This is a genomic window from Phaeovulum sp. W22_SRMD_FR3 (genome assembly GCF_052113705.1).
Classification (GTDB): Bacteria; Pseudomonadota; Alphaproteobacteria; order Rhodobacterales; family Rhodobacteraceae; genus JBGQOG01.
The window spans coordinates 1-221,885 of the sequence record NZ_JBGQOG010000004.1; the positions used below are offsets into that span (position 1 = coordinate 1).

215 protein-coding genes, 1 tRNA gene and 1 other RNA gene (1 of these 217 running past the window's edge) are annotated in these 221,885 nt (G+C 65.1%); 126 read left to right on the top strand and 91 right to left on the bottom strand.

Going from position 1 to position 221,885, the window contains the following annotated elements; all coding sequences use genetic code 11:
* Window positions 1-6: 6 nt before the first annotated feature.
* From ACEN2S_RS06235 to ACEN2S_RS06270, 8 genes are all read right to left on the bottom strand, one after another.
* A complete protein-coding gene (locus ACEN2S_RS06235) occupies window positions 7-345 on the bottom strand; it encodes a hypothetical protein (RefSeq protein WP_441863810.1) in 339 nt (112 codons plus the stop codon).
* Window positions 346-579: 234 nt separating this feature from the next.
* Entirely contained in the window at window positions 580-954 is a 375-nt protein-coding gene (locus ACEN2S_RS06240; protein ID WP_441863813.1) for a hypothetical protein, read from the bottom strand.
* Window positions 955-956: 2 nt separating this feature from the next.
* Window positions 957-2,009, bottom strand: a complete 1,053-nt coding sequence (locus ACEN2S_RS06245; RefSeq protein ID WP_441863816.1) for a ParA family protein — start codon at window positions 2,007-2,009, stop codon at window positions 957-959.
* Between the two features lie 72 nt (window positions 2,010-2,081).
* Window positions 2,082-2,426, bottom strand: a complete 345-nt coding sequence (locus ACEN2S_RS06250) for a DUF2190 family protein (RefSeq protein ID WP_441863818.1) — start codon at window positions 2,424-2,426, stop codon at window positions 2,082-2,084.
* Window position 2,427: 1 nt separating this feature from the next.
* Window positions 2,428-2,637, bottom strand: a complete 210-nt coding sequence (locus tag ACEN2S_RS06255) for a phage head-tail joining protein (protein ID WP_441863821.1) — start codon at window positions 2,635-2,637, stop codon at window positions 2,428-2,430.
* Window positions 2,638-2,870: 233 nt separating this feature from the next.
* On the bottom strand, window positions 2,871-3,338 hold the full coding sequence (locus ACEN2S_RS06260; protein WP_441863824.1) for a hypothetical protein: 468 nt from the start codon (window positions 3,336-3,338) through the stop codon (window positions 2,871-2,873).
* Between the two features lie 15 nt (window positions 3,339-3,353).
* On the bottom strand, window positions 3,354-4,505 hold the full coding sequence (locus ACEN2S_RS06265; RefSeq protein WP_441863827.1) for an N-acetylneuraminate epimerase: 1,152 nt from the start codon (window positions 4,503-4,505) through the stop codon (window positions 3,354-3,356).
* A 70-nt stretch (window positions 4,506-4,575) separates the two neighbouring features.
* Complete coding sequence (locus ACEN2S_RS06270; protein WP_441863830.1) at window positions 4,576-5,472, bottom strand: dihydrodipicolinate synthase family protein; 897 nt, start codon at window positions 5,470-5,472, stop codon at window positions 4,576-4,578.
* 242 nt (window positions 5,473-5,714) lie between these two features.
* Between ACEN2S_RS06270 and ACEN2S_RS06275 the strand changes: the two genes are divergently transcribed.
* The 8 genes from ACEN2S_RS06275 to nagA all read left to right on the top strand — a co-directional run bounded on the left by ACEN2S_RS06275 (window position 5,715) and on the right by nagA (window position 12,857).
* On the top strand, window positions 5,715-6,470 hold the full coding sequence (locus tag ACEN2S_RS06275; RefSeq protein ID WP_441863833.1) for an FCD domain-containing protein: 756 nt from the start codon (window positions 5,715-5,717) through the stop codon (window positions 6,468-6,470).
* A gap of 46 nt (window positions 6,471-6,516) precedes the next feature.
* Window positions 6,517-7,476: a sialic acid TRAP transporter substrate-binding protein SiaP gene (locus tag ACEN2S_RS06280; protein ID WP_441863835.1), complete on the top strand. Its 960-nt coding sequence runs from the start codon at window positions 6,517-6,519 to the stop codon at window positions 7,474-7,476.
* A gap of 66 nt (window positions 7,477-7,542) precedes the next feature.
* The gene (locus ACEN2S_RS06285) at window positions 7,543-8,037 is read left to right on the top strand and encodes a TRAP transporter small permease (protein ID WP_441863838.1); all 495 of its coding nucleotides are present in this window, start codon (window positions 7,543-7,545) and stop codon (window positions 8,035-8,037) included.
* Window positions 8,034-9,308 carry a TRAP transporter large permease gene (locus tag ACEN2S_RS06290; protein ID WP_441863841.1) on the top strand — a complete coding sequence of 425 codons (1,275 nt, stop codon included), beginning with the start codon at window positions 8,034-8,036 and terminating at the stop codon, window positions 9,306-9,308. Before ACEN2S_RS06285 ends, ACEN2S_RS06290 begins: the two co-directional genes overlap by 4 nt.
* Window position 9,309: 1 nt before the next feature.
* Window positions 9,310-9,990 (top strand): N-acetylmannosamine-6-phosphate 2-epimerase, encoded by a 681-nt coding sequence (locus ACEN2S_RS06295; RefSeq protein ID WP_441863844.1) that lies wholly within the window; start codon window positions 9,310-9,312, stop codon window positions 9,988-9,990.
* Window positions 9,987-10,910, top strand: coding sequence for an ROK family protein (locus ACEN2S_RS06300; protein ID WP_441863847.1), 924 nt, complete (start codon window positions 9,987-9,989; stop codon window positions 10,908-10,910). Before ACEN2S_RS06295 ends, ACEN2S_RS06300 begins: the two co-directional genes overlap by 4 nt.
* The gene (nagB, locus tag ACEN2S_RS06305) at window positions 10,907-11,686 is read left to right on the top strand and encodes a glucosamine-6-phosphate deaminase (RefSeq protein WP_441863850.1); all 780 of its coding nucleotides are present in this window, start codon (window positions 10,907-10,909) and stop codon (window positions 11,684-11,686) included. The genes ACEN2S_RS06300 and nagB overlap by 4 nt, the downstream gene beginning before the upstream one ends.
* On the top strand, window positions 11,673-12,857 hold the full coding sequence (gene nagA, locus ACEN2S_RS06310; protein WP_441863853.1) for an N-acetylglucosamine-6-phosphate deacetylase: 1,185 nt from the start codon (window positions 11,673-11,675) through the stop codon (window positions 12,855-12,857). The genes nagB and nagA overlap by 14 nt, the downstream gene beginning before the upstream one ends.
* 215 nt (window positions 12,858-13,072) lie before the next feature.
* Here nagA and dapA read toward each other — a convergent pair whose 3' ends face one another.
* Entirely contained in the window at window positions 13,073-13,945 is an 873-nt protein-coding gene (gene dapA / locus ACEN2S_RS06315; RefSeq protein ID WP_441863856.1) for a 4-hydroxy-tetrahydrodipicolinate synthase, read from the bottom strand.
* 143 nt (window positions 13,946-14,088) lie between these two features.
* Here dapA and ACEN2S_RS06320 point away from each other — a divergent pair, with 143 nt between their 5' ends.
* Entirely contained in the window at window positions 14,089-16,020 is a 1,932-nt protein-coding gene (locus ACEN2S_RS06320) for a transglycosylase SLT domain-containing protein (RefSeq protein WP_441863859.1), read from the top strand.
* A gap of 128 nt (window positions 16,021-16,148) precedes the next feature.
* On the opposite strand, the gene ACEN2S_RS06325 is transcribed toward ACEN2S_RS06320, so the two are convergent.
* Window positions 16,149-17,021 (bottom strand): DMT family transporter, encoded by an 873-nt coding sequence (locus ACEN2S_RS06325; RefSeq protein ID WP_441863862.1) that lies wholly within the window; start codon window positions 17,019-17,021, stop codon window positions 16,149-16,151.
* Complete coding sequence (mnmD, locus tag ACEN2S_RS06330; RefSeq protein WP_441863865.1) at window positions 17,018-17,704, bottom strand: tRNA (5-methylaminomethyl-2-thiouridine)(34)-methyltransferase MnmD; 687 nt, start codon at window positions 17,702-17,704, stop codon at window positions 17,018-17,020. The genes ACEN2S_RS06325 and mnmD overlap by 4 nt, the downstream gene beginning before the upstream one ends.
* Before the next feature lie 46 nt (window positions 17,705-17,750).
* Between mnmD and ACEN2S_RS06335 the strand changes: the two genes are divergently transcribed.
* Window positions 17,751-18,806 (top strand): NAD(P)/FAD-dependent oxidoreductase, encoded by a 1,056-nt coding sequence (locus ACEN2S_RS06335; protein WP_441863868.1) that lies wholly within the window; start codon window positions 17,751-17,753, stop codon window positions 18,804-18,806.
* Window positions 18,807-18,886: 80 nt separating this feature from the next.
* Here ACEN2S_RS06335 and ACEN2S_RS06340 read toward each other — a convergent pair whose 3' ends face one another.
* The 8 genes from ACEN2S_RS06340 to ACEN2S_RS06375 all read right to left on the bottom strand — a co-directional run bounded on the left by ACEN2S_RS06340 (window position 18,887) and on the right by ACEN2S_RS06375 (window position 25,178).
* A complete protein-coding gene (locus ACEN2S_RS06340; RefSeq protein WP_441863870.1) occupies window positions 18,887-19,327 on the bottom strand; it encodes a molybdenum cofactor biosynthesis protein MoaE in 441 nt (146 codons plus the stop codon).
* 1 nt (window position 19,328) lies between these two features.
* A complete protein-coding gene (moaD, locus tag ACEN2S_RS06345; RefSeq protein ID WP_441864720.1) occupies window positions 19,329-19,574 on the bottom strand; it encodes a molybdopterin converting factor subunit 1 in 246 nt (81 codons plus the stop codon).
* Entirely contained in the window at window positions 19,574-20,197 is a 624-nt protein-coding gene (gene pgsA, locus ACEN2S_RS06350) for a CDP-diacylglycerol--glycerol-3-phosphate 3-phosphatidyltransferase (RefSeq protein WP_441863873.1), read from the bottom strand. The genes moaD and pgsA overlap by 1 nt, the downstream gene beginning before the upstream one ends.
* Window positions 20,198-20,215: 18 nt before the next feature.
* The gene (uvrC, locus tag ACEN2S_RS06355) at window positions 20,216-22,105 is read right to left on the bottom strand and encodes an excinuclease ABC subunit UvrC (protein ID WP_441863876.1); all 1,890 of its coding nucleotides are present in this window, start codon (window positions 22,103-22,105) and stop codon (window positions 20,216-20,218) included.
* A 303-nt stretch (window positions 22,106-22,408) separates the two neighbouring features.
* Window positions 22,409-23,212, bottom strand: coding sequence for an SDR family oxidoreductase (locus ACEN2S_RS06360; protein WP_441863879.1), 804 nt, complete (start codon window positions 23,210-23,212; stop codon window positions 22,409-22,411).
* A gap of 13 nt (window positions 23,213-23,225) precedes the next feature.
* Complete coding sequence (locus ACEN2S_RS06365) at window positions 23,226-24,179, bottom strand: calcium/sodium antiporter (RefSeq protein WP_441863882.1); 954 nt, start codon at window positions 24,177-24,179, stop codon at window positions 23,226-23,228.
* Complete coding sequence (locus tag ACEN2S_RS06370) at window positions 24,180-24,365, bottom strand: hypothetical protein (RefSeq protein WP_441863885.1); 186 nt, start codon at window positions 24,363-24,365, stop codon at window positions 24,180-24,182. It abuts the gene before it with no gap.
* Between the two features lie 3 nt (window positions 24,366-24,368).
* Complete coding sequence (locus ACEN2S_RS06375) at window positions 24,369-25,178, bottom strand: S49 family peptidase (RefSeq protein ID WP_441864722.1); 810 nt, start codon at window positions 25,176-25,178, stop codon at window positions 24,369-24,371.
* Window positions 25,179-25,371: 193 nt separating this feature from the next.
* Between ACEN2S_RS06375 and ACEN2S_RS06380 the strand changes: the two genes are divergently transcribed.
* From ACEN2S_RS06380 to ACEN2S_RS06405, 6 genes are all read left to right on the top strand, one after another.
* Entirely contained in the window at window positions 25,372-26,244 is an 873-nt protein-coding gene (locus ACEN2S_RS06380; RefSeq protein WP_441863887.1) for a LysR family transcriptional regulator, read from the top strand.
* A gap of 89 nt (window positions 26,245-26,333) precedes the next feature.
* Window positions 26,334-26,813 carry a formate dehydrogenase subunit gamma gene (locus tag ACEN2S_RS06385; RefSeq protein WP_441863890.1) on the top strand — a complete coding sequence of 160 codons (480 nt, stop codon included), beginning with the start codon at window positions 26,334-26,336 and terminating at the stop codon, window positions 26,811-26,813.
* On the top strand, window positions 26,810-28,348 hold the full coding sequence (locus tag ACEN2S_RS06390; RefSeq protein WP_441863892.1) for a formate dehydrogenase beta subunit: 1,539 nt from the start codon (window positions 26,810-26,812) through the stop codon (window positions 28,346-28,348). Before ACEN2S_RS06385 ends, ACEN2S_RS06390 begins: the two co-directional genes overlap by 4 nt.
* A complete protein-coding gene (gene fdhF / locus ACEN2S_RS06395) occupies window positions 28,345-31,215 on the top strand; it encodes a formate dehydrogenase subunit alpha (RefSeq protein ID WP_441863895.1) in 2,871 nt (956 codons plus the stop codon). Before ACEN2S_RS06390 ends, fdhF begins: the two co-directional genes overlap by 4 nt.
* 7 nt (window positions 31,216-31,222) lie before the next feature.
* Complete coding sequence (gene fdhD / locus ACEN2S_RS06400; RefSeq protein ID WP_441863898.1) at window positions 31,223-32,035, top strand: formate dehydrogenase accessory sulfurtransferase FdhD; 813 nt, start codon at window positions 31,223-31,225, stop codon at window positions 32,033-32,035.
* Window positions 32,032-32,253, top strand: a complete 222-nt coding sequence (locus tag ACEN2S_RS06405) for a formate dehydrogenase subunit delta (protein WP_441863900.1) — start codon at window positions 32,032-32,034, stop codon at window positions 32,251-32,253. The genes fdhD and ACEN2S_RS06405 overlap by 4 nt, the downstream gene beginning before the upstream one ends.
* A 339-nt stretch (window positions 32,254-32,592) precedes the next feature.
* Here ACEN2S_RS06405 and ACEN2S_RS06410 read toward each other — a convergent pair whose 3' ends face one another.
* From ACEN2S_RS06410 to ubiA, 3 genes are all read right to left on the bottom strand, one after another.
* The gene (locus ACEN2S_RS06410) at window positions 32,593-32,922 is read right to left on the bottom strand and encodes a hypothetical protein (protein WP_441863902.1); all 330 of its coding nucleotides are present in this window, start codon (window positions 32,920-32,922) and stop codon (window positions 32,593-32,595) included.
* A gap of 52 nt (window positions 32,923-32,974) precedes the next feature.
* On the bottom strand, window positions 32,975-35,260 hold the full coding sequence (locus ACEN2S_RS06415) for an OmpA family protein (RefSeq protein WP_441863904.1): 2,286 nt from the start codon (window positions 35,258-35,260) through the stop codon (window positions 32,975-32,977).
* A gap of 64 nt (window positions 35,261-35,324) precedes the next feature.
* Window positions 35,325-36,317 (bottom strand): 4-hydroxybenzoate octaprenyltransferase, encoded by a 993-nt coding sequence (ubiA, locus tag ACEN2S_RS06420; RefSeq protein WP_441863907.1) that lies wholly within the window; start codon window positions 36,315-36,317, stop codon window positions 35,325-35,327.
* A 12-nt stretch (window positions 36,318-36,329) separates the two neighbouring features.
* On the opposite strand from ubiA, the gene ACEN2S_RS06425 reads away from it, so the two are divergent.
* The 3 genes from ACEN2S_RS06425 (at window position 36,330) to ACEN2S_RS06435 (ending at window position 39,039) form a co-directional block, all read left to right on the top strand.
* Entirely contained in the window at window positions 36,330-37,055 is a 726-nt protein-coding gene (locus ACEN2S_RS06425; RefSeq protein ID WP_441863910.1) for a 16S rRNA (uracil(1498)-N(3))-methyltransferase, read from the top strand.
* Window positions 37,052-37,591, top strand: a complete 540-nt coding sequence (locus ACEN2S_RS06430; protein WP_441863912.1) for a hypothetical protein — start codon at window positions 37,052-37,054, stop codon at window positions 37,589-37,591. The genes ACEN2S_RS06425 and ACEN2S_RS06430 overlap by 4 nt, the downstream gene beginning before the upstream one ends.
* A gap of 80 nt (window positions 37,592-37,671) precedes the next feature.
* A complete protein-coding gene (locus tag ACEN2S_RS06435; protein ID WP_441863915.1) occupies window positions 37,672-39,039 on the top strand; it encodes a glutamate--cysteine ligase in 1,368 nt (455 codons plus the stop codon).
* Between the two features lie 107 nt (window positions 39,040-39,146).
* On the opposite strand, the gene plsY is transcribed toward ACEN2S_RS06435, so the two are convergent.
* From plsY to ACEN2S_RS06455, 4 genes are read right to left on the bottom strand one after another with little or no spacing between them, the layout of a single operon-like run.
* On the bottom strand, window positions 39,147-39,755 hold the full coding sequence (plsY, locus tag ACEN2S_RS06440) for a glycerol-3-phosphate 1-O-acyltransferase PlsY (RefSeq protein ID WP_441864725.1): 609 nt from the start codon (window positions 39,753-39,755) through the stop codon (window positions 39,147-39,149).
* Window positions 39,755-41,047, bottom strand: a complete 1,293-nt coding sequence (gene pyrC, locus ACEN2S_RS06445) for a dihydroorotase (RefSeq protein ID WP_441863918.1) — start codon at window positions 41,045-41,047, stop codon at window positions 39,755-39,757. Before pyrC ends, plsY begins: the two co-directional genes overlap by 1 nt.
* Window positions 41,044-41,583, bottom strand: a complete 540-nt coding sequence (locus ACEN2S_RS06450) for a hypothetical protein (RefSeq protein WP_441863920.1) — start codon at window positions 41,581-41,583, stop codon at window positions 41,044-41,046. The genes pyrC and ACEN2S_RS06450 overlap by 4 nt, the downstream gene beginning before the upstream one ends.
* Window positions 41,576-42,541, bottom strand: coding sequence for an aspartate carbamoyltransferase catalytic subunit (locus tag ACEN2S_RS06455; RefSeq protein ID WP_441863923.1), 966 nt, complete (start codon window positions 42,539-42,541; stop codon window positions 41,576-41,578). The genes ACEN2S_RS06450 and ACEN2S_RS06455 overlap by 8 nt, the downstream gene beginning before the upstream one ends.
* Before the next feature lie 157 nt (window positions 42,542-42,698).
* On the opposite strand from ACEN2S_RS06455, the gene ACEN2S_RS06460 reads away from it, so the two are divergent.
* The 3 genes from ACEN2S_RS06460 to ACEN2S_RS06470 all read left to right on the top strand — a co-directional run bounded on the left by ACEN2S_RS06460 (window position 42,699) and on the right by ACEN2S_RS06470 (window position 48,582).
* Window positions 42,699-43,517, top strand: coding sequence for a uracil-DNA glycosylase (locus tag ACEN2S_RS06460; protein ID WP_441863926.1), 819 nt, complete (start codon window positions 42,699-42,701; stop codon window positions 43,515-43,517).
* A 191-nt stretch (window positions 43,518-43,708) separates the two neighbouring features.
* Window positions 43,709-45,202 (top strand): efflux RND transporter periplasmic adaptor subunit, encoded by a 1,494-nt coding sequence (locus ACEN2S_RS06465; RefSeq protein WP_441863928.1) that lies wholly within the window; start codon window positions 43,709-43,711, stop codon window positions 45,200-45,202.
* A 2-nt stretch (window positions 45,203-45,204) separates the two neighbouring features.
* Entirely contained in the window at window positions 45,205-48,582 is a 3,378-nt protein-coding gene (locus ACEN2S_RS06470; protein ID WP_441863930.1) for an efflux RND transporter permease subunit, read from the top strand.
* A 7-nt stretch (window positions 48,583-48,589) separates the two neighbouring features.
* Here ACEN2S_RS06470 and ACEN2S_RS06475 read toward each other — a convergent pair whose 3' ends face one another.
* Window positions 48,590-49,420 carry a protein-disulfide reductase DsbD domain-containing protein gene (locus ACEN2S_RS06475; protein ID WP_441863934.1) on the bottom strand — a complete coding sequence of 277 codons (831 nt, stop codon included), beginning with the start codon at window positions 49,418-49,420 and terminating at the stop codon, window positions 48,590-48,592.
* A 157-nt stretch (window positions 49,421-49,577) separates the two neighbouring features.
* Between ACEN2S_RS06475 and ACEN2S_RS06480 the strand changes: the two genes are divergently transcribed.
* Entirely contained in the window at window positions 49,578-50,150 is a 573-nt protein-coding gene (locus tag ACEN2S_RS06480) for a YqgE/AlgH family protein (RefSeq protein ID WP_441863937.1), read from the top strand.
* Between the two features lie 26 nt (window positions 50,151-50,176).
* Here the strand turns inward: ACEN2S_RS06480 and ACEN2S_RS06485 are convergent, their stop codons facing one another.
* Window positions 50,177-51,133, bottom strand: coding sequence for an L-threonylcarbamoyladenylate synthase (locus ACEN2S_RS06485; RefSeq protein WP_441863940.1), 957 nt, complete (start codon window positions 51,131-51,133; stop codon window positions 50,177-50,179).
* A gap of 114 nt (window positions 51,134-51,247) precedes the next feature.
* Between ACEN2S_RS06485 and ACEN2S_RS06490 the strand changes: the two genes are divergently transcribed.
* From ACEN2S_RS06490 to ACEN2S_RS06510, 5 genes are all read left to right on the top strand, one after another.
* The gene (locus ACEN2S_RS06490; RefSeq protein ID WP_441863943.1) at window positions 51,248-52,942 is read left to right on the top strand and encodes an acyl-CoA dehydrogenase; all 1,695 of its coding nucleotides are present in this window, start codon (window positions 51,248-51,250) and stop codon (window positions 52,940-52,942) included.
* The gene (locus ACEN2S_RS06495) at window positions 52,939-54,015 is read left to right on the top strand and encodes an MBL fold metallo-hydrolase (RefSeq protein WP_441863946.1); all 1,077 of its coding nucleotides are present in this window, start codon (window positions 52,939-52,941) and stop codon (window positions 54,013-54,015) included. Before ACEN2S_RS06490 ends, ACEN2S_RS06495 begins: the two co-directional genes overlap by 4 nt.
* Window positions 54,012-54,479 carry a DUF6173 family protein gene (locus tag ACEN2S_RS06500; RefSeq protein WP_441863949.1) on the top strand — a complete coding sequence of 156 codons (468 nt, stop codon included), beginning with the start codon at window positions 54,012-54,014 and terminating at the stop codon, window positions 54,477-54,479. The genes ACEN2S_RS06495 and ACEN2S_RS06500 overlap by 4 nt, the downstream gene beginning before the upstream one ends.
* A 110-nt stretch (window positions 54,480-54,589) precedes the next feature.
* Window positions 54,590-54,724, top strand: coding sequence for an aa3-type cytochrome c oxidase subunit IV (locus ACEN2S_RS06505; protein ID WP_441863951.1), 135 nt, complete (start codon window positions 54,590-54,592; stop codon window positions 54,722-54,724).
* 22 nt (window positions 54,725-54,746) lie between these two features.
* Entirely contained in the window at window positions 54,747-55,355 is a 609-nt protein-coding gene (locus ACEN2S_RS06510; protein WP_441863953.1) for a hypothetical protein, read from the top strand.
* A gap of 116 nt (window positions 55,356-55,471) precedes the next feature.
* On the opposite strand, the gene ACEN2S_RS06515 is transcribed toward ACEN2S_RS06510, so the two are convergent.
* Both ACEN2S_RS06515 and ACEN2S_RS06520 read right to left on the bottom strand, forming a co-directional pair.
* Window positions 55,472-55,801: an AzlD domain-containing protein gene (locus ACEN2S_RS06515; protein ID WP_441863955.1), complete on the bottom strand. Its 330-nt coding sequence runs from the start codon at window positions 55,799-55,801 to the stop codon at window positions 55,472-55,474.
* Window positions 55,801-56,526 (bottom strand): AzlC family ABC transporter permease, encoded by a 726-nt coding sequence (locus ACEN2S_RS06520; RefSeq protein ID WP_441863957.1) that lies wholly within the window; start codon window positions 56,524-56,526, stop codon window positions 55,801-55,803. Before ACEN2S_RS06520 ends, ACEN2S_RS06515 begins: the two co-directional genes overlap by 1 nt.
* A gap of 97 nt (window positions 56,527-56,623) precedes the next feature.
* Between ACEN2S_RS06520 and mobA the strand changes: the two genes are divergently transcribed.
* Together mobA and ACEN2S_RS06530 are read left to right on the top strand one after the other, a co-directional pair.
* Entirely contained in the window at window positions 56,624-57,367 is a 744-nt protein-coding gene (mobA, locus tag ACEN2S_RS06525; RefSeq protein WP_441863960.1) for a molybdenum cofactor guanylyltransferase MobA, read from the top strand.
* The gene (locus ACEN2S_RS06530; protein ID WP_441863963.1) at window positions 57,364-57,963 is read left to right on the top strand and encodes a GNAT family N-acetyltransferase; all 600 of its coding nucleotides are present in this window, start codon (window positions 57,364-57,366) and stop codon (window positions 57,961-57,963) included. Before mobA ends, ACEN2S_RS06530 begins: the two co-directional genes overlap by 4 nt.
* Window positions 57,964-57,996: 33 nt before the next feature.
* On the opposite strand, the gene ACEN2S_RS06535 is transcribed toward ACEN2S_RS06530, so the two are convergent.
* Window positions 57,997-59,067: a hypothetical protein gene (locus ACEN2S_RS06535; RefSeq protein ID WP_441863965.1), complete on the bottom strand. Its 1,071-nt coding sequence runs from the start codon at window positions 59,065-59,067 to the stop codon at window positions 57,997-57,999.
* A gap of 6 nt (window positions 59,068-59,073) precedes the next feature.
* On the bottom strand, window positions 59,074-59,544 hold the full coding sequence (gene greA / locus ACEN2S_RS06540) for a transcription elongation factor GreA (protein ID WP_441863968.1): 471 nt from the start codon (window positions 59,542-59,544) through the stop codon (window positions 59,074-59,076).
* A gap of 328 nt (window positions 59,545-59,872) precedes the next feature.
* Between greA and ACEN2S_RS06545 the strand changes: the two genes are divergently transcribed.
* The 3 genes from ACEN2S_RS06545 to ACEN2S_RS06555 all read left to right on the top strand — a co-directional run bounded on the left by ACEN2S_RS06545 (window position 59,873) and on the right by ACEN2S_RS06555 (window position 64,185).
* Entirely contained in the window at window positions 59,873-61,534 is a 1,662-nt protein-coding gene (locus ACEN2S_RS06545; RefSeq protein WP_441863971.1) for a 4Fe-4S dicluster domain-containing protein, read from the top strand.
* Window positions 61,535-61,628: 94 nt separating this feature from the next.
* Window positions 61,629-63,356 carry a tetratricopeptide repeat protein gene (locus ACEN2S_RS06550; RefSeq protein WP_441863974.1) on the top strand — a complete coding sequence of 576 codons (1,728 nt, stop codon included), beginning with the start codon at window positions 61,629-61,631 and terminating at the stop codon, window positions 63,354-63,356.
* Window positions 63,349-64,185, top strand: coding sequence for a 4-(cytidine 5'-diphospho)-2-C-methyl-D-erythritol kinase (locus ACEN2S_RS06555; RefSeq protein ID WP_441864728.1), 837 nt, complete (start codon window positions 63,349-63,351; stop codon window positions 64,183-64,185). Before ACEN2S_RS06550 ends, ACEN2S_RS06555 begins: the two co-directional genes overlap by 8 nt.
* 90 nt (window positions 64,186-64,275) lie before the next feature.
* Here the strand turns inward: ACEN2S_RS06555 and ACEN2S_RS06560 are convergent, their stop codons facing one another.
* Window positions 64,276-65,277: a polyprenyl synthetase family protein gene (locus ACEN2S_RS06560; RefSeq protein ID WP_441864731.1), complete on the bottom strand. Its 1,002-nt coding sequence runs from the start codon at window positions 65,275-65,277 to the stop codon at window positions 64,276-64,278.
* Window positions 65,278-65,341: 64 nt separating this feature from the next.
* Between ACEN2S_RS06560 and ACEN2S_RS06565 the strand changes: the two genes are divergently transcribed.
* The 3 genes from ACEN2S_RS06565 to ACEN2S_RS06575 all read left to right on the top strand — a co-directional run bounded on the left by ACEN2S_RS06565 (window position 65,342) and on the right by ACEN2S_RS06575 (window position 66,600).
* Window positions 65,342-65,554 (top strand): putative signal transducing protein, encoded by a 213-nt coding sequence (locus ACEN2S_RS06565; protein WP_441863977.1) that lies wholly within the window; start codon window positions 65,342-65,344, stop codon window positions 65,552-65,554.
* Window positions 65,555-66,316 (top strand): tRNA1(Val) (adenine(37)-N6)-methyltransferase, encoded by a 762-nt coding sequence (locus ACEN2S_RS06570; RefSeq protein WP_441863980.1) that lies wholly within the window; start codon window positions 65,555-65,557, stop codon window positions 66,314-66,316.
* A 116-nt stretch (window positions 66,317-66,432) separates the two neighbouring features.
* Window positions 66,433-66,600 carry a YdcH family protein gene (locus tag ACEN2S_RS06575; RefSeq protein ID WP_441864734.1) on the top strand — a complete coding sequence of 56 codons (168 nt, stop codon included), beginning with the start codon at window positions 66,433-66,435 and terminating at the stop codon, window positions 66,598-66,600.
* Window positions 66,601-66,664: 64 nt separating this feature from the next.
* Here the strand turns inward: ACEN2S_RS06575 and yddG are convergent, their stop codons facing one another.
* From yddG to ACEN2S_RS06600, 5 genes are all read right to left on the bottom strand, one after another.
* Entirely contained in the window at window positions 66,665-67,579 is a 915-nt protein-coding gene (gene yddG, locus ACEN2S_RS06580) for an aromatic amino acid exporter YddG (RefSeq protein WP_441863983.1), read from the bottom strand.
* 78 nt (window positions 67,580-67,657) lie between these two features.
* Window positions 67,658-68,383 carry an acetoacetyl-CoA reductase gene (gene phbB / locus ACEN2S_RS06585; protein ID WP_441863986.1) on the bottom strand — a complete coding sequence of 242 codons (726 nt, stop codon included), beginning with the start codon at window positions 68,381-68,383 and terminating at the stop codon, window positions 67,658-67,660.
* Window positions 68,384-68,475: 92 nt separating this feature from the next.
* Window positions 68,476-69,651, bottom strand: a complete 1,176-nt coding sequence (locus ACEN2S_RS06590) for an acetyl-CoA C-acetyltransferase (protein WP_441863989.1) — start codon at window positions 69,649-69,651, stop codon at window positions 68,476-68,478.
* A gap of 200 nt (window positions 69,652-69,851) precedes the next feature.
* Window positions 69,852-70,691, bottom strand: coding sequence for an EAL domain-containing protein (locus ACEN2S_RS06595; RefSeq protein ID WP_441863992.1), 840 nt, complete (start codon window positions 70,689-70,691; stop codon window positions 69,852-69,854).
* Window positions 70,692-70,925: 234 nt separating this feature from the next.
* On the bottom strand, window positions 70,926-71,495 hold the full coding sequence (locus tag ACEN2S_RS06600) for a TlpA disulfide reductase family protein (RefSeq protein WP_441863995.1): 570 nt from the start codon (window positions 71,493-71,495) through the stop codon (window positions 70,926-70,928).
* A 23-nt stretch (window positions 71,496-71,518) separates the two neighbouring features.
* Here ACEN2S_RS06600 and argH point away from each other — a divergent pair, with 23 nt between their 5' ends.
* The 6 genes from argH to ACEN2S_RS06630 all read left to right on the top strand — a co-directional run bounded on the left by argH (window position 71,519) and on the right by ACEN2S_RS06630 (window position 77,729).
* The gene (gene argH, locus ACEN2S_RS06605; protein WP_441863998.1) at window positions 71,519-72,922 is read left to right on the top strand and encodes an argininosuccinate lyase; all 1,404 of its coding nucleotides are present in this window, start codon (window positions 71,519-71,521) and stop codon (window positions 72,920-72,922) included.
* A gap of 145 nt (window positions 72,923-73,067) precedes the next feature.
* Window positions 73,068-73,217, top strand: a complete 150-nt coding sequence (locus tag ACEN2S_RS06610; protein WP_441864001.1) for a hypothetical protein — start codon at window positions 73,068-73,070, stop codon at window positions 73,215-73,217.
* A complete protein-coding gene (locus ACEN2S_RS06615) occupies window positions 73,214-73,363 on the top strand; it encodes an argininosuccinate lyase (protein WP_441864004.1) in 150 nt (49 codons plus the stop codon). Before ACEN2S_RS06610 ends, ACEN2S_RS06615 begins: the two co-directional genes overlap by 4 nt.
* Window positions 73,363-73,683 carry a DUF2834 domain-containing protein gene (locus ACEN2S_RS06620; protein ID WP_441864006.1) on the top strand — a complete coding sequence of 107 codons (321 nt, stop codon included), beginning with the start codon at window positions 73,363-73,365 and terminating at the stop codon, window positions 73,681-73,683. The genes ACEN2S_RS06615 and ACEN2S_RS06620 overlap by 1 nt, the downstream gene beginning before the upstream one ends.
* Entirely contained in the window at window positions 73,683-74,957 is a 1,275-nt protein-coding gene (gene lysA, locus ACEN2S_RS06625) for a diaminopimelate decarboxylase (protein ID WP_441864009.1), read from the top strand. Before ACEN2S_RS06620 ends, lysA begins: the two co-directional genes overlap by 1 nt.
* A 51-nt stretch (window positions 74,958-75,008) precedes the next feature.
* Window positions 75,009-77,729: a TIGR02302 family protein gene (locus tag ACEN2S_RS06630; RefSeq protein WP_441864012.1), complete on the top strand. Its 2,721-nt coding sequence runs from the start codon at window positions 75,009-75,011 to the stop codon at window positions 77,727-77,729.
* A 44-nt stretch (window positions 77,730-77,773) separates the two neighbouring features.
* Here the strand turns inward: ACEN2S_RS06630 and ACEN2S_RS06635 are convergent, their stop codons facing one another.
* Complete coding sequence (locus ACEN2S_RS06635; RefSeq protein ID WP_441864015.1) at window positions 77,774-78,757, bottom strand: zinc-ribbon domain-containing protein; 984 nt, start codon at window positions 78,755-78,757, stop codon at window positions 77,774-77,776.
* A gap of 142 nt (window positions 78,758-78,899) precedes the next feature.
* Between ACEN2S_RS06635 and ACEN2S_RS06640 the strand changes: the two genes are divergently transcribed.
* The 4 genes from ACEN2S_RS06640 to ACEN2S_RS06655 are packed head-to-tail and all read left to right on the top strand — an operon-like array spanning window position 78,900 to window position 81,823.
* Complete coding sequence (locus tag ACEN2S_RS06640; protein WP_441864737.1) at window positions 78,900-79,571, top strand: cell division ATP-binding protein FtsE; 672 nt, start codon at window positions 78,900-78,902, stop codon at window positions 79,569-79,571.
* Between the two features lie 11 nt (window positions 79,572-79,582).
* Window positions 79,583-80,467 (top strand): cell division protein FtsX, encoded by an 885-nt coding sequence (locus ACEN2S_RS06645; RefSeq protein WP_441864739.1) that lies wholly within the window; start codon window positions 79,583-79,585, stop codon window positions 80,465-80,467.
* A complete protein-coding gene (locus ACEN2S_RS06650; RefSeq protein ID WP_441864018.1) occupies window positions 80,464-81,207 on the top strand; it encodes a lysophospholipid acyltransferase family protein in 744 nt (247 codons plus the stop codon). The genes ACEN2S_RS06645 and ACEN2S_RS06650 overlap by 4 nt, the downstream gene beginning before the upstream one ends.
* Before the next feature lie 10 nt (window positions 81,208-81,217).
* Window positions 81,218-81,823 (top strand): MSMEG_1061 family FMN-dependent PPOX-type flavoprotein, encoded by a 606-nt coding sequence (locus ACEN2S_RS06655; protein ID WP_441864021.1) that lies wholly within the window; start codon window positions 81,218-81,220, stop codon window positions 81,821-81,823.
* A 175-nt stretch (window positions 81,824-81,998) separates the two neighbouring features.
* On the opposite strand, the gene ACEN2S_RS06660 is transcribed toward ACEN2S_RS06655, so the two are convergent.
* Both ACEN2S_RS06660 and ACEN2S_RS06665 read right to left on the bottom strand, forming a co-directional pair.
* Entirely contained in the window at window positions 81,999-82,958 is a 960-nt protein-coding gene (locus tag ACEN2S_RS06660; RefSeq protein ID WP_441864024.1) for an acetyl-CoA carboxylase carboxyltransferase subunit alpha, read from the bottom strand.
* 502 nt (window positions 82,959-83,460) lie between these two features.
* Window positions 83,461-84,417, bottom strand: a complete 957-nt coding sequence (locus ACEN2S_RS06665) for an L-malyl-CoA/beta-methylmalyl-CoA lyase (protein WP_441864027.1) — start codon at window positions 84,415-84,417, stop codon at window positions 83,461-83,463.
* Window positions 84,418-84,710: 293 nt separating this feature from the next.
* On the opposite strand from ACEN2S_RS06665, the gene dgcN reads away from it, so the two are divergent.
* From dgcN to ACEN2S_RS06680, 3 genes are all read left to right on the top strand, one after another.
* Complete coding sequence (dgcN, locus tag ACEN2S_RS06670) at window positions 84,711-85,712, top strand: N-acetyltransferase DgcN (protein WP_441864742.1); 1,002 nt, start codon at window positions 84,711-84,713, stop codon at window positions 85,710-85,712.
* A 64-nt stretch (window positions 85,713-85,776) separates the two neighbouring features.
* A complete protein-coding gene (dgcA, locus tag ACEN2S_RS06675; RefSeq protein ID WP_441864030.1) occupies window positions 85,777-86,739 on the top strand; it encodes an N-acetyl-D-Glu racemase DgcA in 963 nt (320 codons plus the stop codon).
* Window positions 86,740-86,749: 10 nt separating this feature from the next.
* Complete coding sequence (locus tag ACEN2S_RS06680; RefSeq protein ID WP_441864033.1) at window positions 86,750-87,613, top strand: D-amino-acid transaminase; 864 nt, start codon at window positions 86,750-86,752, stop codon at window positions 87,611-87,613.
* Window positions 87,614-87,682: 69 nt separating this feature from the next.
* Here the strand turns inward: ACEN2S_RS06680 and ACEN2S_RS06685 are convergent, their stop codons facing one another.
* Both ACEN2S_RS06685 and ACEN2S_RS06690 read right to left on the bottom strand, forming a co-directional pair.
* On the bottom strand, window positions 87,683-89,425 hold the full coding sequence (locus ACEN2S_RS06685; protein ID WP_441864036.1) for a calcium-binding protein: 1,743 nt from the start codon (window positions 89,423-89,425) through the stop codon (window positions 87,683-87,685).
* Between the two features lie 176 nt (window positions 89,426-89,601).
* Window positions 89,602-90,342, bottom strand: coding sequence for an N-formylglutamate amidohydrolase (locus ACEN2S_RS06690; protein WP_441864039.1), 741 nt, complete (start codon window positions 90,340-90,342; stop codon window positions 89,602-89,604).
* A gap of 132 nt (window positions 90,343-90,474) precedes the next feature.
* On the opposite strand from ACEN2S_RS06690, the gene pyk reads away from it, so the two are divergent.
* The 7 genes from pyk (at window position 90,475) to pheT (ending at window position 96,858) form a co-directional block, all read left to right on the top strand.
* Window positions 90,475-91,920 (top strand): pyruvate kinase, encoded by a 1,446-nt coding sequence (pyk, locus tag ACEN2S_RS06695; RefSeq protein WP_441864042.1) that lies wholly within the window; start codon window positions 90,475-90,477, stop codon window positions 91,918-91,920.
* Window positions 91,921-91,958: 38 nt separating this feature from the next.
* Entirely contained in the window at window positions 91,959-92,186 is a 228-nt protein-coding gene (locus ACEN2S_RS06700; protein WP_441864045.1) for a hypothetical protein, read from the top strand.
* A 144-nt stretch (window positions 92,187-92,330) separates the two neighbouring features.
* Complete coding sequence (gene rpmI, locus ACEN2S_RS06705; protein ID WP_441864048.1) at window positions 92,331-92,531, top strand: 50S ribosomal protein L35; 201 nt, start codon at window positions 92,331-92,333, stop codon at window positions 92,529-92,531.
* Between the two features lie 17 nt (window positions 92,532-92,548).
* The gene (gene rplT / locus ACEN2S_RS06710; protein WP_441864051.1) at window positions 92,549-92,920 is read left to right on the top strand and encodes a 50S ribosomal protein L20; all 372 of its coding nucleotides are present in this window, start codon (window positions 92,549-92,551) and stop codon (window positions 92,918-92,920) included.
* Between the two features lie 148 nt (window positions 92,921-93,068).
* Entirely contained in the window at window positions 93,069-94,148 is a 1,080-nt protein-coding gene (pheS, locus tag ACEN2S_RS06715; protein WP_441864054.1) for a phenylalanine--tRNA ligase subunit alpha, read from the top strand.
* A complete protein-coding gene (locus tag ACEN2S_RS06720; protein WP_441864056.1) occupies window positions 94,145-94,453 on the top strand; it encodes a hypothetical protein in 309 nt (102 codons plus the stop codon). The genes pheS and ACEN2S_RS06720 overlap by 4 nt, the downstream gene beginning before the upstream one ends.
* Window positions 94,450-96,858: a phenylalanine--tRNA ligase subunit beta gene (gene pheT / locus ACEN2S_RS06725; protein WP_441864059.1), complete on the top strand. Its 2,409-nt coding sequence runs from the start codon at window positions 94,450-94,452 to the stop codon at window positions 96,856-96,858. The genes ACEN2S_RS06720 and pheT overlap by 4 nt, the downstream gene beginning before the upstream one ends.
* A gap of 116 nt (window positions 96,859-96,974) precedes the next feature.
* On the opposite strand, the gene ACEN2S_RS06730 is transcribed toward pheT, so the two are convergent.
* Complete coding sequence (locus tag ACEN2S_RS06730; protein ID WP_441864062.1) at window positions 96,975-97,670, bottom strand: glutathione S-transferase family protein; 696 nt, start codon at window positions 97,668-97,670, stop codon at window positions 96,975-96,977.
* Window positions 97,671-97,795: 125 nt separating this feature from the next.
* On the opposite strand from ACEN2S_RS06730, the gene mscL reads away from it, so the two are divergent.
* Complete coding sequence (gene mscL / locus ACEN2S_RS06735; RefSeq protein ID WP_441864064.1) at window positions 97,796-98,233, top strand: large conductance mechanosensitive channel protein MscL; 438 nt, start codon at window positions 97,796-97,798, stop codon at window positions 98,231-98,233.
* A 51-nt stretch (window positions 98,234-98,284) separates the two neighbouring features.
* Here mscL and ald read toward each other — a convergent pair whose 3' ends face one another.
* On the bottom strand, window positions 98,285-99,403 hold the full coding sequence (gene ald / locus ACEN2S_RS06740; RefSeq protein ID WP_441864067.1) for an alanine dehydrogenase: 1,119 nt from the start codon (window positions 99,401-99,403) through the stop codon (window positions 98,285-98,287).
* 140 nt (window positions 99,404-99,543) lie between these two features.
* Between ald and ACEN2S_RS06745 the strand changes: the two genes are divergently transcribed.
* Window positions 99,544-100,002: an Lrp/AsnC family transcriptional regulator gene (locus tag ACEN2S_RS06745; protein WP_441864070.1), complete on the top strand. Its 459-nt coding sequence runs from the start codon at window positions 99,544-99,546 to the stop codon at window positions 100,000-100,002.
* A 16-nt stretch (window positions 100,003-100,018) separates the two neighbouring features.
* On the opposite strand, the gene ACEN2S_RS06750 is transcribed toward ACEN2S_RS06745, so the two are convergent.
* Window positions 100,019-101,467: a TrkH family potassium uptake protein gene (locus ACEN2S_RS06750; RefSeq protein WP_441864073.1), complete on the bottom strand. Its 1,449-nt coding sequence runs from the start codon at window positions 101,465-101,467 to the stop codon at window positions 100,019-100,021.
* Window positions 101,468-101,994: 527 nt separating this feature from the next.
* On the bottom strand, window positions 101,995-102,201 hold the full coding sequence (gene rpsU, locus ACEN2S_RS06755) for a 30S ribosomal protein S21 (protein WP_011748553.1): 207 nt from the start codon (window positions 102,199-102,201) through the stop codon (window positions 101,995-101,997).
* A 114-nt stretch (window positions 102,202-102,315) separates the two neighbouring features.
* Here rpsU and ACEN2S_RS06760 point away from each other — a divergent pair, with 114 nt between their 5' ends.
* The 3 genes from ACEN2S_RS06760 to ACEN2S_RS06770 are packed head-to-tail and all read left to right on the top strand — an operon-like array spanning window position 102,316 to window position 104,438.
* A complete protein-coding gene (locus ACEN2S_RS06760) occupies window positions 102,316-102,984 on the top strand; it encodes a COQ9 family protein (RefSeq protein ID WP_441864077.1) in 669 nt (222 codons plus the stop codon).
* Window positions 102,981-103,994 carry an NAD(P)H-quinone oxidoreductase gene (locus tag ACEN2S_RS06765; protein ID WP_441864080.1) on the top strand — a complete coding sequence of 338 codons (1,014 nt, stop codon included), beginning with the start codon at window positions 102,981-102,983 and terminating at the stop codon, window positions 103,992-103,994. Before ACEN2S_RS06760 ends, ACEN2S_RS06765 begins: the two co-directional genes overlap by 4 nt.
* Window positions 103,995-104,036: 42 nt before the next feature.
* A complete protein-coding gene (locus tag ACEN2S_RS06770) occupies window positions 104,037-104,438 on the top strand; it encodes an STAS/SEC14 domain-containing protein (RefSeq protein ID WP_441864083.1) in 402 nt (133 codons plus the stop codon).
* Between the two features lie 49 nt (window positions 104,439-104,487).
* Here ACEN2S_RS06770 and ACEN2S_RS06775 read toward each other — a convergent pair whose 3' ends face one another.
* Entirely contained in the window at window positions 104,488-105,129 is a 642-nt protein-coding gene (locus ACEN2S_RS06775) for a ribonuclease T2 family protein (RefSeq protein ID WP_441864086.1), read from the bottom strand.
* Window positions 105,130-105,255: 126 nt separating this feature from the next.
* Between ACEN2S_RS06775 and ACEN2S_RS06780 the strand changes: the two genes are divergently transcribed.
* Window positions 105,256-106,026, top strand: coding sequence for a DUF1013 domain-containing protein (locus ACEN2S_RS06780; RefSeq protein ID WP_441864089.1), 771 nt, complete (start codon window positions 105,256-105,258; stop codon window positions 106,024-106,026).
* Between the two features lie 252 nt (window positions 106,027-106,278).
* Here the strand turns inward: ACEN2S_RS06780 and ACEN2S_RS06785 are convergent, their stop codons facing one another.
* Window positions 106,279-107,283 carry a P1 family peptidase gene (locus ACEN2S_RS06785; RefSeq protein WP_441864092.1) on the bottom strand — a complete coding sequence of 335 codons (1,005 nt, stop codon included), beginning with the start codon at window positions 107,281-107,283 and terminating at the stop codon, window positions 106,279-106,281.
* A 164-nt stretch (window positions 107,284-107,447) separates the two neighbouring features.
* On the bottom strand, window positions 107,448-109,628 hold the full coding sequence (locus ACEN2S_RS06790) for an esterase-like activity of phytase family protein (protein WP_441864095.1): 2,181 nt from the start codon (window positions 109,626-109,628) through the stop codon (window positions 107,448-107,450).
* A gap of 403 nt (window positions 109,629-110,031) precedes the next feature.
* Here ACEN2S_RS06790 and ACEN2S_RS06795 point away from each other — a divergent pair, with 403 nt between their 5' ends.
* A complete protein-coding gene (locus tag ACEN2S_RS06795; protein WP_441864098.1) occupies window positions 110,032-110,787 on the top strand; it encodes a L,D-transpeptidase in 756 nt (251 codons plus the stop codon).
* Window positions 110,788-110,918: 131 nt separating this feature from the next.
* Here the strand turns inward: ACEN2S_RS06795 and ACEN2S_RS06800 are convergent, their stop codons facing one another.
* Window positions 110,919-111,269 carry a cupin domain-containing protein gene (locus ACEN2S_RS06800; RefSeq protein ID WP_441864101.1) on the bottom strand — a complete coding sequence of 117 codons (351 nt, stop codon included), beginning with the start codon at window positions 111,267-111,269 and terminating at the stop codon, window positions 110,919-110,921.
* A 243-nt stretch (window positions 111,270-111,512) separates the two neighbouring features.
* On the opposite strand from ACEN2S_RS06800, the gene panB reads away from it, so the two are divergent.
* From panB to ACEN2S_RS06820, 4 genes are all read left to right on the top strand, one after another.
* Window positions 111,513-112,343, top strand: coding sequence for a 3-methyl-2-oxobutanoate hydroxymethyltransferase (panB, locus tag ACEN2S_RS06805; protein ID WP_441864104.1), 831 nt, complete (start codon window positions 111,513-111,515; stop codon window positions 112,341-112,343).
* On the top strand, window positions 112,340-113,176 hold the full coding sequence (gene panC, locus ACEN2S_RS06810; RefSeq protein ID WP_441864107.1) for a pantoate--beta-alanine ligase: 837 nt from the start codon (window positions 112,340-112,342) through the stop codon (window positions 113,174-113,176). The genes panB and panC overlap by 4 nt, the downstream gene beginning before the upstream one ends.
* 211 nt (window positions 113,177-113,387) lie before the next feature.
* Window positions 113,388-113,675, top strand: a complete 288-nt coding sequence (locus ACEN2S_RS06815) for a hypothetical protein (protein WP_441864110.1) — start codon at window positions 113,388-113,390, stop codon at window positions 113,673-113,675.
* Window positions 113,676-113,685: 10 nt separating this feature from the next.
* Entirely contained in the window at window positions 113,686-114,336 is a 651-nt protein-coding gene (locus ACEN2S_RS06820) for a DUF1523 family protein (RefSeq protein ID WP_441864112.1), read from the top strand.
* A gap of 51 nt (window positions 114,337-114,387) precedes the next feature.
* Here ACEN2S_RS06820 and ACEN2S_RS06825 read toward each other — a convergent pair whose 3' ends face one another.
* Window positions 114,388-114,726: a hypothetical protein gene (locus tag ACEN2S_RS06825; RefSeq protein WP_441864115.1), complete on the bottom strand. Its 339-nt coding sequence runs from the start codon at window positions 114,724-114,726 to the stop codon at window positions 114,388-114,390.
* A gap of 267 nt (window positions 114,727-114,993) precedes the next feature.
* Between ACEN2S_RS06825 and ACEN2S_RS06830 the strand changes: the two genes are divergently transcribed.
* Genes ACEN2S_RS06830 through arsJ form a run of 3 tightly spaced genes read left to right on the top strand, consistent with a single transcriptional unit; the run spans window position 114,994 to window position 118,043 of the window.
* Window positions 114,994-115,803 (top strand): arsenate reductase/protein-tyrosine-phosphatase family protein, encoded by an 810-nt coding sequence (locus ACEN2S_RS06830; RefSeq protein WP_441864117.1) that lies wholly within the window; start codon window positions 114,994-114,996, stop codon window positions 115,801-115,803.
* On the top strand, window positions 115,804-116,814 hold the full coding sequence (locus ACEN2S_RS06835) for an ArsJ-associated glyceraldehyde-3-phosphate dehydrogenase (RefSeq protein WP_441864119.1): 1,011 nt from the start codon (window positions 115,804-115,806) through the stop codon (window positions 116,812-116,814).
* An 11-nt stretch (window positions 116,815-116,825) separates the two neighbouring features.
* Entirely contained in the window at window positions 116,826-118,043 is a 1,218-nt protein-coding gene (gene arsJ / locus ACEN2S_RS06840) for an organoarsenical effux MFS transporter ArsJ (protein ID WP_441864745.1), read from the top strand.
* 54 nt (window positions 118,044-118,097) lie between these two features.
* Here arsJ and grxD read toward each other — a convergent pair whose 3' ends face one another.
* The 6 genes from grxD to ACEN2S_RS06870 form a co-directional block, all read right to left on the bottom strand.
* Entirely contained in the window at window positions 118,098-118,457 is a 360-nt protein-coding gene (gene grxD / locus ACEN2S_RS06845) for a Grx4 family monothiol glutaredoxin (RefSeq protein ID WP_441864122.1), read from the bottom strand.
* A gap of 22 nt (window positions 118,458-118,479) precedes the next feature.
* A complete protein-coding gene (locus ACEN2S_RS06850; protein WP_441864124.1) occupies window positions 118,480-118,722 on the bottom strand; it encodes a BolA/IbaG family iron-sulfur metabolism protein in 243 nt (80 codons plus the stop codon).
* Between the two features lie 160 nt (window positions 118,723-118,882).
* The gene (locus ACEN2S_RS06855) at window positions 118,883-119,881 is read right to left on the bottom strand and encodes an FUSC family protein (RefSeq protein ID WP_441864126.1); all 999 of its coding nucleotides are present in this window, start codon (window positions 119,879-119,881) and stop codon (window positions 118,883-118,885) included.
* Window positions 119,882-120,021: 140 nt separating this feature from the next.
* The gene (gene purL / locus ACEN2S_RS06860) at window positions 120,022-122,184 is read right to left on the bottom strand and encodes a phosphoribosylformylglycinamidine synthase subunit PurL (protein ID WP_441864129.1); all 2,163 of its coding nucleotides are present in this window, start codon (window positions 122,182-122,184) and stop codon (window positions 120,022-120,024) included.
* Between the two features lie 164 nt (window positions 122,185-122,348).
* Window positions 122,349-122,912, bottom strand: a complete 564-nt coding sequence (locus ACEN2S_RS06865; protein ID WP_441864132.1) for a hypothetical protein — start codon at window positions 122,910-122,912, stop codon at window positions 122,349-122,351.
* 390 nt (window positions 122,913-123,302) lie between these two features.
* Window positions 123,303-124,214 carry a LysR family transcriptional regulator gene (locus tag ACEN2S_RS06870; RefSeq protein WP_441864135.1) on the bottom strand — a complete coding sequence of 304 codons (912 nt, stop codon included), beginning with the start codon at window positions 124,212-124,214 and terminating at the stop codon, window positions 123,303-123,305.
* 388 nt (window positions 124,215-124,602) lie between these two features.
* On the opposite strand from ACEN2S_RS06870, the gene ACEN2S_RS06875 reads away from it, so the two are divergent.
* From ACEN2S_RS06875 to ACEN2S_RS06910, 8 genes are all read left to right on the top strand, one after another.
* On the top strand, window positions 124,603-125,415 hold the full coding sequence (locus ACEN2S_RS06875) for a glutamate racemase (protein WP_441864137.1): 813 nt from the start codon (window positions 124,603-124,605) through the stop codon (window positions 125,413-125,415).
* Between the two features lie 48 nt (window positions 125,416-125,463).
* A complete protein-coding gene (gene argC, locus ACEN2S_RS06880) occupies window positions 125,464-126,492 on the top strand; it encodes an N-acetyl-gamma-glutamyl-phosphate reductase (protein ID WP_441864140.1) in 1,029 nt (342 codons plus the stop codon).
* A gap of 18 nt (window positions 126,493-126,510) precedes the next feature.
* Window positions 126,511-126,966, top strand: a complete 456-nt coding sequence (ccmE, locus tag ACEN2S_RS06885; protein WP_441864142.1) for a cytochrome c maturation protein CcmE — start codon at window positions 126,511-126,513, stop codon at window positions 126,964-126,966.
* 82 nt (window positions 126,967-127,048) lie between these two features.
* Window positions 127,049-127,660, top strand: a complete 612-nt coding sequence (locus tag ACEN2S_RS06890; RefSeq protein WP_441864144.1) for a holin-associated N-acetylmuramidase — start codon at window positions 127,049-127,051, stop codon at window positions 127,658-127,660.
* On the top strand, window positions 127,651-128,166 hold the full coding sequence (locus ACEN2S_RS06895) for a holin family protein (RefSeq protein WP_441864147.1): 516 nt from the start codon (window positions 127,651-127,653) through the stop codon (window positions 128,164-128,166). Before ACEN2S_RS06890 ends, ACEN2S_RS06895 begins: the two co-directional genes overlap by 10 nt.
* 197 nt (window positions 128,167-128,363) lie before the next feature.
* Window positions 128,364-130,322 carry a heme lyase CcmF/NrfE family subunit gene (locus ACEN2S_RS06900; protein ID WP_441864748.1) on the top strand — a complete coding sequence of 653 codons (1,959 nt, stop codon included), beginning with the start codon at window positions 128,364-128,366 and terminating at the stop codon, window positions 130,320-130,322.
* 4 nt (window positions 130,323-130,326) lie between these two features.
* Window positions 130,327-130,806: a cytochrome c-type biogenesis protein gene (locus ACEN2S_RS06905; protein WP_441864150.1), complete on the top strand. Its 480-nt coding sequence runs from the start codon at window positions 130,327-130,329 to the stop codon at window positions 130,804-130,806.
* 83 nt (window positions 130,807-130,889) lie between these two features.
* Window positions 130,890-131,672, top strand: coding sequence for an enoyl-CoA hydratase-related protein (locus ACEN2S_RS06910; RefSeq protein ID WP_441864152.1), 783 nt, complete (start codon window positions 130,890-130,892; stop codon window positions 131,670-131,672).
* A 105-nt stretch (window positions 131,673-131,777) separates the two neighbouring features.
* On the opposite strand, the gene ACEN2S_RS06915 is transcribed toward ACEN2S_RS06910, so the two are convergent.
* The 3 genes from ACEN2S_RS06915 to ACEN2S_RS06925 are packed head-to-tail and all read right to left on the bottom strand — an operon-like array spanning window position 131,778 to window position 136,943.
* Entirely contained in the window at window positions 131,778-133,856 is a 2,079-nt protein-coding gene (locus ACEN2S_RS06915) for a response regulator (protein WP_441864155.1), read from the bottom strand.
* Window positions 133,857-133,860: 4 nt separating this feature from the next.
* A complete protein-coding gene (locus tag ACEN2S_RS06920) occupies window positions 133,861-134,304 on the bottom strand; it encodes a response regulator (protein ID WP_441864158.1) in 444 nt (147 codons plus the stop codon).
* 14 nt (window positions 134,305-134,318) lie between these two features.
* A complete protein-coding gene (locus ACEN2S_RS06925; protein ID WP_441864162.1) occupies window positions 134,319-136,943 on the bottom strand; it encodes a PAS domain S-box protein in 2,625 nt (874 codons plus the stop codon).
* Window positions 136,944-137,495: 552 nt separating this feature from the next.
* On the opposite strand from ACEN2S_RS06925, the gene ACEN2S_RS06930 reads away from it, so the two are divergent.
* Window positions 137,496-137,666 (top strand): hypothetical protein, encoded by a 171-nt coding sequence (locus ACEN2S_RS06930; protein ID WP_441864164.1) that lies wholly within the window; start codon window positions 137,496-137,498, stop codon window positions 137,664-137,666.
* Window positions 137,667-137,748: 82 nt separating this feature from the next.
* On the opposite strand, the gene ACEN2S_RS06935 is transcribed toward ACEN2S_RS06930, so the two are convergent.
* Window positions 137,749-138,546 carry an SDR family NAD(P)-dependent oxidoreductase gene (locus ACEN2S_RS06935; RefSeq protein ID WP_441864166.1) on the bottom strand — a complete coding sequence of 266 codons (798 nt, stop codon included), beginning with the start codon at window positions 138,544-138,546 and terminating at the stop codon, window positions 137,749-137,751.
* 159 nt (window positions 138,547-138,705) lie between these two features.
* Between ACEN2S_RS06935 and ACEN2S_RS06940 the strand changes: the two genes are divergently transcribed.
* Together ACEN2S_RS06940 and ACEN2S_RS06945 are read left to right on the top strand one after the other, a co-directional pair.
* Window positions 138,706-139,623, top strand: a complete 918-nt coding sequence (locus tag ACEN2S_RS06940; RefSeq protein WP_441864168.1) for an AraC family transcriptional regulator N-terminal domain-containing protein — start codon at window positions 138,706-138,708, stop codon at window positions 139,621-139,623.
* Window positions 139,624-139,836: 213 nt separating this feature from the next.
* Window positions 139,837-140,508: a response regulator gene (locus ACEN2S_RS06945; RefSeq protein ID WP_441864171.1), complete on the top strand. Its 672-nt coding sequence runs from the start codon at window positions 139,837-139,839 to the stop codon at window positions 140,506-140,508.
* A 203-nt stretch (window positions 140,509-140,711) separates the two neighbouring features.
* On the opposite strand, the gene ACEN2S_RS06950 is transcribed toward ACEN2S_RS06945, so the two are convergent.
* The gene (locus ACEN2S_RS06950; RefSeq protein WP_441864174.1) at window positions 140,712-142,178 is read right to left on the bottom strand and encodes a sensor histidine kinase; all 1,467 of its coding nucleotides are present in this window, start codon (window positions 142,176-142,178) and stop codon (window positions 140,712-140,714) included.
* Between the two features lie 961 nt (window positions 142,179-143,139).
* On the opposite strand from ACEN2S_RS06950, the gene ACEN2S_RS06955 reads away from it, so the two are divergent.
* The 5 genes from ACEN2S_RS06955 to ACEN2S_RS06975 all read left to right on the top strand — a co-directional run bounded on the left by ACEN2S_RS06955 (window position 143,140) and on the right by ACEN2S_RS06975 (window position 158,660).
* Entirely contained in the window at window positions 143,140-150,279 is a 7,140-nt protein-coding gene (locus ACEN2S_RS06955; RefSeq protein WP_441864176.1) for a peroxidase family protein, read from the top strand.
* A 71-nt stretch (window positions 150,280-150,350) separates the two neighbouring features.
* On the top strand, window positions 150,351-152,117 hold the full coding sequence (locus ACEN2S_RS06960; protein ID WP_441864178.1) for a type I secretion system permease/ATPase: 1,767 nt from the start codon (window positions 150,351-150,353) through the stop codon (window positions 152,115-152,117).
* Window positions 152,114-154,528 (top strand): calcium-binding protein, encoded by a 2,415-nt coding sequence (locus tag ACEN2S_RS06965; RefSeq protein ID WP_441864180.1) that lies wholly within the window; start codon window positions 152,114-152,116, stop codon window positions 154,526-154,528. The genes ACEN2S_RS06960 and ACEN2S_RS06965 overlap by 4 nt, the downstream gene beginning before the upstream one ends.
* Window positions 154,529-154,562: 34 nt before the next feature.
* Window positions 154,563-155,888 carry an HlyD family type I secretion periplasmic adaptor subunit gene (locus tag ACEN2S_RS06970; protein ID WP_441864182.1) on the top strand — a complete coding sequence of 442 codons (1,326 nt, stop codon included), beginning with the start codon at window positions 154,563-154,565 and terminating at the stop codon, window positions 155,886-155,888.
* 948 nt (window positions 155,889-156,836) lie between these two features.
* Complete coding sequence (locus tag ACEN2S_RS06975; RefSeq protein WP_441864184.1) at window positions 156,837-158,660, top strand: methyl-accepting chemotaxis protein; 1,824 nt, start codon at window positions 156,837-156,839, stop codon at window positions 158,658-158,660.
* A 665-nt stretch (window positions 158,661-159,325) separates the two neighbouring features.
* Here ACEN2S_RS06975 and ACEN2S_RS06980 read toward each other — a convergent pair.
* The 3 genes from ACEN2S_RS06980 to ACEN2S_RS06990 form a co-directional block, all read right to left on the bottom strand.
* Complete coding sequence (locus ACEN2S_RS06980) at window positions 159,326-160,069, bottom strand: hypothetical protein (RefSeq protein WP_441864185.1); 744 nt, start codon at window positions 160,067-160,069, stop codon at window positions 159,326-159,328.
* Window positions 160,070-160,288: 219 nt separating this feature from the next.
* Window positions 160,289-160,364, bottom strand: a tRNA-Ala gene (locus ACEN2S_RS06985).
* 248 nt (window positions 160,365-160,612) lie between these two features.
* On the bottom strand, window positions 160,613-160,945 hold the full coding sequence (locus ACEN2S_RS06990) for a TIGR02300 family protein (RefSeq protein WP_441864188.1): 333 nt from the start codon (window positions 160,943-160,945) through the stop codon (window positions 160,613-160,615).
* 156 nt (window positions 160,946-161,101) lie between these two features.
* Between ACEN2S_RS06990 and ACEN2S_RS06995 the strand changes: the two genes are divergently transcribed.
* Window positions 161,102-161,806, top strand: a complete 705-nt coding sequence (locus ACEN2S_RS06995) for a M48 family metallopeptidase (protein WP_441864191.1) — start codon at window positions 161,102-161,104, stop codon at window positions 161,804-161,806.
* A 211-nt stretch (window positions 161,807-162,017) separates the two neighbouring features.
* On the top strand, window positions 162,018-162,671 hold the full coding sequence (locus ACEN2S_RS07000; RefSeq protein WP_441864193.1) for a GntR family transcriptional regulator: 654 nt from the start codon (window positions 162,018-162,020) through the stop codon (window positions 162,669-162,671).
* A 249-nt stretch (window positions 162,672-162,920) separates the two neighbouring features.
* Here ACEN2S_RS07000 and lpdA read toward each other — a convergent pair whose 3' ends face one another.
* The 9 genes from lpdA to sucC form a co-directional block, all read right to left on the bottom strand.
* Complete coding sequence (gene lpdA, locus ACEN2S_RS07005; protein ID WP_441864195.1) at window positions 162,921-164,309, bottom strand: dihydrolipoyl dehydrogenase; 1,389 nt, start codon at window positions 164,307-164,309, stop codon at window positions 162,921-162,923.
* 51 nt (window positions 164,310-164,360) lie between these two features.
* On the bottom strand, window positions 164,361-164,756 hold the full coding sequence (locus ACEN2S_RS07010; protein ID WP_441864750.1) for an MAPEG family protein: 396 nt from the start codon (window positions 164,754-164,756) through the stop codon (window positions 164,361-164,363).
* Window positions 164,756-165,316: a L,D-transpeptidase family protein gene (locus ACEN2S_RS07015; RefSeq protein WP_441864196.1), complete on the bottom strand. Its 561-nt coding sequence runs from the start codon at window positions 165,314-165,316 to the stop codon at window positions 164,756-164,758. Before ACEN2S_RS07015 ends, ACEN2S_RS07010 begins: the two co-directional genes overlap by 1 nt.
* Window positions 165,317-165,337: 21 nt before the next feature.
* On the bottom strand, window positions 165,338-165,727 hold the full coding sequence (locus ACEN2S_RS07020) for an MAPEG family protein (protein ID WP_441864198.1): 390 nt from the start codon (window positions 165,725-165,727) through the stop codon (window positions 165,338-165,340).
* Window positions 165,728-165,785: 58 nt separating this feature from the next.
* A complete protein-coding gene (gene odhB, locus ACEN2S_RS07025; RefSeq protein WP_441864200.1) occupies window positions 165,786-167,303 on the bottom strand; it encodes a 2-oxoglutarate dehydrogenase complex dihydrolipoyllysine-residue succinyltransferase in 1,518 nt (505 codons plus the stop codon).
* Window positions 167,304-167,307: 4 nt separating this feature from the next.
* Window positions 167,308-170,268: a 2-oxoglutarate dehydrogenase E1 component gene (locus ACEN2S_RS07030; protein ID WP_441864202.1), complete on the bottom strand. Its 2,961-nt coding sequence runs from the start codon at window positions 170,266-170,268 to the stop codon at window positions 167,308-167,310.
* Between the two features lie 58 nt (window positions 170,269-170,326).
* Window positions 170,327-171,211, bottom strand: coding sequence for a succinate--CoA ligase subunit alpha (gene sucD / locus ACEN2S_RS07035; protein ID WP_441864204.1), 885 nt, complete (start codon window positions 171,209-171,211; stop codon window positions 170,327-170,329).
* 31 nt (window positions 171,212-171,242) lie between these two features.
* Window positions 171,243-171,629: a hypothetical protein gene (locus tag ACEN2S_RS07040; protein WP_441864206.1), complete on the bottom strand. Its 387-nt coding sequence runs from the start codon at window positions 171,627-171,629 to the stop codon at window positions 171,243-171,245.
* Between the two features lie 159 nt (window positions 171,630-171,788).
* Entirely contained in the window at window positions 171,789-172,982 is a 1,194-nt protein-coding gene (gene sucC / locus ACEN2S_RS07045; protein WP_441864209.1) for an ADP-forming succinate--CoA ligase subunit beta, read from the bottom strand.
* Window positions 172,983-173,234: 252 nt separating this feature from the next.
* Between sucC and ACEN2S_RS07050 the strand changes: the two genes are divergently transcribed.
* Entirely contained in the window at window positions 173,235-174,299 is a 1,065-nt protein-coding gene (locus ACEN2S_RS07050; protein ID WP_441864211.1) for a glycosyltransferase family 2 protein, read from the top strand.
* On the top strand, window positions 174,292-174,789 hold the full coding sequence (locus ACEN2S_RS07055) for a GNAT family N-acetyltransferase (RefSeq protein WP_441864213.1): 498 nt from the start codon (window positions 174,292-174,294) through the stop codon (window positions 174,787-174,789). Before ACEN2S_RS07050 ends, ACEN2S_RS07055 begins: the two co-directional genes overlap by 8 nt.
* Window positions 174,790-174,912: 123 nt before the next feature.
* On the opposite strand, the gene mdh is transcribed toward ACEN2S_RS07055, so the two are convergent.
* Window positions 174,913-175,875: a malate dehydrogenase gene (mdh, locus tag ACEN2S_RS07060; protein WP_441864215.1), complete on the bottom strand. Its 963-nt coding sequence runs from the start codon at window positions 175,873-175,875 to the stop codon at window positions 174,913-174,915.
* Window positions 175,876-176,046: 171 nt separating this feature from the next.
* Here mdh and ACEN2S_RS07065 point away from each other — a divergent pair, with 171 nt between their 5' ends.
* The gene (locus ACEN2S_RS07065) at window positions 176,047-176,787 is read left to right on the top strand and encodes a sulfite exporter TauE/SafE family protein (protein WP_441864217.1); all 741 of its coding nucleotides are present in this window, start codon (window positions 176,047-176,049) and stop codon (window positions 176,785-176,787) included.
* Window positions 176,788-176,804: 17 nt separating this feature from the next.
* Here ACEN2S_RS07065 and ACEN2S_RS07070 read toward each other — a convergent pair whose 3' ends face one another.
* On the bottom strand, window positions 176,805-177,125 hold the full coding sequence (locus ACEN2S_RS07070) for a hypothetical protein (protein WP_441864219.1): 321 nt from the start codon (window positions 177,123-177,125) through the stop codon (window positions 176,805-176,807).
* Window positions 177,126-177,414: 289 nt separating this feature from the next.
* Between ACEN2S_RS07070 and ACEN2S_RS07075 the strand changes: the two genes are divergently transcribed.
* The 12 genes from ACEN2S_RS07075 (at window position 177,415) to ACEN2S_RS07130 (ending at window position 185,555) form a co-directional block, all read left to right on the top strand.
* Window positions 177,415-178,287, top strand: coding sequence for an HpcH/HpaI aldolase/citrate lyase family protein (locus ACEN2S_RS07075; RefSeq protein ID WP_441864221.1), 873 nt, complete (start codon window positions 177,415-177,417; stop codon window positions 178,285-178,287).
* A gap of 10 nt (window positions 178,288-178,297) precedes the next feature.
* On the top strand, window positions 178,298-178,855 hold the full coding sequence (locus ACEN2S_RS07080; protein WP_441864223.1) for an NnrU family protein: 558 nt from the start codon (window positions 178,298-178,300) through the stop codon (window positions 178,853-178,855).
* Window positions 178,852-179,055 carry a DUF1737 domain-containing protein gene (locus tag ACEN2S_RS07085; RefSeq protein ID WP_441864225.1) on the top strand — a complete coding sequence of 68 codons (204 nt, stop codon included), beginning with the start codon at window positions 178,852-178,854 and terminating at the stop codon, window positions 179,053-179,055. The genes ACEN2S_RS07080 and ACEN2S_RS07085 overlap by 4 nt, the downstream gene beginning before the upstream one ends.
* Window positions 179,055-180,086 carry a MaoC family dehydratase gene (locus ACEN2S_RS07090; protein ID WP_441864228.1) on the top strand — a complete coding sequence of 344 codons (1,032 nt, stop codon included), beginning with the start codon at window positions 179,055-179,057 and terminating at the stop codon, window positions 180,084-180,086. Before ACEN2S_RS07085 ends, ACEN2S_RS07090 begins: the two co-directional genes overlap by 1 nt.
* A gap of 241 nt (window positions 180,087-180,327) precedes the next feature.
* Window positions 180,328-180,711, top strand: coding sequence for a succinate dehydrogenase, cytochrome b556 subunit (gene sdhC / locus ACEN2S_RS07095; RefSeq protein WP_441864231.1), 384 nt, complete (start codon window positions 180,328-180,330; stop codon window positions 180,709-180,711).
* Between the two features lie 10 nt (window positions 180,712-180,721).
* Window positions 180,722-181,096 (top strand): succinate dehydrogenase, hydrophobic membrane anchor protein, encoded by a 375-nt coding sequence (gene sdhD / locus ACEN2S_RS07100; protein WP_441864233.1) that lies wholly within the window; start codon window positions 180,722-180,724, stop codon window positions 181,094-181,096.
* A gap of 11 nt (window positions 181,097-181,107) precedes the next feature.
* Window positions 181,108-182,910, top strand: coding sequence for a succinate dehydrogenase flavoprotein subunit (gene sdhA, locus ACEN2S_RS07105; protein WP_441864235.1), 1,803 nt, complete (start codon window positions 181,108-181,110; stop codon window positions 182,908-182,910).
* 26 nt (window positions 182,911-182,936) lie between these two features.
* Window positions 182,937-183,212, top strand: a complete 276-nt coding sequence (locus ACEN2S_RS07110) for a hypothetical protein (protein ID WP_441864237.1) — start codon at window positions 182,937-182,939, stop codon at window positions 183,210-183,212.
* Between the two features lie 3 nt (window positions 183,213-183,215).
* Window positions 183,216-183,992 (top strand): succinate dehydrogenase iron-sulfur subunit, encoded by a 777-nt coding sequence (locus ACEN2S_RS07115; protein ID WP_441864239.1) that lies wholly within the window; start codon window positions 183,216-183,218, stop codon window positions 183,990-183,992.
* A gap of 68 nt (window positions 183,993-184,060) precedes the next feature.
* Window positions 184,061-184,279 carry a hypothetical protein gene (locus tag ACEN2S_RS07120; RefSeq protein WP_441864241.1) on the top strand — a complete coding sequence of 73 codons (219 nt, stop codon included), beginning with the start codon at window positions 184,061-184,063 and terminating at the stop codon, window positions 184,277-184,279.
* A gap of 108 nt (window positions 184,280-184,387) precedes the next feature.
* Window positions 184,388-184,564: a hypothetical protein gene (locus ACEN2S_RS07125; RefSeq protein WP_441864243.1), complete on the top strand. Its 177-nt coding sequence runs from the start codon at window positions 184,388-184,390 to the stop codon at window positions 184,562-184,564.
* 130 nt (window positions 184,565-184,694) lie between these two features.
* Window positions 184,695-185,555, top strand: a complete 861-nt coding sequence (locus tag ACEN2S_RS07130; protein ID WP_441864245.1) for an urea carboxylase-associated family protein — start codon at window positions 184,695-184,697, stop codon at window positions 185,553-185,555.
* A gap of 1 nt (window position 185,556) precedes the next feature.
* Here ACEN2S_RS07130 and ACEN2S_RS07135 read toward each other — a convergent pair whose 3' ends face one another.
* Window positions 185,557-185,910 carry an ArsR/SmtB family transcription factor gene (locus tag ACEN2S_RS07135; RefSeq protein ID WP_441864247.1) on the bottom strand — a complete coding sequence of 118 codons (354 nt, stop codon included), beginning with the start codon at window positions 185,908-185,910 and terminating at the stop codon, window positions 185,557-185,559.
* 226 nt (window positions 185,911-186,136) lie between these two features.
* On the opposite strand from ACEN2S_RS07135, the gene ACEN2S_RS07140 reads away from it, so the two are divergent.
* The 5 genes from ACEN2S_RS07140 to ACEN2S_RS07160 all read left to right on the top strand — a co-directional run bounded on the left by ACEN2S_RS07140 (window position 186,137) and on the right by ACEN2S_RS07160 (window position 188,725).
* A complete protein-coding gene (locus tag ACEN2S_RS07140; protein ID WP_441864249.1) occupies window positions 186,137-186,487 on the top strand; it encodes an AtpZ/AtpI family protein in 351 nt (116 codons plus the stop codon).
* Window positions 186,484-187,242 carry a F0F1 ATP synthase subunit A gene (locus tag ACEN2S_RS07145; RefSeq protein ID WP_441864251.1) on the top strand — a complete coding sequence of 253 codons (759 nt, stop codon included), beginning with the start codon at window positions 186,484-186,486 and terminating at the stop codon, window positions 187,240-187,242. The genes ACEN2S_RS07140 and ACEN2S_RS07145 overlap by 4 nt, the downstream gene beginning before the upstream one ends.
* Window positions 187,243-187,296: 54 nt before the next feature.
* Window positions 187,297-187,530, top strand: a complete 234-nt coding sequence (locus ACEN2S_RS07150; protein ID WP_441864254.1) for a F0F1 ATP synthase subunit C — start codon at window positions 187,297-187,299, stop codon at window positions 187,528-187,530.
* 78 nt (window positions 187,531-187,608) lie between these two features.
* Window positions 187,609-188,163: a F0F1 ATP synthase subunit B' gene (locus tag ACEN2S_RS07155; RefSeq protein ID WP_441864256.1), complete on the top strand. Its 555-nt coding sequence runs from the start codon at window positions 187,609-187,611 to the stop codon at window positions 188,161-188,163.
* A 4-nt stretch (window positions 188,164-188,167) separates the two neighbouring features.
* Complete coding sequence (locus ACEN2S_RS07160) at window positions 188,168-188,725, top strand: F0F1 ATP synthase subunit B (protein ID WP_441864258.1); 558 nt, start codon at window positions 188,168-188,170, stop codon at window positions 188,723-188,725.
* A 78-nt stretch (window positions 188,726-188,803) separates the two neighbouring features.
* Here ACEN2S_RS07160 and ACEN2S_RS07165 read toward each other — a convergent pair whose 3' ends face one another.
* The 3 genes from ACEN2S_RS07165 to ACEN2S_RS07175 form a co-directional block, all read right to left on the bottom strand.
* On the bottom strand, window positions 188,804-189,574 hold the full coding sequence (locus tag ACEN2S_RS07165) for a FadR/GntR family transcriptional regulator (RefSeq protein ID WP_441864260.1): 771 nt from the start codon (window positions 189,572-189,574) through the stop codon (window positions 188,804-188,806).
* Between the two features lie 209 nt (window positions 189,575-189,783).
* Complete coding sequence (locus ACEN2S_RS07170; protein ID WP_441864262.1) at window positions 189,784-190,449, bottom strand: OmpA family protein; 666 nt, start codon at window positions 190,447-190,449, stop codon at window positions 189,784-189,786.
* Window positions 190,450-190,610: 161 nt separating this feature from the next.
* Entirely contained in the window at window positions 190,611-191,609 is a 999-nt protein-coding gene (locus ACEN2S_RS07175) for a Hint domain-containing protein (protein WP_441864265.1), read from the bottom strand.
* Between the two features lie 165 nt (window positions 191,610-191,774).
* Here ACEN2S_RS07175 and nth point away from each other — a divergent pair, with 165 nt between their 5' ends.
* A complete protein-coding gene (gene nth, locus ACEN2S_RS07180; RefSeq protein WP_441864267.1) occupies window positions 191,775-192,419 on the top strand; it encodes an endonuclease III in 645 nt (214 codons plus the stop codon).
* Window positions 192,416-193,402 (top strand): adenosine kinase, encoded by a 987-nt coding sequence (locus tag ACEN2S_RS07185; protein WP_441864269.1) that lies wholly within the window; start codon window positions 192,416-192,418, stop codon window positions 193,400-193,402. Before nth ends, ACEN2S_RS07185 begins: the two co-directional genes overlap by 4 nt.
* 623 nt (window positions 193,403-194,025) lie before the next feature.
* Here the strand turns inward: ACEN2S_RS07185 and ACEN2S_RS07190 are convergent.
* Window positions 194,026-194,844, bottom strand: a complete 819-nt coding sequence (locus ACEN2S_RS07190; RefSeq protein WP_441864271.1) for a sulfotransferase family protein — start codon at window positions 194,842-194,844, stop codon at window positions 194,026-194,028.
* A 150-nt stretch (window positions 194,845-194,994) separates the two neighbouring features.
* On the opposite strand from ACEN2S_RS07190, the gene ACEN2S_RS07195 reads away from it, so the two are divergent.
* Both ACEN2S_RS07195 and ACEN2S_RS07200 read left to right on the top strand, forming a co-directional pair.
* A complete protein-coding gene (locus ACEN2S_RS07195) occupies window positions 194,995-196,572 on the top strand; it encodes a DUF5928 domain-containing protein (RefSeq protein WP_441864274.1) in 1,578 nt (525 codons plus the stop codon).
* Between the two features lie 5 nt (window positions 196,573-196,577).
* Window positions 196,578-196,958, top strand: a complete 381-nt coding sequence (locus ACEN2S_RS07200) for an HIT domain-containing protein (RefSeq protein WP_441864753.1) — start codon at window positions 196,578-196,580, stop codon at window positions 196,956-196,958.
* A gap of 89 nt (window positions 196,959-197,047) precedes the next feature.
* Here the strand turns inward: ACEN2S_RS07200 and ACEN2S_RS07205 are convergent, their stop codons facing one another.
* The gene (locus ACEN2S_RS07205) at window positions 197,048-197,986 is read right to left on the bottom strand and encodes an ABC transporter ATP-binding protein (protein WP_441864276.1); all 939 of its coding nucleotides are present in this window, start codon (window positions 197,984-197,986) and stop codon (window positions 197,048-197,050) included.
* Window positions 197,987-198,102: 116 nt separating this feature from the next.
* Here ACEN2S_RS07205 and ACEN2S_RS07210 point away from each other — a divergent pair, with 116 nt between their 5' ends.
* Both ACEN2S_RS07210 and polA read left to right on the top strand, forming a co-directional pair.
* The gene (locus ACEN2S_RS07210; protein WP_441864278.1) at window positions 198,103-198,288 is read left to right on the top strand and encodes a zinc-finger domain-containing protein; all 186 of its coding nucleotides are present in this window, start codon (window positions 198,103-198,105) and stop codon (window positions 198,286-198,288) included.
* 131 nt (window positions 198,289-198,419) lie between these two features.
* Window positions 198,420-201,245, top strand: a complete 2,826-nt coding sequence (gene polA / locus ACEN2S_RS07215) for a DNA polymerase I (RefSeq protein WP_441864280.1) — start codon at window positions 198,420-198,422, stop codon at window positions 201,243-201,245.
* Between the two features lie 59 nt (window positions 201,246-201,304).
* On the opposite strand, the gene ACEN2S_RS07220 is transcribed toward polA, so the two are convergent.
* The gene (locus tag ACEN2S_RS07220; RefSeq protein ID WP_441864282.1) at window positions 201,305-202,102 is read right to left on the bottom strand and encodes a hydroxypyruvate isomerase family protein; all 798 of its coding nucleotides are present in this window, start codon (window positions 202,100-202,102) and stop codon (window positions 201,305-201,307) included.
* The gene (locus ACEN2S_RS07225) at window positions 202,102-202,692 is read right to left on the bottom strand and encodes a DUF1285 domain-containing protein (RefSeq protein WP_441864284.1); all 591 of its coding nucleotides are present in this window, start codon (window positions 202,690-202,692) and stop codon (window positions 202,102-202,104) included. Before ACEN2S_RS07225 ends, ACEN2S_RS07220 begins: the two co-directional genes overlap by 1 nt.
* Window positions 202,693-202,816: 124 nt before the next feature.
* On the opposite strand from ACEN2S_RS07225, the gene ACEN2S_RS07230 reads away from it, so the two are divergent.
* From ACEN2S_RS07230 to ACEN2S_RS07250, 5 genes are read left to right on the top strand one after another with little or no spacing between them, the layout of a single operon-like run.
* Window positions 202,817-203,860, top strand: a complete 1,044-nt coding sequence (locus ACEN2S_RS07230; RefSeq protein WP_441864287.1) for an AAA family ATPase — start codon at window positions 202,817-202,819, stop codon at window positions 203,858-203,860.
* A complete protein-coding gene (locus ACEN2S_RS07235; protein WP_441864289.1) occupies window positions 203,857-204,756 on the top strand; it encodes a DUF58 domain-containing protein in 900 nt (299 codons plus the stop codon). Before ACEN2S_RS07230 ends, ACEN2S_RS07235 begins: the two co-directional genes overlap by 4 nt.
* Window positions 204,756-207,509, top strand: coding sequence for a DUF4159 domain-containing protein (locus ACEN2S_RS07240; RefSeq protein WP_441864291.1), 2,754 nt, complete (start codon window positions 204,756-204,758; stop codon window positions 207,507-207,509). The genes ACEN2S_RS07235 and ACEN2S_RS07240 overlap by 1 nt, the downstream gene beginning before the upstream one ends.
* Window positions 207,506-209,605, top strand: a complete 2,100-nt coding sequence (locus ACEN2S_RS07245; protein WP_441864293.1) for a hypothetical protein — start codon at window positions 207,506-207,508, stop codon at window positions 209,603-209,605. Before ACEN2S_RS07240 ends, ACEN2S_RS07245 begins: the two co-directional genes overlap by 4 nt.
* An 8-nt stretch (window positions 209,606-209,613) precedes the next feature.
* Entirely contained in the window at window positions 209,614-209,949 is a 336-nt protein-coding gene (locus tag ACEN2S_RS07250) for a hypothetical protein (protein ID WP_441864296.1), read from the top strand.
* A gap of 36 nt (window positions 209,950-209,985) precedes the next feature.
* Here ACEN2S_RS07250 and ACEN2S_RS07255 read toward each other — a convergent pair whose 3' ends face one another.
* The gene (locus ACEN2S_RS07255; protein ID WP_441864299.1) at window positions 209,986-210,699 is read right to left on the bottom strand and encodes a DUF599 domain-containing protein; all 714 of its coding nucleotides are present in this window, start codon (window positions 210,697-210,699) and stop codon (window positions 209,986-209,988) included.
* Between the two features lie 81 nt (window positions 210,700-210,780).
* On the opposite strand from ACEN2S_RS07255, the gene ACEN2S_RS07260 reads away from it, so the two are divergent.
* The 7 genes from ACEN2S_RS07260 (at window position 210,781) to ACEN2S_RS07290 (ending at window position 218,213) form a co-directional block, all read left to right on the top strand.
* Window positions 210,781-212,214 carry an FAD-linked oxidase C-terminal domain-containing protein gene (locus ACEN2S_RS07260; RefSeq protein WP_441864301.1) on the top strand — a complete coding sequence of 478 codons (1,434 nt, stop codon included), beginning with the start codon at window positions 210,781-210,783 and terminating at the stop codon, window positions 212,212-212,214.
* Window positions 212,215-212,299: 85 nt separating this feature from the next.
* Window positions 212,300-213,373: an FAD-binding protein gene (locus ACEN2S_RS07265; RefSeq protein ID WP_441864304.1), complete on the top strand. Its 1,074-nt coding sequence runs from the start codon at window positions 212,300-212,302 to the stop codon at window positions 213,371-213,373.
* Window positions 213,373-214,695, top strand: a complete 1,323-nt coding sequence (gene glcF, locus ACEN2S_RS07270) for a glycolate oxidase subunit GlcF (RefSeq protein WP_441864307.1) — start codon at window positions 213,373-213,375, stop codon at window positions 214,693-214,695. The genes ACEN2S_RS07265 and glcF overlap by 1 nt, the downstream gene beginning before the upstream one ends.
* A gap of 49 nt (window positions 214,696-214,744) precedes the next feature.
* Window positions 214,745-215,560: a trypsin-like serine peptidase gene (locus tag ACEN2S_RS07275; protein WP_441864310.1), complete on the top strand. Its 816-nt coding sequence runs from the start codon at window positions 214,745-214,747 to the stop codon at window positions 215,558-215,560.
* 251 nt (window positions 215,561-215,811) lie between these two features.
* On the top strand, window positions 215,812-216,279 hold the full coding sequence (locus tag ACEN2S_RS07280) for an Hsp20 family protein (RefSeq protein ID WP_441864313.1): 468 nt from the start codon (window positions 215,812-215,814) through the stop codon (window positions 216,277-216,279).
* Between the two features lie 201 nt (window positions 216,280-216,480).
* Complete coding sequence (locus tag ACEN2S_RS07285; RefSeq protein WP_441864316.1) at window positions 216,481-217,617, top strand: aminodeoxychorismate synthase component I; 1,137 nt, start codon at window positions 216,481-216,483, stop codon at window positions 217,615-217,617.
* Window positions 217,590-218,213, top strand: coding sequence for an aminotransferase class IV (locus ACEN2S_RS07290; protein ID WP_441864318.1), 624 nt, complete (start codon window positions 217,590-217,592; stop codon window positions 218,211-218,213). The genes ACEN2S_RS07285 and ACEN2S_RS07290 overlap by 28 nt, the downstream gene beginning before the upstream one ends.
* A 3-nt stretch (window positions 218,214-218,216) precedes the next feature.
* On the opposite strand, the gene recR is transcribed toward ACEN2S_RS07290, so the two are convergent.
* The 5 genes from recR to ACEN2S_RS07315 all read right to left on the bottom strand — a co-directional run.
* On the bottom strand, window positions 218,217-218,816 hold the full coding sequence (gene recR, locus ACEN2S_RS07295) for a recombination mediator RecR (RefSeq protein ID WP_441864321.1): 600 nt from the start codon (window positions 218,814-218,816) through the stop codon (window positions 218,217-218,219).
* Window positions 218,817-218,823: 7 nt separating this feature from the next.
* Window positions 218,824-219,168: a YbaB/EbfC family nucleoid-associated protein gene (locus ACEN2S_RS07300; protein WP_441864324.1), complete on the bottom strand. Its 345-nt coding sequence runs from the start codon at window positions 219,166-219,168 to the stop codon at window positions 218,824-218,826.
* A gap of 9 nt (window positions 219,169-219,177) precedes the next feature.
* Window positions 219,178-220,941 carry a DNA polymerase III subunit gamma/tau gene (locus tag ACEN2S_RS07305; protein WP_441864327.1) on the bottom strand — a complete coding sequence of 588 codons (1,764 nt, stop codon included), beginning with the start codon at window positions 220,939-220,941 and terminating at the stop codon, window positions 219,178-219,180.
* Between the two features lie 102 nt (window positions 220,942-221,043).
* Window positions 221,044-221,140, bottom strand: an RNA gene (gene ffs / locus ACEN2S_RS07310) — signal recognition particle sRNA small type.
* Between the two features lie 164 nt (window positions 221,141-221,304).
* On the bottom strand, window positions 221,305-221,885 hold the 3' portion of the coding sequence (locus ACEN2S_RS07315; protein WP_441864330.1) for an ABC transporter permease. 184 nt of this gene lie beyond the right edge of the window; the window shows 581 of its 765 coding nt (coding positions 185-765); the start codon falls outside the window, past its right edge — the gene reads right to left on this strand; it ends in the stop codon at window positions 221,305-221,307.

Here is a 221,885-nt window from a genome sequence, read left to right on the forward strand (position 1 = left end):
GCTACCTCAGCCCGATGGAGTTCGAGGCCCGCGATATGCTAGCTTAACCTGCTGTCCACGAAACCGGCAGCAGCTCACGGTGGCATAACGTCCCGGCAGCTTGCCTTCGATCACATAGGGATTGTCCGCGCTGCGTGGCAGGGCATCCAGCACTGCCCGTGCCGCATGGGGCAGGGGGATGCGCCGCGCGCCTGTCTTGGTGTCGGGCAGTTCCATTCCGGCCTCGGTGAGGAAAGCCCATTGCAGGGTTTGGATCTCGCCCAAGCGACAGCCGGTCAAAATCAGCAATCGGAAGGCCGCGACGATGAACGGGGTTTCTGAGCCGTCGCGTTCAACCTCGGCCAAGGTTGTGCCAAGCTGGTGCAATTCATGCTGGCTCAGGAAGCGCTCGCGCTTTTGTTCGCGGTATTTCGGGACATGGCGGCAGGCCGCCCTCGGGGCGGCTTTTGCGTGTCTGGTCGTGTTGCAAGCTCGTCCCGAACACTCCCCAAAGATTCCAAAGGCTTACGTCCAGCCCCGATTCCTCCGTGCAACACGGATGCGACACGGGATGCGCAAAGTGTTCACGGCACGTTCCGTCTAACGAAGGAACGCCTCGCCCTTCTTGGCCCGCGCTACGGAGTAATCGACGATCCGGTCGATGACTCGGTCCGGAGTTTTCCACTTCATGACGAGTTTGCCCGGATCCATGCCGTACTCGGCCACAATGTCCCGTAGCTGGTCGAGTGTCAGCGGCTCAAGCTTAGTCCGGAGCGCGTCCTCCCCCTCTCGGGCGAGCGAAATCGGGTCGAGGATGGCAGCCGCGCGCCGGTGAGCGGATCGGCCCTTTTCCTCCTTCTCCGGCTTCGGTTCTAGGCCAAGGGCAGTTTCAAGCTCCTTAGCGAATTCCGGGTTCCGGTTGGCCTCCTCGATGACCACCTTCATCAAGTCTTGGAGTGTCTTCTTGAGCTTCATCTTCACGCACCCAACTTGGCCATTATCTCTTTGGTCAGATTCGAGAAGCTCTCGTGTAGCCCCTGATATCCCCACTTCTGCTTGAGTGTGGCGTAGTTCGCATGTTCCCCAGCGGCTGCGATCTGGTTCGCTTGTGGGATCCGCGTAGCGAATACGGGCGGCCAGTTCCTCGGCTCGGCATCGTGGTTCTGCTTGAGCTGCTTGATCATGTTGCCATGCACGTTCGAATTGGCTTGGTACTTCTGGATAACGATGCCGAGGGGCTCGATTGGCTCGGCGATCTCCTCGGCAAATTCACGCACGCGTTTGACGATCTGAGGGATGCCGTACGTAGATAGGATGTCCGGGATCGTCGGGATGATGAAACCCTGTGACATCCGCAGGCCGTTCTGCGTGATCTTGCCGAGGTTCGGTGGGCAATCGACAATGACGACGTCATACTGCTCCACGATGTCCTTCACGGCACGCCACAGGATATCGAAGGGCCTGATCGCCCCGTACTTGCCGACCGGCGTGTTCACCAACTCATCTTGCACGTCGATCAGGTCCAGGCTCGAGGGAAGCAGGTCGATAGATCGCGCAGCAGAAACATCCGAGACGCGCTTCTGCAGCGTCTTCTCGAGGTCGAACTTCTTGCTCGAGGGGTCCAGCGCATCCTTAAATAGCTGAGCGAGCGTGTGACCTGCGTCGTTCAGTTCTCGCCAGCGCTCCTCACCAATCAGCATGGTGGTCGCGTTAGTCTGAGGGTCCAGGTCGATGACGAGAACCTTCTTGCCGAGCTCGCCAGAAAGCGTTTCGGCAAGCGCTACCGTCGTCGTGGTCTTTCCGACGCCGCCTTTCAAATTGATGGTCGAAAACACGTGGGCCATCGGTATCCTCCTTCTCCTGAGCCAAGCACTAACGTGCGAGCGCTTGAACACAGGACCAGAAGCGAGTTCGACGACTGGCTTTGGAAAGTCGGACATGCGGGTTCGCCAATTGGCTACCGCTTGCCGCGTTACCTTGGCCATGTCGGCAATCTCGTTGATGCCGACGAAATCCTCATCCTCAGACACTTTGGGTGATCCTGTGAACAACGTAAACAAGAAGTGTGTACGTTGCTCACGGAGCGCTTGTCAATCCTTCCGTCAAGCCGCCGCCGTCGCTACCCCATCCAGCCGCACCGCGACGCTGGTGATGCCGTCCCCGGCGGCCTCCACCGCCACCCCTATGGGGAACCGCCCGGCGGCCGGGGTGGAGACTTCCTTCGCGGTGTTGTCCCATGCCACGCGCGCGCCGACCGTCAGCACGGCGGCGCTGGCCTTAGGCAGCTGGAACACGCCCGTCGTGGAGAGCTCGACCGGGTCGCCCTCGGCCGAGGAATAGGCGGCGATGCCGAAGATGCTGCCGACGATCAGCGCGTCGCCAGAGGCGATGCCGCCCGCGGGCGTCGTGACCCGGACGATGTGGCCGTTCTGGAGGTAGTTCTTCATCTCAGAGCCCTTTCGAGGATTGGATGCGGACGACCGAGATGCGCTCGCTCGCCCCCGCGATCTGCCGGTTGAGGTCCGCGAGCGCGGAGGCCATCTCACCGTCGCTCGCGTAGGTGACGCGCTTGCCGTCGTATTCGACGGTGCGGACGCCCCGGTAGCGCGCGGCCATCAGGGCGTCCCGCCAGGCGGTGAGCTGGGCGAGGTCGGCCATGCTCACGCGCCCGAATTCATGAACCACTTGCCGGTCGCGATGCGATCAAGCGCCGTGCTTCTGCGCGAACGTCCAGTATTTCTGGCCGAGGCACCAATAGTTCTGAAATGTCTGGCGCCTGGAAGCCTTCCTCGGCAAGAGCTACTACTCGAGCATCCACAAACTGAGGATGCCCTCGTGTTCCCGCCGGAATGATCTTGGACCAGGAATCGGCCGTCTCGTTCGGGCATCCGTTAGCTAGAAGGTAGGTCGCCCACACCGCCGACCCTGGCGACGAATTGCGAGAATTGATAGACCAGCTCGCCCGCGCCGACGATCATCGCCCCGATACCGGTGCGGATCTGCGCGCCACGCAGGAACACGAGCGCCGTCGCGAGGCCGCGCACGGACAAGGCAACAGCGGCAAGGCCCGCGATCCTGCGCCCCGCCATCACGGCGGCGTCGGTGGCGGCGTAGGACGCCATACGCCCGAGGTTGACGACAAGCGTGTCGATGACCGACCGCAGGATGCCACCGTCTGACGTGAGCGCCAAGAAGGCATTGGCCAGCGCCTCGATGGTCGGGGCCACGGCGACGGCGATGCGGTTCCGAAGGCCGTCGAAGACCAGCGAGACTTTGCCCAGCGCCAGCTGGGTGCGGCGCAGGGCTTCCAGCGCATCGCTCTGCGCCAAGGACCGTGACCACCCCATCAGACAGGGCATGTCAACCTGCAGGGATCAAGGGGTCAGCATGACCGGATCCGTGGCCGAGAGCAGGAAGACCTCACGGCGGGCGGCACCTTGCGCGTCTTCTCCGCCCGCGATCAACAGGCCCTCGGGCAGGCTGAAGGCCGCTCCATAGGCGAGGCCTTCGGGCAGCATCCCGGCCTGATGCCAGCCGTCTTGCGTCAGCACAAAGATCTCTTGCGCCCAGTGTTTGGTCAGCCCCTCATGCGCATACCAATGGCCCTCTGCGGCGCGGGCCTGTGCGCCCGGGAAATTCGCCCCGCCTGCGACCACCACTTGTCCGCCGATCAGCCCGGCAAAGGCACCTGCCACGCCTTCTTGCCGGTCGCTGCCCGCGGCCGCCGGCAGCGGCGGCAAATCCTGCCATTCGGCTTTGGTCCCGTCGAGGCGCACCGCTTGCACGCGTTCCGTGCGCAGGCCCGGTTTCACCTCACCATTGATCAGCGCCGCCTGCGTCGGTGTCATCGCCACCAAGGCCGCCCCGGTATTGGGCAGATGCGGGTTATGGCCGAGATCGGACCAGGTATTCGCCACCGGATCATAAAGCAGGACGAGGTCATTCCACTGATATGCCTCGGGGGGGCGCCCCATGAAATCGCTCACGGTCCGCGTCCAGAGATCGGGCGTGGCGGCCTTGTCGATGGCTGTAATCCGCGCGAGATAATCATCGAACTGCGCTTTGTTGTAGCCGCCGAAAATCGCAATCGCCCCATCGGCGCGGGTCACCGCACTGGCGCCGAGGAGACCAACCGGCGTGGTCGTGGCCAGCTGTTCCCAAAGGTCCTGCGCCGGATCGTAGCGGTAGACGGTGTCAAAGACCACGGGTGCAGCGGCCTCCGGGGTTGCCTTGCCCGAGCCGGAAAACACATAGATCGCTCCGCCGGAAACCGCCACGGCCGGTTGGCTCGGGGCCGGACCGGTGAAGGCCGCCAGCTTTTTCCACCCCGCCGCGCGATCCGTCAGATCCAGCGCATAAAGATCGGTGCCCGCACTGCCCAGTCCGACATAAAGGTGGTTCTCGGCGCGGGCGGCGATGCCATTCTTGATGCCCACCGGCAGGTCGGGCCAGTCCTCGGCACGCGCCGTCCCGATCAGCACCGTCATCCCGACAGCGCTGGCGATCAGTTTGCTCGTCAGTCCCATGATGTTCCTCTGTTGGTTTGGTGTTGTTGCCGGGGCGCAGCGCGGCGCCCCGGTTCTTGCGGCGCCGATCTCAGGCCAGCCAGGCGCTGATGTCGGGGCGGGCCATCACCTCGGCCATGCGCGCCGCGCCATCGGTGCCGCGCAGCAGCATCGGGGCCCGGGTCGGGCCGACATCAATGCCGATTGCCGCGAATCCGGCCTTCATCCCGGGCAGGACCCCAATGTCCAGAAGCGCCTCGACAAAGACCTGCGAGATGTCCTGCAACTCTTGTGCCCGCGCTAGATCGCCCGATTTCAGCGCCGCATCGAGCGCGACATAAAGCTTGCCCAGCAGGTTGTAGGTGGTGCCGATGCCGCCCTCGGCCCCCAGCGCGCCTGCCGCGGCGTAGATTTCGTCAAAGCCGAAGAAGAAGACCTTCTCGGGGCAGCGCCGCTTCAGCATCGAGAATTTGAAGAGGTCGGTGGAGGTGAATTTGATGCCCGCCACATTGGGCAGGCCCATGATTTTCACCAGCATGTCGAGCGCGATCGGCCGGCCGGTGCGCACCGGCACCTCATAGACGATCAGCGGCAGATCGGTGGCGGCGGCAAGATCGCGGTAATAGGCGAAGATCTCTTCGTCGCTGAACGGATAGGCATGCGGCGGCAGTGCCGAGAGTGCCTGATAGCCCAGACGCTGGGCATTGCGCGCCAGGTGGATCGAATCGCGCAGCGAGGGCATGCCGACATGGGCGATCAGCCGCCCGGCGCGGCCTTTGGCGCTTTCGGCCACCACGGCCTGCTGCGCTTCCAGCTCGGCGCGGTCCAAAAGCCCCGATTCGCCACTGCTGCCGCCAACGTAAAGTCCCGCAAGCCCTTGCCGCAGAACGTAATCATTCAGCGCCCTTTGCCGAACGGGATCGAACTCGCCCGCATCATCGAGGGCGGTCATCAGCGCGGCATACATGCCCGCAAGCTCCTTGGTCATCATCTGGTCCTGTCTGTTCTGGTTGCGTCGCGGTTACCGTCCGGGCGCTGTTGTCAGCAGAGAAAGCGCGGGTGAAGTAACGAGAAATGCTCTTCGGTAACGTTGTGAAAGCATATTCTTTCAATTTGGTTTGACAATAGGAAAATTTGGTAATACCAAAACGGCAAGTTGGTGAGGCATGGTTGCCAGCGGAGGCCCGCCCTGCAAGAAAGAACGCAGGTAAGCAGCCAGGGAGACACCGGATGGAAACAGAGACGCAGATGCTGGACATGGCCGAGACGCGCCGCGCCTCGGAGACGATTGCCGAGGTGCTGGTCGCCGAGATCCGCGCCGGGGTGATGGCGCAGGAGGCGCCCTTGCCGACGGAGCGCGAGCTCTGCGAACGCTTCAACGCCTCGCGGCCCACGGTGCGCGAAGCGCTCGCGCAGATGCAGTTGCGCGGCTATGTCACCGCCGGAGCCGGGCGGCGGCCGCGGGCCAGCAAGCCGTCGTTGCAAACGGTGTTGCAGGCTGCAGGCGGCCATGTCCGCGAGATCCTCGGCGATGCCGAAAGCGGCGCGCATCTTGAACAGATGCGGCAGTTCATTGAGACGGGTGCGGCCCGCGAAGCCGCGATGCGGGCGGATAATGTGCAGCTGAGCAAGCTGCAGGCCGCATTGGAGCGCAACTTTGACGCCATCGGCACCGGCGCCTTTCCCGGCACCGACATCGCCTTTCACCGGGCGCTGGTGTCGGTCATCGGCAACCCGGTCATCCTTGCGCTGCATGACATGTTCGTCAGTGCCATGCTGGCCGCGCGGCCGCAGACCGAGGACCCCGACCGCTACGACCGCAATTCCTATGACGAGCATCGCCAGATCTATCAGGCGATCCTCGATGGCGATGTGATCACGGCCACCGATGTGATGGACCGTCATCTCGCGCGGTCCTACCGCGCCCGCCTGAAAACCCCGAGATCCGCCAATGAAGGCGGCAAAATGCAGGACGCAAAGACCTGACCCAACCGGCGGGCGCGGATGCCCGCCTCAACAGCTGGAGACCCCCATGACCTTCTTCAAAACCCTTCTGGCCGGCACCGCATTGCTGGCGCTGACCACGGCAGCCGAGGCGCGCGAGCTGACCTTTGGCATGCAGGACGGCGAGACCTCGACGGTGTATCTTGGCGCGCAGGAATTCGCCAAGCGGCTGGAAGAGATTTCCGGAGGGGCGCTGACGGTGAACCTGTTCCCGTCGGGCACGCTGGGGGATTTCAAGGCGATGGTGGCCCAGGCGCAGGGCGGCGAGCTGGACATGGTGCTGACCGGCTATCCCGATATGTCCTATGTGATCCCCGAGCTGAAGCTGGTGGGGGCCCCCTATGTGGTCAAGGATTTCGACCATCTCAAGCGCATCATCGCCGGTCCCTGGGGCCAGAAGATGGATGCGGCCTTTGAGGCGCAGGGCGTGCATCTCCTGGATGTCTGGTACTATGGCACCCGGCAGACCACCTCGAACAAGCCGATCGAGAGCATGGCGGATATGAAAGGCCTGCGGATGCGCACGCCGAACGTGCCCTTCCTGATCGCCTATGCCGAGGCGGTGGGCGCCACCCCGGCCCCGGTGGCCTTTGCCGAGGTTTATCTCGCGCTGCAAACCAATCAGGTCGATGCCGAGGAAAATCCGCTGCCGACCATCGCGGCGCAGAAATTCTATGAAGTGCAGTCCGCGGTGGCGATGACCAATCATTTCATCGCCTCGGCGGCGGTGCAGGTCTCGAAATCCACCTGGGACGGGCTGAGCGAGGAAGAGAAGGGCTGGATGACCGAGGCCATCCACGCCGGGGGCACGCTTTCCGATGAGGCGACGTTCAAAGCCGAGGCGGAGCTGCTGAGCGATTTTGAAAGCCGGGGCCTGACCATCACCCGCCCGGACCTTGAGCCGTTCCGCGCCGCGATGCAGCCCTATTACGACACGCTGGAGGCCGAGTTCGGCGCCGGCGCCATCGCCAGCGTCCGCGGCGAGTGAACCATGCGATCCGGGGCGGCGCCCGGCGCGCCGCCCCGGATCCGGTTTTAGGGGAAAGGGAAACTCATGTCCGCTGCGCGGAAATACAGCCCGGAGGGCATCGCGGCCTCGGTTCTGTTCATCTTGCTTTTCATCACAGTCCTGATCCAGATTTTCGGCCGCACCCCGTTGTTTGCCGGGCCGGTCTGGACCGAGGAGCTGGCCCGCTGGCTCTGGGTCTGGATGGGGTTCCTTGCCATTGGTGAGGCCGAGCGCACCGACAGCCAGCTGAAGATGGGCTTTCTGGCCGATGCCCTGCCGAAAGCCGCGCGGCGCTGGCTCTTTATCGTGATCGATCTCGTGTATTTCGGGATCATGGCACATCTGGTGCTGATCGGCTGGCGCACCATCCTGCGCACCGCGCATAACGAGGCGGTGACGCTGCCGGTGCCGGATGCGGTGCTCTATGCCTCAGCCTTCGTTGCGGCCCTGCTGATCCTGTACCGGATCGCCCGCCGCCTCATGGCGCGTTTCGCGCCCGGAGCCGACATTCACGACAGCAAAGCGGAGAGCGCGCTATGATCCTCGCGACGGTAGGGGGGCTGTGGCTCCTGATGGTGTTGATCGGGGTGCCGGTCGGTGTGGCGATGATCTTTGTTTCGATGGGCTATTTCTACTGGTCCGGGATCGGTCTGGCCTTTGCCAGCCAGCGGATGGTCGATGCCCTGAATTCCTTTCCGATGCTGGCGGTGCCGCTGTTCATCCTCGCGGCGGCGATCCTCAACTCCGCGGGGATCACCAAGCATCTCTTTGGCTTTGCCCGCGCTTTGGTCGGGCATATTCCGGGCGGGCTTGGTCATGTGAACGTGCTGGCATCTTTGTTCTTTTCCGGCATGTCCGGCTCGGCGCTGGCGGATGCCGGGGGGCTGGGGAAAATGGAAATCGAAGCCATGCGCGAAGCGGGCTATGATGATGATTTCTCGGGTGCGGTGACCGCCGCCTCCTCGATGATCGGGCCGCTGGTGCCGCCCTCGATCACCATGGTGCTTTACGGCGTCATCTCCAACACCTCGATCGGCAAGCTGTTTCTGGGCGGGGTCGTGCCCGGTGTGCTCTGTGCGGTGGCGCTGATGGTGATGGTCTATGTGCTGGCCCGCCGCCGCGAGTATCCGCGCGATGCGCGCCAGTCGCTGCCCGCCATCGGCGCGCTCTTCATCAAATCGCTGCCGGCGCTGTTCACTCCGGTGGTGATCGTGGGGGGCATTTTCTCGGGGATGTTTTCGCCGACCGAAGCCGCCGCCATCACCGTGCTCTACGCGATCCTCATCGACCTTCTGTTCTACCGAGAGCTGACCCTGCGCCGCCTGTGGACGGCGGTCTATGAAACCACCGCCACTTCGGCGACCATCGCCACAATTCTGGCAGGCGTGGCGCTCCTTGGCTTCGTGCTGGCACGCGAGCAGGCACCGCAGCAGATTGCGCAATTGTTCCTTGGTCTTGCGAGTGGCCCGGTCAGCTTCCTGATCGCCGTCAATCTGATGATCTTCGTGCTGGGTGCCTTTATCGAAAGCCTGGTGATCCTCTTGATCGTGGTGCCGATTCTGGTGCCGGTGGCGTTGGGGTTCGGCATTGATCCGGTGCATTTCGGGATTGTCGTGGTGCTGAACCTGATGATTTCGATCCTGACCCCGCCGATGGGCATGGCGCTGTTTGTCGTGGCGCAGGTGGGGGGCATTCCCTACCACCGGCTGGCCCGCGCCATTCTGCCCTGGCTGATCCCGCCAATCGTGGTGCTGATCCTTGTCTGCACCTTCCCCGTGCTGGCCACGGGCCTGCCCAACCTGATGGACTGACATGACACATATTCTGGAAGTACTCCGTGGCAGGCTGATCGTCTCCTGCCAGCCGGTGGATCACGGCCCGATGGACCGGCCCGGGATCGTCGCGGCGATGGCCGAGGCGGCGGTGGCGGGCGGGGCTGCGGGATTGCGGATCGAAGGGTTCGACAATCTGGCCGCGGTGCGGGCGCGGGTGTCGGTGCCGATCATCGGCATCCTCAAGCGGGATCTCACCGACAGCCCGGTGCGGATCACACCGCTGCACGAGGATGTGGCGGGGCTGATCGCCCGGGGCGCCGACATCGTGGCGCTGGATGCGACTGCACGCCCGCGCCCCGTGCCCTTCGCCGATCTGGTGGCGGCGGTGCGCGGCGCGGGGCGGTTGGCGATGGCCGATTGCGCGACCCTTGCCGAGGCGAAGGCGGCGCAGGCGCTGGGGGTTGAGATTCTGGGCTCCACCCTCTCGGGCTATACCGAAGAAACGCTGAGCGCGGACCCGCTGCCGGATCTGGCGCTTCTGCGGGCGATGCGCGCTCTGGGCGGGTTCGTGATGGCCGAGGGGCGCTATAACAGCCCCGATCTCGCCGCGGCGGCACTGGCGGCGGGGGCCGATGCGGTCACCGTCGGCTCGGCGCTGACCCGGCTGGAGCATGCAACCGGCTGGTTCGCGGCGGCGCTGGCCAGGGGCCGGGCATGACCATGCCAGACAGCCGCACCCGACTGGACGGTTTCGCCCTCGACCTTGGCGGCACCAAGATCGCGGCCGCCCGGGTTGCGGGCGGGCAGCTGGTCGCGCGCCGTCAGGTCGCCACCGATCCCGGGGCCGGGCTGGAGGGGCAGATCGCGGCGATGGCGGCGCTGCTCGCCGAGCTTGGGCATCAGTCCGGCATGGCGCTGGGCGTGGCCGTCACCGGGCGCCTGACGCGGGACGGGCAATGGCACGCGGTCAATCAGGGCACGCTCGGCGCGATTGCGGGCGCACCGCTGGGCGCGGCACTGCACGCGGCCTTTGGCGCGGCGCGGGCGGTGAATGACGCGGCGGCGGCGGCCTGGGCCGAAGCCCGTTTCGGGGCCGGGCAGGGGGCGGAGAATTTCCTCTATCTGACCGCCTCGACCGGGGTTGGCGGCGGCATCGTGCTGGGCGGTCGCCTGCTTGAAAGCGGCAATGGTCTTGCCGGGCATGTGGGTTTCATGGGCAGCAGGCTCGGCCGTGGCCTCTGCGGATCGGGGCGCGCGGCAACGGTGGAGGGGATCGCGGCGGGCCGGGCACTGGCCGCCGCCGCCGCAGAGGCGGGCCATCCGGGCCTTGATGCGCGGGGGGTCTTCGCCGCGAGTGCGGCGGGAGAGGCCTGGGCCGAGCCCTTGATCGAACGCTCTGCCGCCGCCCTCGCCGGAGTGATCGGCGATCTCACCACGGCGCTCGGCCTCGACCGCGTGGCACTCGGGGGCTCCATTGGCTTGGCGCCCGGCTATATCGGCCGCGTCGCCGGGCATCTTGCGGCGGAACCGGCGCTGTTTAGCCCGGCTTTGGTCACCGCCGCGCTTGGACAGGACAGCGCACTCCTAGGCGCCCTGGCGCTGGCGGTGCAGGACAACAGACAGGACGACAGGCTATGAAGGTACTCATTCTCGCAACCCCCGAGGCCGCCGTGGCAAAAGCCGCTTCGCTGACGGCGGAAACCCTGCGCGCCAAGCCCCGTGCCGTGCTGGGGCTGGCCACCGGCGGCACCATGCTGCCGCTCTATGCCCGGCTGCGCGCTTTGCATGCGGCGGGGCTGAGCTTTGCCGGGGTGACCAGCTTCAACCTTGACGAATATGTCGGACTGGGCCCCGATCATCCGGCCTCATACCACGTCTATATGCGCTCGGCGCTGTTTGAGCATATCGACATAGACCCCGCCCGGTGCCACCTGCCGCGCGGCGATGCCGCCGACCCGCAGGCAGAAGCGCAGGCCTATGAGGCGCGGATCGCGGCGGCGGGCGGCATTGACCTGCAGCTTTTGGGCATTGGCCGCAACGGCCATATCGGTTTCAACGAACCCACCTCCAGCCTCGGCTCGCCCACCCGGGTGAAAACCCTGACCGAGAGCACCCGAGATGCCAACCGGCCGTATTTCACCGATGCCGACACGGTGCCGCGCTTTGCGATCACCATGGGTGTGGCCACCATCCTTGCCGCGCGCCATTGCCTCTTGCTCGCGACGGGTGCCGAAAAGGCCGAAGCGGTGGCCGCGATGATCGAGGGGCCTTTGGCGGCCCTCTGCCCGGCCTCGGCGCTGCAACTGCATCCGCGCGCCACCATCGTTCTGGATGCCGCTGCCGCCAGCGCCCTGCAACTGCAGGACTACTACCACCATGTGCATCCGGAGGGCGAAGACCGTGACCCCGTCTGACGCAAAGGGCACATTGGTGCAAAAGGTCTTCGCGCAGCGGCTCTATGATGGCCTGTCCGATCAGCCGCGGCGCGATCAGGTGATCGAGATCGACGCCGGGCGCATCCGGGCCATCCGTCCGGCGCGGGGCGATGAGGCGGCGATCTGCCCGGGGGCCGAGATCGTGGCGCCGGGCTTTATCGATCTGCAGATCAATGGTGCGCGGGACACGCAGTTCAACTTTGACCCGACGCCGGAGGCTTTGGCGCGGATTGCCGATGGCGCGCGGCAGGGGGGCACGGCGCATGTGCTGCCCACCTTTATCACCGCCCCGGGGCAGGACTATCTGCAGGCCCTCGCGGCGGGGCAGGCCGCGATAGAGGCGCGCAGCCCCGGCATTCTGGGGGTGCATCTCGAGGGGCCATTCCTGTCGCCCGAGCGACCCGGCATTCATCCGCCGTCGGCCATCCGGCCCCTGACCGAGGCGGATATCGCGGCGCTCAGCGCGCCGTTTCCCGGTGTCCTGTTGCTGACACTTGCCCCCGAATGCCAGCCAGAATCGGCGCTGGCGCGGCTGGCGCAGGCCGGGGTGATTGTGGCGGTCGGGCACAGTGCCGCCAGCGCGCAGCAGATCCGTGCCGCCGAAGCCTGCGGATTGCGCGGCGCCACGCATCTTTTCAACGCGATGTCACAGCTGACCGGGCGCGAGCCGGGGGTGGTTGGTGCGGTCCTCGCCTCGCCTGGATTGTTCGCCGGGATCATCGCCGACGGGCTGCATGTGGACTGGGCCAACATCGCCCTGGCCGCGCGGCTGATGGGCGGGCGGCTCTGTCTGGTGACCGATGCGATGCTGACCCTGGCCGGAGACAGCCGCAGTTTCGACCTGTATGGCCAGCAGATTTTCCGCGAAGGCGACCGGCTCGCCAATGCCGAAGGCCGCCTCGCGGGCGCGCATGTCGCGATGGACACCTCGGTGCGCAATCTGGTGGAGGCGGTTGGTTTGCCCTTGCCGCAGGCTCTGCGCATGGCTTCGACGCATCCGGCGCGCGCCCTTGGCCTCGGGGGGGAGCTTGGGGTGATCGCGCCGGGGTATCGCGCCTCGCTCAGCCTGCTCGACGCCGGGTTGTCGGCGCGCGCCGTGCTGGTGGATGGCGCCTGTTTCGAGGGAAACCGTCCTTGGTCAGGGGCATGAAGGTTAATGCCGGGCGGGCTGGCGCCTGACCGCTTGCCGCCCGTTGCGCCCCGGACCGGCCATGTCACCTTCCTCAGGCGTAAGGGGGCCATAAATCCGGATCGTGATCTGTGCCCGCCTGCGGGCGATGTGGTGAAAAAAAACCGCCCTCTGATGGGGGCGGTTTCTGGCCTTGTGGCGCGCTGCAGGCTCTGACAGGCGCCTGTGCCTGCGGGTCAGATCAGGCCCGCATGGCGCATCGCGGCGTCCAGCGCCGCCTTGGTGCTGTCCAAAAGCTCGGTCAGCGGCAGCCGCACCTCCGGGCTGCAGAGGCCGAGTTTCGACATGCAGTATTTCGCGCCCACGAGGCCCGGCTCAATAAAGATCGCTGTGTGCAGCGGCATCAGCTTGTCCTGATATTCCAGCGCTTTGGCGTAATCACCCGCCAGCGTCGCCGCCTGGAATTCCGCGCAAAGACGCGGTGCCACATTGGCCGTCACCGAGATGCAGCCGACGCCGCCATGCGCGTTGAACCCGAGCGCGGTCGCATCTTCGCCCGACAGCTGGATGAAATCCGGGCCGCAGGTTTCGCGCTGCAGGCTGACCCGCTCGATCTTGCCGGTGGCATCTTTCACCCCGACGATGCGCGGCAGTTTCGCCAGTTCGCCCATCGTCTCCGGGCTCATGTCGACGACCGAGCGCCCGGGGATGTTGTAGATGATGATCGGCAGGTCCGAGGCATCATGCAGCGCGGTGAAATGCGCGATCAGGCCGCGTTGCGTCGGCTTGTTGTAATAGGGGGTCACGACCAATGCCGCATCGGCACCCACGCGTTCGGCGTGCTGCACGAGGCGGATGCCCTCGGCGGTCGAGTTCGACCCGGCCCCGGCAATCACCGGCACGCGGCCAGCGGCGGCTTTCACCACCACTTCGATCACCTGCATATGCTCTTCATGGCTGACGGTCGGGCTTTCACCGGTGGTGCCGACGGGCACGAGGCCGTTGCTGCCTTCAGCAATATGCCATTCGACCAGCTTCTTGAGCGCGTCCAGATCCAGGGCGCCGTTCTTAAACGGCGTGACCAATGCGGGATAGGACCCTTTGAACATGACACGCTCCTTGAAATTGGGCTGAATCGCCCGGTTGAATCGGCGGGACCATAGGCGAGGCGCGGCCTCTTGCCAAGTTTGTGTATTGCGGATTTTGGGGGGGACAGGCAGGAAAGGGCACGCCCTGCACAATTGGTCGATCCATGCTCCGAAACCTCGTTCTCGCCGCGGTTCTCGCCGTGCCTCTTTCCAGCCCCGAAGCCGCGCGCGCCGATGATCCGGCGGCGCTGGCCCAGGCCTTGGGCAAGGCCGATGCCAAGGACTGGAGCGGGGCGCTGAATGCCGCCCGCGCCTCGGGGCCTTTGGCCTTTGACATCATCGAATGGCAGCGCCTGCGGGCGGGTGAGGGCAGCTTTGCCGCCTATGCCGATTTTGCTGGGCGGCGGGCGGAATGGCCCGGCATGCCGCTCTTGCGCAAAAAGGCGGAAGGGGCGATGGCCGAGGTGCCAGGCCCCGAGATCATCCGCTGGTTTGGCAAGGAGGCGCCGCAGACCGGCACCGGCGCGCTGGCACTGGCGGCGGCGCTGAGCGCGGCGGGTCAGAAGGCCGAGGCCGAGAAAGTGGTGGTCGCCGCCTGGCGCGGGCTGGATCTGACACCGGCAGAGGAGGCGCAGTTTCTGGCGCTCTATCCCGACGAGCTGAAACCGCAGCACGGCGGCCGGATCGCCGCCTTGCTGGACCGGGGTTCCCTGGCGCAGGCGCGGCGGATGCTGCCGCTGGTGACGCCGGGCACCCTTGCCGTCGCGCAGGCGCGCATCGCGCTGCAGGCGGGGGACAAGGGCGTGGATGCGCTGGTCAAGGCGGTGCCGGATGCGATGGCGGGGTCATCGGGGCTGGCGCGGGATCGGGCCGCCTGGCGTAATGCGCATGGGGCCGAGGAAGGCGCGGCGGATCTGATGCTCGAGCGTTCGGTCAGCGCCGAAGCTTTGGGCGCACCCGCGCTCTGGGCCAAGGCGCGGGCCAATCTGGCGCGGCGCGATCTGCGGGCGGGAGAGTACCGGAGGGCCTATCGGCTGGCGGCCAATCACCATCTGACCTCGGGCGGGGATTTTGCCGATCTGGAATGGCTGGCGGGCTATGCGGCGCTGAAACTCGGGGATGCGCCGACGGCCGAGCGGCATTTCACCCGCTTGCGCGAAGGGGTGAACAGCCCGATCAGCCTGTCGCGCGCGGGCTATTGGCAGGGCCGCGCCTATGAGGCGATGGGTAAGGCGGCGGAAGCGCGCGAGGCCTATGCCTTTGCCGCGACCTATCAGACGGCCTTCTACGGGCTTTTGGCTGCCGAGCGGGCGGGGCTGCCGATGGATCCGGCGCTGGTCGGCGGGCCGCTGCCCGACTGGCAGAATGCCGATTTTGCCGCCGCGCCGGTGTTTCAGGCGGCGGTCTTGTTGCGGGCGGCGGGGGACATTGATCTGGCCGAACGCTTCTTGCTGCATTTGTCCGAGACGCTCTCGGCAAGTCAGATCGCGCAATTGGCCAAGCTGGCGCTGGACTGGCAGGATGCGCATCTGGCGCTGATGCTGGCGAAAGCGGCGGCAGAGCGCGGCGAGATGCTGACCGCGGCCTATTATCCGCTGCCGGGGTTTGACGCTTCGGGCATGGGGATGCCGCCGGAATGGGTGCTGGCCATCGCGCGGCGCGAATCGGAGTTTGACCCGAAGGTCGTCTCGGGGGCCGGGGCGCAGGGGCTGATGCAGGTGATGCCGGGCACGGCCAAGATGATGGCGGACAAGCTGGGTCTTCCCTATGAGGGCGGGCGGCTGACCCGGGATCCGGATTACAACGCCAAGCTGGGCGCGGCCTATCTGGTCGGGCTGCAGCAGGAGTTCGGCACCTCGCCCGCGCTGGTGGCGGCGGGGTATAATGCGGGGCCGGGGCGGCCCCGGCGCTGGATCACCGAGCAGGGGGACCCGCGCGATCCCGGCGTCGATGTGGTGGATTGGATCGAGATGATCCCTTTCACCGAGACCCGCAATTACGTGATGCGGGTGGCGGAGGCGCTGCCGATCTACCGCGCGCGGCTGGCGGGCAAGCCGGTGCCGATCACGCTGAGCGAGGAGCTGAAAGGGCGCTGACCTTGCGCCGGGGCGACGCCTTGGTGGCGGCGCGCCGGGAAGTGGGGGCGCTGCCCCCATCGCCTGGCGGCGATTCCCCCGAGGTATTTTGACCAAGAAGAAAGCGGCGGGACGGCGGCGGGGACCGTTCAGCTTGCGGCTTTGATCCGCGCGCGCCAGAGGGTGAAGAGGCCCGCGCAGACGACGACGCCGGCACCGAGCGCCACATTCGGGGCGAGGGTTTCGTGAAAGACCACGAGGCCGATGCTGGCCGCGAACACCAGTTGCAGATAGGCGAAAGGTTGGATGGCGCTGGCCTCTGCCACCTCATAGGCGCGGATCAGCAGCCAATGGCCGCTGATGGCGGTGAGGCAAAGTGCGCCCATCCACAGCCAGTCGTCACCGCTCATGCTTTGCCAATGCCAGACCCCGACGAGGGTGATGGCGGCGGCGCCGACGGTGCCGGTCCAGAAGAAGGAGACCGAGGCCGGATCTTCGCGCGCGACATAGCGGGTCAGGAGGCCGTAGAGCGCGAACATCAGCGCGGCGGCCAGCGGGAAAAGGGCGGCGGGCGCAAAGACCCGGAAGCCCGGTTGCAGGATGATCAGCACGCCGACAAAGCCGATGCCGATGGCCACCCAACGCCGCCAGCCGACCTTTTCACCCAGCACCGGACCAGAGAGCGCGGCGATCAGCAGCGGATAGCTGGTGAAGACCGCATGGCTTTCGACGAGGCCGAGATAAACGAAGCCCTGCACCATCACCACGATCTCGACGATGAGCAGCAGCGCGCGGAAGAGCTGGACCTTGGGAAAGGCCGACCGGGTGGCGCGTTTCAACCCGCCGGGGCTGCGCGCGGCGAGGGCGATCACGAAGAGCGCGAAGAACCAGTAGCGGATCATCACCGTCATATAGACGTTGTAGGTCTCGGCCAGATGCCGCGAGATGCCGTCTTGCACGGCGAAGATGAGGGTGACCAGCACCATCATCAGGATGCCTTTGCGGGTGTTCTGTTCGGTCACGGTTGCGGCTCCGGAGCGGCCTTGTGACCGCGGCTCATGTGGCGTTTGTGTCCATGCCCGGGGGCACGGGCGACGGTGAAACCCGCCTCGGCGAGGCCGCGGCGCACGAAGCCCGCGGCGGTATAGGTGGCGAAAGTCCCGTCTGCAGCGGTGTGGCGTCCGACCTCGGCCATCAGCTCGGGCGCCCACATCTCGGGGTTCTTCGCGGGGGAGAAGCCGTCGAGGAACCAGGCATCGGCGGCGCCTTGCCAGCGGGGCAGGGTGTCGCGGACATCGCCGAGGATCACCTCGACCGCCAGCGGGCCGAGGGGGAAGCGGGTTTCTCCTGCGGCCCAGGCGGTCAGAAAGGGATCGGCCACGGCACGAGCCTCGGGGAAGGCCTCGAGCGCGCGGGCGATATCGGCGACGGGGAGCGGGAAGGCCTCAAAGCTGGTGAAGCGGAGGGGGCCGGGGTGATCGGCCGCGGCGATCCGCGTGGCCAGCAGGTTCAGCCCGGTGCCAAAGCCGAGTTCGGCAATGTGAAAGCCGGGGCGGAAGCGCTGGGGAAGATCGTTGCCCGCCAGAAAGACATGCCGGGTTTCCGACAGCCCGTTGGCGAGGCTGAAATAGGGGTCATCGAACCGGGTCGAGACCGGGACGATGCCGTCTTTCCATTCAAGGGAGCTCTGGTCTGGGGAATGCATCTGTTCTAACCCGTGGTTGGCGCGACCATGGCGAAGGGCGGACGGAATGGCAATCGGTGACGCGGATTTTGAGGTGACGGTGCGCGGGGCGGGGATTTTCGGCCTCAGTATCGCTTGGGAATGTCTACGCCGTGGCGCGAAGGTGCGGGTGATCGAGTGCCACCTCATCGGGGCCGGGTCGAGCGGGGGGCATGTGGGGGCGCTGGCGCCGCATGTGCCGGAGAACTGGAATCCGAAAAAGCAGTTTCAGCTGGAAAGCCTGCTGATGGCCGAAGCCTTCTGGGCCGAGGTCATGGCGGTGGGCGGTATTGATCCCGGCTATGGGAGGCTGGGGCGGATTCAGCCGCTGGCGGATGCGGCGGCGGTGGCGCGGGCCGAAGCGCGGGCGGTGTCAGCGGCGGCATTGTGGCAGGGGCGGGCCTTGTGGCGCGTGGTGCCGGTGGCGGCGTTCGGCGATTTTGCACCCGCCTCGCCGACCGGGCTGGTGGTGCATGACACGCTGACCGGGCGCGCCAATCCGCGGGCGGCAGGGCGGGCGCTGGCGGCGGCGATCACCGCCATGGGCGGCGAGATCTGTTTTGGTGAAGCGCAAGAGCGCGGGCGGGTGGTGCATGCCACCGGCGCAGCAGGACTGGCGGCGCTGTCAGCGGATCTGGGGCGCAGCATGGGCGCGGGGATCAAGGGGCAGTCGGCGCTTTTTGCCCATGCGGCAGGGGATGTGCCGCAGCTCTTTGCCGAGGGGCTGCACATTGTGCCGCATGCGGATGGGACGGTCGCGGTGGGGTCGACCACGGAGCGGGACTATGTTTCGGCGCAGAGCACCGATGATCAGCTGGAGGCCTTGATCGCGGCGGCGCGTCAGCTCTGTCCGGTCCTGTCGGCGGCGCCGGTGGTGGACCGCTGGGCCGGGTTGCGGCCGCGGGCGAAGAGCCGGGCGCCGATGCTGGGGGAATGGCCGGGGCGGCCGGGGCATTTCATTGCCAATGGCGGGTTCAAGATCGGCTTTGGCATGGCGCCAAAGGTGGCCTCGGTGATGGCAGATCTGGTTCTGGAAGGGCGGGCGGCGATACCGGAAGGGTTCCGGGTGGGCGATAACCTCTGAAGGGGGGCGCTGCCCCCACGGCCCCTGGGGCCGTTCCCCCGAGGTATTTCGGCCAAGAAGAAGGGCAAGGGCGCGCAACGCTACCAGCGGGTGAGGGCGTCTTCGTCGCTGTCTTTGGCGGCAACCCAGGTGGTGCCGCTGGCGGTGATTTCGCGTTTCCAGAACGGCGCGCGGGATTTCAGGAAATCCATCAGGAAATCGGCGGCGGCGAAGGCCGCGGCGCGGTGGCGGGCGGCGGTGGCGACCATCATGATCGGTTCGCCCACCGCGAGCATGCCATGGCGGTGCAGGATCATGAGATCGGCCAGATCCCAGCGGCGGCTGGCCTCTTCGGCGATCTGGGTCAGCGCGCGTTCGGTCATGCCGGGGTAATGTTCGATCTCGAGCGCCTGCAGGCTGCCGCTGTCGTCGCGCACGAGGCCGGTGAAGGAGACCACGGCGCCGATGTCGCGGCGGCCGGTGCCGAATTGCGCCAGTTCCTGCGCGGGGTCAAAGGCACGTTCCTGCACGGTGATCCGCATTTCAGCCCCCGGTCATCGGCGGAAAGAAGGCCACTTCGCGCACGCCCGCCAGCGGGGCGGCGAAATCCGACAGTTCCTGATCGAGGGCGACGCGCAATGCGCTGAGATCGGCGAAGGCGGCGGCATAGCGCGGATCACGCGCGCTGAGTTCGGCCACCAGATCGGTGACCGTCGCGGCCCCGGTTTCGAGCTTTTCCTTCGGCAGGCCGATGCGTTCGCGCACCCAGGCGAAATAGAGGACCTCGATCACAGGCCCGGCTCCCGCAGATAGGGCAGGGCTTTGCGGAAATAATCCCAACCGGTGACGGCGGTGAGGATGGCCGCGATCCAGATCAGCACGAGGCCGGAAGTGGTGGCCCAGCCCGCCGCGCCATCGGCCCAATGCACTTCGCCGCCCGCCTCCGGGCCGCGGCCATGCACGATATAGGTGAGGCCGGTGCCGAGAAACATCACCGCAATCGCCACCATCTGCGCCGTGGTCTTCCATTTCGCCAGTTTGGTGACCTTCAGCTTGGCGCTGTCGGCGCCGAGGAATTCGCGCAGCCCGGCAATGAACACCTCGCGGAATAGAATCAGCGTGGCGGGCAGGATCAGCCAGGGGTTCATGCCGGAATAGCCGGTGATCACCACCAAAGCGATCACCACCATCGCCTTGTCGGCGATCGGGTCCAGCATGGTGCCAAACTTGGTTTGCTGCTTCCAGGCGCGGGCCAGATAGCCGTCGAACCAGTCGGTGACCGAGGCACCGATGAACAGCGACAGCGCCGCCCAGTCCGCCCAGGGGCGCGAGAAATACAAAAACATCACCGGCACGCCGGGGGCGGCAAGCAGGCGAAGCACGGTCAGAATATTGGGTACGGTCCATCTCATGTCGCGCACCCTATCCTGTCATTTCGTGCCATGGAAGAAGTCATGAATGCTTTGCGCCAAGGTGGCGGAAATGCCCGGTGCCGCAGCCAGATCCGGCAGCCCCGCCCGCGCCACCGCTTTGGCCGAGCCGAAATGCTGCAGGAGCGCGCGTTTGCGGCCGGCGCCGACGCCCGGGATCTCGTCCAGCGGTGTCGCGCCCACCTGTTTGGCGCGTTTCGCCCGATGCGCGCCGATCGCCCAGCGGTGCGCCTCATCGCGCAGACGTTGCACGAAATAGAGGACGGGATCGTTGTGGCGCAGCGCGAAGGGGCGCTGGCCGGGGCGGTGGAATTCTTCCTTGCCGGCATCCCGGTCCACGCCCTTGGCGACGCCGACCATCGGGATATCCTCGACCCCCATCTCGACCATGATTTCCGCCACCGCCGAGACCTGTCCGGCGCCGCCGTCGATCAGCAAAAGATCGGGCCAGGCTTCGCTCTCGCGATCCGGGTCTTCCTTCAGCAGGCGGGCAAAGCGGCGGGTCAGCACCTCTTTCATCATGCCAAAGTCATCGCCCGGCACCAGTTCTTCGCCCTTGATGTTGAACTTGCGGTACTGGCTTTTGATAAAGCCCTCGGTCCCCGCCACCACCATGCCGCCCACCGCATTGGTGCCCTGAATATGGCTGTTGTCGTAAATCTCGATGCGTTTCGGGGCGGCCTCCAGCCCAAAGGCCTCGGCCAGCCCTTCCAGCAGCCGCGATTGCGCGGCGCTTTCGCTCATCTTGCGGGCGAGGCTTTCGCGGGCATTGCGGGCGGCATTCTCCATCAGCTCGGCCTTTTCGCCGCGCAGGGGCACCGCCAGCTCCACCTTGCGCCCGGCGCGCTCGGTCAGGAGGGCCAGCGTCAGATCCTCATCCTCGATCGGATGGCTGATCAGGATGAGGCGCGGCGGTTCCTTGTCGTCATAGAATTGCGCGAGGAAGGCTTCGAGCACTTCGGCCTCTTCGGCGCCGGACCCGGTCTTGGGGTAGAAATCGCGGTTGCCCCAGCTTTGATTGGCGCGGATGAAAAACACCTGCACACAGGCCTGCCCGCCCTCCATATGCAGCGCGATCACATCCGCTTCGGCCACGCCGCGCGGGTTGATGCCCTGACCCTGCTGCACCTGCGTCAGCGCGCGGATCCGGTCGCGCAGCGCGGCGGCGCGTTCAAATTCCATCGCTTCCGAGGCGCGGGCCATCTCGACCGCCAGATCCTCCTGCACCTTGGTGGATTTGCCCTGCAGGAAACGCTCGGCGTCCTGCACCGTGTGCTGATATTCCGCCAGATCGATCTTGCCGGTGCAGGGCCCCGAGCAGCGCTTGATCTGATAGAGGAGGCAGGGGCGGGTGCGGCTTTCAAACACCGCATCGGTGCAGTTGCGCAGCAGGAACACCCGCTGCAACTGGGTCAGCGTGCGGTTCACCGAACCGGCCGAGGCGAAGGGGCCGTAGTAGTCACCCTTTTCCGATTTCGCGCCGCGGTGCTTTTTGATCTGCGCAAACGGATGCGATTTGGCGACCAGAATGTTGGGAAAGCTCTTGTCGTCGCGCAAAAGCACGTTGTAGCGCGGCTTCAGCTGCTTGATCAGGTTCTGCTCCAGGAGCAGCGCCTCGGTCTCGGTGCGCGTGGTCAGGAACATCATCGAGCGGGTCTCGCGGATCATCCGCGCGATGCGCCCGGAATGGCCGGAGGGGCGGGCGTAATTCGACACCCGCGCCCGCAGATTGCGCGCCTTGCCGACGTAAAGCACCGCGCCCTGATCATCCAGCATCCGGTAAACGCCCGGCGAGCCGTCAAGCGTTTTGAGGTAATTCTGGATCAGCGCATGCCCGGTCAGTGCCGTTGACGTAGCGGCAGAATCAGATGCGGGCGTCTCATCAATCATGGTTCTCGATTCCCTTGTCGCGCTGCAATCTTACGCCAGCTGGCGCAAGAGAAAACCTGTCCACGGAATCTGTGGATAACTCTGTTGGGAAGTTTTCCGGAGCATCGTTTCCGCCTTGTTTTCTTGGGGCTTGATTGGGTTGCTTATTTTTTAGGCGAAATATCAAGTTATTGATATTGCTTTGAAATTTTTTAAACTGCGGGCAAACCCCTGAAACTCTTAACAGATTCATAACGGCTTCGTGACAGGGCGCGACAAAGTGGACAACCCCCTATCCTTTTTCGTGCTTGCGTTAACGGAAAGCTATTCCTGCAGGGTGGAATCGGCGGTTTGCCAGGCCAGATGCTGCCCGCCATCCACGCATATCAGCTGGCCGGTGACCGCGGGTGCCGCGATCAGATAGTCCAGTGCGGCGCAGATATCCACCGGGTCCGCGCCCCGGTGCAGAACGGTCGCTGCGCGCTGGGCGGCAAAGTCTTCAGGGGTTTGGCGTGCGCCTTGCAGGGTCGGGCCGGGGCCGATGGCATTCACCCGGACCGCCGGGGCCAGTTCCTGGGCGGCGGTCTGCGTCAGGGTCCAGAGCGCGGCCTTGGCCAGCGTGTAGGTCATGAATTTCGGGGTCAGCCGCCGCACGCGCTGATCGACCATATTCACCACCAGCGCCTGCGCCCGGGGCTCGGTGCCCGTCTGGTCCATTCCGGGCGCCTGCGCCGCAAAGGCCTGGGTCAGCACGAAGGGCGCGCGCAGGTTCGAGCCGAAATGCCGGTCCCAGCTGGTGCGGGTGGCGGTCTGCAGACTGTCTTCCTCAAAGATCGAGGCGTTGTTGATCAACAGGCCCAGCGGCCCCAGCGCCGCCACCGCGCGCGGGACCAGACCGGCGGTGGCCGCCTCGTCCAGCAGATCCGCCTGCAGGGTGACCACGCGCACGCCCCTATCGCGGGCCTCGGCGGCGGTGGCTTCGGCGGCCTCGGCCGAGCTGTCGTAATGCAGCGCCAGATCATAGCCGCGGCCCGCCAGATGCAGGGCCATCGCTCGGCCCAGACGTTTCGCCCCGCCGGTGATCAGTACGGCCCCCGTCAGGGGGCCGGTCCGGGTGTCGCGCGTCATGCCCGCCTCATTCCTATACGATCAATACCACCACATAGGCTGCATATAGCCCGACCAGCGCCGTGCCCCAGCGTTTTCCGATCGGCCAGCCACGATAAATGATCGGCCCGATCAACAGCGCACAGCCGAGCATCACCCAGAGGTCAAAGCGCAGCATCTCGGGCGGCACCGGCAGCGGCCCGACCAGCCCGGCGACGCCGATGATGCCCAGCAGGTTGAAGATGTTGGAGCCGATGACATTGCCCAGTGCCACATCCGCCCGCCCTTTCATTGCCGCGACGACCGAGGTGGCCAGCTCCGGCAGCGAGGTGCCGATGGCCACCAGCGTCAGGCCGATGACCGCTTCGCTGACGCCGTAAGCGCGGGCGACATGGGTGGCACCCTCCACCAGATAATGCGCGCCGAGCGGCAGGCCGATCAGGCCCAGCACCAGAAACAGCGCGATCTTGGCCCAAGGCATCTCGGGATCGGCCCCCTCCAGCGCCTCGTCCGGCTCGGGCGCCTCGCCCGCGGCCCGATGCGCCAGCGCGTCGCGGATTTGCACCGCCAGCATCAGCCCGAGGCCCGCCAGCAGCACCAGCGCATGTGGCCAGCGGATCGGCCCCAGCCAGCACAGGCCGATGAACAGCACCGAGGCCGCGATCATGATCAGATAGCTTTGCCGGGTGTCCTTCCCCTCGGGGCGGATCTTGGCGATCAGCGCGGGCAGACCCAGCACCAAAAGCACATTGGCGATGTTGGAGCCGATGACATTGCCAAGAGCGATGGCCGGCGCATTGTCCAGAACCGCCGCCACCGAGACCAGCATCTCGGGTGCCGAGGTGCCAAAGGCCACCACCGTCAACCCGACGATCAGCGCCGGTATCCCCAGCCGCAGGCTGAGCCCCACCGCGCCACGCACCAGAATATCGCCCGCGATCACCAGCAGCACGAGGCCACCCGCGATCATCCCCAAATGCAGCAGCATTCACGCCCCCTTGTTGCCCGCACCGCCGCATGGGCAGGGGGAGGTTCCGATGCGCGGCCGCCCGCAGGCCAGACAACGCGCCGTCAGTTTCTTCGGTTTCTTCTTGCCAAATCCGCTGATGCGAAAGCGGCCGAACACAGCCAGTGCCGCGATCACGATCAGGAACAGCGTGATGATCTTGACCATGGATCAGAGGCCGAACCGCGCCCAGAGCGCGCGTTCCTCGGCCAGATCCAGCGCCCCGCCCACCAGGTTCATCCCGAACCGCGACAGCAGGCCGCGCTTTTGCCCATAGGGGATCAGCCGCACCTTCTCGCCGTAAAGCGCCTTCAGCTTGGGGACCGCATGCGCCACCCCGTCGATGAGGCCCAGCCGTGCAGCCTCTTCGCCCAGCCAGACATCGCCGGTAAAGAGGTCACGCTCGGTGCTCAGTTTCGCGCCCCGCCGCCCGGTGACCTGCGCCTTGAAGATCGCATGCATCGGCTCAAGGATCGCTTTCAGCCGTTCGATGTCTTCGGGCTTTTGCGGGCGGAACGGGTCCATGAAGCTCTTGGAGGTGCCCGCCGTATGCACCCGCCGCTCGATCCCGTGGCGGGCGATGAAGCCGTCCAGCCCGAAGCCCGAGGAGATGACGCCGATCGAGCCAATGAGCGAGGCGGAATCCGCCCAGATGTCATCCGCCGCTGTGGCCAGCCAATAGCCGCCCGAGGCCGCGACATCCTCGACAAAGGCATGCACCGGCACGCCGGTTTCCTCGGCCAGACGGCGAATGCGCGCGGCAATCAGCGAGCTTTGCACCGGGCTGCCGCCGGGGGAATTGATCAGCAGCGCCACCGCCACCGGCTTTCCCCGTTTGAACGCGCGCTGCAACAGCGGCGCCAGCGCCGCATCTGACAGGCCCGCGGCACCGGGCCGGGTGATGCCGATGGCACCGGAAAGGCGGACCACGGCCACTTTCGGCGGTGATTTGGCGAAGGGAATGAAGCGCTTGATATCCATGTCCGGCATGTAGGCCGCAGGAAGACGCCAAACAAGAACGGCCCCGCGAAAACCTGCCGAATGCCGCAAGAAAAGCGGTAAGGGGCGCGGCTTTCCCCTGCGGATCGCGGCGGCAGGCGCGCGGACCCGCCGTCTGCAGCGCCCTGTGGTTTTTCCCCTGCCGTTCGGCGGGCCGATGGCATAGGCTTTGGCGATGATTGATCGCTTGGAAATGTTCATTGCTTTGGCGCGCGAGGGGCACTTTGGCCGCGCGGCGGAAAGCTATGGGGTGACCCAGCCCACCCTCTCCTCGGGCCTGCGCGCGCTTGAGGATCAGCTGGGCGTGCAACTGGTCTGGCGCGGTTCGCGCTATCAGGGGCTGACGCCGGAGGGGCAGCGGGTTCTGGTCTGGGCGCAGCGGATCGTGGGGGATGCCCGCGCGCTGAAGGAAGAGATGCGCGCGGCGCGGCATGGGGTGGCGGGGCATCTGCGGCTGGGCTGCATTCCCACGGCGCTGCCCCGCGTGGCGCGGCTGACGGCCCCGTTTCTGGCCCGCAATCCCGGCGCGCGGCTGACCATTCTGTCCTGTTCCTCTTCCGAGATCCGCGAGGGGATCGAGGCGTTGACGCTGGATGCCGGGATCACCTATCTCGACGCAGAACCCTTGGGGCGGCTGACGCAGGTGCCGCTGTATCTCGAAACCTATCGCCTGCTCGAGCGCAGCGCGGAGGCGGGGCCGGTCAGCTGGGCTGAGGCGGCGCAGCGACCCCTGTGTCTTCTGACGCCGGACATGCAGAACCGCCGTCTGGTCAACGCGCATTTGGCGCGGGCGGGGGCCGAGGTGGCGCCGCGGGTCGAGTCGAACTCCACCCTCGCGCTGCTCAGCCATGTCGCCACCGGCGACTGGGCGGCGATCCTGCCCGAGGCTCTGGCCGAAGGTATCGCGCTGCCCGCCGGGGCGGTGGCGCGCCCGCTGTCGGGCGGCGAGGCGCATCACCGTGTGGGCCTGGTGGTGGCGGCGCGCGATCCGCACACGCCGACACTGGAGGCGCTGTTGGACGAGGCGCGGCGCATCGCGGAAGATTGATAGGTAAATCAAATCGCCCAACGGGATATCAATATTGATTTCTCTATCATCCCTGTTAGGCCGAAGGCAGCCAGTCAAGGAGGACAGCCATGTTGGATGCGGCGCAGCCCGAGGGTCTCGCAGAGCGCGTGACCGAAATTCTCGCCGCCCATGCGGGGGTTGAGGGGGCCTTGTTGCCGATCCTGCATGCGGTGCAGGCGGACTATGGCTTTGTGCCCGAGGCGGCGCTGCCGCAGATTGCCGCCGCCCTTGGCCAGACCCGCGCCGAAGTGCATGGGGTGATGAGTTTCTACCATGATTTCCGCGCGGAACCGGCGGGCCGCCATGTGGTCAAGCTCTGCCGGTCAGAGGCCTGTCAGGCGATGGGCGGTGCGGCGCTGGTGGCCGAGGCCGAGGCGGCTTTGGGCTGTGCGATGGGCGAAACCCGCGCCGATCAAAAGGTGACGCTGGAGCCGATCTATTGCCTGGGCCTTTGCGCCTGTGGCCCGGCGGCGCAGGTCGATGGCAAGCTGGTCGGGCGGCTGGATGCCGCGAAACTGGCGAAGATCAAATCGGAGATCGGCGCATGAAGATTTATATTCCCCGCGATGCCGCCGCCCGCGCCCTTGGGGCCGATGAACTGGTGACCGCCGCCAAAGCCGAAGCCGCGAAACGTGGCATCGACCTGACCGTGGTGCGCAACGGTACCCGTGGCATGGTTTGGCTGGAACCGCTGCTGGAGCTGGAAACCCCGGCGGGGCGGATGGCCTTTGGGCCGATGGAACCCGAGGATCTGCCAGGTTTTTTCGACGCCGCAGAGACGCATCCGAAGGCCCTGGGCCTGACGGAAGAAATCCCGTTCTTCAAATCGCAAACCCGGCTGACCTTTGCCCGCTGTGGCCGCATTGATCCCTTGTCGCTGGCCGAGTACCGCGCCGAAGGCGGCCTTGCCGGGCTGACCCGCGCGCTGGGCCTGACGGGCGACGAGATCGTGGCCGAGGTCACCGCCTCCGGCTTGCGTGGGCGCGGTGGCGCGGGCTTCCCGACCGGCATCAAGTGGAAAACCGTGGCAGGGGCGCAGTCGGCGCAGAAATACATCGTCTGCAACGCGGATGAGGGCGACAGCGGCACCTTTGCCGACCGCATGCTGATGGAGGGCGATCCCTTCACCCTGATCGAGGGGATGGTGATCGCCGGTCTCGCGGTGGGGGCGACCAAGGGCTATGTCTATATCCGCTCTGAATATCCCGATGCGATCGAGGTGATGTCGAAGGCGGTCGCCCTTGGCCGGGCGGAGGGGCTGCTGGGGGCTTCGGTGCTGGGGCAGGGGCCTGCCTTTGACATGGAGGTGCGCGTCGGCGCCGGGGCCTATGTCTGCGGCGAGGAGACCTCGCTTTTGAACTCGCTGGAGGGCAAGCGCGGCGTGGTGCGGGCAAAACCGCCGTTGCCGGCGCTGGAGGGCTTCTTGGGCCGCCCGACGGTGGTGAACAACGTGCTCAGCCTTGCGGCGGTGCCGTTCATTCTCGACCATGGCGCGGCGGCCTATAATGACATCGGCATCGGCCGCTCGCGCGGAACCATCCCCTTGCAGATCGCCGGGAATGTGAAGTTCGGTGGGCTTTATGAGACCGGCTTTGGCATCACTCTGGGCGAGATTGTCGAGCAAATTGGTGGCGGTACCGCTTCGGGCCGCCCGGTGAAGGCGGTGCAGGTGGGCGGTCCCTTGGGGGCTTTCCATCCGGTTTCCGATTTCGGCCTGCCCTTTGGCTATGAGGAATTCGCCGGACAAAATGGTTTGGTGGGCCATGCCGGGATGGTGGTCTTTGACGATACCGCCGACATGCTGCACATGGCGCGGTTCGCGATGGAATTCTGCGCGGTGGAGAGCTGCGGCAAATGCACCCCCTGCCGCATCGGCGCGGTGCGCGGCGCGGAAACCCTCGACCGGATCGCGGCGGGCGATGCCAGCGGTATCCCGATCCTCAAGGATCTCTGCAACACGATGAAATTCGGCTCGCTCTGCGCTTTGGGCGGCTTTACCCCCTATCCGGTGATGTCGGCGCTGACGCATTTCCCCGAGGATTTTGACCGGCCTGCCAAGGCCCCGCTGGAGGCTGCGGAATGAAAGATTTCATCATCCCCACCAAGGACATGGGCACGCCTGCGAAACACGGCGCGCCGGTCACCCTGACCATCGACGGCATGGAGATCACCGTGCCCGCGGGCACCTCGGTCATGCGCGCGGCGGCAGAGGCCGGGATCTCAGTTCCGAAACTCTGCGCCAGCGATATGCTGGATGCTTTCGGCTCCTGCCGCCTCTGCCTCGTCGAGATCGAGGGGATGCGCGGCACCCCGGCTTCCTGCACCACACCCGTCAGCCCCGGCATGAAGGTCAAGACCCAGACGGAGAGTCTGAAGACCCTGCGCAAGGGGGTGATGGAGCTCTATATCTCTGACCACCCGCTTGATTGCCTGACCTGTGCCGCCAATGGCGATTGCGAATTGCAGGATATGGCCGGGGCCGTCGGCCTGCGCGACGTGCGCTATGAGCCGGGCGAGAACCATTTTCTGCGCCGCGCCGCCACGGGCACGAACCCGCAATACATGCCGATCGACGACAGCAACCCCTATTTCAGCTATGATCCGGCGAAATGCATCGTCTGCTCGCGCTGCGTGCGGGCCTGCGAAGAGGTGCAGGGCACTTTCGCGCTGACCATCTCGGGCCGGGGTTTTGACAGCCGCGTCACCGCCGGGATGAACGAGAGTTTCATGGCGAGCGATTGCGTCTCCTGCGGCGCCTGCGTGCAGGCCTGCCCGACCGCGACGTTGATCGAGAAATCGGTGACCGCCATCGGCACGCCGGAACGGGTGGTGAAAACCACCTGCGCCTATTGCGGCGTCGGTTGCTCGTTTGACGCGCATATGCGCGGCGATGAGGTGGTGCGGATGGTGCCCTCGAAAGACGGCAAGGCCAACCGCGGCCATTCCTGCGTCAAGGGCCGTTTCGCCTGGGGCTATGCCCAGCATCAGGACCGGATCCTGAAGCCGATGGTGCGCGAGCGGATCACCGATCCCTGGCGCGAAGTCAGTTGGGACGAGGCACTGAGCTTCACCGCGACCAAGCTCAAGGGCATTCAGGCGGCGCATGGGGTGGACAGCATCGGGGTGATCACCTCCTCGCGCTGCACCAATGAAGAAACCTATCTGGTGCAGAAACTGACCCGCGCGGTCTTTGGCAACAACAACACCGACACCTGCGCCCGCGTCTGCCATTCGCCCACCGGGTATGGGCTGAAACAGACCTTTGGCACCTCGGCCGGGACGCAGGATTTCGATTCTGTTGAAGACACCGATGTGGTGATCGTCATTGGCGCCAACCCGACCGACGGGCATCCGGTTTTCGCCAGCCGCCTGCGCAAGCGCCTGCGGGCGGGGGCGAAGCTGATCGTCATCGACCCGCGTCGGATCGACCTGCTGACCACCCCGCATATGGGCGCGGCCTGGCATCTGCCGCTGCGCCCGGGCACCAATGTGGCGGTGCTGACCGCGCTGGCCTATGTGATCGTGACCGAAGGCTTGCAGGATGACACTTTCATCGCCGAGCGTTGCGACGCGGATGAATATGCCGATTACATCGACTTCCTCACCGATCCCGCCCATGCGCCGGAAGCGGTGGAGACGGTCACCGGCGTCCCCGCCGATCTGATCCGGCAGGCGGCGCGGGCCTTCGCCCAGGGCGGCAATGGCGCGATCTACTATGGTCTCGGCGTCACCGAGCACAGTCAGGGCTCGACCACGGTGATGTCCATCGCCAACCTCGCCATGCTGACCGGCAATATCGGGCGGCGCGGCGTGGGCGTGAACCCGCTGCGCGGCCAGAACAACGTGCAGGGCTCCTGCGACATGGGGTCGTTCCCGCATGAATTGCCGGGCTATCGCCATGTCTCGGATGACACCGCGCGCGGGATCTTCGAGGCGGCCTGGGGGGTGAAAATCTCCGACGAGCCGGGGCTGCGCATTCCGAACATGCTGGATGCGGCGGTGAATGGCAGCTTCAAAGGGCTTTATGTGCAGGGCGAAGACATCCTGCAATCGGACCCCGACACCAAACATGTCAGCGCGGGTCTGGCGGCGATGGACTGTGTCATCGTGCAGGACCTCTTCCTGAACGAGACCGCGAATTACGCGCATGTCTTCCTGCCGGGCTGCTCTTTCCTTGAGAAAGACGGGACTTTCACCAATGCCGAACGCCGCATCAACCGCGTGCGCAAGGTGATGGCGCCGAAGAATGGCTATGCCGATTGGGAGGTGACGCAGCTTTTGGCCAATGCGATGGGCGGCAACTGGACCTATACCGATCCGTCGCAGATCATGGATGAGATTGCGGCGACCACCCCCTCTTTCGCCCATGTCTCTTATGCGCTGCTCGATGAGATGGGCTCGGTGCAATGGCCCTGCAATGATGACGCGCCCGAGGGCACGCCGATCATGCATATCGACGCGTTCGTGCGCGGCAAGGGGCGGTTCATCCGCACCGAATATGTCGCCACCGATGAGCGGACCGGCCCGCGCTTCCCGCTCTTGCTCACCACCGGGCGGATTCTCTCGCAGTATAACGTCGGCGCGCAGACCCGGCGCACCGCGAACAGCGAATGGCATGCCGAGGACCGGCTGGAGATCCACCCGCATGACGCCGAAAACCGCGGCGTGAAAGAGGGGGATTGGGTGCGCCTCGCCTCCCGCGCGGGCGACACGACCCTGCGCGCGACGCTGACCGACCGGGTGGCACCGGGGGTGGTCTACACCACCTTCCACCACCCCGATACGCAGGCCAATGTGGTCACCACCGACAATTCCGACTGGGCGACCAATTGCCCGGAATACAAGGTGACGGCGGTGCAGGTGCTGCCCTCGAACGGCCCCAGCGAATGGCAAAAGGACTATGCCGCGCAGGCCGAGGCGGCGCGGCGCATCCTGCCCGCCGCCGAGTGAGGCGCGGATGAGACCGCTCTGGTCCCCGCATCCGGTTCGCCATTTCGAGGGCGGCTGGGCCGCGCGCGATCTGGCGCTGCCGGAAGAGGTTCCGGTGGCGCTGGTCTTTGACGGCGCGACGCAGGCGGTGATGATGGCCTCGCCCGGCGATCTGGAGGATTTCATCCGCGGCTTTGCCCTGACCGAGGGGCTGGTGGCCGATGCCGCCCGGATCACCCGGGTCGAGATCGTCGATCAGGGCGCGCAGGGGATTGAGGCGCGGGCCTGGCTGACCCCCGGCACCGGCGCGGCTTTGGCCGAGCGGCGGCGCAGCATGGTGGGGCCGGTGGGTTGTGGCCTCTGCGGCATCGACAGTCTGGCGCAGGCTTTGCGGGTGTTGCCGATGGTGCCGCCCTCGGCCCTACGGCTGGCGCCCGGCGATCCCGCCCGCGCGATGGCGGCGCTGGAGGGGGCACAGCCCTTGCAGGACGCGACGCGCGCCGCCCATGCGGCGGCCTTCTGGCACCCCGAAGAGGGGCTGGTGGCGCTGCGCGAGGATGTGGGGCGGCACAATGCGCTGGACAAGTTGGCGGGGGCGCTGCTGGCGCGCGGCACCGATGTCGCGGCGGGGGTGCTGGTGCTGACCTCGCGGCTCTCGGTGGATATGGTGCAAAAGGCGGCAATGCTCGGCGCACCGGTGGTGATTGCCGCCTCTGCCCCCACCAGCCTCGCGCTGGCCCATGCCGAAGCCGCAGGGCTGACGCTGATTTCCCGTGCGCGCGGCGCGCGGTTTGACCTACACACGCATCCCGAACGGATGACACAGGAGTGCCCGGCATGAGCGAGAGTAAGATCACCCGCATGGCCAATCAGATCGCCAGCTTCTTTGTCAGCCAGAGCGGCGATCAGGCGGCGGCCGTCGCGGCGCATATCAGCGACAATTGGGCGCCGCCGATGCGGGCCGAACTCCTGGCGCAGGTGGCGGCGGGCGGCGAGGGGCTCGCACCTCTGGTGATCGCGGCGGCGCCGATGGTGCGCCCGGTGTCCCGGGGGGCGTGACCGGTTGCGCGTGACGCACCGGGCCTGAACACCGTTCATCTTCAGCCATTTTTGAGGCCGTGCCATTTTTTGCAGACCTGCCGCCCGACGCCCTGCCGCAGATCCGGCGGGCAGGGCGCGGGATTTTCACCACCCGGCGCGTTTCGCGCGCCATTGCGGGGCGGTTTCTGCCGGGCGCGACGGCCTTCGCGGCACAAAGCGGATGCTGGCGCGCGGGCCCGGCCTTGTCGCGGCCCAAAACGATGCCGCCCGGACGCCGCACCCGCCCGCTCAGCGCGGCGGTCGGGTGGGGGCGTTCGGACGGGGTCGTGCTCCGGTCCTATGCCCGGCGTTCTGCGTTCAGCCTTTGGCCTGCATCCGGTCAATATAGCCGCGCAGCTCCTCGGCCTCGTGCCGGGCATCGCGCAATCCATCCATGGCGGCGCGCAATTCGGCCTCGGTCTGGCTAAGCTGGTTCTGCAACTCGCTCTCGCGGTTCTCGATGTAGGCCAGCGCCTCATCGCGGGTCTCTTCGGCCTCATGCAGGGCCTGCGCCATCTGCTCCAGCTCGCCCATATCGGCGCGGGTGACGCGGGTCAGGCGGTGGATCAGCCAGCTGGCAAACCACCCCAGCGTGAACGCGACAAACAGGATGATCGCGGTGGCAATGATGAATTCGTTTCTGTTCATGTCTGGGGTTCCTGCCGCATGCCGCGAATGGGGTCTTTGGGGCGCATCGGGGTCAATTCCCGCCTTGAGCCGGGCGGGGCGCCGGGCGCGGGGTGCTCTCGTCGGGGCTCTGCACGTCGATCACGATCGAGCCATCCGCCGCCGCGCTGACACCCTCCGGCGCTCCCGCCGCGGAAGTCGTTTCGGCTGCGGTGCCCGTTTCGGCTGCGGTGCCGGTTTCTGCATCGGCTGCCGTATTGGGGGCGGTTTCGGCCGGTGTCTCGGGGCTGGCCGCGCCGGGGTCGGTATCGGAGGCGTCGGGCCCGGCCGTTTCCTCGGCCGGGCTCAGGGCATTGCTGCCCTCGCCAACAAAGCCTTCGCCGCCTTCTTCCATCGGCACCGCATCCGGATCCTCATCAAAGACGATCTCGCCTGACATGTCCGGCATGCCGTCGCTGTCGGGGGCGGCATCCGTCTCGGCATCCGCCGCCGCTGGCGCGCCATCCGCTGTGGCCGCCGGATCTGCCGTGCCCGCCGACGTCTCATCCGGTGTCGGATCCAGCAGGACAAACTGAATGCGGCGGTTCGCCTCGCGCCCTTCCTCGGTGCCGTTGTCGGCCACGGGATCGGACTCACCATAGCCGCGCGCGCTGAGATTGCCGGTCAGCACCCGCCGCTCCATCAGTGCCTGCACCACCGAGGCGGCGCGGTCCTGCGACAGCTGCTGGTTGAACCCTTCGCTGCCCTGGCTGTCGGTGTGGCCGCCGATCTCCATTTTGAAGTCCTGACATTTGCCCATGATCTTGGCCAAAGTATCGAGAATCCCCGAGGAGCCGGTCACGATCACCGAGGACCCCGGCTCAAAGCTGATCTTGTTGGCGGCCAGGGCGTCGTTCAGCATCTGCACGCATTCCGCCCCGGTCGGCAGCCCGAGGACGGGGTCCAGCCGCTTGTCATAGCGGATGGACAGGTTGAACCGCGCGCCGTCGCCCAGCCGGTCCGAGAGCACCCGCGCCACCTTGTCCGAGGCCTGCGTGTCGCCGGTGACCCCGTTCACCCGGACGGTGTCGGGCGTCACCGTGACGCTGCCGCTTTCCAGCGCGGCCAGCACATCCACCGCCGCCAGCACCCGAACCGGCCAGCCGCCGGGCAAGGTGTCATCGGTGCGCGTGGCGCCATAGACCGCGGCATTGCCGAACCGCGCCTTGGCGAGGTTTTCCACCGCCGTGCGCAGGGCCTCATCGCTCAGCCGTCCGCGCAGCTGCACCTTGCCATCCTCGCCGCGGGTGGCGGTAAACTCGGGCGGACCCGCGACATCGGCTTTCGGCTTTTCGGTCAGCACCGAGGTCAGCGAGAACACCTCCGGCAGGTTCGATTCCAGCTCGCCCACGACCTTGTCATAGGTGGCCTGGCTGACGCTGTCGGCGGCGATCAGCGAAATATCGGCATCCGAGAAGGTGATTGAGCCCGCACCGATTTCCTTCATCGCTGCCAGCCCCATCGTCACCGCATCGGCCCAGGCCGGGGTGGGCACGCCCATCCCCACGGTGCAGCCCAGCGCCCCGGTGGCACCCGCCGCGCGCGCCGCCGCGAGAATGCGGCTGCTGGCGCGCTCTGTATCGGCGGAACAGGCGTCAAAACGCGGGCCCTGCTCGTCGATCAAAAAGCGCAGGGTGAAGGGGGTAATCACCGGATGCGGCGCCGAAATGTCGAGAGAGAGGCGCACACCTTTGGGGGCAGAACGGCTGAGCGTGGTCTCAACCCGGCCCTTTTCTGTGGTGCTGTCGGTCAGCGCGGTCACCGCAACCTTGTCCGCCGCCACCGATATTTTGGAGCGGGGCAGGGTTTTCAATGTGGTGATGCCGAAATTCATTGCCGCCTGCCAGCCCTCGGGCACCGGGTAATCGGCGGCCTCCAACAGGTCGGTGACATTGCCATTCGCGGCGATGCCTTTCAGGTCAGAGATCAGCTTGTCGCGGTCAACGCCCATCGGCACCAGCCCGATCAGCGAGATCCCGTCGTCATTGCGCAAAATTTCCATCGAGAAGGCGGGCGGCGCGGCGGTTTCCTTCACCGCGACTTCGGTCAGATCGATCAGCCGCGACGCGTCGATGACGGTGCCCACCAGCGCCATCGTGCGGAACCGCTCAGCTTCGGAGGGGGCGGTGCCGGTCAGCGTCACCTGCAACCCGTCGGCCGAGACCCCGGCCCAGGAATGCCCCGCCGCCTCCAGCGTTACCCGCACGAGCGAACTGGTGCGCATCTCGATCACCGTCGAGCCGCCTCCGGCGATCAGCGCGGAGAGGACCAGCGCCAGCGAAAAGGCGGTGGTGTTCAACAGGGTCGGGCCTAAGCGCATGGGCGGGGTGCCTTTGTCTCGGAGCGGGTGCCCCCTCCATAAGAGGCGGGGGCGGGGGGATCAATCAGGCCAGGGCCGCGATGGCAAGAAACAGCGCAAGGATCAGGCCGGTATCGCGGTTCGCGCGAAACAACATGAGGCAGATCGCCGGATTGTCCACATCAAGCTTTTGTAATTGCCAGACCATGTGCCAGCCCATTGCCCAGGGGCCGATCAGGGCGAGGGTCAGCACGAGCGGCGCGGCGCCAGCAGGCAGCAACGCCACAAGGACGGCGGCGGTCAGCAGCACCACCGTGGCGATCATGAAGAACACCAGCCAGCCCTTGGTCTTGTCGCCAAAGAGCCGCGCGGTGGATTTCACCCCGATCAGCACGTCATCCTCTTTGTCCTGATGCGCATAGATCGTGTCGTAAAAGAGGGTCCAGCTGATGCCCGCGACATAGAGGAGGACCGCGGGCAGGCCGAGGCTGCCGGTATGCGCCACCCAGGCCAGAAGCGCGCCCCAGTTGAAGGCGAGGCCCAGAAACACCTGCGGCCACCAGGTAAAGCGTTTCGCAAACGGGTAAATCGCCACCAGAATCAGCGAGGCGACGCCCATGCCGATGGCCGCCCAGTTGAAGCTCAGGAGCACCGCGCCGCCGATCAGCGTTTGCAGCACCAGCCAGATCAGCGCGCCGCGCACCGTCACCTGCCCCGAGGGGATCGGGCGCGAACGGGTGCGGGCCACCTGCGCGTCAAACGCGCGGTCGGTGATGTCATTCCAAGTGCAGCCCGCGCCGCGCATGACAAAGGCGCCCAGAAAGCAGCCCACCGCGATCCACAGATCCATCCAGCGCGGCCCGTCCACCGCCGCCGCCAGCGCCAGACCCCACCAGCAGGGCAGCAGCAAAAGCCAGCTGCCGATCGGCCGGTCAGCCCGCGCCAGCCGCAGATAGGGGCGGGTCCAGCGGGGGGCCAGACGGTCCACCCAATTGTCGGCCACCGCATCGGCCACCATGCCATCGGCGGCGTGCGGTGCGGCCTTCGGGCTCTCTGGCATTTCCGTCATCTCGGTCATATGGTCCGTTCCATGGCACAGGCGAAGATCAGACTTTATGTAGAGCACCCCTTGGTCGCAGGGCAACCCATCCCCCTGACCGAGGCGCAGGCGCATTATCTCTTTGGCGTGATGCGCGAGGGGGTGGGCAGCCTTGTGCGCCTGTTCAACGGGCAGGACGGCGAATGGATTGCCGAGGTGACCACCGCCGCCAAACGCGGCGGCGCGCTGACCCCGCGCGAGGTCTCGGCGCCGCAACTGAACCCGCCCGACCTCTGGCTTCTCTTCGCGCCGATCAAAAAGGCGCGCACCGATTTCATCGTGGAAAAGGCGGCGGAGTTGGGCGCGGCGCGGATCTGTCCGGTGCAGACCGAGTTCACCAATGCCGACAGGATCCGGCAGGATCGCTTGCAGGCGCATGCTCTGGAGGCGGCCGAGCAATGCGGCGGCACCTATGTGCCCGAAGTGGCCGATCTGGCCCCGCTGTCCAAGGTTCTGGCCGGATGGGACCCGGCGCGGCGCATCCTTTGGGCCGATGAAAGCCTGGTGGGCGCGGCCGAGACGCTGGCGGGCCTTGCGCCCGGCCCCTGGTCAATCCTGATCGGGCCGGAGGGCGGGTTTTCAGAGGCCGAGCGCAACCGCCTGCGGGCGCTCGATTTCGTGACGCCGGTCAGTCTGGGGCCGCGCATTCTGCGGGCGGATACGGCGGCCTGCGCGGCGCTGACACTCTGGCAGGCCGCGCTCGGGGATTGGCGATGAGCCTGATCCGCCCGGCGGTCCGCGATCATCTGCTGCGCTGGCAGGAGGTCTGGCTGGCCGCCGCAATCGCGGCCATCGGTCTGTGGCTGATCTGGCTGGGCGGATTGATCCTGATCCCGGCGGGGCTTTTGTTGATGGCCTTTGCGGCGGGCTGGGGGCTGATCGGCTGGCGCAGGCTGGCCTTTGCGCGACCCATCGGGGCACCCGGGCTGGTCGAATGGGACGAGGGGCAGCTGTCCTATTTCCGCCCGGGGTCAGGGGCGGCGCTGGGCGGCGTGATCAGCCTGCGCGATCTGGCCGAGATCAGGCTGCTGAGCCTGACCGGGCAGCTGCATTGGCGGCTGAAAACCCTCGACGGGCAGGCGCTGCTGATTCCGCTGGCGGCGGCGGGGGCCGAGCAGCTTTTTGATGCTTTTGCCACTTTGCCGGGCATTGATATGGCGCGGCTCAGCGCGGCATTGCAACAGCCGCGCAATGGCGCAGGCCCGGTTGTGCAGGTGCTGTGGCAAAGACCCGCCCGCGCGGTCTTGACTTGAGAGTCTAGGCGCGCCACCTCTGTCATCCAAACGGACGGCGGCTCTGGCCCGCCGGTCCCCCCTTTCAGGCCGGAGCGCCCATGTCCATTCCACAACAGGGCGGCGGCCCGATTGAACATTTCGACCAGCTGGCGGACTATATGGCCTCGGGCGAAAAGCCCGGCGCCGATTGGCGCATCGGCACCGAGCATGAGAAGTTCGGCTATTCCAAGGACACGCTGGAACCGCTGCCCTATGAGGGCCGCCGATCGATCAAGGCGATGCTGGAGGGGCTGCGCGACGGCTTTGGCTGGGCGCCGGTGCTGGAGCAAGAGAATATCATCGGCCTGACCAAGAACGGCGCCAATGTCAGCCTCGAACCCGGCGGGCAGTTCGAGCTGTCGGGCGCGCCGCTGGAGACCCTGCATCAGGGGCGTGATGAGCTGGAGACCCATCTGCGCGAAGTGCGGACCGTGGCCGAGCGGATCGGGGCGGGTTTCGTGGGTCTGGGCGCGGCGCCGATCTGGACGCATGCCGAAATGCCGATGATGCCGAAGGGCCGCTACCGGCTGATGACCGATTATATGGGGCGCGTCGGCACCCATGGCACGCAGATGATGTACCGGACCTGCACCGTGCAGGTGAACCTCGATTTCGCCTCCGAGGCGGATATGGTGAAAAAGCTGCGCGTCGGGCTGGCCCTGCAGCCGGTGGCGACCGCGCTTTTCGCCAATTCGCCCTTCTTCGAGGGGCAGCCGAATGGTCATAAGTCGTGGCGCAGCCGCATCTGGCGCGATCTCGACGCGGTGCGCACCGGCATGCTGCCCTTCGCCTTTGAGGAGGGGATGGGCTATGAGCGCTATGTGGATTACGTCCTCGATGTGCCGATGTATTTCGTCTACCGCGACGGCAAATACATCAATGCTCTGGGGCAAAGCTTCCGCGATTTCCTGAAGGGTCAGCTGCCCGCGCTGCCGGGCGAGGTGCCGACATTGTCGGACTGGGCCGACCATATGACGACGGTCTTTCCGGAGACGCGGGTCAAGAAATACATCGAGATGCGCGGAGCCGATGCGGGCGACCGGGCGCATCTGAACGCACTGCCTGCCCTTTGGGTGGGGCTCCTTTATGATCAGGGGGCGCTGGATGCGGCCTGGGATCTCGTCAAGGGCTGGGATGCGGAGACGCGCGAGGCGTTGCGGGTGGCGGCGTCGGTTTCCGCCTTGCAGGCCGAGGTGGGCAGCATCCACATGCAGGATCTGGCGCGTGAGGTGGTGGAGATTGCGCGGGCGGGCCTCGCGGCGCGCGGGCGTGGCGATGGCGGCGAGGCGGCGGATGAGACCGGGTTCCTCGATGTGCTGGCGCAAAGCGTGGCCACGGGCCGTGTCCCGGCGGATGAGCTGCTCTCGCGCTATGCGGGCGAGGCCAAGGCGCCGCTGGAGCGGATTTACGACGATTATTGCTATTGAGCCCTTGGGGGGGGAAGGGAGGGGGCGCTGCCCCCTCGGCCCTTTGGGCCTCACCCCCGAGGTATTTTGGCCAAGAAGAAAGGGGCCGCTCCGATTTCGGGGTGGCCCTATTTCTTTTTGCCGATTTTGGGTTCGGTGCCGACGAGGATGCGGCCGATGTTGCTGCGGTGGCGCCAGAAGACGAGGGCGGCGAGGAGCAGCGCCAAGAGGGTGACTTCGGGGCGGCCGAGCAGGAGGGCGGCAGGGACCGCGAGCGCGGCGGCCACGAGGGCGGAAAGCGAGGAGATGCGGGAGACGGCGGCGGTGAGCGCCCAGAGGCCGCAGGCGGCGAGGCCGACCGGCCAGGCGAGCGCGAGGAGCGTGCCGAGGAAGGTGGCGACGCCTTTGCCGCCGTTGAATTTCAGCCAGATCGGATAGACATGGCCAAAAAAGGCGGCAGCGCCCGCGATCTGCGCCGCATCCTCGCCGATCAGCGCGCGGGCAATGAGGACCGCGATGGCGCCTTTGCCGCTGTCGAGCAGCAGGGTGGCGAGGGCGGCGGGTTTGTTGCCGGTGCGCAGCACATTGGTGGCGCCGATATTGCCCGAGCCGATCTGGCGCAGATCACCGAGGCCCATGGCGCGGGTGATCACCAGACCGAAGGGCACGGAGCCCAGCAGATAGCCGAAAGTGGCGGCGAGGGTGAGGATCGCGGCCCCATGTTCAAGTGTGGGCATCATGCGGCGGCTCCTTTGGAGGTGTGGGCATAGACCTGGGCGCCACCGACGAAAGTGGCCAGCACCCGGCCCTCCATCCTTTGGCCGTCAAACGGGGTGTTTTTGGATTTGGACTGCAGGGTGAAGCGGTCGAGCACGAAAGGCGCATCGGGATCAAAAAGCACGAGATCGGCGGGGGCGCCCTCAGCGAGGCGGCCCTGCGGCAGGCCAAGGCGTTTGGCCGGGTTCAGCGCCATCGCGCGGAAGAGTTGCGGCAGCGTGAGCATGTTCGCGTGATAGAGGCGCATCGCGGCGGGCAGGATGGTTTGCAGCCCCACTGCGCCGGAGGCCGCCTCTTCAAAGGGCAGGCGTTTGGATTCCTCATCCTGAGGCGTGTGCATTGAGCCGATGGTGTCGATCAGCCCTTCGGCCACCGCCTCGACCATCGCCAGACGGTCCTCTTCCGAGCGGAGCGGCGGCGTCATCTTGAAGAAGGTGCGGTAATCGCCGACGTCGAGTTCGTTCAGCGTCAGATGGTGGATCGAGATCCCGGCGGTGACGTCGAGCCCCTGCGCCTTGGCGCGGGCGAGGGCGGGCAGGCTGCGCGCGCTGGTGATCTGATCGGCGTGATAGCGGGCGCCGGTCATCTCGACCAAGGCCAGATCGCGGTCGAGGCCCATCCGTTCGGCCAGCGGCGAGACGCCGGGCAGGCCGCGCAGGCTGGCGAATTTGCCGGAGGTGACGGCGGCGCCTTTTGACAGGCCCGGGTCCTGCGGATGGCCGATCACCAGCGCGCCAAGGCTGCGGGCATAGGTCAGCGCCCGGCTGAGCACCTTGTTATCGGTGGTGACATGATCGCAATCGGTGAAGGCCACGGCACCGGCATCGAGCAAAAAGCCGATCTCGGTCATCTCGCGGCCCTCGCGGCCTTTGGTCAGCGCCGCCATATGCGCCATGCGCACCGGGGCCGAAGCGGCGGCGCGGCGGGTGACAAATTCCAGCATCTCGGGCGTGTCGAGGGCGGGATGGGTGTCAGGGCGCATGACGATGGTGGTGACGCCGCCCGCCGCGGCAGCGAGGCCGGCGGAGCGGAAGCTTTCGCGGTGACGCTCGCCGGGTTCGCCGATCTTGACGCCCCAATCGACGATGCCGGGGGCGAGGCATTTGCCGCCGCAGTCGATGACGGTGGCATCCGCCGGGGCGGACATCGCGCCGATGGCGGCAATCTCTCCGGCATGGACGATGACATTGCCGGTGGATTCGGTCAGCGCCTCGGGGTCGATCAGCCGGGCGTTTTCAAAGAAAAGGGTCATGCCGTCTCCCCAAGATCCGTTGGTGTCCGCGTGTCACGGCGCTGGTGCGCCTCGGCCTGGCCTGCGTCGCGGGCGGCCAGGATGGTGTCCATCACGCCCTGCGTATCGGCCAGATGTTTGATCAGATGCTTTTGCCCGGTGCGGCTGACCAGCTGCACATCGCCAAAAAGCCGCCGCACGGTGACCAGATCGCCGAGCGCCAGCTGCCGCCCCTGCGGGCCGATCAGGCGGCGGTCGGTCAGCTGCCAGCGGCGGGCGAAAACCTCGGACTTCACCAAAAGCGCGCGCAGCCCCACCGCGAGAAAGACCCCGAGGAGGCCCGCCCAGATCTGGCTGCCCTTGCCCAGCATCGGCATCACCAGGAGCACAGCGGCGGCACCCATCGCCGCCAGTGCCGCCTGATCGGACCAATAGCGCCGCAGATCGGGCAGGAACACCGCCTGCAGCACCTCGCCTTCGGCTTTCGGTACTTCGCTCTCGGGGCCGGGGCGGTAGGCGTGCACGCCATCGCGGCCGGTGTTCTTGGGGTCAGACATCCATGCCACCGGCGGCGGCGCGGCCGCGCTCGGCGCGCAGGTTGCGGGCCAGAAGATCCATGCAGGCCATGCGCACCGCCACGCCCATCTCCACCTGTTCCTGAATGACGGAGCGGTTGATGTCATCGGCGATCTCGCCGTCGATCTCAACGCCGCGGTTCATCGGGCCGGGGTGCATGACGATGGCATCGGGCTTGGCATAGGCGAGTTTCTCGGCATCCAGCCCGTAGCGGTGGTAATATTCCCGCTCTGACGGGATGAAACCGCCGTCCATCCGCTCTTTTTGCAGACGGAGCATCATCACCACATCGGCGCCCTCAAGACCCTTGCGCATGTCGTCAAAGACCTCGCAACCGAATTCCTGCACCCCCGCGGGCATCAGGGTGGGGGGCGCGATCAGCCGCACCCGGTTCTCCATCTTGCCGAGCAGGATCAGGTTTGAGCGCGCCACCCGGCTGTGCGCGACATCGCCGCAGATCGCCACGGTCAGCCGCTGGATCCGGCCCTTGGCGCGGCGGATGGTCAGCGCATCCAGAAGCGCCTGCGTCGGATGCTCATGCCGGCCGTCGCCCGCGTTCAGCACCGCGCAATTCACCTTGCTGGCCAGCAGGTTGACCGCCCCGGACGAGCCGTGCCGCACCACCAGCAGATCGGGGTGCATGGCGTTCAGCGTCAGCGCGGTGTCGATCAGCGTCTCGCCCTTTTTCACCGAGGAGCTGGCCACCGACATGTTCATCACATCGGCGCCGAGACGCTTGCCCGCCAGCTCAAAGCTGGCCTGGGTGCGCGTGGAGTTCTCGAAAAACATGTTGATCTGGGTGAGACCCGCCAAAGCATCGGTGCGCTTGACCGTGCGGCGGTTCAGATCGACGTATTTGTCGGCCAGATCCAGAACACTGCGGATTTCATCGGGGGCGAGATGTTCGATCCCCAACAGGTGACGCGCGCGGAATGCCATGGAAATCTCCCCGATCCGGTCTCGGGCGCTTATGGCAAATGGGGGCGCGTCAGGCAAGCCGGAAGGCGCCGGATCCGGGGTTCTCGCGCGGCGGTCGGGCGGGGGCGGGGCGGCGCACGGCTTTACCTTGGCGCAGCGCGGCCCTAGCTTGGCGGCCATGGAATCGCTCAGCCCGCCCGATATGGATTTTCACACCGCCGTTGCCCTGATGCAGTGGCAGCTGGAGATGGGTGTGGATGAGGCGATGCTGGATGCGCCGCTCAACCGCTATGATCTGCCCGACCGTGTGGCCCCCGCGCCGAAGGCGGCGGGCAGCGAGATCAGCCTGCCCAAACGCGGGGCTGCGCTGGATCTGCCGCCACCGCCACCGCCGGTTGTGCCCGCCGCCGAGGCGGATCTCGCGGCCAAAGCCGCCGGAAGTCTGGCGGAGCTGGCGGCAGCCCTGGAGGCCTTCGGGCATTGCGAGCTGAAAAAGGGCGCGCGGACCACGATCTTTGCCGAGGGCGACCCGGCGGCGCGGGTGATGGTGATCCTTGATGCGCCCCGGCGCGAGGAGGATATGGCGGGCCGGGTGATCACCGGCGCCGCCGAGGTGTTGCTGGGCCGGATGCTGGCGGCGATTGGCCTGTCGGTCGGCGGGCCGGACCCGATGGCCGGGGCCTATCTGCTGCCCGCCTTGCCCTGGCGCTCGCCCGGGGACCGCGACCCCGAGGAGGAGATGGCGGCGATGATGCGCCCCTTCCTCGCGCGGCATGTGGCGCTGGCGGCCCCCGAGGTCATCCTCTGTATGGGCAATGCCGCCTGTGGCGCGGTGCTGGAGCGCAAGGGCATCACCCGGCTGCGCGGCCAATGGGCCAGCGCCTTTGACCGGCCGGTGCTGGCGACCCTGTCGCCGCAAGCTTTGCTGATGCAGCCGCAGGGCAAGGCGCAGGCCTGGGCGGATCTGCTGGCGCTGCGGGCGAAACTCGGGGCCTGAGGGCCAGCTCTCCGGGCCCGGGGCCTGAGAATGCCGGGCCTGCCGTGCCGTCTCTCGCAAAAAATTGTGCATCCTGCGACGGAATGTCTGCGCAAGATCGTTCTGCATCCGGCGTTTTGCCCGTACTCTGGGCAAGGATGGACGGGGAGTGGTACGCGCAGACGAACGCGGCCGATAAAAGGGCGATACGCATGCGATTTTGGATCCGCAGCCTGATGGGGTTGTTTCTGGTGGCGATGACGGTGGCGCTGCTCGGGGCGGGCGGCTGGATGCTGAAAACCACGCTGGATGCCCGCGCGGCGGAGAAAGCCTTTCCGCGTCAGGCGCGCGAGCGGGTGTTTTCCGCCAATGTCGCGCCGGTCACCGTGGGGGAACTGACGCCGGTGCTGACCTCTTATGGTCAGGTGCAAAGCCTGCGGCAGCTTGAGATCCGCGCCGCCACTGCCGGGCGTATCCTGCATTTGTCGCCAAACTTCCTCGAAGGGGGCAGCGTGCAGGCGGGGGAACTTCTCGTGCAGCTGGACCCGGCCGAGGCGCAGGCAGCGCGCGATACATTGGTGGCCTCGGTCTCGGAGGCCGAGGCGGCCTTGGCCGAGGCGGAGCGGGCCGTCACCATCACCGGCGATGATCTGGCCGCCGCCGAGGAACAGGCGCGGCTGCGCGAGCAGGCGCTGACCCGGCAGCGCAGTCTGCGCGCGGGTGGCATCGGCACCGTGGCCGATCAGGAAACCGCCGAGCTGGCGGCGAGCACCGCGAAACAGGCGGTGCTGACCCGCCGTTCGGCGCAAAGTACGGCGCAGAGCAAGCTTGATCAGGCGCGCACCACACTGGAGCGGCAACGGATCGCGCTGCGCGAAGCAGAACGCAAGCTGGCCGATACCGAGATCCGCGCCGATTTCGCCGGGAATCTCTCGGGCGTGATGGTGGTGCAGGGCGGCCTGGTCTCGACCAATGAGCAATTGGCCAGCCTGATCGATCCGGCGGCGCTGGAAGTGTCGTTCCGGGTCTCGACCGCGCAATATGCCCGGCTGCTGAACGCAGAGGGCCAGCTGACGCCGACGCAGGCCGAGGTGGCGCTGGAGGTGGCGGGGGATGAGCTGACCGCCACCGCACATCTGAGCCGGGTGGGCGCGGAGGTGGGCGAGGGGCTGACCGGACGTCTGCTTTACGCGCAGATCGATCAAGGCGGTGCGGGCTTTCGGCCCGGCGATTTCGTGACCCTGCGGCTGGCGGAACCGGCATTGCAGGATGTGGCCGAAGTGCCCGCGAGTGCCGTGGGCAGCGATGGCATGGTTCTGGCGCTGACCGATGATGAGCGGCTGGAGGCTTTGCCCGCGAAAATTCTGCGCCGTCAGGGCGATGCGGTCATCGTCGCGGCCGCCGCCCTGCGCGGGCGCGAGATTGTCACCGAACGCTCTCCCCTGCTGGGCGCCGGGCTGAGGGTGCGGCCGATCCGGTCCGAGAGCGCTGCGACCGGCCCGGCGACGCCGCCGACAGCAGCGGCCGCCCCGGTGACGGCGCAAAGCGTGGTGCTGAGCCCGGAGCGGCGGGCGAAACTGATCGCCTATGTCGAGGGCAACGCCCGGATGCCCGCCGAGGCCAAGGCGCGGATCCTTGCGCAGTTGCAACAAGATGAGGTGCCCGCGCAGGTGATTGAGCGGCTTGAAACCCGGATGGGGGGCTGAGGATGGCGGTTCCGGCAGAGGGCAGGGGCGTGGCGATGCGGGCGCGGGGGATCCTCTCGATCTTTGCCCGGCACCGGACGCTGGCCAATATCGTGCTGGTGCTGATGATCGGCGCGGGGTTGGCGGCCCTGCCACGGATGCGGGCGCAGACCTTTCCCGACAGCGTGGTGCAAGAGGTCCGGGTGACGGTGAAATGGGATGGGGCGGGGGCGGATGACGTCGACCGCGCCATCGTGCAGGTGCTGGAACCCTCGCTGCTGGCGGTGGAGGGGGTGGACGCCTCAAGCGCGCGGGCGACCGAAGGTTCGGCGCGCATCGTGCTGGAGTTCGAGCCCGGCTGGGATATGGCGCGGGCGGTGAATGATGTGGAGACCGCGCTTTCCACCTCGGGCGATCTGCCCGAGGAGGCGGAAACGCCCGAAGTCACCCGCGGCACCTGGCGCGATACGGTGACCGATGTGGTGATCACCGGCCCGCTCTCGCCCGAGCAATTGGGGCGGCTGGCGGATGAGCTGGTGGTGCGGCTTTACGCCGAAGGGGTGACGCGGACCAGCGTTCAGGGATTGGCCGCGCCGCAAACGGTGGTCGAGGTGCCCAGCCTCAACCTGATCCGTCATGATGTCACGCTGAGCCAGATTGCCGGGCTGATCAGCGCCGAAGCCGCCACCCAGCCTGCGGGCGATGTGGCGGGCGGTGCCGCACGGGTGCGCACCGGCGAAGAGAAACGCTCGGCCCCCGACATCGCCAGTCTGGTGATCCGCGCCAATCCCGATGGCTCGAACCTGACCATCGGCGATGTGGCAAACATTCGCACCGAGGGGGCCACGCGCAACCGTGCCTACTACGTCGGTCCGAATCCGGCGATGGTGATCAATGTGGGCCGCTCGGCGCAGGGCGATGCCATCGGCATTCAGAACAGCGTGCAAAAGGTCGTGGACACGATGGCGCTGACGCTGCCGAAAGACACGCATATCGATCTGATGAACACCCGCTCGGCGCAGATCACCCAGCGGATCGACCTCTTGGTGACCAATGGGATTCAGGGGCTGGCTTTGGTGCTGGGGCTGTTGTTCCTGTTCCTCAATGCGCGGACCGCGCTCTGGGTGGCGGCGGGGATTCCGGTGGCGATGATGGCGGCGGTGGCGGTCATGTATATGGCGGGCCTCACTTTCAACATGATCTCGATCTTCGCGCTGATCATCACTTTGGGCATCGTGGTGGATGATGCGATTGTGGTGGGCGAGCACGCCGATTTCCGCGCGCGCCATCTGCGCGAACCGGCGGTGGAGGCGGCGGAGAATGCCGCCATGCGGATGGCCGCGCCGGTGTTTTCCTCGACCGCGACCACGGTCATCGCCTTTGCGGGCCTGATGGTGATCGGCGGGCGCATGGGCAATATCATCGGCGATATTCCCTTCACGGTGATCGCCGTGCTCTCGGCCAGCCTGATGGAATGTTTTTTGATCCTGCCCAACCACATGGCGCATGCGCTGGCGCATATCGACAAGACGCCGTGGTATGACTGGCCCTCGCGGCAGGTGAACCGGGGGTTTGACTGGTTCCGCATGCGGATCATGCGGCGGATCACCGCGGGGGTGGTGCGGGCGCGCTATCCGGTGCTGGCGGCGGCGCTGGCGCTGCTCGCCTTTCAGGTGACGCTGATCCTGTCGGGTCAGGTGCAATGGCGGTTTTTCAACGCGCCCGAACAGGCGACGGTGACGGGCAATTTCTCAATGCTGCCGGGGGCGACGCGCGCCGACACGATGGCAATGCTGACCGGCATGCAAAAGGCGGTGACCGATCTTGGCGCGACATATGAGGCGGAGTTTGGCACCAATCCGGTGAAATACACACTGGCGCAGATCGGCGGCAATGCGGGCTCGGCGCTGGCCAGTTCCGACACCAAGGATGAGGATCAGCTGGGCTCGGTCTCGATCGAGCTGATCGACCCGGATTTCCGGCCCTATTCCTCGGCGGAATTCATCGCGGCGCTGCAAGAGGCGACGCCGAAATCACCGTTGCTGGAGGAGCTGTCGTTTCGCGGCTATCGCGCGGGGCCGGGCGGGGCGGGCATCTCGGTCGATCTTTCCGGTGCGGAGGCGTCTGAGCTGAAGGCGGCGGCGGAGGATCTGAAAGGCACGCTGGCCGCCTATCCGGAAGTATCGGCGCTGGAGGATAACCTCTCCTATGACAAGAACGAGCTGGTGCTGGATCTGACGCCGCAGGGCAAGGCGCTGGGCTTTACCATCGAGGAATTGGGCCGCGAATTGCGCAGCCGTCTGAACGGGACCGAGGCCGCAACCTTTGCCGACGGGCCGCGCTCGGCCTCGATCCGGGTGGAACTGCCCGACGACGAACTGGCCGCCGATTTCATCGAAACCATGCAGTTGCGTGCGCCGAGCGGGGCCTGGGTGCCGCTGTCGGACATTGTCACCGTCTCGACCAAATCCGGTTTCTCCACCATCCGGCGCGAGAATGGCCTGCGGCTGGTGGCGGTGACGGGCGAGTTGTCCGAGGATGATCCTGACCGCGCCAATGCGATCACCAAAGAGCTGAAAGAGGTGATCCTGCCGCGTCTGGCCGAGGATCACGGCGTGGCCTATCAGCTGGCCGGGCTGGCCGAGCAGGAAAACGATTTCCTGAGCGATGCGCTGCTGGGCCTCGCCTTCTGTCTGATCGGGATCTACATCGTGCTGGCATGGATTTTTGCCAGCTGGACCCGGCCCTTGGTGGTGATGTCGGTCATTCCCTTCGGCCTCATTGGCGCGATCTGGGGGCATTATATCTGGGGCCTGCCGATGTCGATGTTCTCGATTGTCGGGCTGATCGGCATGGCGGGGATCATCATCAACGATTCCATCGTGCTGGTCTCGACCGTCGATGAATATGCCGAAAAGCGTGGGCTGGTGCCGGCGATCGTGGATGCGGTGGGCGACCGGTTGCGGCCGGTGCTCCTGACCACATTGACCACGGTGCTGGGGCTGGCGCCGCTGCTCTATGAGAAATCGGCGGCGGCGCTGTTCCTCAAGCCCACGGTGATCACGCTCTGCTATGGCCTCGGCTTCGGGCTGTTGATCGTGCTGTTGGTGGTGCCCGCTTTGCTGGCGGTGCAGCTCGATCTCGGGCGGCATCTGCGGGCGTTCCGGCGCGGCCTGACCGGGCGGCATGCGGGCGGGCGGCGCGCGCGGCTGGCGCTCTGGGGGATGGCCGCACTGATGGCGCTGGCGATGGCGGCGACGCTGGGGCTGGCGGGCTATGAAGGGCAGGGCATGGCGAAGGCTTTGGGCCTCTTTACCCTGATCGCGCTGGGCCTGGTGGGGTTGGCGGCGGTCATCCTGCCGCGCTTCATCGCGGCCCCGCCCGCTGCGGGCAAGGCCTGAGCGGCACTCAGCCCTTGCAGCCGCGGATCTCGACCGCGCGGCCCTGATCGCCCAGAACGGTGATGGTCAGCGCCGAGCGGTCGAGCGCGAAGGGTTTGGCATCTTCGGGCACGAAATCGGCGCTGGTTACCAGTACCCCGCCCTGCCGCTTGTTGTCGCTGTCCGAAATCCAGACCGGGGCGCCGTTCAACTCAAACAGGCCCACCTCGCCCGCGCCGAGGCTGGGCATTTTGATCTCGGCGGTCACCCGCATGCCATCGGCAATCGGTTCGATGTGGCAGCTGGCCTGACCGCGGAAGGTCTCGGGGCGCTGGGTCAGCGCGGTGCGGATCTGTGCATCGGGCGCGCCAGGGCCGCTCAGCTCCATCTGCAGGCCCAGCTCAACCGGCACGCAGATGTCATGGCAGATCCCCATGGCGACATCCGCCTCCATCTCGACCGGCAGGGAGGGGTCACGAGGGGTGATCTCGATGGGCAGGATCATTTCGCGCAGATACCCGACGCTGCGCATGCCGTTCAGGTCAAAGACCTGCGGGCGCGGCCAGTGGATTGCCACCGAGGCCACGTTTTGCGAGCGGCTGAAATCAAACTGCGGCGGGATGCCCGCATCGCCCGGCGCGCGCCAATAGGTCTTCCAATTGGCATCCAGCTCAACCCGGAGCGCCGTCATCCGCGTGCCGGTGGCGGTTTCCCAACCCGGCAGCAGATCGGCCTCGACGAGGCCCGGCGGCAAGTCCTGTGCCTGCGCCGGAACGGGCATCACAGCGCCGCAGAGGGGCAGGCTGAGCGCGAGCGCCAGCGCGGCACCCCTGCGCAGCGGCCGGGAATCGAGGGTCATCGGGGTCATCATGCCTTCACCTAGCGCCGGGAATGGCCTGCGGGAAAGTCACAAACGCGCCATCTGGGCCCAGTCTTGCACGAATGCCACAGCCAATCGCGCACCGCCCCTTGCGCGGCGCGGGGCGGCGGGTGATGCTGAGGAGAAGGAGAACCCTATGGACCTGACCGGCAAAATCCTGATTGCCATGCCCGGGATGGGCGATCCGCGCTTTGAACATAGCGTGGTCTATATGTGCGCGCATTCGCCTGAGGGCGCGATGGGGCTGATCATCAACAAGCCGCTGCCCGAGCTGGATTTTTCCGATCTGCTCAATCAACTCGACATTCAGGTGCCGCAGGGCGACCGGGCGATCTCGGTGCCGGTGCAATTTGGCGGGCCGGTGGAAACCGGGCGGGGCTTTGTGCTGCATTCGGGCGACTGGCCAGGGCGGCGGGCCGATGGCGAAGGCACGCTGCGTCTGGGCGGCGGCATCGCGATGACCGCGACCCGCGACATTCTGGTCGATATGGCGCAGGGCACCGGGCCGCAGCAGGCGATTCTGGCCTTGGGCTATTCCGGCTGGGGGCCGGGGCAGCTGGAGAATGAGATTCTCGACAACGGCTGGCTGACGACCGACAGCTCTCTGGATCTGGTGTTGGGCACCGTACCGGGGGCCAAATGGGAGGGGGCCTTGCGCTCAATGGGGGTGGAGCCTTTGTCGCTCTCTTCCGCCGCGGGCCATGCCTGAGCGGCGCGCGCGTTACGGGAGCGGGGCTATGGGCGCGGCGCTGCCGCGCGGCGCAGACGGTCGTTGATCGCGCGCCCCAGACCATGATCGGGGATCGGGGCGACCGCGATGCGGCGGCTGCCGCCCGCCAGAACATCCGCCGCCCGCAGCAGGTGAAAGAGCTGCGCCGCCGCCTCCACCAGATCACCGGAGGGGGAGAGGTTCAGCTCGGCACCCGCGCAATCATGCCCGAAGCCCAGCCAGACCTCATCGCCCTGCCGCGCGCGGGCCTCAAGGCGCACCGGCGCGCCGGGGGCGTAATGCGACAACAGCTGACCGGGGGCGCTGGGCTTGTCGGCGTCACCTCCCAGGGCGAGTGGCACGCCAAGGCAGGCCTCCAGCGCCTCAGACGGAATGCCGCCGGGGCGCAGCAGAACGGGTGGATCACAGGCGAGGATCGTCGATTCGACCCCCACTTCACAGGCGCCGCCGTCGACCACCGCCTCGATCCGGCCCGCAAGACCCGTCATCACATGCTCGGCCCACGTCGGGCTGATCTTGCCGGAGGGGTTGGCCGAGGGCCCGGCCAAAGGCCCGTCAAAGGCCCGCAAGAGGGCGCGGGTGACCGGATGCGCGGGCAGGCGGATGGCGACCGAGCCGAGACCGGCGGTGACCAGTTCCGACAGGCCGGAATCCGGGCGCAGCGGCAGCACGAGGGTCAGCGGGCCGGGCCAGAAAGCCTCGGCCACGCGCCGCGCCTCATCGCCCAGCACCGCATAGCGGGACACGGCCTCGAGATCGGCCAGATGCACGATCAGCGGGTTGAAACTCGGGCGGCCCTTCGCCTCATAGATCCGCGCCACGGCCCGGTCATTGCGGGCGTCGCCGCCAAGGCCATAGACCGTCTCGGAGGGAAAGCCGACCAGACCGCCCGCCCGCAGGATATCGGCGGCGGTTGTCAGCCCTTCGGTGGTGGGCTCCAGCAGGCGGGTTTCAATGTTCATCGTGTGACGCAGCGTTGGGGTTGCCGGGGCAGGGTCTTGCGTTAGCCTGCGGGGCGTTAGATCGTGCATACGCGCATGGCCCCGCCTTGCCAAGCGCGACCGAGGGAGAGAGCCATGCCGTATTCGTCGCCCGTCGCGGAGTTCCGCTTCATTCTGGATCAGGTGGTGCCGCTGGCACCGGTGGCGGCCTGCCCGCGTTTCGCCGAGGCCACGCCGGAGACGGTGGAGGCGATCCTGACCGAGGCGGGGCGGCTCTGCGATCAGGTGATGGCCCCCTTGCAACGCCCGGGTGACCTGCATCCCGCGCGGCTGGAAAACGGCGTGGTGCGCACCTCGCCCGGGTTCGCGGCGGGCTACAAGGCGATTGCGGAGGGCGGCTGGGTCGGGGTGGCGGCCGCGCCGGAATATGGCGGTATGGGGCTGCCGCAGGCGATCAACATGGCGGTGAACGACATGATGTCGGGTGCCTGCCTGTCGTTGCAGCTGAATCCCTTGCTGACTCAGGGCCAGATCGAGGCGTTGGAGCATCACGCCTCCGACGCGATCAAGGACCTCTATCTGCCGAAACTGATCTCGGGCGAATGGTCGGGGACGATGAACCTGACCGAACCGCAGGCGGGATCGGATGTGGGCGCGCTGCGCACCAAGGCCGAACCGCAGGCGGATGGCAGCTACCGCATCACTGGGCAGAAGATCTACATCAGCTGGGGCGACAGCGATGTCGTGGAAAACGTCTGCCATCTGGTGCTGGCGCGGCTGCCGGGGGCGGCCGAAGGGACGCGGGGGATCAGTCTCTTCATGGTGCCAAAATTCCTGCCCGATGCGGCGGGCAAGCCCGGGGTGCCGAATGATCTGAAAGTGGTCAGCCTGGAGCACAAGATGGGTCTGCACGGCTCACCCACCTGCGTGATGGCCTTTGAGGGGGCGACGGGCTGGATGGTCGGCGCGCCGCATAAGGGGATGGCCGCGATGTTCACCATGATGAACAACGCCCGTCTGGCGGTGGGGATTCAGGGCATCGGTGTGGCCGAGGCGGCGACGCAAAAGGCGGTGGACTATGCCCGCGACCGTCAGCAGATGGGCGCGATCATCGACCATGCCGATGTGCGGCGGATGCTGGCCACGATGAAGGCCGAGGTCTTTGCCGCCCGCGCCATCGCCATGGCCTGCGCTGTCTCACTGGATATGGCGCGCGGGGTGAAACCGGAGGCGGCGGCGGAATGGCAGGCGCGCGCGGCGCTGCTGACGCCGATCGCCAAGGCGTATGGCACCGACATTGGTTGTTCGGTGGCGGAAATGGGCGTGCAGGTGCATGGCGGCATGGGGTTCATTGAGGAGACGGGTGCCGCGCAGTTTTACCGCGATGTCCGGGTGACCGCGATTTATGAGGGCACCAACGGCATTCAGGCGATGGATCTCGTGGGCCGCAAGATGATGGATGACGGCGCGGCGGCCTTTCGCCTGCTGGCCGAGGTCGAAGAGGCCGCGGCATCGGCGCGCGCCACGCTGCCCGATCTGGCCGACAGCGTCTGGCAGGCGGCGGAGGCGTTGCGCGAGGCCACCGAATGGCTGCTCGGCCAGCCCGCGCAAGAGCGTTTTGCGGGCGCGGTGCCCTATCTGCGGGCCTTTGCGCGGGTGCTGGGCGCGCATTTCCACCTGAAAGCGGCGCTGGTCGGGGATGGCGCCCGCAAGGCGCTCGCCGCTGTCTATATCCAACGGCTCTTGCCGCAATATGCCGCCGCCTTGGCCGAGGCGCGGGCCGGATCGGCGGGGCTCTATGCGCTGAGCGCCGAGGATCTGGGCGCATGAGCGCGGCGGGCGCATCGGGACTTGGGGCGGCGGCCGCGGCTGAGGCCATGGTGATCCGCTACCCCTGGGCCGACGCGCCTGACTTTGGTGTCGCGCAAGAGGTGGCGCCGGGGGTTCTCTGGCTGCGCCTGCCGCTGCCGATGGCGCTTGACCATGTCAACGCCTATGCGCTGGAAGAGAGCGACAGCTGGACGGTGATTGACCCCGGTCTGGACACGCCCAAGGCCCGCGCGATCTGGGAGGGGCTTTTGGCCGGACCGCTGGCGGGCAAGCCGGTGGGGCGGGTGGTGGTGACACATTACCACCCCGATCACATCGGCCTTGCGGGCTGGCTGATGGCGCGCGGCGCCGCCCTCTGGACCACACGCACCAGTTGGCTGATGGCGCGGATGCTGGTGCTGGATGAGCAGCCCCTTCCCAGTGCGCAAACGCTGGCCTTCTGGCGCGCCGCCGGGATGGACCCGGCGCTATATGCGCAGCGCGCGGCGGAGCGGCCCTTCAATTTCGCCGATTGCGTCCATCCTTTGCCGCAGGGCTATACACGGCTGACCGAGGGGCAAGTGCTGGAGATGGGCGGGCGGCGCTGGCGGGTGCATATGGGCGATGGCCATGCGCCCGAACATGCCACCTTCTGGAGCCTTGAGGATGATCTGGTGATCGGCGGCGACCAGCTTTTGCCCTCGATCTCGGCCAATCTCGGGGTCTATGCCTCGGAGCCGCTCGCTGATCCGGTGGGTGAATGGCTGACCGCCTGCCGCCGGTTCCAGACCCTGGCCGAGGGGCGGCATCTGGTGCTGCCGGGGCATAAACTCCCCTTCACCGGCCTGCCGCTGCGCCTGCGGCAGATGATTGAGAACCATCTGAACGCGCTCGACCGCCTGACCGAGGCACTGGCTGAGGGGCCGCGCACGGCGGCGGAATGTTTCCCGCTGTTGTTCAAGCGCGCCATTGGCCCGGCGGAATACGGGCTGGCGCTGGTCGAGGCCGTCGCGCATCTGAACCATTTGTGGCATCAAGGCGTTATCGCCCCGGAGACCCGCGCCGATGGCGCGCATCTGTGGAGACTGGCATGAGCAATGACGCACCCGACATCATGACCACCGCTGAAGCACATGAGAATGCCGCGCTGCCGCAGGCGCATGCGTTCCATTGCGTGCCGGGGGTGGACAGCCCGGAATGCCGCCCGCTGCCGCAATCGCTGACCCGGGAGACGGTGGCGGAAAAAAGCGAGGCGCAATGGGCCTATGAGCGGCTGGTGCTCTACATCGCCGATTTCGAGAAACATCTGGATGCCGAACATGAGGTGGGGCTTGGCCTTGCCGGGACGGCGGCGGGGGTGATCCGCATCGAGGGCATGGGCTATTTCGCCCCCGATCTGCTGACCTTTTATGGCCGCGATGAGCAGGGCGCCAAGATGCAGCTGGTGCAGCATGTCAGCCAGCTGAATGTCATGCTGGTGGCCGCGCAAAAGGTTGTGCCCGAGGAAGCGCCGCGCCGCATCGGATTTCGCCTCTCGGCAGACCTTGATGCACGCTGAGACCGCCCTACAACAAAGGCAGGTTTTGCGGATACATTTGCCCCTCGGGGCGTGACAGCGCAGGATTTTTCGGCTAGGTCCAGCCGTGAATATTTCGTCAGGAGAGCAAGATGGCTGACTTCGTACCGGGCAAGATGGACATCCGCGCCCAGGAAAAAACCTACAACGGTTTCATCACCTTCACCACCCGCTCGGTCATCGTGATCTGTGCGGTTCTGGTGTTCATGGCTTTGGCCAACGCCTGATTTTCCAAAGAAAGGGATGCGCATGCTGCGGCATCTGATCTGGCTGGTGTTGCCACTGGCCCTGGCGGCCTGCGGCGCTGAGCCGAAATGGGCCCCCGATGAACAGGTGCGCGCCGCGGCCTATCATTCGGGCAATCCGCCCTCTGTCACCCTGTTCACCGTTGTGGGGATTCCACGCGGTCAGGGGGGGCACTCGGGTCTGATGATCGACGGGAGCGAGCGGATCATGTTCGATCCCGCCGGCACCTGGTATCACCCGAATGTGCCCGAGCGGAACGATGTGCATTTCGGCATCACCGACAAGATGAAGGCATTCTACATCGACTATCACGCCCGCGAGACCTATTTCGTGCGCGAGCAGAAGGTGCCGGTCTCGCCGGAAGTGGCCGAGATGCTGATCCAGCGCGCCGAGGCGCATGGGGCGGCACCCAAGGCCTTTTGTGCGTCGGCCGTCACGGATGTACTGTCGGGGGTGCCCGGATTTGAGGGTATCGGCCGCACATTCAGCCCGATCAGCCTGTCCAAGCGGTTCGCGGAACTGCCGGGCGTGACCTCGAAAGACAATTACGATGGCGATCCCGCAAACCACACGGATGTGCTGATGGTGCAGGCGACAGACCGTCGGCGGTAACAGTGCCCATCGCGCGATGAAAAAAGCCCCGCTTCGGCGGGGCTTTTTGATTTTCGGGGGATGGCGGGCTCCGTCTGGGCGGGCTCCGTCTGGGCACACTCAGCCGGGGCGCGCGCTCAGCCGAGGAGATAGAGCGCGGCGTAGAGTGTCAGTGCGCCTGCGCAGATGGCCGCCAATGTGTTGCGGGTGACGATGCCCACCACCACCGTCATCATGGCGGCGATCAGACGGGCCGGGTCAAAGATGCCATCGGTACCGGCGGGCCAAAGCACGCCCGGTGCCACCAACCCGGGCAGCACGGCCACCGGCGTATAGCGCAGATAGCGCAGAAGGCTCTCGGGCAGGCTGCGTTTGCCGGTCATGCCCAGAAAGGACAGGCGCAGCAGAAAGGTGCCCAGTCCGAGCGCCAGGATCATCGTCCAGATTTCAAGCGTAGAGTAATACATCAGCCGCGCTGCCTTTTCATCCAAAGCTCGGTCTGCACACCGGCAATCATCGCCAGCACGGCCGCAATCAACAGGCCCACGCCCGAGGGCAGAAAGGCCAGCGCCAGCGCGCCCGCGACCGAGACGAAAGCCGCCACCACATGCGCCAGCGTGCGCAGCATCGGGCCGATCATTGCCAGAAAGGTGATCGGCACGGCGAAATCCAGCGCGAATGACGGCGGAATCGCCTGGCCCACCGTGGCGCCGACCAATGTCGCACCGATCCAGACCGGCAGCATCGGCGTGGCGGCGCCTGCGTAAAAGGCGAGCTTGTCGCGCAGGGTCCGCCAGGGATGCGCTTCATAATCGGAGATGGTCACTGCGTAATTCTGGTCAAACAGCGCATAGGCAACCAGCAGCTTTTGCCAGCCTTTGGCATGGGCCAGATGCGGCGCAAGGCTGGCGGAATACATCGCCAGCCGCAGGTTGACCGCCAGCGCGGTGGCGATGATCAGCAGGATCGGGGCAGAATCGCTCATCATCTGCAGGGCGGTGAACTGCGACGCGCCCGCGATGACCAGGGTTGAAAACCCCATGACCTGCGCCAGCGTCAGGCCCGCTTCGGTGCCCGCAACGCCAAACAGAAGGCCAAAAGGGACCACGACCAATATGAAGGGCAGGGCCAACTGTACCCCCTGCCAATAGGCACGGCCGGGTGTATGCGGGGGAGGAACGGGATTTGACATGTCTGCTTGCTCTGTCCGGGACGATGGGTCAGTCATAGGCCACGGGATGGCGGATGCAAGGTGCCGTGCAGATGCGGACCAGACAGGTTCGCACAGGATGGCCCTTGCGGATGCACAGAATGGCGGCGCGGTGACGGTCTTGCGGGGCGTGGCACCGATGCCTGGCGGGCAGGTTGAAATGGCAATCATGGGGCTGATCCTTGCGGGCGGTGCGGCGCGGCGGATGGGCGGTGCGGACAAGGCGCTGCTGTCTTTGGCTGGCCGGCCGCTGGTGGCGCATGTGGCCGCAGGCCTGGCGCCGCAGGTCGCGCGCTTTGCCCTGTCGGCCAATGGGATGCCTGAGCGGTTTGCCGCGCTGTTGCCCGGCGTGCCGGTGCTGGCCGACCCGCGGGAGGCGCAGGGTCTGGGCCCGCTGGCGGGGGTGCTGGCGGGGTTGGACTGGGCCGCGGCGCAGGGCGCGGAGGCATTGGTGACGGTGGCGGTGGACACGCCCTTTCTGCCGTCCGATCTGGTGGCCCGGTTGCAGGCGGCGGCGTCTGCGGGCGGGGGGGCAGCCTGCGCCAGCAGCCTCGGCCGGATGCATTACACCTGCGCCTTGCGCCCGGTGGCGGGGGCTGCGGCGGCGCTGCGCGCGGCGCTGGCCACCGGCACGCGTCGCTTGCGATTCGGGCTGGATGCGGCTGTCGAAGTGCCGTTCGGCCTGATCGGGGCCGGGATCGGGGCCGGGGCGTCGCAGGCTGCGGCGGATCCGTTTGGCAATCTCAACACGCCGGAGGATCTGGCGGCGGCAGAGGCGATGATCGCGGTCCTTGCGCCGCCAGCCCCCGGCGCCGCAGGATGAGGGGTATCCGCATTCAGCATGGTCTGCCGCCCGCGCAAACACCGGCGGCGGCCCGGCTCTATTGGCAGGCCTTTGCGGGCAAACTCGGCGCCGTGATGGGCCCCGAGCCATTGGCGCTTCGTTATATCGCCCGGGTCGTGCAGCATGATCATGCGGTGGTGGCGCTGACGGCGGAGGGCGTGCTCTGTGGCGTCGGCGGATTTCGCTCGGCAAAGGGCGCGTTCGTCGGCGGAGAGGCCCGTGATCTGCGGGCGGTTTATGGCTGGTGGGGCGGGCTGTGGCGGCAGGCCTGTCTGTGGCTGCTCAACCACGACATCGAGCCGCAGGCCCTGGTGGTGGACGGGCTGGTGGTCGCCCCGGAATGCCGGGGGCAGGGCATCGGCGCGGCGCTGCTGGCGGCATTGAGCGACGAGGCGCGCTGGCGCGGGCATTCGGAATTGCGTCTGGATGTGGTCGCGGAAAATCTGCGGGCCCGGGCGCTCTATGCGCGCGAAGGCTTTGTCATCCGCGGCCACCTCTATCCGCATCACGCAAGCGGATTGGTGCGCAGGCTCTATGCCTATGACGCGGTGGTGGTGATGGCGCGGCCGGTCTGAACCGCAGCCCTGCCGGGGACGCCAGACCGGCGTTTAATCAAAGGTGCCCGTCACCCGGCCCAGCAGCATGAAGGCGCGTGCGGTGCGGGTTTCGGCCAGATCGGCGACTTCGACGTCGGTGGCATTGGCCTCGAAATCGGTGAAGGTCTTGTCGAACTGCCGCAGGAAGTGATGGGCCGCATCGCGGAAAATCGTGTCCTGCCGCATGCGGCCAGAGGTCAGCGCCAGGCTGGAGCGGTCACGGATGCCCCCCAGAGAGGCCACTTCGCGGCCCCGCTCGCCCTTGGCAAAACGGCGCCAGAGGTCGGGCTTGGCGCGGTCGGGCTTGAGGTCATCCATATAGATGCCATCCTGCGCAAGCAGGGTCAGCACATCCTGCGCCGCGCGGATCAGCTTGGCCATCGTGCGGTCTTCCAGCGCCCGGCGCAGCGCCCGGAACCCATCGCGATCCTCGGGATTGTCCGGGAAATTCAGGGCTTTGACAAAGTCGCCAACCGATACCGGCGCGCGCAGATCCTCGGCCGGGGTGCCCAGGGCAAGGGCCTGCTGATCCTCGGCAGGGTCTGCGGGGCGCGGCGCGGCAAAGGCCGCTTTGCGGTCGGCCGAAGGCACGGTGGCCCCCGTGTCGCGGCGCGAGGTGAAGGTGGCCAGCGCGCTTTCGGTCTGCCGGGTGGCGGCCGCGATCTCCTCGAGCTTTTTCTCGACCGAAGGGCGCGACATCTTGGCCTGTTGCGCCACCCAGGCCTGACGCAACGCGTCGATCGACTGTTGCAGGCGCTGGGTTTCGGCGCGGGTTTGCCGCGCCGTGCGGGCGTTCACCGCCGCCAGCCAGACCATGGCGGGCGGCATGAACAGTCCCACCAGCACCAACACCAGATCCAGCAGTCGCAGCGGCTCTGCATCTGCCGGGCGCAGGAAGAAGAACCCGCCCAGCACCAACAGCCAGACGAAGGCCGCCCCCAGCGCCAGCTTTTCCCCGCCGGTCATGCTGCCATCTGCCACCGGCGCGCGGATCAGGCCGTCGCGCGCCAGGCCGCGCGCCAAAGCCGCCTCGGCCGGGGTCGGGGCGTCATGTGCCGGGGAAGAGGTGTCGGGGCCAGCCATCGCGCTTCAGATAAAGCGGATTGAGAGGATTTCGTAGGATTTGTCGCCGCCGGGCGTGCGCACCTCGACGCTGTCGCCCTCGTCCTTGCCGATCAGGGCCCGGGCGAGCGGCGAGCGGATGTTCAGCAAGCCGTTCTCGATATCGGCCTCTGCCTCACCCACGATCTGATAGGTGCGCTCTTCGTCGCTGTCTTCGTCCACCAGTTTGATGGTCGCGCCAAATTTCACCGAGCCCGACAGTTTCGTCGGGTCGATCACTTCAGCGCGGCTGATGATCGCTTCCAGTTCCTTGATCCGGCCCTCGACAAAGCTCTGCTTTTCGCGGGCGGCGTGATATTCGGCATTCTCCGACAGATCGCCATGTTCGCGCGCTTCGGCAATGGCTTTGATCACGGCGGGACGCTCCACCGATTTCAAGGCTTTGAGTTCTTCTTCGAGCGCGGTGAACCCCGCCCGCGTCATCGGTATCTTTTCCATGAGGGCCTCTGTTCGCGGTTGTCTGAAATTGTGCCACGCTCTTCGTGTAAATCCGTGATGGCGGCTGAAAGTCAAGGGCTTGTCACCAATTTCGGATCTGCGCCGCGGGCGATACTGTTCGGCCCGGCGTCCGGCCCGGCGCTCTCGGCGGGGTTTTGCCTGCGCAATTTGGCCGTTTTCGCTGCATCTTGTCGCTCTTGAGCGCTGGGGGCGCATGAAAAGGCATTATTTGCTGCATCGCCGCGTAACGATTGCGTGGCAGGACACTGTCGGCTACCAAGTTCGCCGAGAGCAGAGCCAGCAGATGCAAGCGGCAAAGGGGAGCGGGATGGCCGAGATCGAACGCGAGTCGATGGAATATGATGTTGTGATCGTGGGGGCGGGTCCGGCGGGCCTGTCGGCAGCGATCCGCCTGAAGCAGATCGACCCCGATCTATCGGTGGTGGTGCTGGAAAAGGGATCCGAAGTCGGCGCGCATATCCTCTCGGGCGCGGTGCTCGACCCCTGTGGTCTGGACGCGCTGCTGCCCGATTGGCGCAGCATGGGCGCGCCGATCAAGACCGAGGTCAAGCACGACAACTTCTACGTTCTGGGCGAGGCGGGCAAGATCCGCATCCCGAACTGGCCGATGCCGAAGCTGATGAACAACCACGGCAATTACATCGTCTCGATGGCGAATGTCTGCCGCTGGATGGCCGAACAGGCCGAGGCTTTGGGCGTCGAGATTTTCCCGGGTATGGCCGCGAGCCAGATCGTCTGGGCCAAAACCGCTGACGGCGTTGACCGGGTCGCCGGGGTTGTCGCGGGCGAGTTTGGCAAAGAGGCCGATGGCTCGATGGGCGCCAGCTATGAGCCGGGGATGGAGCTCCTGGGCAAATATGTCTTCCTGTCGGAAGGCGTTCGCGGCTCTCTGGCCAAGGAAGTGATGGCGCGGCACAATCTGGGCGCCGGGCATGAGCCGCAGAAATTTGGCCTCGGCATGAAAGAGATCTGGGAGATTGATCCCAAGAAGCACCGCGAGGGCACGGTCACCCATACGATGGGCTGGCCGCTGGGCAATAATGCGGGCGGGGGTTCCTTCGTCTATCACCTTGAGAACAATCAGGTCTATGTCGGGTTTGTGGTACACCTGAACTATCAGAACCCGCATCTCTACCCTTACATGGAATTCCAGCGCTTCAAGCATCACCCGATGATTGCCGAGCTGCTCGAAGGCGGCAAACGCGTGGCGTACGGCGCGCGGGCGATTTCCGAGGGCGGCTATCAGTCGATCCCGAAAGTGGTCTTCCCGGGCGGCGCGCTGCTGGGTTGCTCGGCGGGCCTCGTGAACGTGCCGCGGATCAAGGGCAACCATAATGCGATGCTCTCGGGGATTGCGGCGGCCAATGCGGCGGCGGCGGCGCTGGCAGCGGGTCGCGCGGGCGATGAGCTGACCGCCTATGAGACCGATCTGCGCTCGGGCCCGATTGCGCAGGACCTGAAAAAGGTGCGCAACGTGAAACCCTTGTGGTCGAAGCTTGGCCTTTGGGGCGGGCTGGCGCTGGGCGGCTTTGACATGTGGTGGAACTCGATTTTTGGCGGCAGCCTGTTTGGCACGCTGAAACACGGGAAAACCGATGCGGCCGCCACCGGCGAGGCGTCGAAATTCCCGAAAATCGACTATCCGCGCCCGGATGGCAAACTCAGCTTTGACCGGCTGACCAATGTGGCGTTTTCCTTCACCAACCATGAGGAAAGCCAGCCCTGCCATCTGCAGCTGAAAGACCCGAGCGTGCCGATTTCGGTGAACCTGCCGAAGTTTGACGAACCGGCGCAGCGCTATTGCCCTGCGGGGGTCTATGAGGTGCTCGAGGGCGAGAATGGCCCGCGCTTCCAGATCAACTTCCAGAACTGCGTGCATTGCAAGACCTGCGACATCAAGGACCCGAGCCAGAACATCAACTGGACGACCCCGCAGGGCGGTGACGGGCCGAACTACCCCAACATGTAACTTATCAGCGAGGGCGCGCCTGCTGCGCGCGCCCCGCATTGCCATGGCGCGGGGGGGCAGATACCCTGCGGGCGACCTGTCATGGAGTATTGCCTTGCGCCTTTTCAATCGCCTGATCCATCCGATGTTGCTTGCGGCGGTGCTGGGGCTGCCCCTCGGGGCGGGCTGGGGCCTGGGCGCGGCGCGCGCTGATCTGGCGGGGCCCTATCTGGCCGCGCGCACGGCGACGCTGGACGGCGATTACCGCGAGGCGGCTAATTATTACGGCCAGGCGCTGTTGGGCGATCCGGGCAATGCTTTCTTGCAGGAATCCGAGCTGATCGCGCTGGTGGGCATGGATGACATGACCACCGCCAAGACCTTTGCCGCCACCATGGACATCAGCCGCGAAAAGGGCAGCCCGATTGCCGCGCTGGTGCAGATTGCCACCATGACCGAGGCGGGCGAGTTTGACGCGCTGCAAAAACGCGTGGCCGAGGGGATCAACGGCGGCACCCTGCTCGATGGGCTGGTGCAGGGCTGGGCCTATTACGGAATGGGGCAGATGTCCGAGGCGCGTGCCGCCTTTGACGCCCTGGCCAAGCAAGACCCGACGATGGCGGTGTTTGGTGCGTATCACAAGGCGCTGGCGCTGGCCGCCGTGGGGGATTTCGAGACGGCGGACAAGATCTTTGCCGGGGATGCAGGTGTTGAGCTGCGCCCGACCCGGCGCGGGGTCATTGCCCATGCCCAGATCCTGTCGCAGCTTGAGCGCGACGCGGATGCGATGGCCCTGATCGACAAGGTCTTTGGCCCCGAGCTCGACCCGGCGCTGGCGGGCTTGCGGGCGGATCTGGCGGCGGGAAAAACCGTGCCGTTTACCGCCGTCACCTCGCCCGCAGACGGAATGTCCGAGGTGTTCTTCACCCTCGCTTCGGCTTTGTCGAATGAATTGCCGGAGGCGATCACCCTCGTTTATGCGCGGCTGGCGGTGGATCTGCGCCCGGACCACATCGACGCGTTGTTGCTCACGGCCAGTCTGCTGGATCAGCAGCGCCAGTTTGACCTCTCGACGGCGGTCTATGCCAAGGTGCCGCAAGATGACCCCTCGTTCACCGCGGCCGAACTGGGGCGCGCGAATGCGTTGGGGCAGGCGGGCAAGGTGGATGCCAAGATCGAAGTGCTGACCGCGCTGACCCGCGCCAGGCCTGATCTGGTCGCCATCTGGGTTGAGCTTGGCGATGCGCAGCGCCAGTTGGAGCGGTACAAGGAAGCGCTGGCGGCCTATGACAAGGCGGTCAGCCTGTTGGGCGATCCCGCGCCGGAGCAATGGTTTGTCTATTTCGCGCGGGGCATCGCCGAGGAGCGGCTCAAGCAATGGGACAATGCGGAGAAGGATTTCCGTCTGGCGCTGAAGCTGAACCCGGATCAGCCGCAGGTGCTGAACTACCTCGGGTATTCTTTTGTCGAGCGGGGGCAGAACCTCGATGAGGCGCTGGACATGATCCAGCGTGCCGCCACGGCGCAGCCCGAGGCGGGCTATATCCTCGACAGTCTGGGCTGGGCCGAATTCCGGCTGGGGCGCTATGCCGATGCCGTGGGCAATATGGAAAAGGCGATTGAGCAGATGCCGGTGGATTCGCTGGTGAACGATCACCTGGGCGATGTCTATTGGGCGGTGGGCCGCAAGCGCGAGGCCGAATTCCAGTGGCGCCGCGCGCTTTCCTTTGGCCCCGAGACCGAAGCCGATGCCGCCCGGATCCGGGCCAAGCTGGAAAAGGGCCTCGATCAGGTGCTGATCGACGAAAAGCAGCCGCCGTTGAAATCAACCGATGCTGATTGAGCGCCTTGCCCCCGCCAAGGTCAATCTGACGCTGCATGTCACCGGGCGGCGGGCGGATGGCTATCACCTGCTCGACAGTCTGGTGGTCTTCACCGAACTGGGGGACCGGCTGCATTTTGCGGCGGGGCCGGGGCTGAGCCTGAGCGTGGAGGGGCCGATGGCCTCGGGTGTGCCGGAGAGCGAGGAAAACCTTGTTCTCAAGGCGGCGCGGCTGCTCGGCGGCGGCAATGCGGCGATCCGGCTTGAAAAGCACCTGCCGCATGCGGCGGGGCTTGGTGGCGGCTCTTCGGATGCGGCGGCGGCGCTGAGCGGTCTGGCGGCGTTGTGGCAGCGGAGCCTGCCGCTCACCTCGATGGTGATGAAGCTGGGGGCCGATGTTCCGGTCTGCCTCAAGCCGGGGGTCAAGCGGATGCAGGGTGTGGGGGAAGTGATCACCCCGCTGCCGTCGCTGCCGCCGCTGTGGTTGGTGTTGGTCAATCCCGGGGTGATGGTGCCGACGCCTGCGGTGTTCGCGGCGTTGACCGAAAAAGACGGTGCGCCGATGCCGGATACCCTGCCGACGTTCGGGGATGTCGCGGATCTGGTGGGTTTTTTGCAGCACTGTCGCAATGACCTTGAGGCCCCGGCGCTGACGGTGGCGCCGGTGGTCGGGCGGGTGCTTGCGGCATTGGCGGCGCAACCGGGCTGCGCTGTGGCGCGGATGTCAGGCTCTGGCGCCACCTGTTTCGGGCTGTTCGCGCGGCGCGACGCGGCCAAAGAGGCCGCCCGCGTGCTCTGGGCTGCCGAGCCCGGTTGGTGGGTGAAAGAGACCGGGCTTCTGGCCCGCTGACCCCGCCGCCGCGCAGCAGTGCTGGAATGTGCGGTTTGGCAGAGGCCGGGTTTCGCGGCCCGGCTGTGCTTTCGCCAGGGCGGCAGCGGATCAGTTGATCCGTGCCACCACATAGGACGCGAGATCCGCCAGCATCTGCCGCATCGGCAGGTCGGGCAATGCGTCCAGCGCCGAGACAGCGCGATCGGCCCAGAGGGTGGCTTCGGCGCGGGTCGCCTCCAGCGTGCCGTATTTGGCCAACAGCGCCATCGCCTGCTCAAGGTCGCCGTCGCCTTGCTGACCCTTTTCGATGGTGCGCTGCCAAAAGGCGCGCTCGGTCGCATCGGCCTGCGCCACAGCCTTGATGACCGGCAGCGTCAGTTTGCGCTCGCGGAAATCATCGCCGGGGTTCTTGCCGATCGTCGCCAGCGTCCCGGCATAGTCGAGGTAGTCGTCCACCATCTGGAAGGCGATTCCCAAAGCGTCGCCATAGGCATAGAGCGCCTTGACCTGCTCGGTGGGCGCGCTCGCGATGACGCCGCCCACTTCGGTGGCCGCCGAGAAGAGCGCCGCCGTCTTGCCGCGCACCACCTTGAGATAAACCGCTTCATCCGTGGCCAGATCCTGTGCGGCGGTCAGCTGCAGCACCTCGCCCTCGGCGATGGTGGCCGAAGCATTGGCCAGAATCTCCAGCACCCGCATGTTGTTGGCTTCGGTCATCAGCTGGAAGGCGCGGGCAAAGAGGTAATCGCCCACCAGCACGCTGGATTTATTGTCCCAAAGCAGGTTGGCGGTGGGGCGGCCCCGCCGCTGCGCGCTCTCATCCACCACATCGTCATGCAAGAGGGTGGCGGTGTGGATGAACTCCACCGTGGCCGCCAGATGGATGTGATAGGGGCCCGCATAATCGCACAGCCGCGCGGCGGCGAGGGTGAGCATCGGCCGCAGCCGCTTGCCGCCTGCCTCGATCAGATGCGCGGTCACTTCGGGAATGCGCGGCGCATGTTCCGAGGCCATGCGGTCGCGGATGAGGGCGTTCACCGCCGCCATGTCATCGGCCAGTGCCATCGCCAGCAGATCGTGCGGTTTTTGTGCCTTGTCATCCAGCGACATTGCCATTCCCTCTTCTCGCTCCACGGTCTCGACAGGGCCGATGCTTGCCCGTAAGCCTTGGCCTATGAAAGAGCTTTTTCGCAGCACGGACCCGGTGAAGATCGCCATCGCCACAGCCCTTCTTGAGGGCGAGGGTATAGCGACCTTTCAGATGGACGTCCATATGAGCGTACTCGAAGGCGGCATTGGCATATTGCCGCGCCGGGTGATGGTGCGCGACACTGAATTGTTCATGGCCCGCGCAGTCTTGCGCGATGCCGATATAGCGACGGATTGAATGTTCACGCCGCAGGATCTGACGCAGGACGGGTTTCTGGGCGGGCAGCTGACCATCGCCCAGCCCCGGCATGGCTACCGCGCCGCGATGGACCCGGTGCTCTTGGCGGCGGCCTGTCCGGCGCGGGCGGGGCAATCGGTGCTGGAGCTGGGCTGCGGGGCGGGGGTGGCCAGCCTCTGTCTGGGGCGCCGGGTGCCGGGGCTGCGGCTGGCGGGGCTGGAGCGTCAGGGCGATTATGCGGCGCTGGCGCGGGGGAATGCCGTGGCGAACGCCATCCCCTTTGAGGTGTTCGAGGGGGATCTGCGGCACCCGCCCGCCGCGTTGCGGGCGCAGAGCTTTAATCATGTGATCGCCAATCCGCCCTATTTCACCGCGCAGGGCGGCACAGCCGCCGCGGACCCGGGGCGCGAGGCCGCGCAGCGCGAGGAAACCACTCAGGCGGATTGGGTGACGGCGGCGCTGAAACGGCTGCATCCGGGGGGCTATGTGACGCTGATCCAGAATGCCGACCGGCTGCCGGATCTGATCGTGGCTTTGGCCGGACGGGCGGGGGGAATCACTGTCTTGCCGCTCGCGCCGCGGCAGGGGCGTGCCGCCGGGCGGGTGATTGTGCAGGCCCGCAAAGGCGCCAGATCGCCCTTCCGGCTGCTGGCGCCCTTCGTGCTGCATGCCGCGCCGCATCATGGCAGCGATGGTGAAGATCTCAACCCCGCAGCGGTCACGATCTTGCGTCACGGCGGTTCATTGCTGCTTGGTAATTGATTTTTTAGCAATGTTTCGCAAAGCCGTCATATTCTGGTGAAATTAACTTCTCGGCGCGTGACACGACTCGGGTTTTGTGATGGAATCAAGACATGTTCACGGTAGAGGAGACGGCCATGTCGTTGAGTTCACACCTTCAGGAACTGCGGAGAAAGCACCAGCATCTTTCGGATGCGGTGGAGCGGGCACAGCGAAGCCCCGCGACGCCAGCTCTCGACATCGCTGAGATGAAAAAGCAGAAACTTCGCATCAAGGAAGAGATTTCGAGGCTGTCTACCAGCTAAGCGCAGAGCCGGAGAGATCCGGCTGCGTCAGGGCTGCCCGCTTGTCGTTTGCGGCGGGTATGCCCTACCGGCGGCTGGCTTTTGCAGCCAGCGCCGCGCCTGCAGCAATCAGCACCGCTGCCGCTACGATAACGGTATTGGCACGTGCAGCACCGGCTGCAATCAAGGCAAGAGTGGACAGAAGCGGTGCGGCATAGGAAGCCGTGCCCAGAAGCTGAATATCACCGCGCTTCACCCCAATGTCCCATGTGTAAAAGGCCAGGCCCACCGGGCCGAGGCCGAGAGCAATGACGGCTGCCCATCCCATCGGTCCCACGGGCCAGAGGCTGGGCTCCAGCGCGAGATGCGCGGCAGCCGAGAGGGCTGCCGTCGCCAGGCAATAGACCGCTACTGCCGCGGTGGGCACCCTGCCAAGTCGGCGTGAGCCCAGCGAATAGGCGGACCAGGTCAGAGCACAGAGAAAGGCAAGCCCATAGCCGGGCAGTGCCGAGCCTGAGGGCCCGGTGCTGCCCGTGTTGGCGTTGCTGACGACGATCATCGCGGCCCCGGCAAAGGCCATCAGCGCGCCGATGATGTGCAACCGGCCCAGATGCTCGCCGGGCAGAAACCCCGAGAAAAGCACGATGAGCAGGGGCCAGAGATAGGCGATCAGCCCGGCTTCGGCGGGAGGCGCCATGCGCAGGGCCGAGAAATACAGGAAATGATAGCCAAAAAGCCCGGCGGTGCCGAAGGCATAAACCTTCCAGCTGACATCGCGCAACTCGCGCAGATTGCCGCTGAGCGCCACCCAGACCAGCCCCAGAAGGCCGCCGATTCCGAAAGTCAGCGCGTTCAGCAACAGGGGCGGCACCGGCGCGGAGCCGACGGTGAACAATGCCAGGAGCGACCACAGGGCAACCGCCGAAAAACCAATGAGCGTCGCGCGCCGGGTGGCGGTGCGTGCGGCAGCGGTGATCGTTTCGGGCGCGGTGTCGGTCATCGGTGTCTCCCAAAGCAAAGGCCCGCAACCTGCGGGCCTTTGGACGTCGTGCGGAAATTTCGCGTCGCGCGCAAGGGCTCAGACGAAATATTGCCCGCCGTTGGCGGTGATCGTGGCGCCGGTGATGAAGCCCGCATCCTCTGCCGCAAGGAAGACCACGCAGCGCGCAATCTCTTCCGGTTCGCCCAGGCGGCCGACCGGGATCTGCGGGATGATCCGCTCATTCAGCACCTTCTCGTCGATGGCGCGGACCATTTCGGTGCCAATATAGCCCGGGCAGATCGCGTTGACGGTGATGCCCGCGCGCGCGCCTTCTTGCGCCAGCGCCTTGGTAAAGCCGAGATCGCCCGCTTTCGCCGCGGAGTAGTTGGCCTGACCCGCCTGACCCTTCTGCCCGTTGATCGAGGAGATGTTGATCACGCGGCCAAACTTGCGGTCGCGCATGCCGGTCCAGAGCGGATGCGTCATGTTGAACAGGCCAGAGAGGTTGGTGTCCATCACCTCTTTCCACTGGCCCGGGGTCATCTTGTGGAACATGGCGTCGCGGGTGATGCCCGCATTGTTCACCAGCACATCGATCGGCCCCAGATCTTCGGCCACTTTCGCCACGCCCGCGGCGCAGGCGTCATAATCGGCCACCGACCATTTGTAGGTGGGAATACCGGTTTCGGCGGTAAACGCCGCCGCGGCCTCGTCATTGCCCGCGTAATTCGCGGCCACTTTATAGCCCGCGGCTTTCAACGCGATCGAGATCGCTGCGCCAATGCCGCGCGAGCCACCGGTGACGAGTGCTACCCTGGACATGATTCCTCCTTAGCCAGACTTCTTTGAAACAGTGTTACTTAAATGAATTGAGGCGCGCAACAATATTGCGCGCCCGTTTGCAGCTGCAGCAATTACAGCCCTTCGAGGCACATGGCAACGCCCATGCCGCCGCCGATGCACAACGTCGCGAGACCCTTTTTCGCGCCCGACCGCTTCATCTCGAACACCAGGGTGTTCAGGATGCGGCAGCCCGAGGCACCGATCGGGTGACCAATGGCGATGGCGCCGCCGTTGACGTTCACCTTCGACACGTCCCAGCCCATTTCCTTGTTCACCGCGCCCGCCTGTGCGGCAAAGGCTTCGTTCGCCTCGATCAGGTCAAGGTCAGCGGCTTTCCAGCCAGCCTTTTCCAACGCCTTGCGGCTCGACGGGATCGGGCCGCAGCCCATGATCGACGGGTCAACCCCGGCGGTGGCATAAGAGGCGATGCGGGCCATTGGGGTCAGGCCGCGGCGTTGCGCCTCTTCCTCGGTCATCAAAAGCACGGCGGCAGCGCCGTCGTTCAGGCCCGAGGCATTGGCGGCGGTGACCGTACCGTCTTTGGTGAAGGCCGGTTTCAGCTTTTGCATCGATTCCAGCGTGGCGCCGTGTCGGATGTATTCATCGGCATCAACGACGATGTCTCCCTTGCGGGTTTTCACGATGAATGCGGTGATCTCATCGGTGAATTTACCGGCCTTTTGCGCGGCTTCGGCCTTGTTTTGGCTGCCGAGGGCAAAGACGTCCTGCTCTTCGCGGCTGATGCCGAATTTTGCGGCGACGTTCTCGGCGGTCTGGCCCATGTGGTAGCCGTTGAACGCGTCCCAGAGGCCGTCCTTGATCATCGAGTCGGTCATCTTCATGTCGCCCATCTTGGTCCCGGCACGCAGATGCGCGACGTGGTTCGAGAGGGACATGCTTTCCTGACCGCCCGCGATGACGATGGCCGCATCGCCGAGCATGATGTGCTGGGCGCCGAGCGCCACGGCGCGCAGGCCTGAGCCGCAGACCTGATTGATGCCCCAGGCAGCGGCCTCAATCGGCAGACCAGCGTTGATATGCGCCTGACGGGCCGGGTTTTGGCCTTGGCCCGCGGTCAGTACCTGACCGAGGATGGTTTCCGAAACTTCAGCTTTGTCGATGCCCGCACGGGTCACAACGGCGTCGAGGACGGTTGCACCCAGCTCATGCGCCGGGGTGTTGGCGAAGGCGCCGTTGAAGCTGCCGACGGCCGTGCGTGCGGCCGAGACGATAACGATATTGGTCATGTGGGTCCTCTCCCCTATCTGCGGATCCGGGCGCCGAAACCCCCGTCTTCATCGTGCAGAATGACCAATGGAGAGGGCAGGTCAAGCGCAATGCTGCCGCAGGGGCAGGTGCTGCGCGCATTGCCGCGCAATTTTCTTGCGTGACGAAAGTATGAAGATGAAAAGGGCCTGTGCGGCTGGCACAGGCCCTAAAAGAGGTATCAGGCGCGCATCTTTCGCGCGGGCGGGGTTTTCCACGGTGGCATGATCGTCGGCGCACCGAAATAATAGCCCTGCATACAGTCGATCCCCATGCCCATCAGGAATTCGGCGTCGCGGGCGTTCTCAACGCATTCGGCCACGGTAAACATGTCAAACTGCCGCGCGATGGTCACCAGCGCCTGCGTCAGTACCTGATTGTCGGCGCTGTCGGCGATGCCTTTGATGAACTGGCCGTCGATCTTGATGATGTCGAAGTAAAACTCGCGCAGGTAGCGGAACGAGGTGTAGCCCGCGCCGAAATCATCCAGCGCAAAGGACACGCCGCGCGCCTGCAAATCCTGCATGAAGACGGTGACCAGTTCGGGCACGGCCATCGCCGAGCTTTCCGTGATCTCCAGAATCAGCCGCTCGGCCGCGGTTTCGTCGATGGCGAGGCCCTTGTTCAGCGCTTTCATCCAGGCCGGATAGCCGATGGAGCGTGCCGACATGTTGATCGAAAGGCGCAAAGACGGGTCTTCGGACAGCGCAATCAGCCCCATTTCCAGCGCGAGGCAGTCAATCTGGCGTCCCATTTCCGTATTCTCAACGGTTTCAATGAAATCCTTGGCCGGAATGATGCGGCCGGTTTCATCAAGGAGGCGGATCAACCCTTCGTAGAAGGCCGGGCGGTCGGGCCGCGTGGCCTGAACGATGGGCTGGAAGGCCAGCACCACGTCGCGGCGGTCGATGGCGGCGCGCACCATGCCCATGGTTTCGCGGTCGCGTTGCGTCACCGCGAAATCCAGCGGGCTTGCCAGCCCTGGCTCGATCAGCCCTTTTGAGAATTCGTGTCTGGACATGGGTCTCTCCTTCACTTGGCCCCAATTTGGACAAAAGCAGCTAAGAAGGAGTAAACCTTTGGATTTTAACCAATTTTGATGAAAGACTGCGAGGTGGTCTATCTTGTTGAAATTGCTGCGCCCCATCAAAAGTATGGCGCTTCCCCCTCGCATGGCGCGCCAAAAACGTCTTAACACCTGAGGCAAATCCTTTGGGGTGGCGCGAATCTTCTGCGCCGACCTGCGGGCCGCCGATCAGTCGCCCATCACTGCGCGAATGACAGCTTCTGCCTCGGGGCCATCCCATGCCGCATCACCGATCAGTCGCGCCACTTCGCGCCCCTCGCGGTCAAAGAGTACGCTGACCGGCAGGCCAAGAACGCCCATCTGCCGCGCGAGGCTTTGGCGTTCGTCGCGCAGCACCGGCAGCCCCTCGACCCCGGCTTCGGCAAAGAACTTCTGGATCGCGGGTTCCGGGTTGCGGCCCGAGGCCACGGTGACCACGCTGAAATCATCGCCCCCCAGCCGCGATTGCAGCGCCGCCAGCGCGGGCATCTCCTTGCGGCAGGGCGCACACCAAGTGGCCCAGAAGTTCACCAGCACCACTTTCCCCTGATAATCGGCCAGGCGGGCATTGCCGCCGCTCAGCATCGGCAGCTCAACCTCCAGCACGTTTTCCGGCTGCGCGGGCGCCTCGGCGATCACCAGCTTGTTCATCGCGCCGCTGCGCAGCGGCGTCAGGTCGGCGGCCATGGCGGGGATCGCCGTGAGATTTGCACAGAGGCCAAGGGCCGTATAAAGAGCGAGTGCAGATAAGCGAACCATATTGCCTCCGGGAAGGGCCCAAGATGACCGACAGCGCCAAGGATACCGTCTCCTCCAACCAGATGTGGGGAGGGCGCTTTGCCGCCGGGCCGGATGCGATCATGGAGGCGATCAATGCCTCGATCGGGTTCGACCAGCGGCTCTATGCGCAAGATATCGCGGGCAGCCGGGCCCATGCGGCGATGCTTGCCGCACAGGGTATCATCACCAGTAACGATGCCGAGGCGATCCGGGAAGGCCTGCTCACGGTCTTGTCAGAGATCGAGGCGGGGAAATTCCCGTTCCGCACCGCGCTGGAAGACATTCACATGAATGTCGAGGCGCGCCTGAAGGAAATCATCGGCGAACCGGCGGGGCGTCTGCACACCGCGCGGTCGCGCAATGATCAGGTGGCGACCGATTTCCGCCTCTGGGTGCGCGATCAATGCGATGCGGCGCAGAGCTCGATCACCGCGCTGATTCAGGCGCTTCTGGTGCAGGCCGAGGCGGGGGCCGATTGGGTGATGCCGGGCTTTACCCATCTGCAAACCGCGCAGCCGGTGACCTGGGGCCACCATATGATGGCCTATGTCGAGATGCTGGGCCGCGACCTCTCGCGCTTTGCCGATGCCCGGGCGCGGATGAACGAAAGCCCGTTGGGTGCCGCCGCCCTTGCCGGGACCTCATTCCCGATTGACCGGCACATGACCGCCAAGGCACTGGGTTTTGACCGCCCGGCCGCCAACAGCCTTGATGCCGTGGCCGACCGCGATTTCGCGCTCGAATTCCTTGCCGCCTCCTCGATCTGCGCCATGCATCTGTCGCGTCTGGCGGAAGAGCTGGTGATCTGGTCCTCGGCTCAGTTCCGTTTTGTGGCGATGTCGGACAAATGGTCCACCGGCTCCTCGATCATGCCGCAAAAGCGCAACCCGGATGCGGCCGAGCTGATCCGTGCCAAGATCGGCCGGGTGCTGGGGGCGACCGTGGCGCTCTTTACCATCATGAAGGGCCTGCCGATGACCTATTCCAAGGACATGCAGGAAGACAAAGAGCAGACCTTTGACGCCGCCGACACACTGATGCTGGCGCTGGCGGCGATGACCGGGATGATCTCGGATCTGACGGTCAACCGCGACAAGCTGGCGGCCTCGGCGGCCAGCGGCTTCTCGACCGCGACGGATCTGGCCGATTGGCTGGTGCGTGAGCTGGGTCTGCCCTTCCGCGATGCGCATCATGTCACCGGCACTTTGGTGGCGGCGGCCGAGGCGAAGGGCTGCGATCTGCCCGAGCTGACCCTGGCCGAGATGCAGGCGGTGCATCCGGGGATCACCCAGGCGGTGTTTGATGTGTTGGGGGTTCACAATTCGGTTGCCTCGCGTCAAAGCTATGGCGGTACCGCGCCCGAACAGGTGCGCGCGCAAGTGGCCCGCTGGAAAGCCAAACTCTGAGATCCGGCGCGCCCCCGGTATCGCCGGGGGCCTTTGTGCCGATGACCGCGTATCTTGTTGAATCTGTACCCTGAAAAACGCCTGCTCCAGATAGCTGCGCCCCCGATGTCTGCCAACCCAGAGTCCTGCCCCCAAGGAGTGCCCGATGAAATGTCTCGTTCCTCTGGTTTTGCTGCTGGCTTCCTGCGCCCAGCCGCGGGCCAATGCCAATGTCCGGGTGACGCCAGAGGGGGTGCGGGTGGTTCCCTCACTCTCGGGCAGTCTCGGCGGCGTTGGCATCCGGGTGACACCATGATCCGCCCGGCATTTCTGCTCGGCCTGTTGGCGCTGGCCGCCTGCGGCGTCGATGGCGCACCGCAGCCCCCCGCCGCCAAAACCACCCCGCCGCCGGGCCTGAGCATCTCGGGTGAGGCGCGGGTGGGCGTGGTGAGCCGTCTGTGATGCCCTCGCCGCTGCGCCTGTGCTATCTGACATTGGCGGTGCTGGGCGCGGTCCTGCCGATGCGGCAGTTTCTGGCGCATCTGAGCGCGAACGACTGGAGCCTCCCGGCGCTGGCCTCGGGCTGGATGGCCAACCGGGCGGCCACGGGGCTCGCCTATGATCTGATGATTGCGGCGCTGGTCCTGACGGTATGGATCCTTGCCGAAACCCGGGTGCGCCGGAACTGGAGCGCGCTTTGGGCGATCCCCGCCACCTTTTTCATTGGCGTCGCCTGCGGGCTGCCGCTCTACCTTTTCCTGCGAACCCGCAAGGTGATCTGATGGACCATTTCCTCTATAAAAACGGTGTGTTGCATGCCGAAGACGTCTCGGTTGCCGAGATTGCGGCCAGCGTCGGCACGCCGTTCTACGTCTATTCCACGGCCACGCTGACCCGGCATTTCCGCCTGTTTCAGGAGGCACTGGCGGGCATGGATCACATGATCTGTTTCGCGGTGAAATCCAACGGCAACCTCGCGGTGCTGAAGGTGCTGGGCGATCTCGGGGCCGGGATGGATGTGGTGTCGGGCGGCGAATACCGCCGGGCGAAAGCGGCGCGCGTGCCGGGCGAGCGCATCGTGTTCTCCGGCGTCGGCAAAACCCGCGAAGAAATGGCGCTGGTGCTGGAAGGCGGCATCCGTCAGTTCAACGTGGAATCCGAGCCGGAACTGCGGGCCCTCTCCGAGGTGGCCAGCCGTCTGGGTAAGGTGGCGCCGATCGCGATCCGGGTGAACCCGGATGTGGATGCCAAGACGCATGAGAAAATCGCCACCGGCAAATCCGAGAATAAATTCGGCATTCCCATCGCCAAGGCCCGCGCGGTCTATGCCGAGGCGGCCAGCCTGCCCGGCATCGATGTGGTGGGGATTGATGTGCATATCGGCAGCCAGCTGACCGATCTGGAACCCTTCCGCGCCGCCTATCTGAAGGTGGCGGATCTCTACGCCGATCTGCGCGCCGATGGCCATGATATCCGCCGCCTCGATCTCGGTGGCGGTCTGGGCATTCCCTACACCCGCTCGAACGAGGCGCCGCCCTTGCCGATGGAATATGGTCAGGTGATCCGCGAAACCGTCGGGCATCTGGGCTGTGAGATCGAAATCGAGCCGGGGCGGCTGATCTCGGGCAATGCGGGGATTCTGGTCTCTTCGGTGATCTATCTGAAAGAGGGGGAGGGGCGCGATTTCCTGATCCTCGATGCGGCGATGAACGATCTGGTGCGCCCCTCGATGTACGGCGCGCATCACGATATCATCCCGGTGCAGGAGGCCGAGGCCGCCAGCACCGCGCAGCCCTATGACGTGGTGGGGCCGGTCTGCGAAACGGGCGATACCTTTGCCAAGGCACGCGCTTTGCCCACGCTGACCGACGGCGATCTGGTCGCTTTCCGCTCGGCGGGGGCCTACGGCGCGGTGATGGCCTCGGAATACAACACCCGGCCGATGATCCCGGAAGTTCTGGTCCGCGGGGATCACTTCGCTGTCATCCGGGCGCGTCCGACCTATGAGGAAATCCTGGGGCGCGATAGCATTCCCGCATGGCTTTCCGCAGAATAACCGGGCAGTCTTCCGAAAACCGCCCCGTGCAAACGGGCCAAGACGAGGCGCATGACCCTGAATTCCGCCCCCGACCATCTCCCTGAGGGGGCGCCGCGCCCCGCTGCTTCCGTGCCGCATCCGGCATTGGCAAAGATCAGGGCTGCGCGGGGGCTGACGCAGGCGGGCATGGTGCTGGAGCGCGTTTTGCGCTGCTTCTGGCCGCTGTTCTGCTTTGTGGTGGCCGGCGTGGCGCTGGTTGCCTTCGGCGCGACCGAGGTTGATATGCTCTGGCTGCGCGGCGGGCTGGGGCTGGGCTGGCTGCTGACCATGGGCTTGGGCATCTGGTGGGGCGCGCGGCGCTTCCGCTGGCCGACCGAGGCCGAGGCTCTGGCGCGGCTGGATGCCGGATTGCCGGGGCGGCCGATTGCGGCGCTGAGCGATTCCATGGCCTTGGGCGGCGCGGATGCGGGCGCGCAGGCGCTCTGGGCCGCGCATCTGGCCCGCATGTCGGCACGGCTGGACGGTCTGCGCCCGGTGGCGCCGCAGCCCGATCTGCCGCGCCGCGATCCCTTTGCGCTGCGGCTTGTGGCGATGACGGCGCTGGTGATGGCGCTGGGCTTTGGCCTCTGGGGCCGTGCGCCGAGCGGCGTGGTGGTGCCGGGTGCGCCCGGGGGGGCGATACAGGCCAGCGGCCCCTCATGGGAGGGCTGGGCGGAGCCGCCGCATTACACCGGGCGGCCGGGCCTTTATCTCAATCCGCTGGGCGAGGTGCCGCTGGAAATTCCGGCGGGCACGCGGCTGACCTTCCGCCTTTATGGCGCGCCGGGCGAGATCGCGCTGAACGAATCCGTTTCAGAGCCAAAGTCCGCGCCGATTGCCGCGCCCGAGGCCCCCGCGGGGGCTGCCGCACCCGCGGCGCCGGAGGGGGTGCAATCCTTTGAATTCGTGGCGGAGCATACGGGGCAGGTGCGCATCTCCGGCGTGACAGGCCGCAATTTTGAGCTGATCGTTTTGCCCGACCGCGCGCCGCAGGTGGAGCCTTTGTCGCCCGCGACCCGGCGGGCGGATGGCAAGCTGTCGCAGAGTTTCCACGCGAGCGATGACTACGCCGTGACGGGCGGCACCGCGACGATCACCCTCGACATGGCGGCCGTTGACCGGCGCTTTGGTCTTGCGCTCGCGCCGGAGCCGCGTGAGCCTCTGGTGTTCGATCTGCCGCTGCCGCTCTCCGGCAACCGCGCGGATTTCTCGGAGGTTCTGGTCGAGGATGCTGCAATGCATCCCTGGGCCAATCTGCCGGTCAAGATCCAGCTCGAGGTCACCGATGGGCGCGGGCAGACCGGGCAATCGGCGCCTTTGTCGCTGGAGCTGCCGGGTAAGCGTTTCTTTGACCCGATCGCGGCGGCGGTGATCGAGATGCGGCGTGACCTTTTGTGGTCGGCGGCGAACGGGCCGCGGGTGGCGCAGATCCTGCATGCGGTGACCTATAGACCAGAGGGTTTCATGCGCAACGAGCGCGCCTGGCTCTTGCTGCGGGTGGCGATGCGGCGGCTGGATCAGGGGCTGACACTGGGGCCGCTGACGCCCGAATTGCGCGATGAATTGGCCGAGGCCTTCTGGAAAGTGGCGGAGCTGCTGGAGGATGGTGGTCTTTCGGATGCGCTGGCCGCGATGCAGCAGGCACAGGAGCGGCTGACCGAGGCGATGCGCAATGGCGCTTCGCCCGATGAGATCGCCAAGCTGATGCAGGATCTGAAGAAGGCCACCGATGATTACATCGCCATGCTGGCCGAACGTGGGCAGGAGCAGGACCCGGCGGATCGTTTCGCGCAAAACCAGCCGGATGCGCAGAGCATCACCGGCGATCAGATCCAGCAGATGATGGACGAGATCCAGAAGCTGATGGAAGAGGGCCGGATGGCCGAGGCGCAGGAGCTGCTCGATCAGCTGGCGCGGATGATGCAGAACCTGCAGGTCACCCAGGGGCAGGGCGGCCAAAGCGGCGGTCCGGGGCAGCAGGCGATGAAGGATCTGGGCGATACCTTGCGCCAGCAGCAGGATCTGTCAGATCAGGCCTTCCGTGATCTGCAGGACAATTTCAACCCCGGTGGCACCCCGCGCCGCAACAGCGACCCGGGTCCGCAGGGCGGGCAGGGCCTGAACAGCGAGCAGGGCCAGAACGACCAGCCGGGAGGTCCGCAGGCGCCCGGTGGGCAAGATGGCACCGGGCAGGACCGCTCGGGTCGAGAGGGGGCAGGCCGAGAGGGGGCGGACAGCCGCGATCTGGCCACCCGTCAGCGCGATCTGCGCCGCGAACTCGGCCGCCAGCAGGGGCTTTTGCCGCGCACCGGGTCCGAGGCGGATGACACCGCGCGCCAGCGTCTGGATGAGGCGGGCCGGGCAATGGAAGAGGCAGAGCAGGCCCTGCGCGATGGCGATAATGGTCAGGCGCTTGACCGGCAGGCCGATGCGATCGAGGCGCTGCGCGAGGGCATGCGCTCATTGGGCGAGGCATTGGCGCAGCAACAGGGGGGGCAGCGCGGCGATCAGAACGCGCAGGATCAGGCGCGCGCGGGCGGGCAGGGCGGCGACCGCGAGGTGCCGCGCGATCCCTTGGGACGCAATATGGGCCAAAGCGGCACGCAGGGGTCGGGCGAAAACCTGTTGCAGGGCGAAGATGTCTATCGCCGCGCGCGCGATCTCTTGGACGAAATCCGCCGCCGCTCGGGCGAACGGCTGCGCCCGGAAGCCGAGCTGGACTATCTGAAACGCCTGCTGGATCAGTTTTGACCGGGTGACAACCGTGCCAGTCCGACGGGGCCAGTCCGACGGGGTCAGGTGCCGCTGGCGCTGATCTGTTTCACCAGCAGCTGCACCTTTTGCTCCAGCCAGAGGCGCCCGACATCGACCATTGCATGATAGCGGGCCTCGGCCGGGGCGAGCTGCGGCACGGCGGCCGAGATCTGCGGACCAAAGAGGTAAAACACGGTGCCGGTCACCGCGATCATCGCCGCCATCGAAAAGCCAAAGCGGAAACCGGAGCGCCGGTGCGCCTCGGTCTGCGGCGCATCGCGGGCGGCAGGTTCGTGCTGGCGGTCCGAAGTGGCGCGCAGGGTCGAGTTGATCTCTTCGATGTCGGGCAGCAATTCGCGGCGGTGCTGCGGGACGGGCTCGTCCTCGGGCGGGGCGGTGGTCCCTTCCGGCGTGCCGCGCAGATGGGCGATGCTGTCGACACCCGCGGCGGCGAGTGCGCTGGCCATCGGCACGTCGCGGCCCTTTCCGGCGGGGGGCAGGTTGAACTCGGGCTCGCTGTCCAGCACGATGCCTTCTGCCCGGCGCGCGCGGGCCTCGCGCTCGGCCTCTTCGCGCAGGATGGCGAGCAGGCTGTCATCCAGCGCGCGGCGGGTTTGCTCGCTCTCCGAGCGCACAGGGGCAGGCGGTGGTGCCGGCGCCTCTGCGGCGGGCGCGGTGGCCCCGGCGGACGCGGGCGCCTCAGAAGGCGTGTCGGGCGACGCGTGGGGCTGGGGGGCTTCGGCACTGGCAGGCGCTGCTGCTGCGGTCGCGGCCTCGCGCTCCGCCGCGCCCTTGCGCGTCATCCGTCCCACCGGCTCGGCCGCGAGGGGCGAGGGTTCGTCCCATTCCTCTTCAAACGCGCCGGGGGCGCTGGCCTCGGCTTCGGCGGCCTCCCGCAGATAGCGGGCACTGGGCTGGAACCATGTCTGACCACAGTTCGAGCATTGCACATCGCGCCCGGCATCGGGGATGACGCTGTCGTCAACGTCATATTGAGCACTGCAATTGGGGCAAATCAGCCGCATCAAATTCCCACCCTGCCCTGCGTTGATGCCATTCTGGCATTTCTTCCAGACATGTTGTAGCAAGCGGCGATCCGTTATCCAAGCATTTGCGCCCATTTCGGGCGGCAACATGTTGACGGGACGTGAAAAGGGGACGCGCGACGTGATCGAGCTGACGAATGTGGCAATGAGCTATGGCGGGGGGGAACTTCTGTCCGATCTGACGCTGAAGCTGGTGCCCGGGTCTTTTCACTTTCTGACCGGCCCTTCCGGCGCGGGCAAGACCACCTTCCTCAAGCTGTGTTACGGCGAATTGATGCCCAGTTCGGGCCAGTTGCGCCTGTTCGGGCAGGAGGTGCGCGCCGCCACCCGCGATGACGTGGCCGTGCTGCGCCGCCGGATCGGCGTGGTGCATCAGGATTGCCAATTCCTCGATCACCTCTCTGTGGCCGAAAATGTGGCACTGCCGCTGACGGTGTCGGATACGCCGATTCAGGCGCAGGAATTGCATGACCTCCTGTCCTGGGTGGGCCTTGCGCCGCAGATGAACGCCCTGCCGCCGCATCTGTCGGGCGGCGAGCGGCAACGCGCCGCGCTGGCCCGTGCGGTGATCATGTCGCCCGAGATCATTCTGGCCGATGAACCGACGGGCAACCTTGATTGGGAGATGTCCTTGCGGCTGTTGAAACTGCTGGTGGAGCTGAACCGCATGGGCAAGACCGTGCTGATCGCCACCCATGACCTGAACCTGATCCGCGCCGCCAAGGCACAGGTGCCCGCCCGCGTGCTGCGCATTCAGAACCGCCGCCTGCAACTCGCGGGGGCAGACCTGTGATCGCGCGCGTGATGGCCCTGTTGCAGAGCGAGAGCCGTGGCCCCGACCGGGTGGTGCCGCCCACCGGCTTTACCGCGCGGCTGACGGTGCTGACCGCCGCCGCCATGGCCTTTCTGGCGGTGTTTGCGCTTGCGCTGTCGATGGCGACCGGGCGGCTGGCGCATCGCTGGTCGGATGCTTTGGCACGTACCGCCACCATCCGCATCTCGGCCCCGCCCGAGCAGATGCTGGCGCAGACGCAGGCGGTGCTGGAGGCGCTGAAGACCACGCCGGGGCTCGACTCCTACCGCCCGCTCGACGATGCCGAGATGAAAAAGCTGCTTGACCCCTGGTTCGGGCCGGATCTGCCGGTGGAAAGCCTGCCGCTGCCGCAGCTGATCGAGCTGGTGGAATCCTCCTCGGGCTTTGACGCCGAGGGGTTGCGTCTGCGGTTGGCGGCCGAGGCGCCGGGCGCGGTGCTCGATGACCACAGCCGCTGGCGGCAACCCCTTGTCACCGCGGCGGGGCGCATCCGGTTTCTGGGCCTCGTATCGCTCTTGCTGATCGGCGGGGCGACGGCGGGGATGATCACTTTGGCCGCGCAGGCGGCGCTGGCGGCGAACGGGCAGGTGATCCGCGTGCTGCGGCTGGTGGGCGCGCGGGATGTGTTCATCGCCCAGGCTTTCGTGCGCCGCTTTACCCTGCGCGGGCTGTCGGGCGCGGGCCTCGGCACCGTTCTGGGCATGCTGGCCCTAGCACTTCTGCCCGATGCCGATGCGGCGGGCGGCTTTCTGACCGGCCTTGGTTTTCAGGGTCTGCAATGGGTCTGGCCGCTGCTGATCCCGCCCTTGGCCGCGCTGGTGGCCTATCTGGCGACCCGGGCTGCGGCCCTGCGCATGTTGAGAGGAATCCGATGAGACACGCCCTGCAATATCTGCGTTCGCTGTTCTTCATCATCCAGATGTATGTGTTCCTCGCGGTCTGGGCGACGGTGCTGTTTCCGTTCGGCCTCATTGGCGGGCGCAATGTGACGCTCTGGATCATGCGCAACTACTGCCATTACGTCTGCTGGTCGGCGCGCTGGATCGTCGGCCTGACATGCGAAGTGCGCGGCGAGATCCCCACCGATGAGGTGCTGATCGCCGCCAAGCATCAGTCTTTCCTCGACATCATCATGATCTTTGGCGCGCTGCCGCGCGGCAAATACATCATGAAGAAAGAGCTGAAATATGTGCCCTTCATCGGCTGGTATGCGTTCCTCTCGGGCTGCGTGCCGGTGGACCGTGGCAAGAAGGGTGCTGCGATCAAGAAGATGGTGCGCGACGTCTATGCCTCGCGTCACAAGGGCGGGCAGCTGATCATCTTTTCGCAGGGCACCCGCGTCGCGCCGGGGGTGAAAATGCCGTACAAGGTCGGCTCCGGCGTGCTCTATGCCGAGCTGAAGCAGGATTGCGTGCCGGTGGCGGTGAATGTCGGCCTGTTCTGGCCGAAATCGGCGATCATGCGGCAGCCGGGGACGGCGGTGATCGAGTTTCTGCCGCGGATTCCGGCGGGTCTTGATATCCGCACCTTCCTCGAGCGGCTGGAGGCCGAGGTTGAGCCTGCCTCTGATGCGCTGATGGCCGAAGCGGGGTTCGTGGCGCCCGCAGGGGCATAAGGGGGACGGCATGGAATACATCGGGTCGGTTGCGGCGCTCGAGGCGCTTTATGGCGTGCCGGGGCAGGCCGCGACGGTGAAGGTCACCCCCGGCCTGACCCCCGCCTACCGCGCCTGGATTGCGCGCAGCCGTCTGTGCATTCTGACGACGGTCGGGCCTGAAGGCACCGACGCCAGCCCGCGCGGCGATGATGGCCCGGTGGTGCAGATCCCGGATGCCCGGACGCTGCTTCTGCCCGACTGGAAGGGCAATGACCGCATCGACAGCCTGCGCAACATCGTGCGCGATCCGCGCGTCTCATTGATGTTCCTCGTGGCCGGGTCCAACAATGTGATGCGGGTGAACGGCACCGCCCGGCTGACCGCCGACGAAGGGGTTCTGGCGCGGTTTGAGCGCGACGGAAAGCGCCCCCGCACGGTGGCGGTGGTGACGGTGGCCGAGGTCTATTCGCAATGCGCGCGGGCGCTCATGCGGGCGCGGATCTGGACCGATGGCAATCAGGCAGCGGGTCTGCCGAGCGTGGGCGATATGCTGCGCGAGATCACCGAAGGCGGCATTGATGGTGCCGCCTATGACGCCCAATGGCCGGTCCGCGCGGCCGGGACGATGTGGTAGCGGACAAGGCTGAAGTCGTTCTCCCCGGAGCAGGGGGGACTGGTTGCCGGATGATGGGGTGAGGTCCTTGCCCCAGGTTTCTGCAGCGAAAGGCCGATACAGCTTCCGATGGCTTTCCGGGCGGAGCAGCCTGCGCAAGCACGGCAGCGCGACCAGGATCGCGCTGCCCCTTGGGTCAGGCCGCGAGGCCCTTTGACCCCATTGCCAGAAACTTCTGCCGCCGCGCCTTGATCAGCTCGGCAGGCTTTTTCGAGGACAGTTCGCTCAGCAGCAGCGAAATCTCGCTGCCCACCGCCGCAATTGCCGCCGCGCGGTCGCGCTGTGCGCCGCCCAGCGGCTCTTTCACGATGCGGTCGATCACGCCCAGCTTCAGCAGATCCTGCGCGGTCAGGCGCAGCGCTTCGGCGGCTTCGCGCATCTTCTCGGCATCCTTCCACAGGATCGAGGCGCAGCCCTCCGGCGAGATCACCGAATAGATCGAATGCTCGAGCATCGCCAGACGGTCGGCCGTGGCAAAGGCCACCGCGCCGCCCGAGCCGCCCTCGCCGATCACTACCGAAATCAGCGGCACGCCGATCTGCAGGCATTTCTCGGTCGAACGGGCGATGGCTTCGGACTGGCCGCGCTCTTCCGCGCCTTTGCCGGGATAGGCACCCGGCGTGTCAACAAGGGTGATCACCGGCAGTTTGAAACGGTCGGCCAGATCCATCAGACGGATCGCCTTGCGGTAGCCCTCGGGGCGGGCCATGCCGAAATTGCGCTCGATCCGGGTCTTGGTGTCATGGCCCTTCTCATGGCCGATCACCACCACCGGCTGATCGTTCAGCCGCGCCAGACCGCCCATGACCGCATGGTCATCGGCAAAGTTCCGGTCGCCGGCGAGCGGGGTGTATTCGGTGAACAACGCATCGATGTAATCTTTGCAATGCGGCCGGTCAGGGTGCCGCGCCACCTGGCATTTGCGCCAGGGCGAGAGGTCCTTGTACATGTCGCGCAACATGTCCGAGGCTTTCTTGTCGAGGCCAGCGGCTTCTTTCTCGACGTCCATCTCGGCATTGCCGCGCGCCATTGCTCTGAGTTCATTGGCCTTGCCTTCGATCTCTGCCAGCGGCTTTTCGAATTCGAGATAGGTCATGTCAGTCTCCGGCTGCGCCCTTTATGGCTTGGCACTATATGACGAGGACGGCGGGCAAATGCAACTCGGCAAGCGCCCTGACGGCGGATCCGGTGCTCAACGGGCGGAGAGTTTGGCACGAGGCGCCTCCGGGTTTCGCACCGGAGGGCGCGGGGCGGGCGGTTTCCGGCCGGATGTCCCGGCGGCATCCGGGCCATCCGGCACGACGCGGCGCGCTTGCCGCCACAGCCTCGCTGACGTCAGAAATGCTGCAGGTGCGAAATGCGGCCTTGATGTGCTGCGCTGCAGCATGTTACGATTTTCAAGAGACGCGAGGCAGCGGCACGCAGATCCGCCGCGCGGCGGTTCACCGGATTTTGCGCGACGGTCGTTTTTCGCAATGGCGATTTTGCGCGACGGTGGGGTGCCGGAATCGGTAACGCCCCAGCCTTGCGACCGGGGCGTGACCTTTCCCTCATGCGGACGGGCCTCCCCTCCCTTCCGCTCCGGGATAGCGATGCTCTTAGCCCGAGATCATCTCTGCTTGTCGCACGATCACCTCAGCTTGCCGGACAGAGGCTATATCCACCAGACGGCCTTTGTAAACAGTCGCGCCAGCGCCTTCGGATTTTGCTTTCTCCATCGCCGCCAGAATTTCGCGCGCTTCGGTCACCGCAGCCTCGGACGGGGTGAAAATCTCATTGGCGAGGGTGATCTGTTTCGGATGGATCGCCCATTTCCCGACCATGCCCAGCGTCGCAGACCGCAGGGCTTGTGCGCGGAAACCCTCGTCATCCGAGAAATCGCCGAAGGGTCCGTCGACCGGCAAAAGCCCGTGTGTGCGGCAGGCGGCGACGATGGCGGCCTGCGCCCAATGCCAGGGATCAGACCAGTATTTCGCGCCTTCCCGCAGCATATAGTAGTTTTCTTGCGTGCCACCGATACCTGTGGTGGCCATGCCCATGGAGGCCGCAAAGTCGGCGGCGCCGAGACTCATGGCTTGCAACCGGGGCGAGGCGGCGGCGATCTCCTCGACATGCGCGATACCGGCGGCGGATTCGATGATCACCTCCAGGCTGATGCGCTTCTTGCGGCCCATCGCCGCCTCGATCGCGGTGACCAGCGCGTCAACCGTATAGACATCGGCGGCGCAGCCGACTTTCGGGATCATGATCTGGTCGATCCGCTCGGACCCCAACTCCAAAAGGTCGACCACGTCACGGTACCAATAGGGCGTATCCAGCCCGTTGATTCGCACGCTGAGGTATTTTGAGCCCCAATCCACCTCGTGAGTCGCCTTGATGATGTTGGCGCGCGCCTCTGCCTTGTCGTTCGGCGCGACCGAATCTTCGAGGTCGAGGTTGATCACATCCGCGGCGGAGGCTGCCATCTTCTCAAAGATCGCCGGGCGCGAGCCGGGGCCAAACAGCTGGCAACGGTTCGGACGGGCGGGCTGGGCGGGTTGCAGACGAAAGCTCATATCAGGCCCTTCGCAAGGATATGTCTGAAATTTGTCTGGTGTTGATATAATGTTGCGCGATAAATTTCAAGCTTCCTTTCGCATGTGCAGAAATCGACGGTTTCTTGCGGCAAGGTCACGTTTGCATCGCGTTTCTTGTGAGATGGCGAAGTTGAATGGGAATATCTTCGGCAAATGATGCCATACTCCTGTGAAAGTTGCGCAGGTTCTTGCCGGGGGCGGTAAATTTCAAATGAAATCCCGCCGCAACGCGGTATCGTTCGAGGGGTAACCAAAGGAGTTTTCCCATGGCCCTGATCGACACGCCCTATCTTCTGTTTCTCGGCGACGCCCCCGATGCGCTTGCGGCCAAGGTCGCGCAGGGGATCAAAGACTGGCGCCCGGAATTCGCGCTGGGGCAGTTCCGCATGCCGGGCTGCAAGGCGGATATGGGGCTGCAGGACATGACGCTGGCCGAGGCCAAGGCGGCGGGCTGCAAGACGCTGGTGGTCGGCGTGGCCAACCGCGGCGGGGTGATCTCGGAAAGCTGGGTCAAGGTGCTGGTCGAGGCCCTGGCCGAGGGGTTTGATCTGGCCTCCGGCCTGCACAACCTTCTGAAGGATGAGCCGGTTCTGGTGGAAGCGGCGCTCGCCTTTGGCCGAAAGCTGCATGATGTGCGGGTGCCCGAGGTGGATTACCCGATTGCGAATGGCAAAAAGCGCAGCGGCAAGCGGATGCTGGCCGTGGGCACCGATTGTTCGGTTGGCAAGATGTACACCGCGCTTTGCATGGAAAAGGAAATGCGGGCGCGCGAGATGAAGGCGACGTTCCGCGCGACGGGGCAGACCGGCATTCTGATCACCGGCAATGGCGTGCCGCTGGATGCGGTGGTTGCCGATTTCATGGCGGGCTCAATTGAGTGGCTGACGCCGGACAATGACCCCGATCACTGGGATTTGATCGAGGGGCAGGGCAGCCTGTTCCACATCTCTTATTCCGGGGTGACTTTGGCGTTGGTGCATGGCGGCCAGCCGGATGCCTTGGTGCTGTGCCACGAGCCGACGCGGCCGCATATGCGGGGGCTGCCGGACTACACGCCGCCCACGCTGCAAAGCCTGCGCGATGTGGCGCTCTTGCTGGCGCGGGTGGGCAATCCGGCCTGCGAAGTGGTGGGTATCTCGGTCAATACCCAGCATATGGGCGAGGCGGAGGCGCTGGCCTATCTGCAGGCGCTGGAGGGGCAATTGGGCCTGCCCGCCACTGATCCGTTCCGCTTTGGTGCCGGGAAACTGGTCGACGCGCTGGCCGCGATCTGACAGCCTTGGCTGAACCATGACCTGCCCGGGCATTCCGGGCGGGCAAGACCGACAGGAGGCCCCGATGATCACCGTAACCGATGACACCTTCCGACTGGCCGAGGTGTTCACCATCTCGCGCGGCTCGCGCACAGAGGCGCGGGTGGTGACGGTAAAGATCAGCCATCGCGGGCACACGGGCTGGGGTGAATGCGTGCCCTATGCCCGCTATGGCGAAACCCTCGAGTCGGTGCGCGCGCAGATCGAGAGCCTGCCGAATGACATCAGCCGTGCCGAATTGCAGGAGGCGCTGCCCGCCGGGGCCGCCCGCAACGCGGTGGATTGTGCGCTCTGGGATCTGGCGGCGAAGCAGGCGGGCAAACGGGTCTGGGAACTGGCGGGGTTGCCGGTCCCGGGGCCCGAGACCACCGCCTTTACCCTGTCGCTTGATACGCCCGAGGCGATGCGGGCGGCAGCGGCCCGCCATGCCCATCGCCCGATCCTGAAAATCAAGCTGGGCACCCCCGATGACATGCCGCGGCTGGAGGCGGTACGGGCGGGCGCGCCGAAACCGAAGATCATCGTCGATGCCAATGAAGGTTGGTGCGTCGATGTCTATCAGGAGCTGGCACCGCATCTTTTGCGCCTCGGCGTGGCGCTGGTCGAGCAGCCGATGCCCGCCGCCGCCGATCAGATCCTGCGCGAGATTGCCCGCCCCCTGCCGGTCTGCGCCGATGAAAGCTGCCATGACCGCGCGAGCCTTGCCGATCTGCGCGGCAAATACGACATGATCAACATCAAGCTGGACAAGACCGGCGGCCTGACCGAGGCGCTGGCCCTGCGCGATCTGGCCCGGGCCGAGGGCTATGGTGTGATGGTCGGCTGCATGGTCGGCTCGTCTCTCGCGATGGCACCGGCGGTGCTGGTGGCGCAGGGTGCGGCCTTTACCGATCTTGACGGGCCGCTGCTTCTGGCAGAAGACCGGGAAAACCCGCTTCGCTATGACGCGGGGCAGGTCTATCCGCCGGATGCGGCGCTATGGGGATGAGGAAGAAGCAATGAGCCGGATTGTCTATGTGAACGGGAATTATCTGCCGGAAGAAGAAGCGACCGTGTCGATCTTTGACCGTGGCTTCCTGATGGCCGATGGCGTTTATGAGGTGACGTCGGTTCTGGATGGCAAGATCCTGGAATTCCCCGGCCATTCGGCCCGGCTGGAGCGCTCGTTGCGCGAGCTGGACATGGCGCTGCCGGTGACGATGGACGAGCTGCTGACGATTCACCGCGAATTGGTGGCGCGCAACGAGCTGGTGGAGGGGATGATCTATCTGCAGGTCACCCGTGGCAATCCGGGCGACCGTGATTTCGCCTTCCCCGATCCGGCGGCGACGCCCTCGACCCTCGTGCTGTTCACCCAGTCCAAGCCGGGTCTGGCCGATAATCCGGTGGCGAAAAAGGGCATCAAGGTCATTTCGATCGAGGATATCCGCTGGGGCCGCCGCGACATCAAGACGGTGCAACTGCTCTATCCCTCGATGGGCAAGATGATGGCGAAAAAGGCGGGTGCCGATGACGCCTGGATGGTGGAAGACGGCTTTGTGACCGAGGGCACTTCGAACAACGTCTATATCGTCAAGGACGGCAAGATCATCACCCGCCAGCTGTCGCAGGACATCCTGCACGGGATCACCCGCGCGGCCGTGCTGCGCTATGCGGCGGAAGCGCAGATGGAAGTGGTCGAGCGCGCCTTTACCATCGCCGAAGCGCAGGCGGCGGATGAGGCGTTCTTTACCTCGGCCTCGGCCTTTGTGATGCCGGTGGTCGAGATCGACGGCGTGGCGCTGTCGGAGGGCAAGGTGGGGCCGGTGGCCACCCGCCTGCGCGAGATCTATCTGGACGAGAGCCGCAAGACCGCGATCTGATCAGCGGAAGGTTTGAACGAGAAAGGCCCCGACCGATGGTCGGGGCCTTTTGCATTGTCAGCGCCGTGTTCAGGCGGCGGGGGCCAGCAGCGTTGCGGGGTCCAGCTGATCCGGGGTCAGCCCGTTCAGCACCACCCAGGTTTCGCCGTCCAGCTGCACCTGCGTGCTCAGCCCGTCGCTGGTGGCCACCAGTGACAGCGTGGCCGTTTCGGGCATGCTTTCCAGGCTCAGCTGATCGGTGGCCGGGTCGAAATCGGTCACCAGCGCCCAGGACCCGTCGATCTGCGGTTCATAGATGTGGAATTCATCCGCGCCCGCGCCGCCCGTCATCGTGTCCCCGGCATCGCCCCAGAGCGAGTCATTGCCATTCCCGCCATCAAGGGAATCGCCGGTGTCATCGGCGGCGGGCAGGAACTCCTTGCTGTTCAGCTCATCGTTCCCCTCACCGCCGATCAGCGTGTCGTTGCCCGACAGGTCGAGGATGTAGTCATCGCCGGTGCCGCCGTCGACGAGGTCATTCCCACTGAAGCCCGACATCGAGTCGTCGCCCGCAGAGCCGAACATCGTGTCATCGCCATCGCCGCCGTACATCAGGTCATTTCCGGTGCCGCCATCGAGATAGTCGTTCTGCGCATCGCCGTTGAGGGAGTCGTTCCCGTCGCCGCCCAGCAGCGTGTCCGCATTATACCCGCCCGAAAGCACGTCATCGCCGCCCAGACCGGAGATCGTGTCGCGGCCAAGCCAGCTGGAGATCGTGTCATTCCCCTCGGTGCCGGTCATCACGTCATTGCCGCTGGTGCCGTTCAGGTTATGAACTGGATCCCAAGGGGCAATGTAGGTGTTGGTGCTGGCGTCGTAGACCATCACCGAGTCTGGTGACAGATCATTCACCGTGACGCCGTTCAGCAGGGCCACCTGCTCGCCGTCGATCTGCACCGACACCCCGTCCTCGCTGTCATCCAGCGTAAAGCGCTGTGCGCTGCTCCAATGGTCCACGTAGACGTTCAGGGTTTCAGGGGACGACAGGTCGTTTTCAACCGCATTGGTGTTGCTGAGGAAGTCGGTCACCACCACCGGCGTGTCGCCCTGCTGCCAGTCGATGAAGAAACCGTCATTGCCCGCGCCGCCCGTGAGCGTGTCGCCATCGTCGCCGATCAGGGTATCGGCACCAAAGCCGCCGTTCAGCAGATCGGCGCCGGGGCTGGCCGGGTCGTCCACCGCGTTCAGCGTGTCATTCCCGAGGTCGCCCCAAAGCGTGTCGCTGCCATGGGCATCGACAATGACATCATTGCCGTCGCCGCCACGCACCAGATCGTTGCCTCCGGTGAAATCGGCATCGACATAGCCCGCCGCCGGGTCCGGGGCCAGAACGCCGTAATAATCGTCGCCGCCGTCCAGAAAGACCCGGTCATCGCCGCGTCCGCCCGCGACCTCATCGGCGCCGGAACCCGCATAGACCGTATCCGATCCGGTACCACCATACATCAGATCGGACCCGGCGCCGCCACGCATCAAATCGTTGCCGGCATCTCCCAGCAGGATGTCGTCACCAGCGCCACCCGAGACGGTGTCGTTCCCGGCGCCTGCCGAGACAGCGTCGTCCCCGGCGCCGCCGTCGATAAGGTCATTGCCGCCGATACCGTAAATCTCGTCATCCCCGCCAAGACCGGAAAGGGTGTCGTTGCCGCCGGTGCCCTCGAGGGTGTCATTGCCCTCGGTGCCAGGGGCGTCCGTATCGTCCGATCCGCCGTCGCCGCCGACCGCAGCCGCCAGCAAGCCAATCCCCAGCAGGGGAAGCAAGAACATCAGCATCAAATACCCTCATCAATACTTTTTTAACCTTCGGTAAAATCGCAATAAAGTGAGAGTGCCGTCAACGGGATTTGCCTGCGGCCCCGCGTTATTGCGACCACTGTTTCCCGGGTATCATCAATGCGTCGGCCGACGTGAGATTGGCCGTGACGGGCATCCGAATGCGGGGCCGAAATTTACAGCCCGCTGGCCGCCAGAACGCGCTGCAGAATCGGCGCGAGGCGCGCGGCCCAGGCGTGTTGCCCCTCCGGGGTGCCGATCAGATCGTTGCGGACCTCGATCAGCACGTTCGGGCGGCCTTTTTGCAGGGCATGCAGGTCGATGGAATCTCCGTCGAGGTGGCCGTCATAGGGCTCATTGTCGCCGGTGATCAGCCCTTCCTCGCGCAGCGCGGCAATCAGCGGCAGCGCCAGACGCGAGTCCTTGTGCGAGTGGAGCACGGCCACTTCCCAGGGGCGCGGCGCGCGGCCGCGCAGGCAGGGGGTGTAGGAGTGGATGGCGCAGATCACCGTGTCGGGGCGGCGGGCGGCGGTGGCCTCAAGCGCGGCGTGATAGGGCCGCCAGAGCGCCTGCAGGCGGCGCTCGGTCTCGGCGGCATCGACGCGGCGGTTGGCCGGGATCATCGTGCCGTCATAGAGTTTCATCACCAAAGTCGGGTCATCGTCGCCGCGGTTGGGGTCAATGACCAGCCGTGAGAAATCTGACCGGACCAGCGGCGCGTCCAGAAGATCGGCCAGATGTTCGGCCACCCCGAGCGCGCCGACATCATAGGCGATGTGGCGCTCCATATCGGCGCGGGCGATGCCCAGATCGCCGCCATTCACCCAATCGGGCACATGGTTCGTCGCGTGATCGCAGGTCACCAGCCAGCGCGAGGGGCGCTCGGCGCCAAGGATATGAAACGGTTGCACTGTCATCCTCCTGTCGTGCCGGGGGCCGATACCGATTTACGATAGCGCAACCAGATGCGCCAGTTGCTCTGTTGCGGAAATTCGGCCATAGAGAAGATGGCCCACCACGAAAATGAACAAAACGGAGACTGAGGCAGCATGAGACGCCTTCGCAATGTCAAGATTGTGGCCACGTTGGGCCCCGCATCCAGCGATTACCAGATGATCCGCGCCCTGTTTGAAGCGGGCGCCGACGTCTTCCGCCTGAACATGAGCCACGGCACCCATGCCGAGCAAAAAGCGCGGCACGACATCATCCGGCAAATCGAGGCCGATACCGGCCGCCCGATCGCCATTCTGGCCGACCTTCAGGGGCCGAAACTGCGCGTGGGCACCTTTACCGCGCCCAGCCATGACCTCGTGGAGGGGCAGAAATTCCGCTTTGATCTCGACAAGGCCGAGGGTGACGCCACCCGCGTGAACCTGCCGCATCCCGAGATCTTTGCCGCACTTGAGCCCGGCGCTTCGCTCCTGATCAACGACGGCAAGATCCGTGCCGTGGTCGATGATTGCGGCCCCGATTTCGCCAATTGCACGATCACCATCCCGGGCACGATTTCCAACCGCAAGGGCGTGAACGTGCCCGACGTGGTGCTGCCGTTGGCCGCTTTGTCGGACAAAGACCGCTCGGATCTGGAATTCGCCTGTGAACTCGGCGTCGACTGGCTGGCGCTGTCCTTCGTGCAGCGCCCGGAAGATGTGACCGAGGCCCGCGCTTTGGCCAAAGGCCGCGCCTCGATCCTGTCCAAGATCGAGAAACCGGCAGCGGTAAAAGCCTTTGACGAGATCCTGAAGGTCTCTGACGGCATCATGGTCGCCCGCGGCGATCTGGGGGTTGAACTTCCGGTGCATTCGGTGCCGCCGATCCAGAAACGTCTCGTGCGCAAATGCCGCGCGGCGGCCAAGCCGGTGATTGTCGCCACCCAGATGCTGGAATCGATGATCGAAAGCCCGATGCCGACCCGCGCCGAAGTCTCGGACGTGGCGACGGCGATCTATGAGGGGGCCGATGCGGTCATGCTCTCGGCGGAATCGGCGGCGGGCAAATACCCGATTGAAGCCGTGGCCACGATGGATAATGTCGCCAAATCGGTCGAGAGCGATCCGACCTACCGCGAGGTGATCGAGGCGAGCCGGGGCGGCCGTCGGGAGACCGTGGCCGATGGCATCGTGTCCGCGGCGCGCGAAATCGCGGAAACCACTGCGATCAAGGCGATCTGCTGCTACACGCAGACCGGCAAGACCGTCGCGCTGGTCGCGCGGGAACGGCCGCGGGTGCCGATCATCGCGCTCTCGCCGCTTGATGGCACGCTGCGCAAGCTCTGCCTGACCTGGGGTGTGCACAACGTGAAAACCGGGCAGGTCGAGCGCTTCAAGGAGGCCGTGGTCAATGCGGCCCGTGCGGCGCGCGAACACGGCTTTGCCGATGAGACCAACCAGATCGTCGTCACCGCCGGTGTGCCCTTCAATGTCGAAGGCACCACCAACATCCTGCGCGTGGCGCCCTGCGACGAGCGGTTGATTTTCCGCACTGACCCGGAATAATCTGCGACGGAGCGGGTGGCAGAAGGTCTCAGGACTGTATGGATAGTGATTTGTTTCTGGTTCTGGGCCTGTTGATCGCTGCTTTGGCGATTCCTGCCGTGATTTCCGCGATTTCTGACAGCCGGCCCCCGCGGTCGGCTGCCATCGTCATCATGTTGGGCGGCGGCTTTATCCTGCTCGCCTTCCTGTCGAAACCCGGCGGCTACTCGGTGCATCAGGTGCCCGAAGTCTTCACCCGGGTCATCGGGCGTTTCCTGCACGGCTAGGGCGCCATCCGCGCGCCAATCCCTGCGAAAAGCCCCTTGCCAATCCCCGCCCGCCCGCCTATACGGCGCGCTCTATAGCCCGCACGTCCGGCCAAAGTGGCATGCCGAGTCGCGCGTAAACCAAACTCGAAAGAGGAGATGGAAATGCCCAAGATGAAGACCAAGTCCGCTGCCAAAAAGCGGTTTTCGTTCACTGCCTCCGGCAAAGTGAAGTCCGGCCCGGCCGGCAAACGCCACGGCATGATCAAGCGTACCACGAAATTCATTCGTGACGCCCGTGGGACGATGGTGCTCTGCGATAGCGACGCCAAAATCGTCAAAAAATACATGCCGTACGACCGCTGAGCTGAGGAGACTGAACAATGTCCCGCGTTAAATCTGGTAAAGTCACCCACGCTTCGCACCGCAAGGTGATCAAGAAAGCGAAAGGCTACTACAGCGCCCGTTCGCGCAATTTCCGCACCGCGACGCAAGCCGTCGACAAGGCAATGCAATACGCGACCCGGGACCGTAAGGCCCGCAAGCGTAACTTCCGCGCGCTGTGGATCCAACGGATCAACGCCGCCGTGCGTGCCTATGATGCCGAAATGACCTACTCGCGCTTCATCAATGCTCTGGCCACCGCCGGCATTGAAGTGGACCGTAAAGTCCTGGCCGATCTGGCCGTGCACGAGCCGGACGCGTTTAACGCCATCGTCGATCAGGCGAAGGCCGCGCTGGCAGCTGCTGCATAATCCCCTAACCGGGTAGCACATGAACCCCGCGCGAGGCCGAGGCCTTTCGCGGGGTTTTTCTTTTCCGGGGGGTGGCTTTGCCGTGCCCGGCTTGCATTTCGCGCCCCTCATGGCTAACCCCGGGGGCGCAACTTACGGAGACGGTGTGATGGCGGATCTCGACGCGCTCAAGACGAAATATCTCGACGGTATCGCGGCGGCCTCGGATGAGGCGGCGCTGGAGGAGCTGCGGCTGGCCGCTTTGGGCAAGAAGGGCGAAATCAGCCTGATGATGCGCGAACTGGGCAAGATGACGCCCGAGGAACGTACCAGCACCGGCGCCGCGCTGAACCGGCTGAAGGATGACATCGACACCGCGCTTCGTGCCGCGAAAACCGCGATGGCCGATGCGGCGCTGAACGCCCGTCTCGCGACCGAGTGGCTGGATGTGACGCTGCCGGGCCGCCCGCTGCGCCAGGGCAGCATCCACCCGGTCAGCCAGGTGATGGAAGAGGTCACCGCGATCTTTGCCGATATGGGCTTTGCCGTGGCCGAAGGCCCGCAGGTGGAAAGCGACTGGTTCAACTTTGACGCGCTGAACATCCCGCCGGAGCACCCCGCGCGGCAGGAACATGACACGTTCTTCATGAACCGCGCGGAAGGCGACGACCGCCCGCCGCATGTTTTGCGCACCCATACCTCGCCGGTGCAGATCCGTTCGATGACCGAGCAGGGCGCGCCGATCCGCGTGATCGCGCCGGGCCGCGTCTACCGCATGGATATGGACCAGACGCATACGCCGATGTTCCACCAGATCGAGGGCCTCGCCATTGGCAAGGACATCTCGATGGCCAATCTGAAATGGGTGCTGGAGGAATTCTTCACCGCCTTCTTCGGCATCAAGGTGAAAACCCGCTTCCGCGCCAGCCATTTCCCCTTCACCGAGCCCTCGGCCGAGGTTGATATCCAGTGTTCCTGGATCGACGGCCAGCTGCGTATCGGCGAGGGCGACGGCTGGATGGAAGTGCTGGGCTCGGGCATGGTGCACCCGAAAGTGCTGAAAGCAGCCGGGGTGGATCCCGAGGAATATCAGGGCTTTGCCTTTGGCATGGGCATCGACCGTCTGGCCATGCTGAAATACGGCATCCCCGACCTGCGCGCCTTCTTTGAGAGCGACCTGCGCTGGCTGCGCCATTACGGCTTTGCCGCCTTGGACATGCCGACGGTGCATGGGGGGCTGAATAAGTGAGCTTAGCTGTCGAAAGCGCCGCACTCGGCCCCTGCGGGTGGCCTTATGTGTGCGTTTCCGAGCACCAGCAGGTCACGATTTTGGGCCTCGATCCGCTGCGGGACATTCCGGGCGATGCGCCACATTGCGGGGACGTAGCACTTGCCGGTATCGAAAGGCCGGTTCCCGTCTTTCTGGTCAGCGCAGGTTCCCAAATGATCCGCATCGCGGTTATTGAAATCTCGAATGGCGTTTATGTCGTGGCTTGCAATGATGCAGCCATCGAGCGCTTGGAAAACACTCCGGGAATGGAGAATAGATTATGAAATTCACTCTCTCTTGGCTGAAAGACCACCTCGAGACCGAGGCGAGCCTTGACGATATTCTCTATGCCCTGACCGATCTGGGTCTTGAGGTGGAGGAGGTCTTTGACCCCGCCTCGAAGCTGGCGCCGTTCACCATCGCCAAGGTGCTGCACGCGGAAAAGCACCCCGATGCGGATAAGCTGCGGGTCTGTAAAGTGCTCACCGATGAGGGCGAAAAGCAGATTGTCTGCGGCGCGCCGAACGCGCGTGAGGGGATCACCGTGGTCCTGTGCAAACCCGGCGATTACGTCCCGGGGATTGATGTCACTTTGGGCATCGGCAAGATCCGCGGCGTCGAAAGCCACGGCATGATGGCTTCGGAGCGCGAGCTGGAGCTGTCGGACGAGCATAACGGCATCATCGAACTGCCCTCGGGTGAGGTCGGGCAGAAGTTTGTCGACTGGTTGGCCGAGAACCGTCCCGGCACCGTCGATCCGATGATCTACATCAAGATCACCCCGAACCGCCCCGATGCGCTCGGCGTGCGCGGCATTGCCCGCGACCTCGCGGCGCGGGGTCTGGGCGTGCTGAAACCGCTGGAGGTGGAGGCGGTGCCGGGGGGCTATGCCTCGCCGATCACCGTCAGCATCGCGCCGGAGCTGAAGGACAAGGGCTGCCCCTATTTCGCTGGGCGGCTGATCCGCGGTGTCACCAACGGGCCGAGCCCGGACTGGCTGCAGGCGCGGCTGAAGGCCATTGGCCTGCGTCCGATCTCGACCCTGGTCGATATCACCAACTATTTCACCTATGACCTGAACCGTCCGCTGCATGTCTTTGACGCGGCCAAGGTGCAGGGCAATCTGCTGGTGCGTCCGGCGGTTGCGGGCGAAAGCCTGCTGGCGCTCGACGGCAAAACCTATGCGCTGCAAGCGGGGCAGATGGTGATTGCCGATGATGCGGGGCCGGAAAGCCTGGCCGGGATCATGGGCGGCGAGCTGTCAGGCTGCACGCCGGAAACCGTGGATGTCTTTGTGGAATCCGCCTTCTGGGACCCGATCACCATTGCCGCCACGGGCCGCGCGCTGAAGATCAACTCCGATGCCCGCTACCGCTTTGAGCGCGGCGTTGATCCGCAGTTCACGCTGCCGGGGCTGGAACTGGCGACGCAGATGATCCTTGATTTGTGCGGCGGTGAAGCCTCCGCGGTTGTGACCGACGGCGCCGTGCCGGACACCACTCGCGCCTATCGTCTGAACCCCGCGCGGGTGATCTCACTCGTCGGGATGGACATCCCCGAGGCCACGCAACGCGCCACGCTGGAGGCCCTTGGCTTCACACTGGCGGGGGACATGGCGACGCCGCCGAGTTGGCGACCGGATGTGCTGGGCGAGGCTGATCTGGTGGAAGAGGTGGCGCGCATCGCCTCGCTGACCCAGCTGGAAGGGCGGCCTCTGGCGCGGCCCGAAACCGGTGTGCCCGCCCCGATCCTGACGCCGATGCAGATGCGCGAAAAGACCGCGCGCCGGACGCTGGCGGCGCTCGGTTACAACGAATGCGTCACCTACAGCTTCATCGACAGCAGGTCGGCGGCGATGTTCGGCGGCGGCGAAGATGCCACCCGCATCGACAACCCGATCAGCAGCGAGATGACGCATCTGCGCCCCGATCTGCTGCCGGGCCTGCTGCAGGCGGCCGCCCGCAATCAGGCGCGCGGCTTTGCCGATCTGGCGCTCTTCGAGGTCGGCCCCGCCTTCCACGGCGGCGAGCCGGGCGAGCAGCATCTGCAGGCGGCGGGCCTTCTCGTGGGCGCCAATGCGCCGCGCGATGCCTTTGGCAGCCGCCGTCCGGTGGACATCTACGACGCCAAGGCCGATGCCGAGGCGGTGCTGGCCGCCATCGGTGCCCCCGCCAAGGTGCAGATGAACCGCAAGGTGCCGGGCTGGTTCCATCCGGGCCGGACCGGGGTGATGGCTTTGGGGCCGAAAACCCTCTGCGTCTTTGGTGAAGTGCATCCGAAAGTGCTGGCCGAGATGGGCGTGAAAGGCCCGGCGGTGGCCTTCACCCTCCTGCCGGAAAACGTGCCCTTCCCGAAGGCGAAATCGGCGACCCGCCCGGCGCTGGGTCTCTCGGATCTGCAGGCGGTCGAGCGTGATTTTGCCTTTGTCGTCGACAAAACGGTCGAGGCGCTGACGCTGGTCAATGCCGCCGCCGGGGCCGACAAGGCGCTGATCGAGACGGTGCGGGTCTTTGACCAGTTCACCGGCGAGAAGGCCGAGGCGCAGATGGGGGCTGGCAAAAAGTCCATCGCCCTCACCGTGCGTCTGCAGCCGCGCGACAAGACGCTGACCGAGGCGGATATTGCCGCGGTCTCGGCCAAGGTCGTGGAAAAGGTCACCAAGGCCTCGGGCGGCACCCTGCGCAGCTGATACCGGCCGGAGGGGGGCGCCACCGCTCCCCTTTGCCTGATCTGAAATATCCCCGCCGGAGGCTCCTGTGTCTGCCACAGGAGCCTCCGGCGGGGATATTTTTACCGAAGCAAGCCTCAGTCGCGCGCCGGAATTTTCAGGCCGCGCTGCACTGCCGGACGCGCCAGAAAGCGCGCGAGATAGGCGGGGACGTTTTTCAACGCATCAAAGCCCACGATCTCGCCCGCGCCGTAAAAGCCGGTGAGCGTGTTCAGCCAGGGACCAATGGCGATATCGGCGATGGAATAGTCCCCCGCGAGCCAGTCTTTGCCTTCCAGCGCGCCGTCGAGAACCTTGAGCAGGCGGGCGGCTTCGGCGCGGTAGCGCTCTTTCGGGCGCGGATCCTCGATCTCCTTGCCCGCGAAATGGTGGAAAAAGCCGAGCTGCCCGAACATCGGGCCGAGGCCGCCCATCTGGAACATCACCCATTGCAGGATTTCATAGCGCTGCGCGGCGGGCATCAGCTTGCCTGATTTTTCTGCCAGATAGACAAGGATGGCGCCGGATTCAAACAGGGGCAGCGGTGCGCCGTCCGGCCCGTTCGGGTCGATGATCGCCGGGATCTTGTTGTTGGGATTGAGCGAGAGAAACTCCGGGCTCGTCTGGTCGTTGGTCGCAAAGTTGACCAGATGCGGCTCATAGGCGAGGCCCATTTCTTCCAGCGCGATCGAGATTTTCACCCCGTTCGGCGTGGGCAGCGAATAGAGCTGGATCACCGAAGGGTCTTTGGCGGGCCAGCGGCGGGTGATCGGGAAATCGGAAAGGTCTTGCATGGCAGTCCTCCTGTAAGGGGGCCAGCAAAGCCGAAACCCGGCGCATTGAAAAGGCTCCCCTTTGTGCGCCAGCGTGGTAAAGATTGTGCGATCCCGTCAGGGACAATTGTAGTGTGGGGACAGCAATGCTGAAAGAATTCAGAAACTTCATTGCCAAGGGCAATGTCATGGATATGGCCGTCGGTATCATCATCGGTGCGGCCTTCACCGCCATCGTCACCTCGATGGTGGCCGATCTGATCAACCCGATCATCGGCGTCATCACCGGCGGCGTCGATTTTTCGAACCTCTTCGTCAACCTGGGCGATGGCGTCTACACCAGCCTGACCGAGGCGCGCGATGCCGGGGCGCCGGTTTTTGCCTATGGGTCGTTCCTGACGGCGGTGATCAATTTCCTGATCGTCGCCTTTGTCGTCTTCATGATGGTGAAGGGTGTGAACCGCGTCAAAGAGGCTGCGGTCCGCAAGGAAAAGGTCGAAGAGGCCGCCGCTGCGCCCAAAGGCCCGACGCAGGAAGAACTGCTGATCCAGATCCGCGACGCGCTTTTGGCGCAAAAGGGCTGACGGGCCCCAGAGGTGAACAGAAAGGCCCGCCGTTCTGGCGGGCCTTTTGCGTTACTGTTTGAGGGCGAGCTGCGGCGAGAGCACGTCGATCTCCAGCGCCCGGCCAACGGCGAAATTGGTCAGATGGCCCGCGTGGATGTTCAGCCCGTTCAGGAGATGCTCATCCGCCGCGCAGGCCTCTTTCCAGCCCTTGTCGGCCAGCGCCAGCAGGAAGGGCAGGGTGGCATTGCCAAGCGCCTGGGTCGAGGTGCGCGCCACGGCCCCCGGCATGTTCGCGACGCAGTAATGCAGGATGCCATCGACCTCATAGATCGGGTCCTGATGGGTGGTGGCGTGGCTCGTCTCGAAACACCCGCCCTGATCGATGGCCACATCGACGATGGCCGCGCCGGGCTTCATCGTGCCGAGCATGGCGCGGCTGACCAGTTTCGGCGCGGCCGCCCCCGGGATCAGCACCGCGCCGATCACCAGATCCGCCGTCGCCACCAGCTCGGCGGTGGTCGCAGCACTGGCGTAGAGCGCTTTGAAATCGCGGTTAAACACATCATCCAGATAGCGCAGGCGGGGCAGGGAGCGGTCGAGCACGGTGACATCCGCCCCCATGCCCGCCGCCACCCGCGCCGCATGAGTGCCGACCACGCCGCCGCCGATCACCAGCACCCGGCCCGGCGCCACGCCCGGCACGCCGCCCAACAGCACGCCGCGCCCGCCATTGGCCTTTTGCAGCGTCCAGGCGCCGACTTGTGGGGCCAGTTTGCCCGCCACCTCGGACATCGGCGCCAGCAGCGGCAGGCCGCCGTTGCGGTCGGTCACCGTCTCATAGGCGATGCAGGTGGCACCTGAGGCCAAGAGGTCCCGTGTCTGTTCCGGATCGGGCGCCAGATGCAGATAGGTGAACAAAAGCTGCCCCGGCCGCAGCATCGCGCGCTCGGCCTTTTGCGGCTCTTTCACCTTCACGATCATCTCGGCTTCGGCAAAGACCGCCGCCGCATCCGGCAGAATGCGCGCCCCTGCGGCGATGTAATCGGCGTCGGTAAAGCCGGAGCCGAGACCGGCACCGGCCTCGATCAGCACCTCATGCCCATGCGCGACGGCCTCATGCGCGGCCTGCGGCATGAGGCCTACGCGGAATTCCTGCGGTTTGATCTCCCGCGGGCAACCAATTTTCATGTCAGATCCTCCCAAATCCTCTATGACGCCATCCTGCGCCTGCCGGGGCGCAAATGTTTTGAAAAATCCTTGGCCTCAGGTGGTTTTACGCGTTAAATCTTCGCGGAATGCTTGAATTCATCGAAGGAAGTTGCACGGATATGACCCTCGACGCCACCGACCGCCGGATCCTCACGGTGTTGCAAAAGCAGGGGCGCATCTCGAATGCGGATTTGTCCGAACGGGTGAACCTCTCGGCTTCGGCCTGTCACCGGCGGGTGCAGCGGCTGGAGGAAGAGGGCTATATCCGCGATTATGTGGCCCTTCTCGACGCGCGCAAGCTGGGGCGGCCCACGACGGTTTTCGTGGAGATCACCCTCTCGGCGCAGGCGGATGAGGTGCTGGACGCCTTCGAGCGCGAGGTGAAGAAGATCCCCGATGTGCTGGAATGCCACCTGATGGCGGGTTCGGCGGATTATCTGTTGAAAGTCGTGGCCGAGGATACCGAGGATTTCGCCCGCATCCACCGCGCCTATCTGGCGCGACTGCCCGGGGTGGCGCAGATGCAGAGCAGTTTTTCGCTGCGCAATGTGGTCACCACCACCGCGCTGCCGGTCTGAGTCGCTTCCGGTGTGATCACTCGCGCCAGAAGCGGGGCATGAAGACGACGAGGATGGCCAGCAGGCCCAGGCGGCCGAGCAGCATGGCCAGCGTCATGATCCAGGTCGCCTGATCCGAGAAATCCACCATCGTGCCGGTGCGTGCCACCATCGGGCCAAAGCCAAAGCCGATATTGCCCATCGAGGTCCAGATCGCGAAAACCGCCGATTGCATGTCGACCCCGGTCATCGAGATCAGCACGGTCAGCACGCCGAGGATCAGGATATAGCCGGTGAAATACATCATCATCGGGTTCAGCACGTCCTCATCCAGCGGCTTGCCGTCCAGGCGCGGCTGCACCATCCGGTGCGGTGAATGCAGGCGTTGAATGGCGCTGCGGATGGCCGAAATCAGCGCCAGGCAGCGAAAGACCGAGAGCGCGCCGGAGGACGAGCCGGTGCAGCCGCCGATCATCCCGAGGCAAAAGGCCAGCGTCACCGGAAAGGCGCCCCAGGCCCCGACATTGGCCGAGCCAAAGCCGGTCCCGGTCATGATCGAGGCGAGGTTGAACAGGGTTTCGCGCAGGGTTTGCTCAAAATCTGTGGCGCCATGCGTCATCCGCCACAGCACGATCGCCACCACCGCATAGACGAACCAGCGCAGCAGGGCGCGGACCTGCGGATCGCGCCAGAGCGGCATGGTCTGGCCGCGGGCCAATTGGACAAAACGGATAAAGGGCATGCCGCCGATCAGCATGAAGAAGGTCCCGGCATATTCGGCGGTGCCGGAATAGGCGCCAAAGCTTGAATCATGGGTGCCAAAGCCGCCGGTCGCCAGCGTCGCCATCGCGTGGATGCTGGCGTCAAACACCGGCATGCCGCAGCCGATGTAGGAGAGCGCACACAGAAGCGTCAGCCCGGCATAAGCGGCGAGCAGCGCACGCGAAATGTCACGGGCGCGCGGCAGGATCTTGCCGAGTGTGTCGAACCCTTCGGTGCGAAAGAACTGCATGCCGCCGACGCGCATCACCGGCAGAAAGATCATGGCCACAAAGGCGATGCCAAGGCCGCCCATCCAATTCAGCATGCCCCGCCACAAGAGCACGCCACGCGGCAGGTTTTCCAGCCCGGTCAGGATGGTGGAGCCGGTGGTGGTGATGCCGGAGACGGCTTCGAAATAGGCATCGGTAAAGTTGATGTCCGGCGCGCCCAGCAAGAACGGCAGGGCGCCAAACAGCGGGATCAGCACCCAGATCAGCGCGGTCAGCAGATAGGCCTGCCGCGCGCTCAGGCCCTGTGGGCTGGCGGGCCGGGTGGCAAGCGAGACGAGCACCCCGACAAAGCCGGTGATCAGCGCCGCGTCCAGAAAGCCATGCACATTGTCGTCGCCATCCCAGTAATCGATGCCGGCGGGCAGCAGCATGGTGATCGACAGCACGGCCAGAATGATGCCGAGGATGTGAAAGATCGGCGCGAACCTAAGCATGTGCCGCGTCTCGCTGACGGGCCCGATGGGGCGGGGTGACCGGGCCGCGCACGCTCATGCCCTGAGCCGGGGCAGGGGCTGGGCAGGGCATTTGCCGTCGGGGGGCCTGCGCGGCGGGTTCCGGTGCAAGCCGCGGTGGCTGACACGCGTCCCCGGGAAACTCTGGCTGTCTGGCAGCTTCAGGCAGCGCCGTGGCGCCGGGCACGACCTGCGGCCGCTGAAGGGCCCGGCAAGGGGGCCGCATATTGGCGCGCGGTGTCAAAACGCGGTGCGCCCCGTCGGTGTGGCGGGCGCCGTGTCAGGGCAGCTGTGCGGTGAAAAGGGTGCTGGACGCAAACCAGATGCCTTGGATCTGTGGTGACGCGGGAGGAGGGCAGCGACAGTGCGCCAATCTTACGGGGTGGCGCAGGGCGATGCAAGGATCGCGCGGGTCCGGCGGCATGCGGGGCGTCGGTCACCAAAAAACCCCCGATGGCACGCCACGGGGGTTGATCGGTGCGGGCGAACCCGCCAGCTTTCCAGTCGCCTCAGAGAGCGCCTTCGCGCTGAGCTTTCTTCCGTGCCAATTTACGGGCACGGCGAACGGCTTCAGCTTTCTCGCGCGCTTTCTTGACGGACGGCTTCTCGAAATGTTGCTTAAGCTTCATTTCACGAAACACACCCTCGCGCTGAAGTTTTTTCTTCAGAGCCCGAAGCGCCTGTTCGACGTTGTTGTCGCGAACGCTGACCTGCATGTGGTTGTCACCACCTTCCTAAGTTTGAGTTGCGTCAGATTGCAGGAAGTGGCCCTATAGCAGGGGGCCGGAGTTTTGTCTACGGTTTGTCGGGGCTGGAATAAGGGGAAAATGATGCGAAATGCTGGTCTGGATATGGCCGAAGAGCGGGCCAGGCTGCTTGCCGCCATCATGCCGCATGTGCCCTTTGACGGCTGGTCGGAACCGGCGTTTCGGGCGGCGGTGGCGGATCTTGCGCTCGACCCCGATCTGGCGCGGGTGATCTGCCCGCGGGGCGCGGTGGATCTGGCGGTGGAATACCACCGGGCGGGCGACCGTGCGATGGTCGAGGCCCTGGCCACGCATGATCTGGCGGCCTTGAAATACAGCGCGCGCGTGGCCTTGGCGGTGCGGTTGCGGCTCGAGCTGGCGGACCGCGAGCTGGTGCGGCGCGGCGCGGCAGTCTTTGCGTTGCCCGGCAATCTGGCCACCGGCTCTGCGCTGATCTGGGGCACGGCCGAGGCGATCTGGACCGCGCTGGGCGACAGCAGCCGCGATCTGAACTGGTACACCAAACGGATGACGCTCTCGGCGGTCTATTCGGCCACCGTGCTCTATTGGATGGGCGATGAGAGCGAGGGGAGCGCCGACAGCTGGGCCTTTCTCGACGACCGGATCGGCAATGTGATGCAGTTTGAAAAGTTGAAGGGGAATGTGTTGAAGAATCGCTTCGTCAAAGGATTGATGGAAAAGGTGCAGGCCCCCGCGCCGCGCGCCACGCCGGGCCAGGAGGCGCGCCGATGACGCAAGAGACGCAGTCGTTCTCCGCCGATCTGCCCGAGATGATGCGGGCCGTGGAAATCACCGGACCCGGCGGGCCGGAGGTGCTGCGGCTGGGCGCGCGCGCGGTGCCGGTGCCCGGCGCGGGAGAGATCCTGATCGAGGTGCATTATGCAGGCGTCAACCGTCCCGATGCCTTGCAGCGGGCCGGGCGTTATGCGCCGCCGCCGGGGGCCTCGGATCTGCCGGGTCTGGAATGCGCGGGCTATGTCGCGGCGCTCGGGGCCGGGGTGCATGGCTGGCAGCTGGGCGATCTGGTTTGCGCGCTGCTGCCGGGGGGCGGCTATGCGGAATATGCCCGCGCTCCTGCGGCGCATTGCCTGCCGGTTCCGGCGGGGCTCGATCTGAAATCCGCCGCCTGTTTGCCGGAAACCGCCTTTACCACCTGGTCGAACATGGTGATGCGGGGCCGCTTGCAGGCGGGCGAGCGGTTCCTGGTGCATGGCGGTTCCTCGGGCATCGGCACCATGGCCATTCAGTTGGCGCGCGCCGTGGGTGCGCGGGTTTGGGCCACGGCGGGTTCGGAAGAGAAATGCGCAGCCTGTGCGGAGCTGGGCGCCACGGCGATCAATTACCGCAGCGGCGATTTCGGCGCGGTGATGGCGGCAGAGGGCGGCGCGGATCTTATCCTCGACATGGTGGGGGGCAGCTATATCAGCCGCAACCTGCGGGCCTTGGCCGATGAGGGACGGCTGGTCTCGATTGCCTTTTTGCAAGGCGCCAAGGCCGAGGTGAATTTTGCGCAGATCATGATGCGGCGGCTGACCGTCACCGGCAGCACCTTGCGGCCGCAAAGCGATCTGGCCAAGGCGCGGATTGCCGCCGAGCTGTTGACGCATGTCTGGCCGCTGGTGGAGGCGGGCAAGATCCGCCCGGTGATGGACAGCGAATTTCCACTCGCCGAAGCGGCGGCGGCACATGCCCGGATGGAGGGCGGGCATCACATTGGCAAGATCGTGTTGAAACTGCGCTGAGGTCCCAACCCCGGGGCCCGCGCGTCCAAAGGGGAGAGAGCGATGAGCGACCACCATGCGGGCCATTTTACCGTGCTGTCCGGCTATCCGCCGGATGTGCTGGCGATCCGCGCCGAAGGCCATCTGACGGGCGAGGATTACCGGACGGTTCTGGTGCCCCGGATCGAGAAAATGATCGCCGCCGAGGGGCGGGTGAAGCTGCTTTATGAGCTCGGGCCGGGGTTCGAGGGGCTTTCGGCGGGCGCGGTCTGGGAGGATGCGCGGCTGGGCATCTGGCATCTGGCCGATTTCGCCCGCATCGCGGTGGTCACCGATATCGGCTGGATACGCGCCGGGCTGAAGCTGTTTGTGCCGCTGATCCCCTGCCCGGTGCAGGTTTTCGCGCTGGAGGACCGCACCGAAGCCGCCGAATGGATCTCGGCGGCCATCGTCGACGAAGCCTGAGATCCGATTGCTGAGCGTGCGCGATGAGGCCGCGGCGGAGGTGGTGCGGTCAGCGCACCGCTTCCATCAGCGCATCGGGAAGCTGGCAATCGCGCGCACTGTCAGAAGAGCAGGCCCGCGGCTCCAGATCTTTGGTCATGCAGATCCGCGCCTCCTGGATCATTCCCTGATCGCAGGTGATGGTGATCATTTCCGGCCGCAATCCGGGGTTTGAATCGATGAAAGCCTCTTGCACCACCCGCGCGGGCAGTTTCACGTCGCGGTTCAGGCGGCGGAACACCTCGGGGATGGTGATGCTGTCATAGGCCATGCGGGCCGTCGCAAAATAGGCGCGGGCCGAGAGGCCGCTGCAGCGTCCGTGCTTTTTCCATTCATACCAGGCCAGCCCCGCCGAACCGGTGATATCGGCCATGGCGGCGGATTCTGCCCGGGTCGGATCCCGCTCGGCCGTGCGGCAATAGCTGGGCCAGCCCCGCTCATATTGCGGCCACAGCCCGTGTAAGGTGAAGGAATGGTCATGGCGCGCATCGCATTGCGCGTCGCGTCGCGCATCGCCCGTCAAGCTGCACCAGGTTGAGGACCAGCCGAGCGAGAGCACGTAATAGTCGAAGTCGCCCGCCTTCTCGCCATCGGCCGCCGCGGTTAGCGGCAGCAGCAGGGACAGGATCAACGGCAGCAGGGTCTTGCGCATTTTCTCTTTCCTCGGCGGGTTTTCAGGTGTAAGGAACGTCCAATTCCCCCTCCCTGAAGACTGGAATGGCGGCTCTGGCCGCAGCCGTTTTCCCGGCACGGGAGAGATTTGTAAAGGAGTGATCCGATGACCAAGCCTCTGATGGCCAAAGCGACCGCGGTCTGGCTGGTGGATAACACCACGCTGACCTTCAAGCAGATCGCCGATTTCTGCGGGATGCACGAGCTGGAAGTGCAGGGCATTGCTGATGGCGACGTGGCGACCGGCGTGAAAGGTTTCGACCCCGTTGCCTCCAGCCAACTCGATCCGAAAGAGATCGAGAAGGGCGAGAAAGACCTGAGCTACAAGCTCAAGCTGAAATTCAACGCGGCGTCGGTCGGCGAAGAAAAGCGCCGTGGCCCGCGCTATACCCCGCTGTCCAAACGTCAGGACCGTCCGGCGGCCATTCTGTGGCTGGTGAAATTCCACCCCGAGCTGGCCGATGCGCAAGTGGCCCGCCTCGTGGGCACCACCAAGCCGACCATCGCCTCGATCCGCGAGCGGACGCATTGGAACATCGCCAATATCGCACCGATCGACCCGGTGGCGCTGGGCCTCTGCCGTCAGTCGGAACTCGACAGCGAAGTGCAAAAGGCCGCCAAGCGCAAAGCCGCTGAAGGCGGGCTGATGACCGATGACGAGCGTCGCAAGCTGGTCTCGACCGAGCAGTCGCTGGGCATGAGCGATGAGCCGCGGATGCCCTCGTCGATCGCCGGTCTGGAAGGCTTCAAACTCGGCGGTGGCCATGAGCGCGAAGAAGACGAGCACAAAAGCCCGCGCGACTTCTCGAATGCAGACAGCTTCTTCAATCTGCCCGATGCGGATGATGAAGACGAAGACGAGGATGACGACGCCTGAGAGAGGCCCGTCAGCGACATATAGGGCCCGGAGCATCTGCTCCGGGCCTTTTTCGTGCCGGGGGGGGCAGCGCGGCGCGCCCCACGCTGCGGTGAATGGCAGGGGCGCGCCCATCCGCCGCGGTGCAGCTGTCGTGGGGATGGTGCTGCCCCGGCCGGTTCCCGCTCTGGATTGGATGTATGAGGGGGTGCTGCCGGTGCTCTGCCATGCCGCCGCCGGAATTGCCCTTTCAGTGTCGCCGGATCCGGGGGCTCAGCCAAACAGGCTTTGCCAGCAGGGCATCACGTCACCGGGTTCTGGCCGCGCGTGATACACCCCGCGGGCGATGGCGCGGGCCAGCACAGAGGCGGCGGCATGGCCGAGGCGAAACGGGTCCAGCGCGGGATCGGTGAGCGGCTTTTGTCCGGTGGCCACGGCAAAGACCAGATCACCATCATAGGGCGTGTGGCTGGGCAACAGCGCGCGCGCCATGCCGTCATGCGCCGCCACCGCCATTCTTTGCGCTTCGGCCTGGGTCAGGCGGGCGTCGGTGGCGACAATGGCAATCGTCGTGGCCTCGCCGCGCCGTTTCACCGGCAGGGGCTCTGCCCCGGGGTCCCAAAGCCCGGCGCTGAACGCACCCTCGAGGCCCATCCCGCCAAACTCTGCCCCTTGCTCATGCGGGGCCGCCCAGAACTGCCGCCCTGCTCCGACGGTGGCGGACCCCAGCGCATTCACCGCCACCAGCGCGCCGACGGTCAGCCCGCTGTCCAGCACGGCGGAGGCAGACCCCAGCCCGCCCTTCAGATTGCCCGTCATCGCGCCATAGCCAGCCCCCTGCGAGCCAAGCGTGAAGTCCCGCGTGGCGGCCTCAAGTGCCGCGCGGCCCAAGGGGGCGTAGGGGTTCTGGTCCCAGTCCTTGTCGCCGCCGTTCAAAAGATCGAACAGGATCGCGCCGGGCACGATCGGCACCCGCATATCGCCCACCGCAAAGCCGCGCCCGCGCGCCCGTAGCCCGTCCATCACGCCCGAGGCCGCATCAAGGCCAAAGGCCGAGCCGCCCGAGAGCACCAGCGCATCCACCTCCTGCACCAGCTTGTCGGGGGCGAGCAGATCGGTCTCGCGCGTGCCGGGCGCGCCGCCCATCACATGCACCGCAGCGGTGAACGGGCGATCCGCGGTCAGCACGCTCACGCCCGAGCGCAGCCGGGGGGCGCTGGCATTGCCGACGATCAATCCCTCGATGTCGGTGATCAGATTGCGGGGTCCGGGCTGCATGGCGCTCTCCTGCGGGGGTATTTCGGGGCGAGTATCATCGCTGGGAGTGCCGCTGCCAAGCCGTCGCTGGAAGAGCGCAGTGCGAGAGGCTTGCCGCCTTTGGCGCAGCAAAAGGCCCCCCGCAGCGATGCGGAGGGCCTGAAGCGTTTGCGGAGAAGGGAGGCTTAGTTGGTGGCTTTGCCGACCGGACCGATCGACCAGAACAGCGTCTCGCCCGAGCTGTCATCGACGCCATCATTGTCGGTGACCACATAGCCGGTGCCGGTGGCGTCAATCGCGAAACCTTCAACCTTGTCGACGACATAGCCGTTGGTGGCGCGCAGCTCCGGCAAGAGGTCGCGGAACGCGGTCTTGCTCACCAGCGGCAGCGCCTCGCCGAGTTTCGCCGGTTTCAGCTGATCCATCGAGACGGTGAAGATCTTTTTCACCACCGCCGCATCGCCGATCAGATTGTCACGCTCAACGACATAGGCCTGCCCGTCGTGGAAGGTGATTTCCGACAGACCCATCCAGCCTGCGCCCTTCGGCTCGAGCGGATAGGCGACCGCACCCCATTCCTGGGTTTCGGTGTTGTAGGAGACCAGTTTGACCTGACCTTCCGCATCATCGGCCCATTCGCGCTGCACGGCCATCCACAGCGTGTCGCCGTCGCGGGCCACACCTTCAAAGCCAAAGCGGGTTTCACTGGCCAGCAGTTCCTTCGGCAGTGCCACCTCTTCCTTGATCTCGCCCTTGGCGTTCACATGATAGAGCGCATGCGGCACCAGTTTCGCGCTGTTGCCCTCGGAGGCGATCCAGAAACCGCCTTTGCCGTCCAGCGTGATGCCTTCCATGTCCAGCTTTTGCGCGGCCATGCCATCGCGCGTCACCGGCAGTGCGGCGGTGATCCGGGCCGGGGTCTGGGTGGCGTCGATGGTGTAGATCGTCGGCATGGTCGAATAGAAGCTGTCGTTCACCCCATAGAGGATGCCCGGCTGTTCCGCATCGGCCACGAGGCCCGACATCGCGCCCCAGCCGATCAGCTTTTCCGACCCGGCAGAGGTCAGCATCGGATAGGCAGCGGGTTTGTCTTCCTGCGCATAGAGCATGACATGGGCGCGAGCGCCGCCATCGGCCCCCAGATCCACTTCATTTGCCGTGGCCAGCAGGCCGCGCGCCGGAATCGCCACCATGCCTTCGGGGCTGATGCCCGAGGGCAGGAGTTGTTTCAGCACCGGATTGGCCAGATCGGTGATGTCATAGGCCCCGATGATCGAGCCGCGCTCGGAGGCGACGAACAGGGTCGGCACGCCGTTATAGGTGGCGACTTCGACCGATTCGAGTTCGGTGCCCTTGGATTTCGAGCGTTTCTCCGGGTAGTGGCCGGCGGCGATGATCGCGTGCTCAAGGCTCGGGCCGGATTCGTAGACGACAGTGCCGTCTTTGTTGAAGATGGTGAAGCTGCGCGAGCCGCCTTCATAGTCACCTTCGTTGGCCACCACGAAATGATCGGTGTCGATCCATTTCACGCCGTCGGGCTCGCGTTTCACGGCCTCTTTGGTGCCGGTGAAAGTCAGGCGGCCGTCGGATTTGGTGTCGATATCCGCCAGATCGACGGTGCCCGCCGAGAAATGGTTCAGGATTTTGCCATCGGCGCCGACCACGACGATGTGGTTGTTTTCCTGCAGGGTCAGAACGATCTCGCCCGCGGCATTGATGTCGACGAATTCCGGCTCGGGATCTTCGCCGCCGATCTCGGCCAGACCGGTGACCTCGATCTTTTGCAGGGCGGCGCAATCGGCCATGCCATCCTTCATCGGCAGTTTCACCAGATAGCCCGCGGGCATCTGCGGCAGCGCACCATCGTTCAGCTCTTCGTCGCGCTCATTCTCGATGGCGATGGCGAGGAAGCTGTGGTCGGGGGCGGCGGCCACTGAATCCGGCTGACCGCCGAGTTCGCATTCCGCCACGATCTTGCGGGTGGCGAGGTCAACGGCGACCAGCTTGCCCGAGGTGTTCACGTAATCGGCCGAGGTGTTGACGGCGGCAAAGGCATGGCCGTCGATGATCTTGGCGGTGGTCGGCTCGCCGCCCATCTCGACATTGCCCAAAGGCTTCGGCGCGGCCGGGTCGGTGATGTCCACCAGACCGATGACGCCCAGCGGGCTGTCGGTGTAGACCAGCGTCATGCCATCTTCCGAGGCCGAGATGATCTCGGCCGAGGAGGCGCGCATGAGGTCTTCGCCCGGGGCCATGTTCAGCGGCGTGGCAAACGAAGCGATGCGGTTGAAGTTCTGGTCCGCCAGCGCGGGCAGCGCGGTGGCAAGGGCGAGCACGGAGGTCAGCGGGATGAGCCGGAGTGACATGGGGCGTCCTATATGTCTGCGTTCGGCGCGACACTTGGACGTGGTTTGTATCAGGGCGGTGACATCACGGCGACGTGAATGCGAAACTTGCCCGCCCCGGGCCGCTCCAAGCCCGCGCGGGGGGCCGCCGCGGTGCCACAGCGGGCAGGCGCTGGCATCAGCGATCTGCCCCGGGCCGGAAGGGGATGCGGCGCGGGTTTTTCCTGAGGAATTGGTCCGGCGTGGCGCTGTTGGGCATGTGCGCGCATAATTCGTGCTTTTTCGATCATCATATGGGAACCTGCTGCGGGCGAGGGGGTTGACCCTCGGGTCGCCGCTGCCCCCTATGGCGGAGACAGATTCATCGAGGGAACCCGTGGTGCTCGCCAAACATTTTTCTGCTCTTTTGCTACCGATCGTCCTGATGCTGTCCGCCTGCGCCGAGGTGCCGCAAGAGACGAAACCCGCCGTGAACGAGCCGCCGGAATACCGGGCGCTGCAGGATGGCGACACGCTGATCCCTGCGGTCAATCCGGCCTATCTGAATGAACGCAACATGCGCAAATGGGTGGAGTATGATGGGCCCGAGCCGGTGGGCAGCATCGTTGTCGATCCCTATGCGCGCGTGCTCTATCACGTGTACAAGCCGGGTCTGGCGATGCGTTTCGGCATTGCCGTCGGGCGGCAGGGCAAAGGGTTCTCGGGCAATGGGGTGATCCGCCGCAAGGAAGAATATCCCGCCTGGACGCCGACGAAGAACATGATCCGCACCGAGCCGGAAATTTATGCGGCCCTGTCAGGCGGCCTGCCGGGCGGTCTGGACAATCCGCTGGGCGCGCGGGCGCTGTATCTCTACCGCAATGGCAAGGACACGATGTACCGGATCCACGGCACCATGGATCCGTCGTCGATTGGCAAGGCCACCTCGGCGGGCTGTATCCGGTTGTTCAACCAGGACATTGTCGACATGTTCGACGAAGTGCCGCTGGGCACCACCGTCAAGGTCCGCAGCCAGGCCGAGAGCCTGATGATGGAAGGGCCGATGATCGAACTGCCGAGCGGCTATCTGATCCCCGAGACCCAGGCGACGCCGGAACAATTGGCGGCGGCCGGGATCGAAGGCGGCATCGCCAAGGAGTACAATCCCGCCATGCCGCTGATGTCGACGGCGGCGAACTGAGCCGTCAGGGAGCGTTTTCCCGATGTTCACGACAATGCGCGCCGGTTCTGGCGCGCATTTTTGTTTCGGGCCTGTGCGGTGACCTGCGCAAATCGTGCAAATGGCGGCGGGGCCCGTCTGGTGCGGTTCGCTCACAGCCGGATCACATAATCCTTGCGGGTGGTCTCCAGAACCTCCCAGCTGCCCTGAAAGCCGGGGCGGATCACAAAGCTGTCGCCCGCTGACACTTCGGTGCGGCTGCCATCCGCGCCGTGGATCACCGAGCGGCCTGACAGAATCCGGCAATACTCCCATTCATCATAGGAAATCGTCCAATGGCCGGGGGTGGATTCCCAGATGCCGCAATAGAGCCCGTCGCGCTCTTCCAGATTCCACGTCCGGTGCAACGGTGCTCCGTCGATGATTTTTTGGGGTTCGGGCCGGGTTTCCTCCACCGGCCCCTGGCCCAATGCGGTGGCGGGGGTGAGCATTTCAATCAGCATGGCATGGTCCTTTGGCAGGTGATGGTGCGGGGTCAGTGGGACATTTTATTGCGCGCCCGGCAAGCCCCCGATGCAGCGGCGGGGCTTGGGTAAGGTGATGAAATCACATTTTATTTTCCTGCGCATACAAGATTGGATGCGCGCAGGAGGCCGCGCCGCCGCCGCGCTGCGGCATGAATATGCTTTCCTGACCGCGGCAGGTCCGGTATCACGAAGCCGGGTTTTGACCGAGGAGGGTCGATCATGAGTGTGAGCCAAACGCAACGGGTGATGACGCCTGTGGAAGTGTTGGGGCGCAAGGGCGGCGAACCGCTGGTTTGCCTGACCGCCTATACGACGCCGATGGCCCGGCTGATGGACGGCGTGGTCGACATCGTGCTGGTGGGCGACAGCGTTGGCATGGTGCTGCATGGCCTGCCCTCGACCCTCGGTGTGACGCTTGAGATGATGATCATGCATGGCCGGGCGGTGGCGCGCGGGCTGAGCCGCTCGCTTCTGGTGATTGACATGCCGTTTGGCAGCTATGAGGAAAGCCCGGCGCAGGCGTTTCGCAATGCCGCACGGCTGATTTCCGAGACGGGCGCCGCGGCGGTCAAGCTGGAGGGCGGCGTGCATATGGCCGAGACCATCGCCTTCCTCGTGGCGCGCGGCATTCCGGTGATGGGCCATGTCGGCCTGACGCCGCAGGCGGTGAACACGCTCGGCGGCTACAAGGTGCAGGGGCGCGGCAGCGACGGCGCGCGGATTCAGGCGGATGCCGAGGCAACCGCCGCCGCCGGTGCCTTCTCGGTGGTGCTGGAGAAGGTTCCGGCGAGTCTTGCGGACAAGATCAGCGAAACCATCGCCATCCCGACCATCGGCATCGGTGCCTCGGTCGGCTGTGACGGTCAGGTTCTGGTGGTGGATGACATGCTGGGGCTGTTCGGGGATTTCCTGCCGAAATTCGTCAAACGCTATGCCGAACTCGGGCAGACCGCGCGCGAGGCCATCGCGGATTATGCCGCCGAGGTGCGCGGGCGGGCGTTTCCGGCCGCCGCGCATCAGTTTGCCGACAGCGAAAAGGCCGCGAAATGAAGATCTGGCACGATGTGGCCAGCCTGCGCGCCGATGTGGCGGGCTGGAAACGGCAGGGCTTGAGCGTGGGGGTGGTGCCCACGATGGGCGCGCTGCACGAGGGGCATCTGAGCCTCGTTGAGGCGGCGCGGGCGGCCTCGGATCGGGTGATCGTGACGATTTTCGTGAACCCCAAACAGTTCAACAACCCCGATGATCTGGCCAATTACCCCCGCACCGAAGAGCGCGATGCGGCATTGCTCGCCCCTTACGGTGTCGACGGCATTTTTGCGCCCGCGCCCGCCGAGGTCTATCCGGCGGATTTCGCCACGACGGTCTCGGTCTCGGGCCTGAGCGAGACCCTGGAGGGCACGTTCCGCCCGGGCCATTTCGACGGCATGGCGACGGTGGTGACCAAGCTTTTCGGGATGACCCAGGCCGACCGTGCGTTTTTTGGCGAAAAGGACTGGCAGCAGTTGCAGGTCGTGCGGCGGCTGGTGGCGGATCTGAACATTGCGGTCGAGATCGTTGGCTGCCCGACCGTGCGCGATGCGGACGGGCTGGCGATGTCCTCGCGCAACATGCGGCTGACGGCTGCCGAGCGGGCGCTGGCGCCCGTGCTCAATACCGCGATGCGCGAGGCCGCTGTGGCACTGCGGGCGGGCGCGCCGGTGGCCGACACGCTGGCGGCGGCAGAGGCACGTTTGGCCGCGGCGGGCTTTGGCCGCGTTGAATATCTCGAGCTGCGGGGGGCTGCCGATCTTGCGCCGCAAGGGGCAGTGCAGGATCCGGCCCGGCTTTTGGCCGCCGTCTGGCTGGGCGCGGTACGGCTGATCGACAATATCGCCGTATAGCGCCGACTGCCGGACCGGCCCCGGGGTGCTTTGCTGGCCGCCGGGCGCCGCCGGTCTGCTGCGGCGCAAGTATTTTCAGCGCCCTGTCTGGCAATCGGGCGCAGGATCGCCCACCTTTGAGAGAGCCATCCTGCGGCGGCTTCTGCTGCCTTTGCGACAGGGGTCGTGCCGTTCGGCTGGGTGATGTGCGCGAGAAACCGGGGGGTTGCGGATGTTTGCACTGTTGCGGGCGATTGCGGTGGCACTGGTCGTCCTGACCATCCTGCGCTGGCTTCTGGCGCTCTATGCGCGCTCAATCCGGCGGGAGAAGCTGGAGAAAGCCTGGGCACAGCGGGTGGCCGAGGAAGGCGCCCCGGATGAGCCCGAGGCGCGGGAGGGCTTTATCGAGCAGGGTATGGACGTTTACGAACACAGCCTGCGGCGCAAGCTTTTGTGGCTGGTCTATATCATTCCGCTGGGGATCGTTGCGCTGACGGTCTATCTGGTCAACTACCAATAGGAGTAAGCGCATGTGGACCTATGTGAAATGGACGCTGCGGATCGTGCCGCTGATCGTGGTGGCCCTGTTTCTGCATTACACGCTGCCGCAGCATGACATCGTGCGCATCAGCAGCACCTCGAACCGGCTGACCGAGATTGGCGCGAACCGTATTTTCTATGCCTCCGAGGATGCTGGTGCGACCAGCACCGCCAGCACGCGCGACATCCGCTTCATTGATGCCGTGCGCCCGAATGGCAAGGTGATCGTCTATCGTAATGAGGATACCGGCTGGATCTGGCCGCCCTATTTCAAATATGACAGCTCGAACCTGCAGGCCGAGGCGACCAATTTCGTCTCGAACAAGACCGCGCCGGAATGGGTGTCGATCACCCATTACGGCTGGCGGGTGCCGTTCCTCTCGATCTATCCCAACGCGGTGGCGATCAAGCCGGTGGAGGGGCCGGACGCCAGCATCGTGCCTTGGGTCAATATCATCCTTCTGACCGCGCTCTTGATCCTTGTGCTGACGATTCGCCGGATGTGGCGGCGTTTCCGCCAGCGGTCGATTGATCCGATGCTGGAAGATGTCGGTGACGCCTGGGAGGGGATCGAGGATCGCGCCGATGCCGCCGGGGGCCGCGCGCGCGGGTTCTGGAGGCGGCTGTTCGGCCGCGCCTAGGCCGACATTTTCACCACGGATACCGACAGGGGCGCCATTGGCGCCCCTTTTTCACAGCCGGGCGAACCAGGGATCAATGCGCCAATAGGCCAGGAGATCGCGCGCCTTGCCGCAGGGCATGCCCAAAGTCTGCATGGCATAGATGTCGACGCCCAACAGCCCCGCAAGACGGTAGCCCTGCGCCGCGCCGTCGCGGGCCGGGCTGCCATCGGCAAAATTCTGTTCAATGGCGCTGGCGGCCGAGACCAGAGTGAAGACGATTTCCAGAGGCGCAATGTCCGGCCAGCCGTGCACGATGCCGCGCACGACGTCCCGCCAGCCATCATCGCCATTCAGCAATTGCTCAATGGCGAAATTGACCCGGTCGTCGAAACCAAGGTTATCCTTCATGCTCTGGCGTTCCAAATCTTCACACGCTGCCGCGGTTCTCGCGCCCATCAACGCCCCCGCATTCATCTTAAGGGATTTAGGCTGATCTGGCGGAAAAAACTTCGCAGATGCAGCGAAAACCGGTGAACAGTTTGTTTCCAAAATCACCGCAACGGGCAGGCGGTCCGCGCGTGGTTCCGGCGCTGCGCCGGAGACGTGTCAGCGGCCCGCCGGGTGTCATAAAAGGTTCACTTGCCTGTGCGATATTTATTCAGTAATTCGTGAATTATGGAACAATCAGACGCTGCCGATCTTTTCGCCCTGCTCGGGCATCCGGGCCGCCTTGGCCTCTTTCGCCTCCTGATGCGGCGGGCGCCGCAAGGCGTGCGGCCGGGGGAAATGGCCCGGGTGCTGGATCTCGGGGGCAGCACGCTCTCGGCCTATCTGGCTGCGCTGGAGGCCGGCGGTTTGATCCAGGCCGAGCGGCAAGGGCGCGCGATCTATTACCGCGCGGTGACCGGGCGGGCAGGGGCGCTGATCGGGTTTTTGCACGAGGATTGCTGCCGGGGCAGGCCAGATCTCTGCCCGCTGCCGCTTGCCCCAAGAGAGGATGCCATGCCGAATGTGATTTTCATCTGCACCGGAAATTCGGGCCGCTCGATCATCGCCGAAACTCTGGTCAATGCGCTCGGCAAAGGGCGTTTCCGCGCCTATTCGGCGGGTACGCATCCGGCCAAGGCACCGCATCCGCAGGCGCTCGATCTGTTGGCGCGCAATGGCCATGACATCCGCAACCTGCACTCGAAACCGCTGAGCCTGTTTCAGCAGCCTGATGCGCCACGGATGGATTTTGTCTTCACCCTCTGCGATGCGGCGGCGAATGAGGAATGCGCTCCCTGGCCGGGGGGACCGATTTCGGCGCATTGGGGGCTGCCCGATCCCAGCCTCGCCACCGGCACCGAGGCCGAGCGGGCGCTGGCCTATGCCGAATGCTACCGCGCCCTGCGGCGGCGGATTGAGGCCTTTGTGGCGCTGCCGCTGGAAACCCTCGACCGGATGGCGTTGCAGCGCCATGTCGATGACATCACGGAGGCCTGAATGGCACGGATTGCGATCAACGGCTTGGGCCGTATGGGAAAACTATGCCTGCGGGCGCTGGTGGATGCGGGGCTGGGCGATCAGATCCTGCTCTTGAACGATCTGGCGGGCGATCCGGCGCAGCATGCGTTGCTTTTGGAGTTTGACTCGGTGCATGGCCGCTGGCCGCGCGAGATTGCGCATGATGCGGAGGGGCTGACCATCGCGGGCCACAAGATGGCGCTGACCGCCGCGCGGCGGATCGAGGATCTGCCGCTGGCCGCGCTGGGCATTGATCTGGTGATCGACTGCACCGGGCATTTCAAAACGGCAGCGAAGGTCGCGCCTTATTATGCGGCGGGGGTGAAAAAGCTGGTGGTCTCGGCCCCGGTCAAGGATGGCGGCGCGCTGAACATCGTCTATGGGGTGAACCATGACGCCTATGATCCGGCGGTGCATCATCTTGTGACGGCGGCCAGCTGCACCACAAACTGCCTCGCGCCAGTGGTGAAGGTGATCCACGAGGCGGTGGGAATCCGGCATGGCAGCATCACCACCATCCATGATGTGACCAACACCCAGACCATCGTCGATGCCCCGGCCAAGGACATGCGCCGCGCGCGCTCGGCGCTGATGAACCTGATCCCGACCACCACCGGCTCGGCCACGGCCATCACGCTGATCTACCCCGAGCTGGCGGGGAGGCTGAACGGCCATGCGGTGCGGGTGCCGCTGCTGAATGCCTCGCTCACCGATTGCGTGTTCGAGCTGGAGCGGCCGGTGACGGTGGATGAGGTGAACGCCCTCTACCGCGCCGCCGCCGAGGGGCCGTTGCGGGGCATTCTCGGTTATGAAGAGCGGCCCTTGGTCTCGTGCGACTATGTCAACGATCCGCGCTCGGCGATTGTCGATGCGGGGTCCACCATGGTCGTCGCGGGAACGCAGCTGAAGCTCTACGTCTGGTATGACAATGAGTGGGGCTATGCCAACCGTCTGGCCGATGTGGCGCGGATGGTGGGGGCGGGGCTGTGACCAGCGCGGTGATGCCTTCGGGTCTGCGGGCCTATGGCGCGGTAACGGCGGCCTATTGGGGCTTTATGCTGACCGATGGCGCGCTGCGCATGCTGGTTTTGTTGCATTTCAATAGCTTGGGTTTCAGCCCGGTGCAGCTGGCCTGGCTGTTCCTGCTCTATGAAGTGGCGGGGATCGTCACCAATCTCTCGGCAGGTTGGCTGGCGGCGCGCTTTGGCCTGACCTCGACGCTCTATGCCGGGCTGGCATTGCAGATCGCGGCGCTGGTGGCGCTGACGCAGCTGGATCCTGCATGGTCCATCGCGGCCTCGGTGGTGTTCGTGATGGCGGTGCAGGGGCTGTCGGGCGTGGCCAAGGACCTGGCGAAGATGTCGTCAAAATCTGCGGTGAAATTGCTGGCACCCGAAGGGGAGGGGGCGCTGTTTCGCTGGGTCGCCCTGCTGACCGGATCGAAGAACGCGGTGAAGGGGCTTGGCTTTTTCCTCGGTGCCGCGCTTTTGGCGGGGGTCGGCTTTGCCGGGGCCGCTTGGGGCATGGCGGCCGCACTCAGCCTCGTGCTGGTGGCGGTGGCGCTTTTCATGCCCGCCGGGTTGCCGGGCGGCATGAAGGGGGTGAAATTCACCGGCGTCTGGTCGCGGGATGCGCGGATCAACCGCCTGTCGCTGGCGCGGATGTTCCTCTTTGGCGCGCGCGATTGCTGGTTTGTCGTTGGCATTCCGGTCTATTTCGGCGCGGTGCTGACGGGAGAGATGGGCCTTGCGCCCGGCACCGCCTTTTTCTGGACAGGTGGCTTCATGGCGGGCTGGATCATTTTTTACGGGGCGATTCAGGCCGCAGCACCCCGGCTTTTGCGGCAGGCCCCCGCCACCGGGCGCACGGCGGCGCTCTGGGCGGCGGGCCTCAGCCTCGTGCCGCTGGTGCTGGCGCTGGCGGTTCTGTGGCTGCCGGTCTCGCTGGCCCTGACCGGGCTGCTGGTGGCGGGCCTTTTGCTGTTCGGCGCGGTTTTCGCGGTGAACTCGGCGCTGCATTCCTATCTGATCCTCGCCTTTGCCAAGGCCGAGCGGGTCACGATGGATGTGGGCTTTTACTACATGGCCAATGCGGCGGGGCGGCTTTTGGGCACGCTGATGTCGGGGCTGAGCTATCAGCTCGGCGGTCTGCCTGCCTGCCTTGGGGCGGCGGCGCTGATGGCAGCGGCGAGTGCGCTTGCCGCGCGGCGCATCGCCTGAAAAAAGGGCGCCCGCGGGATCATCCCACAGGCGCCCTGTCAAAATGCCACAGCCTCAGGCGTTGGCGGCGCGGATCTGCTCGGCGGCATCGTGGTTGTACGAAATGCCCTTGTCGGCAAAGAGCTGATCCAGCTCGCCCGACAGCGTCATCTCGGTCACGATATCGCAGCCGCCGACAAACTCGCCCTTCACATAAAGCTGCGGGATCGTCGGCCAGTCGGAGAAATCCTTGATCCCCTGACGGATCTCGGCATCGGCCAGAACGTTCACATCGGCGAATTCAACGCCCATGAAGTTCAGCACGCCCGCCACGCGGCTGGAAAAGCCGCATTGCGGCATTTCCTTGGTGCCCTTCATAAAGAGCACCACGGCATTCTTTTCGATCGTTTCGCGGATCTGGTCCTGCGCGCTCATCAGTTTCATCCTTCAGATAGGGCTATTCCGGCACTTTGGTGGTCAGTGCCAGCGCATGTAATTCGCCATGGGGGCCGTCCATCTTGCCCTTGAGGGCGGCATAGACGGCGCGTTGTTGCTGCACCCGGTTCATGCCCTTGAAGCTGGCATCGATGACCTCGGCGGCCCAATGGTTTCCGTCACCGGCAAGATCGGTGATGGTGATCTGCGCTGAGGGAAAGCTGGCGCGGATCAGGGCTTCGATGTCTTGGGATTCCATCGGCATGGGGGGCTCCTCATTCTTTCCCCTAAATCTAAGGCCCCGGCGGGGGCGCTGCAAGGGGCTGCGGGTGGATGCGGGACGCGGGCGGCGCTCTGCGCCCGCGTTCTGGCTCTTTGGCGGGCAGGTGTGCGGCAGGGTGACCTCTTCCTGTGCAGCCGGGCCGTCAGGCGCTCGGGGCAGGGCCCTTTGGCGCGGCGGGGGCCGTCGCGTGCCACATGATCACCGAGATCACGATGGCCCCGGCCAGCAGGGCCGCACCGCTGAGAATGGTGACATGCAGCGGATGCCCCGCGGCACCCACCTCTGCCCCCAGCAAAAAGCACATGTTGGAATCAAGCCCGAGGCCGGTGGTGCGCGGATGCGCGCGCAAAAGCGCCCCGCATGCGATGAAGGCCATGGCCAGCCAGAGCATTGCATCCCGGCTCTCGTGCAGTTCGAACCCGATCCAGCGGTAGAGCACCGCCGCCGCCAGCCCCAGCGCCACACCGGGGGCCACCATGCGGATCACTGCGCGCGGTTCGGGCAGGGTGGAGAAGATCGTGGCATAGATGATCAGCGCCATCGCCCCGGCCATCACCACCACCTCATGGGTCAGCGCCACCGCCAGCGTGCCGAGCGCCGCGCAGCCGCCGGATATCAGCACCCGCCGGATCAGCTGTTGCCGCTCAAAGGGCACCGCGCGGGGCGGCATTGGGCCCGAGCGTGCCGGGGTTGAGGCCAGCGTCACCAAGGTGACCGAGACCACCCCCAGCAGCGTGCACCAGAGCCGCTCGATGGCCATGCTCACCCCATCCGCGCCCATGCCGATGGCGGGCAGCAGAATGACCCCGATGGTGATGGCGATCAGCGTGAAGCCATAGCTGTAGGTGGTGCCGATCCGGTAGGCCATGCCGACACCAAAGGCGACGGTTGCCCCGGCCAGGAGCGCCAGAGGCACCGGCGCATTCAGATATTGCAGACCGAGAAGGCCGATCCCCGCGCCCGCCAGCGTGCCCAGAATACGCAGGATGCCGCGCGCCAGCAGATCCTCGCGGATCGGCTGCGAGACGACCCAGACCGGCATCGCCGCCCAATAGGGGTTGTGAAAGCCCAGCATCTGCGCCGCCGCGAGTGCCAGCGCGGCAGCAATGAAGAGGCGGGCGGCTTTGGCGTAGATTTCCATCAGGCAGGCTCCGGCAGTTTTGCGGGCTATGTGACGCAGAGCATCGCAGGAAAAAAGGCAGCCCGCGCACAGGAAATGTGCGCGGGCCTGAATTTGGGGCTTCCGGGGTGCAGCGGTGGCTGCAGCCGGGGGGGGAGTAATCAGGCCTCGACCGCCTGCGCGAAGGCGCTGCGGTAGAGCCCCGACAGCGCGGCCAGCGGTGCGGCATCGCCGCCAAGCCGGATTTCGGTGCCGCCAAAGGTCCCGACACGGGTCAGCGGCACATCGGTGGTCAGCGCCACGGCTTCCAAGGCAGCGGCCCCGGCGGCATCGCAGATCACCAGATAGCGGGCCTGATCTTCGCCAAAGAGGGTGGCGATGTCGCTGGCATCGAGGCTGACGCCGAGACCGGCTTCTTCCGCCATCTCAAAGGCTGCGAGGGCCAGACCGCCATCGGCGAGGTCGGTGGCACCCTTCACCAGCTTGCGGTTGGCGCGCAGGAACTCGCCGTTGCGGCGCTCGGCCACCAGATCGACCTCCGGCGCATCGCCCGCCTCGAGGCCAAATGCCTCGGCGAGCAGCGCCGATTGCCCGAGATGGCCAAAGGTTTCGCCGATCACCAGCGCGATGTCGCCCGCGGCGGGCAGACCGGCGATGATGTCATCGGTTGAGGCCAGGAGGCCCACCGCGCCAATCGTCGGCGTCGGCATGATGCCCGAACCGTCGGTTTCATTGTAGAGCGAGACGTTGCCCGAGACGATCGGGAAGTCGAGCGCGCGGCAGGCCTCGCCGATGCCTTTGATCGCGCCAACGAACTGGCCCATGATCTCGGGCTTTTCCGGGTTGCCGAAGTTCAGGTTATCGGTGGTGGCGAGCGGCAGCGCGCCGACGGCGGTCAGGTTGCGGTAGGCTTCTGCCACCGCCTGCTTGCCGCCCTCATAGGGGTTGGCTTTCACATAGCGTGGGGTCACGTCCGAGGTGAAGGCGATGCCCTTGCCGGTGCCATGCACGCGCAGGACGCCCGCACCCTGACCCGGACGGCGGATGGTGTCGGCCATCACCTGCGTGTCATATTGCTCCCAGACCCAGGCTTTATGCGCGTAGTTCGGCGAAGAGATCAGCGCGCGCAGCCCGTCGATGGCACCGATGGCCGGAACTTCGCCCAGGGGCGCGGCAGCCGGGGTTTCCACCCAGGGGCGGTCATATTCCGGGGCCGAGGAGGCCAGTTTCGACAGCGGCAGATCGGCTTTCACCTCATTGCCCAGCATGATCAGGAAGCGGTCTTCGGCGATGGTTTCGCCGACGATGGCGAAATCGAGATCCCATTTCACAAAGACCGCCTTGGCAACGGCCTCGAGTTCCGGGTTCAGCACCATCAGCATCCGCTCCTGGGATTCCGACAGCATCATCTCATAGGCGGTCATGTTCTTTTCGCGCACCGGCACGCGGTCCAGGTCGAGCCGGATGCCGAGGCCACCCTTGTCGCCCATCTCAACGGCCGAGCAGGTCAGACCGGCCGCGCCCATGTCCTGAATCGAGATGACGGCGCCGGTGGCCATCAGCTCCATGCAGGCTTCCATCAGGCATTTCTCGGTGAACGGGTCGCCGACCTGCACGGTCGGGCGTTTGTCTTCGATCGTGTCATCGAACTCGGCCGAGGCCATCGTGGCACCGCCAACGCCGTCGCGCCCGGTTTTCGCGCCGAGATACACCACCGGCATGCCGACGCCCGAGGCCGCCGAGTAGAAGATCTTGTCAGCATCGGCGAGGCCCGCGGCAAAGGCGTTGACCAGGCAGTTGCCGTTGTAGGATTTGTGAAAGCGCACTTCGCCGCCGAGGTTCGGCACGCCGAACGCATTGCCATAGGCGCCGATGCCCTCAACCACGCCCTTCACCAGATGCGCGGTTTTCGGATGCGAGGGGACGCCGAAAGAGAGCGAATCCATCGCGGCAATCGGGCGGGCGCCCATGGTGAACACGTCGCGCAGGATGCCGCCCACACCGGTGGCCGCGCCCTGATGCGGCTCGATATAGGAGGGGTGGTTGTGGCTCTCCATCTTGAAGACCACGGCCTGACCGTCGCCGATATCTACCACGCCCGCGTTTTCACCCGGACCGCAGATCACTTGCGGGCCTTCGGTATGCAAGGTGCGCAGCCATTTCTTCGAGGATTTATACGAGCAATGCTCGTTCCACATCGCCGAGAAAATGCCAAGCTCGGTGAAAGTCGGCTCGCGGCCGATGATCTCCAGAATGCGGGCATATTCGTCGGGCTTGAGCCCATGGGCAGCGATCAGGTCCTTGGTGATCTGCGGTTCGGTCATGGCGGTCCCCCGGGGCTTTGGTCGCGCCCGTCTTAAATTAGCGCTTGCCGTTGCGAAAGGGACAATTCGCGTGCCGGGCGGGGAAAACCACGCGTTCCGGCAGCATCGGCGCAAATGGGGCGGCCCTGAGGCCGCCCCGGTCGGAGTGTGGGCTGGGGAGGGGGTCAGCCGTCCGACGTGCCGGCGGCGCGGGCGCTCAGCTCGCCCAGAAGATCTGCCTTGTTCATCGCCAGTTTCACCTTGCCATCAACGGCGGCATCCGTGGTGACATTCACCGAAAAGCGCGCGGCTTCGGTCTCGGCGCCCACCTCGGGTTCCAGCGTCACCAAGAGGGTCTGCGTGCCCTCGGGGCCGGGCACCACCTGATCGACGGTGCCGATCACCGCATCATCCGCAGACAGGACGACATCGCCCTTCGCGGCGGTGGTCAGCGTCCCTTGGGTGCTGGCCTCGGGCACCGTGGCCTCTCCGCTCATGCCGGTGTCGGACTGCGCCAGATCGGTCCCGGCGGGTGCCCCGGTGCCAGCGGCAGCGCCGGTTTCCGCGTTCTGCGCATCCGCGCCGTTCTGCGCATCCGCAGTGGTTCCCAGTTCTGCCTGGGCTGACACGGCGGCATCCTTGTCTCCGAGGCTCAGGTTCGTGCCTGCCGAGAGATCGAGGGCGGCCACCGGCAGCGCGGTGAGGCCCAGAAGGGCGGTCGTGGTGATCAGCTTGCTCAGTTTGGTCATAGTATCCTCCAGTCTTGCGACTTTTGCGATTTCGCCCGGCCGTCATGGCCGAGCGGGAGGATAAGGCGCGCCGGATGCCCGAGGTTCCGGCCCGGAATGGCGGCGACCAAAACCTGCGGAATGGCGCCGTTTTGACCCTGCCACCCGCGCAGAATGCCGCCGCTGACGCGAAGGTGACGGCGGGCTGTCTTGCGGGATTGGCCGGTTGGCGTTTGGCCAAAAAAAAGGCCGAGCATAAGCTCGGCCGAAGTCCAACAGGGAGGTAGAAGATGATGCGAGTTTCCTCAAACCATCATCTTCTGTGCTCGATTTATGGGCGCGGTGAAAACTATTCAAGGAAAAATACCGAAAATGGAGGCATGGCCGCTATGCATGTAGCGAATAGGTCACTCAATCGGTGGTTGTTTCCTGCCCCATCTGGGCCCGGCGATAGGCCATGATCTCTTCCTGCACAAAGTCGCGGAAGGCGGTCACGCGGCGCGATTGCCGCAGCTCTTCCGGATAGGCGAGGAAAACCGGCACTTCGACCGATTCCACATCGGGCAGCACCCGGCGCAGTTGCGGGAAATCGGCGGTCAGATAATCGGGCAAAACGCCGATGCCGATGTCGTTCAGCACGCTTTGCAGCACGCCGAAGTAGTTATTCACCGTCAACGTCGAGGGAATGTCATAGCCCAGCAGCCGTTGCGCCAGTTCCGCCCCGGCGGCCACCTGCGGTGTCGAGGGGTTCTGGCAGATCAGCCGGTGGCCCGCGAGATCTTCCATCGCAGCGGGCGTGCCCTTGCGCTCAAGATATTTCGGCGAAGCATAGAGGCGCATGCGGATGTTCAGCAGCCGTTTGCGGATCAGATCGGCCTGACTCGGTTCCTTCATGCGGATCGCCACATCGGCCTCGCGCATCGGCAGGTCGAGCACGCGCTCTTCCAGCATCAGATCGATTTTCAGATCCGGGTAGCGCTCGTAAAGTTTGACGAGGCGCGGGGCCAGCCAGAGCGTGCCAAAGCCGGTGGTGGTGGTCACCTTCAGCTCGCCAAACACCTCTTCTTCGCTGTCGCGGATGCGCGCGGCGGCGGTGTCGAGCTTGCGGGCCATGGTCGAGGTTGCGTCAAACAGCAGCTCACCCTGTTCCGTCAGAATCAACCCCCGCGCGTGCCGGTGGAACAGCGTCGTCCCGAGGCTGTCCTCGAGCGCGCGGATTTGGCGGCTGACGGCCGATTGCGACAGATGCAGCACATCACCGGCATGCGTGAGCGACCCCGCATCCGCCACCGCGTGAAATATTCTGAGCTTGTCCCAATCCATCTTTTTTCTTTCTGGCCTGTCACCCTGATAGTACCCAAGTTTTCTTACATAGGCCTGACAAACTTAACAAACAGCTTTCCGTGTATTTTTGTCACTGTGCCGATTCGCCGCTCATGGGGCGAGGCCGGGCGCGATCCTCGATGCAAACAGGCTACGATATTGCGCGATCCTGACAGATTGTCGCCCCGTGACCAAGCGCGCGCTGCGGCGGTGGGGTGGTGGTGGCGGCGGTGTAGCGCGGCGGTTCCGGCGGTTTGACGCGGCGGTTGCGGCCTTCGGGGCGGTGCGGGTCCCGCTCACAGCGGCGCTAGCACCTTCAACAGGCGATGGATTTCCCGTCCAACTCAGACTAAGAGGGGGGCCTTATCATTCGGCGCAGGAGGCAGCCATGGCAGTAGGTGTATTTGACAGTGGTTTGGGCGGATTGACCGTACATGCCGCCATCGCCGCCCGTCTGCCCGCGCTGCCGCTCGTCTATTTCGGCGACAATGCGCACACACCTTACGGCGTCCGTGACGCCGAGGATATTTTCCAGCTGACCTGCAAGGGGGTTGAGCGCCTCTGGGAAGAGGGCTGCGATCTGGTGATTCTGGCCTGCAACACCGCCTCTGCCGCCGCGCTGAAGCGGATGCAGGAGACCTGGATTCCGGCGGACAAGCGCGTGCTGGGCGTGTTCGTGCCGCTGATCGAGGCGCTGACCGAGCGGCAATGGGGCGACAACACCCCGCCGCGCGAAGTGGCGGTGAAACATGTGGCGCTGTTTGCCACCCCGGCCACGGTCTCCAGCCGCGCCTTTCAGCGTGAACTCGCCTTCCGGGCGATTGGCGTGGATGTGGAGGCGCAGCCCTGTGGCGGCGTCGTCGATGCGATCGAGCAGGGCGATGAGATCCTGGCCGAAGCGATGGTGCGCAGCCATGTGGAGGCGCTGCGGCGCCGGATGCCGAAGCCGGAGGCCGCCATCCTCGGCTGCACGCATTACCCGTTGATGCAGCATGTCTTTCAGGATGCGCTCGGCCCTGATGTCAAAGTCTACAGCCAGGCCAATCTGGTGGCAGAGAGCCTTGCCGACTACCTTGAACGCCGCCCGGAGTTCCTCGGGCCCGGCATGGTTTCGAAATTCCTGACCACCGGCGATCCGAAATCGGTCTCGAGCCATGCCACACAGTTTTTGCGACGCGGGATTACCTTCGAAGCGGCATAAGCCGACACCGTGCACTTTCAGCCTTTCCATCCGTCAAAGGATAGACCCATGACCCATAAAATCGCCATCCTCGGAGCCTCGGGCTATACGGGCGCCGAGCTAGTCCGCCTGATCGCCACCCATCCCAGCATGCAGATCGTTGCCCTCTCGGGCGACCGCAAGGCCGGGATGGCGATGGGCGATGTGTTCCCGCATCTGCGGCATCTGCCGCTGCCCGCGCTGCAAAAGATCGAGGATATCGACTTTTCCGGCGTTGATCTGGCGTTTTGCGCCTTGCCGCATGCCACCTCGCAGGCCGTCATCAAGGAACTGCCGCGTGACCTGAAAGTGGTGGACCTTTCCGCCGATTTCCGGCTGCGCGACCCGGCCGCCTATGAAAAATGGTACGGCAAGCCGCATGCCGCGCTCGATCTGCAGGCCGAGGCGGTCTATGGCCTGACCGAGTTCTACCGCGAGGAGATTGCCGCCGCACGTCTGGTGGCGGGCACCGGCTGCAACGCGGCTACTGGGCAATACGTCATCCGGCCGCTGATCGAGGCGGGGGTGATCGATCTTGATGAGATCATCATCGACCTGAAAGCCGGGGTCTCGGGCGCGGGCCGCAGCCTGAAGGAAAACCTGCTGCATGCCGAGCTGTCGGGCGGCACGCATCCCTATTCGGCGGGCGGAACGCACCGGCATCTGGGCGAATTCGATCAGGAATTCTCCAAAGTCGCGGGCCGGCCGGTGCAGGTGCAGTTCACCCCGCATCTGATGCCCTTCAACCGCGGCATCCTCGCCACCGTCTATGTCCGGGGCGATGCGCAGGCGATTCACGCGGCTTTGGCCGCCCGCTATGCGCCCGAGCCCTTCCTCGAGGTGCTACCTTTCGGCGCAGTCCCCTCAACACGCTCGATTGCCGGGTCGAACTATGTGCATATTGGCGTGGTGGCGGACCGGCTTCCGGGCCGGGTCATTGTAATGGCGGCACTCGACAACCTGTGCAAAGGCTCGTCGGGGCAGGCGATCCAGAACGCCAACCTGATGTTGGGGATTGAGGAAACCGCCGGGCTGATGCTCGCGCCGGTCTTCCCGTAACGAGAGGCCGCAGGGCGGATGCGCAGTCTAAAAAAGAAACGCCGGATTCAGGTCTTGCTGGTGGCAGTGGTCGCGCTGATCCTGTCCACCGCGCTGATCGGCTATGGACTGCGCGATGGCATCAACTTCTTTCGCGCGCCGAGCCAGCTGGCCTCTGACCCGCCGCGCGCGGGGGAAGTGTTCCGTCTGGGCGGGCTGGTGGCCGATGGCAGTCTGGTGCGCGGCCAGGGCGAGGTGGTCACCTTCACCGTCACCGATGGTAATGCCGAGGTGCCGGTGCGCTTTTCCGGCGTGCTGCCCGACCTCTTTGGCGAGGGGCAGGGGATGATCGGCACCGGCTCGATGGAGGGGGATACCTTTATCGCCACGGAAATCCTCGCCAAACATGACGAGAGCTATATGCCGAAGGAAGTGGTCGACGCGCTGAAAGAGCAGGGCGTTTACGTTGACCCCAAGGCCAAACCCGCGAGCTGAACGGGGGGCAGCGTGCGCTGCCCTTGCGCCGAATTAACGCCCCAAGCGCAGCCTGACCCGGTTTTCATGCCGGGGAGAGGCCATGCAGAGCGTCACCGAAATTGCCCGAGAGATTGTCGCCCGCGAAGGCGGCTATGTGAATGACCCCGATGATCCGGGGGGCGCCACGAAATACGGCGTCACCCTGGCCACCCTGCAACGGCTGGGGCTGGATCTGACCCGCGACGGCAAGGTGACGCTGGCCGATGTGCAGGCGCTGAGCCGGGATCAGGCGGTGGAGATCTTCGTTGAGCATTACTTCAACCGTCCCGGGATTTCCGGCCTGCCCGCGATGCTGCAGGCCTCGGTCTTTGACATGTATGTCAATGCCGGGGCCAATGCGGTGCGCATCCTGCAACGGTTGCTTGTTGAGATGGGGCTGTCGCTTGCCGTGGACGGGCAGATCGGGCCAGAGACCCGCGCGGTGGCGGCGCAGGCCGCTGAAATGGCGCCGCAATTTCTGGCTGATGCTTATGGTATTGCCCGGCGCAATTACTATTACAGCCTTGCCGATGCCCGCCCGGCCAGCCGCAAATATGCCCGGCGCCGGGACGGTGGCAAGGGCGGCTGGATCATCCGCGCCGAGAGTTTCATTTCCCCGAAATATCACCTGACCGAGGCTGAACACCGCGAAAGGACCGCCGCATGGGGCTGATTTCGAAACTGATCGGCGGCGCGCCGGCCGCCACCGCGCTCGGCACTGCCGCTGCAAATCTGGCCGAGGTTTTTGTGCCCAATGCCACCAAGAAACTGGAGGCGGATCTGAGCGCCTATACCGCGGCGGTGAATGCCGGGGCGGCAGAGTTCCAGAACGTCCGCCCCGGTCTGTTTGATACGGTGGTCAATGGAATCAACCGCTTGCCGCGCCCGTTTCTGGCGCTGGGCACGTTGGGTCTGTTCACCTATGCGATGATCGATCCGGTGCATTTTGCCGGACGGATGCAGGGCCTTGCCACCGTGCCCGAGCCCCTGTGGTGGCTGTTGACCGCCATCGTCAGCTTTTACTTCGGTGCGCGTGAGGCGCATTACTTTCGCACCCGGCCGGGCGTCGTGCTCCCGGAAGTGACCGTCAATGCGGCACCGCCCAAAGCGGGAGGGGACAGCCTGACAGCGGCCGGGGACAATCCCGCCTTGCGGGACTGGCGGGCGGCGCAGACATAAAGGCCGAATTGGCCCCTTCGCGCGCCCGCCAGCCCCCGCATCGGCGGGCCACTGCGGTGGGGCGATGCCCGGCCCGGGCCGCCCGCCGCCGCGTCCCGCGCCGGGCGCAGCAGGGCGGGCGCGACATCGGCGCGCATCCCCATTGGCCCGGACCGCGGCACCGCCTATGATGGGCGCTGAAACGCGGAGGACCGATGATGATCGCAGAGCTGGGCCATTTTGCCCTGGTGTTGGCACTGGGGGTGGCGCTCCTGCAGGCGAGCCTGCCGATGATTGGCGCGCATAAGGGCTGGTCGGGCTGGATGGCGGTGGGGCAACCTGCGGCCATCACACAGTTTTTGCTGATTGCCTTTGCCTTTGCCGCGCTGATGCATGGCTTTGTGACCTCGGATTTCTCGCTGCGGGTGGTCTGGGCCAATTCGCATACCGACAAGCCGATGCTTTATAAAATCGCCGGGGTCTGGGGCAACCACGAGGGCTCGATGCTGCTCTGGGTGCTGATCCTCGCGCTGTTTGGCGCGGCGGCGGCGGTGTTTGGCGGCGCGCTGCCGCCCCGGCTGCGGGCACGGGTGCTCTCGGTTCAGGCCTTGATCGGATTGGCTTTTCTGGCCTTTATCCTCTTCACCTCGAACCCGTTTGACCGCCTGACCGAGCCGCCCTTCAACGGTCAGGACCTCAATCCGCTGCTGCAAGACCCCGGTCTCGCCTTCCATCCGCCCTTCCTCTACCTCGGCTATGTCGGCCTCTCGATGGCGTTTTCCTTCGCGGTGGCGGCACTGATCGAGGGGCGCGTCGATGCCGCCTGGGCGCGCTGGGTGCGGCCCTGGACGCTGGCCGCCTGGATCTTTCTGACCATCGGCATCGCGCTGGGCAGCTGGTGGGCCTATTACGAACTCGGCTGGGGCGGGTTCTGGTTCTGGGATCCGGTGGAAAACGCGAGCTTCATGCCTTGGCTCTTGGCCGCGGCCCTGCTGCATTCCGCCATCGTGGTGGAAAAGCGCGAGTCGCTGAAAAGCTGGACCATTCTCCTGGCCATCCTCGCCTTCGGCTTCTCGCTGATCGGCACCTTCATCGTGCGCTCGGGCGTCATCACCTCGGTCCACAGTTTTGCCAATGACCCGGAGCGCGGGGTGTTCATCCTGTTCATTCTGGCGATTTTCGTGGGCGGCGCGCTGACGCTCTATGCCGCCCGCGCGGGGTCGATGCAGGCGCGGGGCATGTTCGCACTGGTCAGCCGCGAGACGGCGCTGGTGCTGAACAACGTGCTGCTGGCCGTCGCGGCGCTGGTGGTTTTTGTCGGCACCGTCTGGCCGCTGATTGCCGAGATCGCCTGGAACCGGAAACTCTCGGTTGGGGCACCGTTCTTTGATCAGGCCTTCACGCCGTTCATGATCGCGCTGGCGGTCCTTCTGCCCGTCGGCGCGCTGATGCCGTGGAAGCGCGCCACGGTGCGGCGCTCGCTGCGGCCGCTCTATCCGGCGCTCTTGCTCACCGTGGCGCTGGCCATGCTGATCTGGGCCGTGGGGGCCAACCGCTCGGCCGTGGCGCCGATTGGCGCGGGTCTGGGCGTCTGGCTGGTGCTGGGCGCGCTGACCGAGCTGTGGCAGCGCGCGGGCCATGTGCCCGCCCGCCTGACCCGTCTGCCGCGCGCGGATTGGGGCAAGGCCATTGCGCATGGGGGGCTGGGTGTCACCTTCATCGGCGTGGGCCTGCTGACGGCCTGGTCGGTCGAGGATATCCGCGTGGTGCAGGTGGGCGAACCCTTTGAGGTGGGCGGCTACAGCATCACGCTCGATGCCGTGGATCAGGTGCGGGGGCCGAATTACACCGCCGCCGAAGGCACGATGACCGTGACCCGCGACGGCAAGCTGGTCACCGTGCTGCATCCCGAAAAGCGTTTTTACCCGGTGCAGGGGATGCCGACGACCGAGGCCGCCATCGACAATGGCCTGACCCGCGACATCTATCTGGTGATCGGTGACAAGCAGCAGGACGGCGGCTGGGCCGTGCGCTCGTATATCAAACCCTTTGCCAACTGGATCTGGGCGGGGGCCATGCTGATGGCATTGGGCGGCGTGCTCAGCCTGACGGATCGGCGCTACCGTGTGGCGGCGGGCGCCCGGCGGGGCCGTCTTGTCGGCACTCCGGCGGAGTGAGCCCATGCTGAAACATGTACTGACACCGCTGATCCTGATGCTCGCCCTGTCGGGGCCGGTGGGGGCCGTGCTGCCCGATGAGATCCTGCCCGATGCGGCACTCGAGGCGCGGGCGCGGGCGCTCAGCCAGATCCTGCGCTGCCCGGTCTGTCAGGGCGAGAACATCGACGATTCCAATGCCGATGTGGCGCGGGACCTGCGCCGTCTGGTGCGCGAGCGGCTGCTGGCGGGCGACCGCGACGATCAGGTGCTGACCTATATCACCGACCGCTATGGCGAATATGTGCTGTTCGAGCCGGAGGCGAAGGGGGTGAACCTGATCCTCTGGCTGGCGGGGCCCGGGGCGCTGATCCTGGCCCTCGGCGGGGCCGGTCTGGTCTGGCGGCGGCGGCGGCAGGCAGAGCTGCGGGCGGCCGCGCCGGTGATGCCGCCGGAGCTGACGGAAGAAGAGCGGGCGCGGCTGGCGGAAATTCTGCGCAACTGACATTTCTGTGCAACTGACGTAGTGTTCCGCTTTCCTGCGGCGCGTCGCCCCGGCATCTTCGGATCAGCCAGGGGAGGCCCGACATGTCCGATCAATTCACCACACTTACCTATCACCTGCACGAAGGGCAGGCGATCATCACCCTGAACCGTCCGGCGGTGATGAATGCGCTGAACAGCCAGATGCGGGCCGAGCTGACCGAGGCGGTGCAGCAGGCGGGCCGCTCGGCGCGGGTGCTGGTGCTGACCGGCGCGGGGCGCGCCTTCTGCTCGGGACAGGATCTGGTGGATGCGGGCGATCTGGCGGCGCTCGACCTCGCCCGTGTCCTGCGCGACGAATATGTGCCGATGCTGAATGCGATTTACGACTGCCCGATCCCGACCATTGCGGCGGTGAACGGGGCGGCGGCGGGGGCGGGGGCCAATCTGGCGCTGGCGGCCGATGTGGTGATTGCAACCGAAAGCGCGCGTTTCACCCAGGCCTTTACCCGGATCGGGCTGATGCCGGATGCGGGCGGCACCTGGTGGTTGCCGCGTCAGGCGGGTTTTGCGCGCGCGATGGGGGCCATGCTCTTTGCCGAACCCATCCCGGCGCGGCAGGCCGCCGACTGGGGGATGATCTGGGAGGCGCTGCCCGATGCCGGGTTTGAGGCGGGCTGGCGCGCGCGCGCGGCCCAGCTCGCGGCCGGACCCACCCTGGCCTATGCCGAGATCAAAGCGGCACTGCGCGCGAGTTATGACAATGATCTGCCCGCGCAGCTGGCGCTGGAGGCCGCAGGGCAGGGGCGCTGCGGCCGGAGCGCGGATTTTCCCGAAGGCGTGCGGGCTTTCCTTGAAAAACGCGTCGCACGGTTCACCGGCGCATAGGAAGCCACTGCCCTGTCCAGAGGGCGCAGCGCCACAGGGCTCCAGCCCCGGCGCGCAGGGCGGTCTTGCCTGCGGGCCTGACCGAAGCCTGCCCGCCCGCCGGGCTCAGTTCAGCGGTGTCGGCGGCCGCGCCTCCGGCGGCGCGGCGACGGGGCCGTTCAGCGCGCCTTCGATGGCGCGGGCCAGATCCGGCATCCGCCACGGTTTGGGCAGCATCGTGCCCAATTCCTCCAGCCGTTTTTGGGCGGCGCCCGGCGCCATGTCGGGATTGCCGGAGGTGAACAGAACCCGGAGGTTCGGGCGGATCCGCATGGCCTCCAGCGCCAGATCCGGGCCAAACATGCCATTGGCCATCATCACATCGGTGAACAGCAGCTCGATGCCAGCGTCCTGCCGCAGAATGTCCAATGCGGCCTGACCATCCCGCGCAAAAAGCACCTGATGACCAAAACGGTTCAGCACCAATGTCACCGCGCCCAGCACGGCGGGGTCATCTTCCACCACCAAAATCCGGACCTGACGCGGCGCGGGGGTGGCACTGCCCGCCGTCGCGGCGCGCGGCGCAGCTCCCCCTGCCGGGGTCGCCTTGCGCCCCGCGGTGGAGACGAAATGGGCCAGATTGTCCGGTGTGGCGGGGCTTTGGCTGCCCAGAGCCCGCGGCAGGAACAGATCCACGCTCGTGCCCGCACCGGGGCGGCTGATGATGCGCACATGGCCGCCCGATTGCTTGACAAAGCCATAGACCATGCTCAGCCCGAGACCTGACCCGCGCCCCTCGGGTTTGGTGGTGAAGAAGGGCTCAAACACTTTCTCCATCGCCTCGGGGTCGATGCCGGTGCCGGTATCGATCACCGAAAGATGGACATAATCGCCCGCGCCCGGCCCCTCGCCAATCGTGGAATCGGTGCTCAGATGACCGCCCATGCCCGGTTCATCGTGCAGCCCGTCGGCGTCGATTGACAGGTTGCGGGCGCGGATGGTGATCCGGCCGCCATCGGGCATCGCATCGCGGGCATTGATGGCCAGATTGGCGATTGCCGCCTCGAACTGGGCGGGGTCGATGTAACTGTCCCAAAGCTGCGGATCGGCGTCGAGCCGCATGTCGATCTGCGGGCCGAGCGGGCGGCGCATCAGGTCAATCACCGCCGTCAGCCGGCTGGTGAGTTCCAGCATTTTGGGCTGCAGGACCTGCCGCCGCGAAAAGGCCAGCAGCCGCCCGATCAATTGCGCGCCGCGCCGCCCCGCCGCCAGGGCCTGTTCGGCGCAATCGGCGGCCTCGGGGCTGAGCACGACCTCTTCCTGCAACAGTTCGATGTTGCCCAGAACGGCGGTCAGCAGATTATTCAGATCATGGGCGATCCCGCCGGTCAGCTGCCCCACAGCCTCCATTTTCTGTGCCTGACGCAGCTGCGCCTCCAGCGTCTTGCGCTCGGAAATATCGCGGATCACCGCCATGCGCAGCGGCGTCTCGTCATCGGCGAGTTCCGAAACCGAGACTTCCACCGCAAAGGGCATGCCATCGCTGCGCTGGGCCAGATATTCATGCGCATCGCCGCCGTGCGGTGCGAGGGTGAATGGCGAGGGTTCAATCAGATCAAACACCTGCCCGGTCAGCCCGCCTGCACGAAAGCCGAACATGCGCTCTGCCGCGGGGTTGCACAGGGTGACCCGGCCCAGCTGATCCACCGCCACAATCGCATCCGGCGCCACTTCGAGGATCTTGCGGAACCGGGCTTCGGCGCGCTGCCGTTCACTTTCGGCGCGGCGGTTGTTGCGGCGCACCTCGGCCTCTTGCAGGGCGCGGCTGACCGCCGGGGCCAGACGGCTGAGATTGTCCTTGATCACATAATCCTGCGCGCCGCCTTTGACGGCCGCGACGGCATTCTCTTCGCCCAGGGTGCCGGACACGAAGATGAACGGCGTCTCGCTGTCGGCCGCACGCAATATGCTCAGGGCCTCGGCGCCGGAAAAGCTGGGCATGGTATAGTCGCAGAGCACGACATCCCAGCCGCCCCGGGTCAGCGCGCGGGTCAGATCCTCGGCACGCGCAAGCTGTTCATAGGTCACCTGATAGCCGCTGCGTGACAACTCGCGCAGGCACAACGCGGCATCATCATCGGAATCGTCAATCATCAACACATTCAGCGGCCGCCCTTTGACGTCGCCGACAGATTTTTCGCCCATGCGGTTACCCTCCCATCCGCGCCGGGCTTTCGTTCAGCAACAGCCAATAAAGCCCCAACTGGCGTGCGGCAGCGACAAACTCATCAAAATCAACAGGTTTTCGCACATAGCTGTTGGCGCCGTTGCGGTACCCGTCAATCACATCCTGCTCCTCGCGCGAGGTGGTCAGCACCACCACCGGCAGCCAGGCGGTCCGATGGTCGTGACGGATGCGTTTGAGCACCTCGAGCCCGCTGATCTTTGGCAGGTTCAGATCCAGCAGCACCAATTGCGGCACATCCGCCGGGTCGCGGTCGGCATAGGGGCCCGTGCAGAACAGATAATCCAGCGCTGCGGCACCATCCGGGGCCACCACGATGGGATTGCTGATTTTATTCTGGCGAAACGCGCGGCGGGTCAGCGCCTCATCATCCGCGTTATCCTCCACCAGCAGGATCGTGTTTCCCATCTCAGCCTCTCTTTCTATCCCTGCGGCAGGGTAAAATAGAACGTCGCCCCCTGGCCCGGTTCGGCCTCAGCCCAGATCCGTCCACCATGCTTGTGCATGATCCGCTGTACCGTCGCCAGCCCGACTCCGGTACCCGGAAACAGCCGCGCATCGTGCAGCCGCTGAAAGGCCCGGAACAATTGATCCGCATAGGCCATGTCGAAACCGGCGCCGTTGTCGCGGACATAGTGCAAAACCTGCGTGCCCTCCTTGCGAATGCCCACTTCAATGCGCGCATGCTCTGTTTTGCCGGTGAACTTCCAGGCATTGCCGATCAGGTTATCCAGCGCGATCTTCAGCAGGCGACGGTCGCCGCGCACATGCATCCCCGCCACGACTTCCACTTCTACCATCCTTTCGGGCTCGGCCTGATGCAATTCTTCGATCACCTGATCGGCGAGGATACTCAGATTGACCTCTTCAAACAGCAATTCGGCCCGGGTGATCCGCGCGAGGTTCAGCAGATCGTCGATCAGCATCCCCATGCGCTGTGCCCCGCCGCGCACCCGGTGCAGATAATCGCGGCCATCTTCATCCAGCTTGTCGGCGTAATCCTCAAGCAGGGCTTTGGAAAAACCGTCAATCGCGCGCAGGGGGCTGCGCAGGTCATGCGAGACCGAGGCCGAAAAAGCCTCAAGTTCTTTGTTCAGCACCTCAAGTTCATTGTTGTCGCGCGCCAGTTTGCTGTTCAGGTCAGAGACCCGCTGCGTGGCCGCGGCCAGTTCGGTGATGTCGCGGACCGAGGCGATGAAGCGCGCGCCCTCATCGGTTTGTACCGGGCTGAGGCTGACCGCGATCGGGAAGGTGCTGCCGTCCGAGCGGCAGCCGTACAGCGCCTGACCTTCGCCCATATCGCGCGTCCGCGGGGCGCTGGCATATTTTGCCAGATGCGCCACGTGGCGTTGGCGCGTGGCGCCGGGCATCAGGATCTCGACCCGCTTGCCCACCAGATCTTCCGCCGAATAGCCAAACAGGCGCGTGGTTGAGGAATTGACCCGCAGAATGACCCCTTTGTCATCGGTGACCACCATGCCGTCGGGCACGCTTTCGAACAGGGCATTGATGCGCGCCTGGTTGGTGCGGATCTGGTCTTCTTGCTGCTTGCGGCGGCTGATGTCGCGCAAAATGCCGGTGAACAGCGTTTCTTTCCCGGTTTTTGCCATCGCGAGCGAGAGTTCGAGCGGAAATTCCTCACCCGTCGAGCGGCGTCCAACCAGCTCTGTCACACTGCCCAGCACATGCCGGGCGCCGCCCCCGGCGACCCGCGCCATGCCCGCCTCATGCCCCGGCCAATAGCGCTCGGGCATCAGCTTGCGCAGCGGTTGCCCCAGCATTTCTGCCGCCGTGGTTTTGAAGATCCGCTCTGCGCCCTCATTGAAAAAGGTGATGTTTCCGGCCGTGTTCGCCGACACAATGCCGTCACTGGCGGTTTCCGCGACCTGCCGGAAACGCTCCTCGAACGAGCGGCGGTCGCCCTCTGCCATTGCGCGGCGATTGCGCTGGGCGCCGGAGAACAGGGCCGCGGCGCCCGCCAGCAGGTAAAACATCAGCGATGTCAGCAGGATATTCCGACCCATCTGGCGAATGGGATCACTGAGGGCCGCGCCGCCCAGATGCGTGACCATAACCATGCCGGGCCAATCCAGCGGCCGGATCCCCACAGGAGAGGCCACCCAGTTGAAGGCATAGAGATCGCCGGCTTCCCAGACAATTCCGTTTTTGCTGGCGCTGATGGTCGCCCAAAGCGCGGGGTTCGTGTGTTTCAGCGTTTCTTCCTGCCGCTCGCGGAACATGAAGGCAAAGGACTTTTCACCATCCGAATCGTGCAGCCAGTAGCCCGCGTCATTCAGCAACCAGGCATCGCCGAGTCTGGTTTTGGTATTATGGTCCAGCCCGTCGAGCAGCGGTCCGGCAAGGTAGTTGACGATCATGATGCCCTGCGGGGCGGTGCCGGTACCATATACAGGCACACCTGCGCGCATCACCGGTTTGTGGGGCTTTTCGATTTGCCCCTCTTCGATGTTCAGATCAATCGGCGAGATATAGATCTGGCTGCGGGGCGCGTTCAGGATCTTGGCGAAATAGGGCCGGTTTGCCTTGTTTTGCAATGCGGCAGCGGGCACCAGCGTGCTGCCCTCGGCGTCACGGTTGACCCGGATGCGTTCATTGCCGTCGACATCGATGAAGCGGATCTGGTCGTAGTTGCGCTTTTCCTCGCTGAAGATGAAAAACTCGCGCTCAAGATGCTCAGTGGCTTCGCGCAATTCCTCGGGCGTGCCGTCCAACGCCGCACCATAGGCGGAGGACTGATGCGACAAATATCCGACATCGCTCAGCACCGCGGTGAGGCGCTCGGTGATGCTGCTGGCCGCAAGGGCGCTGGCATTGGCGGCGTTATTGGCCAGACTGTTGAAGATGGCGCTGCGCTGCGTGGCAAAAAGCAGCACGAAAACCAGCGTAATGATTGCGGCCAGACACAAAAACACCCAGAGCGCGAACTGCCGCGCCACCTGATTGGCGAGAATGGGGCCGACAGCACCCAGAACGCCAAAACGGCGCGTACGCCACGCCTCTGGCCCTCGCGGTGTCTCACTCAGCATTATACTATTACCCCAAGACCTTAACCTCTTCTGGTGCAAGAGGCTTCTTCGCCCGGCAGGGCTTTGCGTTGCCCCGACAAAACATGGTGCGCATAATCAGTTAACGGTTGGTTAATTCGCGTCAGAATGAGAGTTTCAAGGCCTGTCACCGCCTGCCTGTTGGTTCCCTATATCAAACAAGAGTGACAGCGATTGATTGTTTTTCCAATATGAATCGCGGGCAGGTATGGAAATACCTACCCGCGATGGTTGTGCCCGTCTGACATGGCGTGGCGGGGTTGGCCATGGCAGGCCCTGTGCCGCGGCCCGGGCCGCGCCGCCCCGTACCGGGCCTGTGGCGCAGGGCGCAGAACACATGGTGTATTTTCTCTTAATATATTGAAATCACGAAAATTATACAGAGTTTCGGCCGTCAGAAACCGGCCGTCCCGCTTGCTGCCACCCCTTGGCCGCATTTTTGCCCTGCTCTCGGGGGAAACCCAAGTCATGCCGGATGTCGGCACAATCATTCATGCCGCTCTGCACCTGCAGAGACCTGTCAGGAGACCTGCGATGAACCCTCTTCGGATTGCCCTGCCTGCGGCTTTGCTGCTCGTTTCTTCGGCGCTGGCGCTGCCGGTGCTTGCCGCTCCGGGGCCGGGCGTGAAATTCCCGCCAAAGCTTGAAGCCTCCAGCGCATCTGGGGCAGTGGAAATGCCAGTGGCGGTGGCGCCGCACGGCTGAGCCTGACCGGCGACAGCGCAAAGGGCGGGCACATCGTGTCCCGCCCCTCCCGCCCCTACTGCTGATCGGGAATGCCTGCGCGTCAGAGCAGCATGCCGCCCGAGATTTCAATGCGTTGGCCGGTGATCCATTGGGTCTCGCCGCCCAGCAACGTGGCGATGGCGCCGCCAATGTCATCGGGCATGCCGACGCGGCCCATCGCGGTTTGCGCGGCGATCGCCCGGTTCATCTCAGGAATGTCGCGCACCGCGCCCCCGCCGAAGTCGGTTTCGATGGCGCCCGGTGCCACGACATTCACCGAAATCCCCCGCGGCCCCAACTCCTTGGCCAGATAGCGCGTCAGCACTTCGACCCCGCCCTTCATCGCGGCATAGGCTGCAAAGCCAGGCATGGAAAAACGGGCCAGGCCGCTGGAAAGATTTACGATCCGTCCGCCATCGTTCATGACCGGCAGCAGGCGTTGCGTCAGGAAGAACACGCCCTTCAGATGGATGTTCATCAACAGATCGAAATCGTCTTCGGTGGTTTCGGCAAAGCTCTTGTGGATGCCAATCCCGGCGTTGTTGACCAGAAAGTCCAGGGTTTCCCGCCCCCATCCTGTCCGCAACGCGTCGCGCAAGCGGATGACAAAGCTGTCAAATTCGGCAGTCTTGCCGGTGTCCAGTTGCAAGGCGACGGCCTGGCCCCCGAGCGCCCTGATCTCGGCCACGGCGCCCGCGGCATCCTCGGCATTGTTCAGATAGGTCAGCACCACATCGATCCCGGCGCGGGCCAGATGCAACGCGGCGTTGCGGCCCAATCCCCGGCTGCCGCCGGTGATCAGCGCGATTTTGCGCGGCCGCGCCGGGGTGTCTGTGGTGGTGTTTGCGGTCATGCTCATGATGGCTCTCCTGTGTTCCTGGGGCAAAATAGGAGATCGCGCGGCGCTCTGCCTCTCGCCTTCTCCAAGTAATCTGCCCAATTCTCCAAAGCGCCGCTCATCAGGCTTGTCGCCCGCCGTGCCGGGGGGCAGGCTGTTTTGTAGCTGGAGGAGGTTTGCATGCAGCAAGAGACGTTGATGGCGCAGGTGCTGGCCGCCGCGGACGCGCTGGCGGCGGGGGAGGATCCGGCGGAGACCGGCGTTCCGGGGCTGGCCATCGCGCGCAGCCGGGCGGTTGGGGTGATGCGGCATACGCTGTACCAGCCGGTGTTTTGCCTCGTGCTGCAAGGCGAAAAGCAATTGATGCAAGGCGCGCAGACCCTGCGGTTGACGGCGGGGCAGGGGCTGATCGTCAGTTTCGAAATGCCCGCCCTCTCGCATGTCGTCGAGGCCAGCCCGGGCAAGCCCTATCTGGCATTGGCCGTGGCCCTTGAGTTGGACATCTTGCGCGAACTCGCGGCGCAGCTGCCTGATCCTCCGGGGCAGGCCGCGCCGGGCACCGATGTCGTCGGGCGGCTTGCCACAGTGGCCCCGGTGTCTCCGCCGCTGGTATCCGCAATGGAGCGGCTGTTCGGGCTGACAGCCCAGCCCGCGGCAATCCCCATTCTGGCGCCCCTGATCCGGCGCGAGATTTACTACCGGCTGTTGACCGGGCCGCAGGGTGCGGCCCTGCGGGACCTGCTGGCGACGGAAGGGCATGCGGCACGCATCGCGCGGGCGATCACGGTGATGAAACGCGGTTTGGCCGAGCGCCTGAGCATTGCCGATCTGGCACGTACAGCGGGGATGAGTGTTTCCGGCTTTCACGAGCATTTCCGGCAGGTTACGGCAATTACGCCGCTGCAGTTCCACAAGAATCTCAAGCTGCTGGAGGCGCGGCGCTTGTTGATGGCCGGTGCCGAAGGGGTGGCCGGGGCGGCCTATGCGGTGGGCTATGAAAGTCCCACCCATTTCAGCCGCGAATATGCGCGTTTGTTCGGTGCCTCTCCGCAGCAAGATCAGCGGCGTCAGCGCAGGACGCTGGCCGCGCCGGCATAGGCGTCACCGGGGCGCATCGCCGTTCCGGGTTCCCGGCCAAGAATGCGCGTTTGGCAACAGTGTGTTGCGCCGGGGCGGCGGGGCGCCCATTGGTTTTGCTTGACTCAAGGGACGGTCCTGTGGTGCTATACTCGCCTTATTCCGCCAAATTATTGTTTTTTTGCAAGGTGATGGCCGCGCCCGTTGCGGGCGTGGTGTGTGGGGGGAGAGACTATGGGAGTTCGAGCGAACCTGATCACAGTGGGCATCGTCGATGACCACGAGGTTGTCCGGCAGGGGTTGAGCGCGATCTTGGCGCAGCAGCGCTCAATGCGTGTGATCGGCGAGGGCGCGTCGGCGCCAGAGGCGGTCAGTCTGGCCATCAAGTACCGACCGGATGTGATGCTGCTGGACATCACGATGCCCGGCGGCGGCCTTGAGGCACTGAAGACGATTGTCAGCAAAACGCCGGAAGTGCGCTGCGTGATCCTGACGGCCTGCGACGATGCATCTGTGGCGATGGCGGCGATCACGGCCGGGGCTCGCGGCTTTATCCTGAAGGGCGTCAGTTCCGGCAATCTTTTGGCGGCGATTGAGGTGGTGATGGCAGATCAGTCCTATGTCTCGCCCGAGTTTGCGGCGCGGCTGATGGATGCGGCGCTGCAGGTGAAGCTCGAAGGGGCGCCGTCGCTGGGGCTGAGCCGCCGCGAAGAGCAGGTGCTGCGCGAAGTGGAAAAGGGCCTGACCAACCGCGAGGTGGCGGACCGTCTGCATCTGAGCGAAAAGACCGTCAAACATTACATGACCAGCGTGATGCAGAAGTTTGGTGTCAGCAACCGGGTGGGGGCGATCCGTCACCTGCAAGGGCGCGAGCATGATGCACGCGGGACGGGCGCCGTTCACTGAGCCCCTCTTCGGTCGGGCCGTTTCGGTGTCACCTGATTTCAGGCCGGTCTCTCGGGCAGAGGCCGGCCTTTTCGATGCAGGGTTGGCCCCGAGGGCGCGCGCCACGGGCCATCCTGTCGGGACGGGATGAGGCTTGCCGCGAGAGCGTGCTGAGGTGATCTCGCGGGTTCTGCGCGGCGATGCCGGATGCCGGCAGGGGCCGCTCAGGCAAGCCCGGCGCCGGGTGGAACCTCTGTGCGCCCGGCCTGCGGTGCGGGCGCTGCCGACGGCTCAAGCGGCAGTAAAAAGCGCAGCTGTGTGCCCTGTCCGGGCGCGGAGGCTATGATCATCGTGCCGCCGAGTGCCTCCACATGGTAGCGCATCCCTTGCAGCCCCAGCCCGGAGCTCTGCCCGTCCAGAACCGCAGCCGGAATCCCCGGCCCGGAATCCTCGATCGTCAGCAACAGCATGCCGTTGCTCAGTTCCGCCTGCACCCTTTGCGTGGCGCCGGGGGCATGTTTGTGACCGTTGGTCAGCGCCTCACGCAGCAATTGCGCGGCACAGAGCAGGGTTTGCGCCGGAAGCTCGGGCAGGCCATCGATGCCCGTGCAATCCACCTGGGTGCCGCTGCGCTTTTCATGCACCTCGACGATGCGCCGCAAGCTGCCGCATAGGGTATTTTGCGCGTCACTTTCCTGCAGAAACAAGCCTTTGGAGACGCGTGTCAGGTCCGATAGCGCCTGCGCCGCCGCCTGACGGACCGATTCCACCAACGCCCCGGCCTGGGCGCGCGGCTTGCCCCGGCGGGTTTGATCGGCCTCAATTTCATCCATCCGCAACAGAATATAGGTGAGCAGTTGTGCGGGCCCGTCGTGCAGCTCAATGCCGACCCGGCGCTGCACGCGCTGGTCGACCTCGGCCAGATCCTCCTGACTGGCCTCGATCTGCGCCTGCAATGCCTGATTGGCTTTTTGAAAGGCCAGCTGCCCTGCTTGCAGCGCCTCAAGTTCGCGGCGCTGCGCGATCAGCATCTTGTCGCCCTGGCGGACGAGGAGAAACAGCGCCCCGAGAATCATCAGGCTGATGCTGCCCGTCACCCGCCAGGTATCGATGCGGGCGAGCGCTATCTGGGCGCTCAAATCGGTGCCGTCGAAATGAAACTCCTCCACCGCAATGATCTTATCGGAAGTTTCACTGCGCAAAGGCACATAGATCTCGTAAATCGGCCCGTCGCTTTCATGGGGCGCTGCGGCCGTATCATCATGGTCGTCGAAATAGCCGTAGATCTGGCCGTTCAGCGCCGCGGCGATTTCGGCCGTGTTCAGCCAGGTGTCGATCTCGCGATGATCCGAGGCGTAGTAGATCTGTCCGCTTGGCCGCCAGATCCGCATCGCGACAACATTCTGCCGCATGTTCAGATCGTCGGCGGCCTGATCGAGTTGGGCAATTTTCTCGGGTGAGGCGCGCAGGTCGGTTTCGATCCCGGCCGTCAGCGGGGCGATGTACTGGTTCATATAGGTGCCGAACGGCCCGGCATTGCGCAGCAGGATCGCATGCGTGACCCGGTCCGCGACCCATTTGTCGATCAGCACCGTGGCGAGCAACATCAACAGGGCCGCCGCCACCATCACCCCGGATGTCAGTGACGTTTTCGGCAGTTGCGACGCCAGTGGTTGTGCTCTGCTGGACATTTCCTGTTCCCGGAGGTCATGCGCGCTCAGGTTGCGCGCCGTATATTCTGGCATTTCAGTGTAAAGAAAAAGACAGCGGCTTTAAATTGTTCAAAAAGACAGGTCAAAACGGGCGAAATGGCAATTTGAAAAGAGACGCGTTTTCCATATGGGCTGTCCATTGCCAAAGCCGATATGCCGCCTGATCCCATAACTGACCGAAAGAACATCATAATTACTCAGTCCGGACGGCGGTTCGTGCATGCCTCTGTGGCGCCGGTGGCTGAAATCGTGCGTGCCGGAAACTGTTTAACCTCGTGCGATTTCTTTCCGCATGCCCACCCAAATTCAACCTGTGGTTTAATTTATGTGGAGGGTTCATCTGCTGCAAACTGTGTTCGTCAAACACGCATGCGTAAAATGCTGCAACTGCGAAGATAATATAGAGGGTCCGAAAACTTTTTGAATCTGCTTGGATCTGCCACATTTTTGCATCTGCACCGCTTTTGGCGGCACGTTTTAACATGACGGGAGCGTCATAATATCAAGATCTTATCCGTGGCGCGTGCTCATCCGGCAGGGTTTGCGGGCGGTGGCGCCAATCTCTCAAATCGGAAGATAGTTTAAGTGTATGATTTTTATAATAAAAATCATCAGCATCGGACTTAAGTCCGGATAAGCTTGGGCCCTTTGATCCGATGCTTTTGGGTCCTTCGGCCATTCAAGTCGGACCAAAAGAAGCGCGTATTCATTGGACTTAGCGCAATTCCGCGCCGGACATGGTTATGAAAAAGTTAATGCACAGATTCGGCGTCTGGAGGCTGCTGGTCGCTTTGATGTCAAAGCGTCTCTCTCCTGCGCTCTGCCCTTGATCCTGCGGGTGGCCGGTGCCGCCCCTTCGTGCGGCGTCCGGCAGGCTTGTCCTGGCCGTGCCTGCGTCCCTGTTCATTTGGCCGGTGGCGGCTATTCGGAGGATACTTCCATGATCAAACTTGGCGCATCCGATCTTACCTATCTGTTGTCTCAGGTTAAAATCGGTACAGATTATTCGCAGCTGAACGGTCCGCTGGACCCGAACGGCGTCCGCGAAGTCGCTGGGTCCAACAACAACCTGGTGGGCGCCTTTGACGAGAACGGCGTGTTCCAGCCGGGTGCCAATATCAATGGCGACTGGGGGCAGGCCGATACCGATTTCCTGCGGATGTTTGCCACCGATCACCCGAGCGGCCCCGCGGCCGGGGTCATCTACACCTATGGCAGCGTGTCGAAAATGGCCGTGACCGATGCGAATGGCGTGGCGCCGGGCGGGGCGGGCTATATCCCGACCTTCGGCGATGCGCCTTTTGACAATATCGTGATGGACGGCTCGCCCCGGCTGGTGTCGCAGCTCATTGCCAGCTCGGATGTCGACCCGCTCAGCCCGACCTATAACCCCGCCGCCTATGAGGCGATGATGGCGATGGGCGGCAATCCGGTGGACACCAGCAACAGCGTCGTCGGCACGCAGCAGACCGCGTTCATCCCCAATCCGGGCATTCTGGGCGGGGTGCCCTACAACGAATGGTTCGTCGCCTTCGGGCAGTTCTTCGACCATGGCCTCGACTTCATCTCGAAGGGCGGCGGCTATGTGATGATCGAGATCAAGGAGAATGATCCGCTCTATGTCAGCCCGACGCTGCCGGGCGGCGCGCCGAATCCGGCCTTCATTCCGGGCGCCTCGAACATGATGATGCTCAGCCGCGCCAGCCTGTCGAATCCGGCCTCGGATTTCGACGCGACGGGGCATCTGCTGCCCGATGTCGTGCCGCTCTTCAACAACAACACCGGCCTCTTGATCGACCAGAGCCAGACCTATGGTTCGGCGGCATCGGTCAATGCCTTGCTGCGGGAATATGACGCCGCCGGGCATCTGACGGGCCGGCTGATCGACGCTTCGGCCGATGGCATGGTCGGCGGCGTCGCCGTGGGCGCGATCGGTGCGGATGGCCGCGTGGTGGATGGCCGGAGCGAGCTGGCGACCTGGGCCGATATGAAGGCGAATGCGCTGCACATCGGGATCGAGCTGACCGATATGGATGTGCTCGATGCGCCCTTGATGCGCGTCAATTCAACGGGGGGGCTCATGTTCACCCCGCAAAGCACGGTGATGTACCGTTCCGATCTTTCGGTCAGTGCGATGGGGGCCGCGTATAACATCGCCAATGACCCGTTCTACCGCGATGCGGCGGGCAATGTGCTGCACACCCATCAGGCCATTCTGGCCGATATCGCGCAGGGCGCCAATCCGGGCGATCCGCATGTGCCCTTCGTGCCTGAACTTCTGGCGCAGCACTATGTCTCGGGTGACGGTCGGGTGAATGAAAACGTCGGCCTGACCGCCGTGCACCACGTCTTTCATGAAGAGCATAACATGCAGGTGGCCGCGATTCAGGCCGCGGTGCTGGAGCAAGCCGCCCTGCTGACGGGGGCTGCCGCCAATGCCTATCTGGCGGAATGGCAGACAGCACCGGGCGTCTGGAATGGCGAGCGTCTCTATCAGGCGGCGCGGATCATCACGGAATCCGAATATAACCACATTGCCATCGACCAATATGTCGGCGGCCTTTACCCCGCATTGCCGGAATTCGTCTCGTATTCTGCCGACATCAACATGAGCGTCACGCTGGAATTCAGCCAGGCCGTTTTCCGGCTGGGCCATTCGCAACTGTCTGAAATGATGCAGTTTGCGGTGGTGGATGCCAATGGCGTGATGCCGGGCGAGGCGGGCTATGTGCCCACCTACAGCGAGGTGGGGCTGTTTGATGCCTTCCTCAATCCGGCGCTCTATGAGGCGAATTCGGCGGCGGGCATCACGCTGGGGCTGCTGAACCAGCAGGGCAACGAGATTGACGAATTCGTCACCTCCGGCGTGCAGCAATCGCTGCTGGGGGCACCGCTGGATCTGGCGGCGCTGAACATCGCGCGCGGCCGGGATGTGGGCCTGCCGACGCTGAACGAGCTGCGCAAAGAGGTCTATGACGGGCTGAACCAGATCAACCCCGGCGAAAACGGCTCGGGCATCGCGCCTTATACCAGCTGGGCGGATTACGGCGGCCATCTGCGCAACCCGGCCTCGCTGGTGAACTTCATTGCCGCCTATGCGCGCGATGATGATCCGGCGCATGATTGGGGGATCAAGGCCGCCCGCGACGCCTATCTGGCGGGCACCGGCACTTTGGCCGACATCCGCGCGGCGGCGGCGGCGGTGATCACGGCAGCGAATGATGCGTTGAGCGCGGATCATTTTGCCGCGATCAACTTCCTGCAGGGGGCGCCTGTCTATGACCCGGTCACCCGCACCTGGTCGGATTCGGGGGGCGGCGATCAGGGCTTCTGGGATGTCGATCTCTGGATCGGCGGTCTGGCCGAGCAACAGATGTTCGACGGCCCGCTGGGCACCACCTTCAGCTTTGTCATGCTCGATTTCGCGCAACGCATGCAGGATGGCGACCGCTTCTATTACCTCTACCGGATGCCCGTCGGGCAACATCTGGGCGATCAGATCATCGGCGAGCAATTCTCGGATCTGATCATGCGCACCACCGGGCTTGAGCATATCGCGGATGCCTTTGCCGCGCAGACGGCCTATTACACGCTGGATGGCACCGGATCGCTCTCGGATGTGGATGCCGACGACAACATCAACGACTATTTCAACGCCATCTACGAGCTGCAGCCGGACGGCAGCAGCGCCAATGGTGGCCATATCGTCGTCGCGGGGCTGGATGGCGATGACTATATCATCGCGGGCCTCGGGGATGATGTGGTCTACGGCGATGCGGGCAATGACCGGATCGAGGGCGCCCAGGGCAACGACCATCTCTATGGCGGCGACGGCGACGATTACATCTCGGACTATGAGAACGATGATTTCATCTCTGGCGGTAATGGCAATGACACGATCTTTGCCGGGCCGGGGGTTCTGGACACCTCGCATGGCAATGACGGCGATGACGAGGTGCATGGCGGCGACGGCGTCGATGAGGTCTTTGGCGACGATGGCGATGACCGCCTCTATGGCGAGGGCGACACCGACCTGATCATGGGCGGTGACGGCAATGACTTCATGGATGGCGGCGACAGCGTCGATGAGATGTTCGGCGGCAATGGAAATGACTGGATGCGCGGCGGTGTCGGCGATGACAACATCAACGGCGGCTCGGGCAATGACCTGATGGAAGGCGGCCTCGGGCCGACAGCCAATGACGGTGACCGGCTGAACGGCGACAGCCCGCTGACCCCGGGGCAGACGATCCTTGAATATAACGGCGACGGCTCTGAGGGCGATATGGACATCGTCAGCTATGAGAATGTCGGCTTCTCGATCGTGGCCAGTCTGCAGGACGCCAATGCCAACGGCACCTCCAGCAACCTGCGCGACACCTATGCCTTTGACGAAGGGCTGGTCGGGTCGGGCAACAACGATACGCTGACCGGGGCGGATGACAGCGGCACGGCGGGCAATGGCGCCAACAACTATCTGATCGGCGGCGGCGGCGACGATATTCTCACCGGCCTTGGCGGCGACGATCTGATCGTGGGCGATTCCGCGGTGGTGGACAACAGCCTCTACTGGATCGGCGATCAGCGCTCGATGACGCTGGTGCCGGCGGCGGTCAGCGTGGCCCCGCGGATCAACGAATTCCACTATGACGACAGCGGCAATGACAGCAATCAGTTCATCGAGGTCCGCATTGGTGCGGGGCAGGCGCTGAACGGGCTGACGGTCACGCTGTACAATGGTGCGAACGGGCAGGTCTATGCGACCTTGCCGGTCACGGGGTCACCGGCAAGCAGCGATGCCAATTACGACTACTATGTCGTGTCGCTTGGCAACAGCAACGGCTTCAATGATCCATTCCAGAACGGCAATCCCGACGGCATCTCGCTGTCAAACGCGGGCGGGCTGATCGAATTCCTCTCTTATGAGGGCAGCTTTGCGGCGACGAACGGGGTCGCGAATGGTGTCACCTCGACCGATGTCGGCGTGTCGGAGAACGGCTTTGGCAGCGCGAACGACTCGCTGCAGCGGGCCGATGGCGGCAGCTGGGCCAGCGATGCCGCCAACACCCGGGGTGCGGCCAATACCGGCAGCGGTCAGCCGACCTACACCCCGAAGGTGATCGACCATATCATCACCAACTGGATGGGCACCGGCGAGGACCGTCCGGTCTTCACCGACGGCTCAATCGGCCATATCTTGGGCGATCACGGTGCTGAAGGCCGAGATATTGCGGTGTTCCGTGGCAGGATTGCGGATTACACGATCACCTTCAACCCCGATGGCACGGTGACGGTGCATGATGATCGCGATCCGGCGACGACGATTGATCCGGTGACCGGGGTCGACACCTTCGACGGCACCGACACGCTGATCGGCATCGAGACCGCGCGTTTCTCGAATGGCACGGTGAAAATCGTCAATCAGGGCCCCTCGCTGGCGCTGCATGCCTATGACCTTCTGGGGACCTATATCGAGACCTTCGGCACCGCGAGCTACAGTGGCACCGATGCGGGCAGCCCCTCGCCGGCCTTTGACTGGACGACGAGCTGGGTGGAAAGCAACGACAATGGCTCTCCCAATTCGGGCGATATCCGGATCAGCGGCGGGCGGCTCAACTTCACCGGCACCAATGCCGGGAATGAGAGCATCTCGCGGGCGATCAATCTGGCGGGGGTGCAATCGGCGACGCTGAGCTTTGACTATCAGGACGTGAATGTCACCGGCAGCGAGGCGATGAATGTCGAGGCCTGGAACGGCACCGGCTGGGACAGCCTGGGCAGCATCAACACCAGCGGCTCGGGCAGCTTCTCGGCGGTGCTGAGCGGGGCGCAGCTGGGGGCGGGGTCGCAGATCCGTTTCCGTGCCAGTGGCAACTGGGACAATGGCGATGATGTCTTCATCGACAATATCCACATCGCCGTGACGGGCCCGGCCGCCGCGCCAAGCGTAAACTACACCGCCGCAACCTATGTTGAGGGCGGTGCGGAAGTGGCAATCGCCAATATGCCCGGCATCACCGACCCGGATGATACCTCGGTGCACTCGGCCCGTATCGTGCTGCTGAACGCCCGGGCCGGGGACATGCTGAACGAGCATGGCATCGGCGGCGACGGCATCTCGGGGGCGGTGACCACCGAGGGGGCCAATCTGGTGCTGACGCTGACCGGCACGGCCAGTTTCGCGGAATACCAGGCGGCGATCCAGGCGGTGACCTTCTCCAGCAGCTCGGCGGACCCGGACGAGACGGACCGGGTGATCCAGGTGACGGTGAACGATGGCTATGTCGACAGCAATGTGGCGCTGGCGACGGTTGCGGTGCAGGCGGTGGACAATATCGTGGCGGGAGCGGACCGCATCATCACCAACTTCACCGGCACGATCCAGGTGCCTGCCTGGGCGCTGCTGGCCAATGACAGCAGCCCGAACAGCCCGCTGAGCCTGACCAGCGCGACCGAGACCCCCGCGGGCCAGTTCAGCTTCAGCGTTTCCGGCACCAACCCGGTCAATCTGAGCTACACCACCACCTCGGACCGCACCTTCACCTACACGGCGCATGACGGGGTTTTGCCGGACGCCACCGGCAATGTGCAGGTGCATTTCGACTCGAACTCGATCAACGGGACCGGGGCGGATGAGATCATGTTCGGCGACAATGACAGTGACACCTTCACCGGTGGTGGCGGCAATGACATCATCTTTGCGGGGGGCGGCAATGACAACACCGTCTGGTTCGTGGGCGACGGCCGCGACACGGTGAATGGCGGCACGGGCACCGGGGATACGTTCACCACCAACGGCGGCGGCACCTACAAGATCTATGCCATCGCCGGGGCCTCGAATGCGGCGCAACGCAGTGCGCTGGCCACGATGCTGGCGACGACATTCCTCACCGATACCGAGATCGTCATCACCCACACGCCCAGCGGCGGTATGGAGGGCGTGATCGCCGAGATCGACAATGTCGAGGAGCTGGTGATCAACGGGTTGAACGTCACCGCCAACAATGGCGGCGGGCTGGACACCAATCTGAATGTCTCGGTGTTCGGGGATTTCGCGCCGACCGCGCTGGCCTACAGCACGATCCATGTGAACGGCGGCGATGGCGACGATTCCGTCGACATCTCCGGCATGACCTCGGACCACCGGATCGTGTTCCACTCCGGTTTGGGCGATGATCACTTCTACGGCGGAATGCGGCCGCAGGATGTGATGGACGATCAGGACGGCACGGCGCCGGATGACGGTGGCGCGACCGACCCGACCCCCGAAACCCCGACCGAGTTACCCGCCAACTGGCCCTATACCGGCACCGATGCAGGCGAGACCATGGTCTGGGATGATGCGCCCGATCATATCTTTGGTCTTGGCGGCAACGACAACATCTTTGGCCGGGGTGGCAATGACCGGCTTTTCGGCGATGAGGGCAACGACCGCCTTTTCGGCGAAGCAGGGGACGATTATCTCGACGGCGGTGCCGGCAACGATGTGATCTTCGGCGGCGACGGCAATGACCGTTTCATCGCCCACAGTGGCGATGGCGATGACGTCTATTACGGCGATGACGATGATGCCTACATCGATACGCTGGACATGTCGGCAATAGATTTCCGGGTCACGGTGGATCTGGGCAATGGCTACATGGAGCGGGGTTCGGTCTACAGCTCGGCAACCGGGCGGGACACGATCTGGGGCGTTGAAAATGCCATCACCGGGCGTGGCAATGACGCGATCACCGCGTCGGATGCGGTCAATGTGATGGATGGTGGCGCCGGGCATGACACCTATCGCTTCCTGTCCGCGCAGGGCGCTGATGGCGATACGATTGTGGGCTTTGAGCCCGGCGACCGTATTGATCTGAGCCGCATCGATGCCGATGGCGACACCGCGGGCGATCAGGCCTTCACGCTGGTGTCGGGCGGGTTCAGCGGCGCGCTGGGCGAGTTGATGGTGAGCTACGCCACCGATGCGGAAGGCGAGGTGACGGTGATCGAGGGCAATGCCTCCGGCGACGATACAGCGGAATTCTCGCTGACATTGCGCGGGCATCACGCGCTCACCGGCGGTGACTTCAATCTGTGACCGATCTGACCCCGCCCGCGCGCAACGCGGGCGGGGTTTCCCGTCCACATCTCATTCATGGGAAGAACATCGTGCGCGCTCATTCATCCAATGCCGGTGCCGAAACCCGCTCCCCCATCAAATTGCTGGAGGGGTTCACCGGCATTTTCTCCTTTCTCTTCTGCATCTCCGGGCTGATCAACATTCTGGCGCTGACCGGCTCGTTCTACATGCTGCAGATCTATGACCGGGCGCTGGGCAGCGGCAATGTCACCACACTGGTGGCAATCTCGGCACTGGCCATTGGCGCCTATCTCTTTCAGGGCCTGTTTGATGCGCTGCGCTCGCAGATACTGGTGCGGGTGGGCGCGCGGATGGATCAGCGGGTGGCGCCCCTCGCGCACCGCGTGGCCATCGACATGCCGCGCCTGGGCTATTCGACCGCCGAGGCGCTGGAACGGGGCCGCGACGTTGATACGCTGCGGGGGTTTCTCAGCTCGCAGGGGCCGGTTGCGCTGTTCGATCTGCCCTGGATGCCGGTTTTCCTGATCTTCATCTACATGCTGCACCCGCTTCTGGGGGCGCTGACCTTTGGCGGTGCGGTGGTGCTGTCCTTTCTGGCGCTGATCACCGAAGTGCTGACCCGCCGCCGTGCGGGCATCACCCAAAAGGCGGCGATCCGGCGCAATGCGGTGGCGGATTCCAACACCCGCAATGCCGAAGTCATCAAGGCGATGGGCTTTGGGGCCCGCGCGGTGGCGCGTTTCAACGAGGCCAATGCCGAACATCTGGACCTGCACACCCGCAGCAATGATCTGATCGGCACCTTTGCCGCCCTCAGCCGGGTGTTGCGGATGATCCTGCAATCGGCGGTGCTGGGCCTTGGGGCCTATCTGGTGATCGTGGGGGCGATGTCGCCCGGCTCGATCATCGCCGCCTCGGTCGCCTCGGCGCGCGCGCTGGCACCCATCGATATGGCGATCGGCAACTGGAAAAACGTCGTGGGCGCCCGCATCGCCTATGGGCGGCTGAAGGAAACGCTGGTCGCATTGGCCAATGTGAAAACCCCGATGGAACTGCCCGCCCCCCGGCATTCACTGAAAGTCGAGGGTATCACCGTGGCGGCGCCCGGATCGGGGCGGGTGCTGCTGAGCGACGTGTCCTTTGCCCTGGAGGCAGGGCAGGCGGTGGGGGTCATCGGTCCCAGCGGCGGCGGCAAGACCACTTTGGTCAAGGCGCTGTCGGGCATCTGGCCGGTGCTGCGCGGCTCGGTCCGGCTTGATGATGCCGAACTGACGCATTGGCGCGACGATGCGCTGGGCACCTATCTTGGCTATCTGCCGCAGGAGGTGGCGCTACTGGATGCCACGATCGAGGAGAACATCGCCCGGCTGACCGAGCGGCCCGACCCGAAACGGGTGATTGCGGCGGCACAAAATGCCGATGTGCATGAAATGATCGTGCGGATGCCTGATGCCTACCGCACCGCCCTCGGGCCGATGGGCGTCTCGCTCTCGGGCGGGCAGCGGCAGCGCATCGGGCTGGCGCGGGCGCTCTATGGCGATCCGTTCGTGGTGATCCTCGATGAGCCGAATTCCAATCTGGACGGCGAGGGGGAGGCCGCGCTGACCCGCGCCATCCAAGCGGTCAAGGCGCGGGGGGGCATCGTGGTGGTGATCGCCCATCGCCCCAGTGCACTGGAGGCGGTGGATATGGTGGCGGTGATCCGCGAGGGCAAGCTGACGGCCTTTGGCCCGAAAGACGAAATCGTCGGCGGTCCGGCATCGAAACGGGCCAATGTTGCCAATCTGCCGAAACCGCTGCGCGACCGCGCGGCCAATGTGAGGGCGGAGGGATGATCCGGGTCAAAGCCAGCAAGGCCCCCGCTGCAGAGCCCGAGGGTGCCGAAAGATATGCGCTGAAAGAGGACCGCGCATCGCTGCGTCCCCCGCTCGGGATCTCGGCGGCATTGGTGGGGTTGGCGACGTTTCTCTATCAATCGCTCAAGCCCTATTTCGCGCTGGCCGCTGCCGATGACGGGGCGCAAGAGGCCGCCGCCGGGGCACAGGATCACCCGGGCCGGGCCCCGGCCGAGAGCCGCATCGACAGCGCCAGCACCCCGGTCCCGGCGCCTGCGGCACCGCCCGAGGTCGCGGCAGATCCCGCGCCCAAGATCAGCCTGCTGGTCAGCGATGCCGCCCCGGTGCCCTATTTCTGGTGGAGCAGCCTGTCGGGACTGCAGGATCTGCAGATCCCGCCCGCGCATTTGCATGGCGGCAACATCAACGCGACCCCTGCCGCGCAGCCGCTGAACCGGCCCTTGGGCGCGCCGCAGCCCGCGCCCCACGCGGGTGGGGCTGTGCAGACGCCGCAAGAGCGCCCGGCGGACCGTTCGCGCAACCGCGCACCGACGAAATCCGCCTCGGTTTTTCTGGATGACACCTTGAGCGGCGCGGCAATGTTGCTGGGCCTTGAGGCGCTTTTGGCCAACAGCGCGGATGCGGATGGCGATGTGTTGATGGTGCAAAACATCACCGCTTCGTCGGGCACATTGCTGCGCGTGGAGGGCGGCTGGCTCTTTACCCCGGCCCCCGACGCTGTGGGGCCGGTGGTGTTCACCTATGACATCAGTGATGGGCTGGCTTCGGTACAGCAGGTGGCGCGGGTGATGGTGCTGCCGGATCCGCAAGAGGGAGGCCCGGGCGATGACGCGCTGACCGGCACCGGCCATGTCGACGAATTGCACGGTGGCGCGGGGGATGATGTGCTGAGCGGCCTCGGCGGCGGTGATCTGCTGTTTGGCGGCGATGGGGATGATCTGCTGATCGGCGGCGCGGGCAATGACACGCTGCAGGGCGGGGCGGGGAATGACACGCTGATGGGCGGCAGCGGCAATGACATGCTGTTTGGGGGCCTCGGCGACGATCAGCTGTCGGGCGGTGCCGGGCGCGATCAGCTCTATGGCGAGGCGGGCAATGACACGCTCTCGGGGGATGCGGGGGATGATTATCTCTCGGGGGGGGATGGCGATGACAGCCTGAGCGATGGCGCGGGCACCGATCTGGTGGCGGGCGATGCGGGCGACGATCACTTCACACCCAGCGCCGATGCCACGGCCGATGAGTTCGACGGTGGCGTGGGCGAAGACACCGTTGATTATGCCGCCTTGGCCGCCGGGGTTGTGGTCGACCTTGCTGCGGGCACAGCTTCGGGCACGGAAATCGGCACCGACAGCCTGATCGCCATCGAACATGTCACCGGCAGTGCGGGCGACGATGTGCTGAACGGTGATGCCGGGGAGAACCATCTATCGGGCGGCGCCGGGAACGACCACCTCGAGGGCGGCGCGGGCGATGATCTGCTGGCCGATGGCGCGGGTGCGGATGTCGTGCAGGGCGGCGCGGGCGACGATCATCTTCGGGCCGCCGCCGATGGGGAGAGTGACCATTTTGACGGGGGCGGGGGTCGGGATTTGCTGGATTACAGCGCCACCAGCGCGGGTGTCACGGTGGATCTTTCGGCGGGCACCGTGACGGGCGCCGACAGCGGCACCGACAGTGTCGCGGATGTCGAGGATGTCTTGGGCGGCATCGGGGATGATGTGCTGACCGGTGACGCCGGGGACAATCGGCTGTCGGGCGGCGATGGCGATGACCGTCTGTCGGATGGCGCGGGCTGCGACGCGCTCGCGGGTGGGGCGGGCGATGATCTGGTGATCGCGGCCGCCGATGGCTGCGATGATCACTATGACGGGGGCGATGGCGAAGACCTGCTCGATTACAGCGCCACCACGCAGGGCATCGACGCGGATCTGGCCGCCGGCACGGTGACGGGCGCCGAGGTCGGCACCGATGTCATCACGCGCTTTGAGGCGCTGACGGGCGGCGCGGGCGATGACCGTTTCACCTTCGGGGCCGGGGATGCGCAGGTTACCGGCGGCGGCGGTGATGACCTCTATGTCTTTGATCCGGCAGAGGAGAGCGCGCCAAGCGCCAGTTCGGTCTATGAGATCACGGATTATAACGTGGGCGATTGCATCCGGATTGACCGGTTCAACCTGTTTGAACAGCCCGCCGATCCCGCAGCGCCGTCTGATGCGGCCTATTTCGTCACCGATGCCCAGGGGATGTCGCTGTTGATGCAGGCGGGGGCGGACCCGCTGGCAGGGATCCCGCGCACCACGATCGAATATCTGTCCGGGGAATCGATGACGCTGCTGACCGTCTATGTCGACGGGACGCATGTTTTTTATGTGAGTGAATTGGCCTGAGGCTGCGCGCCGGGGGGCAGGGGGAGGACACAAGATGGCTTTTGTTGACATGTCGGCAGGCGCAGCGGCACCCGCACAGAGCAACTTTCGCGTCGGGCCGCGAATGGTGTTGGGGGTGGTGTGCATGGGGCTGCTGGTTGGGGGTTTCGGCGGCTGGGCCGCGGTGGCCAAGCTCTCGGGGGCGGTGATTTCCAGCGGCGTGGTGGCGGTGGATCAGAACGTCAAGGCGATCCAGCACCGCGATGGCGGCATCATCTCGGAGATCCTGATCCGCGAGGGGGATATGGTGGCCGAGGGGCAGGTGATGTTCCGGTTGGATGATGCGCAAACGCGGGCTGAATTGTCGATTCTCAGCTCGCAGCTGGTGGAACTGACGCTGCGCCGCGCCCGGCTGATGGCCGAGCGGGACAATCTGTCCGATTTCGCGCTGCCGCCCGAGCTGGATTCCGTAAGTCCGCAGGTGATCGAGGTGCTGAACGGTGAGAGCCGGATCTTTGACGGCAACCGCCTGCACCGCGACAGCCAGAAGCAGCAACTCCAGCTGGGCATTGACCAGATCGGCGAAGAGCTGAACGGGCTGACCGCGCAGCACGCCGCCAAGGCGCATGAGATCGAGCTGGTGGGGGCCGAGGCAGATAGCATTCACGTGCTGATGAAAAAGGGTCTGACCGAGCGCAGCCGCGCCTATACGATTGACCGCGAGCTGGTGCGCCTGCAGGGCGAGCTGGGCGAGATCGACGCCTCACTCGCCCGGGCGAAGGCGCGGATCGGCGAGGTGCGGCTGCAGATCCTGGCCATTGACGAGACCGCGCGCACCGATGCGCAGCGCGAACTGGCGCAGGTGGAGACCCGCCGCTCCGAGCTGTCGGACCGGATGAGCGCCACCACCGACCGCCTGTCGCGCACCGACATCCGCGCGCCGATTGCCGGGCGGGTGAACGAGCTGAACGTGCATACGGTGGGCGGGGTGATTTCGCCCGCGCAGGTGTTGGCGACCATCGTGCCCAAGGATGCCAAGCTGAACGTCACCATGCGCATCTCGCCCAGCTCGATCGACCAGATCCATGTCGATCAACCGGCCCGCGTGCGCTTTCCGACCTTCAACCAGCGCACCACGCCCGAGCTGAAGGGCCATGTGTCCTTCGTTTCGCCCGCCACCAGCCGCGACGAGACCACGGGCGCGCTGTTCTATCTGGGGTATGTCGATGTCTCGGATGCCGAACTGGCGCGGCTGGAGGGGCAACCACTGTTACCGGGCATGCCGGCCGAGGTTTTCGCGATGACCGAAGAGCGCAGCGTGCTCTCCTATCTGCTCAAGCCGATGAGCGACCGCTTCAGCCGCGCCTTCCGCGAGCGGTGACCGGCGAGGTGGAGAGGGGGGAGATGCGCAAGGCACGCGTTGAGAGCCTCCGTGCCCGCCGGAGCATCGCCCTGTCGGGGGGAATGCCCGGGCAGGGCGGGGGCTCTGCGACCGCACGAAAGTTCCGCATCCCGCAGGACGTTGTGGCGTCCGATCAGTTTTGGCTCCGTCTGCGCCGCCCCGGAAGCAGGGCGTGACGCCAAAGCACCCAACGCAAGGGATCCCTGCGGGTGCCAGGTGATAAAAGGACGTGCCGGCAACGAAGGTCCGGCGGCCCCCTTCCATCGGCAATAAGGCCAGATTGCGGCCGCCGGATCTGCCACGCGCTGGCCAGAGCCCCGGGCCCGGGCGTTGGCCTATCAACGCGCACAAGCGCCGGGTTCTGTCAGGGGGCAGCTTCTTGCCTGCAATGCCCAGAGAGGGCCTGACCTGTCGCCGCCGGTTCGCTTCGGCCCCGTGCCCACGGAGCATTGCGCCGCGTATCTCGGCTGGGCGCCCAGATTTTACCGCGGTGATGATTTCAGCGTGTATCAGGTCATCTGCCCGATCTTTCGGGGCTCTGGCTTTGGCCTCTGGCCGGTCCGAAGACTGAGGCGGGGTGATGCCGCAGCCGCGCGGATGCCCGCGCCCTGCCGCAGCTGCACCGCTCTGGCCCAAGGCCCGCGACCGGGCGACCGCGCGGCGGGGGCTGGCGTCCGGACTGTCCGGTGACGCGGTCTCTGACGCCGGAGCTTCCTTCTGCATCAGGGACATACCCGCCGCGGTTGCAAACCAGCCGTTAAGATCGGGGTGCTAGACCGGGCGTTCACAGGTTGGGGAATTCCTATGCGGTTTATGACGTCGCTGCACATCGGTGCACGCATCTATTCGATTGTCTTCGCGTCGATTTTGGCCAGCGCGGCAATCGGCCTTACCATGTATGTTCTTGTTGTGAATAATGTTTACTCCATGCGGGAGAAAAATCTGAAAGACGTGGTCGACATCGCCGTCAGCGAACTGAGCACGCTGAACAGCCGCGTCGAATCGGGCGAAATCACGCTCGATCAGGCCAAGACAGATGCCGCCGCCTTCATCAGCACCCTGCGATATGACAACGGCAACTATCTGTTTGCCTTTGATTATGATGCCGTGGTCGTCGCGCATGGCACCAAACCCGACCGGGTCGGCTCCAGCCAGATGGACCTGCAGGACCCGAATGGCATCTACATCTACCGCGATCTGATCACCGTTGCGCGCAAGGACGGCGGCGGCATCCTGATGTACAGCACCGGCCGCTCGGGCACCGACGGCGCCCCCGACACGCTCATCCCGAAAATGAGCTATGGGCGCGACTTTCCGCAATGGGGCTGGATCATCTCGACCGGCGCCTATGTGGAAGATGTGCAGGCCGTCATCGCCCGCCTGCGCAACTTTGCACTGGGCGTTTTTGGCGCGGGCATCCTTTTGCTGTCATTGCTCAGTATCGTCATTGCCCGCAGCGTGACGAAACCGATCCACACGCTGAACAGCCGCATGCGTGCCATGTCGGATGGCGACATCGCCTCGCCGATTCCCTTCATCGACAAGGCGGATGAAATTGGTGAAATGGCGGGATCCGTCCAGTCCTTTCAGGTGGGTCTGCAGCGCACCGCGGAGCTCGAAGAGGCCAACACCCGTGCCCGCCACGAGAAGGAGCAGGCCCGCCTGCGCAGCGAGGCCGAGCGCGACGAACGCCTCGCCCGCGAGGCCGCCGCAGAGCGCGACGCCCAGCAACGCGCCGCTGCGGATGCGGCAGAGCGTGAACGGCTGCGTTTGTTGGCCGATGCTGAGCGCAACGACAATGCCGAGAAACAGCAGGTGGTTGTGCAGGCGCTGGGGCATGCCCTCAAACAGCTGTCGCAAGGCGATCTGACCAGCAATATCGCCACCCCCTTCTCGGGCAGCTATGAAGTGATCCGCACCGACTTCAATGCCGCCGTCGCCAGTCTGCGCGATGCCCTGTCCACCGTCATCAACAACTCCAATTCGATCCGCACCGAGACAAAGCAGATCAGCACCGCCTCTGACGAGCTGGCACGGCGCACCGAAAGACAAGCGGCGACACTGGAAGAAACCGCTGCGGCGATGAACGAGCTGGTCGCATCGGTGCGCGAGGCGGCCAAAAACGCCAACGAAGCGAACGTCATGTCCAAGGATGCGCAGACCAATGCTGCCAACGGCAGCAAGGTCGCCACGCTTGCCGTCGATGCCATGGATGCGATCCGGACGTCGTCGGGCGAAATCTCGAAAATTTCGTCGGTGATTGAAGATATCGCCTTCCAAACCAACCTGCTTGCACTGAACGCCGGGGTTGAAGCCGCGCGGGCGGGCGAATCCGGCCGCGGCTTTGCCGTCGTCGCCACCGAGGTGCGGGCCCTGGCGCAACGCTCTTCCGAGGCGGCAAAAGAGATCAACGATCTGATCGAGAAGTCGGGCCAGCATGTGGCAACGGGGGTCGATTTCGTGAAAAAGACCGGCGGTGCGCTGGCGTCGATCCAATCCTCGATCGAGGACATCTCGAGCCGGGTTGAAGGCATCGCCGCCTCTGCGGCCGAGCAGACCGGTGCTCTGGTCGAGATCAACGCGGCCGTCAACGATCTGGATCAGGTCACCCAGCGCAATGCCGCGATGTTCGAGGAAACCAGCGCCGCCACCCATGCGCTGCGCGGGGAAGTCGATGCGCTGTCAGAAGCGGTGTCGATGTTCAGCCTCAGCAGCGCGGCGGGGCAAGCTCTGCGTCGCACTGCGGCGTGACCGACCGGCCAGGGGCGGTGCAATCCGCCCCTGAGCCTGAACCTTCGTGGCTTCGGCACGGGTGCCTTGCTGCGGCCCGACCGGGCCACGCGGATCCTATTCCGGCAGGCGGCCCGTCTGCAATCTGCCTGCCCCAAGCGCCATAACCGCCAGAGGAGGGCCGTCCGAGGAGGACCGTCCGCGCGGCCGGATGGTGGATACCCATCGCGCGTCCAGACCTCGCAGCAGCGGGAGGCCCCCGCGCGGATCCCATGGTAAAGGGTCCGGTACTTTGCGATCTCACGATACGCCGACGCCTGCACGCGCGCGCATGCCCGGAGGTGCCACTGTGATACTGGATCGGCACCTTGGCTTGCCAACCGCAGCCCCGCCTGAAAGTCCGAAGCGGGCCCGCTCTGACCGTCGCCCGGGCAAAGAGTTGCTGAACGCCCCTTTGGGGGGTGGCTGCGGCTTTCGGGATGGTGACGGCGCATCGCATCGGATCGTCATGCGGGGGTTCGGGGCCGAACAGGTTGATCCGGCCGTTCTGCCCTCAAGAAGGGCCACCGTGCAGCCACAAGGCGGCATTGAACCCCCGGTGACACATGCGGCACCACATCCGCACTCCGGCCTCAACGGCGCTGATCGCGCGTCTCCCGTGCCGCGCCGCACTCTTTGGTCTCGCGTCACGCGATCTGGAAAAAGCCTTTTGGGAACATGGATTTGACATTTGACCGTGTGGCATCGAACGCTGCATATTCATTGGCCACATCCAGAATGCTGTCGGTCAGCGTAAGGGCGACCCCGTTGCCGGTTTTGGCAATCGTCACATTCTGGTGGAGGTCCGGCAGTGAGCTGGCGACATCGGCATAGGGGCGCCCGAGAAATGTTGACCAGCCGAGTTGTGGGACGGACGTTGATGTCCTTTGGTCCGTGCCCCAGGTTGGCTCCCGGGCCGCTGACAAATCCGCCCTGAGATGCGCGTCCCGGTGCAGGTGGACGAAGGCATAATGTGCCTCGGTCACTGCGTACAGGCGGTGCGCAAATCCAAGCCAGTCAATTGCCTTGTGGGGCTTGGCGTAGACCGAGAGCTTTGCTGGCACCTCGCGTCCCCGAGCGGTGCGGCTTTCGTGCCGGATTTCTGCCTGATACCTGTTGGTCAGCGTGCGTTGCCAGCCAAGACCAACGTGAAACGCTGACAAGGCTCCGCTGATCCGCATTGTGCCGATTCTGGCCCAGTGGGGCTGAGCATCTGCCACTCCGGCGACATCTGCGATGTGATCGTTCCAGATGCTCAAGGTCTGCGGTGCGAGGCGTTCATCGTGATCGGCAAAAAGCTCAAGCAATTGCCTGCCGAAGGCCCAGTCAATTGTGGGTCTTCCGATTTCGATATGGATGACCAGAAGCTCTTTTGCGGTGAGATCGCGCACCACCGACAACCCTTTTCTGCACTGTCCCGAGCCGAGATGCGTACCGGCCCTTAAATGGCGCACAAACCGCAAGAGTTGGCAAGAATGCAGACCGGGCAAACCTCTGGCCGGTCAGCTTTGCGGTCCTTCAGGGCCAGCGAGATTGCCAGCGTGCCGGACGGCAGATGTCATGTCTGGGCCGGTCAGGGCCAGACGATCAGCGACGGTTCAAAGGAAAATTGGTGGAGCCAGGGAGGATCGAACTCCCGACCTCTTGAATGCCATTCAAGCGCTCTCCCATCTGAGCTATGGCCCCACCTGAGGTACAACCCGTGGCCCGTGGCCGCGTCTTGTGAGGGGGGATATAGGCAGGTTCGCGGGGGGGTGCAAGAAGATTTTTGGTCCGATGAAAACTTTTCTTCATCGGAATGTCATCGCCGCGGGACAGGGCGTCATGCATGTGACGCGGCGGTGCAAGCCGTTGATCAAACGACGAAAAGGGGCGCGGATAGATCCGCGCCCCGTTCCTGTTTCATCGCGCCCCAAGGGGGTCGCGTCCCGGCTTCAGGATTCGTCTTCGCCCGCGCTCACGTCGGCGATATCGTCCAGCGAAACGGTGTCATCCTCGTCGTCTTCGAGGAGGTCGTCGTCCAGATCGACATCGGCGGCATCGGCGTCGATATCCTCGTCGTCGGCCAGTTCATCCGGCTCGACATGCGCAGCGCGCGTGGCGGCAGCCTTTTCGGTGAGCATCGCACGCCCACGGCTTGCCGACAGGCTTTCAGCCGAGAAGCTGTTGCCGCAGACCGGGCAGGTCATCGGGTCTTTGGTCAGGTCGTAAAACCGGCTCGCACAATGCGGGCAGAGGCGCTTGACGCCCCATTCCTCTTTGGGCATGGAAAACTCCTTGCATCGCTCTTATTCAGAGAGTCGCAGCCAACTGCCACAACGTGTGCGGGGTGTCAAAGCCTTTTCCCCCGCTTTTGTCCCTTCCGGGTCTCGCCCGCCCTTCCTGCGGCCAGAAAGCCGCCCCAACCCGCAGGATCCGCCCCGATGAGCCGCCATTTTCTGCCCGGAACCGCCCCCGGGACACCGCCTCTGGAAATCACCCTGCGCCGCTCGGCGCAGGCGCGGCGGTTCAGCCTGCGGGTCTCGCAGCTCGACGGCAGCATCACCCTGACGCTGCCCGCCCGCGCGCGCGAGGCAGAGGCGCTGGCCTTTGCCCGCGAAAAGGCCGGCTGGCTGCAGGCGGCGGTGGCGCGCAGCCCGGGCGTGCAGCGCCCCGCCTTCGGCCAAGCCTTCCCGGTGGAGGGGCGGGCGCTGATCCTGACACCCGCCGCCCTGCGCAGCCCGCGCGTTGAGGGCGAGGCGCTGTTGTTGCCCGCCGACCCCGCACGGATGGGGGTGCGGCTGGAGACCTGGCTGAAACACAACGCCCGCCAGCGTCTGCAACGCGCGACCGAGCATTATGCCGCGCAGGTCGGGCGGCGCTTTGGCTCGATCACCCTGCGCGACACCCGCTCGCGCTGGGGCTCCTGCACGGCCTCGGGCGATCTGAACTACAGCTGGCGACTGATCATGGCGCCGCCTGCTGTCCTTGACTATGTCGCCGCGCATGAGGTGGCGCATCTGGTCGAGATGAATCACTCGCCGGATTTCTGGGCGGTGGTGGCGCGGATCTGCCCGGACTATGCGCCGCTCCGGGGCTGGCTGCGCAGCCATGGCAACGCGCTGCAGGCCTGGCGGCTGCGGGACTGAAGGGCGGGGCTGCGGGCCCACCTTTGCGGCCGCCAGCACCCCTTGCCGCGCAGCGTAGGGCACGCAGTGCCTGCGGTGGCGCGCCCGGCCGCCCGCCGAAGGACCCCCGTGTGCCGTAGGCCTTCCCGTCGGCGGCCAGCGGCGCCATCCGGGCGGGGCTGCGGCCTTGTTGCCGCTTGATCTTTCCGGCATCTCTCCGCAATGTCGCGCCATGCTTCGCGCCACGCCCCGCCCCTCTGATCTGAACCTCGCCGCGCATGATCGCGTCTACCGCGCCCTGCGCCAGCAGATCATGCATGGCGAGCTGGACCCCGGTCAGGCGCTGACCCTGCGCGGGCTGGGCAAGGCCTATGATGTCTCGATGACCCCCGCGCGTGAGGCGCTGCGGCGGCTGGTGGCCGAGGGGGCGCTGATGATCTCCTCCTCGGGCCGGGTGGCCACGCCCGAGCTGAGCAATGAGCGGATCGAGGAGTTGGCGGCGCTGCGGGCGCTGATCGAGCCGGAGCTGGCCAGCCGTGCGCTGCCGCGCGCCCATATGGCGCTGATCGAGCGGCTGCAATCCATCAACTCCGCCAATGCCGAGGCGGTGGCCAAGCATGATGCGGTGGCCTATGTGCGCACCAATCTGGAGTTTCACCGCACGCTTTATCTGCGCGCGCAGGCCCCGGCGATGCTGGCGGTGATCGAGACGGTCTGGTTGCAGCTGGGCCCCACCATGCGGGCGCTCTACGGCAAGGTGCAGCGGCAGGAACCCCCCCGGCATCACCGGCTGATCATCGCCGCGCTGAAGGCGGGGGATGAGCCGGGATTGCGGCTGGCGGTGCGCACCGATGTGACGCAGGGCCTGCGGCACCTCGCCGGGTAGGGTGCGGGCGGCGGAGACAGCCTGTCGCGGCATCTGTCGCAAATTTTGCCAAATATGTCAGAATCCCGCGACGGAAGCGCATCTTTGCGCCGTATCATCGCTGGAAAGCCGCCGGGGCAGATGTGCCCGTCCCCCGTGCCACTCATGGTTCGCTCCGGTGGTTTTCTCTCCCCGTCGTGGCTGTTGCCACGAAATTAGCCCCCCGGTTTCCCGGGGGGCCTTTTTATGGGACGGAATGTGGTCGCCGGATCAGACGTGGATCGCGCCGTCGCCGCAGGCCAGGGCCGCTTCACGCACAGCTTCCGAATAGGTCGGGTGGGCGTGGCAGGTCAGCGCCAGATCCTGCGCGCTGGCGCCAAATTCCATCGCCACGCAGACCTCATGGATCAGATCGCCCGCGCCCGGCCCGATGATGTGGCAGCCAAGGATACGGTCGGTCTCTTTGTCCGCCAGCAGTTTCACAAAGCCCTCGGCCTGGAACACGGCCTTGGCGCGGGCATTGCCCATGAAGGGGAATTTGCCCACCTTATAGGCGCGGCCCGCTTCTTTCAGCTGCTCTTCGGTCTTGCCGACGCTCGCCACTTCCGGCGTCGTATAGACCACGCCCGGGATCACGTCATAATTCACATGACCGGCCTTGCCCGCGAGGATCTCGGCCAAAGCCATCCCCTCATCCTCGGCCTTATGCGCCAGCATCGGCCCCACGATCGCATCGCCGATCGCATAGACGCCCGGCACTGAGGTCGCGAAATGGCTGTCGGTTTTCACCTGACCGCGCGGCAGCATCTCAACACCCAGCGCCTCAAGACCCAGACCGGCGGTATAGGGTTTGCGGCCGGTGGCAACGAGCACGACATCGGCCTCAAGGCTGGCCTCGCTGTCATCCTTGCGCAGCTTATAGGTGACGCGTGCGCCGGTCTTGGTCAGCTCGGTCCCCTGCACGGCGGCGCCGAGAATAAATTTAAAGCCCTGTTTGGTCAGGATTTTCTGGAAGCTCTTGGCCACTTCGCCATCCATCCCCGGGGTGATCGCATCGAGGAATTCGACCACGGTCACTTCCGCGCCCAGACGTTTATAGACCGAGCCCATTTCCAGACCGATCACGCCCGCGCCGATCACCACCACCGATTTCGGGATCGACCCCAGCGTCAGCGCGCCGGTCGAGGTGACCACGGTTTTCTCATCCACGGTCACGCCCGGCAGGCTGGCCGGTTCCGAGCCGGTGGCGATGACGATGCTTTTCGCCTCATGCAGCTCATCGCCGACCCTGACCTGACCGGCGGCCGGGATCGAGCCATAGCCCTTCAGCCAGGTGATCTTGTTCTTCTTGAACAGGAATTCGATGCCCTTGGTGTTGCCGTTGACCACATCCTGTTTGTAGTCCTGCATCTTCGCCCAATCGACCGTCGGCGCGCCGCCCATCAGGCCCATCTTCTCAAAGTTCTCATGCACTTCGTGCAGATGATGCGTGGCGTTCAACAGCGCCTTCGACGGGATGCAGCCGACGTTGAGGCAGGTGCCGCCCAGCGTCTCGCGGCCCTCGACCACGGCGGTTTTCAGGCCCAGCTGGGCGCAGCGGATGGCGCAGACATAGCCGCCGGGGCCGGCGCCGAGGATGATGACGTCAAAGCTTGCCATGAATAGGGTCCTTCGTTTCAGGCCGGGCGGGGGATCGGCCCCGCCGGGCAGTCAGATGAGAGCGGCGATCAGCATCGCCATGGTTGCCAGAAATCCGAACGCCCAGATCAGCGAGCGTCCGGGACGCCAGCCAAAATAATAGGCGGGGACATAGAGGAGCCGCGCGCCAAGGTAGACCCAGGCACAGGCGGCGGTGAAGGGGGTGTTCTGTCCGCCAAGGCTCACCACCGTAACGGCGAGGGTGAACAGGATCAGCGCTTCGAAATGGTTGCTCAGCGCGCGTTGCAGCCGGGCGGTTTTCACCGAAAGACTGCGCGAGGGGGCACGGTCGCGCGGGCTGGCGGTATAGCCGGTGCCGAGTTCGGCATTGGCGGGCAGCGCAAAGGCCAGATATTGCAGCCCCTGCAAGAGGCCCGCCAGCGTGAGAGTGGTCAGTTCAGCGGTCATCATGCGCGGATCTCGATCTCGGTGCCATTGGGGCTGCGCGACCAGATGTCCCGCATCTCTTCATTGGTGACGCCAATACAGCCATCGGTCCAGTCAAACCGGCGGTGCACTGCGCCGAGAAACCCCCAGCCATTCGGCAGGCCATGGATCATGATATTGCCGCCGGGGTCGACACCCCCGGCCTCAGCCGCCGCCCGATCCGCCGCATCCGGGTAGGAAATATGCAGCGACAGATAGGCCACCGAATTCGGATTGCGCCAGTCGAGGTGATAGATCCCCTCCGGCGTGCGCTCATCGCCTTCGCGGGTCTTGCGCCCCTCGGGCGCGCCACCCAGCGCGATCTGATATTGCGCCAGCACCACGCCCTGCCGCAGCAGCGTCAGGCGACGGGCGGATTTTTCCACCAGAATCCGGTCTGCCTGCGCTGCGGCTCCGGCCATGGCGGGCGGGGTGCCCGACAGGGTGCGCGCCGCCAGCCTGGTATAGCCCAGCAGCAGCAAGGGCAGACCCAATGCAACGGTCAGGGCGAGCAGGCGAAGGGAGGGGCGGCGCAGGAACATGGCGGGGTCAAATCCGGCGGATCAGAAAAAACTGGCCAGAATCAGCGCCAGCGTTGCCGCCAGCCCGATCATGTAGAGATAAGAGCGCAGGGGCGACCAGGCGCGGGCATAGGCGGGGAAATAGACCAGCCGGGCGCCGACAAAAATCCAGGCGCAGATGGCGGTGAACAGATTGCCGGTGCCGGTCAGGCTGACCAGCAGGACGGCAATGATGAACAGGCCGATGTTTTCAACGTGATTGTCTATGGCGCGCCGCATCCGCAGCGTTTGCGGCGACATCGGCGGCAGATCATCGCGCGGCCCCATATTGCCATCTTTGCCCACATCCTTCGTGAACGAGGTCTGCGCGACCATCGTCAGGATTACCTGCAACAGGGCAGTGGCGGCGAGGGCGGCGAGTTCGGGGGTCATTCCAGCCTCAGAGGCGAAAGGGAGCCTCCCCCGGGATGAACCGGGGGAGGCAATCAGATCACAGATCCATCAGCAGACGGCGCGGATCCTCAAGGGCTTCTTTCACCCGCACGAGGAAGGTCACGGCGCCTTTGCCATCGACCACGCGGTGGTCATAGCTGAGCGCCAGATACATCATCGGGCGGATGACGATCTGCCCGTTCACCACGACCGGACGGTCCTGGATCTTGTGCATCCCGAGGATACCCGATTGCGGAGGGTTGAGGATCGGCGAAGACATCAGCGAGCCATAGACGCCGCCGTTCGAGATGGTGAACGAGCCGCCCTGCATCTCGGCCATCGACAGCTTCCCGTCGCGGGCACGGCCACCGAGTTCAGAGATTTTCTTCTCGATCTGCGCGAAGGACATCTGGTCCGCGTCACGCACCACCGGCACCACGAGGCCGGTCGGCGTGCCCGCAGCCACGCCCATATGGACGTAGTTCTTGTAGACCACATCGCCGCCGTCGATCTCGGCGTTGACTTCCGGGACCTCTTTCAGCGCGTGGCAGCAGGCTTTGACGAAGAAGGACATAAAGCCCATCCGCACGCCGTGCTTCTTCTCGAACTGGTCTTTGTAGGTGTTGCGCAGCTCCATGATCGCCGACATGTCCACCTCGTTATAGGTGGTCAGCATCGCGGCGGTGTTCTGCGCTTCTTTCAGGCGGCGGGCGATGGTGGCGCGCAGACGCGTCATCTTCACACGCTCTTCGCGGGCCACGTCATCTGCGGGCATCGGTGCGCGCGGCACGCTGGCCGGGGCGGCCGAGGCCACTGCCGGGGCGGCGACGGCGCGCGCCACGTCTTCTTTCATGATGCGGCCATCGCGGCCGGTGCCCGTCACTTGCGCGGCGGTCAGACCGGCCTCGGCCATCGCCTTTTTGGCGGCCGGGGCGTCTTCGACATCCTTGCCACCTGCGGCCGGGGCCGGGGCGGCTGCCGGAGCGTCAGCGGCGGGGGCGGCAGCCGGAGCCACCGAACCCGCAGCGCCTTCGGCGACGATGGCCAGCTTGGCCTTTGCGTCCACCGTGGTGCCCTCGGGGGCGAGGATCTCGGTCAGCACGCCTGCGACGGGCGAGGGGACCTCAACCGAAACCTTGTCGGTTTCAAGTTCACAGAGCATCTCATCCTGCGCGACGGTATCGCCGACTTTCTTGAACCAGGTGGAGACGGTGGCCTCGGCCACGCTTTCGCCCAGCGAGGGGACCATTACATCCGTCATTTTGACCTCATCGGCTTGTGGCGCGGCAACGGCGGCGGCGCTTTTCTTGGGGGTAACATCTTCGGGGCCGGCATTGCCGGCCTCGGCGATCTGCGCCAGCAGGGCACCGGCCGACACCGTCTCGCCTTCGGCGGCGACGATCTCGATCAGTTTCCCCGCCATCGGCGCAGGCACTTCCACGGTGACCTTGTCGGTCTCCAGTTCACAGAGCATTTCATCGACGGCCACCATGTCACCCGGTTTCTTGAACCAGGTGGCCACGGTCGCCTCCGAAACGCTTTCGCCCAAAGTCGGGACGCGGACTTCGATTGCCATGCGGTCAGCCTTCCAACGTCAGGGATTCATTGACGAGCGCTTCCTGCTCGGCCTTGTGGCGGCTGGCCAGACCCGTCGCGGGCGAGGCCGAGGCCGACCGGCCCACGAACCGCGGACGGCCGTGCTTGGCGCCGATGCGGCCCAGAACCCATTCCAGATTCGGCTCGACAAAGCTCCAGCCGCCCTGGTTTTTCGGTTCTTCCTGACACCAGACGATCTCGGCATCCTTGAAGCGGCCCAGTTCCTTGGCCAGCGATTGCGCCGGGAAGGGATAGAACTGCTCAAGCCGCAGCAGATAGACATCGGTCAGGCCGCGTTTGTCGCGCTCGGCCAGCAGGTCAAAATAGACCTTGCCCGAACAGATCACGACGCGCTTGATCTTGCCATCGGCGACCAGTTTGGTGTCCGAATTGCCCTTTTCCGCATCGTCCCAGAGGACGCGGTGGAACGAAGAGCCGGTGGTGAAATCTTCCACCGCCGAGATGCACATCGGGTGCCGCAGCAGCGATTTCGGCGTCATCAGCACCAGCGGCTTGCGGAAGCTGCGGTGGATCTGACGGCGCAGGATGTGGAAGTAGTTCGCCGGGGTCGAGCAGTTCGCCACGATCCAGTTGTCTTCTGCCGAGTTCTGCAGGAAGCGCTCCAGACGTGCCGAGCTGTGCTCGGGGCCCTGACCCTCAAAGCCGTGCGGCAGAAGCATCACCAGACCCGACATCCGCAGCCATTTGCGCTCGCCCGAGTTGATGAACTGGTCGAACATGATCTGCGCGCCGTTGGCGAAGTCACCGAACTGGGCTTCCCAGAGCGTCAGCGTGTTCGGCTCGGCCAGCGAATAGCCATACTCGAAGCCGAGCACCGCATATTCCGACAGCATCGAGTCGATCACCTCATAGCGCGCCTGACCCGCACGGATGTTGTTGAGCGGGTAGTAACGCTCTTCCGTGGTCTGGTCGATGAAGGCCGAATGGCGCTGCGAGAAGGTGCCGCGGGTGCAGTCCTGACCGGACAGACGCACGGGGTAGCCTTCGGTCGCCAGGCTGCCAAAGGCCAGCGCCTCGGCGGTCGCCCAGTCAAAACCCTTGCCGGTCTCGAACATCTTCGCCTTGGTTTCCAGCTGACGCGCCACGGTCTTGTGGATGTCAAAGCCTTCCGGCGCGGTGGTCAGCGCGCGGCCCACTTCGGCCAGCGTGTCGGGCGAGACAGCGGTTTGACCCGCCTGGTATTCCTCGCCCTCACGTTCAAAGCCCGACCAACGGCCGTCCAGCCAGTCGGCCTTGTTCGGCTTGAAGGTCTTGCCTGCCTCAAATTCGGCGTTCAGCACGGCCTGGAACGAGGCTTTCATATCCTCGATCTCGCCTTCCGGGATCAGCCCGTCTTTCACCAGACGCTCGGTGTACAGCTGCAAGGTGGTCTTGTGCCCCTTGATCTGCTTGTACATGAGCGGGTTGGTGAACATCGGCTCATCGCCTTCGTTGTGACCAAAGCGACGGTAGCAGAAGATGTCGAGCACGACGTCTTTCGCAAATTTCTGACGGAACTCGATGGCCACTTTCGCGGCATGCACCACCGCCTCCGGGTCATCGCCGTTGACGTGGAAGATCGGGGCTTCCACCATCAGCGCGATGTCGGTCGGGTAGGGCGACGAGCGCGAGAAATGCGGCGCGGTGGTGAAGCCGATCTGGTTGTTCACGATGATATGCATCGTGCCGCCGGTGCGGTGACCGGTCAGACCCGAAAGGCCAAAGCACTCGGCCACAACGCCCTGGCCCGCAAAGGCCGCATCGCCGTGCAGAAGGATCGGCAGCACCGAACGGCGGGTCTTGTCGCCGAACTGTTCCTGTTTCGCGCGGACCTTGCCCAGCACAACCGGGTTCACCGCTTCGAGGTGCGAGGGGTTGGCGGTCAGCGACAGGTGCACCTTGTTGCCATCGAACTCGCGGTCCGACGAGGCGCCGAGGTGGTATTTCACATCGCCCGAACCATCGACGTCATCGGGCTTGTAGGAACCGCCCTGGAATTCGTGGAAAATCGCGCGGTAGGGTTTCGAGAGCACATTGGCCAGCACCGACAGACGGCCACGGTGCGGCATGCCCATGACGATCTCGCGGACACCGAGCGCACCACCGCGCTTGATGATCTGTTCCATCGCCGGGATCAGCGCTTCGGCCCCATCGAGACCAAAGCGCTTGGTGCCCATGTATTTCACATGGCAGAATTTCTCAAAGCCCTCGGCTTCGACCAGCTTGTTCAGAATGGCGCGGCGGCCTTCGCGGGTGAAGGTGATCTCTTTGCCGTAGCCTTCGATCCGTTCCTTCAGCCAGGCGGCCTGCTCGGGGTCGGAGATATGCATGTATTGCAGCGCGAAAGTGCCGCAATAGGTCCGCTTCACGATGTCGATGATCTGACGCATCGAGGCATGGGTCAGGCCCAGCACGTTATCAATGAAGATCGGGCGGTCCATATCGGCTTCGGTGAAGCCATAGGATTTCGCATCGAGCTCGGGATGTTTGCTCGCATCCTGCAGGCCCAGCGGATCGAGGTCGGCCGCAAGGTGGCCGCGGATCCGGTAGGCGCGGATTAGCATCAGCGCGCGGATGCTGTCGAGTACGGCGCGTTTGATCGCCTCGTCCGAGACCGGCACCCCGGCTTCGGCGGCCTTGGCGCGGATCTTGTCGCCCGCACCTTTCGCCTCTTTCGGTGCAATCGGCCATTCGCCGGTCAGCGCGGCGGTCAGATCGTCCGCCGGACTCTGCGGCCAATCGCGGCGCTCCCAGGACGCGCCCGCCGCTTCGCGTTTCACATCCATTTCGGCATCGCCGAGACTGCGGAAGAACGCCGCCCAAGACGCATCAACCGCCGAAGGATCGGCGGCGTAAGTGGCGTAGAGCTGTTCGACATATTCCGCGTTATGCCCCTGCAAAAAGCTCGAGGCGTGGAACTGGTCGTTGGGGGAATGGTCCGTCATGGTCGCACCTGACATTTGGGTAGCCGCGCCGCCACCCTTGGCGGCGCGGTATTGAGATTTACTTACCGATTGCGGCCATCACGGCCTCGCCCAGACCCGCCGGGCTGTCGGCCACGATGATACCGGCCATTTTCATGGCTTCAATCTTCGATTCCGCGTCGCCCTTGCCACCGGCAACGATGGCGCCGGCATGGCCCATACGGCGGCCTTTCGGCGCGGTACGGCCCGCAATGAAGCCTGCGGTCGGTTTCCAGCGGCCTTTTTTCTTTTCATCGGCCAGGAATTGCGCGGCTTCTTCTTCGGCCGAGCCACCGATTTCACCGATCATGATGATCGACTGGGTTTCCGGATCGGCCAGGAACATCTCGAGCACGTCGATATGCTCGGTGCCCTTGATCGGGTCGCCGCCGATGCCCACGGCCGAGGATTGGCCAAGGCCCAGATCCGAGGTCTGTTTCACGGCTTCATAGGTCAGCGTGCCCGAACGCGAGACAACGCCCACGCTGCCACGCTGGTGGATGTGGCCCGGCATGATGCCGATCTTGCAGGCGCCCGGGGTGATAACGCCGGGGCAGTTCGGCCCGATCAGGCGCGACTTCGAGCCCTCAAGCGCGCGCTTCACCTTCATCATGTCCAGAACCGGGATGCCTTCGGTGATGCAGACGATCAGTTCGATCTCGGCGTCGATGGCTTCCAGGATACTGTCGGCCGCGAACGGCGGCGGCACGTAGATCACGGAGGCATTGGCTTCGGTGACATGCTTGGCCTCATGGACCGAGTTGAACACCGGCAGGTTCAGGTGCATCGAGCCACCTTTACCCGGGGTGACGCCGCCGACCATTTTGGTGCCGTAAGCAATGGCCTGTTCCGAGTGGAACGTGCCCTGGCTGCCAGTGAAACCCTGGCAGATGACGCGGGTGTTTTCGTTGACGAGGACCGCCATGTGGCTCTCTCCTAACTGTTCGTGGTCTCGCTCAGGAGCCGGAGACCGTATGATCTATGGTGACGGAAAAGGCACCTACTGGCCCCTTTTCAGAAGTAAAGTGAATTGCCTCGAGGCGTAGCTTGCGCCCCTTCGACGTGAACGTCGCCTCTTTGCCGGCGATGGGACGGGGCGGACCGTCATCCCATTTCGCAGGTCCGCTTGCTGTCGGCTTTTTGCCTTGGCCTGCCGTTGCGCTCAGCCAGGAGAAAAACTTTTCGACATCAGCAGCGCTCAGGTCTTTCGAAGCGACGTAGCATTTGAAACTGCCAGAGCTCCGGTCTCCAGAGATGGTGTACTTTGGGGTACCAGCCAGCCCTTTCGAAAGTCCTTTGCGGTCATAGCTGAGGAAGACATCCCCGGCAAAACTGACAGCCACTGCGCCTGCTCTCCACCCGCCTTCATTTCCCAGCGAAAGGGCCGCTTGCGAAAGGCAAGCATCTGCGAAAATTTTCGCGGCCCGATCAGCGAGGTCCTGTGCATGTGCGGCACCTGCCGCCAACACAAGACAAAGAGCGAGTGAGAGCGCTTTCACCCCTTAGCCTTTCACCGCTTTGACGATTTTCTCGGCACCATCTTTCAGGTTTTCCGCCGCGATCACGTTCAGACCGGAGTTCTTGATGATGTCTTTGCCCAGCTCGACGTTCGTCCCTTCGAGACGCACGACCAGCGGCACTTGCAGACCGACTTCACGCACGGCGGCCAGAACGCCCTCGGCGATCACGTCGCAGCGCATGATGCCGCCGAAGATGTTCACGAGGATCCCCTTCACGTTCGGGTCCGAGGTGATGATCTTGAAGGCTTCGGTCACTTTCTCTTTGGTGGCGCCGCCACCCACGTCGAGGAAGTTGGCCGGTTCAGCGCCGTAAAGCTTGATGATGTCCATCGTGGCCATCGCCAGACCTGCGCCGTTCACCATGCAGCCGATTTCGCCGTCGAGCGCGATGTAGTTCAGGTCGAACTTCGAGGCGGCCAGCTCTTTCGGATCTTCTTCGGTCTCGTCGCGGAGCGCAGCTATATCGGCGTGGCGGTACATGGCGTTGCCATCAAAGCCGACTTTCGCGTCGAGCACTTTCAGGTTGCCGTCCGGCATCACGATCAGCGGGTTGATTTCCAGCATCTCCATGTCTTTCTCGATGAAAGCACGGTAGAGATTGCGCACGAGGGCGACGCATTGCTTGACAGCGGCGCCTTCCAGACCCAGCGCGAAAGCGACGCGGCGGCCGTGGAAATCCGACAGGCCCGAAGCCGGGTCGATCGAGAAGGAAATGATTTTTTCCGGGGTGTGTTCCGCGACTTCTTCGATGTCCATCCCGCCTTCGGTCGAGACAACGAAGGACACGCGCGAGGTTTGGCGGTCCACCAGCAGCGCGAGGTAAAGCTCACGCGCAATGTCCGAACCATCTTCGATGTAGATGCGGTTGACTTGCTTGCCCGCCGGACCGGTCTGGTGCGTCACCAGGGTGCGGCCGAGCATTTGCTTGGCCAGCATTTCGGCTTCTTCCACCGATTTCGCCAGGCGCACGCCGCCTTTTTCGCCGGCTTCCGCCTCAACGAATTTCCCTTTGCCGCGGCCACCTGCGTGGATCTGGGCTTTGACGACCCAGAGCGGTCCGTCGAGTTCGCCCGCCGCCGTCTTGGCTTCGTCGGCTTTCAGCACGACGCGCCCGTCCGAGACGGGGCAGCCGTAGCTGCGCAGAAGGGCTTTCGCCTGATATTCGTGGATGTTCATGGCAGTGTCCCATGCTGGTGCGATTTGCAGGGTTCATTGGCACGTTTGCGGGGCGAGGCAAAACCAAAAATGGGTGAGTGGGCGGTTTCCGGCCGGAAAAGCGAAATTTGTGATCACAGGCCAGAAAACTGTGATCACAAATTTCCAAAGGGTTAACGCGCCCCGATTGCCCGCCGATTGCCGCAGGATCACGGCGGGGGCTGGCATTGCGATTCAGAATCGCGTTTTGTACCGCAAGGGCAAGGAGCGACGATGGCGGACGAAGTAAAATTGGCGCGTTGGGGCGTCGTGGCGACGATGGATGAGCCGGCGGTATTGATCGCGGCCTGGGCCGCGCATCACCTCTCCATCGGCGCGGAGGAGGTGCATATCTGCCTTGATCGCCCCAACCCCGAGGCCGAGGCATTGCTGGCCGGGATGCCGGGATGCCATCTGCACGCGGATGGCGAAGATGGCTGGGCGGGCGCCTGGAAGCGCAAGCGCCCGATCCGGCATCAGGCCCGTCAGAAGTACAATGCCAGTCGGATTCTGGCCGAAACCGGGCTCGACTGGATCGTGCATTGCGATGCGGATGAATACATTCACCCCCTGCGCTCCTTCGGGCGCGAGTTGGGGATGGTGCCCGAAGCCAAGGCCTGGCTGAAGCTGGAGGTGGGCGAGCGGGTCTATCTCGATCCCGCGCCGGGGCCGGATATTTTCAGCGGCATCTTCCGGCTGAAATGGCAGGATTTCGACGAAGACGGCGCCGAGGTCTATGGCGAAGAGCGCGCCTATCTGAGCAAGGGCCTCGTTGGCCATGCGGCGGGCAAGCCGGTGGTGCGCTCGGGGCATGGCTATGCGATCGGCGTGCATTTCGCGCTGCGCGATTATCAGGCGACCAAGCTCGATCTGCCCTACCGATCGAGTTACAACGCCATGCTGCTGCATTTCGACGGGCTGACGCCGCTGCATTACATGCTGAAAATGCTGCGGCGGGCGACCACCGTGGTGACGGGCGAGAAAATCCCCTATGTCGGCGCGCGGCTGGCGCAGTTTCAGACCATGGCCGACAAGGCAGGTGATGCCGAAGCGATGCGGGACTTTTGGTGGGCCTGTCAGGGGCTGCGGCCGGACCAGGTGGCGGGCCTCGATGAGCGGCATCTCCTGGAACGGGTTGAGCATGGGATTGCCGCCACCACCCGCGCGCGCTTTGGCGACCGGGTTGACCTTTCGCCCGCGGCCTTTGACCGGCAGCTGATCGCGCATGAAGCCGCGCTGATTGAAAAGGCGCGGGAGCAGCTGGGGTTCGACATCACCCCCTTCGCGGCGCATGTCTGAGCCGATACCCGAGCCTCTGTCTGCGCCGGTTTTGCGGCGGGCCGTTGCGGCGGATGCCGATGGGTTGGCGCAGGTGATGTTTCGCGCCATTCATGCGGCGCCAAGCCCGTATACCAAGGCCGAACGCGCGGCCTGGTTGCCGCAGCCACATGCCGGACCCGACTGGGCGGCGCGGCTGGCCGCGCAAACCGTGGTTGTGGCCCAAGGGAGGGCGGGGATCCTTGGTTTCCTCAGCCTCGACACCGAAGGCTATGTCGACCTGGCCTTCATCCTGCCGGAGGCGCGGGGCAGTGGCCTCTTTCGCGCGCTTCACAGCCAGATTGAGGCCGAGGCGTGGGCAGCGGGGCTGCCGCGGCTCTATACCCATGCCAGTCTGATGGCGGAACCGGCCTTTCGCGCCTGTGGCTACCGGCTGCTTGAGCGGGAGGGCGTGGCGCGGGGGGATCAGGTTTTGCGGCGCGCGTTGATGGAAAAACCGCTGGCGGGTTGAGTGCGGACCCCAAACTTTGGCCGCCACCGTCGCCGCGAGACCCTCGCCCTGAACATTCGCCCCTAACCGGCTCCATGAAAAAGGGCGCCCGAAGGCGCCCCGTTCCGAAGTCTATGCCCGATCTCAGGCGAGGGTCGGGTCGATGCCTTTGCAGGCGGCCACAAGGCCCTTCACCGCGTCGACCGATTTGTCGAACATGGCTTGCTCGTCTTTGTTCAGCTTGATGTCGACGACTTTCTCGACGCCATTGGCGCCGATGATCGTCGGCACGCCGACATACATGCCGTCGAGGCCGAAGGCGCCTTTGACATAGGCCGCGCAGGGCAGCAGGCGCTTTTGGTCTTTCAGATAGGCTTCCGCCATCTCGATGGCCGAGGTCGCCGGGGCGTAGAAGGCCGAACCGGTTTTCAGCAGGCCAACGATCTCGGCGCCGCCATCACGGGTGCGCTGCACGATTGCGTCGAGTTTTTCCTGGCTGGTCCAGCCCATCGAAACCAGATCCGGCAGCGGGATGCCGCCAACGGTCGAATAGCGGATCAGCGGCACCATGGTGTCGCCGTGGCCGCCGAGCACAAAGCCGGTCACGTCGCGCATCGAGACATTGAACTCGACCGAGAGGAAGTGACGGAAACGTGCCGAGTCGAGCACGCCGGCCATGCCGACGACTTTCTCATGCGGCAGGCCCGAGAATTCGCGCAGCGCCCAGACCATCGCATCAAGCGGGTTGGTGATGCAGATCACGAAAGCGTTCGGGGCGTGGGCTTTGAGGCCTTCGCCAACCGCTTTCATGACTTTGAGGTTGATGCCCAGAAGGTCATCACGGCTCATGCCCGGCTTGCGCGGGACGCCGGCGGTCACGATGCAGACATCAGCGCCTGCGATATCGGCGTAGTCGTTGGTGCCTTTGAAGCTGCCGTCGAAACCCTCGGAAGGGCCGGATTCGGCGATGTCGAGGGCCTTGCCCTGCGGCGTGCCTTCCGAAATGTCGAACAGGACAACGTCCCCGAGTTCCTTGATCGCGGCGAGATGAGCGAGCGTGCCGCCGATCTGCCCCGCGCCGATAAGCGCGATCTTGGGTCTGGCCATGAAAACCTCCGGTCAGGTTGTTTGCGTAGATTACTGACGGGGGCGATGGGTAAGCCGATTGGGCGCGCGACGCAAGTGCGCTGCGATGCGGCACGGATTGACCGACCCTTTGTTTGCGCTAAACAAGGCCCGTAGCCGCATTTTACGGCGATGCGGCGGGGGAGTTTTTTGATGGATCTGACGCTTTGGGGATGGGCTGCGGCGCTTTTGGCGGCGGTTTTGGTGGGCATGTCCAAGGGCGGATTGCCGGTGGTGGGCATGCTCTCGGTGCCGATTCTGGCGCTGGTGATGTCGCCGGTGCAGGCGGCGGGGCTGTTGCTGCCGGTCTATGTGGTCTCGGATATGTTCGGGCTATATGCCTATCGCAAAGCGTTTGACGCACGGATCCTGAAGATCCTCGTGCTGCCCTCGGCGCTGGGTGTGACAGTGGGCTGGGCGACCGCCAGTCTGGTGCCGGAAAAGCTGGTGGGCGGGCTGGTCGGGGCGATCGGGGTGGCTTTCGCGCTGAACGCCCTGCTGCGGCGTCCGGTCGAGGGGCCGCCGGTGAAACCAAAGCTGCTGCCGGGGATTTTCTGGGGCACGATCAGCGGCTTCACCAGCTTTGTCAGCCATTCCGGCGCGCCGCCCTATCAGGTCTATGTGCTGCCGCTGCGGCTGGAAAAGGCAGTGTTCGCTGGCACCAGTACCATCCTTTTCGCCTGGATCAATGCGATCAAGCTGATCCCCTATTATGCATTGGGTCAGCTGACGCTGGACAGCGTCGAGGTCGCGGCGGCGCTGATGTTGCCCGCGGCGGCGGCGGTGTTTCTGGGCGTCTGGCTGACCAAAGTGCTGCCCACCAAATTGTTCTTCAAGCTGGTGCTTTGGGCATTGCTCGCGGTGTCGCTGCGGCTGCTTTGGGAAGCCTTCTGAGGCGCCGCAACCCGCGCTCAGGTGCCCTTGCCGCTGGTGGGCAGCGCCTCGGCCAGCGCTTCAAAGCTTTGGCCCGAGGCGAGCATGCAGGTCTGGCCGGAGGCCATGGTGACGGTGATCGTCCAGCTGCCGGTGGCCTCGGAGGCAAAGACCTCCATCACCGAATTGTTGTTGGCAATGCCCAGCCCCCGGCGCGTTTCGCCGTATTTCGACGCCAGTTGCGTGACGATGGCGCTGTGCGCGCCGCAGGCGGTGGGGGTGGATTGCGCCGAAGCATGTTGCGTGGCCAGGATGAGGGCTGCAAATCCAAGCGACAAGGCAAAGAGTTTCTGACTCATGGGGGCACCTTCAGGTTTTACCTGTTCTGGGTTGGGGGAGGAACGGCCTGTCCGACACCCTCTTGCCCCGGCTTGACCCTGCGGAGCCCTGTTCTGGTGCGGTAGGTTCAGGCTGCGCCGGATCCGCAAAAATAAGGTTAACGCGTCGTGCAACGGGTGATTTTCGTCCGGGCCTGTGCAGATCTGCCACATATCCCGGCCGAAAATTTCCGCAGTGCGGCAATACTGAGCTTGATGAAAATGCCAAAATAAGTCTTTCTTGCGAAATATTGTTGCGAGGAGAGAATCGATGTCTGCCGAGACCCGCCCCTATCGTTCGGTGCTCTATATCCCCGGCTCGAAAGAGCGCGCGCTGGAGAAAGCGCAATCACTTCCGGCAGATGCGATCATTTTTGACCTCGAAGATGCGGTGGCCATCGAGGAAAAACCCGCCGCCCGGGCCTTGCTCGCGCAGACCCTGACGCAAGCGGACTATGGCGCGCGGGCGCGGATCGTGCGGATCAACGGGCTGGATAGTGCTTGGGGGCGGGATGATCTTGCTGCCTTTGCACAGGCGATTGCTGCGGGTGCCAAGGTGGATGCGATTCTGATTCCCAAAGTCTCTTCGCCCGCTGATCTGGATGCGGTGGCGGCGCTGATCCCAGATGTGCCACTCTGGGCGATGATGGAAACCGCGCTGGGGATGCTGAACGCCGCCGCGATCGCCGCACATCCGCGGCTGCAGGGCATGGTGATGGGCACCAATGATCTGGCGAAAGAACTGGGCAGCCGTTTCCGCCCCGACCGTCTGCCGATGCAGGCGGGGCTGGGGCTGTGTCTTCTGGCCGCACGGGCGCATGGGCTGATCATCGTCGATGGCGTCTATAATGCCTTCAGGGATGAGGCCGGGCTCTTGGCCGAATGCGAACAGGGCCGTGATCTGGGCTTTGACGGCAAAACCCTGATCCATCCGGCGCAGCTTGAGATTGCCAATGCCGCCTTCGCCCCCTCGGAGGCCGAGATTGATCTGGCCCGCCGCCAGATCGAGGCCTTTGATGCCGCGATGGCCGCCGGGCAGGGGGTGGCGGTTGTGGATGGCAAGATCGTGGAAAATCTGCATATCGTGACCGCGCGGCAAACCCTTGCAAAAGCAGAGGCGGTGGCCGCGATGCAAGCTAGCTGAGAGGCACGCCATGACCTTGTTACTTCTGGGGCTCTTGCTCTGGATCCTCGCGCATTTTTTCAAACGCCTGAATCCTTCCGCCCGCAAATCGATGGGCCAGCAGGGCCGGGCATTGGTCGCCGGGATGATCGCCGTTGGCGTCATCCTGATGATCATCGGCTATCGCAGCGCCGATTTCGTCTCGGTCTATGTGCCGCTGCCGGGGATGGGCCATCTGAACAACACACTGATGCTGATCTCGATCTATCTGTTCAGCGTCGGCGGCACCAAGGGGCTGCTCTATACCCGCCTGCGGCACCCGATGCTCTTGGGGATGATCCTCTGGGCGGTGGCGCATTTGCTGGTGAATGGCGATCTGGCCTCGCTGGTGCTCTTTGGCGGCCTGGGCCTCTGGGCCGTTGCGCAAATGCTGCTGATCAACCGCGCGGGCCCGTGGAAACGCCCGGTGGGCGGCCGCGGGATCAAGGGCGACGCGATGAGCCTTGCGGGCACGCTGATCCTGTTTGGTCTGATCGCCGCTGTGCACATCTGGCTGGGACACAATCCGTTTCTGGGGACCTATCCATGAAAATCTATCGTTTCCTGACCGAGGATGACACCTCGGCCTTTTGCCACAAGGTCTCGCTGGCTTTGTCCAAGGGCTGGGTGCTGTCGGGCGATCCGACCTATGCCTTTGATGCGGCGCGCGGCGTCATGCGCTGTGGTCAGGCGGTGACCAAGGAGATCACCGAGCATTACCACCCCGACATGAAGCTGGGAGAGCAGTGATGAAAACCAATCCGGGCCGGTTCTTTGAGGAATATCGTCTGGGCGAGACCATCGTCCATGCGGTGCCGCGCACGGTGTCGGGGGGCGAGCGGGCTTTGTACCACGCGCTCTACCCGGCCCGTGGCGCGCTCTATTCCTCGGATGAATTTGCCCGCGATTGTGGTCTGAGTGCGGCCCCGATCGACGATCTGGCCGCCTTTCATCTGGTGTTCGGCAAGACCGTGCCGGACATCAGCCTGAATGCCGTCGCCAATCTCGGCTATGCCGAAGGGCGCTGGCATCTGCCGGTGTTTGCGGGCGATACATTGCGGGCCGAAAGCACGGTGATCGGGCTGAAGGAAAACTCCAACGGCAAATCCGGGGTGGTCTATGTCCGCACCCGGGGGCTGAACCAGCGCGGTGAGGTGGTTTTGTCCTATGTCCGCTGGGTGATGGTACGCAAGGGCGACCTGAATGCGCCCGCCCCCGAACCCGTGGTGCCCGATCTGGTGCAAGTGGTGGCCGCTGCCGATCTGCCGATCCCGGCAGGGCTCGACTTCACCGGGTATGATTTCACGCTGGCGGGCGAGGCGCACCGCTGGGGCGACTATGCGGTTGGCGAGCAGATCGACCATGTCGACGGCGTCACCATCGAGGAGGCCGAGCATATGCTGGCCACCCGGCTCTGGCAAAACACCGCCAAAGTGCATTTCGACGCCACCTTCCGCGAGGATGGGCGGCGGCTGATTTACGGCGGCCATATCATCTCGATGGCGCGGGCGCTCTCGTTCAACGGGCTCGCCAATGCGCAGATGATCGTGGCGCTGAACGCGGGCGCCCATGCCAATCCCTGCTTTTCGGGCGATACGGTGAAGGCCTGGTCCGAAGTGCTCGACAAGGCCCCCACCGCCGCCCCCGGTGTCGGCGCGATCCGGTTGCGGACGGTGGCGGTCAAGCAAGGGGCCGCGCCCTTCGCGCTGAAAGAGGCGGGCGGGAAATATCTGCCCGAAGTGCTCCTTGATCTGGATTACTGGGCCTTGATGCCGCTCTGAGGGGGGCTCCCGCCCGATGGCCGGCCAGAAAAGCGGTGCGGCGACTCACTCCGGGAATGTTTGTGATCACAGTTTAAAATAATGTGATCACAAACGGCGCGTTTTCACCGCTGCACTGCGGAATTTTCCGGGGCATGGGCTGTCTTTGCGTGACTTGGTCAAAAAATCCGCTATCTAAGAACCGAAATCCAGCAAGCCCGGCCCGTTCGACCGGGCCCGCAAGCGACAGAGGGAACCCATTATGGCTGAAGTGAAACGGGTGGTCCGGCCCCTTTCCCCGCACCTCCAGATCTACCGCCCGCAGCTCACCTCGATCACCTCGATCCTGACCCGCATCACCGGCAACGGTTTGATCGTGGCGGTGATCCTGGCCGTCTGGTGGCTCCTCGCGGCGGCAACAGGCCCTGCCTATTTTGCCGTTGCCGATGGCTTTGTGCGCTCGTGGTTCGGCGATCTGATCTTCTTCTTCTCGCTGCTGGGCGTCTGGTACCACTACCTCGCCGGGCTGCGGCACCTCTATTTCGACGCGGGCAAGGGCCTCGACATCCCGACGGCTGAAAAGCTGGGCTGGGCGATCCTCATCGGGTCGGTCGTGCTGACCGTCCTCACCCTGATCATCATCTGAGGAGGCCCAGATGCGTTATATCACTGACCGCAAACGCGCCACCGGCAAGGGTTCGGCCCATACCGGCACCGAGCATCACTGGTTCATGCAGGTCTCGGCCGTTGGCCTGGCCTTTCTGGTGCCCACCTTCATCTACATCTTCGGCTCGGCGCTGGGCGGCAGCTATGAGGAGGTGGTCGCCACCTTCTCGCATCCGTTTCCGGCGATCCTGACCGGCCTCGTGATCTTTGTCGGCATGCGGCACTTTGCCAAAGGCGCGCAGATGATGATCGAGGATTACGCGAAGGGCACCACCCGCAAGGTGTTGGTGATCGGCGCGACTTCCATTTCCTACGCAGTGACGGCCACGGCGCTTTTCGCGCTGGTCAAGCTCGCATTGCACTGAAGGACTGACAGATGGCAACTTATGCATACGAGACGCATGAATATGACGTCGTGGTTGTGGGCGCCGGTGGTGCCGGTCTGCGCGCGACGCTGGGCATGGCCGAACAGGGCCTGCGCACGGCCTGCGTGACCAAGGTTTTCCCGACCCGCTCGCATACCGTGGCGGCACAGGGTGGCATCGCGGCGTCGCTGTCGAACATGGGGCCGGACAACTGGCAATGGCACATGTACGACACCGTCAAGGGCTCGGACTGGCTGGGCGATACGGATGCGATGGAATATCTCGTCCGCGAAGCGCCGAAAGCGGTCTATGAGCTTGAGCATTACGGCGTGCCGTTCTCGCGCACCGAAGAGGGCAAGATCTACCAGCGTCCCTTCGGCGGCCATACCACCGAATTTGGCGAAGGCCCCCCGGTGCAGCGCACCTGTGCGGCGGCGGATCGCACCGGCCATGCCATTCTGCACACGCTCTATGGCCAGTCGCTGAAGAACAACGCGGAATTCTTCATTGAATATTTCGCGCTCGACCTGATCATGACCGATGGCCGCTGCACCGGTGTTGTCGCCTGGAAACTCGACGACGGCACGATGCATGTGTTCAACGCCAAGATGGTCGTGCTGGCCACCGGCGGCTACGGGCGCGCCTATTTCTCGGCCACCTCGGCCCATACCTGCACCGGCGACGGTGGTGGCATGGTCGCCCGCGCCGGTCTGCCGCTGCAGGATATGGAATTCGTGCAATTCCACCCGACCGGCATCTATGGTTCGGGCTGCCTGATCACCGAAGGCGCGCGCGGCGAAGGCGGCTATCTGACCAACTCCGAGGGCGAGCGCTTTATGGAGCGTTATGCGCCGACCTATAAGGATCTGGCCAGCCGTGACGTGGTCTCGCGCTGCATGACGATGGAGATCCGTGAGGGTCGCGGCGTCGGCGAGCACAAGGATCACATCTTCCTGCATCTCAACCACCTGCCGCCGGAAACACTGCATGAACGTCTGCCGGGGATTTCGGAATCGGCGCGGATCTTTGCCGGGGTGGACCTGAACAAAGAGCCGATCCCGGTTCTGCCGACGGTGCACTATAATATGGGCGGCATTCCGACCAACTATTGGGGCGAAGTGCTGAACCCGACGCCGGGCAATCCGGATGCGATCTTCCCGGGCCTGATGGCCGTGGGCGAGGCCGGTTGCGCCTCGGTGCATGGGGCGAACCGTCTCGGCTCGAACTCGCTGATCGACCTTGTGGTCTTTGGCCGCGCGGCGGCGATCAAGGCGGCGGAAATCGTCGATCCGAAAGCGCGCCCGATGCCGGTCGACAAGACCGCTGTGGATGCGATCTTCAACCGCTTCGACACGTTGCGCTATGCCTCGGGCAGCCTGCCCACCGCCGAGCTGCGGCTTGAGATGCAGAAAACCATGCAGTCGGATGCGGCGGTGTTCCGCACCGACAAGACGCTGGCCGAAGGCGTTGAGAAGATGACCGCCGTGGCGGGCAAGATGTCGGACATCAAGGTCACTGACCGCAGCCTGGTCTGGAACTCGGATCTGATGGAAACGCTTGAGCTGACCAACCTGATGCCGAACGCGCTTGCCACCATCGTGGCGGCCGAGGCGCGCAAGGAATCCCGTGGCGCGCATGCGCATGAGGATTATCCGGACCGCGACGACATCAACTGGCGGGTGCACTCGCTGGCGCATGTCGAGGGCACCAAGGTGACGCTCTCGTCGCGTCCGGTGCATCTCGACCCGCTGACGCCGATGGATCAGGGCGGCATCGATCTGAAAAAGATCGCGCCCAAGGCCCGCGTCTACTGATGCGCTTTGGCCCGGCATATGGGGCTGTGCTGCTGGCGGCTGTGGCCGCCTGCGGCCCGGTGCCGGTCGAACGGGCCGAGGACATGTGTTTCCGGCAGGCCGAGCTCGCGCTGCGTCCGCGTGGCGAGGTCGCGCTGGGGGCCAACAGCGCCGGGCAAAAGGGCGGCAGCCTGAAGCTCGAAATCAGTTCCGACTATATCCAGGGTCGTGACCCCTCCGAGGTTTACAACTCCTGCGTCTACAATCGTTCCGGCCAGCTTCCGACGCGGCCGCTCTATTCCCGCACTGACTGGAAGGGATGACCCATGGTTCAGTTCACGCTCCCCAAGAACTCGAAAATCCGCGTCGGCAAGACCTGGCCGAAGCCGGAAGGCAAGAACATCCGCAAGTTCCGCATCTACCGCTGGGACCCGGAAACCGGTGAGAACCCGCGGGTCGACACCTATTTCCTCGACATGGACAAATGCGGTCCGATGATCCTGGATGCGCTGATCAAGATCAAGAACGAGGTCGACCCGACCCTGACCTTCCGCCGCTCCTGCCGCGAAGGCATCTGTGGCTCCTGTGCGATGAACATCGACGGGATCAACACCCTGGCTTGTATCTATGGTCTCGACGAGGTGAAGGGCGATGTGAAGATCTATCCGCTGCCGCATATGCCGGTGGTGAAAGACCTGATCCCCGACCTGAACCACTTCTACGCCCAGCACGCCTCGATCATGCCCTGGCTGGAAACCAAGACCAACAAGCCCGCGAAAGAATGGCGCCAGTCGATCGACGACCGCAAGAAACTCGACGGTCTCTATGAATGCGTGATGTGCGCCTGCTGCTCGACCTCCTGCCCGAGCTACTGGTGGAACTCGGACCGCTACCTCGGGCCGGCAGCCCTGCTGCACGCCTATCGCTGGATCATCGACAGCCGCGATGAGGCGACGGGCGAGCGTCTGGACGATCTGGAAGATCCGTTCAAACTCTACCGCTGCCACACGATCATGAACTGCGCCAAGACCTGCCCGAAAGGCCTGAACCCGGCCAAGGCTATCGCAGAAGTGAAGAAAATGATGGTCGAACGGGTCGTCTGATCGTCCCGCTCAACCGTTGGAATGGCGCGCCCCACCGGCGCGCCATTTGCATTTCAAGGATGCCGCCCATGCCGCTCTTGTTGCTGATCATCCCCGCCATCTTCATCTACATGTGGCTGAGCCGCCGCAACTCGACCCTGACCCGCACCTGCCGCTGGCGCGAGGATCGCGCGGCGGCGGGCGAGGGGATGGGCTGGCGCTGTGCCGCCTGCGGGGCCGAGATGCGGCTGGCGCCCGGCAAAACCCCGCGCGACTGTTTGCGCGGAAGTGTTCCGGCGGCGGATTGATCTTGCTGCGTTGCAGCGGGTGCATGTCGCAGTTGCAGCATTGTGGGTGGTTGCGGGGGTGTCAGGGGCGTAACAGGGCCGGGACAAATCTTTTGCAAGGTGACCCCGATGTCCAACCTCAAATCCGCCCCGACCGCCGCCCAGATCGCCGCCGATGCCGTTCTGGCCTATTACCAGCCCGAAGCGCTGGTGGCCAAAGCCGCGAACATGCCCGTCAAATCCGCGGCCAAAGTGGCCGAGGTCGCACCGCTCGATCAGATGTTTGCCTATTACTCGGCCGCCTGAGCGCCTGAACTATTCTATGCGCTAGGCTCTGGCCCCCTTTGGGGCCATACCTCGGTGGGCGGGTGAGGTCCCTGTTGACGGGGGGCCGCCCCGCGCCGCAGTCTGCTGGGACATCTGTCCCGGAGCCGCGATGAAACTCTCTCACCCCGATCATGCTGCCCCCGCCGATGCCGCCGCGCGTCAGGCCGTTACGCCCGTTGTCTGCTACCCGCCCGAGACGCTGCCGCGGCCTGATCTGGCGGCCCTCCGCGCCGCGCGCGAAGGCTGGCAGAAGACCGCTGAGGTTCTGGTGCCCGCGCGCGATGCCGCCTGCTTCACCGTGCCCGCCGGACATTTCTTCCGCATCACCTCGGTCGAGGGGCCGCAGGTGGGCGATCTGAACCTATGGAACGCCGCCGACCTGTCCGAGCGGTTCTATTCCGGCAAAACCCGCGCGCTGCATGGCACGCATCTGTCGACCGGCGACCGGATGTGGTCCGCCTTTCCGCATCTGCGTCCGCTGGCGACGATCAGCGATGACAGTCTGGACTGGTACGGGTTCGACGCTTTCGGCGGTTCGGTGCATGATGTGATCGGCACCCGCTGCGACCCATATACCCACAATCTGCTGAAGGGCGGCCAGTATCACCACTGTTGCCATTCCAACCTGACCCGGGCGCTGGCCGATGCCCGTGGGCTGAGCCTGCGCGAGGCAGAGCGGCATGTGCATGATGTGCTCAATGTCTTCATGTGCACCGGCTTTCTGCGCGAAACGGGGCAGTATTTCATGAAGGCAAGCCCGGTGCGGCCCGGTGATTACCTTGAATTCTTCGCGGAAGTCGACCTCTTGGGCGCGCTCTCTGCCTGTCCGGGCGGCGATTGCTCGGCCGAGCATTCCTCGGATGCCGCCGCCTGTTATCCGCTGCTGGTGGAGGTCTTCGCGCCGCAGAACCCGCCGCAGCGTTGGCAGCCGCCCGCCGCCAATGGCTATGACGGCAGCCACGGTCGCTAGCTCAGGCGTCTTCTTCGCTGGGGTCTGACAGTTCCGCATCGAGGAAACGCTCGAACGCATCGAGATCGACCGGGTCGAACTGCCCAAAGCCCTGCATCCAGACGGTGGCTGCCCGCATCGCATCCGGCTCAAGCTTGCACCATTTCACCCGGCCGCGCTTTTCCTGCGTGATCAGCCCGGCCTCGGCCAGCAGGATCAGGTGCTTGGAAATCGCGGCCAGCGACATGTGGAACGGCTCGGCCACATCGGTCACCGCCATGTCATCCTCAAGCAGCATCGACAGGATCGCCCGCCGCGTCGGATCGGCGAGGGCGGCAAATATGCGGTCAAGATCGGGGGCGGGGCGGGCGCTCATCCGCTATCTCTGCGGCAGGGGGCGCAAATCGTCAACCATCGGGTTGAATATGCATTTGCAGCATGAATCCGGGCCCAAAGCCCCGGGTTGCGCCGTGCTGCGAATCCCGTGATGAGGATTATGTTGCCTTTTCAATGGGCTACGAGTGCGTTCATCGCCTGTAAACCCGGTTGACTCACGCGGCCGTGACGACTAGTTAACCCCCAGACGCAACCGGGGGTGGCCCATGTCCTCTGAACCCTCTGACGATGATGCGAAAAAGCTGTCTCAGCTGGAAACGCGCATCGCAGAAGCAAAGAAGGCGCTGGAGCCCAAAGCGCGCGCGGACGAGCATTTCAGTCAGGCGAATCTGGCCTGGCGCATGGTGATCGAACTGGTATCGGGCCTGGGGATCGGGTTTGGCATCGGATATGGGGCGGATGTTGTCTTTGGCACGCTGCCGATATTCCTGGTGGTCTTCACGTTCCTTGGATTGGCCGCAGGCGTGCGCGTGATGATGCGCACCGCGGCTGAGGTGGGTGCCGGCGAGGTCGCCAAGGGTAAGACGGCGGATGACACCGCATCGCGAGAGGGATGACAGACGTGGCAACGGAAGCACATGAAGGTGGCCTGACTTTCCACCCGATGGACCAGTTCATCGTGAAGCCCCTCTTCGGAGAGGGTCCGATCCATTGGTACACGCCCACCAACGCCACCTTGTGGATGGCGCTGGCGGTGCTGGCCATCGTGCTGGTGCTGGTCGTCGGTACCCGCGGCCGTGCCGTGGTCCCGAGCCGTGCGCAATCGGTGGCCGAGCTGACCTTTGGTCTGATCCATAAGATGGTTGAGGATGTTTCCGGCAAAGAAGGCCTGAAATACTTCCCCTATGTGATGACCCTGTTCTGCTTCATCGTCTTCTCGAACTTCCTCGGGCTGATCCCGATGTCGTTCTCGACCACCTCGCATATCGCGGTGACCTTCATTCTGGCGCTGTCGGTCTTCCTTGGTGTGACCATTCTTGGTCTCGTCAAGCACGGCACGCATTTCCTCGGCCTGTTCTGGGTGACGTCGGCGCCGCTGGCGATCCGCCCGGTTCTGGCGGTGATCGAACTGATCTCGTATTTCGTTCGCCCCGTCTCGCACAGCATTCGTCTTGCGGGCAACGTCATGGCCGGTCACGCCGTGCTGAAAGTATTCGCGGGCTTTGCGGCAATCGCTGCCATCGCCCCGGTGTCGATCATCGCCATCGCGGCGATGTACGGTCTGGAAGTCCTCGTGGCGCTGATCCAGGCCTATGTGTTCACCATCCTGACTTGCGTCTACCTCAAAGACGCGCTGCACCCGGCGCACTGACGCTCCGGACTGCATAATCCTATCCAACCTTTCCAAGCCTCAAGGAGCACCATCATGGAAGGCATCGCACAACTCGGTCAATACCTCGGCGCGGGCCTGGCCTGCATCGGCATGGCCGGCGCCGCCATCGGCGTGGGCAATGTGGCCGGCAACTACCTGTCGGGCGCGCTGCGCAACCCGTCGGCTGCCGCTTCGCAAACCGCCACGCTGTTCATCGGCATGGCATTCGCCGAAGCACTGGGCATCTTCTCGTTCCTGGTTGCTCTGCTGCTCTTGTTCGCAGTCTGATCCCTTTATCGCATCCTTGCGGTCGGATGGGCCCCCTGATGGGCCCATCCGGTTATTTGAAGGGTCCAGGGGGACGACATGGCAACTGAAACGCACGAAGCGGTAGCAGATATGGCCCATGCGGCCGGTCATACCGCTGAAAAAGCGGGTATGCCGCAGCTGGATTTCTCGACGTTCCCGAACCAGATCTTCTGGCTCGTGATCACGTTGGTGGTGATCTACTGGGTGCTCTCGCGCATCGCGCTGCCGCGGATTGGTGCGGTTCTGGCGGATCGCCAGGGAACCATCAGCGGTGATCTGAGCGCGGCGGAAGAATTGAAGATGAAGGCGAAAGAAGCCGAGGCTGCCTATCAGGCCGCTCTGGTGGAAGCGCGTTCGGAAGCGAACAAGATCGTGACGGCCGCCAAGGCCGAGATCAAGGCCGAGCTGGATGCCTCCATCGCGCAAGCGGATGCGGGGATCGCGGCAAAGGCAGCGGAATCGGAAGCCCGGATCAATGAGATCCGCGCCGGTGCTCTGGCAGCTGTGGAAGCAGTGGCCAAAGATACCGCGGCCGAGATTGTCGCGGCATTCGGCGGTGCTGTCGATCCGGCAGCGGTGTCCGAGGCCGTCTCCGCACGGCTGAAGGGGTGATGGTATGAAAAAACTTTCCGGTCTTCTCATCCTCGCCGCCACGCCGGCATTTGCCGCCGGGGATGTTGCGTTCTTCTCGCTGCGCAACACCAACCTCATCGTGCTGCTGGCCTTTCTGCTGTTCATTGGCGTGCTGGTCTATTTCAAAGTGCCGACGCTGATCGGCGCTTTGCTGGACAAACGCGCCGCGGGCATCAAGTCGGATCTCGACGAAGCGCGGGCTCTGCACGAAGAAGCCAAGACGCTGCTGGCCTCGTATGAGCGCAAATCGCGCGAAGTGCGGGATCTGGCGGATCAGATCGTCACCTCGGCCAAGCGCGATGCGCAGGCTGCGGCCGATCAGGCAAAGGTCGATCTGGCCAGCACCATCGCCCGTCGGGTGAAGGCTGCGGAAGAGCAGATCGCCTCGGCCGAGGCTGGCGCTCTGCGTCAGGTCAAGGACCGTGCGGTCACCATCGCGGTGGCGGCGGCATCGGAACTCCTGCGCAAGCAGCTGAGCGCCGATGACAAAGCCAAGCTGATGGATGCCTCGATCACCGAGGTCGAGACCCGTCTGCACTGAGCGGCACGACCAAGATTGAAAAACCCGGCCATCGTGCCGGGTTTTTTTATGTCTGGAGACCGGCCTGCGGGGCGGGGCTCAGGGCCGCTCGGTCTCATGCCGCAGGCGCAGCTGCGCGATCGCCTCGTGCCGTTCGGCTTTCTCCTGTTCGGCGAGCACCAGTTGCACGAAATCCATATGCCCCTGCACCGCCGCCCGCGCGCCCTCGGAATCGCGGGCCTGCAGCGCCGCGTTGATCGCCCGGTGCTGTTCCAGCAGCGTGTCGCGGGTGGAGCGCTGCCGAAACATGATCGAGCGGTTGTAAAACACCCCCTCACGCAGCAATTCAAACATCGCCCGCATCATGTGCAGCATCACCACATTATGGCTGGCTTCGATGATCGCCATGTGAAATTCGGCATCGAGGCCCGCCTCATCGGCCGGATTGCGCTTGGGATGCGCGGCCTCCATCCGGGTGAAGATCGACTGGATCACCGCAAGATCGGTGTCGGAGGCCAGGCGCGCCGCACGGTCGGCGGCCAGCCCCTCCAGATCGCGCCGGAAGGAGAGATAATCGGTCACCGCCTCACTATGGCTGGCGAAAAGCCGGATCAGCGCGGGCGAAAATGCCGAGCCCAGAACATCGGCCACGAAAATTCCTGCCCCGGCACGGGTCACCAGGAGCCCGGCCTCCTGCAACTCCGCCACCGCATCGCGCAGCGAGGGGCGCGAGACGCCCAGCCGCTCCGACAGCTCGCGCTCCGAGGGCAGCCGTTCGCCGGGCCGCAGGATGCCCTGCAGGATCAGCCCTTCAATCTGCCGCACCACGGCAGCAGAGAGTTTTTCGGCCTCGATGGTTTGAAACGGCATGGATCCCTCCCGGATGTGGTCAGAATCTATGACCGCTTGTGGCGGGACGCAATGGGGCACCGCAGCAGCGCTGCCGCAAAAGCCTGACCCCAAACACAGGCTGGTCCTGCACAAAGGCCCGCCCCTGAATAGGCCCGCCTCACAACAGGTCCGCCATGCAAAAGGCCGGCCCCGAAGGACCGGCCTTTATCGTCGCGGATCGTCCCGGCTCAGTTGGTCGGAACGATGATGAATTCCACGCGGCGGTTTTGCGCGCGGCCTTCCGGGGTGTAGTTCGAGGCGATCGGTTGATCCTCGCCACGGCCATAGGCCTGCACACGGCTCGAGGGAACACCGGCGCTGATCAGCACCGAGGCCACCGAATTCGCGCGCTGTTGCGACAGGCGCTGGTTGTAATCCGCCGCGCCGGTGTTGTCGGTGTGGCCGACCACTTGCACGCGGGTGTTCGGATAGCGGTTCAGGCTGCCCGCCAGCGTGTAGATGTCGCCCTGCAGATCCGGGCGCAGGGTGGCGCTGTCGGTGGCAAAGAGCACGTCTTGCGGCATGGTCACCACCAGCTGATTGCCGTTGTTGACGATGCTGACACCGTTCGAGCCGATGTCGCGCTGCAGCTCGGCTGCCTGTTTGTCCAGCTGGCTGCCGATCAGGCCGCCAACACCGGCGCCGATGGCGGCACCCACTGCGGCTTTGGCCAGTTTGTCATCGCCCTTGCGGGTGCCGCCCAGCAGGCCGCCGATGATCGCCCCGGTCACGGCGCCGCTTTGCGCCCGGCTTTGCGTCGGCGCGGAGGATTGGTAGCCGCCGGAAGTGTCGGTACAGGCGCTGAGCGCGAACAGTCCCGCCGTCGCCAGCATCAGGGTGGTTTTGGTTTTCATATTGCCGCCTCATTCGTTGCGTCCCGCAATGGAACGCGCTCCTTATACCAAAGGTTCCCGGGGAGGCGCCATTGTTGCCGCAGGGCGGGCAATATTCCGCGCATCACTTCACCGAGAGGGCGGCAGCGCCCCGGGGCGATCGGGATCACGAAGGGCAGGGTTCAGGCGGCAGCCACCATCTGCCGGGATTTGGTTTCCTTGGAGAACATCGCCACTTCCCAGCTTTCCAACCAGCTGCGGGCCGGGTCGCGGTGCTTGCCTGCCAGTTTAGCGGCCAGGCGCCGCCGCGCGCTGTCGGGCAGAAGCGCGGTGTAGTCGGGCGTCGCGCGCAGGGTTTCCACCCAGAGCCCTTCGGCCAGCACCACCTCCTGTTCGGCGAACAGCATATGGTAGAGCACCTGCCGTCCGGCATGGGGCGCGGGCGCGGCCGTGTCGCCGGGGCGCACCACCTGATCGGCACGGGCGAACATCTCATTGTCGCCAAACCACAGCTGCAGTTCCGGCGCGGCCAGCAACAGCCCATGCCCCCGTGTGAGGGTCAAAGGGCGCTGCGGCAGGGCCGGGCCGAAGCAATCGGCCTGCAAGGTCAGCGGGCGGGCAGAGGGCGGGCAAAGCCGCCCGAGCGCCACCTGACCCACCCACAAGAGCGGCTGATAGCCATTGTCGCGCGTCAGCACCTTGTCGCCGGGGCGCAGCCAGTCAATAGGTTGCTCGCCTTCGTCGGTGGCGATGGAGCTGCCTGCACCCAGGCAGGGCAGGGCCGCGATTTCTTCAGGACGCGCGCGCACGAAGACCTCGGAGGCCGGCATCTCCTCCTCATAGGTCATCCCCGGTTCCAGAGGTTCCGAGGCCATCAACAAACGCACCGTGCCGCCGATTTCGATCCGGTCGAGACGGAGGCTGCCGCCGCGCGGACGGTTCAGAAAGATGGGCGCATCTGCCGTCATCGTGCCCCGGGCCAGCGCGTTGCCGCGCGCGTCGCGCAGGATCACATCTGTGGGGTCGTGCCGCTCGGGGCGGCGAAACACGCCGCTGCGCCGCCGCTCCTGCCCGGTGTCGATGTGCAAAAGCATGGTGGTGGCATCAAAGCTCGGCACCAGCGTCCAGCAGCCATGTACATCATCATGGATCAACGATTCGGGGGGGTATCCGAAATCCATTGCCTGCTTCCTCTCTCGCCTGCGCATCGGGCCATGGCGCATCATCCCGAAACCGGGCAAATGATCTGTTAACAGCCCCCCGCCATTTCATTCAATTTGCGTCGAATTTTGCCCGGTGGGCGCTGCGGACTTGCCCGGAACCGGGTGGCAGGGCATACGGTTTTGATGACACGCCAATTGCCCTACGCCCAGATGCACGAGATCTTTTCCCGCTTCGCCGCGCTTGAGCCGGAGCCGAAGGGGGAGTTGGAGCATGTGAATGCCTATACGCTGCTGGTCGCGGTGGCGCTCTCGGCGCAGGCGACGGATGCGGGGGTGAACAAGGCCACGCGCGGGTTGTTTCCCATCGCGGATACGCCGCAAAAAATGCTCGACCTCGGGCTGGAGGGGCTGACCGAGAAGATCAAGACCATCGGCCTGTTCCGGCAAAAGGCGAAGAACGTGATTCGCATGTCCGAGATCCTGGTGGCCGAGTATGGCGGCCAGGTGCCATCATCCCGCGCGGCGCTGCAAAGCCTGCCGGGGGTGGGGCGCAAGACCGCCAATGTGGTCCTGAACATGTGGTTTCACCTGCCCGCCCAGGCCGTGGACACGCATATCTTCCGGCTCGGCAACCGCTCGGGCATTTGCCCCGGCCGCGATGTCGAGGCGGTCGAGCGCGCCATTGAAGACCATATTCCCGCCGAGTTTCAACAGCATGCGCATCACTGGATGATCCTGCATGGCCGCTATATCTGCGTCGCGCGCAAACCCAAATGCGCCGTCTGCCCCATCAAAGACATCTGCCTATTCGAGGAGAAAACCGCGTGAAAAAATATCAGGTTGTCGGCATCGGCAATGCGATTGTCGACGTTCTGAGCCAGTGCGACGATGATTTTCTCGATCTGATGGGGATCGAAAAGGGCATCATGCAGCTGGTCGAGCGCGAGCGGGGCGAATTGCTCTATGGCGCGATGAAGGAGCGCACGCAGGCGCCCGGCGGCTCGGTTGGCAATACGATCGCGGGTCTGGGCAACCTCGGCCTGACCTCGGCTTTCATCGGCCGGGTGCGCGATGATGCCCTGGGCCGGTTTTATGCCAAATCGCTGACGCTGGAGGGGACCGATTTCCCCAACCCGCCGGTGGCGGGGGCGGAGCTGCCCACTTCGCGCAGCATGATCTTCGTCTCGGCGGATGGCGAGCGCTCGATGAATACCTATCTGGGGATCAGCGCCGATCTGGGACCGGAAGATGTTGCAGATGATGTGGCTGGCAGCACCGAATACCTGTTTTTGGAGGGCTATTTGTTCGATAAAGACAAGGGCAAGGAGGCCTTTCACAAGGCCGCAGCCGCCTGTCACAAGGGCGGCGGCAAGGCCGGGATCGCTTTGTCGGACCCGTTCTGCGTGGACCGCCACCGCACCGACTTCCGCCGTCTCGTGCGTGACGAGATGGATTACGTGATCGGCAATCAGCACGAATATGAGGCCCTCTATCAGACCGGGCTTGAGGAGGCGCTGAAGCAGGCGGCCGCCGAATGCAGCACGGTGGTCTGCACCCGATCGGGCGCGGATGTGGTGCTGATCCGCGGCACCGAGCGGGTTGAGGTGCCGGTGCACCGTGTGGTGCCGGTGGATGCCACCGGCGCGGGCGACCAGTTCGCGGCAGGTTTCCTCTATGGCGTGGCCACGGGGCAGACGCTCGCGGTGGCGGGCCGCATGGGCTGCATCGCGGCGGCCGAAGTCATCAGCCATTTCGGCGCCCGCCCCGAGGTGGACGTGAAGGCGCTGTTCCGCGGTCAGGGCCTCATCTGAGCCCGCCACGGCGCGGGCCAAGATGCGACAGCATTCCGCCGAAGGCTTGGAAGTCAAAAGGGCCCGCAGGCAGAGGCTGCGGGCCCTTTTACATGTGACGTAGGCCGCGGAGTGGGGGCACCCCGCGACCTTTCCCGGCCTGCCTTTGGTCTGACGCCTGCTGCTACCGCGCGCCGGACCTTTGGCACTTCGCCCTGTAACGAAAAGCCGGAAATTCTCTTAGATCAAAATCTTGGAACTCTCTTGCCGGTCATGGACCGACAGCGGTGCCTTCAATATATCGCACCGGTTACTGCTCAATCGGGCGCTTGCGGTGCCCATCATCTGCGCAGGGTCACCCCGGGGGCGCAGGTTCCCAAAGCATCGGAAAGCTGCCTCTGCGTGGGGGCGGGGGTGGTCCAGCGTTGGACTCAGTTCACCGTGTCAGTGAGGGGCGGTCAATAAACCCGGTGACGGAGGGCATAAACCATCGGCATAAAAGCTGTGGTTTTGTCGGACAGCGTCCGCGCGGCAGGCCCGATACCGCTTCCGACGAGGCGCTGCGCGATGCGAAAAGGGCGCCCCGTGCGAAGGGCGCCCAAAGAGCCGAAACCTTGAGCCTCTGGCCGCTGTCCTTGGCCGCTTTAGTTGCCCAATTTGGCATGCACCTCGTCAAGGTCAACGTCGCGCAGGGGCATCTTGTTGTCGGGGTTGTCGAAATCATACTGGAAGAGCTGGAAGTCCTTCTTGTAGATCTCCCAGATCAGATGCCGCGACAGATCGTCGAAATATTCGCTGACCTTGTGCAGGCGCTTGGGCCCGTGGCCCTCGCTTTCGTTGAACTTCGGAATCGCATTCAGATCGACCGGCACCTTGGTCTCGACCGCGTCCAGAACCGATTGCATCCCCTCATTGAATTTCTCGGTGAAGAAGATGTTGTCGTAACGCCCGCCGTTGACGATGAAGGTCGAGATATGCCCCGACATGGCCGACCAGTGAATGTCCGGCTCCATCGGGCGGCGCCAGCGGATGGTGTCGCGGGTGAACAGCAAAAACCGGCGGAAGCTCTTGATCTGGTCGAATTCAAAGCCGTTCTCGGGGCTGCCAACCTCGATCCCGTATTTCTGGATCAGCTGCGGCACCAGATTGCCGCGATAGCGTTTGCCATTGCGCTGGATGCCACAGATCTTGTCGAAAAACGACGACAGGATGCGGGCATAGGGATTGCGCACGCAGGTGAAGGAGTAGGATTTATGCGCCTGCACATTGCGCTCGATGGGCTTCTGGCTCGCCTCCATCGACCATTTGTGCATCCCGTCATTCGCATCATGGATGTCGCCGTCGAAAAAGCGGCCCTGATCCGAGAAATACATGATCTGCCCGATGGACGAGCAGGCACATTTGGGGACAACACGGTAGACCATGCTCTCGCTTTGCGTCATCCAGGTGCCGGGAAAGCCCATGTATTTTCATCCTCTGACTGCCTGCCCGCCGGTTTGGCCGGGCAGACTTAATATTTAGCGACCAGAAAGCAAAGAAGCGCTGTCTTTTCAACGGTCATTGACGGTATCAAGACGTATATTCCACGATCATGGCAACGGTTCGTTCCGAAAATGGCAAAAATCGCCTTCATTCTGCTCTGTCACAAAGATCCCGAGGGGATCATCCGGCAGGCCGAGCGTCTGACAGCCGCGGGTGACTACGTTTCTATTCACTTTGATGCCCGTGCCCGGCGCGCGGATTATGAGATGATCCGCGGCGCGCTGGGGGGCAATCGCTCGGTGACCTTTGCGCCCAAACGCCATAAATGCGGCTGGGGCGAGTGGAGCCTGGTGGCGGCCACGATCGAGGCGACACGGGCGGCGGTGGAGGCCTTCCCCTCGGCCAGCCATTTCTACATGCTGTCGGGCGATTGCCAGCCGATCAAGACCGCTGAATTTGCGCGGCAATTTCTGGATGAGCAGGAAGTCGACTATATCGAGAGCTTTGATTTCTTTGCCTCGGACTGGATCAAGACCGGGATCAAGGAAGAGCGGCTGATCTACCGCCACTGGTTCAATGAGCGCAAATCGAAATGGCTGTTCTACCAGTCGATGTATTGGCAGGAAAAGCTGGGGATGCGGCGCGATGTGCCGGACGATCTGCAGATGATGATCGGCAGCCAGTGGTGGTGCCTGCGGCGCCGCACGGTCGAATGGGTGCTGGAGTTTTGCGACAAACGCCCGGATGTGATGCGGTTTTTCCGCACCACCTGGATTCCGGACGAGACGTTTTTCCAGACCATCGTGCGCCATGTGGTGCCCGACCGCGAGATCAACACCCGCACGCTGACCTTTCTGATGTTCACCGATTACGGGATGCCGGTCACCTTCTACAACGACCACTACGATCTGCTGCTGAGCCAGGATTTTCTGTTCGCGCGCAAGATCAGCCCCGAGGCGCTGGAGCTGAAGGCGCGGCTGGGCACGCTCTGGTCGGAAAAGAACGTGCATTTCCCGATCTCGAACGAGGGGCGCAGCCTGTTCAAGTTCCTGTCGGGGCGCGGCCGGATCGGGCGGCGGTTTGCGCCGCGTTTCTGGGAGACCGAATCCTCGCTGGGCCGCGAGCGCGAGCTGATGATTGTCGTGTGCAAAAAATGGCATGTGGCCAAACGGTTGACCGAGCGGGTCGCGGCGCTGACCGATATTCCGGTGGTGGAATACCTGTTCAACGAGGTGGAGGCGGGGCTGCCGGATCTGGGCGGCATCCAGTCGACGCTGGAGAAACGCAACCGCCACCGGCGGGCGCTGATGCGGATGCTGTTTGACTATCATCAGGCGAACAAGCTGGTGGTTTGCCTTGACCCTTCGGGCTTTGATCTGATGCAGGACTTCTGTTCGGACCGCTCGGTGACGCGGGTGCTCGAGATCGACTGCACCTTCACCGATGACTATCTGTTGGGCCATGCCCGTCGGGTGGGCCTGGCCGGGGAGCGGACCCCGCGCGAGGTGTTCGAGCAATTGCTGCCCACCATCCGCTACGATCTGAAGTTCGAAAGCGACCGCATCCGGGACGCGAACTTCCCGGCGCTCTTTCGCATCATCGAGCGCCAGAGCGCCGAAGAAAACGCCCCGGCGCTGGCGCAATTTCTGGGCATTGCCCCGGAGACCGCGCAAGAGATTGCCGGGACCCATTATCTCTTTGTCGATTGAAGGACATCGTCATGGCTTATGATCCGCAGAACATCTTTGCCCGCATTCTGCGCGGGGAAATTCCGAACAATACCGTGCTGGAAACCGAGCATACGCTGGCCTTCCGCGACATCCGCCCGCAGGCGCCCGAGCATGTGCTGGTGATCCCCAAGGGCGCCTATGTCTGCTTTGACGATTTCTGCCTGAATGCCTCGGCGGAGGAGATCGTGGATTTTCACCGGGTGGCGGGGCAGATCTGCGCATTGCTGGATGTGCAGCCGGAGGCGGGCAAGCCGGGCTACCGGACGATTGCCAATGCGGGGGAGCACGGGGCGCAGGAAGTGCCGCATTACCATCTGCATATTCTGGCGGGGCGGCCTTTGGGGCGGATGCTCGATCTGGCGTGAGATCGGGCGGGCGGGTCAGGGGGCGCTGCCCCCCGGCCTGCGGCCTCCCCCCGAGGTATTTTGGCCAAGAAGAAAGGGGCGCCGCGTTTTTAGCGGTGGTGTGAGGTGAGGGAGACGAAGACTTCCTCGAGCCCGGGCTGTTCGCTGGCCACATCGCGGATGCTGATCCCGGCAGCGCGGATCGCGTCGAGAACTGATTCGGCGCCAACCGCCTTGCGGTGGTAGGTGAAGGCGAGGCGGCCGTCGGCGCGGCGCTCCAGCGTGACGCCCTCGGGCAGGGCAAAGTCGGCGGGGGCGGGGGATTCGGGTTCGACCACCAGGGTTTTGCCATCCATCCGGCCGAGGAGGTTCTGCGTGGTGTCGCGCACCACCAATGCGCCTTTGTCGATGATGGCGATTTCATCGCACATTGCCTCGGCCTCTTCGAGGTAATGCGTGGTCAGGATGATCGTCATCCCCTCCTGGTTGAGCCGCCGCACATTGGCCCAGAGCATGGCGCGCAGTTCGATGTCGACACCCGCGGTGGGTTCGTCGAGCACGAGGATCTGCGGGCGGTGGACGAGGGCTTTGGCCAGCAGAAGGCGGCGTTTCATGCCGCCGGAGAGGTTGCGCGCATAGGCCTCGGCCTGATCGGTGAGGCCGACGAGGGCGAGGATTTCATCGGTCCAGCGTTCGGCCTTGGGCACGCCGTAGAGCCCGGCCTGGGTTTCCAGCGCGGCGCGCGGGGTGAAGAACGGGTCCATGTTGATCTCTTGCGGCATGACGCCGATGGCGGCGCGGGCCTGACGCGGGTTCACATCCTGATCGAACCCCCAGATTTTCACCCGGCCCGCGGTTTTGTTCACCAGCCCGGCCAGAATGTTGATCGTGGTGGATTTCCCGGCGCCGTTCGGGCCGAGCAGGCCAAAGATGGATCCGGCGGGAATCGTCAGATTGAGGTCCTTCAGCGCCTGCTTTGGCGGCTGTTTGCCGCTGCCGCCATAGGTCTTGGTCAGCCCCTCGATCTCGATCGCCTGATTTTGTGCCATGGCCTGCCGTCCTCTCCGTGATCTTCGCGCCGAGGCATCTTGCCGATGCCTGCGGGATCGCTATCATGCGCAACATAATGCGCCGCGCCGCGCATACCAGATGAAAGAGGTTGTCCATGCCGATCCAAGCTCCTGAAACCCAGACCGTCACGACCTGGAAGGTTGCCTGCGACGGGGGCGAGGGCGCTTTGGGCCATCCGCGCGTCTGGCTGGCGATCCCGCAGGACACCGGCTTTGTCGAATGCGGCTATTGCGACAAGAAATTCGTGATCGACCGCGATCACGCCCACGCCGACCACTGAAATACCGGGCGCTGGCCCGCTGACCGGCCCCGGGTTTTCCCCGGGGCTTTTGGTTTTGGGGGGTGCTGTCTGCTGGCCTTGCCCGGCGGTTCGTGGCAAAACCCGGGGCGAACGGAATGGGGAGAACGCGCATGTCTGACGGATTCGGCAAAGGGTGCCATCTGCATCTGATCGACGGCTCTGCTTTCATCTTTCGCGCCTATCACGCGCTGCCGCCGCTGACGCGCAAATCCGATGGCACGCCGGTGGGCGCGGTCGCGGGCTTTTGCAACATGCTCTACAAATACATCGAGGATGCGCGCGGCGCGGATGCGCCTACCCATGCGGCGGTGATCTTTGACCATTCCTCGAAAACCTTCCGCAATGACATCTATCCGCTCTACAAGGCGAACCGCCCGGAGCTGCCCGAGGATCTGCGGCCGCAGTTTCCGCTGACCCGCGATGCCACCCGCGCCTTCAATATCTCCTGCATCGAGACCGAGGGCTATGAGGCGGATGACATCATCGCCACCCTCTCGTGCAAGGCGCGCGATCTGGGCGGCCGGGTCACGATCATCTCCTCGGACAAGGATCTGATGCAGCTGATCGGCAATGGGGTCGAGATGCTGGATGCGATGAAGAACAAGCGCATTGGTCCGGATGAAGTGTTCGAGAAATTCGGTGTGGGCCCCGACCGGGTGGTCGATGTGCAGGCATTGGCGGGCGACAGCGTCGACAACGTGCCCGGCGCGCCGGGGATCGGCATCAAGACCGCCGCCTTGCTCATTCAGGAATATGGCGATCTGGAGACCCTTCTGGCCCGGGCGGGCGAGATCAAGCAGCCCAAACGCCGGGAATCCCTGATGGAGAATGCCGACTTGATCCGCATTTCGCAGCGGCTCGTGCAGCTCGATTGCGACACGCCCTTGGATTTCACGCTGGAAAGCCTGGAGGTGAAAGACCCGGATGCCGAGACGCTGGTGGCCTTTCTCAACCTGATGGAGTTTCGCAGCCTGACCAAGCGGGCGGCAGATAAATTTGGCACGCCGGAGCCGCTTGCTGGCACGGTGGCACCTGTGGCGGGTGTATCCGGCCCGCCGGAGGCGGTGGCGGCGGTTGCGGCATCGCCGATTGACACCACGGGTTATACCTGGATCCGTGATGCGGCCAGCCTGCAAAAATGGCTGGATCAGGCGCGCGAGCGGGGCTGGATCGCGGTGGATACCGAGACGACGAGCCTCGATGAGATGCGCGCCGAGCTGGTCGGTATTTCGCTGGCGGTGGAGCCGGGGCAGGCGGGCTATCTGCCGCTGGGCCACAAGGGCGCGTCGGCGGGGGATGACCTCTTTGGCTCGGACGCGCTGGCCGAGGGGCAGATGCCGATGGCCGAGGCCTTGGCGCTGCTCAAGCCGGTGCTGGAGGATGAGAGCATCCTCAAGATCGGCCAGAACATGAAATATGATTACAAGATCTTCGCCCGGCACGGCATCCGCGTGGCGCCGATTGATGACACGATGCTGATGTCATATGCGATGAATGCCGGTCTGCACGGGCATGGCATGGACACGCTGGCGCAGGAATATCTGGCGCATAAACCGATACCGATCAAAGACTTGCTGGGGTCTGGCAAATCGCAGATCACCTTTGACCGGGTGCCGGTTGAACAGGCGGTGGCCTATGCCGCCGAGGATGCCGATGTCACCCTGCGCCTCTGGCAGCGGTTCAAGCCGCAGCTGCATCAGGCCCGCGTCACCACGGTTTATGAAACGCTGGAGCGGCCCCTCGTGCCGGTGCTGGCCGATATGGAAATGGCCGGGGTGCGGGTCGACGGGCAGGTGCTGGCGCGCATGTCCAACGTCTTTGCGCAGCGCATGGCGGGGCTGGAGGCCGAGATCCATGAACTCGCGGGCCAGCCCTTCAACGTCGGCTCGCCGAAGCAATTGGGCGAGATCCTGTTTGACAAGATGGGCCTTGCGGGCGGGGTCAAGGGCAAGACCGGCGCCTATGCCACCGGCGCCGATGTGCTCGAGGATCTGGCCGCCGAGGGCAGCGATCTGGCGGCGCGGGTGCTTGATTGGCGCCAGCTCTCCAAGCTGAAATCCACCTATACTGATGCGCTGCAGGGGCATGTGAATCCGGAAACCGGGCGGGTGCACACCTCTTATTCCATCGCGGGGGCCAACACCGGGCGCCTGGCCTCCACCGATCCCAACCTGCAAAACATCCCCGTCCGCTCGGATGAGGGCCGCAAGATCCGCGAGGCTTTCGTGGCCGGGCCGGGGATGAAGATCGTCAGCCTCGATTACAGCCAGATCGAGCTCAGGATTCTGGCGCATGTCGCCGATATTCCGGCGCTGAAACAGGCATTCCGGGACGGGATCGACATTCACGCGATGACCGCGAGCCAGATGTTCGGCGTGCCGGTCGAGGGGATGGACCCGATGATCCGCCGTCAGGCCAAGGCGATCAACTTTGGCGTCATCTACGGCATTTCGGGCTTTGGTCTGGCGCGCAACCTGCGGATTCCGCGCGCCGAGGCGCAGGCCTTCATCGACACCTATTTCCAGCGCTTCCCCGAGATCCGCGCCTATATGGATGACACGGTGGCCTTTGCCAAAGCGCATGGCCATGTGCAGACCCTCTTTGGCCGCAAGATCCACACGCCCGAGATCAATGCCAAAGGGCCGGGGGCGGGCTTTGCCAAGCGCGCCGCGATCAACGCGCCGATTCAGGGCGCGGCGGCGGACATCATCCGCCGCGCGATGGTACGGATGCCCGCGGCCATTCGCGATCTGCCCGCCACCATGCTGTTGCAGGTGCATGACGAGCTGATCTTTGAAGTTGAGGAAGGTTCGGCCGACAAGCTGATCGCCGTGGCCCGTCAGGTGATGGAAGAGGCGGCGGATCCGGCGGTGAAACTGACCGTGCCGCTGGTGGTGGATGGCGGCATCGGCAACAGCTGGGCCGAGGCGCATTAACCTCGCCCCTGCCATGCCCCTGCCATGCCCCCGCCATGCCCCGCCGCACCGGCGGAGGGCTAGGGTCTCGACCCCGGCGGCGTGCCCGTGATGGGGCCCGCCGCGGGACGCACCATCCAGCTCAGACTGTCGGCGGTGGCACCGCCGGGGGTGTATTCGGCACCCACCCATCCGCGATAGCCATCGCGGGTCAGCCGGGCGAAAAACCCCGAATGCTCCACCCCCATGCCGCGCGGCTCGCGGCGGTCCGGGGCGCTGGCGATCTGCACATGACCAATGCGGCTCTTGTAGCGCTCCCAGGGCGTCATCGGGTCGCCCGCCAACATCTGCGCGTGGTAATAGTCGAATTGCAGCCAGAGGTTCGGGGCCTGAACCTCATCCATGATCGCCACGGTCAGCGCGAAATCGCTGAGGAAAAACCCCGGCATGTCGCGCGGATTGACCGGCTCCAGCGTCAGCTGATGCCGTGAGCCGTGGCGGCAGGCCCATTTCAGGTTCTCCACCAGCGTGCGCCGCGCCAGCGGCCCCTCGGCCCGCCCTGCCATCACATGCAGCCGCTGCGGTTTCAGCACATCGGCCACATGCATCGCCCGCTCAAACCCTTCGTGAAAGCGGTCCTCGCCCCCCGGCACGGCGGCAAAGCCACGCTCACCCCCCGCCCAATTCGGCGGCGGGGCATTCATCAGCGCCAATGTCAGCCCATGCCGCGTCAGCTCGCGCCGGATTTCCTGCGGCGGGTGGTCATAGGGGAACAGCACCTCGACCCCCTCGAACCCGGCGGCGCGGGCGGCGGCAAAGCGCGCCATGAAGGGCAATTCGGTGAAGAGAAAGTTCAGATTGGCGGCGAATTTATACATCAGGTCAGGTCAGCTGCGGGGATGATCGGAAAGAAAACCCCGCCCGACCACAGGCCCAGCCAGTCCGCCCCCTCGTGCGGCGCGGTCACGGCGATGTCGATCAGGCGGTAAAACGTCTTGCGGTCGATCCGCGCCCAAAGATCACGGCGGATATGGACCTTTGGGGCCGGTTCGCCAGTTTCAGGATCGCGGTGCACCTCAATCCGGTTTTCGGCCCCGGCCAGAACCGTGTCGCCGACATTGGTGGTAAAGCGCAGCTCTTGCGCCGTGCCGCTGCCCGTCGCCTCGACATCCTGCGCGAGGAAGGGGCAATCCTGCACGCGGATGCCGACCTTTTCCACCGGGGTGACCAGAAAGTACTCCTCGCCCTCGCGCTTAAGGATCGAGGCGAAGAGCCGCACCAGCGCGGGGCGGCCGATGGGGGTGCCCATGTAGAACCAGCTGCCGTCACGGCGGATTTCCATGTCGATATCGCCGCAAAAGTCGGGGTTCCACAGATGCACCGGCGGCGGCCCCTTGCGGCTCGCGGCACTGGCTGCGGCGGCAATTCCATCGGCATCGGGCGGCGTTGTCCCGGCTTTCACGATCATTTGCGCTCCCTGTTTCCGCCGTATCGGTCTTTGCGATTGGGCTGGCTCCCGTTATCTGACTATGATCTGTCTGAACACACAACGAATAATGCACACCGACTATTGCGACAAAGGAGCCCTTCACATGGCCGAGCCCGCCAATCTGGTCGCCGACATCGAAATTCTCGGGGAAAAGCTGGCCCGCGCCCGCACCTCGATCGAGCAGCGTTTCATCGGCCAGGAGCGGGTGGTGGAGCTGGTTCTGGCCGCGCTTTTGTCCGGGGGGCATGGGCTTTTGGTGGGGCTGCCGGGGCTGGGCAAGACCATGCTGGTCGATACGCTCTCCACTGTGATGGGGCTCAAGGGCAGCCGCATCCAGTTCACCCCGGACCTGATGCCGGCGGATATTCTGGGCTCGGAAGTGCTTGATCAGGCCGCCGATGGCAGCCGGGCGTTTCGCTTTATCGAGGGGCCGGTGTTTTGCCAGCTGCTGATGGCGGATGAGATCAACCGCGCCAGCCCGCGCACCCAGTCGGCGCTGTTGCAGGCGATGCAGGAGCGCGAAGTGACCGTGGCGGGGGTGCATCGCCCCCTGGGCCGCCCTTTCCACGTGCTCGCCACGCAAAACCCGATCGAGCAGGAGGGGACCTATCCGCTGCCCGAGGCGCAGCTGGACCGGTTCCTGGTGCAAATCGACGTTGAATACCCCGACCGCGCGACCGAGCGGGGCATTCTTCTGGCCACGACCGGCGTCGATCAGGGCGCGGCGCATGCGGTTTTCGCGGCGGATGAGCTGTTGGCGGCGCAGGCCCTTGTGCGGCGGATGCCGGTGGGCGAAGCGGTGGTGGACATGATCCTTGATCTCGTGCGCGCCTGCCGTCCGGGCGAGGCGGAGGCCCCCGCCTTCATCTCCGAGGCTTTGGCTTGGGGCCCCGGTCCGCGTGCGGCGCAGGCGCTGATGCTGACCGTGCGGGCGCGGGCGCTCTTGCAGGGGCGTCTGGCCCCCTCGGCCGAGGATGTGGCGGCACTGGCGCGGCCCGTGCTGTCGCACCGGATGGCGCTGAATTTCGCCGCCCGCGCGCGGGGCGAAACCGTGCCGGGCATCATCGCCCGGGCCGTGGCGCATGTCAGCGGTGCCGAAGCCGCCGCCGGGGTTTCTGGCGGGGTTTCTGGCGGGGTTGCCGCGTGAGCCAGAGCCCGGAGCGTGCCCAGGCCGCTCTGGCGCTGCGGCGCGAGGGCGAGGGGCTGGCGCAGGCGCTGCCCGCGCTTCTGGTCGCCGCCGAGCATCTGGCCGCGACCGTGCAGATGGGCGGTCATGGCCGCCGCCGCCCCGGGATGGGCGAGGAATTTTGGCAATACCGCCCGAGCCATAGCGGCGACAGTCCCCGGATGATCGACTGGCGCCGCTCGGCCCGGTCCGATCTGGAATATGTGCGCGACCGCGAATGGCAGGCGGCGCAATCGGTGCATCTTTGGGTCGATGACAGCGCCTCCATGCGCTACACGGGCGCCGATACGCGGCCCGAAAAGGGCAGCCGCGCGCGGGTTCTGGCGCTGGCGCTCTCGGTGCTGATGATCCGTGCGGGCGAGCGGGTGGGCCTTGCCGGCCCTTCGGCGCCGCCGCGCCCCGGGCGCGCACAGCTGATGAACCTGGCCGCACGGCTCTCGGAGGTCCCTGCCATGGTGCCCGATTATGGCGCGCCCGAGGTGACCCATCTTGCCGCGCAGTCGCGGGCGGTGTTCCTGTCGGATTTTCTGGGTGACCCCGCCCCGCTGGAGGCCGCTCTGGGCGCCCTCGCGGATCGCGGCGTCACCGGCGTGCTGATGCAGGTGCTCGACCCGATGGAGGAGGATTTCCCCTTCGACGGCCGCACGATTTTTGAAAGCATGGGCGGTGGGCTGGCCTTTGAGACCCGCAAGGCGGGCGGTCTGCGCGCCCGCTACCGCGAACGTCTGGCCGAGCGGCGTGACCGTCTGGGCCATCTGGCGCGGCAGGCGGGCTGGCAGTTCATGACCCATCACACGGGCGAGACGGCGCAGGCGGCGCTCCTCTGGCTCTATGCCGGATTGGAGCGCGCGCGCTGATGTGGATGCTCGGCCCCCTTGGTTTCACCACGCCGCTTTTGCTCTGGGCATTGGCGGTGCTGCCGCTGATCTGGATTTTCCTGCGTGCGGTGCCCCCCGCCCCGGTGCGGCGGCGGTTTCCCGGTGTGGCGCTGCTGCTCGGTCTGCGCGACGAAGAGGTGCAGGCTGACCGCACGCCCTGGTGGCTGCTTCTTTTGCGGCTTCTGGCGCTGGCGGCGGCGATCATCGGCTTTGCCGGGCCAGTGTTGAACCCGGTGGTGCAGAGCATGGTGCAGGGGCCGCTGCTGGTGGTGACCGATGGCAGCTGGGCCACGGCGGAAAACGGCACCGCCCAGACCGCCCGCCTGACCCGCGCGCTGACCGAGGCCGAGACGGCGGGCCGTCCGGTGGCGCTCCTCTCCCTCACCGATCTGCCCGCCGAAGCGCCGGAGTTTCAGCCGGCAGAAACCGTGCTCGCGGGCCTGCCGGGGCTGCGGCTGAAACCCTGGGAGCCTGAGGGCGGTGACTGGGCAAAGGTGCTGCCCGAGGGGCGCTATGACACGCTCTGGCTCTCGGATGGTCTGGCGCGCGACATGCGCGGCGATCTGATCACCGCGCTGAAATCGCATGGCGCCATCACGGTTTATGACCCGCAACGTCCGGTGCTGGCGCTGCGCCCGGCCAAGGCCGAGGGGTCGGCGCTGGCGCTGACCGTGCTGGCCGCCGGGGCCGCGCAACAGGCCGAAGTCACCGCGATTGGCCTTGATCCCAACGGGATTGAGCGCGATCTGGCGCGGCAGGCCGTCACCTTTGAACCCGGTGCCGATCAGGCCGAGGTCCGCTTTGATCTGCCGCCCGAATTGCGCAACCGCGTCAGCCGGTTCGAGATTGCGGGCCAGCGCTCTGCGGGCAGCGTGACGCTGACCGATGACGCGCTGAAACGCCGCAAAGTGGCGCTGGTGGCGGGGGCCGCGCCGCGCGAAGGGCTCTCGCTGCTCTCGCCGCTGCATTATCTGCGGCAAGCGCTGGCACCTTCGGCGGATCTCCTAGAGGGCACCTTGTCGGATATGCTGCTGGCCAGCCCCGATGTGGTGATCCTCGCCGATGTGGCCGAGCTGCCGGAATCGGCGGCGCTGCAGGAATGGGTGGAAAAGGGCGGTCTCTTGATCCGCTTTGCCGGGCCGCGCATGGCCGCCTCGGAAAATCTCTCCGCCGATCCCTTGTTGCCCGTGCGCCTGCGCGCCGGAGGCCGGGCCGTGGGCGGTGCGATGAGCTGGGGCGCGCCGCGCGGGCTGGCGCCCTTTGCCGAGGATGGTCCCTTTGCCGGGCTGCCCCTGCCGGGCGATGTGACGGTGCGCGCGCAGCTGATGGCCGAGCCCGCCCCGGATCTGAGCGCGCATACGCTCGCGGCTTTGGCCGATGGCACGCCTCTGGTGACGCGATCGGCGCTGGGGGACGGGGCGGTGGTCCTGTTCCACGTCACCGCGAATGCCGAATGGTCGAGCCTGCCGCTCTCGGGGATTTTCGTGCAGATGCTGGACCGTCTGGCGGTCTCGACCGCCGCCGCCGCCAGCCCGGAAAAGGATCTGGCCGGGGCGACCTGGGTGCCGCAATCGCGGCTTTTGGCCTCGGGCAAACTCGCCGATGCGGGCGAGGCGGCGGGGGTTGCGGGCGCGGATCTGGCGCTGCGGATGCAGGACGGGCCGGATGCCACGGTCGAGCCGGGTCTCTACCGTGCGGCGGACCGGCGGGTGGCGCTGAACGTGATCACGCCCGAGCGGGTGCTGACCCGTGCGGTCTGGCCCGCCGATCTGCCGGTCGAGAACACCGACGCGCCGCAGGACACGCCCTTGAAGGGGCTGATGCTGGCGCTGGCGCTGGGGCTTTTGTGCCTCGATCTTCTGGCGGCTTTGGCGCTGGCGGGCCGTTTGCGCGGGGCGCGGGTGGCGCGGGCTTCGGCGCTGCTGGGTGTGCTGATCCTCGGTCTGGCCGCACCGCAGGCCCGGGCCGAGATGGCGCCTGCGCGCGCGCTGGAGGCCGCCGACAATGTGGTGCTGGCCTATGTGACAACCGGCGACGCGGCGGTGGACCGGGTGTCGGAGGCGGGGCTGCGTGGCCTCTCCAATGTGCTGACCCTGCGCACCACGGTGGAACCCGCAGCCCCGATGGCGCTCGATCTGAACAATGACGATCTGGCGCTCTTCACGCTGATCTATTGGCCGATCACCCCGGGGCAGGCCGCCCCTTCGCCCGATGCCTATTCGCGGCTGAACCGCTATCTGCGCTCGGGCGGGATGATCCTCTTTGACACGCGTGACGCGGATATCGCGGGCTTTGGTGGCGCGACCGAGGAGGGCAAACGCCTGCAGGCCATCGCCGCGCCGCTCGACATTCCGCCGCTGGCACCGGTGCCGCCGGATCATGTGCTGACCCGCACCTTTTACCTGCTGACCGATTTCCCCGGCCGGTTCGCCGACCGCGGCATCTGGGCCGAGGCACCGCCGCCTGACGCCGAGCAGGCCGAGGGGATGCCGTTTCGCAACCTTAATGACGGGGTGACGCCGGTGGTGATCGGCGGCAATGACTGGGCGGGCGCCTGGGCCACCAACCCCGATGGCACCGCGATGTTCCCGGTGGGCCGTGGCATGGCGGGCGAGCGGCAGCGCGAGATGGCCTACCGCTTTGGCGTCAATCTGGTGATGCATGTGCTGACCGGCAATTACAAATCCGATCAGGTGCATGTCCCTGCATTGCTGGAAAGGCTGGGCCAATGAACGCGCAACATCTGATCTGGGATCCGCTGTTGCCGCTGCCGGTGATTGTGGCCCTCGCCATTCTGGTGGCGCTGATGCTGGCGCTGGCGCTCTGGCGCGGCCTGAGCGGCTGGGCCCTGCGTGGCGGCGCGGCGCTGGTGCTCTTGGCGGCCCTGATGCAGCCCGGCGTGCAGACCGAGGACCGCAGGCCGCTCTCGGATATCGTCATCGCGATTGAGGATCGCACCGCCTCGCAGGAATTGCCGGGCCGGGCCGAGGCGACCGATGCCGCCATGGCGCGGGTTGAGGCCGAGGTGGCGGCCCTGCCCAACACTGAATTGCGCAAAGTGGTGCTGCGCGACGGGGCGGAAAACGCCGGAACCCTGCTCGCCGCCGCCCTGGCCGAGGCGCTGGCCGAGGAACCGCGTGCCCGGGTGGCAGGCGCGATCCTCATTACCGACGGGCAGGCGCATGACGCCGGGCTGATGCCCGAGTTGCCCGCCCCCTTGCAGGTGCTCTTGACCGGGCGGGCGCAGGATTGGGACCGCCGTCTGGTGATCCAGACCGCCCCCGCCTTTGGCATCATTGGCGAGCCGATGAGCATCAAGCTGCGCATCGAAGATCAGGGCGCGGTGCCCGCCAGTGCCGGGACCAACGCTGATCTCAGCATTTCGATCGATGGCGAGGTGGCCAACAGCTATTCCGTGCCGGTGAATGAGGATCTGGAGCTGCCGCTGACGCTCAGCCACGGCGGGCAGAATGTGGTGCAATTCTCGGTCGCCCCCACGGAAGGCGAGCTGACCGAGCGCAACAATGATGCCGTCGTGCAGATCAATGGCGTGCGCGACCGGCTGCGGGTGCTTCTGGTCTCGGGCGAGCCGCATGCGGGCGAGCGGACCTGGCGGAACCTGTTGAAATCTGACAGCGGTGTTGACCTCGTGCATTTCACCATCCTGCGGCCGCCGGAAAAGCAGGACGGGGTCCCGGTCTCGGAACTGTCGCTGATCGCCTTTCCGACGCAGGAGCTGTTCATCGACAAGATCGATGAGTTTGATCTGATCATCTTTGACCGCTACCGCCTGCGCGGCATCCTGCCCGCGCGCTATTTCGACAATATCCGCGATTATGTGACCAAGGGCGGCGCGGTCTTGATCTCGGCCGGGCCGGAATTTGCCACGGTGGACAGTCTTTACCAATCCTCCCTCGGCGACATCATGCCCGCGCGGCCCACCGGCCGGGTGATCGAGGCGCCCTATCTGCCGAGGACCACCGAAGTCGGCGCCCGGCATCCGGTGACCTCGGGGCTGGAGGGCGCGCCGGATGCGGCGAAACCCGATGCCCCGCATTGGGGCCGCTGGCTGCGGCAGGTCGAGCTGACCGATCCCACCGGCGAGGTGGTGATGACCGGGGCCGAGGACAAGCCGCTCTTGGTGCTGAACCGGGCGGGCGAGGGGCGTGTCGCGCTTCTGGCCTCGGATCAGCCCTGGCTCTGGGACCGGGGCTATGAGGGGGGCGGGCCGCAGCTGGAACTGCTGCGCCGCATCGCGCATTGGGCGATGAAAGAGCCGGAGCTGGAGGAAGAGGCGCTCTATGCCGAGGTGGAGCCGGGCAGCCTCTCGCTGACCATCGTGCGGCAGACGATGGAGGAAACCGCGGGCGCGGTAACGGTGACGCTGCCCGATGGCAGCACGGTCGAGGTGCCGCTGACCGAGACCGCGCCGGGACGCTTTACCGCCACCTGGCAGGCGCCGGGCGCGGGGCTTTACCGGCTGAAAGAGGGCGATCTGGAGCGGGTGGTGGCCATGGGCCCCGCCGCGCCGCGCGAGTTTGAAGAGACCATCGCCAGCGCTGTGCCGCTGCAGCCCGCGATTGCGGCCAGCGGTGGCGCGGCGACGCGGCTGGAGGCAGGCCTGCCCGACATCCGTCAGGTGCGCGCCGGGCGCCCGTCGGCGGGGCGCGGCTGGATCGGCATCACCCCCCGCGGGGCGAGCGCCACCGAAGACATCCGCCGCAGCCCGCTTGCCCCGGCCTGGGCCTTCCTGCTGCTGGCCGCGCTGTTGACTCTGGCGGCCTGGTTGATCGAGGGGCGCGGACGGCGGCGGCGCGCGGGGGTATGAGTGGTGGCATGGGCCTGCCGGTGCCCGGATCGCGCCCGCGGGGGCCGGGCTGGTACCGCGCGCAGCTGACGCGTCTGTTGCAGGGCTCCGGCTGGCAGGTCTGCCCGCCCGCGGAGGCCGAGGGCCTCTTGCGGCAGCTGCTGCGCGAGCGGCCGGAAGCGGGGGGGCTGCCGCTGGCCATCCTCGCGCGCGACAGCGCCAGCGATGCGGTGCTGATTTTGCATGATGCCGCGCCGCCGGAGGTCCGGCTGGTGCAGCTCAGCTGGGCCGACGCGGACCGGGGCTGGCAGCAGAGCATGCTTTTGCCCGACTGGGCGGATTGGGCGCGGGCGCTGCCACGCTGACCCCCCGGCTGATCACTGGGGTGGTCACTGGGGCGGTCACTCTGGCGGGTTCTGCATCAGCACCCGGCGCGAGCCCGAGCCGAATTCCCGCCGCCAGAGCACCGTCAGCGTCACCACCGTCGCCAGCATCAGCGGCACCGGCCCGAGCAACCAGGGCAGGGTCCCCAGCGCGAAATAGATCGCCCGAAGGCCCCGGTTATAGCTTTTTGCGGCGGAAATGTTCAGCTCTGCCGCCTGCTGCGCGCGGTGTGGCGACAGCGGATCCGCGACATCATTCGGCACCGAGGCCATGGTGATCGCGCAATAGCCAAACAGCCGGTGCGACCAGACGAATTTCAAGAAGGCATTGGTGACGAACATCAGCACCGTCAGCAGCTTGGCCTCCCACAGCAGTTCCGGTGCCTGCCCGAGGGCGAGGTCATTCGCGAGGCCCGCGAGCCGCTCGGTATTGCCCAAAAGCGCCGCGCCCGAGCCGATGGCGATCATGCAGGCCGAGGCGAAGAATGTGGTGCCCTGCCGCAGGCTGTCCATGATGCCCGCGTCAAAGATGCGCGGCTGCCGGGTGATGAACTGCCGCATCCATTCGCGCCGGTAGCCCACCATCAGCTGCGAGACCGAGGGATTTCCCCGCGGCGGATGCTCGATCCGCCAGCCGATCCAGATCCAGCTGACGAGCACAAACGTCAGCGCCACCACATCCAGCGGGGTGAACGGGCCAAGCGGGTGGGTGAGGAAATCCTGCAATGTCATGGCCTCAGGATAGCGGGCGCACGTCAGGCTTGCCAGAGGTCAAAATTGGTTATATTTATTTACCAGACGGAGGAGATGCCCATGCAAATGCCGGTTCCCAACCCCGATGTGCTGGCGCGCAAGGCGGCCATCATGGCGCGCTTGCGGGCCGTTCTGCCCGCCGATGCGGTGATCGATGATCCGAATGAGACCCGCGCCTATGAATGCGATGCGCTCTCGGCCTATCGCTGTGCGCCGCTGGCGGTGGTGCTGCCGCGCACGACCGCCGAGGTCGCCGCCGCCCTGCGGGTCTGCCATGAGGAGGGGGTGCCGGTGGTGCCGCGCGGGGCGGGGACCAGTCTGGCGGGCGGCTCGATGCCCTCGGCGGATGCGGTGGTGCTGGGGGTGGCGCGGATGAACCGGGTGCTGGCGGTGGACTACGCCGACCGGGTGATCCGGGTCGAGACCGGGATCACCAATCTGGCGGTTTCGGCGGCGGTGGCGGAGGCGGGGTTCTTTTACGCGCCCGACCCCTCCAGCCAGCTGGCCTGCGCGATTGCGGGCAATATCGCGATGAATTCCGGCGGGGCGCACTGTCTGAAATATGGGGTGACGACCAATAACCTTTTGGGGGTGACGCTCGTCACCATGGCGGGCGAGGTGGTCGAATTGGGCGGCGCCTATAGCGACGCCGGGGGGCTGGACCTTCTGGGGCTGATCTGCGGCTCTGAGGGGCAGTTGGGGGTGGTGACCGAGGCCACCTTGCGGATCCTGCCCAAGCCCGAGGGCGCGCGGCCGGTCCTCATCGGGTTTGACAGCAATGAGGTGGCGGGGGCGTGCGTGGCCGATATCATCCGCGCGGGCGTGCTGCCAGTGGCGATTGAGTTCATGGACCGGCCCTGCATCCGCGCCACCGAGGATTTCGCCCATGCGGGTTATCCCGATTGCGAGGCTTTGCTGATCGTTGAGGTGGAGGGATCGGCGGCGGAGATTGCCGAGCAGCTGGCGCTGATCCGCGAGATCGCGCTGCGGCATGCGCCGGTCGAATTCCGCGAGGCGCGCAACGAGGATGAGGCGCGGCGGATCTGGCTGGGGCGGAAATCGGCCTTTGGCGCCATGGGGCAGATCAATGATTACATGTGTCTCGATGGCACGATCCCGGTCTCGGCGCTGCCCCTCGTCTTGCGGCGGATCGGTGAATTGTCGCGGGAGGCGGGGCTCGATGTGGCCAATGTGTTTCACGCGGGCGACGGGAACATGCACCCGCTGATCCTCTATAACGCCAATCTGCCGGGGGATCAGGAGCGCTGTGAGGCGCTCGGGGCCGAGATCCTGAAGCTCTGTGTGGAGGTGGGGGGATGTCTCACCGGGGAGCATGGGGTGGGGATCGAGAAGCGCGATCTGATGGTTGTGCAGTTCGCGCCCGCCGATCTCGAGGCGCAGATGCGGGTGAAGGATGTGTTTGATCCCGGCTGGTTGCTGAATGCGGCGAAGGTGTTTCCGCTGGCGGTGAGTGCCGGGCGGCGCGGGGCATGAGCGGGTGCGGCGCAAGCCGGGGGCGCTGCCCCCGGACCCCCGAGGTATTTTTGCCAAGAAGAAACGCAAGGGAAGGGTTTTGGGCATGAGGGTTCAGCGCGAAGCGGAGCTGGTCGAGGCGGTCCGTGCGGCGGCGGGGCCCGTGCAGGTGCGGGGCGGTGGGACGCGGCCCGTTGGTGCGGGCGCGGGGGAGGTGCTCGAGGTCGGGATTTCCGGGATCACGCTCTATGAGCCGGCGGCGCTGACCCTGGTGGCGGGGGCGGGAACGCCTCTGGCCGAGGTGCAGGCGGTGCTGGCGGCGGAGGGGCAGCGGCTGGCCTTTGAGCCTGCGGATTGGGGGCCGGTATTGGGGGCGGCGGGGTCCTCGACCCTGGGTGGCGTGGTGGCGGCGAATGTCTCGGGGCCGCGCCGGGTGCAGGCGGGGGCCTGTCGCGACAGTCTGATCGGGGTGCGTTTCGTCGACGGGCGCGGGGAGCTGGTGAAGAATGGCGGGCGGGTGATGAAGAACGTCACCGGCTATGATCTGGTCAAGCTGATGGCGGGGAGTTGGGGGACGTTGGGGGTGTTGAGCGAAGTGTCGTTCAAGCTTTTGCCCGTGGCCCCGGCGCAGGCGGTTCTGGTCTTGCCGGAGCTGACGGCCGGGGCGGCGGTGCCGGCGCTCTCGGCGGCTTTGGCATCGCCCTATGATGTGACGGGCGCGGGCTGGTTGCCGGGGGTGGGCGCGCTGGTGCGGCTGGAGGGGCTGGCGCAATCGGTGGCTTACCGCGCGGCGCAGCTGACGGGCGCGCTGGCGGGTTTTGGCCGCGTGGAGGCAGGGGATCCGGCGTTGTTTGACGATCTGGCGCGGGTTTCGCCGTTCATCGGGCAGGCGGGCGATCTGTGGCGGTTTTCGGTGGCCCCTTCGGCTGCACCGGGGATCATCGCGCGGCTTGGCTGTCCTGTGGTGCTTGACTGGGGCGGCGGGTTGATCTGGGCGCTCTTGCCCGAGGGGGTGGATGCGCGGGGGCGGGCGGCGCCCTACCGGGGCCATGCGACGCGGATGCGCGGCGGGCAGGGCCCGGCCTTTGAGCCGGAGGCGGCACCGGTGGCGGCGCTCTCGGCCCGGTTGCGGGCGGAATTTGACCCGCGCGGTATTCTGAATCCGGGGAGGATGGGCTGATGCAGACGCATTTCACGCCGGAGCAACTGACCGATCCGGCGATTGCCGGGGCCAACAAGATCCTGCGCGCCTGTGTGCATTGCGGCTTTTGCACGGCCACCTGTCCCAGCTATCAGGTTTTGGGTGATGAGTTGGACAGCCCGCGCGGCCGCATCTATCTGATCAAGGAGATGCTGGAGAGCGGGCGCCCCGCCGATGCCCGAACGGTCAAGCACATCGACCGTTGCCTCTCCTGTCTCGCCTGCATGACCACCTGCCCCTCGGGCGTGCATTACATGCATCTGATCGATCAGGCGCGGGCCTATATCGAGAAAACCTATCGGCGACCTTGGCATGACCGGGGCTTGCGCTGGGTGTTGGCGAAAATTCTGCCCTATCCGGGGCGGTTCCGGCTGGCGCTTGCGGGGGCAAAGCTGGCGCGGCCCTTGGCGCGGTTCATGCCCGATCCGCGGTTGCGGGCGATGCTGGAGATGGCGCCGCGGAAGGTGCCCCCCGTCAGCCGCAATGATGATCCGCAGAGTTTTGCGCCCAAGGGGGCGCGGCGCTACCGGGTCGCCCTGCAGACCGGTTGCGCGCAAAAGGCGCTGAACACCGACATCAACGACGCGACCATCCGTTTGTTGCGGCGGCTGGGCTGCGAGGTGGTGGTGCCGGAGAAGCTTGGCTGTTGCGGGGCGCTCGCGCATCACATGGGGCGTGAGGGCGAGGCCCATGCGCAGGCGGGCGGCAATATCGCGGCCTATCTGGCGGCCGGAGAGCTGGATGCGATCATCATCAACACCTCGGGCTGCGGCACCACGGTGAAGGATTATGGCCATATGTTCGCCCGCACGCCGCAGGAAGCCGCGGCGCAACGGGTGGCGGGGCTGGCCTGCGACATCAGCGAATTTCTCGAGCGGATCGGCCTGCCGGAGGCGGTCCGGGAGGAGGCGCGGGGGCTGCGGGTGGCCTATCATTCGGCCTGCTCGCTGCAGCATGGGCAGCAGGTGAAAACCGCGCCGAAAACCCTGTTGGCGCAGGCGGGGTTCACCGTGCTGGAACCCAGCGATCCGCATCTGTGCTGTGGGTCGGCGGGCACCTATAACCTGTTGCAGCCCGAGATTTCGGCCGAGCTGAAGCGGCGCAAGGTGGCGACGCTGGAGGCCAGGTCGCCACAGGTGATCGCGGCGGGCAATATCGGCTGCATGATGCAGATCGGCTCGGGCACCGGGGTGCCGGTGGTGCATACGGTGGAACTCCTTGACTGGGCGCTGGGCGGGCCGGTGCCGCGTGCCCTTGCGCCTGCTTTCGGAGAGGGCGACAAGCCGGGATATTTGCCGTAATTCTGCCCCATCCCCCGGTTACGGCGGATGCCAAGACCGAGGAGATCCGATGCCGCGCCTGCCGAAAATGCCCTATCCCCTGCGCCGCGCGTTGATTCTGGCGGGCGTTCTCGCGGGGCTGTGCGGCGCAGCCGCCGTGCAGGCCGAGCAAAGCGGGCTGCGGCGGCTGTCCACCGGCGATGACAGCCGGGGATGGGAGGCCGTCGGGCGGCTGAATTTCGGGCATGAGGCCTTTTGCACCGGCGCACTGATCGCGCCCAATCTGGTGTTGACGGCGGCGCATTGTCTCTATTCCAAGGCCACGGGCGAGATGGTGGACCCGAAGGATGTCGAGTTTCTGGCGGGGTGGCGCGACGGCCGGGCGGCGGCCTATCGCGGCGCGAAACGGGTGATCGTGGATGCCGACTATGACTATGGAAATACGGATAAAATGGCCCGTGTCGCCTCGGATCTGGGGCTGATCGAGCTGGATCAGCCGATCCGGCTGCCCTCGCTGCAGCCCTTACCGCTGGGCGAGGATCTGTTCAAGGGCGAGGAAGTGGGCGTGGTTTCTTATGCGCATGACCGCTCGGAAGCGCCCAGCCTGCAAAGCCTCTGCACCGTGCTCAACCGCGCGGGCGGTGTGGCGCTGATGTCTTGTGCGGCGGATTTCGGCACGTCGGGGGCGCCGGTTTTTGCCCAGAGGGACGGGCGGCCCGAGATTGTCGCTGTGGTCTCGGCCAAGGCGGAGCTGGATGGGCAGCCGGTCTCGCTCGGGGCCGGGGTGGCGCCGGTGGCGGCGCTGCGCGCGCGGCTGGAGACCCCTCGGGGCGGCGTCAGCGCAGGCCGGTCGCGCGACACCGGGGCCAAGTTCCTGCGGCCCTGAGCGCCGCGCGTTTTCGCATGGCCGGGCGCATCGAAGCATCGGCGGCGGGACGGGTGTTGCCCCCCGGGGCAGACCGGCGCGCAGGCGGCACGCGGGGGCCTTCTGCGCCCCGCTGAAAATGCGTATGCGACCCTTGAACGCGGCCAAAACCCTTCCCACCTATCCGATACGGGGTGCCATGACGGGCCCCGGATATCCTGCCCTGCCCGTGACGGGAGGGCGTTCCCTTATCGCTCAACCGAGGATGAGACATGCGTAATTTTGACCTTGCTCCGCTCTACCGTGCCACTGTCGGCTTTGACCGCATCGCCGATATGATGGACCGCGCGCTGGCCGCCGATGTAGCCCAGCCCACCTATCCCCCCTACAACATCGAAAAGACCGGCGAGAATGCCTATCGCATTTCGGTCGCCGTGGCGGGCTTTGCCGCCGATGACCTCGCGGTGGAACTCCGCGAAGGCGCGCTGATTGTCTCGGCCAAAAAGGCCGCGGATGAGAGCGACAAAAGCTATCTGCACCGTGGCATCGCCACCCGCGCGTTCGAGCGCCGCTTTGCGCTGGCCGATCACGTCCGTGTCGAGGGCGCGACCCATGTGAACGGCATGCTGCACATTGATCTGATCCGCGAAGTGCCCGAGGCGCTGAAACCCCGCCGGATCGAGATTTCGCGGCCCGATACGCTGGAAGGCTCGGCCGTGCTGACGCAACAGGGCGCGTAAAGGCGCGCGCTGCGGCACATGGGAATGTTTGGGGCGCGGGGGGCAATCCTCCGCGCCTTTTTCATGTCGCGGGTGGGTTCTGCGGCGTCGTGCGGGCGCGCGCCTCTTGCCTCCCCGGCGGGCAGACAATATGGCCAAGGGCGGGGCGTCGCCCCTCTCGCGGGCGCTATGGGGCAGGGGTTTATGCAGGACCGGGATCCGATGATCCTTTTTGAGGCGGGGCCCCTGGGGGCCGAGGCGGGCGGCACTTTGTTCCGCGCGCCCCTCCGCGTGATCCGTGCCGAAACCCTCGCCGGTCTGCCCGCCGCTTTTGCCGCGATGGAGGCGGCGCGGGCCGAGGGGCTGTGGCTCGCGGGCTATGCGAGCTATGAGCTGGGGCTGGCGCTCGACCCGAAACTGCGCCCGCTGTTGCCGGAGGCGCGCGACGTGCCCCTGCTGCATTTCGCGGCCTTTGAGGCGCCCGAGCAGGGCACGGCCCTGCCCGCCCCGGTACCGGGGGCGCTGGCCGAAATCTCGACCCCGACGCCCGTCTGGGATCTGCCGCGCTACCGGCAAGCCTGTGAGCGGGTGCTCGACTATATCGGCGCGGGCGACATCTATCAGGCCAATCTGACCTTTCCGCTGCAGGCCGAGGTGCGGGGCACACCGCTGGATCTCTGGCACGCGCTGGTGGCGCGGCAGCCGGTCTCGCAGGGCGCGCTGGTCGATCTCGGCGGGCCGGTGATCCTGTCGCGCTCGCCGGAATTGTTCTTTGCAATCAAGGATGGGGTGATTTCCACCCGGCCGATGAAGGGCACACTCCCGCGCAGTGGCGATGCGGTGCAGGATGCTGAAAACGCCCGCTGGCTGGCGGCGGACCCGAAAAACCGCGCCGAAAACCTGATGATCGTCGATCTTTTGCGCAACGACCTGTCGCGGATTTCCGAGGTGGGCAGCGTCAAGGTGCCCGCGCTGTTCGAGGTCGAGCACTATGCCACCGTGCTGCAAATGGTCTCACGCGTGGAGGCGCGGGTGTTGCCCGGGCTGCGGCTGGCCGATCTTTTCACCGCGCTCTTCCCCTGCGGCTCGGTCACCGGCGCGCCGAAGATTCGCGCGATGCAGATCATCCATGAGCTGGAGGCCGGGCCGCGCGGTGCCTATTGCGGCTCGGTTGGCTGGATCGCCCCCTTAGGCGGCGACCGGGCGGGGGATATGGAATTCAACGTGGCGATCCGCACCCTGACCCTGCCGGGCGACGGCAGCGCGCGGCTGAATGTCGGCGGTGGTGTCGTATGGGACAGCACGCCCGAGGCGGAATATGAGGAGGCGCTGTGGAAGACCCGTTACGCGCTGATCTGACCCCGGATCTGGGGATCATCGAGACATTTGCCGCCCGCGCGGGCAGCTTTCCCCGGCTGGCGCGGCATCTGGCGCGGATGGAGGGCACCGCCGCGCGGCTGGGCTATGGCTTTGACCGCGCCGAGGTGGACCGGTTGCTGGCCAGCCTGCCGCCCGGCGATCTGCGGGTGCGGCTGTTGCTGGCGCCCACAGGGCCGTCGATCAGCCACGGCGCGCTGACGCCCAATCCGGCCCTTTGGCATCTGGCCTATGCGGGAGAGCCGCTCGTGGCGGATGATCCGTGGCTGCAGGTGAAAACCACCCGCCGCGCGCTCTATGACCGGGCGCGGGCGGCGCTGCCCGCAGGCGTGGATGAGATGGTTTTTCTCAACACACGCGGCGAGATCTGTGAGGGGACGATCACCAATCTTTTCGCGCGAAGTGACGGGGTCTTGCTAACCCCGCCGCTGGCCTCGGGCCTGCTGCCCGGCTGTCTGCGCGCCGAACTCCTGGAGGCGGGGGCCGCGCGGGAGGCGGTGCTGCGGCCCGATGATCTGGCCGGGCTGCCGCTTTTCATGGGAAACTCCCTGCGCGGGTTGATTCCGGCGGCGTTCTGACGCCTAGAACCGTTTGCGCGCCCGCAAAGCCGCCTGAATCGTCCCGTCGTCAAGATAATCCAGCTCTCCCCCGATTGGTACGCCCTGCGCGAGGCTGGTGACGGCGACATCGCTCCCCTCCAGCGCCTCGGCGATGTAATGCGCGGTGGTCTGCCCCTCGACCGTGGCATTGAGGGCGAGGATCACCTCACGCACCCCCTGCTCGCGAATGCGCGCCAGCAGGCGGGGAATGCCCAATTCATCCGGCCCCACTGATTCCAGCGCCGAGAGCGTGCCGCCCAGCACGTGATAGCGGCCCTTGAAGGCCTGACCGCGCTCCATCGCCCAAAGGTCGGCGACATCTTCGACCACGCAGATCTCGGTGTCGAGGCGGCGGGTGTCCTTGCAGATGTCACAGATATCGGCGGTGGCGATGTTGCGGCAAATGGCACATTCGCGGGCGGTTTCCGCCACATGCCCCATGATCACCGCCATCGGCGCCATCAGCGCGCCGCGCTTCTGGATCAGATGCAGCACCGCGCGCCGGGCCGAACGTGGCCCCAGCCCCGGCAGCCGCGCCATCAGCGCGATCAGCGTCTCGATCTCATCGCGCGCGGCGGCCATCGCGGTGTCAGAACGGCAGGTTCATGTCGGCGGGCAGACCCAGTTCCGACGAGAGTTTCTGCATCTCCGACTGGGTCTTTTCGGCGGCGCGTTTCTGCACATCCTTGATCGCGGCGAGGATCAGATCCTCGACCACTTCCTTGTCCTCGGCCTTGAAGATCGCAGGGTCAATTTTCAGCCCGGTCAGCTCACCCTTGGCGGTGGCTTCGGCCCGCACAAGGCCCGCGCCGGATTCGCCGGTGACGATGGTCTGCGCCAGATCCTCATGCAGGCGCGTCATTCGCTCCTGCATGTCTTTCGCAGCCTTCATCATCTTGGCCATGTCACCCATGCCGCCCAAACCTTTGAACATCTTCGTCTCCTAATTGTCCTCGAAGGGATCCCATTCGTCTTCGACCTCGGGCAGGGCTTCGGCCTGCGCGCTGGCCTGCAAGGCCTCGGCCGAGCGGATCTCGCTGAATTTCGCGCCCGGGAATGCGGCAAAGATCGCCTGAACGGCGGGGTTTTCCAAGGCGATGGCCTCGGCCGCGCGGCGTTCGGTGTCGCGCAATTCGGCCAGCGTTGCCGCCCCGCCACTGCTGACCACCGAGACGCCCCAGCGCTGATTGGTCCATCCCTGCAGGCGTCCGGCCAAAGTCGCGGCCAGATCGCGCGGCGCATCTTCGGTCGGCTGGAACTCGATCCGCCCGGGCGCATAGCGCACCAGCCGCAGATGGTTCTCGACCTCCATCAGCAGTTTGACATCCCGCATCCGGCGGATCAGCTCGACCACATCCTCAAAGGTGACAAAGCGCGCGAGCGCCTCGGGCGCCAGCGCCATTGCCGTGGCGGCCCCGCCCTGCTGGCCCGCCGAAACCTGCTGCCGCGCCACGGCCTGCGTGCCGCCCTGCGCCATCATCCCCGTGCTGCCGCCCGACCCACCGGGCCCGCCCGCCGGCGTGCCATTGGCCGAGGGGCCGGGGCCCTGCTGGATGCGCTTCATCAGCGCCTCCGGGTCCGGCAGATCGGCGACATGGGTCAGCCGGATCAGCGCCATTTCGGCGGCCATCATCGCATTCGGTGCGGCGGCCACTTCCTCCAGCGCCTTCAGCAGCATCTGCCACATCCGCGTCAGCACCCGCATCGGCACGGCGGCGGACATCGCCTGCCCGCGCGCGCGCTCATCGGGGGGAATCGTCGGGTCTTCGGCGGCTTCCGGGGTGATCTTGATCACCGAAATCCAATGGGTGATCTCGGCCAGATCGCGCAGCACCGCCATCGGATCGGCGCCATCGGCATATTGGCCCGACAGCTCGGTCAGCGCCGCCGCCGCCTCGCCCTTCAGGATCATGTCAAAGAGGTCGAGCACCCGGCCCCGGTCGGCCAGCCCCAGCATGGCGCGCACCTGATCGGCGCTGGTCTCGCCCGCGCCATGCGCAATCGCCTGATCCATCAGGCTCATCGCGTCGCGGACCGAGCCTTCGGCGGCGCGAGTGATCAGCGCAAAGGCATCCTCTGCCAGGCTGGCGTTTTCCAGCCCGGCGATGCGCGCCAGATGCGCCATCATCACCTCCGGCTCGATCCGTTTCAGGTCAAACCGCTGGCAGCGCGACAGCACGGTGACCGGCACCTTGCGGATCTCGGTGGTGGCAAAGATGAATTTCACATGCGCGGGCGGCTCTTCCAGCGTCTTCAACAAAGCGTTGAAGGCGGAGGTGGAGAGCATATGCACTTCGTCGATGATATAGACTTTGTAGCGGGCCGAGGCGGCGCGGTAATGCACGCTCTCGATGATCTCGCGGATGTCGCCCACCCCCGTGCGCGAGGCGGCGTCCATCTCCATCACATCGACATGGCGGCCTTCGGCAATCGCCTTGCAATTGTCGCAGACAAGGCAAGGCTCGGTGGTCGGCCCGCCATTGCCATCGGGGCCGGTGCAGTTCAGACCTTTGGCGATGATGCGGGCGGTGGTGGTTTTGCCTACCCCGCGCACCCCGGTCATCACGAAAGCATGGGCGATCCGGTTGGCGGCAAAGGCGTTTTTCAGCGTCCGCACCATGGCTTCCTGTCCGATCAGATCGGCAAAGGTCGCGGGGCGGTATTTGCGGGCCAGAACCTGATAGCCGGTCTCGGTCGTCTCTGCCATGGGGCGCTCCTCGGGGTCGGGCGCAGTCTAGTCGGGCGCGGGGGCAAGAACAACCCGCCCTGCCGCCGGGGCGGTCTCACATCAATGCGAAAGAGAGGGGAGGGTGAGAGGCTGGACAACGACCCAAGCGGGGCTCGTTACGGCTGCTTCCTTCCGGACCTGACCGGGTTGGCGAGGCGCTCGCCCGCGCCAACCTCTCACCGGGGGATATAGGCGGGGAAATCCGGGATTGCAAGAATGCTCTTGGGCTTTGCCTGATTGAAAATATCCCCGCCGGAGGCTCCCCTGATGGTCACGGGTGCCTCCGGCGGGGATATTTGGAACGAAGCAATGGGGTGGTGTCGGTTCCTGGACGGGCGGGGGTCAGCCCTGCGGGCGCTCGGCCCAGCCCGCGAAGATGCGTTCGAGGGCGACGACGGCGTAGTAGAGCAGGATGCCGAGGGCGGCGAGGGCGATGAGGACGGCGAACATCAGGGGGTAGTCGCCGTTGGTCTCGCCGGATTTGAACAAGGCGCCAAGGCCGCGGCCATGCGGGCTGACGATTTCCACGAGGTTGGTGCCGATGAAGGCCAAGGTGACCGCGACTTTCAGCGCGCCAAAGAACTCGGGCAGGGTTTTCGGCAGTGCGATCTTGCGAAAAATGGTGAAGCGGCTGGCGCCGAGCGCGCGCAGGATATCGCGGTATTCCGGTTCCAGCGTCGAGAGGCCGATCCCGACCGAGACCGCGATCGGGAAGAAGGAAATCATGAAGGCCATCAGCACGGTGTTGAAATCATGCTGGCCGATGAAGATCAGCGAAATCACCGGCACCAATGTTGCCTTGGGCACCGCGTTGAAGCCGACGAGCAGCGGGTAGAGGGCTTCGCGGGCGAGGCGGGAAAAGCCCATCACCATGCCAAGGCCGGTGCCGAAGAGCACTGCGAGGCCGAGGCCGAGGACGGTGC

What these genes read in the sequence shown, in the direction of transcription:
- argH (WP_441863998.1), top strand. Translation starts at nt 71,519, where the DNA reads ATGACCGACAGCGCCAAGGATACCGTCTCCTCCAACCAGATGTGGGGA.
- ACEN2S_RS06375 (WP_441864722.1), bottom strand. Translation starts at nt 25,178, where the DNA reads ATGGATATCAAGCGCTTCATTCCCTTCGCCAAATCACCGCCGAAAGTG.
- ACEN2S_RS07055 (WP_441864213.1), top strand. Translation starts at nt 174,292, where the DNA reads ATGTCTGAGCCGATACCCGAGCCTCTGTCTGCGCCGGTTTTGCGGCGG.
- ACEN2S_RS07300 (WP_441864324.1), bottom strand. Translation starts at nt 219,168, where the DNA reads ATGTTCAAAGGTTTGGGCGGCATGGGTGACATGGCCAAGATGATGAAG.
- ACEN2S_RS07245 (WP_441864293.1), top strand. Translation starts at nt 207,506, where the DNA reads ATGAACGCGCAACATCTGATCTGGGATCCGCTGTTGCCGCTGCCGGTG.
- ACEN2S_RS06900 (WP_441864748.1), top strand. Translation starts at nt 128,364, where the DNA reads ATGATCGCAGAGCTGGGCCATTTTGCCCTGGTGTTGGCACTGGGGGTG.
- ACEN2S_RS06870 (WP_441864135.1), bottom strand. Translation starts at nt 124,214, where the DNA reads ATGGATTGGGACAAGCTCAGAATATTTCACGCGGTGGCGGATGCGGGG.
- panB (WP_441864104.1), top strand. Translation starts at nt 111,513, where the DNA reads ATGAGTGTGAGCCAAACGCAACGGGTGATGACGCCTGTGGAAGTGTTG.
- ACEN2S_RS06855 (WP_441864126.1), bottom strand. Translation starts at nt 119,881, where the DNA reads ATGGAAATCTACGCCAAAGCCGCCCGCCTCTTCATTGCTGCCGCGCTG.
- ACEN2S_RS06370 (WP_441863885.1), bottom strand. Translation starts at nt 24,365, where the DNA reads ATGGTCAAGATCATCACGCTGTTCCTGATCGTGATCGCGGCACTGGCT.
- ACEN2S_RS07070 (WP_441864219.1), bottom strand. Translation starts at nt 177,125, where the DNA reads ATGAGTCAGAAACTCTTTGCCTTGTCGCTTGGATTTGCAGCCCTCATC.
- ACEN2S_RS06835 (WP_441864119.1), top strand. Translation starts at nt 115,804, where the DNA reads ATGGCACGGATTGCGATCAACGGCTTGGGCCGTATGGGAAAACTATGC.
- ACEN2S_RS06680 (WP_441864033.1), top strand. Translation starts at nt 86,750, where the DNA reads ATGAGCCGGATTGTCTATGTGAACGGGAATTATCTGCCGGAAGAAGAA.
- ACEN2S_RS06760 (WP_441864077.1), top strand. Translation starts at nt 102,316, where the DNA reads ATGCGAAATGCTGGTCTGGATATGGCCGAAGAGCGGGCCAGGCTGCTT.
- ACEN2S_RS06365 (WP_441863882.1), bottom strand. Translation starts at nt 24,179, where the DNA reads ATGCTGCTGCATTTGGGGATGATCGCGGGTGGCCTCGTGCTGCTGGTG.
- ACEN2S_RS06800 (WP_441864101.1), bottom strand. Translation starts at nt 111,269, where the DNA reads ATGCTGATTGAAATGCTCACCCCCGCCACCGCATTGGGCCAGGGGCCG.
- ACEN2S_RS06285 (WP_441863838.1), top strand. Translation starts at nt 7,543, where the DNA reads ATGTCCGCTGCGCGGAAATACAGCCCGGAGGGCATCGCGGCCTCGGTT.
- ACEN2S_RS06965 (WP_441864180.1), top strand. Translation starts at nt 152,114, where the DNA reads ATGATCCGGGTCAAAGCCAGCAAGGCCCCCGCTGCAGAGCCCGAGGGT.
- ACEN2S_RS06435 (WP_441863915.1), top strand. Translation starts at nt 37,672, where the DNA reads ATGTCCATTCCACAACAGGGCGGCGGCCCGATTGAACATTTCGACCAG.
- ACEN2S_RS06665 (WP_441864027.1), bottom strand. Translation starts at nt 84,417, where the DNA reads ATGAGCTTTCGTCTGCAACCCGCCCAGCCCGCCCGTCCGAACCGTTGC.
- lysA (WP_441864009.1), top strand. Translation starts at nt 73,683, where the DNA reads ATGGACCATTTCCTCTATAAAAACGGTGTGTTGCATGCCGAAGACGTC.
- ACEN2S_RS06905 (WP_441864150.1), top strand. Translation starts at nt 130,327, where the DNA reads ATGCTGAAACATGTACTGACACCGCTGATCCTGATGCTCGCCCTGTCG.
- ACEN2S_RS07305 (WP_441864327.1), bottom strand. Translation starts at nt 220,941, where the DNA reads ATGGCAGAGACGACCGAGACCGGCTATCAGGTTCTGGCCCGCAAATAC.
- ACEN2S_RS06650 (WP_441864018.1), top strand. Translation starts at nt 80,464, where the DNA reads ATGAGACACGCCCTGCAATATCTGCGTTCGCTGTTCTTCATCATCCAG.
- ccmE (WP_441864142.1), top strand. Translation starts at nt 126,511, where the DNA reads ATGCGCAGTCTAAAAAAGAAACGCCGGATTCAGGTCTTGCTGGTGGCA.
- ACEN2S_RS06385 (WP_441863890.1), top strand. Translation starts at nt 26,334, where the DNA reads ATGTTGGATGCGGCGCAGCCCGAGGGTCTCGCAGAGCGCGTGACCGAA.
- ACEN2S_RS07220 (WP_441864282.1), bottom strand. Translation starts at nt 202,102, where the DNA reads ATGTATAAATTCGCCGCCAATCTGAACTTTCTCTTCACCGAATTGCCC.
- ACEN2S_RS06890 (WP_441864144.1), top strand. Translation starts at nt 127,049, where the DNA reads ATGCAGAGCGTCACCGAAATTGCCCGAGAGATTGTCGCCCGCGAAGGC.
- ACEN2S_RS06950 (WP_441864174.1), bottom strand. Translation starts at nt 142,178, where the DNA reads ATGTCCAGCAGAGCACAACCACTGGCGTCGCAACTGCCGAAAACGTCA.
- ACEN2S_RS07190 (WP_441864271.1), bottom strand. Translation starts at nt 194,844, where the DNA reads ATGGGCTTTCCCGGCACCTGGATGACGCAAAGCGAGAGCATGGTCTAC.
- ACEN2S_RS07075 (WP_441864221.1), top strand. Translation starts at nt 177,415, where the DNA reads ATGTCTGCCGAGACCCGCCCCTATCGTTCGGTGCTCTATATCCCCGGC.
- ACEN2S_RS06850 (WP_441864124.1), bottom strand. Translation starts at nt 118,722, where the DNA reads ATGCCGATGGAATCCCAAGACATCGAAGCCCTGATCCGCGCCAGCTTT.
- ACEN2S_RS06410 (WP_441863902.1), bottom strand. Translation starts at nt 32,922, where the DNA reads ATGAACAGAAACGAATTCATCATTGCCACCGCGATCATCCTGTTTGTC.
- nth (WP_441864267.1), top strand. Translation starts at nt 191,775, where the DNA reads ATGACACGCCAATTGCCCTACGCCCAGATGCACGAGATCTTTTCCCGC.
- ACEN2S_RS07285 (WP_441864316.1), top strand. Translation starts at nt 216,481, where the DNA reads ATGATCCTTTTTGAGGCGGGGCCCCTGGGGGCCGAGGCGGGCGGCACT.
- ACEN2S_RS06935 (WP_441864166.1), bottom strand. Translation starts at nt 138,546, where the DNA reads ATGAGCATGACCGCAAACACCACCACAGACACCCCGGCGCGGCCGCGC.
- sdhC (WP_441864231.1), top strand. Translation starts at nt 180,328, where the DNA reads ATGGCTGAAGTGAAACGGGTGGTCCGGCCCCTTTCCCCGCACCTCCAG.
- ACEN2S_RS07030 (WP_441864202.1), bottom strand. Translation starts at nt 170,268, where the DNA reads ATGACGGACCATTCCCCCAACGACCAGTTCCACGCCTCGAGCTTTTTG.
- mdh (WP_441864215.1), bottom strand. Translation starts at nt 175,875, where the DNA reads ATGGCCAGACCCAAGATCGCGCTTATCGGCGCGGGGCAGATCGGCGGC.
- ACEN2S_RS06280 (WP_441863835.1), top strand. Translation starts at nt 6,517, where the DNA reads ATGACCTTCTTCAAAACCCTTCTGGCCGGCACCGCATTGCTGGCGCTG.
- ACEN2S_RS06425 (WP_441863910.1), top strand. Translation starts at nt 36,330, where the DNA reads ATGGCACAGGCGAAGATCAGACTTTATGTAGAGCACCCCTTGGTCGCA.
- ACEN2S_RS06685 (WP_441864036.1), bottom strand. Translation starts at nt 89,425, where the DNA reads ATGCTGATGTTCTTGCTTCCCCTGCTGGGGATTGGCTTGCTGGCGGCT.
- ACEN2S_RS06875 (WP_441864137.1), top strand. Translation starts at nt 124,603, where the DNA reads ATGGCAGTAGGTGTATTTGACAGTGGTTTGGGCGGATTGACCGTACAT.
- nagB (WP_441863850.1), top strand. Translation starts at nt 10,907, where the DNA reads ATGAAGGTACTCATTCTCGCAACCCCCGAGGCCGCCGTGGCAAAAGCC.
- ACEN2S_RS06335 (WP_441863868.1), top strand. Translation starts at nt 17,751, where the DNA reads ATGGCAATCGGTGACGCGGATTTTGAGGTGACGGTGCGCGGGGCGGGG.
- ACEN2S_RS07145 (WP_441864251.1), top strand. Translation starts at nt 186,484, where the DNA reads ATGACAGACGTGGCAACGGAAGCACATGAAGGTGGCCTGACTTTCCAC.
- ACEN2S_RS07210 (WP_441864278.1), top strand. Translation starts at nt 198,103, where the DNA reads ATGCCGATCCAAGCTCCTGAAACCCAGACCGTCACGACCTGGAAGGTT.
- ACEN2S_RS06690 (WP_441864039.1), bottom strand. Translation starts at nt 90,342, where the DNA reads ATGACAGTGCAACCGTTTCATATCCTTGGCGCCGAGCGCCCCTCGCGC.
- ACEN2S_RS06910 (WP_441864152.1), top strand. Translation starts at nt 130,890, where the DNA reads ATGTCCGATCAATTCACCACACTTACCTATCACCTGCACGAAGGGCAG.
- ACEN2S_RS06470 (WP_441863930.1), top strand. Translation starts at nt 45,205, where the DNA reads ATGGCGGTTCCGGCAGAGGGCAGGGGCGTGGCGATGCGGGCGCGGGGG.
- ACEN2S_RS06480 (WP_441863937.1), top strand. Translation starts at nt 49,578, where the DNA reads ATGGACCTGACCGGCAAAATCCTGATTGCCATGCCCGGGATGGGCGAT.
- pheS (WP_441864054.1), top strand. Translation starts at nt 93,069, where the DNA reads ATGGCGGATCTCGACGCGCTCAAGACGAAATATCTCGACGGTATCGCG.
- ACEN2S_RS07165 (WP_441864260.1), bottom strand. Translation starts at nt 189,574, where the DNA reads ATGCCGTTTCAAACCATCGAGGCCGAAAAACTCTCTGCTGCCGTGGTG.
- ACEN2S_RS07205 (WP_441864276.1), bottom strand. Translation starts at nt 197,986, where the DNA reads ATGGCACAAAATCAGGCGATCGAGATCGAGGGGCTGACCAAGACCTAT.
- ACEN2S_RS07090 (WP_441864228.1), top strand. Translation starts at nt 179,055, where the DNA reads ATGAAAACCAATCCGGGCCGGTTCTTTGAGGAATATCGTCTGGGCGAG.
- ACEN2S_RS06455 (WP_441863923.1), bottom strand. Translation starts at nt 42,541, where the DNA reads ATGGCATTCCGCGCGCGTCACCTGTTGGGGATCGAACATCTCGCCCCC.
- ACEN2S_RS07240 (WP_441864291.1), top strand. Translation starts at nt 204,756, where the DNA reads ATGTGGATGCTCGGCCCCCTTGGTTTCACCACGCCGCTTTTGCTCTGG.
- ACEN2S_RS06945 (WP_441864171.1), top strand. Translation starts at nt 139,837, where the DNA reads ATGGGAGTTCGAGCGAACCTGATCACAGTGGGCATCGTCGATGACCAC.
- arsJ (WP_441864745.1), top strand. Translation starts at nt 116,826, where the DNA reads ATGCCTTCGGGTCTGCGGGCCTATGGCGCGGTAACGGCGGCCTATTGG.
- ACEN2S_RS06990 (WP_441864188.1), bottom strand. Translation starts at nt 160,945, where the DNA reads ATGCCCAAAGAGGAATGGGGCGTCAAGCGCCTCTGCCCGCATTGTGCG.
- ACEN2S_RS06290 (WP_441863841.1), top strand. Translation starts at nt 8,034, where the DNA reads ATGATCCTCGCGACGGTAGGGGGGCTGTGGCTCCTGATGGTGTTGATC.
- ACEN2S_RS06630 (WP_441864012.1), top strand. Translation starts at nt 75,009, where the DNA reads ATGACCCTGAATTCCGCCCCCGACCATCTCCCTGAGGGGGCGCCGCGC.
- sucC (WP_441864209.1), bottom strand. Translation starts at nt 172,982, where the DNA reads ATGAACATCCACGAATATCAGGCGAAAGCCCTTCTGCGCAGCTACGGC.
- ACEN2S_RS06510 (WP_441863953.1), top strand. Translation starts at nt 54,747, where the DNA reads ATGCTGCGGCATCTGATCTGGCTGGTGTTGCCACTGGCCCTGGCGGCC.
- ACEN2S_RS07010 (WP_441864750.1), bottom strand. Translation starts at nt 164,756, where the DNA reads ATGACCGCTGAACTGACCACTCTCACGCTGGCGGGCCTCTTGCAGGGG.
- ACEN2S_RS06995 (WP_441864191.1), top strand. Translation starts at nt 161,102, where the DNA reads ATGAGCCGCCATTTTCTGCCCGGAACCGCCCCCGGGACACCGCCTCTG.
- recR (WP_441864321.1), bottom strand. Translation starts at nt 218,816, where the DNA reads ATGGCCGCCGCGCGCGATGAGATCGAGACGCTGATCGCGCTGATGGCG.
- ACEN2S_RS07120 (WP_441864241.1), top strand. Translation starts at nt 184,061, where the DNA reads ATGCCGCTCTTGTTGCTGATCATCCCCGCCATCTTCATCTACATGTGG.
- ACEN2S_RS06450 (WP_441863920.1), bottom strand. Translation starts at nt 41,583, where the DNA reads ATGTCTGACCCCAAGAACACCGGCCGCGATGGCGTGCACGCCTACCGC.
- ACEN2S_RS06830 (WP_441864117.1), top strand. Translation starts at nt 114,994, where the DNA reads ATGGAACAATCAGACGCTGCCGATCTTTTCGCCCTGCTCGGGCATCCG.
- ACEN2S_RS07255 (WP_441864299.1), bottom strand. Translation starts at nt 210,699, where the DNA reads ATGACATTGCAGGATTTCCTCACCCACCCGCTTGGCCCGTTCACCCCG.
- ubiA (WP_441863907.1), bottom strand. Translation starts at nt 36,317, where the DNA reads ATGACCGAGATGACGGAAATGCCAGAGAGCCCGAAGGCCGCACCGCAC.
- ACEN2S_RS06360 (WP_441863879.1), bottom strand. Translation starts at nt 23,212, where the DNA reads ATGACGCGCGACACCCGGACCGGCCCCCTGACGGGGGCCGTACTGATC.
- ACEN2S_RS06295 (WP_441863844.1), top strand. Translation starts at nt 9,310, where the DNA reads ATGACACATATTCTGGAAGTACTCCGTGGCAGGCTGATCGTCTCCTGC.
- sdhA (WP_441864235.1), top strand. Translation starts at nt 181,108, where the DNA reads ATGGCAACTTATGCATACGAGACGCATGAATATGACGTCGTGGTTGTG.
- ACEN2S_RS07015 (WP_441864196.1), bottom strand. Translation starts at nt 165,316, where the DNA reads ATGTTCCTGCGCCGCCCCTCCCTTCGCCTGCTCGCCCTGACCGTTGCA.
- ACEN2S_RS06490 (WP_441863943.1), top strand. Translation starts at nt 51,248, where the DNA reads ATGCCGTATTCGTCGCCCGTCGCGGAGTTCCGCTTCATTCTGGATCAG.
- phbB (WP_441863986.1), bottom strand. Translation starts at nt 68,383, where the DNA reads ATGTCCAGGGTAGCACTCGTCACCGGTGGCTCGCGCGGCATTGGCGCA.
- purL (WP_441864129.1), bottom strand. Translation starts at nt 122,184, where the DNA reads ATGACCGAACCGCAGATCACCAAGGACCTGATCGCTGCCCATGGGCTC.
- ACEN2S_RS06925 (WP_441864162.1), bottom strand. Translation starts at nt 136,943, where the DNA reads ATGCTGAGTGAGACACCGCGAGGGCCAGAGGCGTGGCGTACGCGCCGT.
- lpdA (WP_441864195.1), bottom strand. Translation starts at nt 164,309, where the DNA reads ATGGCAAGCTTTGACGTCATCATCCTCGGCGCCGGCCCCGGCGGCTAT.
- ACEN2S_RS06495 (WP_441863946.1), top strand. Translation starts at nt 52,939, where the DNA reads ATGAGCGCGGCGGGCGCATCGGGACTTGGGGCGGCGGCCGCGGCTGAG.
- ACEN2S_RS06915 (WP_441864155.1), bottom strand. Translation starts at nt 133,856, where the DNA reads ATGGGCGAAAAATCTGTCGGCGACGTCAAAGGGCGGCCGCTGAATGTG.
- pheT (WP_441864059.1), top strand. Translation starts at nt 94,450, where the DNA reads ATGAAATTCACTCTCTCTTGGCTGAAAGACCACCTCGAGACCGAGGCG.
- ACEN2S_RS06575 (WP_441864734.1), top strand. Translation starts at nt 66,433, where the DNA reads ATGTCGTTGAGTTCACACCTTCAGGAACTGCGGAGAAAGCACCAGCAT.
- ACEN2S_RS06825 (WP_441864115.1), bottom strand. Translation starts at nt 114,726, where the DNA reads ATGAAGGATAACCTTGGTTTCGACGACCGGGTCAATTTCGCCATTGAG.
- ACEN2S_RS06745 (WP_441864070.1), top strand. Translation starts at nt 99,544, where the DNA reads ATGACCCTCGACGCCACCGACCGCCGGATCCTCACGGTGTTGCAAAAG.
- ACEN2S_RS06520 (WP_441863957.1), bottom strand. Translation starts at nt 56,526, where the DNA reads ATGTCAAATCCCGTTCCTCCCCCGCATACACCCGGCCGTGCCTATTGG.
- mscL (WP_441864064.1), top strand. Translation starts at nt 97,796, where the DNA reads ATGCTGAAAGAATTCAGAAACTTCATTGCCAAGGGCAATGTCATGGAT.
- ACEN2S_RS06270 (WP_441863830.1), bottom strand. Translation starts at nt 5,472, where the DNA reads ATGACCAAGGAGCTTGCGGGCATGTATGCCGCGCTGATGACCGCCCTC.
- ACEN2S_RS06970 (WP_441864182.1), top strand. Translation starts at nt 154,563, where the DNA reads ATGGCTTTTGTTGACATGTCGGCAGGCGCAGCGGCACCCGCACAGAGC.
- ACEN2S_RS06250 (WP_441863818.1), bottom strand. Translation starts at nt 2,426, where the DNA reads ATGAAGAACTACCTCCAGAACGGCCACATCGTCCGGGTCACGACGCCC.
- ACEN2S_RS06255 (WP_441863821.1), bottom strand. Translation starts at nt 2,637, where the DNA reads ATGGCCGACCTCGCCCAGCTCACCGCCTGGCGGGACGCCCTGATGGCC.
- mnmD (WP_441863865.1), bottom strand. Translation starts at nt 17,704, where the DNA reads ATGCATTCCCCAGACCAGAGCTCCCTTGAATGGAAAGACGGCATCGTC.
- ACEN2S_RS07115 (WP_441864239.1), top strand. Translation starts at nt 183,216, where the DNA reads ATGGTTCAGTTCACGCTCCCCAAGAACTCGAAAATCCGCGTCGGCAAG.
- ACEN2S_RS06940 (WP_441864168.1), top strand. Translation starts at nt 138,706, where the DNA reads ATGCAGCAAGAGACGTTGATGGCGCAGGTGCTGGCCGCCGCGGACGCG.
- ACEN2S_RS06815 (WP_441864110.1), top strand. Translation starts at nt 113,388, where the DNA reads ATGTTTGCACTGTTGCGGGCGATTGCGGTGGCACTGGTCGTCCTGACC.
- ACEN2S_RS07260 (WP_441864301.1), top strand. Translation starts at nt 210,781, where the DNA reads ATGCAAATGCCGGTTCCCAACCCCGATGTGCTGGCGCGCAAGGCGGCC.
- ACEN2S_RS07175 (WP_441864265.1), bottom strand. Translation starts at nt 191,609, where the DNA reads ATGGATTTCGGATACCCCCCCGAATCGTTGATCCATGATGATGTACAT.
- ACEN2S_RS06340 (WP_441863870.1), bottom strand. Translation starts at nt 19,327, where the DNA reads ATGCGGATCACCGTGCAGGAACGTGCCTTTGACCCCGCGCAGGAACTG.
- rpmI (WP_441864048.1), top strand. Translation starts at nt 92,331, where the DNA reads ATGCCCAAGATGAAGACCAAGTCCGCTGCCAAAAAGCGGTTTTCGTTC.
- odhB (WP_441864200.1), bottom strand. Translation starts at nt 167,303, where the DNA reads ATGGCAATCGAAGTCCGCGTCCCGACTTTGGGCGAAAGCGTTTCGGAG.
- mobA (WP_441863960.1), top strand. Translation starts at nt 56,624, where the DNA reads ATGGCCCTTGCGGATGCACAGAATGGCGGCGCGGTGACGGTCTTGCGG.
- ACEN2S_RS06570 (WP_441863980.1), top strand. Translation starts at nt 65,555, where the DNA reads ATGTTCACGCCGCAGGATCTGACGCAGGACGGGTTTCTGGGCGGGCAG.
- ACEN2S_RS06565 (WP_441863977.1), top strand. Translation starts at nt 65,342, where the DNA reads ATGAAAGAGCTTTTTCGCAGCACGGACCCGGTGAAGATCGCCATCGCC.
- grxD (WP_441864122.1), bottom strand. Translation starts at nt 118,457, where the DNA reads ATGAGCGCGCAGGACCAGATCCGCGAAACGATCGAAAAGAATGCCGTG.
- ACEN2S_RS06660 (WP_441864024.1), bottom strand. Translation starts at nt 82,958, where the DNA reads ATGACCTATCTCGAATTCGAAAAGCCGCTGGCAGAGATCGAAGGCAAG.
- panC (WP_441864107.1), top strand. Translation starts at nt 112,340, where the DNA reads ATGAAGATCTGGCACGATGTGGCCAGCCTGCGCGCCGATGTGGCGGGC.
- ACEN2S_RS06405 (WP_441863900.1), top strand. Translation starts at nt 32,032, where the DNA reads ATGAGCGAGAGTAAGATCACCCGCATGGCCAATCAGATCGCCAGCTTC.
- ACEN2S_RS07250 (WP_441864296.1), top strand. Translation starts at nt 209,614, where the DNA reads ATGGGCCTGCCGGTGCCCGGATCGCGCCCGCGGGGGCCGGGCTGGTAC.
- ACEN2S_RS06750 (WP_441864073.1), bottom strand. Translation starts at nt 101,467, where the DNA reads ATGCTTAGGTTCGCGCCGATCTTTCACATCCTCGGCATCATTCTGGCC.
- ACEN2S_RS06595 (WP_441863992.1), bottom strand. Translation starts at nt 70,691, where the DNA reads ATGTCCAGACACGAATTCTCAAAAGGGCTGATCGAGCCAGGGCTGGCA.
- greA (WP_441863968.1), bottom strand. Translation starts at nt 59,544, where the DNA reads ATGGAAAAGATACCGATGACGCGGGCGGGGTTCACCGCGCTCGAAGAA.
- ACEN2S_RS06770 (WP_441864083.1), top strand. Translation starts at nt 104,037, where the DNA reads ATGAGCGACCACCATGCGGGCCATTTTACCGTGCTGTCCGGCTATCCG.
- ACEN2S_RS06535 (WP_441863965.1), bottom strand. Translation starts at nt 59,067, where the DNA reads ATGGCTGGCCCCGACACCTCTTCCCCGGCACATGACGCCCCGACCCCG.
- ACEN2S_RS06655 (WP_441864021.1), top strand. Translation starts at nt 81,218, where the DNA reads ATGGAATACATCGGGTCGGTTGCGGCGCTCGAGGCGCTTTATGGCGTG.
- ACEN2S_RS07080 (WP_441864223.1), top strand. Translation starts at nt 178,298, where the DNA reads ATGACCTTGTTACTTCTGGGGCTCTTGCTCTGGATCCTCGCGCATTTT.
- ACEN2S_RS06475 (WP_441863934.1), bottom strand. Translation starts at nt 49,420, where the DNA reads ATGACCCTCGATTCCCGGCCGCTGCGCAGGGGTGCCGCGCTGGCGCTC.
- ACEN2S_RS06545 (WP_441863971.1), top strand. Translation starts at nt 59,873, where the DNA reads ATGGCCGAGATCGAACGCGAGTCGATGGAATATGATGTTGTGATCGTG.
- ACEN2S_RS07160 (WP_441864258.1), top strand. Translation starts at nt 188,168, where the DNA reads ATGAAAAAACTTTCCGGTCTTCTCATCCTCGCCGCCACGCCGGCATTT.
- ACEN2S_RS06895 (WP_441864147.1), top strand. Translation starts at nt 127,651, where the DNA reads ATGGGGCTGATTTCGAAACTGATCGGCGGCGCGCCGGCCGCCACCGCG.
- ACEN2S_RS06560 (WP_441864731.1), bottom strand. Translation starts at nt 65,277, where the DNA reads ATGTCGCTGGATGACAAGGCACAAAAACCGCACGATCTGCTGGCGATG.
- ACEN2S_RS06645 (WP_441864739.1), top strand. Translation starts at nt 79,583, where the DNA reads ATGGCCCTGTTGCAGAGCGAGAGCCGTGGCCCCGACCGGGTGGTGCCG.
- ACEN2S_RS06795 (WP_441864098.1), top strand. Translation starts at nt 110,032, where the DNA reads ATGCTGTCCGCCTGCGCCGAGGTGCCGCAAGAGACGAAACCCGCCGTG.
- sdhD (WP_441864233.1), top strand. Translation starts at nt 180,722, where the DNA reads ATGCGTTATATCACTGACCGCAAACGCGCCACCGGCAAGGGTTCGGCC.
- ACEN2S_RS06865 (WP_441864132.1), bottom strand. Translation starts at nt 122,912, where the DNA reads ATGACCAAACTGAGCAAGCTGATCACCACGACCGCCCTTCTGGGCCTC.
- ACEN2S_RS06430 (WP_441863912.1), top strand. Translation starts at nt 37,052, where the DNA reads ATGAGCCTGATCCGCCCGGCGGTCCGCGATCATCTGCTGCGCTGGCAG.
- ACEN2S_RS06260 (WP_441863824.1), bottom strand. Translation starts at nt 3,338, where the DNA reads ATGCCCTGTCTGATGGGGTGGTCACGGTCCTTGGCGCAGAGCGATGCG.
- polA (WP_441864280.1), top strand. Translation starts at nt 198,420, where the DNA reads ATGTCTGACGGATTCGGCAAAGGGTGCCATCTGCATCTGATCGACGGC.
- pyrC (WP_441863918.1), bottom strand. Translation starts at nt 41,047, where the DNA reads ATGACCCTTTTCTTTGAAAACGCCCGGCTGATCGACCCCGAGGCGCTG.
- ACEN2S_RS06610 (WP_441864001.1), top strand. Translation starts at nt 73,068, where the DNA reads ATGAAATGTCTCGTTCCTCTGGTTTTGCTGCTGGCTTCCTGCGCCCAG.
- ACEN2S_RS07020 (WP_441864198.1), bottom strand. Translation starts at nt 165,727, where the DNA reads ATGACCCCCGAACTCGCCGCCCTCGCCGCCACTGCCCTGTTGCAGGTA.
- ACEN2S_RS06390 (WP_441863892.1), top strand. Translation starts at nt 26,810, where the DNA reads ATGAAGATTTATATTCCCCGCGATGCCGCCGCCCGCGCCCTTGGGGCC.
- rpsU (WP_011748553.1), bottom strand. Translation starts at nt 102,201, where the DNA reads ATGCAGGTCAGCGTTCGCGACAACAACGTCGAACAGGCGCTTCGGGCT.
- ACEN2S_RS06320 (WP_441863859.1), top strand. Translation starts at nt 14,089, where the DNA reads ATGCTCCGAAACCTCGTTCTCGCCGCGGTTCTCGCCGTGCCTCTTTCC.
- ACEN2S_RS06380 (WP_441863887.1), top strand. Translation starts at nt 25,372, where the DNA reads ATGATTGATCGCTTGGAAATGTTCATTGCTTTGGCGCGCGAGGGGCAC.
- ACEN2S_RS07000 (WP_441864193.1), top strand. Translation starts at nt 162,018, where the DNA reads ATGCTTCGCGCCACGCCCCGCCCCTCTGATCTGAACCTCGCCGCGCAT.
- ACEN2S_RS06975 (WP_441864184.1), top strand. Translation starts at nt 156,837, where the DNA reads ATGCGGGAGAAAAATCTGAAAGACGTGGTCGACATCGCCGTCAGCGAA.
- ACEN2S_RS06790 (WP_441864095.1), bottom strand. Translation starts at nt 109,628, where the DNA reads ATGTCACTCCGGCTCATCCCGCTGACCTCCGTGCTCGCCCTTGCCACC.
- ACEN2S_RS07275 (WP_441864310.1), top strand. Translation starts at nt 214,745, where the DNA reads ATGCCGCGCCTGCCGAAAATGCCCTATCCCCTGCGCCGCGCGTTGATT.
- ACEN2S_RS06465 (WP_441863928.1), top strand. Translation starts at nt 43,709, where the DNA reads ATGCGATTTTGGATCCGCAGCCTGATGGGGTTGTTTCTGGTGGCGATG.
- ACEN2S_RS07085 (WP_441864225.1), top strand. Translation starts at nt 178,852, where the DNA reads ATGAAAATCTATCGTTTCCTGACCGAGGATGACACCTCGGCCTTTTGC.
- ACEN2S_RS06265 (WP_441863827.1), bottom strand. Translation starts at nt 4,505, where the DNA reads ATGGGACTGACGAGCAAACTGATCGCCAGCGCTGTCGGGATGACGGTG.
- ACEN2S_RS06920 (WP_441864158.1), bottom strand. Translation starts at nt 134,304, where the DNA reads ATGGGAAACACGATCCTGCTGGTGGAGGATAACGCGGATGATGAGGCG.
- ACEN2S_RS07140 (WP_441864249.1), top strand. Translation starts at nt 186,137, where the DNA reads ATGTCCTCTGAACCCTCTGACGATGATGCGAAAAAGCTGTCTCAGCTG.
- ACEN2S_RS07125 (WP_441864243.1), top strand. Translation starts at nt 184,388, where the DNA reads ATGTCCAACCTCAAATCCGCCCCGACCGCCGCCCAGATCGCCGCCGAT.
- ACEN2S_RS06240 (WP_441863813.1), bottom strand. Translation starts at nt 954, where the DNA reads ATGAAGCTCAAGAAGACACTCCAAGACTTGATGAAGGTGGTCATCGAG.
- yddG (WP_441863983.1), bottom strand. Translation starts at nt 67,579, where the DNA reads ATGACCGACACCGCGCCCGAAACGATCACCGCTGCCGCACGCACCGCC.
- ACEN2S_RS06615 (WP_441864004.1), top strand. Translation starts at nt 73,214, where the DNA reads ATGATCCGCCCGGCATTTCTGCTCGGCCTGTTGGCGCTGGCCGCCTGC.
- plsY (WP_441864725.1), bottom strand. Translation starts at nt 39,755, where the DNA reads ATGCCCACACTTGAACATGGGGCCGCGATCCTCACCCTCGCCGCCACT.
- ACEN2S_RS06785 (WP_441864092.1), bottom strand. Translation starts at nt 107,283, where the DNA reads ATGCAGCCCGGACCCCGCAATCTGATCACCGACATCGAGGGATTGATC.
- pyk (WP_441864042.1), top strand. Translation starts at nt 90,475, where the DNA reads ATGAGACGCCTTCGCAATGTCAAGATTGTGGCCACGTTGGGCCCCGCA.
- ACEN2S_RS07135 (WP_441864247.1), bottom strand. Translation starts at nt 185,910, where the DNA reads ATGAGCGCCCGCCCCGCCCCCGATCTTGACCGCATATTTGCCGCCCTC.
- ACEN2S_RS06730 (WP_441864062.1), bottom strand. Translation starts at nt 97,670, where the DNA reads ATGCAAGACCTTTCCGATTTCCCGATCACCCGCCGCTGGCCCGCCAAA.
- ACEN2S_RS06515 (WP_441863955.1), bottom strand. Translation starts at nt 55,801, where the DNA reads ATGTATTACTCTACGCTTGAAATCTGGACGATGATCCTGGCGCTCGGA.
- ACEN2S_RS06485 (WP_441863940.1), bottom strand. Translation starts at nt 51,133, where the DNA reads ATGAACATTGAAACCCGCCTGCTGGAGCCCACCACCGAAGGGCTGACA.
- ACEN2S_RS06780 (WP_441864089.1), top strand. Translation starts at nt 105,256, where the DNA reads ATGACCAAGCCTCTGATGGCCAAAGCGACCGCGGTCTGGCTGGTGGAT.
- pgsA (WP_441863873.1), bottom strand. Translation starts at nt 20,197, where the DNA reads ATGAGATGGACCGTACCCAATATTCTGACCGTGCTTCGCCTGCTTGCC.
- ACEN2S_RS06500 (WP_441863949.1), top strand. Translation starts at nt 54,012, where the DNA reads ATGAGCAATGACGCACCCGACATCATGACCACCGCTGAAGCACATGAG.
- ACEN2S_RS06930 (WP_441864164.1), top strand. Translation starts at nt 137,496, where the DNA reads ATGAACCCTCTTCGGATTGCCCTGCCTGCGGCTTTGCTGCTCGTTTCT.
- ACEN2S_RS06820 (WP_441864112.1), top strand. Translation starts at nt 113,686, where the DNA reads ATGTGGACCTATGTGAAATGGACGCTGCGGATCGTGCCGCTGATCGTG.
- sucD (WP_441864204.1), bottom strand. Translation starts at nt 171,211, where the DNA reads ATGGCGGTCCTCGTCAACGAAAACACCCGCGTCATCTGCCAGGGTTTC.
- argC (WP_441864140.1), top strand. Translation starts at nt 125,464, where the DNA reads ATGACCCATAAAATCGCCATCCTCGGAGCCTCGGGCTATACGGGCGCC.
- ACEN2S_RS06505 (WP_441863951.1), top strand. Translation starts at nt 54,590, where the DNA reads ATGGCTGACTTCGTACCGGGCAAGATGGACATCCGCGCCCAGGAAAAA.
- ACEN2S_RS06620 (WP_441864006.1), top strand. Translation starts at nt 73,363, where the DNA reads ATGCCCTCGCCGCTGCGCCTGTGCTATCTGACATTGGCGGTGCTGGGC.
- ACEN2S_RS07265 (WP_441864304.1), top strand. Translation starts at nt 212,300, where the DNA reads ATGAGGGTTCAGCGCGAAGCGGAGCTGGTCGAGGCGGTCCGTGCGGCG.
- dapA (WP_441863856.1), bottom strand. Translation starts at nt 13,945, where the DNA reads ATGTTCAAAGGGTCCTATCCCGCATTGGTCACGCCGTTTAAGAACGGC.
- ACEN2S_RS06775 (WP_441864086.1), bottom strand. Translation starts at nt 105,129, where the DNA reads ATGCGCAAGACCCTGCTGCCGTTGATCCTGTCCCTGCTGCTGCCGCTA.
- ACEN2S_RS06460 (WP_441863926.1), top strand. Translation starts at nt 42,699, where the DNA reads ATGGAATCGCTCAGCCCGCCCGATATGGATTTTCACACCGCCGTTGCC.
- dgcA (WP_441864030.1), top strand. Translation starts at nt 85,777, where the DNA reads ATGATCACCGTAACCGATGACACCTTCCGACTGGCCGAGGTGTTCACC.
- ACEN2S_RS06415 (WP_441863904.1), bottom strand. Translation starts at nt 35,260, where the DNA reads ATGCGCTTAGGCCCGACCCTGTTGAACACCACCGCCTTTTCGCTGGCG.
- ACEN2S_RS07230 (WP_441864287.1), top strand. Translation starts at nt 202,817, where the DNA reads ATGGCCGAGCCCGCCAATCTGGTCGCCGACATCGAAATTCTCGGGGAA.
- ACEN2S_RS06590 (WP_441863989.1), bottom strand. Translation starts at nt 69,651, where the DNA reads ATGACCAATATCGTTATCGTCTCGGCCGCACGCACGGCCGTCGGCAGC.
- glcF (WP_441864307.1), top strand. Translation starts at nt 213,373, where the DNA reads ATGCAGACGCATTTCACGCCGGAGCAACTGACCGATCCGGCGATTGCC.
- ACEN2S_RS06600 (WP_441863995.1), bottom strand. Translation starts at nt 71,495, where the DNA reads ATGGTTCGCTTATCTGCACTCGCTCTTTATACGGCCCTTGGCCTCTGT.
- fdhF (WP_441863895.1), top strand. Translation starts at nt 28,345, where the DNA reads ATGAAAGATTTCATCATCCCCACCAAGGACATGGGCACGCCTGCGAAA.
- ACEN2S_RS07195 (WP_441864274.1), top strand. Translation starts at nt 194,995, where the DNA reads ATGGCAAAAATCGCCTTCATTCTGCTCTGTCACAAAGATCCCGAGGGG.
- ACEN2S_RS06765 (WP_441864080.1), top strand. Translation starts at nt 102,981, where the DNA reads ATGACGCAAGAGACGCAGTCGTTCTCCGCCGATCTGCCCGAGATGATG.
- ACEN2S_RS07155 (WP_441864256.1), top strand. Translation starts at nt 187,609, where the DNA reads ATGGCAACTGAAACGCACGAAGCGGTAGCAGATATGGCCCATGCGGCC.
- ACEN2S_RS06275 (WP_441863833.1), top strand. Translation starts at nt 5,715, where the DNA reads ATGGAAACAGAGACGCAGATGCTGGACATGGCCGAGACGCGCCGCGCC.
- ACEN2S_RS06530 (WP_441863963.1), top strand. Translation starts at nt 57,364, where the DNA reads ATGAGGGGTATCCGCATTCAGCATGGTCTGCCGCCCGCGCAAACACCG.
- ACEN2S_RS06635 (WP_441864015.1), bottom strand. Translation starts at nt 78,757, where the DNA reads ATGCGGCTGATTTGCCCCAATTGCAGTGCTCAATATGACGTTGACGAC.
- ACEN2S_RS06955 (WP_441864176.1), top strand. Translation starts at nt 143,140, where the DNA reads ATGATCAAACTTGGCGCATCCGATCTTACCTATCTGTTGTCTCAGGTT.
- rplT (WP_441864051.1), top strand. Translation starts at nt 92,549, where the DNA reads ATGTCCCGCGTTAAATCTGGTAAAGTCACCCACGCTTCGCACCGCAAG.
- ACEN2S_RS07280 (WP_441864313.1), top strand. Translation starts at nt 215,812, where the DNA reads ATGCGTAATTTTGACCTTGCTCCGCTCTACCGTGCCACTGTCGGCTTT.
- ACEN2S_RS07130 (WP_441864245.1), top strand. Translation starts at nt 184,695, where the DNA reads ATGAAACTCTCTCACCCCGATCATGCTGCCCCCGCCGATGCCGCCGCG.
- ACEN2S_RS06300 (WP_441863847.1), top strand. Translation starts at nt 9,987, where the DNA reads ATGACCATGCCAGACAGCCGCACCCGACTGGACGGTTTCGCCCTCGAC.
- uvrC (WP_441863876.1), bottom strand. Translation starts at nt 22,105, where the DNA reads ATGATTGATGAGACGCCCGCATCTGATTCTGCCGCTACGTCAACGGCA.
- ACEN2S_RS07170 (WP_441864262.1), bottom strand. Translation starts at nt 190,449, where the DNA reads ATGAAAACCAAAACCACCCTGATGCTGGCGACGGCGGGACTGTTCGCG.
- ald (WP_441864067.1), bottom strand. Translation starts at nt 99,403, where the DNA reads ATGAAAATTGGTTGCCCGCGGGAGATCAAACCGCAGGAATTCCGCGTA.
- ACEN2S_RS07150 (WP_441864254.1), top strand. Translation starts at nt 187,297, where the DNA reads ATGGAAGGCATCGCACAACTCGGTCAATACCTCGGCGCGGGCCTGGCC.
- fdhD (WP_441863898.1), top strand. Translation starts at nt 31,223, where the DNA reads ATGAGACCGCTCTGGTCCCCGCATCCGGTTCGCCATTTCGAGGGCGGC.
- ACEN2S_RS07065 (WP_441864217.1), top strand. Translation starts at nt 176,047, where the DNA reads ATGGATCTGACGCTTTGGGGATGGGCTGCGGCGCTTTTGGCGGCGGTT.
- ACEN2S_RS07050 (WP_441864211.1), top strand. Translation starts at nt 173,235, where the DNA reads ATGGCGGACGAAGTAAAATTGGCGCGTTGGGGCGTCGTGGCGACGATG.
- ACEN2S_RS06700 (WP_441864045.1), top strand. Translation starts at nt 91,959, where the DNA reads ATGGATAGTGATTTGTTTCTGGTTCTGGGCCTGTTGATCGCTGCTTTG.
- ACEN2S_RS07225 (WP_441864284.1), bottom strand. Translation starts at nt 202,692, where the DNA reads ATGATCGTGAAAGCCGGGACAACGCCGCCCGATGCCGATGGAATTGCC.